193 protein-coding genes (2 of these 193 only partly in view) are annotated in these 228,710 nt (G+C 72.0%); 100 read left to right on the top strand and 93 right to left on the bottom strand.

Annotation, left to right across the window (positions count from 1 at the left end; all coding sequences use genetic code 11):
• Nucleotides 1-878, bottom strand: partial view of a uroporphyrinogen decarboxylase gene (gene hemE / locus NQZ70_RS46780; RefSeq protein WP_129580013.1) — the 5' portion only. It extends 172 nt beyond the left edge of the window; only the first 878 of its 1,050 coding nucleotides appear in the window; its start codon is at nt 876-878; its stop codon lies beyond the left edge, outside the window.
• Nucleotides 879-1,129: 251 nt separating this feature from the next.
• Here hemE and NQZ70_RS46775 point away from each other — a divergent pair, with 251 nt between their 5' ends.
• Nucleotides 1,130-1,708, top strand: coding sequence for a PH domain-containing protein (locus NQZ70_RS46775; RefSeq protein ID WP_129580012.1), 579 nt, complete (start codon nt 1,130-1,132; stop codon nt 1,706-1,708).
• A gap of 25 nt (nt 1,709-1,733) precedes the next feature.
• Here NQZ70_RS46775 and NQZ70_RS46770 read toward each other — a convergent pair whose 3' ends face one another.
• A complete protein-coding gene (locus tag NQZ70_RS46770) occupies nt 1,734-2,921 on the bottom strand; it encodes an amidohydrolase (RefSeq protein ID WP_129580011.1) in 1,188 nt (395 codons plus the stop codon).
• A gap of 164 nt (nt 2,922-3,085) precedes the next feature.
• Between NQZ70_RS46770 and NQZ70_RS46765 the strand changes: the two genes are divergently transcribed.
• Nucleotides 3,086-4,219: an FAD:protein FMN transferase gene (locus tag NQZ70_RS46765; RefSeq protein ID WP_129580010.1), complete on the top strand. Its 1,134-nt coding sequence runs from the start codon at nt 3,086-3,088 to the stop codon at nt 4,217-4,219.
• Between the two features lie 28 nt (nt 4,220-4,247).
• Here the strand turns inward: NQZ70_RS46765 and NQZ70_RS46760 are convergent, their stop codons facing one another.
• From NQZ70_RS46760 to NQZ70_RS46745, 4 genes are all read right to left on the bottom strand, one after another.
• Nucleotides 4,248-5,147 (bottom strand): hypothetical protein, encoded by a 900-nt coding sequence (locus NQZ70_RS46760; RefSeq protein WP_129580009.1) that lies wholly within the window; start codon nt 5,145-5,147, stop codon nt 4,248-4,250.
• 83 nt (nt 5,148-5,230) lie between these two features.
• A complete protein-coding gene (locus tag NQZ70_RS46755) occupies nt 5,231-6,019 on the bottom strand; it encodes an enoyl-CoA hydratase-related protein (RefSeq protein ID WP_129580008.1) in 789 nt (262 codons plus the stop codon).
• A gap of 44 nt (nt 6,020-6,063) precedes the next feature.
• Nucleotides 6,064-8,685 carry a M1 family aminopeptidase gene (locus NQZ70_RS46750; RefSeq protein WP_237244681.1) on the bottom strand — a complete coding sequence of 874 codons (2,622 nt, stop codon included), beginning with the start codon at nt 8,683-8,685 and terminating at the stop codon, nt 6,064-6,066.
• Nucleotides 8,686-8,805: 120 nt separating this feature from the next.
• Entirely contained in the window at nt 8,806-10,671 is a 1,866-nt protein-coding gene (locus NQZ70_RS46745; protein WP_237244680.1) for a bifunctional homocysteine S-methyltransferase/methylenetetrahydrofolate reductase, read from the bottom strand.
• A gap of 92 nt (nt 10,672-10,763) precedes the next feature.
• Between NQZ70_RS46745 and NQZ70_RS46740 the strand changes: the two genes are divergently transcribed.
• The 5 genes from NQZ70_RS46740 to NQZ70_RS46720 all read left to right on the top strand — a co-directional run bounded on the left by NQZ70_RS46740 (nt 10,764) and on the right by NQZ70_RS46720 (nt 21,268).
• Nucleotides 10,764-11,642: a hypothetical protein gene (locus NQZ70_RS46740; protein WP_129580005.1), complete on the top strand. Its 879-nt coding sequence runs from the start codon at nt 10,764-10,766 to the stop codon at nt 11,640-11,642.
• A 117-nt stretch (nt 11,643-11,759) separates the two neighbouring features.
• Entirely contained in the window at nt 11,760-12,341 is a 582-nt protein-coding gene (locus tag NQZ70_RS46735; RefSeq protein WP_129580004.1) for a hypothetical protein, read from the top strand.
• A gap of 64 nt (nt 12,342-12,405) precedes the next feature.
• Nucleotides 12,406-13,380, top strand: coding sequence for a phosphotransferase family protein (locus NQZ70_RS46730; protein WP_165374511.1), 975 nt, complete (start codon nt 12,406-12,408; stop codon nt 13,378-13,380).
• A 495-nt stretch (nt 13,381-13,875) separates the two neighbouring features.
• The gene (locus NQZ70_RS46725; RefSeq protein ID WP_129580002.1) at nt 13,876-19,695 is read left to right on the top strand and encodes a calcium-binding protein; all 5,820 of its coding nucleotides are present in this window, start codon (nt 13,876-13,878) and stop codon (nt 19,693-19,695) included.
• A 253-nt stretch (nt 19,696-19,948) separates the two neighbouring features.
• Nucleotides 19,949-21,268, top strand: coding sequence for a calcium-binding protein (locus NQZ70_RS46720; protein WP_165374509.1), 1,320 nt, complete (start codon nt 19,949-19,951; stop codon nt 21,266-21,268).
• A 13-nt stretch (nt 21,269-21,281) separates the two neighbouring features.
• On the opposite strand, the gene NQZ70_RS46715 is transcribed toward NQZ70_RS46720, so the two are convergent.
• On the bottom strand, nt 21,282-22,508 hold the full coding sequence (locus NQZ70_RS46715; protein ID WP_129580000.1) for an aminotransferase class V-fold PLP-dependent enzyme: 1,227 nt from the start codon (nt 22,506-22,508) through the stop codon (nt 21,282-21,284).
• Nucleotides 22,483-24,429 carry a YgiQ family radical SAM protein gene (locus tag NQZ70_RS46710; protein ID WP_129579999.1) on the bottom strand — a complete coding sequence of 649 codons (1,947 nt, stop codon included), beginning with the start codon at nt 24,427-24,429 and terminating at the stop codon, nt 22,483-22,485. The genes NQZ70_RS46715 and NQZ70_RS46710 overlap by 26 nt, the downstream gene beginning before the upstream one ends.
• A gap of 559 nt (nt 24,430-24,988) precedes the next feature.
• Here NQZ70_RS46710 and NQZ70_RS46705 point away from each other — a divergent pair.
• A complete protein-coding gene (locus NQZ70_RS46705) occupies nt 24,989-25,738 on the top strand; it encodes an RNA polymerase sigma factor (RefSeq protein WP_237244679.1) in 750 nt (249 codons plus the stop codon).
• A gap of 122 nt (nt 25,739-25,860) precedes the next feature.
• Here the strand turns inward: NQZ70_RS46705 and NQZ70_RS46700 are convergent, their stop codons facing one another.
• Nucleotides 25,861-26,724: an alpha/beta fold hydrolase gene (locus NQZ70_RS46700; protein ID WP_129579998.1), complete on the bottom strand. Its 864-nt coding sequence runs from the start codon at nt 26,722-26,724 to the stop codon at nt 25,861-25,863.
• A 126-nt stretch (nt 26,725-26,850) separates the two neighbouring features.
• Entirely contained in the window at nt 26,851-27,309 is a 459-nt protein-coding gene (locus NQZ70_RS46695) for a GNAT family N-acetyltransferase (protein WP_129579997.1), read from the bottom strand.
• A gap of 455 nt (nt 27,310-27,764) precedes the next feature.
• Between NQZ70_RS46695 and NQZ70_RS46690 the strand changes: the two genes are divergently transcribed.
• The 3 genes from NQZ70_RS46690 (at nt 27,765) to NQZ70_RS46680 (ending at nt 32,089) form a co-directional block, all read left to right on the top strand.
• Nucleotides 27,765-28,853, top strand: coding sequence for an AAA family ATPase (locus tag NQZ70_RS46690; protein WP_129579996.1), 1,089 nt, complete (start codon nt 27,765-27,767; stop codon nt 28,851-28,853).
• Between the two features lie 217 nt (nt 28,854-29,070).
• Nucleotides 29,071-30,375: a sodium:proton antiporter gene (locus NQZ70_RS46685; protein ID WP_129579995.1), complete on the top strand. Its 1,305-nt coding sequence runs from the start codon at nt 29,071-29,073 to the stop codon at nt 30,373-30,375.
• Between the two features lie 121 nt (nt 30,376-30,496).
• A complete protein-coding gene (locus NQZ70_RS46680) occupies nt 30,497-32,089 on the top strand; it encodes an alkaline phosphatase (RefSeq protein WP_129579994.1) in 1,593 nt (530 codons plus the stop codon).
• Between the two features lie 265 nt (nt 32,090-32,354).
• On the opposite strand, the gene NQZ70_RS46675 is transcribed toward NQZ70_RS46680, so the two are convergent.
• Nucleotides 32,355-33,278: a hypothetical protein gene (locus tag NQZ70_RS46675; RefSeq protein ID WP_129579993.1), complete on the bottom strand. Its 924-nt coding sequence runs from the start codon at nt 33,276-33,278 to the stop codon at nt 32,355-32,357.
• A gap of 485 nt (nt 33,279-33,763) precedes the next feature.
• Here NQZ70_RS46675 and NQZ70_RS46670 point away from each other — a divergent pair, with 485 nt between their 5' ends.
• Nucleotides 33,764-33,991 carry a hypothetical protein gene (locus tag NQZ70_RS46670; protein WP_237244678.1) on the top strand — a complete coding sequence of 76 codons (228 nt, stop codon included), beginning with the start codon at nt 33,764-33,766 and terminating at the stop codon, nt 33,989-33,991.
• Nucleotides 33,992-34,115: 124 nt separating this feature from the next.
• Complete coding sequence (locus tag NQZ70_RS46665; RefSeq protein ID WP_237244677.1) at nt 34,116-34,601, top strand: hypothetical protein; 486 nt, start codon at nt 34,116-34,118, stop codon at nt 34,599-34,601.
• A 227-nt stretch (nt 34,602-34,828) separates the two neighbouring features.
• Here the strand turns inward: NQZ70_RS46665 and NQZ70_RS46660 are convergent, their stop codons facing one another.
• The 4 genes from NQZ70_RS46660 to NQZ70_RS46645 all read right to left on the bottom strand — a co-directional run bounded on the left by NQZ70_RS46660 (nt 34,829) and on the right by NQZ70_RS46645 (nt 39,162).
• A complete protein-coding gene (locus tag NQZ70_RS46660) occupies nt 34,829-35,314 on the bottom strand; it encodes a hypothetical protein (protein ID WP_129579991.1) in 486 nt (161 codons plus the stop codon).
• Between the two features lie 394 nt (nt 35,315-35,708).
• On the bottom strand, nt 35,709-36,620 hold the full coding sequence (locus NQZ70_RS46655) for a hypothetical protein (RefSeq protein WP_129579990.1): 912 nt from the start codon (nt 36,618-36,620) through the stop codon (nt 35,709-35,711).
• An 18-nt stretch (nt 36,621-36,638) separates the two neighbouring features.
• Entirely contained in the window at nt 36,639-37,550 is a 912-nt protein-coding gene (locus NQZ70_RS46650) for a hypothetical protein (RefSeq protein ID WP_237244676.1), read from the bottom strand.
• A 655-nt stretch (nt 37,551-38,205) separates the two neighbouring features.
• On the bottom strand, nt 38,206-39,162 hold the full coding sequence (locus NQZ70_RS46645) for a hypothetical protein (RefSeq protein WP_129579989.1): 957 nt from the start codon (nt 39,160-39,162) through the stop codon (nt 38,206-38,208).
• 805 nt (nt 39,163-39,967) lie between these two features.
• Between NQZ70_RS46645 and NQZ70_RS46640 the strand changes: the two genes are divergently transcribed.
• The 3 genes from NQZ70_RS46640 (at nt 39,968) to NQZ70_RS46630 (ending at nt 42,602) form a co-directional block, all read left to right on the top strand.
• The gene (locus tag NQZ70_RS46640) at nt 39,968-40,609 is read left to right on the top strand and encodes a putative sensor domain DACNV-containing protein (RefSeq protein WP_129579988.1); all 642 of its coding nucleotides are present in this window, start codon (nt 39,968-39,970) and stop codon (nt 40,607-40,609) included.
• The gene (locus NQZ70_RS46635) at nt 40,606-41,139 is read left to right on the top strand and encodes a hypothetical protein (RefSeq protein WP_129579987.1); all 534 of its coding nucleotides are present in this window, start codon (nt 40,606-40,608) and stop codon (nt 41,137-41,139) included. Before NQZ70_RS46640 ends, NQZ70_RS46635 begins: the two co-directional genes overlap by 4 nt.
• 458 nt (nt 41,140-41,597) lie before the next feature.
• A complete protein-coding gene (locus tag NQZ70_RS46630) occupies nt 41,598-42,602 on the top strand; it encodes a hypothetical protein (protein ID WP_272827009.1) in 1,005 nt (334 codons plus the stop codon).
• A gap of 169 nt (nt 42,603-42,771) precedes the next feature.
• Here NQZ70_RS46630 and NQZ70_RS46625 read toward each other — a convergent pair whose 3' ends face one another.
• Nucleotides 42,772-44,892 (bottom strand): FtsX-like permease family protein, encoded by a 2,121-nt coding sequence (locus NQZ70_RS46625; RefSeq protein ID WP_129579985.1) that lies wholly within the window; start codon nt 44,890-44,892, stop codon nt 42,772-42,774.
• Nucleotides 44,893-45,639, bottom strand: a complete 747-nt coding sequence (locus NQZ70_RS46620; protein WP_020741099.1) for an ABC transporter ATP-binding protein — start codon at nt 45,637-45,639, stop codon at nt 44,893-44,895. It abuts the gene before it with no gap.
• A 147-nt stretch (nt 45,640-45,786) separates the two neighbouring features.
• Between NQZ70_RS46620 and NQZ70_RS46615 the strand changes: the two genes are divergently transcribed.
• Entirely contained in the window at nt 45,787-47,730 is a 1,944-nt protein-coding gene (locus NQZ70_RS46615) for a multicopper oxidase family protein (protein ID WP_237244675.1), read from the top strand.
• Nucleotides 47,731-47,965: 235 nt separating this feature from the next.
• On the opposite strand, the gene NQZ70_RS46610 is transcribed toward NQZ70_RS46615, so the two are convergent.
• The 14 genes from NQZ70_RS46610 to NQZ70_RS46545 form a co-directional block, all read right to left on the bottom strand.
• The gene (locus NQZ70_RS46610) at nt 47,966-49,459 is read right to left on the bottom strand and encodes an OmpP1/FadL family transporter (protein ID WP_237244674.1); all 1,494 of its coding nucleotides are present in this window, start codon (nt 49,457-49,459) and stop codon (nt 47,966-47,968) included.
• A gap of 29 nt (nt 49,460-49,488) precedes the next feature.
• Nucleotides 49,489-51,315 carry an acetyltransferase gene (locus tag NQZ70_RS46605; RefSeq protein WP_129579984.1) on the bottom strand — a complete coding sequence of 609 codons (1,827 nt, stop codon included), beginning with the start codon at nt 51,313-51,315 and terminating at the stop codon, nt 49,489-49,491.
• 19 nt (nt 51,316-51,334) lie between these two features.
• A complete protein-coding gene (locus NQZ70_RS46600; RefSeq protein ID WP_207217656.1) occupies nt 51,335-53,287 on the bottom strand; it encodes a hypothetical protein in 1,953 nt (650 codons plus the stop codon).
• A gap of 210 nt (nt 53,288-53,497) precedes the next feature.
• Nucleotides 53,498-54,835, bottom strand: a complete 1,338-nt coding sequence (locus NQZ70_RS46595; RefSeq protein WP_237244673.1) for a ketopantoate reductase family protein — start codon at nt 54,833-54,835, stop codon at nt 53,498-53,500.
• Nucleotides 54,836-54,993: 158 nt separating this feature from the next.
• Nucleotides 54,994-55,695 carry a hypothetical protein gene (locus NQZ70_RS46590; protein WP_129579983.1) on the bottom strand — a complete coding sequence of 234 codons (702 nt, stop codon included), beginning with the start codon at nt 55,693-55,695 and terminating at the stop codon, nt 54,994-54,996.
• Entirely contained in the window at nt 55,692-56,873 is a 1,182-nt protein-coding gene (locus NQZ70_RS46585) for an AAA family ATPase (protein ID WP_129579982.1), read from the bottom strand. Before NQZ70_RS46585 ends, NQZ70_RS46590 begins: the two co-directional genes overlap by 4 nt.
• Before the next feature lie 88 nt (nt 56,874-56,961).
• Complete coding sequence (locus NQZ70_RS46580; protein WP_129579981.1) at nt 56,962-57,912, bottom strand: diacylglycerol kinase family protein; 951 nt, start codon at nt 57,910-57,912, stop codon at nt 56,962-56,964.
• A gap of 149 nt (nt 57,913-58,061) precedes the next feature.
• On the bottom strand, nt 58,062-58,403 hold the full coding sequence (locus tag NQZ70_RS46575; RefSeq protein WP_129579980.1) for a hypothetical protein: 342 nt from the start codon (nt 58,401-58,403) through the stop codon (nt 58,062-58,064).
• 40 nt (nt 58,404-58,443) lie between these two features.
• On the bottom strand, nt 58,444-59,457 hold the full coding sequence (locus NQZ70_RS46570) for a YihY/virulence factor BrkB family protein (RefSeq protein WP_129579979.1): 1,014 nt from the start codon (nt 59,455-59,457) through the stop codon (nt 58,444-58,446).
• Nucleotides 59,458-59,849: 392 nt separating this feature from the next.
• Nucleotides 59,850-60,767: an STAS domain-containing protein gene (locus tag NQZ70_RS46565; RefSeq protein WP_129579978.1), complete on the bottom strand. Its 918-nt coding sequence runs from the start codon at nt 60,765-60,767 to the stop codon at nt 59,850-59,852.
• Between the two features lie 208 nt (nt 60,768-60,975).
• Nucleotides 60,976-61,695 carry a MerR family transcriptional regulator gene (locus NQZ70_RS46560; protein ID WP_129579977.1) on the bottom strand — a complete coding sequence of 240 codons (720 nt, stop codon included), beginning with the start codon at nt 61,693-61,695 and terminating at the stop codon, nt 60,976-60,978.
• 168 nt (nt 61,696-61,863) lie between these two features.
• Nucleotides 61,864-63,111, bottom strand: coding sequence for an MFS transporter (locus NQZ70_RS46555; RefSeq protein ID WP_165374507.1), 1,248 nt, complete (start codon nt 63,109-63,111; stop codon nt 61,864-61,866).
• Nucleotides 63,112-63,183: 72 nt separating this feature from the next.
• Nucleotides 63,184-64,044, bottom strand: coding sequence for a helix-turn-helix domain-containing protein (locus NQZ70_RS46550; protein WP_129579975.1), 861 nt, complete (start codon nt 64,042-64,044; stop codon nt 63,184-63,186).
• An 82-nt stretch (nt 64,045-64,126) separates the two neighbouring features.
• Complete coding sequence (locus tag NQZ70_RS46545) at nt 64,127-66,388, bottom strand: bifunctional salicylyl-CoA 5-hydroxylase/oxidoreductase (RefSeq protein WP_237244672.1); 2,262 nt, start codon at nt 66,386-66,388, stop codon at nt 64,127-64,129.
• Nucleotides 66,389-66,481: 93 nt separating this feature from the next.
• Here NQZ70_RS46545 and NQZ70_RS46540 point away from each other — a divergent pair, with 93 nt between their 5' ends.
• The 4 genes from NQZ70_RS46540 (at nt 66,482) to NQZ70_RS46525 (ending at nt 70,839) form a co-directional block, all read left to right on the top strand.
• Nucleotides 66,482-67,087 (top strand): bifunctional 2-polyprenyl-6-hydroxyphenol methylase/3-demethylubiquinol 3-O-methyltransferase UbiG, encoded by a 606-nt coding sequence (locus tag NQZ70_RS46540; RefSeq protein WP_129579974.1) that lies wholly within the window; start codon nt 66,482-66,484, stop codon nt 67,085-67,087.
• Between the two features lie 36 nt (nt 67,088-67,123).
• Nucleotides 67,124-68,407, top strand: a complete 1,284-nt coding sequence (locus tag NQZ70_RS46535) for an ATP-binding protein (RefSeq protein WP_129579973.1) — start codon at nt 67,124-67,126, stop codon at nt 68,405-68,407.
• Entirely contained in the window at nt 68,404-68,946 is a 543-nt protein-coding gene (locus tag NQZ70_RS46530; RefSeq protein WP_129579972.1) for a response regulator transcription factor, read from the top strand. The genes NQZ70_RS46535 and NQZ70_RS46530 overlap by 4 nt, the downstream gene beginning before the upstream one ends.
• Nucleotides 68,947-69,012: 66 nt before the next feature.
• A complete protein-coding gene (locus NQZ70_RS46525) occupies nt 69,013-70,839 on the top strand; it encodes a glycoside hydrolase family 15 protein (protein ID WP_129579971.1) in 1,827 nt (608 codons plus the stop codon).
• A gap of 222 nt (nt 70,840-71,061) precedes the next feature.
• Here NQZ70_RS46525 and NQZ70_RS46520 read toward each other — a convergent pair whose 3' ends face one another.
• Nucleotides 71,062-71,853 carry a hypothetical protein gene (locus tag NQZ70_RS46520; RefSeq protein WP_129579970.1) on the bottom strand — a complete coding sequence of 264 codons (792 nt, stop codon included), beginning with the start codon at nt 71,851-71,853 and terminating at the stop codon, nt 71,062-71,064.
• Between the two features lie 1,043 nt (nt 71,854-72,896).
• Here NQZ70_RS46520 and NQZ70_RS46515 point away from each other — a divergent pair.
• Entirely contained in the window at nt 72,897-73,496 is a 600-nt protein-coding gene (locus tag NQZ70_RS46515) for a hypothetical protein (RefSeq protein WP_129579969.1), read from the top strand.
• 5 nt (nt 73,497-73,501) lie between these two features.
• On the opposite strand, the gene NQZ70_RS46510 is transcribed toward NQZ70_RS46515, so the two are convergent.
• Nucleotides 73,502-75,565, bottom strand: coding sequence for a carotenoid oxygenase family protein (locus tag NQZ70_RS46510; RefSeq protein WP_129579968.1), 2,064 nt, complete (start codon nt 75,563-75,565; stop codon nt 73,502-73,504).
• A 295-nt stretch (nt 75,566-75,860) separates the two neighbouring features.
• Here NQZ70_RS46510 and NQZ70_RS46505 point away from each other — a divergent pair, with 295 nt between their 5' ends.
• The 3 genes from NQZ70_RS46505 to NQZ70_RS46495 all read left to right on the top strand — a co-directional run bounded on the left by NQZ70_RS46505 (nt 75,861) and on the right by NQZ70_RS46495 (nt 77,959).
• Complete coding sequence (locus NQZ70_RS46505) at nt 75,861-76,991, top strand: site-2 protease family protein (RefSeq protein ID WP_129579967.1); 1,131 nt, start codon at nt 75,861-75,863, stop codon at nt 76,989-76,991.
• Nucleotides 76,992-77,134: 143 nt separating this feature from the next.
• On the top strand, nt 77,135-77,488 hold the full coding sequence (locus tag NQZ70_RS46500; protein ID WP_129579966.1) for a hypothetical protein: 354 nt from the start codon (nt 77,135-77,137) through the stop codon (nt 77,486-77,488).
• A gap of 33 nt (nt 77,489-77,521) precedes the next feature.
• Complete coding sequence (locus NQZ70_RS46495) at nt 77,522-77,959, top strand: hypothetical protein (protein WP_129579965.1); 438 nt, start codon at nt 77,522-77,524, stop codon at nt 77,957-77,959.
• Between the two features lie 193 nt (nt 77,960-78,152).
• On the opposite strand, the gene NQZ70_RS46490 is transcribed toward NQZ70_RS46495, so the two are convergent.
• Nucleotides 78,153-79,565, bottom strand: coding sequence for a HAMP domain-containing sensor histidine kinase (locus NQZ70_RS46490; RefSeq protein ID WP_237244670.1), 1,413 nt, complete (start codon nt 79,563-79,565; stop codon nt 78,153-78,155).
• A gap of 137 nt (nt 79,566-79,702) precedes the next feature.
• On the opposite strand from NQZ70_RS46490, the gene NQZ70_RS46485 reads away from it, so the two are divergent.
• The 5 genes from NQZ70_RS46485 to NQZ70_RS46465 all read left to right on the top strand — a co-directional run bounded on the left by NQZ70_RS46485 (nt 79,703) and on the right by NQZ70_RS46465 (nt 85,293).
• Complete coding sequence (locus NQZ70_RS46485; RefSeq protein ID WP_237244669.1) at nt 79,703-81,883, top strand: putative metal-binding motif-containing protein; 2,181 nt, start codon at nt 79,703-79,705, stop codon at nt 81,881-81,883.
• A gap of 48 nt (nt 81,884-81,931) precedes the next feature.
• On the top strand, nt 81,932-82,864 hold the full coding sequence (locus NQZ70_RS46480; protein WP_129579962.1) for an ABC transporter permease: 933 nt from the start codon (nt 81,932-81,934) through the stop codon (nt 82,862-82,864).
• Nucleotides 82,861-83,514 carry a hypothetical protein gene (locus NQZ70_RS46475; protein WP_129579961.1) on the top strand — a complete coding sequence of 218 codons (654 nt, stop codon included), beginning with the start codon at nt 82,861-82,863 and terminating at the stop codon, nt 83,512-83,514. Before NQZ70_RS46480 ends, NQZ70_RS46475 begins: the two co-directional genes overlap by 4 nt.
• A 253-nt stretch (nt 83,515-83,767) precedes the next feature.
• Complete coding sequence (locus NQZ70_RS46470) at nt 83,768-84,658, top strand: zinc metalloprotease HtpX (RefSeq protein ID WP_129579960.1); 891 nt, start codon at nt 83,768-83,770, stop codon at nt 84,656-84,658.
• Nucleotides 84,659-84,807: 149 nt separating this feature from the next.
• Entirely contained in the window at nt 84,808-85,293 is a 486-nt protein-coding gene (locus NQZ70_RS46465) for a hypothetical protein (RefSeq protein WP_129579959.1), read from the top strand.
• 57 nt (nt 85,294-85,350) lie between these two features.
• Here NQZ70_RS46465 and NQZ70_RS46460 read toward each other — a convergent pair whose 3' ends face one another.
• Nucleotides 85,351-85,968, bottom strand: coding sequence for a TetR/AcrR family transcriptional regulator (locus tag NQZ70_RS46460; RefSeq protein ID WP_165374506.1), 618 nt, complete (start codon nt 85,966-85,968; stop codon nt 85,351-85,353).
• A gap of 101 nt (nt 85,969-86,069) precedes the next feature.
• Between NQZ70_RS46460 and NQZ70_RS46455 the strand changes: the two genes are divergently transcribed.
• Complete coding sequence (locus tag NQZ70_RS46455; RefSeq protein ID WP_129579958.1) at nt 86,070-86,810, top strand: SDR family NAD(P)-dependent oxidoreductase; 741 nt, start codon at nt 86,070-86,072, stop codon at nt 86,808-86,810.
• A 259-nt stretch (nt 86,811-87,069) separates the two neighbouring features.
• Here NQZ70_RS46455 and glyS read toward each other — a convergent pair whose 3' ends face one another.
• The 4 genes from glyS to dapA all read right to left on the bottom strand — a co-directional run bounded on the left by glyS (nt 87,070) and on the right by dapA (nt 93,474).
• Complete coding sequence (gene glyS, locus NQZ70_RS46450; RefSeq protein ID WP_129579957.1) at nt 87,070-89,169, bottom strand: glycine--tRNA ligase subunit beta; 2,100 nt, start codon at nt 89,167-89,169, stop codon at nt 87,070-87,072.
• A 181-nt stretch (nt 89,170-89,350) separates the two neighbouring features.
• On the bottom strand, nt 89,351-91,585 hold the full coding sequence (locus NQZ70_RS46445) for a hypothetical protein (RefSeq protein ID WP_129579956.1): 2,235 nt from the start codon (nt 91,583-91,585) through the stop codon (nt 89,351-89,353).
• A 102-nt stretch (nt 91,586-91,687) separates the two neighbouring features.
• Entirely contained in the window at nt 91,688-92,497 is an 810-nt protein-coding gene (dapB, locus tag NQZ70_RS46440; protein ID WP_165374505.1) for a 4-hydroxy-tetrahydrodipicolinate reductase, read from the bottom strand.
• Between the two features lie 71 nt (nt 92,498-92,568).
• Nucleotides 92,569-93,474: a 4-hydroxy-tetrahydrodipicolinate synthase gene (gene dapA, locus NQZ70_RS46435; RefSeq protein WP_129579954.1), complete on the bottom strand. Its 906-nt coding sequence runs from the start codon at nt 93,472-93,474 to the stop codon at nt 92,569-92,571.
• Between the two features lie 282 nt (nt 93,475-93,756).
• Here dapA and NQZ70_RS46430 point away from each other — a divergent pair, with 282 nt between their 5' ends.
• The 4 genes from NQZ70_RS46430 to NQZ70_RS46415 all read left to right on the top strand — a co-directional run bounded on the left by NQZ70_RS46430 (nt 93,757) and on the right by NQZ70_RS46415 (nt 95,913).
• A complete protein-coding gene (locus NQZ70_RS46430; RefSeq protein WP_129579953.1) occupies nt 93,757-94,428 on the top strand; it encodes an NADH-quinone oxidoreductase subunit I in 672 nt (223 codons plus the stop codon).
• A gap of 76 nt (nt 94,429-94,504) precedes the next feature.
• On the top strand, nt 94,505-95,020 hold the full coding sequence (locus NQZ70_RS46425; protein ID WP_129579952.1) for an NADH-quinone oxidoreductase subunit J: 516 nt from the start codon (nt 94,505-94,507) through the stop codon (nt 95,018-95,020).
• A 3-nt stretch (nt 95,021-95,023) separates the two neighbouring features.
• Entirely contained in the window at nt 95,024-95,335 is a 312-nt protein-coding gene (nuoK, locus tag NQZ70_RS46420) for an NADH-quinone oxidoreductase subunit NuoK (RefSeq protein WP_129579951.1), read from the top strand.
• A gap of 257 nt (nt 95,336-95,592) precedes the next feature.
• Nucleotides 95,593-95,913 carry a hypothetical protein gene (locus NQZ70_RS46415; protein ID WP_129579950.1) on the top strand — a complete coding sequence of 107 codons (321 nt, stop codon included), beginning with the start codon at nt 95,593-95,595 and terminating at the stop codon, nt 95,911-95,913.
• Between the two features lie 254 nt (nt 95,914-96,167).
• Here the strand turns inward: NQZ70_RS46415 and NQZ70_RS46410 are convergent, their stop codons facing one another.
• The 5 genes from NQZ70_RS46410 to NQZ70_RS46390 all read right to left on the bottom strand — a co-directional run bounded on the left by NQZ70_RS46410 (nt 96,168) and on the right by NQZ70_RS46390 (nt 102,851).
• Nucleotides 96,168-97,958 carry a phospholipid carrier-dependent glycosyltransferase gene (locus NQZ70_RS46410; protein WP_129579949.1) on the bottom strand — a complete coding sequence of 597 codons (1,791 nt, stop codon included), beginning with the start codon at nt 97,956-97,958 and terminating at the stop codon, nt 96,168-96,170.
• Nucleotides 97,959-98,224: 266 nt separating this feature from the next.
• On the bottom strand, nt 98,225-98,968 hold the full coding sequence (locus NQZ70_RS46405; RefSeq protein ID WP_063823641.1) for a bifunctional 2-polyprenyl-6-hydroxyphenol methylase/3-demethylubiquinol 3-O-methyltransferase UbiG: 744 nt from the start codon (nt 98,966-98,968) through the stop codon (nt 98,225-98,227).
• 7 nt (nt 98,969-98,975) lie between these two features.
• Nucleotides 98,976-101,846 (bottom strand): serine/threonine-protein kinase, encoded by a 2,871-nt coding sequence (locus NQZ70_RS46400; protein WP_129579948.1) that lies wholly within the window; start codon nt 101,844-101,846, stop codon nt 98,976-98,978.
• A 55-nt stretch (nt 101,847-101,901) separates the two neighbouring features.
• Complete coding sequence (locus NQZ70_RS46395; RefSeq protein ID WP_129579947.1) at nt 101,902-102,408, bottom strand: hemerythrin domain-containing protein; 507 nt, start codon at nt 102,406-102,408, stop codon at nt 101,902-101,904.
• The gene (locus tag NQZ70_RS46390; RefSeq protein WP_129579946.1) at nt 102,405-102,851 is read right to left on the bottom strand and encodes a hypothetical protein; all 447 of its coding nucleotides are present in this window, start codon (nt 102,849-102,851) and stop codon (nt 102,405-102,407) included. Before NQZ70_RS46390 ends, NQZ70_RS46395 begins: the two co-directional genes overlap by 4 nt.
• Nucleotides 102,852-102,999: 148 nt before the next feature.
• Here NQZ70_RS46390 and NQZ70_RS46385 point away from each other — a divergent pair, with 148 nt between their 5' ends.
• Nucleotides 103,000-107,091, top strand: coding sequence for a transglutaminase-like domain-containing protein (locus NQZ70_RS46385; protein WP_129579945.1), 4,092 nt, complete (start codon nt 103,000-103,002; stop codon nt 107,089-107,091).
• 440 nt (nt 107,092-107,531) lie between these two features.
• On the opposite strand, the gene NQZ70_RS46380 is transcribed toward NQZ70_RS46385, so the two are convergent.
• Entirely contained in the window at nt 107,532-108,428 is an 897-nt protein-coding gene (locus tag NQZ70_RS46380) for a hypothetical protein (protein WP_129579944.1), read from the bottom strand.
• Between the two features lie 213 nt (nt 108,429-108,641).
• Between NQZ70_RS46380 and NQZ70_RS46375 the strand changes: the two genes are divergently transcribed.
• The 9 genes from NQZ70_RS46375 (at nt 108,642) to NQZ70_RS46335 (ending at nt 115,441) form a co-directional block, all read left to right on the top strand.
• Nucleotides 108,642-109,721 carry an AAA family ATPase gene (locus tag NQZ70_RS46375; protein ID WP_129579943.1) on the top strand — a complete coding sequence of 360 codons (1,080 nt, stop codon included), beginning with the start codon at nt 108,642-108,644 and terminating at the stop codon, nt 109,719-109,721.
• A gap of 335 nt (nt 109,722-110,056) precedes the next feature.
• The gene (locus NQZ70_RS46370; protein WP_165374504.1) at nt 110,057-110,203 is read left to right on the top strand and encodes a hypothetical protein; all 147 of its coding nucleotides are present in this window, start codon (nt 110,057-110,059) and stop codon (nt 110,201-110,203) included.
• A gap of 418 nt (nt 110,204-110,621) precedes the next feature.
• Complete coding sequence (locus NQZ70_RS46365) at nt 110,622-111,182, top strand: hypothetical protein (protein WP_237244668.1); 561 nt, start codon at nt 110,622-110,624, stop codon at nt 111,180-111,182.
• A 109-nt stretch (nt 111,183-111,291) separates the two neighbouring features.
• Nucleotides 111,292-111,831 (top strand): hypothetical protein, encoded by a 540-nt coding sequence (locus NQZ70_RS46360; RefSeq protein WP_129579941.1) that lies wholly within the window; start codon nt 111,292-111,294, stop codon nt 111,829-111,831.
• A 109-nt stretch (nt 111,832-111,940) separates the two neighbouring features.
• On the top strand, nt 111,941-112,480 hold the full coding sequence (locus tag NQZ70_RS46355; RefSeq protein ID WP_129579940.1) for a hypothetical protein: 540 nt from the start codon (nt 111,941-111,943) through the stop codon (nt 112,478-112,480).
• A gap of 948 nt (nt 112,481-113,428) precedes the next feature.
• Nucleotides 113,429-113,968: a hypothetical protein gene (locus NQZ70_RS46350; RefSeq protein WP_237244667.1), complete on the top strand. Its 540-nt coding sequence runs from the start codon at nt 113,429-113,431 to the stop codon at nt 113,966-113,968.
• Complete coding sequence (locus tag NQZ70_RS46345) at nt 113,965-114,750, top strand: hypothetical protein (protein WP_129579939.1); 786 nt, start codon at nt 113,965-113,967, stop codon at nt 114,748-114,750. Before NQZ70_RS46350 ends, NQZ70_RS46345 begins: the two co-directional genes overlap by 4 nt.
• On the top strand, nt 114,747-115,289 hold the full coding sequence (locus tag NQZ70_RS46340) for a hypothetical protein (protein ID WP_129579938.1): 543 nt from the start codon (nt 114,747-114,749) through the stop codon (nt 115,287-115,289). The genes NQZ70_RS46345 and NQZ70_RS46340 overlap by 4 nt, the downstream gene beginning before the upstream one ends.
• 8 nt (nt 115,290-115,297) lie before the next feature.
• Nucleotides 115,298-115,441 carry a hypothetical protein gene (locus tag NQZ70_RS46335; RefSeq protein WP_207217655.1) on the top strand — a complete coding sequence of 48 codons (144 nt, stop codon included), beginning with the start codon at nt 115,298-115,300 and terminating at the stop codon, nt 115,439-115,441.
• A gap of 30 nt (nt 115,442-115,471) precedes the next feature.
• On the opposite strand, the gene NQZ70_RS46330 is transcribed toward NQZ70_RS46335, so the two are convergent.
• The 6 genes from NQZ70_RS46330 to NQZ70_RS46305 all read right to left on the bottom strand — a co-directional run bounded on the left by NQZ70_RS46330 (nt 115,472) and on the right by NQZ70_RS46305 (nt 120,869).
• On the bottom strand, nt 115,472-115,690 hold the full coding sequence (locus tag NQZ70_RS46330; RefSeq protein WP_129579937.1) for a hypothetical protein: 219 nt from the start codon (nt 115,688-115,690) through the stop codon (nt 115,472-115,474).
• A gap of 9 nt (nt 115,691-115,699) precedes the next feature.
• Nucleotides 115,700-116,248 (bottom strand): hypothetical protein, encoded by a 549-nt coding sequence (locus NQZ70_RS46325; RefSeq protein WP_129579936.1) that lies wholly within the window; start codon nt 116,246-116,248, stop codon nt 115,700-115,702.
• Between the two features lie 290 nt (nt 116,249-116,538).
• Nucleotides 116,539-117,303 carry a hypothetical protein gene (locus NQZ70_RS46320; protein ID WP_129579935.1) on the bottom strand — a complete coding sequence of 255 codons (765 nt, stop codon included), beginning with the start codon at nt 117,301-117,303 and terminating at the stop codon, nt 116,539-116,541.
• A gap of 129 nt (nt 117,304-117,432) precedes the next feature.
• Nucleotides 117,433-118,143, bottom strand: a complete 711-nt coding sequence (locus tag NQZ70_RS46315) for a hypothetical protein (protein ID WP_207217654.1) — start codon at nt 118,141-118,143, stop codon at nt 117,433-117,435.
• A gap of 204 nt (nt 118,144-118,347) precedes the next feature.
• Nucleotides 118,348-119,928, bottom strand: a complete 1,581-nt coding sequence (locus tag NQZ70_RS46310) for a protein kinase domain-containing protein (RefSeq protein ID WP_129579933.1) — start codon at nt 119,926-119,928, stop codon at nt 118,348-118,350.
• Nucleotides 119,922-120,869, bottom strand: coding sequence for a hypothetical protein (locus tag NQZ70_RS46305; RefSeq protein WP_237244666.1), 948 nt, complete (start codon nt 120,867-120,869; stop codon nt 119,922-119,924). Before NQZ70_RS46305 ends, NQZ70_RS46310 begins: the two co-directional genes overlap by 7 nt.
• A gap of 458 nt (nt 120,870-121,327) precedes the next feature.
• Here NQZ70_RS46305 and NQZ70_RS46300 point away from each other — a divergent pair, with 458 nt between their 5' ends.
• On the top strand, nt 121,328-122,221 hold the full coding sequence (locus NQZ70_RS46300; RefSeq protein WP_129579931.1) for a DUF2267 domain-containing protein: 894 nt from the start codon (nt 121,328-121,330) through the stop codon (nt 122,219-122,221).
• A 17-nt stretch (nt 122,222-122,238) separates the two neighbouring features.
• On the opposite strand, the gene NQZ70_RS46295 is transcribed toward NQZ70_RS46300, so the two are convergent.
• The 5 genes from NQZ70_RS46295 to NQZ70_RS46275 all read right to left on the bottom strand — a co-directional run bounded on the left by NQZ70_RS46295 (nt 122,239) and on the right by NQZ70_RS46275 (nt 131,089).
• On the bottom strand, nt 122,239-122,625 hold the full coding sequence (locus NQZ70_RS46295; RefSeq protein ID WP_129579930.1) for a response regulator: 387 nt from the start codon (nt 122,623-122,625) through the stop codon (nt 122,239-122,241).
• A complete protein-coding gene (locus NQZ70_RS46290) occupies nt 122,622-124,169 on the bottom strand; it encodes an ATPase domain-containing protein (protein ID WP_129579929.1) in 1,548 nt (515 codons plus the stop codon). Before NQZ70_RS46290 ends, NQZ70_RS46295 begins: the two co-directional genes overlap by 4 nt.
• Nucleotides 124,166-125,197 (bottom strand): sensor histidine kinase KdpD, encoded by a 1,032-nt coding sequence (locus NQZ70_RS46285; protein WP_165374502.1) that lies wholly within the window; start codon nt 125,195-125,197, stop codon nt 124,166-124,168. The genes NQZ70_RS46290 and NQZ70_RS46285 overlap by 4 nt, the downstream gene beginning before the upstream one ends.
• Before the next feature lie 319 nt (nt 125,198-125,516).
• Entirely contained in the window at nt 125,517-126,518 is a 1,002-nt protein-coding gene (locus tag NQZ70_RS46280) for an NAD-dependent epimerase/dehydratase family protein (RefSeq protein ID WP_129579927.1), read from the bottom strand.
• Nucleotides 126,515-131,089 carry an AMP-binding protein gene (locus NQZ70_RS46275; RefSeq protein WP_165374501.1) on the bottom strand — a complete coding sequence of 1,525 codons (4,575 nt, stop codon included), beginning with the start codon at nt 131,087-131,089 and terminating at the stop codon, nt 126,515-126,517. The genes NQZ70_RS46280 and NQZ70_RS46275 overlap by 4 nt, the downstream gene beginning before the upstream one ends.
• A gap of 263 nt (nt 131,090-131,352) precedes the next feature.
• Between NQZ70_RS46275 and NQZ70_RS46270 the strand changes: the two genes are divergently transcribed.
• On the top strand, nt 131,353-132,285 hold the full coding sequence (locus NQZ70_RS46270) for a deoxyribonuclease IV (RefSeq protein ID WP_237244665.1): 933 nt from the start codon (nt 131,353-131,355) through the stop codon (nt 132,283-132,285).
• Between the two features lie 79 nt (nt 132,286-132,364).
• Here the strand turns inward: NQZ70_RS46270 and hutU are convergent, their stop codons facing one another.
• The gene (gene hutU, locus NQZ70_RS46265) at nt 132,365-134,038 is read right to left on the bottom strand and encodes a urocanate hydratase (protein ID WP_129579924.1); all 1,674 of its coding nucleotides are present in this window, start codon (nt 134,036-134,038) and stop codon (nt 132,365-132,367) included.
• A 184-nt stretch (nt 134,039-134,222) separates the two neighbouring features.
• Here hutU and NQZ70_RS46260 point away from each other — a divergent pair, with 184 nt between their 5' ends.
• Nucleotides 134,223-134,510, top strand: a complete 288-nt coding sequence (locus tag NQZ70_RS46260) for a hypothetical protein (protein ID WP_129579923.1) — start codon at nt 134,223-134,225, stop codon at nt 134,508-134,510.
• A 6-nt stretch (nt 134,511-134,516) separates the two neighbouring features.
• Here NQZ70_RS46260 and NQZ70_RS46255 read toward each other — a convergent pair whose 3' ends face one another.
• The 4 genes from NQZ70_RS46255 to NQZ70_RS46240 form a co-directional block, all read right to left on the bottom strand.
• Complete coding sequence (locus NQZ70_RS46255; RefSeq protein WP_129579922.1) at nt 134,517-136,592, bottom strand: serine/threonine-protein kinase; 2,076 nt, start codon at nt 136,590-136,592, stop codon at nt 134,517-134,519.
• Nucleotides 136,593-136,603: 11 nt separating this feature from the next.
• Nucleotides 136,604-137,575, bottom strand: a complete 972-nt coding sequence (locus tag NQZ70_RS46250; RefSeq protein WP_129579921.1) for a hypothetical protein — start codon at nt 137,573-137,575, stop codon at nt 136,604-136,606.
• 97 nt (nt 137,576-137,672) lie between these two features.
• A complete protein-coding gene (locus tag NQZ70_RS46245; protein ID WP_129579920.1) occupies nt 137,673-138,464 on the bottom strand; it encodes a hypothetical protein in 792 nt (263 codons plus the stop codon).
• A gap of 93 nt (nt 138,465-138,557) precedes the next feature.
• The gene (locus tag NQZ70_RS46240; protein ID WP_061621589.1) at nt 138,558-138,863 is read right to left on the bottom strand and encodes a YfhL family 4Fe-4S dicluster ferredoxin; all 306 of its coding nucleotides are present in this window, start codon (nt 138,861-138,863) and stop codon (nt 138,558-138,560) included.
• A gap of 160 nt (nt 138,864-139,023) precedes the next feature.
• Between NQZ70_RS46240 and NQZ70_RS46235 the strand changes: the two genes are divergently transcribed.
• The 6 genes from NQZ70_RS46235 (at nt 139,024) to lpdA (ending at nt 144,681) form a co-directional block, all read left to right on the top strand.
• Nucleotides 139,024-139,734 (top strand): hypothetical protein, encoded by a 711-nt coding sequence (locus tag NQZ70_RS46235; RefSeq protein WP_207217653.1) that lies wholly within the window; start codon nt 139,024-139,026, stop codon nt 139,732-139,734.
• A gap of 53 nt (nt 139,735-139,787) precedes the next feature.
• Nucleotides 139,788-140,816 (top strand): HEAT repeat domain-containing protein, encoded by a 1,029-nt coding sequence (locus NQZ70_RS46230; RefSeq protein ID WP_129579919.1) that lies wholly within the window; start codon nt 139,788-139,790, stop codon nt 140,814-140,816.
• Complete coding sequence (locus NQZ70_RS46225; protein ID WP_129579918.1) at nt 140,813-141,427, top strand: DUF4149 domain-containing protein; 615 nt, start codon at nt 140,813-140,815, stop codon at nt 141,425-141,427. The genes NQZ70_RS46230 and NQZ70_RS46225 overlap by 4 nt, the downstream gene beginning before the upstream one ends.
• A 102-nt stretch (nt 141,428-141,529) precedes the next feature.
• Nucleotides 141,530-141,805: a hypothetical protein gene (locus NQZ70_RS46220; protein WP_129579917.1), complete on the top strand. Its 276-nt coding sequence runs from the start codon at nt 141,530-141,532 to the stop codon at nt 141,803-141,805.
• Nucleotides 141,806-141,920: 115 nt separating this feature from the next.
• Nucleotides 141,921-143,111 carry a thiamine pyrophosphate-dependent dehydrogenase E1 component subunit alpha gene (locus NQZ70_RS46215; RefSeq protein ID WP_129579916.1) on the top strand — a complete coding sequence of 397 codons (1,191 nt, stop codon included), beginning with the start codon at nt 141,921-141,923 and terminating at the stop codon, nt 143,109-143,111.
• Nucleotides 143,112-143,274: 163 nt separating this feature from the next.
• Nucleotides 143,275-144,681 carry a dihydrolipoyl dehydrogenase gene (gene lpdA, locus NQZ70_RS46210; protein WP_129579915.1) on the top strand — a complete coding sequence of 469 codons (1,407 nt, stop codon included), beginning with the start codon at nt 143,275-143,277 and terminating at the stop codon, nt 144,679-144,681.
• 288 nt (nt 144,682-144,969) lie between these two features.
• Here lpdA and NQZ70_RS46205 read toward each other — a convergent pair whose 3' ends face one another.
• Both NQZ70_RS46205 and NQZ70_RS46200 read right to left on the bottom strand, forming a co-directional pair.
• Nucleotides 144,970-146,154 carry a bifunctional methionine sulfoxide reductase B/A protein gene (locus NQZ70_RS46205; RefSeq protein WP_324293038.1) on the bottom strand — a complete coding sequence of 395 codons (1,185 nt, stop codon included), beginning with the start codon at nt 146,152-146,154 and terminating at the stop codon, nt 144,970-144,972.
• A 74-nt stretch (nt 146,155-146,228) separates the two neighbouring features.
• On the bottom strand, nt 146,229-147,233 hold the full coding sequence (locus tag NQZ70_RS46200; RefSeq protein ID WP_129579914.1) for a hypothetical protein: 1,005 nt from the start codon (nt 147,231-147,233) through the stop codon (nt 146,229-146,231).
• A 167-nt stretch (nt 147,234-147,400) separates the two neighbouring features.
• Here NQZ70_RS46200 and gloB point away from each other — a divergent pair, with 167 nt between their 5' ends.
• From gloB to NQZ70_RS46185, 3 genes are all read left to right on the top strand, one after another.
• Entirely contained in the window at nt 147,401-148,156 is a 756-nt protein-coding gene (gene gloB / locus NQZ70_RS46195) for a hydroxyacylglutathione hydrolase (protein WP_129579913.1), read from the top strand.
• A gap of 66 nt (nt 148,157-148,222) precedes the next feature.
• Complete coding sequence (locus tag NQZ70_RS46190) at nt 148,223-149,977, top strand: 1-acyl-sn-glycerol-3-phosphate acyltransferase (protein WP_129579912.1); 1,755 nt, start codon at nt 148,223-148,225, stop codon at nt 149,975-149,977.
• Entirely contained in the window at nt 149,974-150,900 is a 927-nt protein-coding gene (locus NQZ70_RS46185) for an NAD(P)-binding domain-containing protein (RefSeq protein ID WP_129579911.1), read from the top strand. Before NQZ70_RS46190 ends, NQZ70_RS46185 begins: the two co-directional genes overlap by 4 nt.
• Nucleotides 150,901-151,100: 200 nt before the next feature.
• Here NQZ70_RS46185 and NQZ70_RS46180 read toward each other — a convergent pair whose 3' ends face one another.
• Nucleotides 151,101-151,268, bottom strand: a complete 168-nt coding sequence (locus tag NQZ70_RS46180) for a hypothetical protein (RefSeq protein WP_207217652.1) — start codon at nt 151,266-151,268, stop codon at nt 151,101-151,103.
• An 869-nt stretch (nt 151,269-152,137) separates the two neighbouring features.
• A complete protein-coding gene (locus tag NQZ70_RS46175; protein ID WP_129579910.1) occupies nt 152,138-153,007 on the bottom strand; it encodes a hypothetical protein in 870 nt (289 codons plus the stop codon).
• Between the two features lie 356 nt (nt 153,008-153,363).
• Here NQZ70_RS46175 and NQZ70_RS46170 point away from each other — a divergent pair, with 356 nt between their 5' ends.
• A complete protein-coding gene (locus NQZ70_RS46170) occupies nt 153,364-154,545 on the top strand; it encodes an RNA polymerase sigma factor (RefSeq protein WP_129579909.1) in 1,182 nt (393 codons plus the stop codon).
• Between the two features lie 251 nt (nt 154,546-154,796).
• Here NQZ70_RS46170 and NQZ70_RS46165 read toward each other — a convergent pair whose 3' ends face one another.
• From NQZ70_RS46165 to NQZ70_RS46145, 5 genes are all read right to left on the bottom strand, one after another.
• Nucleotides 154,797-156,416: a hypothetical protein gene (locus NQZ70_RS46165; protein ID WP_165374500.1), complete on the bottom strand. Its 1,620-nt coding sequence runs from the start codon at nt 156,414-156,416 to the stop codon at nt 154,797-154,799.
• Nucleotides 156,417-156,425: 9 nt separating this feature from the next.
• Nucleotides 156,426-157,556: a PEGA domain-containing protein gene (locus NQZ70_RS46160; RefSeq protein ID WP_129579908.1), complete on the bottom strand. Its 1,131-nt coding sequence runs from the start codon at nt 157,554-157,556 to the stop codon at nt 156,426-156,428.
• Between the two features lie 138 nt (nt 157,557-157,694).
• Nucleotides 157,695-158,828 carry an SUMF1/EgtB/PvdO family nonheme iron enzyme gene (locus NQZ70_RS46155; protein ID WP_129579907.1) on the bottom strand — a complete coding sequence of 378 codons (1,134 nt, stop codon included), beginning with the start codon at nt 158,826-158,828 and terminating at the stop codon, nt 157,695-157,697.
• A gap of 319 nt (nt 158,829-159,147) precedes the next feature.
• Nucleotides 159,148-159,849, bottom strand: coding sequence for a hypothetical protein (locus NQZ70_RS46150; protein WP_129579906.1), 702 nt, complete (start codon nt 159,847-159,849; stop codon nt 159,148-159,150).
• A gap of 230 nt (nt 159,850-160,079) precedes the next feature.
• Complete coding sequence (locus NQZ70_RS46145; RefSeq protein WP_129579905.1) at nt 160,080-161,900, bottom strand: right-handed parallel beta-helix repeat-containing protein; 1,821 nt, start codon at nt 161,898-161,900, stop codon at nt 160,080-160,082.
• A 357-nt stretch (nt 161,901-162,257) separates the two neighbouring features.
• Between NQZ70_RS46145 and NQZ70_RS46140 the strand changes: the two genes are divergently transcribed.
• The 4 genes from NQZ70_RS46140 (at nt 162,258) to NQZ70_RS46125 (ending at nt 166,022) form a co-directional block, all read left to right on the top strand.
• Nucleotides 162,258-162,824: a hypothetical protein gene (locus tag NQZ70_RS46140; protein WP_129579904.1), complete on the top strand. Its 567-nt coding sequence runs from the start codon at nt 162,258-162,260 to the stop codon at nt 162,822-162,824.
• A gap of 178 nt (nt 162,825-163,002) precedes the next feature.
• Nucleotides 163,003-164,109, top strand: coding sequence for an RIP metalloprotease (locus NQZ70_RS46135; protein WP_129579903.1), 1,107 nt, complete (start codon nt 163,003-163,005; stop codon nt 164,107-164,109).
• Between the two features lie 25 nt (nt 164,110-164,134).
• The gene (locus tag NQZ70_RS46130; RefSeq protein WP_129579902.1) at nt 164,135-165,118 is read left to right on the top strand and encodes a hypothetical protein; all 984 of its coding nucleotides are present in this window, start codon (nt 164,135-164,137) and stop codon (nt 165,116-165,118) included.
• Nucleotides 165,119-165,302: 184 nt separating this feature from the next.
• A complete protein-coding gene (locus NQZ70_RS46125) occupies nt 165,303-166,022 on the top strand; it encodes a hypothetical protein (protein WP_129579901.1) in 720 nt (239 codons plus the stop codon).
• A gap of 99 nt (nt 166,023-166,121) precedes the next feature.
• Here the strand turns inward: NQZ70_RS46125 and NQZ70_RS46120 are convergent, their stop codons facing one another.
• Nucleotides 166,122-167,996 (bottom strand): cyclic nucleotide-binding domain-containing protein, encoded by a 1,875-nt coding sequence (locus NQZ70_RS46120; protein ID WP_129579900.1) that lies wholly within the window; start codon nt 167,994-167,996, stop codon nt 166,122-166,124.
• Here NQZ70_RS46120 and NQZ70_RS46115 point away from each other — a divergent pair.
• Complete coding sequence (locus NQZ70_RS46115; protein WP_129579899.1) at nt 167,974-169,806, top strand: hypothetical protein; 1,833 nt, start codon at nt 167,974-167,976, stop codon at nt 169,804-169,806. The genes NQZ70_RS46120 and NQZ70_RS46115 overlap by 23 nt on opposite strands.
• A gap of 1,840 nt (nt 169,807-171,646) precedes the next feature.
• On the opposite strand, the gene NQZ70_RS46110 is transcribed toward NQZ70_RS46115, so the two are convergent.
• Nucleotides 171,647-175,126 (bottom strand): DNA translocase FtsK 4TM domain-containing protein, encoded by a 3,480-nt coding sequence (locus tag NQZ70_RS46110; RefSeq protein WP_129579898.1) that lies wholly within the window; start codon nt 175,124-175,126, stop codon nt 171,647-171,649.
• A 468-nt stretch (nt 175,127-175,594) separates the two neighbouring features.
• On the opposite strand from NQZ70_RS46110, the gene NQZ70_RS46105 reads away from it, so the two are divergent.
• The 3 genes from NQZ70_RS46105 to NQZ70_RS46095 all read left to right on the top strand — a co-directional run bounded on the left by NQZ70_RS46105 (nt 175,595) and on the right by NQZ70_RS46095 (nt 179,979).
• On the top strand, nt 175,595-177,199 hold the full coding sequence (locus NQZ70_RS46105; RefSeq protein ID WP_129579897.1) for a hypothetical protein: 1,605 nt from the start codon (nt 175,595-175,597) through the stop codon (nt 177,197-177,199).
• A gap of 232 nt (nt 177,200-177,431) precedes the next feature.
• Nucleotides 177,432-178,577: an FHA domain-containing protein gene (locus tag NQZ70_RS46100; protein ID WP_129579896.1), complete on the top strand. Its 1,146-nt coding sequence runs from the start codon at nt 177,432-177,434 to the stop codon at nt 178,575-178,577.
• 37 nt (nt 178,578-178,614) lie between these two features.
• Nucleotides 178,615-179,979 carry a L,D-transpeptidase gene (locus NQZ70_RS46095; protein WP_129579895.1) on the top strand — a complete coding sequence of 455 codons (1,365 nt, stop codon included), beginning with the start codon at nt 178,615-178,617 and terminating at the stop codon, nt 179,977-179,979.
• A 207-nt stretch (nt 179,980-180,186) separates the two neighbouring features.
• Here NQZ70_RS46095 and NQZ70_RS46090 read toward each other — a convergent pair whose 3' ends face one another.
• The 9 genes from NQZ70_RS46090 to NQZ70_RS46050 all read right to left on the bottom strand — a co-directional run bounded on the left by NQZ70_RS46090 (nt 180,187) and on the right by NQZ70_RS46050 (nt 186,982).
• Complete coding sequence (locus tag NQZ70_RS46090; RefSeq protein WP_061622327.1) at nt 180,187-180,525, bottom strand: ATP synthase F0 subunit C; 339 nt, start codon at nt 180,523-180,525, stop codon at nt 180,187-180,189.
• Between the two features lie 290 nt (nt 180,526-180,815).
• Nucleotides 180,816-181,586: a F0F1 ATP synthase subunit A gene (atpB, locus tag NQZ70_RS46085; protein WP_129579894.1), complete on the bottom strand. Its 771-nt coding sequence runs from the start codon at nt 181,584-181,586 to the stop codon at nt 180,816-180,818.
• A gap of 203 nt (nt 181,587-181,789) precedes the next feature.
• The gene (locus tag NQZ70_RS46080; protein ID WP_129579893.1) at nt 181,790-182,254 is read right to left on the bottom strand and encodes an ATP synthase subunit I; all 465 of its coding nucleotides are present in this window, start codon (nt 182,252-182,254) and stop codon (nt 181,790-181,792) included.
• The gene (locus NQZ70_RS46075) at nt 182,244-182,612 is read right to left on the bottom strand and encodes an AtpZ/AtpI family protein (protein ID WP_129579892.1); all 369 of its coding nucleotides are present in this window, start codon (nt 182,610-182,612) and stop codon (nt 182,244-182,246) included. The genes NQZ70_RS46080 and NQZ70_RS46075 overlap by 11 nt, the downstream gene beginning before the upstream one ends.
• 106 nt (nt 182,613-182,718) lie before the next feature.
• Nucleotides 182,719-183,342 carry an RdgB/HAM1 family non-canonical purine NTP pyrophosphatase gene (rdgB, locus tag NQZ70_RS46070; RefSeq protein WP_129579891.1) on the bottom strand — a complete coding sequence of 208 codons (624 nt, stop codon included), beginning with the start codon at nt 183,340-183,342 and terminating at the stop codon, nt 182,719-182,721.
• Entirely contained in the window at nt 183,339-184,112 is a 774-nt protein-coding gene (gene rph, locus NQZ70_RS46065; RefSeq protein WP_061622322.1) for a ribonuclease PH, read from the bottom strand. Before rph ends, rdgB begins: the two co-directional genes overlap by 4 nt.
• An 82-nt stretch (nt 184,113-184,194) precedes the next feature.
• Entirely contained in the window at nt 184,195-185,202 is a 1,008-nt protein-coding gene (locus NQZ70_RS46060) for a murein hydrolase activator EnvC (RefSeq protein ID WP_129579890.1), read from the bottom strand.
• The gene (locus tag NQZ70_RS46055) at nt 185,199-186,110 is read right to left on the bottom strand and encodes an ABC transporter permease (protein WP_272826972.1); all 912 of its coding nucleotides are present in this window, start codon (nt 186,108-186,110) and stop codon (nt 185,199-185,201) included. The genes NQZ70_RS46060 and NQZ70_RS46055 overlap by 4 nt, the downstream gene beginning before the upstream one ends.
• Before the next feature lie 29 nt (nt 186,111-186,139).
• A complete protein-coding gene (locus NQZ70_RS46050) occupies nt 186,140-186,982 on the bottom strand; it encodes a cell division ATP-binding protein FtsE (RefSeq protein WP_237244664.1) in 843 nt (280 codons plus the stop codon).
• Between the two features lie 92 nt (nt 186,983-187,074).
• On the opposite strand from NQZ70_RS46050, the gene NQZ70_RS46045 reads away from it, so the two are divergent.
• The 4 genes from NQZ70_RS46045 (at nt 187,075) to NQZ70_RS46030 (ending at nt 192,733) form a co-directional block, all read left to right on the top strand.
• Nucleotides 187,075-187,923, top strand: a complete 849-nt coding sequence (locus tag NQZ70_RS46045) for a methionyl-tRNA formyltransferase (RefSeq protein WP_237244663.1) — start codon at nt 187,075-187,077, stop codon at nt 187,921-187,923.
• Between the two features lie 125 nt (nt 187,924-188,048).
• The gene (locus NQZ70_RS46040; RefSeq protein WP_207217650.1) at nt 188,049-189,095 is read left to right on the top strand and encodes a hypothetical protein; all 1,047 of its coding nucleotides are present in this window, start codon (nt 188,049-188,051) and stop codon (nt 189,093-189,095) included.
• Between the two features lie 24 nt (nt 189,096-189,119).
• Complete coding sequence (locus tag NQZ70_RS46035; protein ID WP_129579887.1) at nt 189,120-192,170, top strand: BamA/TamA family outer membrane protein; 3,051 nt, start codon at nt 189,120-189,122, stop codon at nt 192,168-192,170.
• Nucleotides 192,171-192,229: 59 nt separating this feature from the next.
• Entirely contained in the window at nt 192,230-192,733 is a 504-nt protein-coding gene (locus NQZ70_RS46030; RefSeq protein ID WP_129579886.1) for a hypothetical protein, read from the top strand.
• 197 nt (nt 192,734-192,930) lie between these two features.
• On the opposite strand, the gene NQZ70_RS46025 is transcribed toward NQZ70_RS46030, so the two are convergent.
• The 4 genes from NQZ70_RS46025 to NQZ70_RS46010 form a co-directional block, all read right to left on the bottom strand.
• On the bottom strand, nt 192,931-193,113 hold the full coding sequence (locus NQZ70_RS46025; RefSeq protein WP_020740990.1) for a hypothetical protein: 183 nt from the start codon (nt 193,111-193,113) through the stop codon (nt 192,931-192,933).
• A 326-nt stretch (nt 193,114-193,439) separates the two neighbouring features.
• Nucleotides 193,440-193,736, bottom strand: a complete 297-nt coding sequence (locus NQZ70_RS46020; protein ID WP_148314458.1) for a hypothetical protein — start codon at nt 193,734-193,736, stop codon at nt 193,440-193,442.
• A 461-nt stretch (nt 193,737-194,197) separates the two neighbouring features.
• Entirely contained in the window at nt 194,198-195,478 is a 1,281-nt protein-coding gene (locus NQZ70_RS46015; RefSeq protein ID WP_129579884.1) for a penicillin-binding transpeptidase domain-containing protein, read from the bottom strand.
• Nucleotides 195,479-195,665: 187 nt separating this feature from the next.
• Complete coding sequence (locus NQZ70_RS46010; RefSeq protein ID WP_129579883.1) at nt 195,666-197,513, bottom strand: porin; 1,848 nt, start codon at nt 197,511-197,513, stop codon at nt 195,666-195,668.
• Nucleotides 197,514-197,726: 213 nt separating this feature from the next.
• Between NQZ70_RS46010 and NQZ70_RS46005 the strand changes: the two genes are divergently transcribed.
• Entirely contained in the window at nt 197,727-198,827 is a 1,101-nt protein-coding gene (locus NQZ70_RS46005) for a PhoH family protein (RefSeq protein ID WP_129579882.1), read from the top strand.
• Nucleotides 198,828-198,876: 49 nt separating this feature from the next.
• On the opposite strand, the gene NQZ70_RS46000 is transcribed toward NQZ70_RS46005, so the two are convergent.
• Complete coding sequence (locus NQZ70_RS46000) at nt 198,877-199,503, bottom strand: hypothetical protein (protein WP_129579881.1); 627 nt, start codon at nt 199,501-199,503, stop codon at nt 198,877-198,879.
• Between the two features lie 79 nt (nt 199,504-199,582).
• Nucleotides 199,583-200,248 (bottom strand): class I SAM-dependent methyltransferase, encoded by a 666-nt coding sequence (locus NQZ70_RS45995; protein WP_129579880.1) that lies wholly within the window; start codon nt 200,246-200,248, stop codon nt 199,583-199,585.
• A 1,448-nt stretch (nt 200,249-201,696) separates the two neighbouring features.
• Here NQZ70_RS45995 and NQZ70_RS45990 point away from each other — a divergent pair.
• Nucleotides 201,697-202,269: a hypothetical protein gene (locus NQZ70_RS45990; protein ID WP_129579879.1), complete on the top strand. Its 573-nt coding sequence runs from the start codon at nt 201,697-201,699 to the stop codon at nt 202,267-202,269.
• A gap of 92 nt (nt 202,270-202,361) precedes the next feature.
• Here NQZ70_RS45990 and NQZ70_RS45985 read toward each other — a convergent pair whose 3' ends face one another.
• From NQZ70_RS45985 to NQZ70_RS45975, 3 genes are all read right to left on the bottom strand, one after another.
• Complete coding sequence (locus tag NQZ70_RS45985; protein WP_129579878.1) at nt 202,362-203,786, bottom strand: hypothetical protein; 1,425 nt, start codon at nt 203,784-203,786, stop codon at nt 202,362-202,364.
• Nucleotides 203,787-204,003: 217 nt separating this feature from the next.
• Nucleotides 204,004-204,837 (bottom strand): SUMF1/EgtB/PvdO family nonheme iron enzyme, encoded by an 834-nt coding sequence (locus NQZ70_RS45980; protein ID WP_237244662.1) that lies wholly within the window; start codon nt 204,835-204,837, stop codon nt 204,004-204,006.
• A gap of 385 nt (nt 204,838-205,222) precedes the next feature.
• Nucleotides 205,223-205,948 (bottom strand): hypothetical protein, encoded by a 726-nt coding sequence (locus tag NQZ70_RS45975; protein ID WP_129581983.1) that lies wholly within the window; start codon nt 205,946-205,948, stop codon nt 205,223-205,225.
• Nucleotides 205,949-206,597: 649 nt separating this feature from the next.
• Between NQZ70_RS45975 and rplV the strand changes: the two genes are divergently transcribed.
• The 24 genes from rplV (at nt 206,598) to rplQ (ending at nt 218,819) form a co-directional block, all read left to right on the top strand.
• Nucleotides 206,598-206,936 (top strand): 50S ribosomal protein L22, encoded by a 339-nt coding sequence (rplV, locus tag NQZ70_RS45970; RefSeq protein WP_012240567.1) that lies wholly within the window; start codon nt 206,598-206,600, stop codon nt 206,934-206,936.
• Between the two features lie 17 nt (nt 206,937-206,953).
• A complete protein-coding gene (gene rpsC, locus NQZ70_RS45965; protein WP_020740980.1) occupies nt 206,954-207,646 on the top strand; it encodes a 30S ribosomal protein S3 in 693 nt (230 codons plus the stop codon).
• Nucleotides 207,647-207,658: 12 nt separating this feature from the next.
• A complete protein-coding gene (gene rplP, locus NQZ70_RS45960) occupies nt 207,659-208,072 on the top strand; it encodes a 50S ribosomal protein L16 (RefSeq protein WP_020740979.1) in 414 nt (137 codons plus the stop codon).
• A gap of 8 nt (nt 208,073-208,080) precedes the next feature.
• On the top strand, nt 208,081-208,284 hold the full coding sequence (gene rpmC, locus NQZ70_RS45955) for a 50S ribosomal protein L29 (RefSeq protein WP_012240564.1): 204 nt from the start codon (nt 208,081-208,083) through the stop codon (nt 208,282-208,284).
• 56 nt (nt 208,285-208,340) lie between these two features.
• The gene (gene rpsQ / locus NQZ70_RS45950) at nt 208,341-208,640 is read left to right on the top strand and encodes a 30S ribosomal protein S17 (RefSeq protein ID WP_061628603.1); all 300 of its coding nucleotides are present in this window, start codon (nt 208,341-208,343) and stop codon (nt 208,638-208,640) included.
• Between the two features lie 4 nt (nt 208,641-208,644).
• Nucleotides 208,645-209,013 (top strand): 50S ribosomal protein L14, encoded by a 369-nt coding sequence (gene rplN / locus NQZ70_RS45945; protein WP_020740977.1) that lies wholly within the window; start codon nt 208,645-208,647, stop codon nt 209,011-209,013.
• Nucleotides 209,013-209,330 (top strand): 50S ribosomal protein L24, encoded by a 318-nt coding sequence (gene rplX / locus NQZ70_RS45940; protein WP_129579877.1) that lies wholly within the window; start codon nt 209,013-209,015, stop codon nt 209,328-209,330. The genes rplN and rplX overlap by 1 nt, the downstream gene beginning before the upstream one ends.
• Nucleotides 209,331-209,332: 2 nt before the next feature.
• Nucleotides 209,333-210,058 (top strand): 50S ribosomal protein L5, encoded by a 726-nt coding sequence (gene rplE, locus NQZ70_RS45935; RefSeq protein WP_408022405.1) that lies wholly within the window; start codon nt 209,333-209,335, stop codon nt 210,056-210,058.
• A 10-nt stretch (nt 210,059-210,068) separates the two neighbouring features.
• Entirely contained in the window at nt 210,069-210,254 is a 186-nt protein-coding gene (locus NQZ70_RS45930; protein WP_080682593.1) for a type Z 30S ribosomal protein S14, read from the top strand.
• Nucleotides 210,255-210,258: 4 nt separating this feature from the next.
• Nucleotides 210,259-210,654 carry a 30S ribosomal protein S8 gene (rpsH, locus tag NQZ70_RS45925; RefSeq protein WP_061609602.1) on the top strand — a complete coding sequence of 132 codons (396 nt, stop codon included), beginning with the start codon at nt 210,259-210,261 and terminating at the stop codon, nt 210,652-210,654.
• The gene (gene rplF / locus NQZ70_RS45920; RefSeq protein ID WP_129579876.1) at nt 210,654-211,283 is read left to right on the top strand and encodes a 50S ribosomal protein L6; all 630 of its coding nucleotides are present in this window, start codon (nt 210,654-210,656) and stop codon (nt 211,281-211,283) included. Before rpsH ends, rplF begins: the two co-directional genes overlap by 1 nt.
• A gap of 47 nt (nt 211,284-211,330) precedes the next feature.
• On the top strand, nt 211,331-211,690 hold the full coding sequence (rplR, locus tag NQZ70_RS45915; protein ID WP_129579875.1) for a 50S ribosomal protein L18: 360 nt from the start codon (nt 211,331-211,333) through the stop codon (nt 211,688-211,690).
• Nucleotides 211,691-211,769: 79 nt separating this feature from the next.
• Nucleotides 211,770-212,372, top strand: a complete 603-nt coding sequence (gene rpsE / locus NQZ70_RS45910) for a 30S ribosomal protein S5 (RefSeq protein ID WP_129579874.1) — start codon at nt 211,770-211,772, stop codon at nt 212,370-212,372.
• Nucleotides 212,369-212,572 carry a 50S ribosomal protein L30 gene (rpmD, locus tag NQZ70_RS45905; RefSeq protein ID WP_129579873.1) on the top strand — a complete coding sequence of 68 codons (204 nt, stop codon included), beginning with the start codon at nt 212,369-212,371 and terminating at the stop codon, nt 212,570-212,572. The genes rpsE and rpmD overlap by 4 nt, the downstream gene beginning before the upstream one ends.
• Nucleotides 212,573-212,622: 50 nt before the next feature.
• Entirely contained in the window at nt 212,623-213,114 is a 492-nt protein-coding gene (gene rplO / locus NQZ70_RS45900; RefSeq protein ID WP_129579872.1) for a 50S ribosomal protein L15, read from the top strand.
• 44 nt (nt 213,115-213,158) lie between these two features.
• Nucleotides 213,159-214,487 carry a preprotein translocase subunit SecY gene (gene secY, locus NQZ70_RS45895; protein ID WP_129579871.1) on the top strand — a complete coding sequence of 443 codons (1,329 nt, stop codon included), beginning with the start codon at nt 213,159-213,161 and terminating at the stop codon, nt 214,485-214,487.
• A gap of 10 nt (nt 214,488-214,497) precedes the next feature.
• Nucleotides 214,498-215,139 carry an adenylate kinase gene (locus NQZ70_RS45890; RefSeq protein WP_129579870.1) on the top strand — a complete coding sequence of 214 codons (642 nt, stop codon included), beginning with the start codon at nt 214,498-214,500 and terminating at the stop codon, nt 215,137-215,139.
• A complete protein-coding gene (gene infA / locus NQZ70_RS45885) occupies nt 215,136-215,387 on the top strand; it encodes a translation initiation factor IF-1 (protein WP_129579869.1) in 252 nt (83 codons plus the stop codon). Before NQZ70_RS45890 ends, infA begins: the two co-directional genes overlap by 4 nt.
• Before the next feature lie 31 nt (nt 215,388-215,418).
• Entirely contained in the window at nt 215,419-215,535 is a 117-nt protein-coding gene (gene rpmJ / locus NQZ70_RS45880; protein WP_012240549.1) for a 50S ribosomal protein L36, read from the top strand.
• A gap of 43 nt (nt 215,536-215,578) precedes the next feature.
• Nucleotides 215,579-215,959 (top strand): 30S ribosomal protein S13, encoded by a 381-nt coding sequence (rpsM, locus tag NQZ70_RS45875; protein ID WP_129579868.1) that lies wholly within the window; start codon nt 215,579-215,581, stop codon nt 215,957-215,959.
• 20 nt (nt 215,960-215,979) lie between these two features.
• Nucleotides 215,980-216,390 (top strand): 30S ribosomal protein S11, encoded by a 411-nt coding sequence (gene rpsK / locus NQZ70_RS45870; RefSeq protein ID WP_020740964.1) that lies wholly within the window; start codon nt 215,980-215,982, stop codon nt 216,388-216,390.
• An 11-nt stretch (nt 216,391-216,401) separates the two neighbouring features.
• Nucleotides 216,402-217,031, top strand: coding sequence for a 30S ribosomal protein S4 (rpsD, locus tag NQZ70_RS45865; protein WP_129579867.1), 630 nt, complete (start codon nt 216,402-216,404; stop codon nt 217,029-217,031).
• A 208-nt stretch (nt 217,032-217,239) separates the two neighbouring features.
• A complete protein-coding gene (locus NQZ70_RS45860) occupies nt 217,240-218,280 on the top strand; it encodes a DNA-directed RNA polymerase subunit alpha (protein WP_020740962.1) in 1,041 nt (346 codons plus the stop codon).
• 20 nt (nt 218,281-218,300) lie between these two features.
• Entirely contained in the window at nt 218,301-218,819 is a 519-nt protein-coding gene (rplQ, locus tag NQZ70_RS45855; protein ID WP_129579866.1) for a 50S ribosomal protein L17, read from the top strand.
• Between the two features lie 212 nt (nt 218,820-219,031).
• On the opposite strand, the gene NQZ70_RS45850 is transcribed toward rplQ, so the two are convergent.
• Both NQZ70_RS45850 and yccX read right to left on the bottom strand, forming a co-directional pair.
• Complete coding sequence (locus NQZ70_RS45850; RefSeq protein WP_129579865.1) at nt 219,032-221,086, bottom strand: tetratricopeptide repeat protein; 2,055 nt, start codon at nt 221,084-221,086, stop codon at nt 219,032-219,034.
• A 5-nt stretch (nt 221,087-221,091) separates the two neighbouring features.
• Nucleotides 221,092-221,370 (bottom strand): acylphosphatase, encoded by a 279-nt coding sequence (yccX, locus tag NQZ70_RS45845; protein ID WP_012240542.1) that lies wholly within the window; start codon nt 221,368-221,370, stop codon nt 221,092-221,094.
• Nucleotides 221,371-221,757: 387 nt separating this feature from the next.
• Between yccX and rho the strand changes: the two genes are divergently transcribed.
• From rho to NQZ70_RS45825, 4 genes are all read left to right on the top strand, one after another.
• Entirely contained in the window at nt 221,758-223,005 is a 1,248-nt protein-coding gene (gene rho / locus NQZ70_RS45840) for a transcription termination factor Rho (protein ID WP_044986941.1), read from the top strand.
• Between the two features lie 203 nt (nt 223,006-223,208).
• On the top strand, nt 223,209-225,203 hold the full coding sequence (locus tag NQZ70_RS45835) for a GAF domain-containing protein (RefSeq protein WP_129579864.1): 1,995 nt from the start codon (nt 223,209-223,211) through the stop codon (nt 225,201-225,203).
• A gap of 49 nt (nt 225,204-225,252) precedes the next feature.
• Nucleotides 225,253-226,338, top strand: coding sequence for a (Fe-S)-binding protein (locus NQZ70_RS45830; RefSeq protein ID WP_129579863.1), 1,086 nt, complete (start codon nt 225,253-225,255; stop codon nt 226,336-226,338).
• Nucleotides 226,335-228,014: a sensor histidine kinase gene (locus NQZ70_RS45825; protein WP_129579862.1), complete on the top strand. Its 1,680-nt coding sequence runs from the start codon at nt 226,335-226,337 to the stop codon at nt 228,012-228,014. Before NQZ70_RS45830 ends, NQZ70_RS45825 begins: the two co-directional genes overlap by 4 nt.
• A gap of 68 nt (nt 228,015-228,082) precedes the next feature.
• Here NQZ70_RS45825 and NQZ70_RS45820 read toward each other — a convergent pair whose 3' ends face one another.
• Nucleotides 228,083-228,710, bottom strand: partial view of a serine/threonine-protein kinase gene (locus NQZ70_RS45820; RefSeq protein ID WP_129579861.1) — the 3' portion only. Its footprint extends 914 nt past the window's final position; only the last 628 of its 1,542 coding nucleotides appear in the window; its start codon lies beyond the right edge, outside the window — the gene reads right to left on this strand; it ends in the stop codon at nt 228,083-228,085.

Below are 228,710 nucleotides of genomic sequence, written 5' to 3'. Positions count from 1 at the left end.
ACGGCGCGCGGCGCGCAGAGCAGCAGCGGATCGAGGTTGCCCTGCACGGCGCGGTCGTAGCCGATGCGCTGCCACGCCTTGTCGAGCGGCGTGCGCCAGTCGACGCCGATCACCGTGCCGCCGGCGTCGCGCTGCGCCTCGAGGAGCGCCCCGGTGTTCGTGCCGAAGTGGATGACCGGGACGCCGGTCGCCTCGAGGTCGCGGAGGATGTGGCGCACGTGCGGCTGCACGTGCTCGCGGTAGTCGTCGATCGAGAGCGAGCCGACCCACGAGTCGAACAGCTGCACGGCCTGCGCGCCGGCGGCGACCTGCGCGCGCAGCAGGCGGCGGACGACCTCGGAGATCTTGCCCATGAGCGCCGACCACGCCTCGGGATCGCTCCACATCAGCTGCTTCGTGAGCCGGTAGTCGCTCGATTTGCCCCCCTCGACGAGGTAGCTCGCCATGGTGAACGGCGCGCCGGCGAAGCCGATGAGCGGCGTCTTGCCGTCCAGCTCCTTGCGGATGAGGCGCACGGCCTCGAGCACGTAACCGAGGCCCTCTTCGGGCTCGAACACGCGGAGCCGCTCGATGCCGGCCCGGTCGCGCACCGGCTCGTGGATGACCGGGCCCTCGCCCTTCGCGAACTCGAACGGCGCGCCCATCGGCTCGAGCGGCAAGAGGATGTCGGCGAAGAGGATCGCCGCGTCCATCCCGAGCCGCAGCGGCTGGAGGGTCACCTCGAGCGCGAGCTCGGGCGTCTTGCAGATCTCGAGCAGCGTGTGTTTCTTCCTGAGCTCCCGGTACTCGGCCATGTACCGGCCCGCCTGGCGCATGAACCATACGGGCGTCACATCGGTCGGCTCACGCCGGCAGGCGCGCAGGAAGCGGTCGTGCATGGATGGAAAACTCCAGGATGGGCCCGAGGAGGCGCCCTCGGGGCGATCCTTCATGTCCGTTCAGCCATCTCCCGGCAATGGGTTTCTGGGAGCGCCGCGCCGTGGTTTTCCGGGAACGCCCGACCATGGATTTCTGGAAGCGCGGCGGCCGACCCCCGGGCGAGCGGGCTGAGGGGGTACCCAAGCGCCGCGTCGTCCGCCGTGTAGACTACGAATCTATGGCGCGTCCTTCCAGACCTCCCGGCTTTGACATGACGTACAGGCCCGAGAAGCGCATCGCGTTCGGGCCGCCGTTGAAGGAGCGCATCCCGGCGCTGCTTTACCTCGCCTTTGCCCTCACCGTCTCGGCGGTGATCTTCTATGGCCAGAACGCTCCTTCGAGCTCCCGGATCTTCCAGTACGTCGTGGAGGGGGATCGCCACCGGCTCGTCCCGTCGAGCGTGTGCGCCATCATCCTGTGCGTGAGCGCGCTCGCGATGGTGCTGCGGGAGCAGATGCGCGGCGTGATCGTGCACCCGGACGGGATCGAGCTGCGCGAGCTGCTCGGGTTTGGGCTGCCGCGCGTGCGGCGCTTCGCCTGGTCGCAGATCGATCGCATGTCGGTGCCCTCGGCGCAGGCGGGCGCCGGCGGCGCGGTCAAGGAAGGCAAGCCGTCGAGCAACATCCGGCTGGATCTCTGGGACGGGTCCCGCACCTGGCTGCCGGACGTGGGCGACAAGATCGCGCTGTCCGTGATGCTGGAGCGGGTCGCCCTGGCGCGGGCGATCCCGATCGAGGGGGGGACCGGGCTGATGGACGACCTCGGCAACCCCCTCCAGGACGACGGCTGACGAACGGCCGACGGCTGACCCGGGCCTAGGCCGCGCTCGCGCCGGCCTTCCGCTGGGCGAACTCGTCGCGTACGCCCTTGCGCAGCTCGGGATCGAGCAGGAGATCCGCGCACGTCATCGCCATCGCCTTGGCGGCGATCAGCATCGAGTCCTGGCCGGCGGGGCTCGCGGCCTTGGCGGCGAACGCGTGCTGGTGGCAGGTCGTCTCGCCCTTGCCGCAGATCGCGATCCAAGGGTGGATGGCGGGGAGCGCGTGGGACACGTCGCCCATGTCGGTCGAGCCGGTGCCGACGGCGGGGTCCATCTCGACCGGCGAGCGGCCGAGGGCGCGCAGGTGCTCGCCGAAGCGGCGCGCCATCTTCCGGTTGTTGACCATGTTCTTGTAGCCGCCCTGGTCGACAAGCGCGAGCTCCACGCCGCTCGCCATGGCCGCGCCGCGGGCGCAGCGCTCGACGATCGCCCGCACGCGGGCGAGCTCCTCGGTGTCGAGGGCGCGGACCGAGAACTCGGCCACCGCGAGCTCCGGGATGATGTTGACCGCCTGGCCGCCGTTCTTGATGAACCCGTGCACCCGGACGCCGTCGCGGAAGTGGACGCGCTGGCCGTCGATCAGCCGGAAGGTGTCGAGGCAGGCCGTGAGCGCGCTGTTGCCGTCCCACGGCGCGAGCGCGGCGTGCGACGGCTTGCCGTGGAACTGGAGCTCGAGCCAGGTGCTGGCCAGCGTGTCGTGGGCGAGCAGGTCGCGGTCGAACGGGTGGAACATCATCGCGGCGTCGACGCCCTCGAAGGCGCCGGCCTCGAGCAGCCGGATCTTGCCGCCGCCCCCCTCCTCGGCGGGCGTCCCGACCAGATCGATGGTGCCGGCCACGGCGTCCTTCTGCCGGGCCAGGGCGAGGAAGGCGCCGAGCGCGCCCGCCGCGATCAGGTTGTGCCCGCAGGCGTGGCCGATCTCCGGGAGGGCGTCGTACTCGGCGAGGATGGCGAGGTGGGGGCCCTGGCCCTGCCCGATGCGCGCGCGCAGCGAGGTGGGCATGCCGGCGAGCCCGCGCTCGACCTGGATGCCCTTCTTCTCGACGGCCTCGGCGATCCACGCCGCGGCCTTGTGCTCCTGGAACCGGAGCTCGGGGTTCGCGTGGATGCGCGCGGCGATCTCGCGGAGCTCCGGGGAGAGGTCGTCGATGTCGCGCTGGAGGCGGCTCGGGTCGAGGCTCATGGCCGGGCGATACTACCCTGGATCCGCGCGGCTCGCCTGGGCCATGGTGGCGCCGGCGGAGCTCTACCGCCGGCGTCCGGCCGCGACGGCGCGGCGGGGCCGCGCGGCCCGCGCGCCCGCGCGCCCGCGCGCCCGCACGTCTTCCACGGAGTCAGGATCCTCGAATGCAAAGGCTGCGCTGCTCTTCGCTCCTCCTCGGTCTCGCGGCGCTGCTCGCGCCGCCGGCGCTCGCCGGGTGCGACGCCCCGCGCGCGGGCAAGGAGGCCCCGCCCGCCGCCTCGAGCGCGGCGCCCGCGCCGGACCCGAGCGCGGCGGCGCAGGCAGGGCCCGCCCGCGTCGCGGTCGAGGCGAGGGCGATGGGGACGAACCTGCTCCTCGCCGCCTACGCGAGCGCGGCGATGGATGAGGCGGCGATCCGGGCCAGGCTGGAGAAGGCGATCGCCGAGATCCGCAGGCTCGAGGGGCTGATGACGACGTGGCGGCCGGACAGCGAGCTGTCGCGGGTCAACGCGGCGGCCGGGAAGAGCGCCGCCCCGGTGAGCCCGGAGTCGCTCGACGTGATCGAGAAGAGCCTCTGGATCAGCGAGCGCTCCGGCGGGGTCTTCGACGTCACCTTCGAGGCGATGCACGGGCTCTGGAAGTTCGACGAGGACATCGACGACAACGTGCCGCGGAGGGACGACGTCGAGCGGGCGCGGGCGCTCATCGATTACAAGCAGATCCGGATCGATCGCGTGCAGCGCACGGTGATGCTCGCGAAGCCGGGGATGCGGATGAGCCTCGGGGGGATCGCGAAGGGATACGCCGTCGACGCCGCGGCGCGGGTGCTGCGCGGGGAGGGGCTGACGTCGTTCTTCGTGCAGGCCGGCGGCGACCTGTACATCGCCGGGAAGAAGCCGGACGGCTCGCGGTGGAGGGCGGGCGTGCGGGACCCGCGCGGCAAGGGACCGAACGACTACTTCGCGATGATCGAGGTCGAGGACCGCGCGTTCTCGACGGCGGGCGACTACGAGCGGAGCTTCATCAAGGAGGGCAGGCGCTATCACCACATCATCGATCCGCGGACCGGCTTCCCGGCGACCGAGAGCCGGAGCGTGACCATCTGGGCGAGGGACGCGCTGACCGCCGACGCCGTCGATGATGCGGTGTTCATCCTGGGAGCCGAGAAGGGGCTCGAGCTCGTCGAGGCGATCGAGGACTGCGGGGCGGTGATCGTCGACCGCAACAACAAGGTATGGGTGTCGAAGCGGATGGAAGGGAAGGTCGAGGTGCTCCGCCCGCCGACGGATGGGCTGTAGGGCGGGGCGCTGCCGGCGCTGGAAAGCGTCAGCCCTCGAAGAGCTCGTCCAGCGTCGTGGCCGTCAGGATCCGCTCGGCCCAACCCGCGAGCCGCTCCCCGGACGCAGCGAGGACCTGCTCCCGCCTCCCCTCGGGCACGTCTCCGAACCGCGCCCGGAGCTGACGCAGCAGCACGGCGCGCTGGCCATCGTCGAGCCCCGCGCGCCGCCCCTCGTCGAGCCCCGCGCGCCGCCCCTCGTCGAGCGCCGCCTGGCGCTCGCGCGCCTTGATGGCCTCGATCTCCGGGTTGCCCTTGCGCTCCAGCGCGCGGACGACCTCGCGCTCGGCCGCCGCGCCGTCGAGCAACGCGCGGACGGGGACCGGACGGACCAGGGACGGATCCTCGATCATCGCGTCGGGCGCGAGCGGCACGAACCGCCCCTCGGCCGCCGACCACTCGGCGACCCCGTCGCGCTTCACGAAGATGGCGAAGACGCGGCGCACGCCCCGGGCGACGAGATCTTCGGCCTTCTCGCGCACGTCGTGCATCGATTGCTCGTTGACGATCTCGAACGAGAGCTCCTCGAGGTACCGGCGCCCCGTCGCCGGATCGATCCCCGCCTTGCGGATGGAGAGATCGGTGGCGAAATCCGAGCCCTCGGCGACGCGGGTGATGAGATCGGCCGCACCGATGTAGCCGGGCTGGAGGTGCGGCGCGATCAGGAAATCGAGCCGCACCTGCTGCTCGGCGTGCGGCTCCAGCGCCGGCGCCGCGACGACCTTGCGTCCGCGGATCAGCTCGTCGCGCGTCACCTCCGGCGCCACGAGGTGCTCGTCCACAGCCGGGAAACGCGCCTGCCGCAGCTCTGCGGGCGGGAGCCTGGCCGCCGCGCCGCCTCGGGCGGCCGGGGCGAGCAGGAGCGCGGCGCCGGTCGGCTTCGGATCCATGGAGGCAAGGCTAGCACGACGGCGGCCGCGCGCGCCCCGCCGCCGAGCCAGCGCGCCGCGGAGGCGGCCCGAGGCGCGCGCCGTCACCGCCCCCGGTACACCGGCTTCCGCTTCTCGGCGAACGCGCGCAGCGCCTCGAGCCGATCCTCGCTGCGCAGCGTCTCGTCGTAGTGCACCCGCTCGATCTCGAGCCCGAGATCCAGCGGCACGTCGTAGCCGTCCTCGATCGCCCGGAGCGCCGCCGCCTGCGCGATGGGCGCGCCGCTCGCGATCGGCTCGATCCACGCGATCGCGTCGTCGACCACCGGCGTCCCCTCGGGCGACACCCGGTTCACGAGCCCCCAGGCGAGCGCCTCGGCCGCGGCGAGCCTCCGGCCGAGCAGGATCATCTCCTTCGCCCGCGCCTCGCCGACGACCCGCGGCAGCCGCTGCGTGCCGCCCGCGCCCGGGATGATGCCGAGCGACGTCTCCGGCAGCGCGAGCTCGGCGTGCGGCGCCGCCACCCGGAGATCGCAGATCAGCGCGAGCTCCAGCCCGCCGCCGAACGCGACCCCGTTGATCGCGGCGATCACCGGCTTCGGGCTCCGCGCGAGCACCCCGAGCTCCGTCCGGTACAGCCCCACCTGCCGGCGGACGTCGTCCGGGCTCATGCCCTGCCGCTCCTTGAGATCGGCGCCGGCGCAGAACGCCTTGTCCCCGGCGCCCGTGATCACGATCGCCCGCACCTCCGGGTCGTCCACGAGCTCGCGCCCGAGCCGCCCGAAGGCGAGCAGCGCGTCGCGGGAGAGCGCGTTGCGGCGATCCGCCCGATCGATGGTGAGCACCGCGACCGCGCCGCGCCGGTCGAGCTTCACGGGAGAGGCGTCCGACATGGAGCCTCCCTAGCCGACCAAAGCGGCGCGGCAAAGGGGCTCGCTCACTTCGCGTCGGCCGCCTTCTTGGCCTTGTTCCCCGCCGCCTCGAGCTTGCCGAGCCGCGCCCGGATCTCCGCGTTGTCGCGCCGCAGCGCCTCGAGCTCGTCCCGCAGCCGGTCCAGCTCGCGCTTGCCCGCCCCGCCGAGATCGCGGAGCACCTCGCGGATCCGACGCCGCACCCGGCCGTCGAGATCGCGGTCGAGCTGCCGCTGGAGCGCGCCGCGCGACCGGCCGTCGCCGAGATCGCCCAGCGCGCGCGCGACGTCGACCCGGAGGTACGGATCCGGCTGATCGAGGAGCTCCTCGAGGAGCTCGCGCGTCCGCCGATCGCTCGAGAGCTTCGGCAGCGCCAGGATCGCCGCCCGGCGCCCCCGCGTCGGGACGCCGTAGCGCGTCCGGGCCGTCAGGTGCGGCACGGCGCGCTCGTCGCGCAGGTTGGCCAGCCCGTCGATCACGCCGCAGCGGAGGACCTCGCCCCACGAGGGGCGGTCGAGCAGGTCGATCAGCGTCTCGAACCCCGAGCTCTGCCGCGTGGCCCCGAGCGCCCGCGCCGCCTCGGCCTGGACCAGGTAGCTCGCGTCGCGCAGGGCGAGCCTGCCGAGGAGCTCCGCCGCCTTGGCCGACCGGAAGTTGCCGAGCGCGCTCGCGACCGCCCGCCGCACCTTCGGGTGCTCCACGCCCGCGCTCGCCTCGAGCAGCGCGAACGCCGCGCTCGACTGGAGCGCGCCGAGCGCGCCCGCGGCGGCGGCGCGCACCCCCCAGAACTCGTTCGTGTCGGCGAGCGACTGCCCGAGCGCCCGCGCCGTCGGCGGGTCGTCGCGCCGCGAGAGCGGCTTCGCGGCGAGCATGCGGCCGCGCGCCGTCGGCGCGTGGGCGAGCTGCGCCCGCAGCAGATCGGCCGGCGCGTCGACCTTGACCTCGCCCAGGATCCGGAGGTCCGGATCCACCACCACGAAGCGAGGGCGCCGCGGGAGCGGGATGACGAAGGTGTGCGCCTGCTGGTCCACGCGCCGCACCTCGCGGCGCACGCTCGAGCCCTTGCCGTCCGCGAAGCCGAAATCGAGCACCAGGTCGAACGCGAACGCCGGCGGCGTCGCGGCGTCCGGCTGGAGCGCGTGCTCCCGGCTGGGGTGCTGCCCGGCCGCCTGCGTCTGCTTCACGGTCACGGTGCACTCGTCGCCCTCGAGCTCGATCTTCACGTCGAGCTCGGGGTGCCCGGCGCGGAACACCCACTGCTCGAAGAAGCGCTCCAGCGACTTGCCGCTGACCTCCTCGAGCGCGCGGGCGAGGTCCCGCGTCTCCACGACCCCGCGCGCGTGGCGCGTCAGGTAGGCGCTCACCCCGCGCCAGAACAGCGCGTCCCCGAGCTCGCGGCGGAGCAGGTGCAGCACGAGCCCGCCCTTCTCGTAGAGGTGCCGATCGAAGACGTCGAGCGGCGCGTCGTAGTCCTGACAGACGATCGGCCGCCGGTAGCGCCCCCGCGCCTCGCCCAGATACGCGTCGAGATCGGCCTTCAGGCCGTGATCGTACTCGTCGGCGCCGAGGTGGTGCTCCCGGTAGACGTGCTCCATGAAGGTCGCGAACCCCTCGTTGAGCCAGCCGTGCGACCAGTCGCGGCACGTCACGAGATCGCCGAACCACTGGTGCGCGAGCTCGTGGGCGATGAGATCGTCCGACGAGATGTCGAGCGCCGCCCGCTCGTCGAGCAGGATGTGCTCGTACATCGTGGTGGCGGTCGTGTTCTCCATCCCTCCGAAGATGAAATCGCTCACCACCACCTGGGCGTAGCGGCGGAAAGGATACTTGACGCCGAGCTTCTCGCTGAAGTGACGGATCATGTCCGGCGTGCGCGCGAACGTGCGGCGGCCGTCCTCCTCCCGCCCCTTCGGCACGAAGTACGCGAGCGGGATGTCGAGCGCCGCGTCGTCGATGCGGGCGAACTCGCCCGCGACCAGCGTGAACAGGTAGCTCGGGTGGGGCTCGTCCAGCCGGTAGTGGAAGACGCCCGCCTTCTGCGACTTCGCGTCGCTCTCGAGCTCGCCGTTCGACAGGCAGTACCAGCCCGGCGGCACCTCCGCCCGGAGCTCGGTCGTCTGCTTGACGTGGGGCTTGTCGATGCAGGGGAAGACGTGGCGCGCGTCCTCGTCCTGGCACTGCGTCCAGACCTGGCGCGGGCGGTCGGGGACGTGCTCGTCCGGCTGGAGGAAGTAGATCCCCCGCCGCGGCGTGGCCCGGTACCGGACCAGGATCGACGCCTCGGCCTCGTCGAGCGGCACGGCCACGCGGAGCGTCTCGCCGTCGTACGTGTGCTCGGCCGGCTGGAACGCGCCGCTCGCCGCCTTGCCCGCGCCGCGCCGGGGCTTCACGGCGCGCCCCGCGCCGGCGCTGATCTCGACCGACTCCAGATCGAAGCCGACGGCGTCGAGCGCGATCTCGCGCGCCGCCGGATCGACGCGGACCACGTCGAGCCGCGCGGCGCCGCGGATCGAGCGCTCCGCGACGTCGAGCGCGAGATCGAGGGCGATGTGCCGGACCGTGAACGGGCGCGAGCGCTCGTAGACGCGCTTCGTCCCGGCGAGCGCGAAGGGACGGGAGGCGAGCGCGAACTCGGACGACGAGAGCACGGAACCGCAGGCGCAGCGCGAATGAAGCCGGTACTCTAGGGGCATCTCGGCCGAGTTTCCCCGCGCCGCGCCCGGCGCTGCAAGCAAGAACGCATGCGCTCGGGCGGGCGGCCGGGCAGCTCAGCTCGCCTTGAGGCCGTCGAGCACCTCGAGCGCGAGCTCGTACCTGCCGAGCGGCGGCATCAGGTAGGCGCCCTGCACCCGGTCGCGCACCGAGAAGAGCATCTCGCGGGCGATCTTCACCCCCTCCTTGCGGGCCTCCGGGCCGGCCGGCACCTTGCGCATGCGCTCGCGGATCTCCTCCGGGATCTGCATGCCAGGGACCTCGTTGTGGAGGAACTCGGCGTTCTTGTAGCTGACGAGCGGGAGCACGCCGACGAGCACCGGCATCCCCAGGTGCTCGATGCGCCGCAGCACCTTCTCGAGGAGATCCTGGTGGAAGACCGGCTGCGTCATGATGATGTCGGCCCCCGCGGCGCGCTTGCGCTCCAGGCGCGCGAGCTCCTTGTCGAGGTCCGGGGCGCCGGGCTCGAGCCCGGTGGCGAGCAGGAACGACGTCTTGCCGCCCGGGATCGGCTTGCCGGCCGGGTCGAGGCCGCGGTTCATCGTGCTCGCCATGTGGAGCAGCCCGATCGAGTCGAGGTCGTAGACCGCCGTCGCCTCCGGGTAGTCGCCGACCTTCGGCGGATCGCCCGTGATGATGACGAGGTTCTTGATGCCGATCGCGTGGGCGCCGAGCAGGTGCGCCATCTGGCCGATGAGGTTCCGGTCGCGGCCGCAGACGTGCAGGATCGGCTCGATGCCGTAGCGCTGGACCAGGAGCGAGCAGAAGGCGAGGTTCGTCATCCGCGCGGTGGCGCGCGGGCCGTCGGCGACGTTCACGACGTCGACGCCGTTGTCGATGAGCATCTTCGCCGCGCTGAGCGCGCTCTCGGGGCTGAGGCCCGGCGCCGGGTTCACCTCGACCGAGACCACGAACTTGCCCGCCGCGATCTTCGCCGCGAGGGGGCTCCGCTCGCCGAGCGGCGTGGGCTCGCTCCCCGTGGGCGCGTCCATCGTGACGTGCGGGCGCGAGGTGACCTCGGGCACGGCGCTGCCGCGGAGCATGCGGGCCGACTTGGCCATCCACTTGACGTGCTCCGGCGTGGTGCCGCAGCAGCCGCCGATCATCGTCGCGCCCGCCTGGATCATGCGGCGGGCGAAGACGTCGAAGTACTCGGGCGTCGCCATGTAGAGCAGGCGGCCGTCGACCGTGCGGGGCAGGCCCGCGTTCGGCTGCACGCAGAGCGGGAGCCCCGCGGTCGCCATCCGCTCCGCCATGGCGAGCGACAGCTGCGGGCCGTCGCCGCAGTTGACGCCGAGCAGGTCGACGCCCAAGTCCCGCAGCGTCCGGGCGACGCGCTCCGGCTCGCTGCCGTCGGCCACGACGCCGCTCGTGTCGAACGTCATCGACGCGAGCACCGGGAGCCCCGGCGCGGCCTGCCGCGCCGCCTCGATGGCGAGCTTGATCTCGTCGAGGTGGCGAAATGTCTCGAGGACCAGGAGGTCCGCGCCCCCCTCGGCGAGCGCGCCCGCCTGCTCGGCGAAGGTGGCGGCCGCCGCGGCGAGGTCGTCGCGCTTGGCCACGCCGGGCACGAGCCCGGTCGGGCCGATCGAGCCGGCCACGTACGCGTCGCCGCCCGCGATCTCGCGCGCGATGCGCGCGCCCGCGAGGTTGAAGTTGCGCACCTCGTTGACGAGCCCGTACCGCTCGAGGCGGAACCTGTTCGCGCCGAAGGTGTTCGTCTCGATGACGTTCGCGCCCGCGGCGACGTAGTCGGCGTGGACCCGCTTCACGAGGTCGGGGCGCGTGACGTTGAGCTGCTCGAAGTTCTGCGTGACGAACACCCCGCGCTCGTAGAGCAGCGAGCCCATCGCGCCGTCGAACACGAGGATCGAGCGCCGGATCGCGTCGAGGAACGGGGCCTCTGGTCTCGTGCGGGACATGGGGCGCATCGTAGGGGCGCTCCGGCTTCTCAGGAAGGGGGGGCGCGACGCGGTTGACGTCGCGGTCAGGATCTCGGTAGGCAGATCGCGAGATGAGCACGCCCCGATGGCTTCGCGCATTCGCCCTGGCGGTCTCCGCCGCTGCTCCGCTCCTCGCCGCCTCCGCGCCGGCGCACGCCTGGGATCCGGTGGTGCACCGCTCGGACGCGGGCGTGGACCTCTACCTCTGGAGCGCCCGCGACTACGGCGCGTCGACCGCCGTCGTCCCCTTCCTCCAGTTCGAGCCGACGCCCGATCTGTTCATCAACCTGAAGTTCCCGCTGGCGCTCTCCCTGAACGGCCCGGGGGACCTCGAGGACCCGCGCGATCAGTCGCGCGCGGGGCTCGGCAACCCGACGTTCACGCTTTACTACGCGGACATGGACCGCAAGCTCACGTGGTACGCGGGCGGCCGCGCCGGTCTACCGCTCGGCGTGGTCGACGACTACGACTGGCGCTGGGCCACGGGCTACGCGTCGGCGGCGATGGCCTATTACGATCTGCACCTCTGGGCGGCCGACGTGCTCCCGATCGGCGGGCTCGGCGGGATCGAGTACCGCTTCGGGCGCTCCTTCGTGCTCAGGGCGGGCGGCGACCTCACGTTCTTCGTCCCGCTGCAGGATCGCGGTCGGCGCGGGTTCATCGACGATTCGGAGGATGTCGACGTGGTGTTCCAGGCGAAGGTCGAGCCGGAGTTCCAGAGCCGCGCTGGCTTCGGCGGCGGCGTGGCGCTCCAGACCGTGTGGGTGCCGTCGTCGATCTACAACGACCGGGGTCAGGTCTCGCTGCTGCCGTATTTCGTGTACGACAGCCAGAAGACCTTCTTCATGCGGGCCGGCGCGCTCCTCGCGCTGGACGAGCCGCTCGGGCCGGCGTTCGACCGGCGGCGGGTGGCGTCGCTGTACCTGCAGTTCGGGGGGCATCTCGACTAGCGCGCCGGGCGGCTCGACAGAGCGAGAGATGAACTCGAGGGGCACAGGTGCCGCGTCGCGTGGGACGGCGCCGCCGGCGCGCTCGCCCGGGCCCCTGGCGCTCATGGAGGCTCGAACATGACCCGTCGCCGCGCCATCGCCTGGGGCGCCGCCGCCGTCGCTCTCCTGGCGGTCGTCCTCCTCTGGAGCAAGCTCAACCGGTTTCCGCCGGACACGACGCCCGAGGGCGCCTATCTCCGCATCGCGTACAACATCGGCGCGAGCGATACGCGCGCGTGCTTCCCGTACCTCGAGGACCGGGCGCAGCACGCGGCCTACACGATCCGGGACTACCGGCGGAAGGCGTTCGAGCGGATCGAGGCGAGCTACCCGGAGCCGGAGCGCGCGCGCCTGCTCGAGCAGTACCGCGCGCACGCGATGGCCGACGACGGGGCGGACGTGTGGGTCGACATCGCCGCGAAGCAGGGGTTCGTCGCGCGCCTCCGGCGCGACCTGTCCGGCATCGCGAAGGTGGAGGTGACGGGCGAGCGGGCCACGGTCGAGACGGCGCGCGGCACGCGGTACCCGTTCCGGCGGCGGGACAACGGCATCTGGGGGCTCACGCTCTTCACGGCCGACCTCGTGGCCGAGGCCGAGCGGGCGGCGCGGGACTGGGACGTCGTGGAGAAGGCGGCGCTCGACTACGAGCGGGCGCGGTGAGCTGGGCGCCGCCGCGCCGCGATGCTCGAGGGCGAGCCGTCGGCGGCGGCAGGAGGGGGACCTCGTGGAGCTGAGCCGCGCGGACGCTTCCGCGATCGATCCAGAGGCGAGAGACGCAGCGCTGCGCGCGCTCGGCGTCGCGCGAGGCGCCTGGATCGCGAGCGGGACCGAGGCAGAGGTCTACGGTTTGACGGACGAGCGCGTCCTCAAGCTGTATCCGGATCCCGGCCGGGCCTGCGCGCTCGAGGTGCTGAGGAGGTTCTACGATTCGCTGCGCGGCGAGGGGCTGCCGTTCGCGCTTCCCCGGATCTACGACATCACGCCCGTCCGAGGGCTCCTGGCCGTGACGGAGCGCCGGATCGAGGGGAAGCCGCTCTCCGAGCTGCTCCCTGCGCTCGATGCCGGGGACGCGCTCAGGGCGCGCGAGCGGTATATCGATGCGGTCGTGGCGCTGGCGGAGCTCGAGGCACCTCACGGCGTGTCGCGATACCTCCTGCTCGACGAGTCCGGGACGAGCAGCGTGCGGGCGCAGGGTTGGTATGAGTTCGTCTACCGCCTCGCCGAGGTCAAGATCGAGCGGCACCGCGCGTCGCTGGAGGCGGACGTGGTCGATCTCCCCGCGAAGCAGGCCCGGCTCCGCGAGCTCTACCTCGGTCAGAGGTACGACGGCCCCTTGCGCGTCGTGCACGGGGACTTCTTCCCAGGGAATGTGCTGATGAGCGACGCCGAGAGGGTGGCCGGCATCATCGATTTCGGGAGCTTCACCATGTTCGGCGACCCCTTGGTCGATGTCTCCCTCGCGTGCATGTTCTTCGATATGTACGGGCCTGAGAGATCCTCGGTCCGTGACGAGCTGATCGCCGTCGCGTTGCGCAGGGTGGGCGCAGACGCAGAGGGAACGCTCTATCGATACGCGATGGCCTATGCGCTCATGTCGTGTGACCTGTACGCCGGCGCGGGCGGCTTGCGGCGGGATGGTCACTACAGGTGGGCCGTGGATCTTCTGAATACGGAGCCCTACTGGCAACGCATGGCGTAGCCTCGCGGGGCCGCAGCGCGCGCTGACCGCCGCTCACCCGTGCGGACAAGTCACCGTGCGGGATCGCGCAGGCGATCCCGAGGCGGCTGACCTGGCGGTAGAGCTCCACCACCGAGGCGCCGCCCGGCGGCCTCACCGTTCCGGCGGCGGGACAACGGCATCTGGGGGCTCACGCTGTTCACGGCGGACCTCGTGGCCGAGGCCGAGCGGGCCGCGCGGGACTGGGACGTCGTGGAGAAGGCCGCGCTCGACTACGAGCGGGGGCGGTGACGATGTCACGGTCACGATGCCACGTGACATCGTGACTGCTGTCCCGTGACATCGCCCCGCTGATGTCACGGTGCGGCCGGGGCGCCGCGGCTTTTCGTCGTGACATCACGGGAGGTCGCGCGGGCGCGAACCTGGTGCGGTTCTTGCGAACTGCCCGGCGTTCGGCTCGGAGCGACCTCGATGAAATCTATTACCAGCAAGAAACGTCTGCTTACGATCTTGGCATTGAGCTGGACGCTCGGCGTCGTGCCCGCGTCCACGGCTCATGCCCTAACTTGGGACGATATCGCGCCGAAGAGCGGCATCGTAGAGGGCAAGTGGGAAGGTCCCGCCAATTTCGAGCTCAAGTGGAGGGCGTCGGATGGGAACATCAACTTCGAGCTGACGTCGCCCAACACCGGCATCTACTCGGCCAACTACGGCACCAACCCGACCGCCATCGAGAACGGCGGGGTCTGGAACGTGCCGGGCGAGGGCAACGGCGTCGTCACCTACGGCACGAACCGCGGCATCAAGCTGGAGATCCCTGTCGGACCCAACATCGCCCTCGTCACCGAAGGGAAGATGAACGACAAGTGGGAGTATGTCCCTGAAAAGGCCGAGATCGAGTTCGCGCTCGCCCGCCCTCTCTCGACCAGCTACAAGCCGGACAAGAGCGGCGTACATCAGGTGGGCAGCCACTACGAGACCGAGGCGAAGCTCAAGTTCGTCCTGGAAGGGATACAGTCGGGCGAGCCCAACTGGGGATACGCGATCGAGACATCGATCCTCGGTCTCGAGATCATCAACGAGGAGTACGTCGGGTTCGGCAAGCGCGGCCTGCTCTTCAACGGCATGGTGGGGCAGCTCGCCGACTTCATGCGCTGGCGGCAGGACTACCTCCTGGACTTGTCTCAGGGCCGGGCGCCGAACATGAGCGACGTCGACGCCGAGCTGACGGACCTGGCGATGTTCCTCACGTTCATGAACGTCGGCGGCGACCCGCTCGCGATCGATCTCGACGACGATGGCATCGAGACCCTCGGCCTCGACGGATCGTCCTCGGTCCTCTTCGATCACGACGGCGACGGCGTCGCCACGGCCACGGGCTGGGTCGCGCCCGACGACGGCTGGATCGTGCGGGATCGCAACGGCGACGGCCGGATCAACAACGGCAACGAGCTCTTCGGCGTCAACACCGTGAAGCTCGACGGGACGATGGCGGTCGACGGCCTCGACGCCCTGTCCGATCTGGACACCGTGCGCGACGGGGTCATCGACGCCGCAGACGCCGGCTTCGGCGGGCTGCGCATCTGGCAGGACCTGAACTCGAACGGCCGGGCCGACCTCGGTGAGCTCTCGTCGCTCGCGGAGATGGGGATCTCCTCGATCGCCCTCTCGGTCACCGGGAACGTGTCGAGCTCCAATGGGAACACGTTCTCCGGGACGGCCACGTACACCCGCAGCGACGGGACGACCGGGATCGTCGCCAACCTGATCCCGGTGGAAAGCAACTTCTATGCGGAGTTCACGACCCCGGTCGAGATCTCCGCCGAGGCCAACGCCCTTCCGTACATGGGCGGCAGCGGCTTCGCGCGCCCGCTGCGCGAGGCGATGACGATCGATCCCGGGCTGCTGTCGCTGGTCAGCGAGTTCGCCGCCGAGCCGACGCGAGACGGCCAGCGGCGCAAGGTCGACGAGATCCTGGCGCGCTGGGCGCAGGCGGCGCCCGGCGGATCGCTCTATCACGAGTCGATCGCGACCAACACGCCCCTGTGGGTGCGCTTCGACCGCGTCAAGAAGCGAGATTTCGACTCGCAAGGCGGCGGCGCGGTCACGACCAGCGGCAGCACCTCGGTCAGCAGCGGCAACGTGTACGGGTCGCGGCCCGACTGGGGGGTGACCCCGCTCGTGCCGGGCGCTACGGAGGCCCAGACGCGCACGGATCTGGCCACGCTGTTCTCGTCGGAGGCGGAGCGCCTCGGCGTGAGCGGACACCCGCGATGGCTGAAGGAGGTGCTGGAGCTCAGCGACCACTTGATGGTGAACGAGTACAAGAAGCACCTGGCGCGCCTCGCCGTGGTCGAGGTGTTCAGCGGCGTCGCGAGCCGCAACTGGGATACGCTGCCGAGCGATGAGCGCGGCAAGACCGCCAACTTCAGCGTCACCAACACGTGGGGGTTCGACGCGGCGTATCGCCTGATTCACGAGCGCGTTTACGGCGCCCTCGCCGTCCAGACGCGCCTGCAGTCGTACCTCGATCTGGTCCCCGAGCCCACCGCGCCCGGGAGCCTCGACTTCTCGGCGCTGAACGCGCGCTTGCAGCTCGAGCTGGACAGCGAGTACGAGCTGGTCAAGTCCAACGACTCGTTGGCCGATCTCGTGGACCTCGTGCGCCATGCGGGGCCGTCGCTGATGCGCTTCGGCTGGGATCCTCGCCCGCTGATCGCCGGCGCCCTCGACTCGACCCTGGACGCCACGATGCATAGGGCGAGCGAGTCGCTCGGTGACGGCGGGTGCTTCTGGCAGCCCTCGGCGGAGATGGATCTATTTGCGTATTACAACGAAGCATACGTGGGGGAGCTTCAGAATCGGTACTCCTTCTTTCAGCACAGCGGGAACGCCAACCCGTACAACCGGCCCGATTCCTTCCTGGTGATGCTCGTCCCCGGAGATCTGTGCGGCCAGTTCCACTGGTTCGACTACTTCTGGGAGGGGACGATCGCAAACCCCACCAAGATGGTCCCCGCCCGCTTCGAACACCACCGCAACGGGCACGACATCGTATGGAACGCCTACCAGGCGTTGACCGGCATCGGTGATGATCTCATCTTCGTGGCGCCGACCGGCGCCCAGCACATCGACGGTGGTCCAGGCGACGACACCTACGTCGTCGGGGCGAACCATGGCGAGTTCTACCTCTCGGGCCCCGAGGTCAGCACCGACACGCTGCAATTCGTCGACGGCATCCGGAGGGAAGACGTCAAGCTCACGCGCTCGGGGAGCAACGGCCTCAACCTCACCATCGAGGTGGTGAGCGCGCCGCTGGCGACCCGTACGAAGATCATCGTCACGGGGTTCTTCGCCGGTGACGGCTCGGGCGGCTCGACGCTGGGGGAGATCGCGTTCAGCGACGGCACGTTCTGGACCGCCCGCGATGTCCGCGTGAAGGTCCTGGACAACGGCGACGCGGGCGGCTCGATTCTCGGCTATCAGACCGCGGACCTCATCGACGCGAAGGGCGGCGACGACGGGGTCTCCGGCCAGGATGGGCAGGACATCCTGATCGGCGGCGACGGCAACGACACGCTCAGCGGCGGCAATCACGGCGATTACCTGCTTGGCGGCAGCGGGAACGACAGCCTCTCCGGCGATAGCGGAGACGACGTGCTCGACGACGACGCGGGCGACGATCACTTCACCGGCGGCGACGGCGACGATCTGTTCCTCGTGGGCGGGCTTGAGGCAGGCAACGACATCGTCGATGACGTGGCGGGCGACAACCGGCTCGTGTTCGCCACGGACGTGACGCCCGAGATGATCACCGTCCGCAAGGAATACAACGACATGGTCATCCACGTCGCGGGCGAAGGCAAATCGCGACGGGTCAAGGTTCGGGCGCACTTCGACGCGTCCGACGCGCTGGGCGTGGATGTCGTGCAGATCGGCGAGCCGGCGGTCGCGGCGTGGAACAGGGAAGAGCTGAAGGGAATGGCCCTCGCCGGCACGACCGGCAACGACGTCATCACGGCATTCGAGACGTCTGACACCGTTTCGGGGGGCGCAGGAAACGACAACATCAGCGGCCGCGGCGGCGATGACAACCTGTCGGGCGGCGACGGGAACGATACGCTCGATGGCGGCGATCAGAGCGACTACCTGGACGGCGGCAACGGGGACGACACCCTCACGGGCGGCAATCATGACGACCACCTGCTCGGTGGCGCCGGGAACGACAACCTCCTGGGTCATGCAGGCGATGACGTGCTCGACGGCGGCGCGGGCAACGATCACTTCACCGGGGGCGACGGCAACGATACGCACTTCGTGGGCGGCCTGGATGGCGGCAACGATCTGGTGGACGACGCCACGGGCAGCAACCGGCTCGTGCTCGGCGCCGACGTGACCCCCGGGATGGTGCGTGTCCGCAACGCCAACCGGGATATGATCATCACGATCGCGAGCAACGGTCTGTCCCGGCAGATCACCGTCCGGGGGCACTTCCATGAGAGCGGCACGCAGGGCGTCGACACCGTGCAGATCGGCGATCCCGCCACGGTCACGTGGAACAGGGCAGATCTGCGGCTCCTGGCGCTCATCGCCTCGCCGGAAAACGACTCCATCCAGGGGTTCGCGTCGGCCGACATCGTCTCGGGAGGTGCTGGCAACGACTCGATCGCCGGTCTCGGCGGCAATGACGTCCTGGCAGGCGACGACGGCGACGACTCGATCGATGGCGGCGACGGCGACGACCAGCTCGCCGGCGGCAACGGAAACGACACGCTCGCCGGCGGCAACGGGAACGACGTTTTCGATGGCGGCGCCGGCAACGACAACATGACCGGCGGCGCCGGAGACGACGTGTTCAATGGCGGCGCCGGCAGCGACTACTTCGGTGGCGGCGACGGCAATGACACGTTCTTCGCGGGCGGGCTCGAGGGAGGCACCGATCTGATCGGCGATCTCTCTGGCAACAACCGGCTCGTGCTCGGCACCGACGTGACGCCCGAGATGGTGTCCGTCCGCAACGTCAACCGGGATTTGATCGTCACGATCGCGGCCGGCGGCACCTACCGGCAGATCAACGTCCAAATGCAATTCTCCACGGGCAACGCGTACGGCATCGATGTCATGCAGATCGGCGAGCCTGCCACGGCGACTTGGACCAGGGAGGATCTGCGGTACCTGGCCCTCGCCGGAACACCGGGGAACGACTACATCACGGGGTACGAGACGGCGGATGTCGTCTCGGGGTTTGCAGGAGACGATACGATCAGCGGCCTTGGCGGCAACGACGCGCTCCAGGGGGACGACGGCAACGACAACCTGTCGGGCGGCGACGGCGACGACATCCTCGAAGGCGGCAACGGGGACGACCAGCTCAACGGCTACCTGGGCAACGACGTCCTCGTCGGCGGGCCCGGCGACGACTCGATGAGCGGCGGGGATGGCAGCGATACGTACTATTATTCCTCGGGCCAGGACCTCATCCAGAACGCGGATATGGCCGCCGCCAGCATCGATACCGTGATCTTCGACGACAGCCTCGCGCCCAGCGACCTGGTGTTCCGGAAAGGCGGGTACAACGACCTCGTGATCAGCGTCCGCGGCCGCTCCGACACCTTGCGCGTCCCGGTGTTCCTGACGGGCAACTCGCCCTCCACGTTCACGATCGATCGGTTCCAGTTCGGCACCGCCGTCGATGCGCCGCAGCTGACGGCCGACGAGGTGGCTTACCTGATGCTCTACGGGGACGGGAACCCCATCAACGGCGATGAGCTCGCGAATACCCTCGAGGGGTTCCTCGGCGCGGACACGATCTCCGGCTTCGGCGGCAACGACACCCTGTTCGGAAGGGCGGGAGACGACACCCTGAACGGGATGGCGGGCGCCGATGACCTGTACGGCGAGGCGGGGGCTGACACGCTGAGCGGCGGCAGCGGCAACGACATGCTCCGCGGCGGCGCCGGGAGCGACAGGTACCTGTTCAGCCCCGGCGACGGCTCCGACACCATCGTTCAGTCGTCGGACGGCGTGCTCTCGGATCTCGACGTCATCGAGATCGGCGGGGAGGCGACGGTGATCGACGGGGCGTCGTTCCGCCGGGTGAACACGAGGGACATCGAGCTGCGCGTCGGGCCCGGGAGCGCTCTCGTCGTCACGATCCAGGGCTTCCTCGCCGGCGACGCCGCCGCCACGGTCAGCCTGGTCAACGAGGTCGACGAGGTCCGCTGGCCGGACCACACGCTGTGCACCAAGCAGCGGATCCGGGACGCGCTGGTCGCCAGCCCCAGCGGGACCACGCTCGACGCGCGGGCCGTGTGCGGCAGCGACATGCAGTGGTAGCGGCGCGGCGCCGGGCCGCGCCTCACATCGCGCGGCCCGGCGCCGGCGTCGCGCCGGCGAGGCCTGGGGATGTCACGGGACATGTCACGTGACATCGGGCCGCAGCGCCGTGACATCGCCTGTCCGAATGTCACGGCGCTGCGGCTCGCCGGTGGCTTTCTCCGCGAGATCGGGGCGGCCGCGCGCGCGGCGCCTGGCGCGGTCCTTGCTCGGTCCTTGCGTCGGTAGACGCCGAATCACCTTGAGGTTATCCATGATGAACGAGAGACGATTCTTTGTGATCCTGGCTTCGGTAGGGGTTCTGGGCGCCGCGTCGGCCTGTACGGCGGAGGAGGTCCCCCTGGAAGACATCCTGCCGAACGGCGGCATCGATCCAGTCACGATCGAGGCGACCGGGGTAGACCCGGAGTACAACGAGATCCAGGGCACGGCTGGCAACGACGTCCTCAACGGGACGACGGCCGATGATATCGTGTCAGGGTTGGACGGGAACGACGTCATCCATGGCCTCGGCGGGCATGACTACCTGTTCGGCGACGGCGGGGATGACGATTTGCTGGGCGACGCTGGACACGACGTCCTCGAAGGCGGGTCCGGTGACGACGACCTCCAGGGCGGCGAGGGCGATGATCACCTGAACGGAGGCAGCGGCAATGACTTCATGGACGGTGGAAACGGCAGCGATACGTACTACTTCCACCAAGGGCAGGACGTCATCTACAATGTGGACACGGACGATGACGACGTCGATACCTTGATCATCAATTACATCGCGACCTCCCCCAGCGACGTCGTGTTCCAGGAGGACATTCGGGACCTCGTGATCAGCTTCCCCGGACACCCCGATACGCTGCGCATCCTCTCGTTCTTCGGAGGCAACGGCGCCACCGGGTACACGATCGACCGGATCCGGTTCGGCAACCTGTCGAGCGCACCGCAGCTGACCGCGGACGAGGTGGCGTACATGGCGCTTTACGGGGGCGGCGCCCCGGTCGTCGGTACCAGCTTCACCGATTTCCTGGACGGGTCCACCGGGCAGGATCTGATCTCCGGGCTCGACGCCAACGACTATCTCTTCGGATACGAAGGGAACGACGGCTTGTACGGGCAGAGCGGCAACGACACGCTGTACGGTGGGCCGGGCAACGATGAGCTGGTCGGCGGCGTCGGCAACGACAAACTCTACGGCGGGACCGGGGGTGACAGTTACCTCTTCATGCCCGGGGATGGGGCGGACATCATCTATCAGCCTTCGGAGCCAGACTACGGCTCCAATTATGACTACATCCGGATCGGGGGGCCGCCGACCCTGATCGAGACGGCATCGTTCCGCATGCTGAACGACACCGACCTCGAGGTGGGCCTCGCGCCCGAGCACGGGCTGACCATCACGGTCAGAGACTTCCTGGATCCGTTCACCGGCCAGGTCGCCGAGCCCAACGAGCTGGACGACATCCGCTGGCCTGACCACACGCTGTGCAGGCCTACGAGTATCCGGAACGCGCTGATCTGGGTGCCGCAGGGAACGACGGTGAACGCGCGCACCGCGTGCGGCTCCGACATGCGGTGGTGACGGCCCGCGCGGCTCACCCCTTCCGCACCCGCGCGAGCGCCTCGTCCGTCGAGAGCAGCACCTGCTCCCACTCGTCCAGCGCGTTCGGCCAGTGCGGCGAGAAGCGCAGCACGCCGTCCGGGATCGCGCACGCGATCCCGAGGCCGGTGAGCTCGCGGTAGAGCTCCACCACCGAGGCGCCGCCCGGCGGCCTCACCCCGAGCGAGCACGCTCGCAGCGCCGGATCCGCCGGCCGGAGGCTCTCCCAGCCGCGCTCCCGGAGCGCCTCCTCGAGCGGATCGAGGAAGCGGTTCGCGTGCTCGTGGATCCGCTCGACCCCGATCTGCAGGATCAGGTCCACCGCCGCCTCGAGCCCCGCGTAGCCCGCGGCGTTGAGGTTGCCCCCCTCCACGAAGTCGGCGCGCTGCCGGATCGGCCGGTCGTACCGGAGCTTGCCCGGGCCCTGGAACAGGAAGCTCACGCCGTCCTCGTGGCTCAGCCAGCCCGCCACCGACGGCCGGAGCGCCTGCAGGCGCTCGCGGCGGATGTACAAGAAGCCCGTGCCCTCCAGCCCCATCATCCACTTGTGGCCGCCGCACGCGAGGTAATCGACCCCGGCCGCCCCGACGTCCACCGGCGTCGCGCCGACCGCCTGCACGGCGTCCACGCACAGCTCGGCGCCGTGCGCGCGGCAGAGCGCGCCGATCGCGGCGAGCGGCATCCGGAGCCCCGTCTGGAACTGCACCGCGCTCACCGCCACGAGCCGCGCGCCGCGCCGGAGCTCGTCCTCGAGCCGGGCCAGCCCCGAGCCGCTGCCGTCCGCGAAGCCGCCGAGCGGCAAGAACACGGTCTCCAGGCCGAAGAGCTCGGCCGCGCGCTGCCACGGGGTCACGTTCGCCGGGAACTCCCCCTCGAAGAGGATCACCCGGTCGCGCGGCCGCCAGGGGAAGCACAGGGCGATGTCGGTGAGCCCGCGCGTCGTGCTCTGGACCAGCGCGATGTCCTCGCCCTCTGCCCCGATCAGCCGGCCGAGCTTCTCCCGCAGGCGGAGCCGCTGCGCGCTCCACGCCGGGAACGCGGCCGCCCCCCGCGCGGCGTAGTCGTCGAGCAGCGCCATCACCGCGAGGCGCACCGGCCGCGACGGCGGCGAGATCCCCGCGTGGTTCACGTAGACGAGCGGCGCGAGGTGCGGGAACAGGCTGCGGTCGCCGAGCTTTGCGGCGAAGGCCCGATCTTTATCGATTTCGGCGGTGTGTCGCATCGGCTGGCTTCCCCCGGCGCTCGCCGCGGACCTTGGCGAGGTAGCGCGGCGGCGCGCCCTTGCCGGCCGCCGGCGGCACGAGGCAGTGCGGCTTCGTCCCGATGAGATCACCGCGGCCCGCCTTGATCAAGGCCTCCCGCGCCTCGTCGTGGTGCGCCGGGTCCCAGTAGAGCAGGAGCGCCTTCTGGAGCTTCTTCTCGCGCAGGTCCTTCGCCGTGTACACCGGCTCGCGCGTGAGCGGGTCGATCCCGGTGTGATACATGCACGCGGCCATCGACATCGGCGTCGGGATGAAGTCCTGCACCTGGCGCGGCCGCATCCCGTTCCTCTTCAGGTACACGGCGAGGTCGACCATGTCGCGGAGCGTCGAGCCGGGGTGCCCCGAGATGAAGTAGGGCACGAGGAACTGGTTCTTCCCCGCCTCCTCGCTCGCGCACCGGAACTGCTCGGCGAAGCGCTCGTAGCTCTCGATGCCCGGCTTCTTCATCTTGTCGAGCACGTCCTTCTTGCTGTGCTCGGGGGCGACCGAGAGCTGGCCGCCCGTGTGGTGCGCGGCGAGCTCCTCGATGAACTCGGGCGACCGCTCGGCGAGGTCGTAGCGCACGCCGGAGGCGATGAAGACCTTCTTGACCCCGTCCTCCTCGCGCACCGCCTTCATCAGCTGGAGCAGCGGGCCGTGGTCGGTGTTCAGGTTCTCGCAGATCTCGGGGTGGACGCACGAGAGCCGCCGGCACGCGTTCTCGATCGCCTCGTCCTTGCACCGCATCTGGTACATGTTCGCGGTCGGCCCGCCGAGGTCGCTGAGCACGCCGCGGAAGCCGTCCATGCGCCGGAGCGCCCGCACCTCGCGCAGGATGCTCTCCGCCGAGCGCGACTGGATCACCCGGCCCTCGTGCTCCGTGATCGAGCAGAACGTGCAGCCGCCGAAGCAGCCCCGCATCGTGACGACCGAGTGCTTCACCGTCTCGTACGCCGGGATCGGCGCGTCGTACGACCAGTGCGGCACCCGCGTGAACGGCAGGTCGTAGAGCGCGTCCATCTGCGCCGTCTCCAGCGGGAAGGCGGGCGGGTTGAAGTACACCGCCTCGGCGCCGTGCGGCTGGAGCAGCGGGCGCGCATTGCCTGGGTTCGTCTCGAATTGGAACGCCCGCGACATCTCCGCGAACGCGCGCCGGTCCGCCGCCACCTCCTCGTAGCTGGGGAGGATCACGGTTTTTCCGTCCGAGACGTAACGTGAGCCTTCGATGTGCTCCCATTCGCCTTTGCGCAGGGGGAGGGCGGTGCCGCGGACGTCGCGGATCGACCGGACGGGCTCGCCGCGGCGGAGGCGGTCGGCGACTTCCCAGACGGCCTTCTCGCCCATGCCGTAGATGAGCAGGTCGGCCTTGGCGTCGAGCAGGACCGAGCGGCGGACCTGGTCGGACCAGTAGTCGTAGTGGGCGATGCGGCGGAGGGACGCCTCGATGCCGCCGAGGACGATGGGGACGCCCGGGAAGGCTTGCCGGCAGAGGTTGGCGTAGACGATGGAGGCCCGGTTGGGGCGGAGGCCGACCTGTCCGCCCGGCGAGTACTGGTCCTCGCTGCGGACCTTCTTCTGGGCGGTGAGCTTGTTCAGCATCGAGTCGAGGTTGCCGGCGGTGACCCCGACCATGAGCCGGGGGACGCCCATCCGCAGCAGGTCGCTCGGGTCCTGGTAGCGGGGCTGGGAGATGATTCCGACACGGAAGCCGCGGCCTTCGAGGAAGCGGCCGATGATTGCCGCGCCGAACGCGGGGTGGTCGACGTAGGCGTCGCCGTTGACGAGCAGGATGTCGAGCGCGTCCCAGCCCCGCGCGCGCATCTCCTCCCGGGTCGTCGGCAGGAAGGCGGTGAGGTCGCGGGGGGCGGCGCCGGCGTTGCGGCGGAGCTGGAGGAGGGGCACGGCGCCGTCACCCTACGGGCCGGGGGCGCGGTCGGCAAGGGGGCGGCCCCGGCGCCGCCGGCGGGCCGGGGCGGGGCCTGGGCGGGCCGATACGGGGCTTCCGCGGCTGCGGGCGGGCCGGGTGGGGGAGGGGGCGCGGGCGCGTCTGCGGGGCGCCTGCGGGGCGGGGCGGCGCTGCGGAGCGGCGCCTGCGGGGCGCCGGGGGGGGCCGCTAGGGGGGCCTGCCGTCGAGCCCGGCAGGCGGGCGCTCGCCGCCGGGGCGCTGGAAGGCGGCGAGGGCGCGGCCGAGGCGGCGCGCCGGGGGGGCGCCGGCGGGGGCCGGTCGCATTTTCCCGGGCAAAACGCGCAAGTTGCGCGACGTCCCGCCAGCAGATCACGAATTCGGATGGCCAAGCATCGAATTTCCGGAGGCGACATGGGGGCTGGCGGGCCGGGGCGGGCGGGAGTCGCTCGGTGCAAGTCGCGCGCGATCCACAAAATAAGCGGCAAAACCCGGGGGTTTCGCGTCGAGGGGGCGGGTTCCCAAATGACTCGGAAAGAGGGTTCGTAAAACTTATATGTGGAATCTCAACCCGATGATGCCCTCCGCGCCAAACACCACAGCTTCGCTGTGGTGTACGAGGTGGGGGCTCCCTTCCTTCGCAGGACGCTCCGCAGCTATGGCGTGGACGCCGACGATCTCGAGGACGTCCTGCACGACATCCTCATGGCTGCCTACCGCCGTCTGGGGAGCTTCGACGCGAGCCGCCTGCTGCGCGCCGCCCTGGGGTTGCGCGACGACGAGGAGGTCCCCGGCGGCGAGCCGGTGCCGTTCAGCGCGGTCCTCCCCTACGTGAGCAAGCTGCGGGCGCGGCGGGCGTGGGACCCGGTGTACCGGTGGCTCTACGGGTTCGCGTGGCGGCAGCTGACGCACTACCGGCAGCGGGCGTTCCGGCGCCGCGAGAGCCCGGCGGGCCTGCAGAGCAGCGCGATCTTCGCCGGGGTCGACCAGCGCCCCCGCCTGGAGCAGCGGGTGGAAGCGACGGAGCGGGCCGAGGTGATCGACCTGCTGCTCGCGAGCCTCGTCCCGCAGCGGCGCGTCATGCTGGTGATGCACGACATGCTCGACATCCCGGTCGTGGAGATCGCCCGGGAGCTCCAGATCAACGAGAACACGGCCCAGAACCGCCTCCGGCTGGCCCGGGAGGACTTCCGGGCGGCGGTGAAGCGGCTCGCGCCCGAGCAGCGGAGCGCGCTGCGCCTCGGCGACCGGCCGTTCGCCACCGAGGCGGCGGCGCGGCGCCGGCCGGCCCCGCCGCGGCGCGAGTAGCGACGTGCTCGGGCGCGGCGGCTGCGGGGGTCCCGAGCGAGGAGGAGCCTCGCGAGGTACAACTCCGTCTACCTGCGTGTCGTTCGTCGGTCGTGCTCGTCTCTCGTCACCCGTGCTCGTCTCTAGCGCAGTCCCTCGGTGCGCCTGACGAAGGCGCTCATCAACGCGGCGCATTCGGCCGGATGGGTCTCGAGCAGGAAATGCGGACCGTCGAGGATGTGCGCCTCCATGCGCGGGAGCGCCTTCATCCAGGAGAGGGTCTCCTCGAGGCCGAAGAAGACATCGTGCCGGCCCCATATCATCAGCGCCGGGGGCTGCCAGCGCGCGAGATAATCGGCGATCTCCCCGAACCGCGCGAAATGGCTGCGATAGTCGAGTACCAGCGCGCGCTGCGTCTCGAGCCGGCCGGGGAGCGACATGATCCGCCAGTCCTCCTCCCACAGCCGGGCATCGATGCGCTCCGCGACGTCCCGGGGCACGCCGCCCACATATTGGTCGCGCGTCCCTTCGAGGGTCAGGTGCGCGGTCGCCTCAGCTTCCCGCTCCGGCGTGGGATCGTCCCAATAAGCTCTGGTCGGCGACCACTGCGGCCCCATCCCGCTCTCATGGGCATTGGCATTCTGGACGATGAGGCTGCGTATCCTGCGCGGCGCGCGCGTGGCGAGATGAAGCCCTACCGCCGCTCCAAAATCGTGGAGGTAGAGGTGGAAGGACTCGGCTCCGAGCCGCGCGAGCAATCCGTCGATGATGTCCGCGAAACGCGAGAATGAGGGCCGCTCGACCGGCTCGGAGCCTCCGAACCCCGGGAGGTCCGGAGCGATCACGAAGCAGTCCCGCGCGAGGGTGCCGATCACGCTCCGAAATGATTTCGAGGAGCTTGGAAAACCGTGGATCAGAAGAAGCGCCGGTTTCTCCCGATCGCCCGCGAGGCGGACCGCCACTTCGGTACCTTCAACCTCAAACCTCACCAGTTCCGGTTCTCTCATTGCCCCTGGCTCCTCCGGTCCCTTCAGATGCCCGACGCGCTTCACCGGCAGATTGTGACACGGCCTGCCGTGCACCCGCGCGTCGTGCAGCCGTCGCTGGATGCGACCACCAGCTCGATCGTCGACTCACATGCGCTTCACCATGGCTCGCTCGCCCACTTCGCGAGACGGACCAACGTCGATGAATCCGTGGCGGATGTACAGCGAGATGGCGCTGAGATTGTGCTCCTTCACGTCGAGGCGGAGCTCGCGTGCGCCCTGCTCGCGTGCCCACCGCAGGATCTCCTCGACCAGCGCGTCTCCGACTCCGCGGCCGCGCACCTCCGGCGCTACCCACATGCTGATCAGCTCGTAGGTGCCTTTGAAAGGCGCGCCTGTCGCCATGCCGACCGGCTCGCCGTCAATGTAGGCCACGAGGTTGTGGGAACCAGGCAGCTCCAGGCGCGCGCGCCAGCGCTCCTCGGAAGCGTTTCCCCATTCCTCGGGCGTCGAGCCGAAAGCATGGGGAGCGTCCGCGAGCGCGTGCAGCCTGACGTCGCGCCAGGTGGCCCAATCGTCAGACGTCAAGGCCCGCAAGTGGATCACGTGAATCCCTCATGTGCTGGTGGCGAGCTGCCCAAGCCGAACAACTCGGCGACTTGCATCGGTCTGTACAACGATTCGTCGATGGGTCAACCGAAGCCGCCGGACCAGGTCGATCAGACCGTCGCATTGTGAGCTGACCCACGTAGAGTCCCACGGATTGGCTCTGCGCCGCAAGGCCCAGATGCTGTCCAGCGCCATAGGGGTCGAGCTCGGCCACCTCGTCGGCGAGCTGGGGTCGCGATGGCACCAGGACGAGGACCGTCGCGAAGGGCCGGCGTCGGGGGAGACGAAGGGGAGGCGAGCTCGGCGCGGCCGCCGTTCGCTCGAGGCGATGCCGGTGACGAGGGGGCTCGACCAGGGCATCGGCTCCTCGCGACGGTTCTCGTCCCGTTGCCATCGCGACCCCTGATCGCGGCGCGGGCGGCGGGTGACCACGATAGGCTATCCTGGGCGGGATGACGGTCCAGGAGCTCCACGTCGCCGGGTATCGCTCGATCCGCGAGCTGACCCTCCCCCTCGCGCAGGTGAATATCATCGTCGGACCGAACGGCGTCGGCAAGACCAACCTCTATCGCACCATGGTGCTGCTCGGCGCCGCGGCGAGCGGGAGCTTTGCGCGCACCCTGGCCGAGGAGGGGGGCATGCCGTCTGTGCTCTGGGCCGGCCAGCGCAGCAAAGGCCCGGTGCGGATGGCGCTGCGGGTGCGGCTGGATCAGCTCGTCTACGAGCTCCAGTGCGGGCTGACGCCGCCGCCTGCGGGGCCGTTCCAGCTCGACCCGGACATCAAGGAAGAGAACCTCTGGCTGCTCGACAAGCGCCGCCGCCTGCCGATGCTGGAGCGGGCCGCGGGCTCGGCCTTCGCGCGCGACGTGGACGGCCACCGCGTGACCTTTCCCTTCTCGCTCTGGGGCTCGGAGTCGGTGCTGTCGCAGGTGGTGGAGCCGCACCGCTTTCCGTTGCTCTCGGTGGTGCGGCAAAAGCTGATGAACTTCCGGTTCTATCACCACTTCCGCACCGACTCCGGCGCCCCGTTGCGGGTCGAGCAGGTCGGGGTGCGGACGCCGGTGCTCAGCACCGATGGCCACGATCTCGCCGCGGCGCTGGCGACGATCCTCGATATCGGCGACAGGGGCGCCTTGCGGGATGCCGTCTCCAGCGCGTTCCCGGGCGCGACGCTCGAGGTCTCGTCGACGCAGGGGCGGTTCCGCGTCGAGCTCGCGTTGCCAGGGATGTCGCGGCCGCTCGACGCCCGCGAGTTCTCGGACGGCACGGCGCGCTATCTCTGTCTCCTGGCGGCGCTCTTGAGCCCGAGGCCTCCGCTGCTCTTGGCGCTGAACGAGCCGGAGACGAGCCTGCATCCGGATCTGCTCGGGCCGCTCGGGGATCTCCTTGTGCACGCGGCATCCCGGAGTCAGCTGTGGATCACGACGCACTCGCGCCCGCTGGCAGAGCGGATCCGGAAGGCGACGCCCTGCCGGGTCATCGAGCTTGGCAAGAGAGGTGGAGAGACGGTGCTGGCAGGCGGCGCGGCGGAGGAGGAATGACGCCCTGCGCCGGGGAGCAGAGCCTGCGGCACATCGGCGGAGGCAGCTGCTCGGCAGCCGTTCGGACAGCCCGACGCAGGTCCCGCGGTCGAGGCTTGACATTTTGAATCAGCTTGGATTTTCTTCCCCCTCGGATATATTTTGACGTCCAACATTTTGTCCGGACTGCGCCGCGTCTCGCTCGAGCCGACGCGCGTAGGTCTGTAAGCCTGGGAGCATGGATCTATTCCAAGTCTCGGCAGCGTTGCTCTCGCTCACCGCGATCTTCAGCTTCTTCAACCATCGGTTCCTCAGGCTACCGACCACGATCGGGTTGATGCTGATCGCGATGACGACGTCCCTCGTCATGGTGGCCATCGGAGAGCTGTTTCCGGCGGTAGAGGCCGAGGCGAAGGAGCACCTCTCGGGCATCGATTTCAACAAGACGTTGATGCAGGGGATGCTCGGCTTCCTGCTGTTTGCCGCCGCGTTGCACGTCAACCTGGCGGATCTGAAGAAGCAGCGGGTCGTCATCGGCGTCCTGGCCACCGGGGGTGTGCTCATGTCCACCGTGCTGGTGGGCGGCATGACCTACGCCCTCATGACGCTGATGGGCGTGCACATCCGGCCGGTTTACTGCTTGCTCTTCGGCGCGCTCATCTCCCCCACCGATCCCATCGCGGTGCTCGGGGTCCTCAAGCACGTGGGGGCGCCGAAGGAGCTCGAGATGAAGATCGCCGGGGAGTCGCTCTTCAACGACGGCGTGGCGGTGGTGGCGTTCATCGGGCTCCTGGAGATCGCGTCGGGGACGTCGGGCCTCGATCTGCAGCGGCTCTCGCTGCTGTTCGTCCAGGAGGCGATCGGCGGCGTGCTGTACGGCCTCGCGCTCGGCTTCGTGACGCTCGCCATGCTGCGAAAGGTCGACGACTACAAGGTCGAGGTCTTGCTCTCGCTGGCGACCGCGGCGGGCGGCTACGCCCTGGCGTACGCGCTCCATGTCTCCGGCCCCATCGCCATGGTGGTGGCCGGGCTCTTCATCGGGAACGAGGCGCGCGCCGGCGCCATGAGCGAGAAGACCCGCGAGCACCTGGACGACTTCTGGGAGCTGATGGACGAGATCCTGAACGCGGTGCTGTTCGTCTTGATCGGCCTCGAGCTCTTGATCGTCGCCTTCGACGCCCAGTCGTTGCTCGCGGGGCTCCTCGCGTTTCCGGTCGTGCTGCTCGCGCGGTTCATCGCGGTCGCGCTGCCGGTCAGCCTCATGAAGAGGCGCAGGGTCTTCACCCCGGGGGCGATCCGCATCCTCACCTGGGGCGGCCTGCGCGGCGGCGTCTCGGTGGCCCTCGCGCTCTCGATCCCCGGGAAGCTCGCGGATGGCACGCTCGTTCCGGAGCGCGAGATGGTGCTGACCATCACCTATGTCGTGGTCGTCGTCTCCATCGTGGTGCAGGGCCTGACCATCGGCCCCTTGCTGCGCCGGACGATCGCCGCCGCCGCTGCCGCCGAGCCGGAGGAGGCGCCGATCGCCGTCGGCGGTGGCTAGCTAGCCGGCGGATCACGAAGCGCGGAGCGACCCACCGCCGGTGCGTTTACATGGGCCCACGCGCATGGTGTCATGACGGCGACGGGCCGCTCCCCAGGGCGACCCCTGGAAGGAGGCTCTCGTGGCCGAGCTGTTCCCGGGCCGCGGGGCGGAGCGCCGGTTGCCCCGCTTCGCAGGGATCTGGACGACGACGTTCGGGACGCTGACCATCACGCAGAGCGGCAGCGCTGTCCGCGGCACGTACACGCACAAGGGGGGCCGCGTCGAGGGCGAGCTCGAGGACGGCGTGGTCCGGGGCCGGTGGTTCGAGCCCGAGCACGGCAAGGAGGGCTCGTTCGAGCTCACCATCGATGACAGCGACAATACGTTCGGTGGCTCGTGGAAATACGCGGGCTCGGCGGGCTGGGACGGGCCATGGAACGGCGTGCGGCTCGAGCTCCCCTCCGAGGCGGAGGGCGGCAATCCGGGCGGATGGAACAGCTATCCGGAAGGCCCGCTCCTCGCCGGCCCGATGGTCGGCGAGGTCTCCGAGACGGAGGCGCGCATCTGGATCCAGGCGAGGGACACCTCCCCGCTCTCGATCTCGTTGTTCTCCGACGATGGCGAGGAGATCGGCGCCGCGCTCTCGCCCGAGCGAGCCGAGTGGCTCTGCGCCGCCTTCCACGTCACGGGCCTGCGCCCTGGCCAGCGCTACCGCTACGAGATCTCGAGCGAGAACGGCCGCACCGATCGCCATGAGCTCCGCACCGCGCCCGAGGCGGGCGCGCGCTGGCTCAAGATCGCCTACGGCTCGTGCTTCTGGGACTATTCGAACGCGCGGCTCACCATCTTCGACGCCATCGCGCGCGAGGGCGCCGACGTCTTCTTGATGATCGGCGACACGTCCTACTGCGCCGAGCTCGACGCCCGCTCCGAGCACACGCTGATGCTCACGCACCTCCGGAATCGCAATAACGATGCGATCCGGAGGCTCTTGGCCGAGGTCCCTGTGCTCGGCATCTGGGACGACCACGACTTCGGCCCGAACGACGCGGACGGCCGCTACGAGGGCAAGGACACCTCGCTGCGCGCGTTTCAGCGCTGCTGGGCGCAGGCCCGCTTCGGGCTGCCCGACGTCCCCGGGGTCTTCTCCTCCGTCCGGATGGGCCCCGCCGAGATCTTCCTCCCGGACTCGCGCTACCACAAGCGCGTCTCCGGGGCGGAGATCCTCGGTCGCGCCCAGCTCGATTGGCTGCTCACAGGCCTCGGCGAGAGCGCCGCGCCCGTGAAGATCATCGCCTCGCCCACGCAGGTGCTCCCCGAGCACCCCGTCAAAAACGGCTGGGACAGCTTCCGCACCGACGCGCCCGGCGAGCTCGAAGAGATCCTCTCTTTCATCGAATCAAACGACATCCAGGGTGTGGTCTTCGTGAGCGGCGACCTCCACATGGCGAACCTCATCCACGTGCCCGGGCGCGACGTCGGCGGGCGCGCGGGGCCCGAGTTTTGGGAGCTCACGTCGAGCCCCCTCGCGAACGCGCCCTGGAACGAGCCTCAGGTGGGGAGGGGCATCGATCGATATCTCATCAGCGAGGTGTTCGACCGCACGAACTACGGCGTCGTAGACATCGATCTCGACCGGACCGGCGAGGAGATCGCGCTTGTCCTGAAGGGTGAGCACGGCGAGACGTTGCTTCGGCAGCCGATTGCGCTCGCGGATCTGCGCGCACGCTGAGCCCGGCCTTGACCCCCGGAGCCGTTCTCCCTCCCAGGGATGGAGCGCAGGGGCGATGAGGGTGAACGACTGGAGAACATCACGCGCCCGCCGCGATCGCATCCTGGAGGCGCGGGAGCTCGGGCTTGAAGGGGCGCGGCGCGGCGGCCGTCTCCTTTCGCTCGGATCCCCTGGATTGGGTGTGGGCCTTCCGTCAGGCCCCTCTCACCGCGTGAGCGGCGGCCAGTGTGCGGGAAGTGGGCAGCTCCGCAGAGCGAGCCTCGAGCTAGAACGCCCGGAGGTCCGGAGAGGCGAGCATGGCGACGATCGTGGCGGTGGCGAGCGCGAGCGACGCGATGACCGAGAAACAGCTCGCCGCCCAGACGCGCCCGGGGAGAGCTGGGTCCCATTCGCCCCGCGCATCCGGCCGCGGGGCGGAGGCGAAGTCGCAGTTCGCCAGGCCGTCGCCCGTCTCGGGATCGGCGAGCACGACGCCGCGGAACGATGGCCCCGTACGCACCGTGACGTGCGTGATGTGTCCGCGCGGGGTCTGCACCGCGAGCGTCGCTGCCGAGCCGAGGCCCGAGTACGGGCGCAGCGTGATGTCCCAGCCGTTCGTCCAGAGCACGGGCCAGTTCCTGAGCCGCACGCCCGAGTACGCTTCGCTCTTCTGGAGCACGGTGCCGACCTCGCCGCGCGCGAGGAGCCGCAAGCGCTTCCTCGCGACCACCAGCGACACGACCCAGAGCGCGACGAGGAACGCGGCCATCGCTGCGGCGCCCGCGAGCGGCCCGGCGTACCACGGGAGGAGCAGGAACGGCGCGATCAGCATCGTGAAGGGAGGAAACAGGGCGATCTTGAAGAAGGACCATGCCCCGCGGGACAGCTCCGCGAAGACGTACGCGGCAGGCACGGCGCGCGGCCCCGGCCGGAGCGGCGCGACAGCGCGAGAGCGCTCGGCAAGCACCGACTCCATCGCGCGGAGGGCCTCGCCGAGACGAGCGGCTTCTCCGGCGTAGTACGCGCGCTGGCCCTGGAGGAGCTCCACGGAGGCCGGCATCCCCACCGCGGCGGGCGGCGGCGTGTACGTGGCGAGCGGAATCGGAGCCACCCCGCCTTCCACGAGGCGCGCATTGAGGGCCGCGACACGCGCCACAACCTGCACGAGCGCGGCGTAGCTCTCGAGCACCTGCGCCTCGGCCGTTCGCACGAGGGCCGCATCGTCGGATCCACGATACATCGTCCAGCTTGAATATCGGGCGAGAGCGCCTGCCGCAAGAGCTCGGTTGGTACCATCGTCACCGCCGCCGGTGCGCTTCGCGCCGTGTCCGGTGCGGAGCGTGTCGCCAAGCGGCGTCGAGGAGCGCAAGCGCCGCTACCGCGCGACGTGCGAGGCCCTTCGACGCGAGGTGCCGCGGACCTTGGCCGGCCTGGCGCGCGCGATGGCTACGGGCGACCGGTCCGGCCGGACGCTCCGAAGCACAGGCGGCGGTCGCCGCGCAGGCAGCTGCGCGGATCCCATCGGCGGCGCTGGCCGCTCTCGTGCTTGTTCCGACGCAGGTAGAAGCCTCCGAGCTGAGCGCCGGTGTGAGCCTCGGATGGGTCCAGGCCGGTACCGTTCCGCGCCTCGCGGTGGGGCCGCACGCGAGCATAGCGTGGCCCATCCAGCGAGACATCCTGTTCGCGGTGCACGACATGTGCACGCTCCTACTCCTGACCCAGGAGGACGGGCCCGGGGTCTACAACCAGACCTCGGTTGACATCGGGTACGCGTGGGAGGACGGCAACGTCAACGCGGGGCCATCGGTCGCGTTCTACGCCTTGCCGGCCTGCGGCATCACCTTCGGCCTCGTCGGTGGCTTGGCCGTAGGCGGCCACGCGCAGACCAACGCGTACGTTGTCGGACCGCTGGGGTGTCCGTGAGCGTCAAGTGGATTGGGTCGGTCGGGGCAGTCTGGTGCTCCCGAGCTACGTGTCCGTCGTCGTTGTTGCTGGACCTGTGCTTCGATGACTGCTCGACGTCGTTTACCGATTTTACCGGCGAGGCGTGCGTAACACCGATCGCATCTACGCGCCTCCGGGCGAGCCCGTTTACAAGGACACGGAGGAGCACCGCCGCCTGGTGGAAGCTGCAAACCGCGGGCGAGCGGAGTACCCAAGGTGGAACGCCATGATCGACAGGCTGGGGGATCGATACGGCCTCCAAAACGAGTTGCTCCACCTGTTGTCCGGGGGGGCCGACCCGGCGTACTCGGCTCGCGTCTGGCTCACCGACGAAACGGCGCTCAGCTTCCACGTGTCCCTGCTCGGGCCATACTACGGGACCCACCTGCCCGGTATCCCCGAGGAAGAGCCGGCGGCGCGCGAGGTCACCCGGGAGATCGAGGCAACGTACCCCGGCTACCAGCCGATCCCGCCGGAGCTAGGGAACGAGGTGGTGCCGGATGTGGCGATGAACGTGGTGTTGATGGGCGAGGCGACGATCTACATGTGCCTCTTCTCGGAGGTGTGGACTTGGGTCGAGCCGGGATAGCCCTTCCCCGGTGTCCGCCGTCCCGCGGTCGAGTTGGGCGCGTGACAGGGTGGAGGCTGCGTTCAAGCTCAAGTACCCGCGATTCGGCGCCACGGTCACGCGGGCGCGGCCGTCGGTCGGTCACACCTCGCCGAGCTCGGGCGCGGCGCCGACGACGAGGACCGCGAGCGCGACTGCGGCCGCCTCCCGTCGCAGTGAGGGTCCAGGTCCAGAAGTATGAGGCGGTCCTACCGGTTGCAGCAGAGCACGTGCGTGTCACCGGGCTCCAGCTCGCCGCCCACAACTTTGGAGTCCGCCGAGGGCGTGCAGGTAGGCTCGTCCTTCACGAAGGCAGCGCGAATCGCACCGATCTGTCCGTGGATCGTGTCCGCGCAGAGCGGCTCATCCAGCCCGGAGATGGGGACAGATCCGAGTTCTTCGGAGCAACCTGCCTGATAATACAGCTTGGTCTCTATGCGACACTTGTCGCGGCTCGGCTCGCTACAGGAGCATGGGCTGCACGTGCGCGTATCGTTGTAGAGGGGGAACTCCCGCCGAATCCGGTAGGAGTCCCAGCACTCGCCGCTCGGCTGCGGCGGGTAACAATGGAGGAAGTCCGTGGAGAAGAAGTCGATGTCTGGACTGCAAGCCCGGACGAAGGTCATGTTCGTTCGCTGCAGCGGAGGCACCGGGGAGATAGGCGCGCAGCCACTCACGACCGGCGGCTCGATCATGACGGCAGCGTAGGAATCGTTCGGAATGGGGTGGGTAAGAGCCATGCATGTCCCATCCCAGGAGCCTCCCGCGTCGATCGTAGCGACATCGTCACCAAAGGAGCAAGTGGACGAGGAGTACAGGCGCACCCTGCTCGATAGAAAACAGGCAGACGGGCCACACTCGCAAGGCTCGCACTCGACCCGCCCGGGCGTCCCCGCCCACCCTTCCCACAATGTCTTGTCACCACATCGTGGAGCACTCTCATATCGGCCGTCCCAGACCAGGATGAGCTGGCTCGGATCTGGATCTGGCCGCTCGTCAGGGGTCGGCGAAGAGCAGCCGATGAGCACACACGTGGCCAGCGTGGAGAGCGCAACCCAGCGCATCGCGGCGACCACCCATCTGCCTTGATCAGTTGTCAACGTTGCCATAGATGATCTCCTCGCTGGAGCAGCAGAACGTTCGGGTCGCGCCGCTCTCGATCGTGCCGTCCACCAGGGAGACGGTGGCTTTGGGCGAGCAGGTGCCCGGCTCGTCTCGTGCGAACACCACGCGCGCGCCTGCCAGAGGCGAATCGGCAGGTGCGCCGTAGCAGATTTCCTCTTCTGTGCCGATTCCGTTGATCGAGATCAGCATGTCCGAGCAGCTCGTATCGCTGAAAAGCAGCACATCCGCCACGCAGACTCCACCGACGGGTTCACCGCACTCGCATGCCGTGCAGGTACGGGCGTCTCGGATCTTCTCCTTGAACTCGAAGCGGGCGGAGAAGCCCGGCCGACACGAGCCGTCGTGCTCGGGTGCGATACACACCAGCCCATCGAACCCCGTCCTGTACTCACCGGTCCACGGGCAAGCTCGTGCAAACGTCCCGCCGAGCGGCGGTGGAGTGAACTGCGCTGACGCCTGGCACGCGGGAGCCATCGTAGGCGGCCCGATTGTCACCGAGGCGAACGCGTCGCCCGGGACAGGGGGCGAGGTCTTGATGCAGTGCCCTGGCGGGTCGGCTGCGTCGGCGAGCTTGACCTCGATCCCCTCGTCAGCGCAGAGCGCGGCTTCGTGCGCCTTCACCATGTCTGGCAGCACGCATGCGGCAGGGCTGCACGCGCAGGTCCCGCATTCGTTCTGGTACTGAGGAGCCGTGCGCACATCGGCCCAACCATCCCAGTAGTCGAGTCGACCGTCTGGACACATGGGAAGGTCTGCGGTGTCGCCGACCCACAACAACACCGGGTTGTCATCGGTCCGGGGCCTGGGGATCTCGATGTCCTCCCCGCAACCGAGCAGCGCAGCCATGCTGAAGGCAAAACAAGATGTCGACCGCATGGGAACCCCTCGCGCTGCTCAGTAAAAGACGTTCTGACAGGGGAGCAGACCGTCACAGAGATCGGGCTCCTGCGCCGGCGTCTTCCTGGGCTGCCGTGTGGGAGTGGCCGGCCGGCTCGTGCGCTGCCGCGCCGCGACGGGCGGGGGGGCGGCCTCTGGCGGGGGTTCGGGACATCGCTCGATCGGTCGAGCCGAGGGCGGCCGGATGGCTCGACCCGCCGCGGTCTGGAGCACTGGCCCCAAGCGCGGCGCGGCGTGACGCGGGCGATCCCGCCACAGGACCGCGGCCGCGCCGCCCAGCACGAACGCCAGCGCGAGCACCGCGCCGAGCCAGCGCGGGGGCGAGCGTCGCCCTTGGGTGCGGCTTGAGCGCGGAGGGGTCGAGGGCACCGGCGGTACCGGCAGCACCGGCGAAGGTGGAGGGGTCGAGGGCACCGGCGGTACCGGCAGCATCGGCTCGAGGTCCGGTAGCTCGGGCGCTGGAGGCGACCGCAGCGCGACCGGAGGCGCGTGGGTGACGTTGTCCCGCGCGTCCCGGGGCGGGATCGCGCTCTTGAGGGTGGCGGGCGTCTCGGAAGGGCGCGGCGTGGCGACCGGAGACGCGTCGGTGACGCTGTCCGCCGCGTCCCGCGGCGGCGCGCTCTTGATCGTGGCGGGCACGTCGGACGGGCGGGGCGTGGGGAGCTCGCCAGCTCGCCCTCCCTCTTCACCCGAGGCGAACGCGCTCGCCTCGTCCTCCACGAGCATGGGCGCCGCCTCGTGCGGCTCGCACCGAGCGCTGGCCGGCTCGGCGAAGATGTCCGCGCGGGGAGGGTCCGGCGGTGCGCCAAGCTCTTCCCACGCGCGGGCAAAGGGAGTCAGGACAGAGAGCATCTCGTCGATGCTCGGCTGCCGTCGATTGGGGCTCTCCTCGAGGGCCCTTTGCATCATCACCTGAAGCATCGGAGGGATCTCGCTGGGAAAGCTCGGGGGACGGGTCCACGGCGAGAGGGCGCGTTTGCACAAGAGCTCGTACATGATCGTACCGAAGCCGTACACGTCCGCGCGAGGTCCCAGCGGACCACCCGAGAAGAGCTCGGGCGGTGCGTACCCATACGGATCTTGACGAGCGTCCTCCGGGCCGAGCTGAAAGAGACGGGTAAATCCGAATTGGGTGATCGCGTATCGGCCATCGGCCCGACGAAGCCCCGGTCCGGACTGAGGGCGCCGTGGATGACGGAGCGCTCATGAGCACGCACGAGACAACGGCCGACGTCGATCAGCACCTTGAGATCCACCGGCCCGAGGTCATTCCCGCGCATGGCGTCGATGAGCGGGATCGCGTCGCCGAGCACAGGCGACGCTGCCCACGCGACGTCGCCGTTCACCCCTCCGTAGAGCACGGGGACGACCTCCGGGACCTCGCCTGCGAGGCGCTGCAGGCGCGCGATCTCCTCAGCGAACAGGCCCGCATCGAGGCGCGCGCCATCGCGGAGGTGCAACCAGACCAGCGCTCCCGTGTCGCCGACCTGCCGCGCGAGGAAGTGACGGAGCAAGCCGCGCTCCTCGTTGAGCAGCTCGTGGCCTTCCCAGACGTCGCCGGCGGCTACCATACGAGCTTGACCTCCGCGCCGGCGCCGCTCGTGCGGATCTCGGCCTTCCGCGGCCAGACGACGTACGCGACCGTCGCGGCGCCGACCGCTGCCCCGACGACGAGCGCAGCCGAGCCGAAGCCATGGAACAGGCCCGCTCTTGTGTTCGCCGCGTGCGCTTCGTCGTAGGTCTTGCGGAACTGCGCGCTGCTCGGGAGCATCGAGCCGTCCGAGAGGCGCGACACCTTGGCGGCCGTTTCGCTCTCCGCGGCGTCGCCGGCCAGGTGAAGGCCGGCGCCGGCGCCGAGCAGGGCCGCCGAGGCGGCGGCGCCGGCGCCGATGGTCCACGGGTTGCGCGCTTGTGCTGGAGCGCTGGCGGCCTTCGGGGCCTCGAAGGCGAGGGCGACGCGCCGCGACTGCCCCGCCGTCACCTTGACGAGCGCACGGGCGACCTGCCCCTGCTTGCCCGTCGCCGTGACCTCGTGCTGTCCAGGGACGACGAAGACGGGGCGGCCCGCGCTCACGTCGCGACCGTCCACCAGGAGCCGCGCCGTGCCCGGCGGGGCGCTCACATGGAGCTCGGCCACGCGTTGCCGAACGGCCGCGAGATCGGCGCGTCGGACCTCGTAGCGGCGGCGCTCGATGTCGCTGGTCGGCGCGGGCATCCGCGCGACGCACGTGGTGAGCTCGGCCGCGGCCTCCTCGAGCCGGTCGAGGCGCAGGTCGAAGACGCCGAGCTGACACACGGCCATCGTCGAGGGCTCGAGCACGTTGACCCGCGCCCAGAGCTCGCGGGCGCGAGCGAGCTCGAGCCGCTTGGCGGCCTTCTCCGCCTCGTCGATGAGCTCCTGGACCTCGCGGGACCGGGGAGGAGGGTCCGCGGCCGCGGCCTGTACGGGGAACGCGGAGGCGAGGACGAGGGCCAGGGTCGCCGCTTGCCGCGGGAGGACGAGTGGAATGGAGGCACGCACGGTTCACCTCGCGGCAAACGAGGGGGACCACAGCGCCGCGCTGGCCCATCCAGCGCGGCGCTGCTTTTCATACCACCGCGAGGAGGCGGTCGAGCGTGCAGAAGTGCCGCGTGTTCCGTGGAGAGCATTGTGATCGAGCGACGGAATTTCTCGTTTGCGACTTAGAAAAGCGCCGGGACCGGTGAGGACTCTCGCGGCGGTCCACGGTCGCGCGAGGGGCACTGCGCCGGACACGCGCCTCCACGCCGTCCGCCCGCGTCGTCTGGTACGCTCGACGCATGTGTCCCGCCCGCCGCCCCCGCTCCGCCGCGGAGATCCTCCGCTCCGTCCCGACGCAAGACCGCCGCTCAGCGAAGAGCGCCTCCAGCGACGGGCGCTTCCGGGGATTTCACGCGGCAGGCGAGCGACGAGCCCCTTTCCGTGGGGGCTTCACCCGCACCTCCTGCAATGCCTGCGGGGTGACCGCACGCCGGCGGACCGGTCTGCGGGCTGGACAGCGGACGTGCGGGGTGCCCGTCCCGAAGGCGGATCGGTTCCTTCACCCGCCGGGGGCGTCAGCATACAACGGACATGTCGGACCTCGCCCTATCGGGATTCGGCCACGCCGCCCGGGGTGTCACCGTGTTACCAGTACCTGAGGGATGCGCTTTATTTGTCCCGCGAGCTTACATGGCTAGCGTGAGAAGAGCAATCTGGACCCATGCTCGGCCATGCCCCAATCGCACCGTACGGACTTTTGACAACGAGACGGTCGTCTCGTTGTCAAGCCCCGTGCGACACTTGACCCGATCGAGATTCTACTCCGATGAATGTCACATATCCCGTAGACGTTGCCAGGGCGCTCGCCCGCGAGTTGGGGGACGCTGCGCCACCCCAATTGGAGCGGCTAGTTGAGGTCCTCTTCTTCGCCTCGCTATTGCGCGAAGAGGGCCACGATCTCACATTTAACGTCGTTTATCCGGGCGTCTTTGACCCGACGCATCCCACACCTGAGCGTGTTCATGGATGGGAACCGTGGGATGTTGTGGACTTCGAGACACCAGACGAATTCACGTCCGAAAAGGTGGCAAAGTATGCGCCTCTCGCTCAAGGCGACGACGAGTATCTGATCGTACATTGTGCGACTGACCAATTATTGATCGCGGGGGTCGGCCACAAGAAAATGGGCTGGCCCGGCGACAAGCTCCTGACCGTTCGCGTGGTCGGGGCGGGTGCTCTTCGTTTCTTCTACCGGAGCGGAGAGATTGCGTCTTACGCGGGCGGAAAGAACGAGCCGCTTGTCAGCTGGCATTCTATGTATTCGGAGCCAGCGCTAAATGACATTGTGGAGGCCATGGACAACATGGGCGAAGTTGTCGATGACAAGCGTGCACTCGCAAGCGCTGCGCTAAAAATGCTCATATCGGATGTTGTTCGTCGTAGACATGGAGGGATTATTGCAATTTGAACAAAGATGACGCGGCGTCGAGGCGCGTCTTTGATGCTTCGAAGCTCAAGGCGCCGCTCAACTTTGGCAAAATGGTCGCCTCGCGTTGGGAGACATCGATTGTAGAGGGGCGTCGGATGGATCCCAGCGGCGACGAGATCGCAGACGCGCAGAACGCGGCCGCCGAATGCGATCGCGCTCTCAGCGTCATCGGGCGGATGAGCGCCGTCGATGGTGCCGTGGTTGCCACGCCGGAACTTGCTATTGTAGGATTCCGAGCAAAGCTCCCAGCGCCGGATTCAACTCCGTTGGTCATGCGGGTCAACGCAGATGGACGGCGCGAAATATTCGATCTGAAGCTAAAAGGAACCCGCCATCGAAGCGCCGCCTGTTTCGTGGCCCAGTCGCCCCGCCGAATCGCCTTGATCGCATCGGCTGACGGTCCAGCAGCCGCGATATTTCAAGACGCCGATGGCTACGTGGTCTATCACCCTGTGCGCGATAGTTACGACGCCTTCGGAGTGTCAGGTCACGAAGACGACCGGACGTGAACCACGACGGGTTCCGTCCGACGAAACAGCGTTTGGCCGGCGGCGAAGCGGCACGCAACCAGCGCAAAAGCGCCGGATAAAAAAGTCCTCGGCATGCCCACGGCGCGGGCTGCGCTCCGGCGCGAGCTCGATCACCTCGCCCGCGTCCGCCTTAGGCATGCTAGACGTGCCGAGCAGGCGCCCGATGTGCGCGTGGGCGCAGCGCCGCCTCGACGTTGCCTGCGGGTAGCGCCGCTCCAGCCGGCGCTACCCGCCGCGACGGCTACGCTCGACTGCGAGGTCGATGACGGCGCCCGTGTCCGCGCCAGGACCGCCGAGCAGGCGACCGATGGTCCCATGGGCGATGCGTGCCGCCTCCACGTCGCCCGCCGCGAGCGCGGGCCCAGCCGGGCTACCCGCCGCGCCGGGTGCGCTCGGCGGCGAGGTTGATGACGCCGGTCGCGTCGTAAGCGGCCGAGGTGTGGCGCCCCGTTCACGCGTCGCGTCTCGCGCCGCGATTTGGGCGGACAATCCGCATGGATCGGGGAGGTACGAGCTTTGCTCCCACCGCCGTCATGAGTAACTACTTTCGTTCGCTGGTTCTCATGGGGGCTCCTTTCATCTTCGTCGCGGGCTGCGGCGGATCGGACGGCGACACGATCGCCGAGCCCACCGCGGCGCCGGCCACCCCGTCGACTCCGGCGGAGGTAGACACCACCTATGAACAGATCGGGCGCGGCTGCGGCGACAACGGTTTCCTCGTTCGCTCGCTGACGCACGTCCCCGCGCTCACCACCAACAATCTCTGGATCGCCCCAAACAACGACGCCGCCGGCCTGGCCGCGTCCAAGAACGACAATGGCTGGGGAGCGAGCGTGGGCGTCTACGAACTCGGGTTCGAGTCGAGCGGGGACAACATGGAGAGCCGCTCCGCCGAGCAGGCCGCACGATGCGACGCGGTCAGCGAGATCTTCGACCCCGCCGGGGACGGCGCGCGGCAACGCTTCCTCAACGTCCTCGTCTACGCCGGCGATCACCCGCACGCCGAGGCGATGCCCGCCGAGGGGCTCCCCGCTGCGGTCGAGGCGCCGGTCCGCCTGAAGGGCTATCTGGACGTGGCCGCGGGCACGCGCGAGGAGATCAAAGACGGCGTCGTATACCGGGACGCGCAGCACCAGTACCTGCCCATCTACGTTCGCTGCGAGAAGCCCATGAAGATCACCTACGAGGAGCGCCTGTTTTCGCGCGAGGAGGTCGAGGCGCTGAAGATCGACACCCGCATCTGTCGCCCCGTCGCCGAGGATGGCTACGGCTGCCTCTTCGAGCGCCCGCAGCCGATCGAGGGTGCGTGCACGTTCGTGGCGGCCGACGCGAAGTACGTGGCAACGAGCGGCGAGGAGCACAACATATCGCTCGGTGGTCGCATCGAGCGCGGCGAACAACTCAGCTACAAGATCACGGTCGACCGCTTCGCCTTCCGCTGAACGAGGGTCCTCGGTCAGGGAGCATGACGTCGGAGCGCGTGCACGTGCACCGGGATGCGCTCGACGGCGCACCGAGCAGGCGCCCGATGGTCTCGTGGGCGATGCGCGCCGTCTCGACGTATCCGCCCAGCCAACGCCATCGTGATCGTCGGCCCGGCCCGCGCCCCCCCTACTCGTACTGCACCGACTCCGCCGCGTTGCTCCGCCCCGCGCTCCGCGCCGGGTACAGCGACGCGACCAGCGCCACCGCCGTCGCCCCCAGCGCCGTCAGCACGCCGTATTCCGGCGGTATATGGAACTCGACCTCAAAACTCGACACCGTCCGCAGCGCCCCCAGCGCCGCCGACCCGAGCGGCGCCCCGAGCAGCACCGCGAGCGCCCCGCCCAGCGCGCCCACCAGCGCCCCCTCCATCAGCACCATCCGCCGGACCTGCCCCGCCGTCATCCCGAGCACGCGGTGCAGCGCGAGCTCCCGCCGTCGCGCGTGCAGCGCCAGCACCATCTGGTTTGCCACGCCGATCGCCGCGAGCACCGTCGTGAACCCGAGGATCATATCGAAGATCACGAAATCCCGCCCCGTCGCCTTCCGGCGCACCGCCTCGATCTCGACCCCCGTCTGCATCCGCACGTCTCTCGCGCGCGGCACGTCGGCCAGGAGCTCGCCCCAGGGCGGCGTCGCGGCGCCCCCCCGTGCCGCCTCGGCCCCGGTCACCGGATCCGCCAGCGCCACCGTGTGTCCGATCGCGAGCGCGTACGGCGAGATCACCGTAAAGTCCGCCGCCTCGATGACCGCGTACGTCCGCAAATTCCGATACGCGCCGGGCGCAGGCACATACCCCAGATCGTCCGTGACCCCGACCACCTCGAACCGCCGCCCGCCCGCGCTGCCGCTCACCTCGAGCAGATCTCCGGCGCCCACGCCGAAGCGTCGCGCCATCATCGTGGACACGATCGCCTTGCCCGGCCCGAAGCTTCGGGCGAGCGCGATCGACTCGGGCCGGCCGGTGGCCTCGGCGAGCGCCCGCAGCTCGTCGCCCGGGACCGCGTACACGACGTTGGGCCACGGCGTGCGGCTCGAGAACCGCGCCGCGACCAGGCGCGGCGGCAGGCTCGGCAACAGCCGCTCCGCGTGCCCGAGCGGCTCGTCCGGGTAGAGGAACGCATAAGGCGCGAGCGCCCGCCCGGCCCAGGCCGAGACCTCCTGCTTGAGCGCCGCCGTGGCGATGTGCAGCGCGAGCAGCAGGGCGAAGACCATCATCACGCCGCCGACGCTCCAGGCGAGCTCGTGGCCGCTGTGCTCGACCCGCCGCCGGAGCAGCAGCCGCTCGGCCGCCCAGCGGCGCGGCGCGAGGCGCACGGCGAGCGCGCCGAGGCGCGCGACGAGGTCCGGCACGAACACGATGGCCGCGAGGAACGCCGCGCACACGAGGCCCGCCTCGACGACGAAGAAGGCGAGCATCGGCACCGACTCCCGGAAGAACGGGCGGAGCAGGCCGTAGACGAGCACCATGAACGGCAGCGCGAGCAGCGTGATCCCGCGCAGGCGGCGCCGCTGCTCGGCCCCGCCCTCGAGGAAGCGCGGGCGCAGCGCGCGCGCGATGTCGACGCGGAGCGCGTCGCGCACCGGGCGGAGCACGCCGAGCAGCGCCGTGAGGGCGCCGGTGCCGCTGACGAGCAGCATCGCGCTCCAGGGCAGCCGGATCGCGTAGAGCGGGATCCGCGCGCGGCCCGTCGTCGTGATGCCCGCCTTCGCCGCGAGGTACGCGAGCGGGATCGACCCGAGCAGGCCGAGCGCCGCGCCGCCCACGCCGAGCAGCAACGCCTCGAGGACGAACACCGCCGCGACCTGCGGGGGCAGCGCCCCGGCGCTGCGCAACAAGGCGATCTCGCGGCGGCGGCGCTCGACGGCGACGTTGAAGGTGAAGAACACGATGAGGGCGCCGACGAGGAACGCGGAGAGCGAGCCGAGGCGGATCGCCGACCGCATGATCTCGTAATCCTCGTGCGTCTCCTCCTGCGCGTCGGCCGCGGCGATGACCTCGCCGTCCGGGCGGAGGCCGCGCAGGGCGACGGTCTGCTCGGTGAAGACGGGGAGATCCGGGTTGGTGACGAAGCTCCGCGCCTCGACGGCGCGCGTGCCGACGTCGAGGATGAGCACGACGTTGACCGTGGCCGTGCCGAGGGCGACGCCGAGCAGGGCGGCCATCGCGCCGAAGCGATCGGCGCGCAGGTTGCGCAGGGCGAGGATGCGGACGAGCGGCTGGAAGAGGGCGCGGAGGAGGAGGAGCATTCAGATGCCGAGCTCCTTCAGCCGATCGTGGACCGCGGCCGACGTGACCGCGGGGCCCGCGAGGGCGGCGTCGTGCAAGAGGAGGCCGTCGCGCATGAACACGACGCGGTGCGCGCGGGCGGCGTCCTCGGCGTTGTGCGTGACGAGGAGCATGGCGCTGCCGGCCTCGCGCAGGGCGTCGGCGAGCAGCGCCATGATGCGCCGGCCGGTCGCGACGTTGACGTTGCCGGTCGGCTCGTCGGCCAGCACGAGCGCGGGGCGGCGGACCAGCGCGCGCGCGATCGAGATGAGCTGCATCTCGCCGCCCGACATCTGCGAGGGCAGGTGCTCGGCGCGGGCGCGCATGCCGACCCGGTCGAGCATGCGCGAGGCGGCGTCGTGGTCCGGCGCGGCGCCGTCGATGAGGTAGGGCAGGACGATGTTCTCGTAACCGGTGAGGGTCGGGACCAGGTTGAAGAACTGGTAGACGATGCCGATGCGGCGGCGGCGCAGGAGGGTCCGCCCGTGCTCGTCGAGCGCCGCCATGTCCTCGCCGAGGACGTGGACCTCGCCGCGATCCGGCGACTCGAGGCCCGCGACGCACGAGAGCAGCGTGCTCTTGCCGACGCCCGAGGGGCCCATGATCGCGCACATCTCGCCGGCGTGGATGTCGAGGTCGACGCCCCGGAGCACCTCGATCGGCGTCGCCCCGAGCGCGTGGGACTTGTGGAGGTTGCGGACGCGGAGGACGGGCTGATCGGAGCTCACGGGGGGATCGCTCCCTTGTCTACAGCATCTGCGCGCGGCGTTCACCTTGCATCCCGCCACTGGCCGCATTCGCGCCAGCGGGTGACCGTCTTCGGCCATCGGCGTACGGCGCGGATCGATAGTGTCGTTCCCGGAGGAGCAAAGCCGATGGGACGAGACGCTTCACACGCGCTCATGCGCGCGGGATCGATCGCGGCGGTGGCCCTTGGGGCCGCGGCGTGCGCGGGCGCCGGCGGAGACGAGGAGACGGGCGCGACGCCGGTGTCGTCGATGTACGAGGATCCGCCCGAGCTCCAGCCGGGCGAGGACGGGGCCTACGAGCTCCGCTTCGGGCCGAGCGCGGTGGAGATCGACGGACGGCGGTTCTGTCTCCGCGCCTACAACGGGATGACGAGCGGGCCCACGATCCGCGTCCCGAAGGGCGAGGACCGCAGGATCCACGTGAACCTCTACAACGACTTCACGAGGAGCGATTTCCGCGAGATCGCGAGCATGATGGGTCACGGGTCGAGGTCGTGTCACGACTTCAACCTGACGAACCTGCACGGGCACGGCCTGCACGTGCAGCCCAATTTTGCGACGGACGATCCCGCCGACCCGTGCGAGGGCGCCGGCTGCGCCCCGGACGCACGGTATTTCGGGGACCACGTGCTGCACCACGTGGCGCCGGGGGAGAGCGCCCGGTACCGCTGGGACATCGACGAGGACGGGATTCATCACGAGGGGACCGACTGGTACCACCCGCACATCCACGGCTCGACGGCCATCCAGGTCATGGACGGCGCCGCCGGGGCGCTCCTCATCGAGGGGGAGCTCGACGAGCTGCCCGGCATCGCGAAGGCGCGAGAGCGGGTGATGGTCATGACGCAGGTGCCCATCGATCACGAGAACACGGTGCCCTTGAAAGAGGGGGAGGATTGCACCGAGGACAACCTGTCGGTGCTCGACTTCCTCGCGGTCGAGACGCTCCGGGCCACGCTGATCAACGGCAAGCTGAGGCCGCGGATCGTGACGCCGCCCGGGCAGGTGGAGCGCTGGCGCATGGTGTACGCGGGCAGCCCGGACGAGATGGGGATGAAGCTCCATGTCGCGAAGGACGCGGCGTGCTCCGATTTCGACAAGGAGCCCATCGAGACGACGCAGATCGCGCGCGACGGGCTGACGCTCCCGCAGTTTTACCGGAGCGACACGGTGTGGGTGTCGCCGGGCTACCGCGCCGACGTGATGGTGAAGATGCCGGAGCAGGAGCAGACGCTCTGCCTGGTCGGCCGGCGGCCGAACGACCTTCTGGGCAGCGTGATCGCGGTCATCGACGTGAGCCGGAGCGCGGGTGAGCCGACCGAGGTGAACCTGCCCAGCGAGGCCGACGTGGCCGCGCTCGCCCCGCCCACCTCGTGGACCGGCACGGTCGACGGGCAGACGACCGAGGTGAGCTGCGACTCGGTCGAGACCGTGCACCAGAAGGTGGTGCTGCTGGTGCCCACGCCGGGGTCACAGCCGCCCGATCTCGGCTCGGACGTGGCGCTCATGTCGTGCGATCCGGAGGACCACCCGCACGAGATCGATCCCGACGCGCCGGTGTGCCTCTGCCCGGATCCGAACATCAGCTGCCGCAAGTTCGACGATCGGCGGCTGCGGGGCTACCGGAGCGACCGCGTCATGACGGTCGGCAGCGCGGAGCGGTGGGAGATCCGCGCGTTCGACGGCCACCCGTTCCACATCCACATCAATCCTTTCCTTGTCTGCCCCAACAAGTCGAACAAGGAGCCCAACTTCCCCCACTGGCGGGACACGATGTGGGTCCAGGTCGAGGACGGGCCGCGCGACGTGATCATGAACCCTCGGAAGTTCACGGGTCAGTTCGTGCTGCACTGCCACAAGCTGAACCACGAGGACGAGGGGATGATGGAGCTCGTCGAGATCTGCGCTCCCGACGATCAGGAGTGCCTGTGCCTCGGGACGGACGCGGACGGCGCGTGCATCCCGCAGGGCGGGTGCCTGCCGGACGACCTGCAGTGCCAGTTCGCGAAGCGCGCCACCGACGCGTACCCGGCGCCGCCGAAGCCGGATCTCGAGCTGTGCGGGCCGTGAGCCGCTGAACGCCGCGTCATCGAGGCGACGCGCCCGGCGTCGCCGTGCTCTCGGCGCTGCCTCCCGATCGGCGGTGGATGCGTGATCCGGCTTACAAAATTGTCTCCGAGGTGACGGGTGACCCGTGGTTCGGCGTGGAGGGCCGTGTCCGATCCGGCGGGTACGCCGTCGTCCCTTGGAGGATGGCGGTCCCGCAGCAGCTCATCTCGCTGCTCTTTCGGCGCCGCCTTCCCGCTCAGAACACGACCTTGAGGTGTCCGCCCACGGTCGTGAGCACCAGCGTGTACTCCCCGTTGCCGAGGTCGTAGTCCGACTCGGTCACCGTGCGCGGCAAGATGCCTTGCACGCGGACGTCGCCCGAGAGCGATACGCTGTCGCTCACCTTCAAGATGCCGCCCACGTCCCCGATCAGCCGGTGGTTGTCCGGCGACGCCACGTCGATCGTGCTGTCCGGCGAGGCCGGCGACTGATAGCCGACCGACGCGGTGCCGAGGAACGCCTCGCTGAAACGGTACTTGGCGCCGGCCTCCACCCACACCGTGTCGTTCCACCGGCGCGGCAGGGTCACGGCCACGCGATCGGTGATCCCGAGCTTCGGCTGGGCCAGGTCCGGCGAGGAGGCCGTGACAACGAACGCCTCGATGTCCGAGTAGAGCACGTACGAGAGGAGACCATCGATGCTGAGCTTGTCGTTGACCCGGTAGCCGACCCCGGCCGTGAGCCGCTTGGGGAGCGTGAACGAGAGCTCCGCGTCGCCCTCCACGAGCGGCTTGTAGCGCAGGCCCTGCTCGGCCAGGTCCTGCGTGAAGAACGGGTGGTTCATGTCGATCGCGAACTTGCCCTTGTACCGCATCGCGGTGCTGTGCTGGTACGTCAGGCCGAAGCGCAGGTCCTTGTTCGGGTTGAACGCGAGCCCGAGGTGGAACGAGGCGCCGTGCGAGAGCGCCTGCTTGAGCGCGATGGGGCGCGCGAGGACGTCGAGCTCGCGCAGCTCGGACGGCGTGCTCGGGCCGAAGTCGTTGTCCTGCTTGAGGTAGTCGAGGCCGTCGTGGAACTCCTTGAGGCTGGCGAAGTCCTGCACCTTCGAGAGCTCGGCCAGGCCGCCGACGTACGACAGGCCGGCGCCGAGCGAGAGCTGGTCGGTCAGCCGGAGCCCGGCGGCCGCCGTCAGCGAGCTCGCGACGATGAACGCCTGCTGGAGCTGCCAGCGCTGCGCGCCGTCCGGGAAGCTGAGCGCCGCGGCATACGGCACATAGAGGCCGACGCCCACGGTGAGGCGCTTCGGAATGGCCGGGATCGCGAGGAAGGCGTTGCCCGTCGGCGCCACCGGCGTGGTCGAGACCTCCTCGGCCGGGCCGGTCTTGCCGGGGGCGACGTTCGCCGGATCGAGCGGGAGCTTGAACTGCAAGGTGTCCGGCGTTTGATAGATGCCGCGCCGCTCGCGCTTGTAGGTGGCGCGGCCGACGATGAGGCCGGCGCCGAGGAGGAGCTCCGGCCGCTCGACGTCCGCGAGCGCGGCCGGGTTCCAGTAGACGGCGGCGGCGTCCGCGGTCGTGGGGCCCGAGGCGCCGCTCGTCACCCACGGCGCGTCGATGCCCGAGGCGCGCGCGTCGCCCGCCGTCCGGCAGACGAGGCCTGTCGCGAGCGCCAGCGCGGCGAGTTCACGTCCTGTCCGTCCACGGGCACGCGCGCGGCCGCGGGGCGGCGGGGTCGGCAGAGCTCCTGTCATGACACGGGTCCTCACGGTGGGGGGGCCGATCACTGGATCCGGGTGAGGGTGAGCGAGAGGCGATGGGCGCTCGGCTTGTCGCCGATCCTGATCTCGTAGCGGCGCCCCTCGTCGTCGGCGAAGTACAGCGTATCTCCTTGCTGGACCTCCACCTTCTCGTGGAGCGCGTCGCCGTCGATCGCCTCGGTCGTCGACACCTTCTTCGTGAGCGCGGCGTCGGCGAAGAAGCCCGGCTTCTCGTAAGCATAGTCGCGCACGCGCTCGCCCTCGTCGTCCTTGCGGATGTCGTCGGGCGCGACGAAGTAGAGGTAATCCCGCTGGCCGGCGACGCCGCTCTCGGTGCTCGGCTGGTAGAGGTAGAAGTCCGCGTCGCCGGCGGCGTTGTTGTTGAGCTCGATCGCCATGTCCTTGAGGACCGCCGGATCGTTCGCGAGGTTCTCCTTGATGCTCGCGACGAGATCCTCGGTCTTCACGCCGACCGGGACGTCGCGGAGGGTCACCTCGAGGTTGGCCTCCCCCTCGGCGAGGCCGCCGTCGTGGAGCCGCGCCTGGGCCACCTCGAGGAGGATGTCCCAGAAGTATGACGGCGGGGGCGGCGGGTCTTCGAGGACGATGCTGCTATCGACGCTGATCTCGGTCCATCCGGTGCCGTCGACGCAGACCTTCACCGGCTGGAACTCGCTCGTCGAGGTGCCCTGGGGCCCATAGCTCGAGCAATGCTCCTCGATCTGCGCTGCCTTGAGCTCGCCGGCGCGGGCGAGGATGTGCTCGAACTCCCAGAGCGGCTGCTCCCACACGGGCGAGTCGCCGCGCGGCGCGGGCTCCCGGCTCGTGCCGCCGGGCAGGTACATCGCGCTCTCGGGGATGGCCAGGGTCAGCTCGCCGATGCTCAGGTTCTTGGCGAGGTTGGCGAGCTCGAGCCAGTCCGGCTCGCTGAAGTCGAACAGGGTGTCGATCTGGCCGGGCGTGCTGTTGATGCTCGCGACGTCGGCCATCGTCGCGTCGACCCCTTTGTAGGGGAGGGCGTTGACGTTGACCCGGACCGTCATCGTGAAGTCGTCGAGGGCCGCCTTCACCCCGGCGGCGGCCTTGATGAAGCCGGGGTGCTTCGCGCCTTCCGGGTCGTCCGGATCGAGCGGCGTCGGGCCGAACTGCTCGGCGAGGCCGGCGAAGTCGGTGACAACGTCGTAGAGCGTGACGGGGATGGAGTGGGGCGCGACGGGGTAGATGCCGTCCGGGTGCTCGTCGTCGGTCGGCCCTTTGCGGCGCTGGGTGTTCGGGTGGGTGCTGACGAGGTTCTCCAGGACGGCCTGCGACGTGATCTGGACGGGGATGAGCCGCTCGTTGCCGGCCACGCCCACGAGGTCCGAGAGGATCTTCGACGTCGGGAGCCCGACGGCGTTGCCGACGCCGAGCAGGCCCTCGAGGCTCGTGCCGCGGAGATCGGCGTTCTCCGGCGTCATGTTCAGGAGCCCGACGAGGTTCTTCGACGCGGGCGAGAGCGCGTCGATGTCGGCGGGGGGCATGTACATGACCTTGAGCAGCGCGTTCTCGATGAGGGTCGCGATGTCGAGATCGAGCAGCCAGATCCCCTCGAGCGTGGGCCGCGGGATGGCCTTGAGCTCGTCGAGCGTCAGCGTCTTGGCGAAGCGCTTCGCGTCGAACCGCAGGAACTCGAGGGTGAGGGTGCGGCTCTCGTTCACGCCGAGCGCCGGCGGGGGCGGCGGCTGGTCGACGGTGACGGCGTCGACGCAGCCGGGCAGCGCGGCGGAGAGCGCGGCGGCGGCCAGGGGGCCGAGCCGGGAGAGCCGGCGGCGGGCGGGGGCGGCGGGGGGGGTGCTGTCTCGCGCTACCATGATCAGAGCCTCACCATGATCAGAGCCTCTCCACGTCGGCGGTGATCTGCACGGGATCGTCGCCGTCGGGCACGTGGAAGCGCACCTCGTAGACGGCGCCCTCGTCGTCCTGCATGTACAGCGTCGTATCGCCCGGCGGCAGCCGGTATTTCTCGTGCGCGGTGTCGGCGACGCCCTCGAGCTCCTTCTTCGAAACCTTGCTCGCCTCGTCGAGATCCCGGCTCGTGAAGAAGCCGGGCTTTTCGTAGGTGTAGGCGCGGGGGGCGTCCGAGCTTTGATCCGAGGGCCGGAGGTCGTCCTCGGCCACGAAGAACAAGGTCGGGGCGCCGTCGGGCGCTGCGCGGCCATAGTAGAAGTCGAGCGCGTCGTTGTTGACCCAGTACCGGCCGAGGATGATGTCGGCGATCTTCTTGGCCTGGCTCTGGAGCGTGGGGCGGAGATCGGCGAGGATCTGCTCGCCGGTGAGGCCGATGCCGACGTCGTGGAGCGCGAAGACCGGCTGGGCGGCGCCTTCGGGGATCTCGGGCATGCCGTCGCCGGTCGGGTCGTGGATGGCGACCTGGCCGACCTCGGTGAGCAGCTCCCAGAAGAACTGCGACGGCGGTATTGGGGGCGGTTGGTCGGAAACCAAGTCGGTGAAGGCCGTCCAGCCGCGCGGGTCGCCGGCCTGGCCGATGGTCACGCCCACCCGGCATGTCCCGCTCAGGCGGAAGTAGCACCCCGTGAAGGGCACGCGCTCGCCATACGTGAGGTAAGCCGCCTTGCCCACGATGTGCTCCATCATGAACGGAGGGGTGGACCATACCGTGCTGGTGCCGACCGGCATGTCTGGACGGTTCTCCTTGCAGGCCGGCGCCACGGCCTCGGTGCACGCCTCCACCTTGGTGGGGAGCTCGCGAAGCGCGATGCGCATATCGATCGTCGGCGTCGGGGCGATGCCGCTGATCTGGAGCTTCTCCGGGTCGGTGAAGTCGAACCGGAGCGGCGCGTCGCCGTCCCGGAGGAACATGTCGCCGCCCCCCTTCGAGAGGTCGATCCCCGTGACCCTGCGCAGGCCCGACTCGGCGACCACGCGCATCTTGAAGTCGGGCAGGAGGACATCGCTCTTCGTGGTGAACGTGCCATCGTCCGGCATGAGCACGCCTGGATGAGCCCCGCTGGGCCCGAGCTTCTCGGACAGCGGCTGGAGATCGAACAGGGCCTCGTAGAGGCTGACAGGCATCCTCACGCCATCCGGATCGGCGATGGCCGGGTGCGTGCCAAGCAACTGCTGCTGGAGGGCGAGGATGAGCTTGGGTATCGGCACGAAGGGGGCCGTCCGGTTGGTGCGCACGGCCGCCGGATCCGGCTGGACCGCCAGATCGAGGGTGATGCTGTCGGCGAGGACGTCAGCGAAGTCGAACGCGAAGGTGCCGGGGTTCTCCTCGAAGATCTGCTGGAGCCCCTCGAGCGACGTCCCTGTCACGTCGGCGTTGGCGGGCGTCATGCTGAGCAGCCGGACGAGCGCGAACTCCGGCGACGTCCGCCACTCCGCCCCGAAGCTCTGGCCGAGCGGGGTGAGCGCGCAATCGTGGCCGGGGCTCGGGCTGTCATTCTTCCACTGGTCCCCGCACGCGTTCTGGATCTGATCGAGCGCGCTCTGAAGCAGGCCTGTGGTGTCGACGTCGAGGATCGTGATCTGCTTGGCGCCGTCCTCCCCGAAGACCTGGAGCGCCTTCTCCTTGTCGAGCTCCAGCACGACCGACGGGACCTCCGCGTCGTCGATGCGCAGCCGGAACCGGTTCGGCTCCTCGATGACGGGGCCGCCGCCCCCGCCGCCGCCCTCGCCGCCGCCCCCGCCGCCGGCGGCCCCGCTGCCGCCGCCGCCTCCGCCGTCGCCGCACGCGGCGAGCGCGGCGAGCAGCAAGAGGGGAACGCGGCCGAAGGGCGCGGCGCCGCGCCGGGAGGGGAGAGCGAACGGGGAGTGCGTCATGAGGGCTCCTCGTCGAGGGACCTGCTCGAGATCCACAGGAAGAGACGCCCGATGCTACCGAACTTCGACGCGCCGGCGCGACAAAGAGATCGCGCCGCGACGACGCGGAGCGCGCGATCCGCGACGACGCCAAGAACGCTGGGACACGTCGCGGTGTCCCTCGGCGCGCTTTCGTCTTTTTCGCCGCCGGCCGCCGCTCCGCGCCTCGCGCTACGCGCCCTCGCGATCGCCCGGCGGGCTCGCCTCCGCCATGGACGGCTCGCCCGTCACGGCCGTCTGGACGCTCACCGCCGCCGTGGACGGCTCGCCCGTCACGGCCGTCTGGACGCTCACCGCCGCCGTGGACGGCTCGTCCGGCGCGACCGCCTGGGCAGTCGCCGCCCCCACGGGCGGCTCGCCCGTCGCGGTCGCGGGCGGCGGCCGGTTCGACGGCGGCGCGCCCACGAGCCCGCGCGTCCGGTCGAACAGCGCGCGCAGCAGGGTGAGGCTCGGCTTGCGCTTGCGCGCGGCGATCGCGAGCACCTCCTCGCGGACCGCGGCGTTGATCGGCGTCGGGATGTCGAACGCCGCGCCGCGCTCGACGACCTCGCCGTTCAGGAAGTCGACCGCCGGCGGGCGGCCGCGCTCGATGGCCGCGAGCATCGAGGAGCGCATGCGGCGGTAGCGCGCGCCGACCGCGAGGAGCAGCGCGTGCTTCGCGAACAGGCCCGGCGAGCCCACCGCGGCGCGCTCGGCGTCCGTGAGCGCGATCCAGTCGAGGTCGAGCGTCCCGGCCACCTTCTCGAGGCGCACGCCGGACGCGCGCGAGACCTGCACGGTCTCGGTCATGACCTCCAGCGCGAGGCGGCGGACGAAGCGGTGCCGGAGGAGCGCGCCGAGGCGGTCGCCGCCGATGGTGCCGAGCGACGAGATGGCGCAGTTGATGGCGAGCTTCGACCAGCGCGCGCCGGCGAGGTTGTCGGTGACGGTGGTCGGGCCGATCGCCTCGAGGATGCGCGCGAGCTCGTCGAGGCGCCCGTCGCGCGCGCCGTCGAGCCGGCCGAGGACGAAGCCGCCGCTCGAGGTGCGGTCGTAGACGCCGGGCTCGACCATCGAGGCGCCCCACGCGACGATCGCGCCGAAGGTGCGCTCCGGGCCGGCGATGCGGGCGACGCGCTCCTCGCAGAGGCCGTTCTGGAGGCAGACCATCGCGCCCGTCGGGGCGAGGTGCGCGACCACGCTGCGCGCGGCCTCCTCGACCTGCGGCGGCTGCGTCGCGAGGAGGACGTAATCGAAGGGGCGGGTGTCGTGGCCGAGCTCGCGCACGGCGCGGCCGCGGACGGTGCCCGGGCTCGCCTCGCCGCGCACGCGGAAGCCGGCGGCGTTGATGGCGTCGGCGATGAGGGGGTTGGTGGTGAAGGCGGTGACGTCGTGGCTCTGCTCGAACAGGTGCGCGGCGGTGATGCCGCCGATGCCGCCGCAGCCGACGACCAGCAGGCGGGGAGCAGAGGAAGCGCGGGCAGCGGACGAGCTCGGGGCAAGCTCGCCGGGTGAATCGGTGAAGCTCATGCGAGATCCCTTACCACCACTGGGGCGCGGGCTCGACGGGCTCGAGGGGAGCGGGACGGGGGGACGGGAGGGTCGGGAGTCGCGGCGGTTTCCGCGGCGCGTCAGGTGTGAGGAGCGGGCGATGCGGCGGGGCTAGCGGGCAGCCCGCGTGGGCGTCATCACGGCCCTGCGTCCCCGGTTGCCTCGAAGGCGGCGAGCAGGTGCCGGAAGCTCGGGAGGTGGCCTGTGCGCGCGCATCGCGCCCGCAGCGCCTCGAAGTACGACGGCTCGATCACGACGCCCGGGCGCTGCTTCGTGTAGCGATGGCTGCGCTCGATGAGCATGGCCTTGAGATACGCGAGGTGGAAGCTGGCGCGCGTGACGTAGCCGGGATACTTCGCCATCCGCTCGGGATCGTCCGTGCTCACGTCGTAGAAGCGCTTGAAATCGACGAGCTGGGGGGACTGCGGGCCGGCGCGGAGAAAGCCGTCGTGCCCCAGAAACCAGGTCTCGATGCAGCAGTGCTGGATGATGATGCGGATCTCGAGAGAGGGATTTGTCTTCGCCATGCGCGTGCCCTGGAGCTCGGCCTGCACGGCGCGGTGGACCTCGGCGTAGCGGGCTTCGTACGTGTCCTCCTCCGAGTCGATGCAGATCCAGAGCTCCTGCACGCGGCCGGGGTTCGCGTCGATGTCCTTGAGCAGGCCGGCGATCCTGCGATAGCACGAAGGATATCCCTTGCCGCTCACGAGGACGTACCCGTCGGCCGTCAGATCGGCCACGTTGGCCACGCGATGGAGCGCGGGGAGCCGGTGCCGGAGCCAGGCCTCGTAGACCCTCGGCTCCGTCTCGGCGCCCTCGACGAGGAGGACGAGGTTCATCCCTGGACCCCGTGCTCGTACTCCGGCAGGTTGATGAGCCGCGTGAAGCGATCGAGGTGCGAGCGCTCCTCCGCCATCGCCGGGATCTTCTCGGCGTCGAGGACCCGCACGCGGCTGCCCTTCCGGGTGACGATCTTCCAGTGGCTCGGTGGGATCTGCTCGATGATGTAGGGGTGATGGCTGGTGAGGATGAGCTGGAGGTCCGGCGCCCGGCTCAGGAGGAAGCGCGTCACTGCGGGCAAGCAGTTGACCCCAAGGCTCGATTCCAGCTCGTCGATAAGCACCACCGTGCCAGGCGGAGCGAACGAGAGATGGACAAGAAAGGAGAGGTAGCGCTGCATACCGGAGGACATGTGGTGGAAGAAGACCCAATGATCCACGCCCGACTCCGCTGCCGTGAGCGCCATGTTGTAGATGCCCCTCCACTCCTTGCTCCCATCGGGACCCAGGGGGTAATAGCGCTGAACCTTGAGCTTCTCGACAGTGGGGAATGCGTCCTGGAATGCCTCCTCGATCTCGGCGAACGCGTCTGGAAACATCTCCTGGAGAAGCTCGGATTTGTGATGCAGCGGCAACGTGAAGTCAGCTCCGAGATCTGCTGCGGATCGGTAATCACCCCGCAGCTTCTCGAAGCGAGTCTCGGTCTGGACTCCGTGGCTCGGTAATTCTTCGAGCGCTGCCGGAGGAATGCAGCGAGAAAAAGCCATGTAGAGGGGAGCCATGGCCGAGTCTTCCTTGAGGATGGCAATTGCGCTCTTCGCCCGGTCCAGTCTTGGGATCGAGTGGCCATTCAGAAGAAAGCGCTCCGGCGTGCGGTCCACCAGCGATCGCTCCCCTTGGTGAATACGCTCGGTCCGGATGAGCGGAGGCTCCATCGCATGCAGCGCGCCCTGATCATCTGAGCCCTGTCCTGCGCTCGCCTCCAGCTCGGCTTCCCAGCGGTACGTGAGCCCGTCGTGCTCGAAGCCGATCGCGAAGCTGGCCCCGCGGATGGCATCGATCAGCTCATCCTCTTCCTTCTCGCCGAGCGCGACGGCGCGGACCTGCTCGATCGCCTGTACGATCCGCGTCTTCCCCGCCCCGGACACGCCGACCAGCAGGTTGAACGCATCGAGCGCCATGGGCTCGAGCGTCCAGCCACGCCGAGCGCTCTGAAACTCGAAGGTCAGGATCCTCATACGGCGGCCAGTCTACGCGCCCGCCCCATGTCGGCCAACCGGCCGGCCCCGCCGGGCTCGCCCGCTGCGCTTTCCCCCCGCCGCCCCCTCAATCCGCCGGCGCCAGCACCTCGATCGCCTTCGGCTCCAGCGTGACCGTGATCGGCAGCCGCCCGAGCGGCTCGCCGTCCACGTCGAGCAGGAACGCGTGCTCCACGTCGCGGTTCAGGAGCGTGAGCTCGATGCGGTCGCACTGGAAGTGGCGGACGTCCGGGTGGCGGATGTGCGCGCCCGTGTACATGCCGGTCGACACGGCCGCGAAGCGGACGTGGGGCGCGCCGCCCAGGTCGATCACGTCGAACACGCCGTCGTCGGCCCGCGCCATCGGCGCGACCTGCATCCCCGCGCCGAAGAAGCGGCCGTTGCAGATGGCCACGGTGCGCGTCGCGAGCTCCAGCTCGCGCCGCTCCCCGCGCAGCGTCGCCGCGCAGCGCACCCGGCCGACGCGGCTGCGGACGAGGCCCCGGAACGACGCCATCGTGTACGCGAGCGTGTTGCCGAGCACCCGCGTCGTTTCGCTGACGATCTGATCCACGAGCCCGCTCATCCCCGCGGACAGGACGTTGACGAAGAACGCCTCGGCCTGCTTTCCGTCGTGCGTCTCGTACGAGAAGCGGCCCACATCCATGGGGCGCGCGTTGCCGCTCGCGATCGCCGTGCAGTAGTGATCGAGCCGGTGGTTCAGCTTCAGCGTCCTGCAGAGATCGCCGCCCGTGCCCGCGCCGATGATCCCGAGCCGGGTGCCCGAAGCGCCCCGGTCCTTCGCCTGCATGAGGCCGTTCACCACCTCGTTGACGCTGCCGTCCCCGCCGACCGCCACGACCGTCTCGCGGCCGCCGAGCGCGGCCTCGCGCGCGAGGTCGACGGCGTGGCGCGGGCGCTCCGTGCGCACGATGTCGACCTCGCCGAGGATGCGCTGGATGGGCTCCTGCATCGCGTCGAAGAGCTTGGCCGTCTTTCCGCCGCTGGACCGGGGATTCACGATGAGAAGGGGGCGCATGCGGGCCCCGATGCTAGATGCCGGAGGCCGCCCAGCGCGAGGTGTTTTTGTGGAGGGACCCGCCCGGGGCTCCCGGGGGCGCCGCGCGAGGCGCGCTCCTCGTCGCGGTCCCCGGAGGCTCGCCCCGGCTCACGGCTGCGTCCCGCGGCTCACGGCTGCTTCGTGCAGCCGCAGCCGCAATCGTCGCTGAAATAAGTCCAGCCGGGGTCGCAGACGAAGCGCATCCGGGCGCACTGGTCCGGGCTCTGGCCGACGTACTTGAGGAGCGGACCGTCGGTGCAGCCCTGCTGGCCGCCCGTGCCCGGCGCGCCGCCGGCGCCGACCGGCTCGTCGACCTCCTGTCCCGCCGTGCCCCCGGGTTCCGCGCTCCTCGTGCCGTCGGCGGGCTGGGGGGTCATGGCCGCGCCGCCCTGGGCGCCCTGGCAGCCCGCGGCGAGCGAGCCGATCAACACGAGCAGCGATGATGTGGAAGCGAGATTTCTGTGTGACATGAGAGGGCTCCGGTGAACAGGTCAAGCCGATATCGGTGCTCTAGGCCCTGCCTCCGTGGAGCTCCGAGCGGTTCGAGCGAATGGGGTGGGGGAGCGCGATGTCCCCGTCCGCGCTCCTCTCGCGCGGGGGGCGGCCGGCGCTGGCCGGGAGCGCGGACTCCTGACCCTCCTCCTTCGCGGTCTTGGGCACGTCCACCCCGGTATCGTCCGAGTCCTTGGCGCCGGTGCGCTTCCCGTCCGGCGAGCGGTGCTCGATGATGGCGTTGATCTCGGCCCCGAGGAGCACCGCCATCGAGGAGATCCACATCCAGAGGAGAAGGATGATGACGCCGCCGAGCGCGCCGTAGCTCACCTCGTAGCTGCCGAAGCGGCTGACGTAGAAGGAGAACCCCAGCGAGGCGATCGCCCAGATCACGACCGCCACGACCGATCCGGGGGTGATGAACTTGAACTTCTGCTCGACGTCGGGGAGCACGTAATAGAGGGCCGCCAGGACGGTCATCACGAGGAACATCGAGACCGGCACGCGCAGCCAGAGGATCGGCGTCGCGAGGGGGCCGAGGTGCTCGGTCACCGCCGGCGTGGCCACCGCGAGCGCCGAGGCGACGGTCAGCAGGACGGCGCCGCCGAGCGTGACCAGGAGGGCGATCCCGCGGCGCTTGAGGAACGACCGGCTGTCCTCGACGCCATAGGCGGAGTTGAGCGCGTCCATGAGCGCGACCACGCCGCCCGAGGCGGCCCAGACCGCGCCGAGCGCGCCGACCGTCAGGAGCGCCGGGCTCTGTCCCTCGGTGAGCGCCTGGAGGCGCTCGCCCAGGATGTTCGCCACGGCGGGCGGGGCCATCTGGTACAACTCGCCCATCAGCCGCGCGGCCTCGGCCGGATCGATGACCAGGCCGGCGAGGGCGACCGCGAAGAGCAGGAACGGGAAGATCGAGAGGACGCCGAAGAAGGTCAGCGCAGCAGCGACGGTGTCGACCTTGTCTTTGACCCATTCCTGCTTGATGTCGTTCAGAAAATCCTTCCAGGGGATTTCTTTTCCGGGCAGGTACATGACAGACCTTCACTGCAGGGGCGCGCGACGCGCCGTTGCGTTCTTCCTGGGCGGCCTCCGCCGCGGCGGCTGACTGGGAGAGAGCAACGCGAGTGCCAGGCCGGGCGCGGCGGCAGCGGGGCGGACAGGGGGGCTGCCGGCCTGCCCGCATCCGCGCCGGGGGTCCCGCTCGCGCCGGGCGCTTGCTGGCGCCGTCGTCGCGCGTGGCGCGAATTGCCCCACGCGGCACAAAGGCCACATCACGGCGTGTGCGATCGTGGGCCGGCTGCCGCTCGCCGCTGCCTCGCTGGAATGCGCCGCGACCGGTGGCGCCGGGCGCTCCCGCGCGGTCAGGGGCGCGGCGCCTCTCCCGGTCGCGGGGCGCGGGGAGCGCGGGCATGGGCGCCGAGGGATCAGCTCCCCTGGGGGTCACGCCGGGCGCGCGCAGCCGAGGTGGGGACAGCGGGCGCGGGCGTTGCGGGGCGCGTGCCTGGCCGGGCGAGGGCGTGGGCGATGCCGCTCTGCAGGGTGCTGCGGGTGGTGATGCCTGCGAGGTCGACCCCCAGCTCCACCAAGGTCTGCGCGGTGTCCGGGTTGATCCCGGTGAGCATGAGCTGGGCGCCCAGGAGGCGCGCGGCGCGCGCGATGCGCAGCAGGGCGTCGGCGGACTCGGCGTCGACGTTCCTGACGCCCGTGACGTCGACGATGGCGGTGTGAAACTGGTGCTGGACGATGCCGTCCAGGAGCTTCTCCATGGCTTGCTGGGCGCGGGCGCTGTCGAGGGTGCCGATGAGGGGCATGGCGACGACGCCCTCGGCCAGCGGGACGAGCGGCGTGGACAGCTCGCGCAGGGCGGCCTGCTGGGCCCGGATCACCTGTTCCTGGGAGTCGCGCAGCTCCGCCTGGGTGTGCGCCAGCTGCCGCTGCGCGGTGATGTCGTGTGCGACCCAGAGGACGGTGTCGTTCGTGAAGGGCTTGCAGGTGGCCTCGCACCACACCTCGTCCTCGCCCACCGTGATGGGGTACTCGACGCGCAGGATCGTTCGGTTCGCGAGCGACTCCTGGATGACCGCGATGCAGCGCTCGAGGTGGTCTTCTCGGACCACCGAGCCCATCCGGGTGTTGCTCCCCTGCCTGGCCATCTCGGCGGTGACGACGACCGTCGGGAGCGCCTCCTGGAGGATCCCGTCGCGACCGATGAAGGCGACGAACATCGGGATCACCGAGCAGAGCGCTTCCAGCTTCGCCCGGGCATCTTCCTGCTCGGCCACGCGCTGGCGCAGGGCCGCGTTCTCGCGTTCGAGCTCCGTCGAGGTCGGTCGTTCGTTCATCGCGTCGACATCGTGTCAAGATTCCAATGCTGTTGTACTCCAGGAGTTCGGTCCGAGCGAGCGAAATCCAGCATGGGATCGCGGGATGGGCCGATGTTGGAGGGGCGTCATCGTAGGCGAAGCGGTCGGCGGGAGGAGAGGGAGCCCGCCGCGCGGCGCGGGGGCCCCGCCGGATACCTACGGACTACCTAAACTACCGCGCAGCACCTTAGCTCATCGCCTTGCCGATGAACTCGTGCAGCGCCGGATCCACACCGTGCTGGTTCCTCATCGACGGCTCCTCCTGGTACATCCGGTTCAGCGATCTCTCGATCCCCGGATTCTTCCCCGTGAACGCGTCGATGAGCTCCCGCATGCGCTTCACGATCTGCTGCACCGGTTCGCTCTTCGGATCGGCGCCCTTCTGCATCTCCGCCCGCATGTCCTCGTAGATCTGCTTCCACGCCGACTCGGCCTCGCGCATCTTCTCCGGGCCGATCGCCTCCGCGCGCTGCTTGAGCTCCGCGAGCTGCTCTGGGGTGTAATACTTCTCGATCATGGTCATCACCTCGATGGTTTGAAGGAGCTGCTCCACAGAGACGTCCTCCCCCGCGCGAAGCACGTTCGCCAGACCCTCGAGCCGCGCGCAGAGCTTCTGCTCCAGCGCGATCTGCTCGCGCAGCCGCGCGAGATGCAGCTCGATGGTCTCCAGCGGAGAGAACCCCGGCCGGTCCAGACACCCCGTGATCTGCTCCAGGCTGAAGCCGAGCTCGCGCAACGACTTGATCTGCTGGAGCCGGGCGACGTCGCCTGCCGAGTACATCCGGTGCCCCGACGCCGTGCGGTGCGACGGAGACAGCAGCCCGATCTCCTCGTAATAGTGGAGCGTACGGACGGAGAGGCCGGTCTGCTTGGCGAGATCGCCGACTTTCAACGGTGCTGAACGCATGGTGCTTCCCCTGTTTCCAGGGCGGGGGAGGACGTCCATGCCCCGGAGGCTAGGTCCTCACGTAGCGTGAGGATCAAGGCCCGGCCCCCACTTTTTTTTCGCTGCCGCGCCGCACGGGCCGAGGGGCCTCTCCGGCGCGCTCAGGGCCTCAGGCGCTCGCCGTTCTCATCACGAAGGTCCCCCGCCAGGCGCGGGCGCCTCGATGACGCTCGCCCGGAGGAACACGCCAGCGAGCGCCGCCACCGCAGCCGCCGCCCAGAATGGCGCGCCCATGCCGGCCCGCGCGTAAAGCTGGGTGGCGACGAGCGGGACGATCACATAGCCCAGCTCCTGCAGCGCCTGATGGCCGCCTTGTACCTGCCCCTGCGCGGCCGGTCCGGCGGCCCGCGACAGGAGCGCGGAGAAGGAGGCCGTGAGCAGGCCCTCGCCGGCCGCGATCGCCACGATGGCCGCGACGAACGCCGGCGCCGAAGGGTGGCTCGCGACGAGGCCCATGGTCGCGAGGGCGACGACGACGAGGGCGAGGCCGAGCGCCAGCACGCGCGCGTCCCCGATCCGCCTGACGAGCCGCTCCAGCAGCACCCCCTGGACGCACACATCCGTGGCGCCGACCGCGATCACGGCGAAGCTCACCGCGTCGGCGCCCCACCCGAGCCGGTCCTTGGCCAGGAGCGCGAACGTCGCCTGGAGCGAGACGAAGGCCGTCGTGAAGAGCGCGCCCACGGTCAGGAGCGGACGGAGGTGCCTCATGCGCAAGAGCCCCGAGAGCTGCGAGAACGGGTTGAGCCTCCGCCACGAAAGCGCGCGGGCCCGGTGCTCGGGGGCGAGGCTCTCCTCGAGGAACAGGTAGCTCCCCGCGGCGTTCAACGCGGTGAGGGCGGCCGCCAGGAAGAAGGGCGCCTTCAGGCCGAGCCTCAGGGCCAGCGCGCCGAGCGCCGGGCCGGCGATGAGCCCCGCCCCGAACATCGCGCCCACCCGCCCGAAGCTCCGGGCGCGCTGCTCGTCTGGCGCCGTGTCGCCCAGATATGCGAACACCGTGGCCACGTTTCCCGCCGTGAGGCCGTCGATCATGCGACCGAGGAGCAGGAGCGGGAGGGCGTCGGCGAGGCCGAACAGCGCGTAGCCGGCCGCGGAGCCCACGAGGCTGAGCAGGAGCACCGGGCGGCGGCCCGTCGCGTCGCTCAGCGCCCCGAGGGCCGGCGCGGAGAAGAAGGCACAGAGCGAATACGAAGCGCTCAGCAGGCCCACCGCCGACGCCGCATGGGCAGCGTCGCCGGCGAAGCGCGCGGCGAGGAAGGGGACCACCGGGGCGGCCAGCCCGTTGCCGGCCGCGCTCAGGAAGGCCGTCGCCTGGAGGAGCAGGAGCGCCCGAGGGCGCAGGCCCGCGCCGGAGCGGCGCTCGACGGAGCTCGTCATGCGGCGACCGTAACGATCCCCGCGCCGCCTCCGATTGAACAAACGCGACATCGGCGCGCGTTCGCGTGCAGCTCAACCGCGCGTGTCTTCCCCTCGATTGACGTCCCGCGCGCCCCGCGCGCCCTCGCCGCGCGGCGAGAGGCTCCGCACCTCGCCGGCGTAGCTGCCGGGGCTCATGCCCGTGAAGGCGCGGAACTCCCGGATGAAGTGCGCCTGATCCGCATAGCCGAGCTCGAAGGCCAGCGCGGTGAGGCTCGCCTCCGGATCGCGCTCGAGCCGCTCGGTGGCCCGGGAGAAGCGAATGAGCCGCGCGAGCGCCTTGGGGGACAGGCCAGCAGCTCGCTTGAACTGCCGCTCGAGCTGCCGGACCGACAGCCCGAGTTGCCCGGCGAGGGCGCCGACGCGGGCGCCGCCGTGGCTCGCGCGCAGCTCGAGGCCCGCCGCCGCGACCGGGCCGGCGGGAGGGCGGGCCACGCGCTGCCGCGCGAGCAGCCACCCCTCGACGAGCCGCAGCGCCGCGTCGCAGGCGCCCTGCTCGAGGAGCGGTCCGACGCGCTCGGAGAGCGCCCGCAGCCCAGCGCCCACCGTCGTGCAGGTCCCGCGGAGATCGGCCTCGCGCTCGAGCAAGGAGAGCGCGCTCCACGGGTGGAAGCGGACGCCCAGCACGCGGGCAAGGCCGCGGGACACCATCCGGGCAGGCTCGTCCCGGACGCCGATCACGAAGACGGGCGGCAAGGGGCGCAGGCGGCCATCGCGCCCCTCGATGCGCGCATCGCCGCAGTGGAACACGAGATCGATGTTGGCCTCCGGCAGGAGGCGGTGCTCCTCCGTGCTCACCGTGTGTCGCTCCTCGTACGAGGAGTAGCTCTGCACCGCACCGCCCAAGAGGGGGTGTGGTGCGCGCTCGCGGAAGCGGACGTCCTCGGACGCCATCGGGTCAGGCGACTCTGCAAGACGCAGGCGCAGCTCGCAAGCGCCGCGCTGGTCCTCGACGCCGCCGACGACGGGCGCCGGGTCACCGCATGCGGAGCGTGTACCCCGCGACCGACCGGTACTGAGGCGGCCACTCCAGGTCGAACCCCTGCTCCGCGGCGGCGTGCCGCGTCCAGTACGGATCGTAGAGGTGCGCCCGCGCGAGCGCGCACAGGTCCGCCCTGCCGGCCGCGATGATGCTGTTCACGTCCGCGTAGCTCTGGATGTTGCCCACCGCGATCGTCGGCACCTTCGCTTCGAGCCGCACGAGCTCCGCGAGCGGCGTCTGGAACAGCCGGCCGTGCTCCGGCTTGCCGGAAGGGTCCGTCTGCCCCGCCGAGACATGGATGATGTCGGCGCCGTGCTCCCGCAGCATCGCCGCCAGCGCGACGAGATCGTCCGTCGTGAGCCCGCCAGGCGCCCAGTCGGTCGCCGAGATGCGGACGCTCATCGGCTTCTCCGCCGGCCACGCCGCCCGCACCGCGTCGAACACCTCGAGCGGATAGCGCATCCGGTTCTCGATGGAACCACCGTACGCGTCGTCGCGCCGGTTCGTGAGCGGCGAGATGAAGCTCGCCAGGAGGTAGCCGTGCGCGCAGTGCAGCTCGATGAGGTCGAAGCCGGCCTCGTCCGCCCACCGCGCCGCCTGCACGAAATCCGAGGTCACCTGATCCATGTCCCCGCGATCCATCGCCTTCGGGACCTGGCTCCCAGGGAGGTACGGGATGGCGGAGGCGCTGAGGAGCGGCCACGCGCCGCGCTCGAGCGGCACATCCATGCCCTCCCACATCCGCTTCGTCGCGCCCTTGCGCCCCGCGTGCGCGAGCTGGACGCCGATCCTGGTGCGGGAGCGCGCGTGGACGAAGTCGACCACGCGCCGCCACCCCTCGGCGTGGTCGGCGCGGTAGAGCCCGGCGCAGCCCGGCGTGATGCGCGCCTCCGCGCTCACGTCCGTCATCTCGGTGATCACGAGCCCCGCCCCGCCGAGCGCCCGGCTGCCCAGGTGCACGAGGTGCCAGTCGTCGATCCGCCCGTCCTCCGCCGAGTACTGGCACATCGGCGAGACCACGACCCGGTTCTCCAGCACGAGCGACCGCAGCCGGAACGGCGTGAACATCGGCGGCGGCGGGCCGCCGCCCCCGGCAGAGGCCCGCGCGTCCGACTGCGCCTCCGCCTTCCGCGCGACGTGCGCGTCCACCTCGCGCACGAACGCCGGATCGCGCTCCTTCAGCCCCTCGTGCGTCACCCGCAGGCTCCGCGTCAGCAGGCTGAACATGAACTCCACCGGGTCGAGCGCCATGTAGCGCTCGGTGTTCTCGAACCACTGGAGGCTCACCTGCGCGGCCCGCTGGAACGCGAGCACCTTGGGCTTGCGCTCGGCCTCGTAGGCGGCGAGCGCCTCCGGCACGCGCGGGCTCCGCCCCAGGCTGTCGACGAGCGCGATCGCGTCCTCGAGCGCGAGTTTCGTCCCCGAGCCGATCGAGAAATGCGCCGTGTGCGCCGCGTCCCCGAGCAGCACCACGTTCTCGAAGCTCCAGCGCTCGTTGTGCACCGTGGGGAAGCTCCGCCAGACGCTCCTGTTCTTGAGCAGCCGGTGCCCCTTCAGCTTGCCCTCGAAGAGCTCCTCGAAGTACGCGATCGTCTCGTCCTCGCTCGCCCGGTCGAGGCCCGCCCGCCGGAAGGTCTCCTCGCGGCACTCGACGATGAACGTGGAGCGGTCCGGCTCGTAGCGGTACGCGTGCACCCGGAAGAGGCCGTGGCGGTTCTCCTCGAAGTAGAACGTGAAGGCGTCGAAGGGGAACGTCGTGCCGAGCCACACGAACCGGTTGGGGCGCACGTCGATGCGCGGCCCGAACCGGTCGGCGAAGCGCTCGCGGATCCGGCTGTTCACCCCGTCGGCCGCGACGACGAGATCGCTCCCGGCGAGCGCCTCGGCCGGGTCCGTCACCTCCTCGTCGAAGCGCAGGGCGACGCCGAGCTCCCGCGCCCGGTCCTGGAGGATCGCGAGCAGCCTCCGGCGCGACAGGCCGCTGAAGCCGTGCCCCGTCGAGACGAGGACGCGCCCGCCGAAGTGCGCGTGGAGCTCGTCCCAGTGGGCGAGGCTGCCCCGGATCGCGTCGTAGGTCGGGCGGTCGGCCTCGGCCAGGTTGTCGAGCGTCGCGTCCGAGAACACGACCCCGAAGCCGAAGGTGTCGTCGGGGCGGTTCCGCTCGATCACGACCACCTCTCGCCGCGGGTCCCGCTGCTTCGCGAGCAGCGCGGCGTAGAGGCCCGCCGGCCCGCCGCCCACGCACGTGATCCTCACCGCCCTGCCCCTCCGCTCCGGCGCCGCTGCATGCGCCGGAGCCTACACGAGAACGCCGGGTGCGGCGCCGCTCCGGAGGACTATAGGTTGGACATGAGCGAGCAGCGAAACTTCCCGGACTGGCAAGAGCTGTATCGAAACACCCCGGCAGAGAGCCTGCCGTGGTACCACGCGGGCCTGGATCCCGATCTCGCGCAGGCGCTCGAGCGCATGCAGGTCGCGCGAGGGCGGGCGCTCGACCTCGGCACGGGCCCGGCCACGCAGGCGTTCGCGCTGGCCGAGCGCGGGTTCGACGTCACCGGCACCGACCTCTCGCACGCCGCCATCGAGCAGGCGGCGGCGCAGGCGGCGCAGCGGGGCGCCGCCGTGCGCTTCGTGCAGGACGACATCCTGGACAGCCGGCTCGACGGCCGGTTCGACGTCGTCTTCGACCGCGGCTGTTTCCACGTCCTCCCGCCGGACCGGAGAGGCGATTACGTGCGCGCGCTGAAGCGGCTCGTCGCGCCGGGCGGGTTCTTCTTCCTCAAGTGCTTCAGCGTGCTGGAGCCGTGGACCGAGGGCCCGTACCGGTTCACGCCCGAGGAGATCCGCGAGATCTTCGGGGCCGAGTTCGAGCTCCTCTCCAGCGAGGAGACGGTCTATCAGGGGACCCTGAATCCGCTGCCGCGCGCGCTGTTCTCCGTGCTCCGGCCTCGGTGAGGGCGATTCTCCTGGCTCTCGCGCTATACTCCCGCCGTGACGCACGACGCCTCCCTCGATCGGGCGCCGGCCGGCGGGATCGTCCTCCGGTGGCTCGTCGGCCTGCGCTGGGCCGTGTTCGCGCTGCTCGCCGCGACCCTGATCGTCGACGAGGCGCTCTTCGGCTACCACGTCCGGTACGGCGTCGCCGTGCCCATCCTCGCGCTGGCCGGCGGCCTCAATCTCGCCCTCGCCCGGCGGGTGCGGTCCCAGCAGGGCGCGCAGAGCGCCCTCGTCGCCGGCGTCGTCGCGCTCGACCTCGTCGCCATCGCCGGCGTCCTCGCCGCGTCGGGCGGCGCGGGCAACCCGTTCAGCGCCCTCTTCTTCGTGCACGTCGCGCTCGCCGCCGCGCTCCTGCCGGCGCGGACCACCTTCGCGCTCGCGGCGCTCGCGGCGTGCCTGTTCGCGGCGCTCTTCGCCCTCCCCGCCGGCGCGTGCTGCCCGAGCCACCCGGAGCACGGCGCGTTCTCGACCCACCTTTACGGGATGCTCCTCGCCTTCGTGCTGAGCTCGTCGCTCGTCGCCCACGTGCTCCTGAAGGTCCGCCGCGCCCTCGACGAGAGCGCGGCCGAGAACGCGGCGCTCCGCCGGCGCGCCGAGGAGGCCTCGCGCTTCCAGGCCCTCGGCGCGCTCGCCGCCGGCACCGCGCACGAGCTCGGCACCCCGCTCGGGACGATCGCGGTGCTCGCCGGCGAGAGCCAGTGCGACCCGGCGGCGACCGACGCCGCGCGCCGCCGCGCCCGGACGATCGCGGAGCAGGTCGAGCGCTGCCGCGTCGTGATCGCGCGCATGCGGGCGGACGTCCGCGCGGACGAGCTGCGCGCCGGGGTCGAGGTCGGCGAGGCGGCCGTGCGCGGCGTGGCGGCGTGGCAGGCGGCGCACCCCGGCGTCGCCGTCGAGGTGCGCGGCGACCTCGCGCCGCGGCGCACGGTGCCGCTCGACGCGGCCGACATCGAGGCGGCGCTGTTCGCGCTGCTCGACAACGCGCTCGCGGCGCTCGGGCCGAGCCCCGCGGCCGCGGGGCCGATCGTGGTCACCGTGGGGGACGAGGGCGGCGCGCCGGTGATCAGCGTGGAGGACGGCGGGGCGGGCGTCCCGGCGGGCCTCACGGGGCGGCTCGGCGAGCCGTTCGTGACGACAAAGGCGCCTGGCGAGGGGATGGGCCTCGGGCTCTACCTCGTGCGGACGCTCATCGAGCAGGTCGGGGGCCGGCTCACGGTGTCGTCGAGGCAGCCGGCCGGCACCCGCGTCGCCCTGCGCCTCGCGCCGGTGGATCCATGAGCGCGGAGCCCACCGGCGAGCCGACGCTGCTCATCGTCGACGACGACGCGACGTTCCGGTCGGCGCTCGGGCAGGCGCTCGGCCAGCGCGGCTTCGCGGTGTTCCTCGCCGGCAGCGCGGAGGAGGCCGCGGCGATGGCGCGCGAGCACGTGTTCGAGTACGCGCTCGTCGACGTCCGGATGCCTGGGCAGAACGGGATCGAGCTCGTCGGGGCGCTGCGGAGCATGGACGACGGCATCCGCATCGTGGTCTTCACGGGGTACGGCACGATCGCGAACGCGGTGGCGGCGATCCGGGCCGGGGCCGTCGATTACCTGACCAAGCCGGTGGACGCGGCCCGGTGCGCGCGCTCGCTGCTCGGCTTCGCCCCGGCCGCGAGCGGCGACGAGGACCTGCCGTCGCTCGAGCGCGTGGAGTGGGAGTACCTCCAGCGCGTGCTCGCGGACTGCGAGGGGAACATCTCCGAGGCCGCGCGCAAGCTCCGGATGCACCGGCGCTCGCTCCAGCGGAAGCTCTCGCGGCTGCCGCCGAGGTCATGAGGGCAGGCGCCGCGAAAGATCGGCGGGGGAGGTACCTCTCGGCCGGACGGGCGCTATGAACAGGTGATGCCCTACAAGCCCATCGAGTCGTACGGCGTCATCGGCGACATGCACTCCGTGGCGCTGGTCGGGATGGATGGATCCATCGACTGGTGCTGCTTGCCCCATTTCGACTCGCCGAGCGTGTTCGCGGCGATCCTGGACGACAAGCAGGGGGGCAGCTTCGCGCTCGCGGCGGCGCACGCCGCGTCGCGCAAGCAGATGTACATGCCCGACACAAACGTGCTCCTCACGCGCTTCCTCCACGCGGACGGGGTCGGCGAGGTCTGCGACTTCATGCCGATCCACCGGGACCCGTACGGCTCCTACCGCCGCGGGATGCACCAGATCGTCCGCGTCGCGCGGGCCGTCCGCGGCGCGGTGCGCTTCCAGCTCGCCTGCCGCCCCGCGATCGACTTCGCCCGCCGCCCCCACCGCCTCATCCTCGACGACCCGCGCGGCGCCGTCTTCGACTCGGATGGCCTCGATCTCGCGCTGATCAGCCCGGTCCCCCTGTCGAGCGACGGCGCCGGCGGGGTGACCGCCGACTTCGTGCTGCAGCCCGGCGAGTCGGCCACGTTCGCGCTGCGCCAGGTCGAGGACTGGACCGCGAGCGACGGCCTGCTCTCCACGCCGATCAACGGCGAGGACGCCCTCCTGCGCACGGTCGAGTTCTGGCGGAGGTGGCTCGGCAGGTCGCGCTACAAGGGGCGCTGGCGCGAGATGGTCGACCGGTCGGCCCTCGTCCTCAAGCTGCTCACGTTCGAGCCGACCGGCGCGATCGTCGCCGCGGCGACCACCAGCCTGCCCGAGGAGATCGGCGGGGTCCGCAACTGGGACTACCGCTATGTCTGGGTGCGCGACGCCGCGTTCACCCTCTACGCCTTCCTCCGGCTCGGCTACACCGAGGAGGCCGCGCGCTTCATGGAATGGCTGAGCGCCCGCGTCTCCGAGAGGGACGGCCCCACCGGGCCGCTCCAGCTCATGTACGGCATCGAGGGCCGCCACGAACTGCCCGAGGTCGCGCTGACCCACCTCGACGGCTACCGCGGGTCGCGGCCGGTCCGGGTCGGCAACGGGGCGACGGCGCAGCTCCAGCTCGACATCTACGGCGAGCTCATCGACTCGGTGTACCTGTTCGACAAGTACGGATCGCCCATCCATTACGATTTCTGGCGCGAGCTCCGGCGCATGGCCTACTGGGTGTGCCAGAGCTGGGAGCAGCCGGACGAGAGCATCTGGGAGGTGCGCGGCGGCAAGCGGCAGTTCGTGTATTCGAAGCTCCAGTGCTGGGTCGCCCTCGACCGGACGCTGCGGCTCGCCGACAAGCGCTCGCTGCCGCTCGATCGCCCGCGCATCGCGCGCGCGCGCGACGACATCTACGAGGCGATCATGACGCACGGCTGGGACGCGGAGCGGAGGACGTTCGTGCAGTCCTTCGGCTCGTCGGCGCTCGACGCGAGCAACATGCTCATGTCGCTCATGCGCTTCATCTCCCCCACCGACCCTCGGATCGTCGGCACGATCGACCGCACGCTCGCGGAGCTCGCCAGCGACACGCTCGTCCACCGCTACGAGCTCGGCAAGGGCGCCGGCGACGGCCTGACCGGCAGGGAGGGCACCTTCAGCATCTGCACCTTCTGGCTCGTCGAGGCGCTGGCGCGCGCCGGCCGCCTCGAGGACGCGCGCTTCATCTTCGAGAAGATGCTCACCTACGCCAACCACCTCGGGCTGTACTCCGAGCAGATCGGGGCGAGCGGCGAGCTGCTCGGCAACTTCCCCCAGGCGTTCACGCACCTCGGGCTGGTCAGCGCGGCGTTCTACCTGGATCGCGCCCTCGGTCAGGGCGGCTGAGGGGATCGGGGGCTCGCGTGCTCCCCACCGGCGCGGGCGGTGGGGTGGGGCTCCTGCGCGAGCGGTGGAGGGAGAGAGAGGAGCTACCGGCGGCCTGGGAACTCCAACCCCAGGCCGCCGGCGCTCGAGAGCCCCAGCGATTGAGGAGGGCCGGCGCGGCGCCGCGGGATCCGGAGAGGCGGAGCCTCGGGCGCACGCCGGCGAGGTGCCATCAGATCGAGATCACCAGCCCCAGCCGCCGAAGCCGCCGCCGAAGCCGCCGAAGCCGCCGAAGCCGCAGCACGGGTTGATGAAGCCCGGGAAGAGGGTGGTGACCGACGTCGTGATCGCCGTCGCGCCGCACCCGAAGCCGCCGAAGCCACCGAAGCCGCCGAAGCCGCCGAAGCCGCCGAAGCCGCCGCCGAAGCAGCGCTCGCCGTCACGTTGCCCGGTCTCCTGCCCCACCAGCGTGCCCGTCTGCCCGACGCCCACCTGGCCGATCTGCGCGGGCGCGCCGAGCTGCGCCTGGCCGATCTGCGACGGCACGCCGAGCTGCGCCTGGCCGATCTGCGACGGCACGCCGAGCTGCGCCTGGCCGATCTGCGACGGCGCGCCGAGGCCCGCCTCCTGCCCGACCTGGCCGAGCTGCGCCGGGCCCTGCCCCGTGTACCCGCCCTTGGTCGGGTAGCCCTTGCTCGGGAGGCCGCCCTTGCTCGGGAACTCGCCCTTGCTGGGCAGCATGCCCTTGCCGGGCATGAGCTCGCCCTTGCCGGGCAGCACGCCCTTCGAGGGCAGACCCTTGCTCGGGGGCAGACCCTTGCTCGGGGGCAGACCGAGCTTGCTGGGCCCCATCTGGCCGATCTGAGCCTGGGACTGGGCCGCGTACCCGCCGCGCTCCGCCTCTTCCAGCGCCCCGGTCGTCGAGTCGACGCTCTCGTCATCCGCGTCGAAGTCCTCATCCGAGCCGACCGCGCACCCGGCCCCGAGCGCCAGCAACATCGCGAGACCCATCATCTTGCCGTGAATCGAGATCATTGGTCCTCCCCGGTGTCCCTGATAGGCCTTGCGGCCCCCGAACACCTTGGCTCACCCAAGAGCAGGCTGTGTGCCTCGCGCTCCTGTGCAGAGGATGCCGCTTCGAGACCTCGTGAATTCGCGGAGAGCGTCCGCGAATTAGGCGCTCCTCGGATCTGCGCTCCCTTGGTATTTCTCCGCGATTCGATCGCGGTGGATCCGGGCGAGGCGCGGCGCGCGCGCGGCGGCGCCGCTTTCGCGCCGGGGGCGAGGGCCTCTGCCCCTCGCCGGGAGCTTTCGCGCGGCAAGAGCGCCGCGCGCCGAGGCCTCGCGCGCCGCGCGCCGCGCAGGACGCGCCGTGACGCGGTCGCGCGCCGCGGCCGCGGCGAGCAGCGGTGTTCTCACAATAGGTGGAACCTCCCTCAGGACCCAGAGAAACCCCGGCCTCCGCGCAGCGCCGACGCAATCGCTCGCGCCGTCCGAGGGAGACGCGCGCGCTGCGCCCTGCCTGCTCAGCGCCGGACGCTCCGATACGTTTGTGCATTCGCGCGCCCGCGAGAGCATAAATCTCGACTCCGGTCGGAACCGTCCGCCGCCGTCATCCTCGTTCCCTCCGCGACATGATCGCTCGGGCGCTGCGTCGCCCCCTCGGTTCGCGCCGTGCCGCGCGCGGCGCGCGCGACTTCCTCACAACCCCGCAGATAGTTTATGACGCGATGCGTCGCGAGCGCGCCGCCCGCGACGCTTGCGGCGCTGCTCTATCCATGGCGCCGCTCGCCTCGGCGCGGGCGGAGCCGAAGCGGCCGTCATTCCCACTTGCGCAGGACGTTCTGTAAATGGTCCAGTGCTGGATGTCGGAGACGGGGAGGGAGCATCCGAACTTGTAGTCTGCCGCACGGCCCTTTTCGTTTCGACATCGGATTGTCTCATGTCGTCCGGGACGCTGGCTTGCCAGCGAGCTCGGCGCTGGCCGATCGGCGGGGGCGGAGCGCCGGATCGAGCCGTCTCGACCAGGTTTGCAGGATCGGCGGCCGCCGGTTGCGGGCGCTGAACAGAGCGGAAACATGCCTGAGTGCCGCATTACGGCCGTGGCGACCTATCTCCCCGAGCGCATCGTCACGAACCAGGAGCTCATCGCGAGCTATGGCCTCCCCTACTCCGCAGAGTGGTTGCAGCGGACCACCGGCGTCGTGGAGCGGCGCTTTGCCGACGCGGCGGAGACCACGCTGTCGATGGCCGCGGCGGTGCTGCGACAGCTCATCGAGGCGGGGCGGCTCCGCGATCCGTTCGTCGATGTCCTCATCATGACGAGCGACGACCGCGGGCGAGGCGACGCCGGCGGGGCGGCGTTCGCCGCGTGCATGGCCGGCCTCTCGCCCGCGCTGACGCTCGATCTCTGGTCGGCTCAGGGCGGCTTCTCTGCGGCCCTCGACGTGGCGACTCGGCACCTCTACCGCGGCGCGCGGCGCGTGCTCGTCGTCGCGAGCGAGGTGCGGTCGTGGCGCCTGCGCGCGGGGCAGCCGTGGGTCGACGACCACATCACCGCGATCCTCGGCGACGGCGCCGCGGGGGTGCTGCTCGAGCGGGGCGACGGCCTCGGGGCCGAGGCGCCCGCGCGCGGCGCCGAGCCGTCCCTGCCTCGCGCCGCGGCCCCCTGCCTGTAGGCGGCTCAGGCGAGCCGCGGATAGACCGCCTCCTCGAACAGCGCCTTCACCTCGTCGAGGGGGGCGTCGGCCACGAAATCCTCGTAGTCCTCGCGCACCGGGACCTTGTATCCGACTCGCCACGGCAGCGCGGCGTTGAGCCACGCCGTGTGGAGGGTGAGCCCCGGCCGGAACGCCGGGTGCCCCAGCTTGCAGAGCGGCCCTCGGGCGAGGTTCGTCGCGTCGAAGATCCAGACCTCCGCGCGGTGCGCGGTCGTGACGAGCGCGACCACGTACCCGTCGGTGTCCGCCCCGCTGCCGCCGCGCCGGGGCACGAACTGCAGCGAGCTGAGCCAGCACCCCACGGCGCGCTGCGGGAACTCGTAGCGATCCTCGATCCGCATGGCGCGGTGGTTGAACCGGAACAGGCTGTCGGGGTGCCCGCCTTCCGCGCGCATCCGCCGGAGCGCCGAGAGGGGCAGCGACCTGTGCGGGTGCGCCGCGTAGAGCCGATCGATGAACTCGGTCGAGAGCTCGTCCCAGATCCCGGCGCCGCGCCAGTAGACGTTCTCGATGCGATCGGGCGGCATCCACGACGGGCCCGCCTCCCGGTGCGCGTAGAGGCCGACGCCGAGCGCCCGCGCCGGGTCGGCGAACACCGCCTGATCCACGACGCGCTCGGCCGCCGCGTCGATCGTATACCGGCCGATGCGGTTCACGTCCGCCTGCCCGAGCGGGGATAACCCGCGGAGCCGGGCCGGCGCCGACGCCCTGTCGGCCGCGTGCCGATCGTAGGGCCGGAGCCACTCGGCGTGATCCGTGGCGCAGTTGTGCGCCGCATGCACGGTGATGCGGTCGCCCGCGTCCTCGTAATCGACGAGGAAATGGAGCGTCTCCAGGGGCACGACGACCTTCTTCACGACGACGGACCCGCCGCCCGGCCGGAGCGCGTCCCGCCGGACCAGGTAAAACGTCGTGCTCGGCTCGTGCGGCATCGTGAGCAGCGACCGGAGGAGGCGCTCGACCCCCGGGCTCTCCCCGGAGCCCCGGCAGGCCACGCTCTCCAGGCCGATCCGGAAGGCCGTGTCCGCGAGCACGACCCAGCGCCGCGTCAGGCCGAGCTGGTGCACGCTCTGCTCGACGCGCACCGGCGCGCCGCTCGGCAGGAGGAGCGCGTGCCGCTCCGGCTCGTTGTGGCCGTCCCACCGCAGGAGGTGCACGAAGTCGCCCGCCGCCTCGTCGAGCGGGACGCCGCCGAAGCGCGCCGCCTGCCGCGCGAGCAGGTCGCCCGGCCCGGGCGGCGCGCTCGGGCGGAAGCGCGCGGGCAGGCGCTCGAGCGCGCGCTTCGCCAGCAGCTCGAGCCGATCCGCGGTCGGCCGGAGCAGCTGCTGCTCGATCATCGACGCGGCCGCCGACGCGAGCCGGTCCCAGGAGCGCGGGAGGGCGGCGATCTCGTCGAGCCGCGGCAGCGACGCGGCGAACAGGTGGAGGAGCGAGCGGCCGTAGTTGACCGTGAGGAGCTCGCCCCGCTCCGCGTCGAAGCACGGGTGCGCCGTCGCCAGCGTCATGGGGAAGGGGTGGTCGACGGGCGCCGCCGGGTACCACGTGCTGTTGCGCCCGATCGGCGTGACGAGCTGGAGCGTCGCCGGATCGATCTCGTAGGGCCTCCCCGTGTCGCCCGTGATGAGGAGCCGCGCGGGCGCGCGCGGCGCGTGCATCGGCACGAAGGCGTGATTGAGGTGGTCCCGCAGGCCGAGGTGGGGCGAGAAGCGGAGGAGCCCGGCGTCGCGGAAGCCGAGCGCCTCGAAGCGCGTGCCGGGGCGCGAGGCGGCGTCCGCGTGATAACAGGGGGTGCGCGCGAGCCTCGAGGTCAACCGGACCGCGCCGCTGCCGCCGAAATCGAGCCGATAGATCATCCCATTGCCATTGAGGATCGGCGCGCCGTCCGCCCTGGGCAGCCCGCCGTCCACCGAGCCGACCGGGCCGATCGCGAACACATGGCCCGTGAGGTCCTTGGGCACGCCGCCGGAGAGCGAGGATTCCAGGACGGTGAGCTCGACCCTCGTGAGCTCTTCCGTGCTCGCTGCCATCAATGCATCGGGGACGCGCTGGCGCATGACGACCTCGGTCACACCAAGCTACGCCAATCTGCGGCCGGCGGGGGCACCGCGCTGCGCTGCGCGCCTCCGGAACGCGCGTCCTCGCGCCGATTCCCGCCTAGGACGGACGCGCGCGCTGGACGCGGGCGCGGGCGCGGGGCTGTGGGCGCCTCCTGCATTGCGCTCTGCATCTGCGCCGCTGCCCTGATTTTCCATGCATTGGCGCCGTCTCGGCGGCTTGCGAAGGTGCTTGTCGGCCCCATCTGTACCAGCGATCAGGAGGCACATGTTCGACCAGGGGCTGACAGTCCTGCGCATCCGAGGAATCCCGATCCGGCTGCACATCACGCTGCTGATTTTCCTGCCGTACCTCGCGTACGCGGCGGCGTCGCAGTTCACGTTCATCGCGGCCTCGCTCGAGATTCCGCGCGAGGCGCTGCGCTTGCCGCCGCTCGCCTGGGGGGCGATCCTGGCGGTCGGGCTGTTCGTCGCCGTGCTGGCGCACGAGCTGGCCCACGCGCTCGTCGCGCTCAAGAACGGGATCCGGGTGCGCTCGATCACGCTGATGATGCTCGGCGGCGTCTCGCAGATAGAGCGCGACGATCCCGAGCACGAGGCGTGGATGGCGTTCGCCGGGCCGCTGATGAGCTTCGGTATCGCGCTCGGCAGCTACGCCGCCTATCGCCTGTTCCCCGCGCCGGCGGAGGTCGGCGTGGCGCTCCTGGCCTTCGCGATCACGAACGCGATCCTCGGCGCGTTCAACCTGCTCCCGGCGTTCCCCATGGATGGCGGCCGGGTGCTCCGGGGGCTGCTGCTCCGCCGCCTCGGGCGGGCGCGCGCGACGCGCGTCGCGACCGCGACCGGCAAGGCGATGGCGGTGGCCTTCGGGCTCTTCGGCCTGCTCTCGTGGAACCCCATCCTGGTGCTGATCGCCGTGTTCGTCCACATGGGCGCCTCGGCCGAGCAGGCGCGCTCGAGCACGCAAGATCTCCTCCGCGGCCTCCCGGTCGCGCGCTTGATGACCGATCGGCTCGGCGACGCGTATGCGGACGAGAGCCCTCGCGCGGTGGCCGAGCGGCTCCTCCGCCACAACCTGGTCGGCGCGCGGATCATCGACGATCCTCGGGGCGGGGAGGGGCGCCGCGAGATCGGCGTCGTGACGGTCTGGGATCTCGCTCGCCAGCTCGCGCGCGGCGCCGAGCCGGCGACGGTCGGCGCGGTGATGCCGGCGGACGTGCCGAGGGCGCGCGCCGGCGACGACGCGTCCCGCTCGCTCGACGCGCTGACGAGCGGCGAGGCGAGCGCGATCGCTGTGCTCGACGAGGGGGAGCACGTGATCGGCCTGGTGACATCGGCGGAGATCCAGCGCGCGCTCGCGCTCGCCGGCGCGCTGGGCGCGGCCGGCGCGGGCCGCTGAGCGCCCGGTCACAGGAGATGTCGAGTCGCGCCGCCCCCGCGCTGGCATTCGCGTTGCTGAGCTCCGCTCCGAGGAGCAATGACGTGAAGCAGAGCAACAACGTGACTTCGCGCGAGCGAAGATGGCCCAGGTGTCTCTCGGTGATGAGGTCTGCGCTCGCGGCGGCTGCGCTCGCGGCCGGCGCCTCGCTGCTGGCCGGGTGTCTGGGCACGGTCGGGGCCGAAGGGTATGTCGTGTCCGGCTTCCCGGTGGTGCGCGCCGAGGTCGTCCCGATGGAGCTCGCGGCGTCTCCGCGCGTCTATTTCCACGGCACCTATGCGTACCTGGTCGACGGGCAGTGGTATTACCCGACGAACCGGGGCTGGGTCATCTTCGAGCGGGAGCCCGCGGAGCTCAGGCGTTACCGGCAGACGTACCGTGCGTCGCCGCGGTACGTGCCGGAGCGCGAGCTGAGCTTTCCCCGCGAGCGGGGGCGCGGTTACTACACGCCGCGTTGACAGTGGTGCGGCTGCGAAAGGACGGGTTCAAGGATGAATCAGGAGAAGAGCGTCATTCCCATCTGCGGCCTCGCTCTATCGAGCTTTCTGGCCCTGGGCTGCTTCTTCGAGGTGAAGGACGGCGATCGGCATCGGCCTCGGCCGTCGTCGATGGGGAGCCTGGTGATGGAGTGGACAGTCGACGACCGGCGCGAGCCGCGGGACTGCGCTCGCTTCGGCGGCGGCAGGGCCGATCTCGAGCTGATCGTCTACCGTGGCAACGTCGAGGTGGCGAGGGAGTATGCGCCTTGCGAGGACTTCAGCCTGACGGTGGATCTTCCGCCCGACGAGTACAGGGGTATTGCGACGCTCGTGGGGCGCAGCGACGACCGACCTGTCACCACGTCGGCGAACCTCGAGGGGATCGACATCGTGCGTGGCTTCAACCTCCACCGGGAGGTGGATTTCCCGGCGACCTCGTTCCTTTTCTAGACCGTAGATCGCGTTGATCGAGCGAGAGCTCGACCGCCAAGGGCGCCGAGATGGGATTCTCTTCCTGGCGTCCTTAGCGGCTTGGCGGTTCGAGGTTCTGCGCTTTTCAGGCGGCTTCAACCCGTCTGTCGCTCCAGACGAGGTCCCCGCGCCGCGCTCGGAACAGCGCCTCTCCGGGCCAGGCGGCCCGGAGCTACCCCGCCCTCGGGATCGTGAGCCGCACCCGCGTCTCGCCCCGCGGCCCGTCCTCGATCGCGATCCCGTAGTTCGTGTGCGCGGCGATCGCGTGCGCCGCGATGAGCGGCAGCGCCGGCGGCCTCCCCTGCGCGACCGCCTCGAAATCGCGGCTCAGCACGACGCTCCGCGCCGCCGCCGGCAGCGGCGGCCCCGCGTCGTCGAACGTGATCTCGACCCCGCCCGACCCCTCGACGAGCGTCACGACCACCTCGCTGCCCGGCGGAGACGCGCTGATCGCGTGATCGAGCAGCGCGTGCAGCAGCACCGTGAGCGCGCCCTGCGGCACCACCTCCTGCGCGGTCTCCGGCGCCTCGACCACCACGCGCACGTCGTGGCGCGCCGCGCGCGCGAGGTCGTCCTTCACGACGTCGCGCAGCACGTCGGCCACGTCGCAGTGGCGCGGGAACTCGTGGAGCGGGCACGCACCCAGCCTCGCGAGATCGCTCACGATTTCCGACGCCGCGGTCACGTGGCGCCCCACCGAGGCCGCCGTCTCCCCGGCGTCGCCGCCGTGCGACCGGAGCGGCGCGATGTCCCGCCCGATCGCCGACAGGATGCCGCGCAGCTGGGTCCCGAGCACCCGCACCGCCGCCACGAGCACCGCGAGGCTGTCGCCGCTCGGCGGCAGGTGCGACACAGGATCGCTGCCGCTCAGCCGCGACACGATGCCGGCCAGCGACCCGCGCTCGCGCTCGCCCTCGACCCGCGAGAAGACCGCGGCGAGCTCGCGCGCGTAGGCCTCGCCCTGCGCCTGCGCCGCGGCCAGCTCCTTCTTCAGGCTCTCGACCTCGAGGCGCTGGAGATCGACCTCGGCGGGCAAGGTCAGCGTCTGCATCAGCCCGTCGAGCTCCAGCCGGCCGCCGTAGCGCAGCGCCATCCGCGACAGCCACACCCGCTCGGTCTCGAAGTTCACCGGCGTCTCCGGCCCGAGGTTGACGCGCACGCTCACCTCGTCGCCGACGCGGTGGATGCTCACGTCGGGCGCCCCGCCCTGGCTCGTGGGATCGCCGCCCTGGGCGATGAGCACCTGGAGCATCCGCCGGAGCTCGGTCTCGTCGCCGAACACCGTCGTCCCTTCGCCCATCTCGATCTGCACGCGCGCCTCGGGGGCGACCTCCCAGAGCAGCGCCGTCAGGTCGACGCGGCCGCGCCGCCCGCGCGGCATGGGCCGGCCGTGGAGCGAGGCGAGCATGCTCACCGCCTCGTCGAGCCGGTTGAGCGTGCTCTCCACGCCGCCCGAGCCGTCGTCCGGCGACGACACCGGCGGCGGCGTGGTCTCGGTCGCGATCATCCCCACGCCCTGGCGGAGCTTCTGGGCGGCGCTGCGCGCCTCCTGCGCCAGCAGCCACGTCAGCTCGGGTCGGGTCAATCTGTCGCTGGTCACCCTGTTTTTCCCTCTATCCGCCACGCTCCGCGGAATCGCGCGCCATGATGCCAGACGTGGCGGTGCCCTGCTACGCTCATTGCCGCTCACCTCGTTCGATGCGAACTCGCTCTTCTTCCTCCTTGACGCCTCTTGCTCTCCTCTGTGCCGCAGCCGCGACGGCGGCGCTCGCGGGTGCCGCCTGCGGCTCGAGCGCGCCGAGCCCCTTCCCGTCGACGGGCGGAGCAGGCGGGGCCGGCGGCGAAGGCGGCGCGGGCGGCGCAGGGGGCGAGCAGGCTCCGGCGGACCCGACGCTCGGCGGTCCGTGCGTCGACGACGAACAATGTGAGGACGGATTTCCCTGCACCTTCGATGCCTGCGACACAAACGCAGGCCGGTGCCGTTTCACGCCGGACGACAGCGCGTGTCAGAACGACGTCTACTGCGACGGCGTCGAGCGGTGCAACCCGCGCCTCGGCTGCGTGCCCGGCGAGCCGATCGCGTGCGGCGACGGGAACACCTGCACGATCGACGCCTGCGACGAGCCGACCAGGACGTGCTCGAGCGTCCCGCGCGACGCCGACCTCGACGGCGATCCCGACGCGCGTTGCGGCGGGGGCGACTGCGACGACGCCGATCCCACGGTGTCGTCGCTGCAGCCCGAGATCTGCGGGAACGACCGGGACGACGACTGCGACGGGCGCACCGATGAGCCCGGCTGCATCTCGCCGGAGCACGACACGTGCGCCGACGCGCTGGAGATCTCGGCGCCGGGCTCGTACGCGATGAACACCGCGGGCGCGGGCTTCCACTACGCGAGCTCGTGCGGCCTGCCCCGCCCGATGAGCACGCGCGACGTGGTGGCCGCGGTGCTCCTGCCGCCGGGGCCGCCGGTCGACGTGCAGGTGACCGCGCGGACGGAGGGCACCGACGTCGCGGTGACGCTCGCCGGCCAGTGCGGCGACGCCGCGACCGAGCTCGCGTGCGGGCGCCCGCACCCCAGCGCGGACGGCGGCAAGCTCGCGAAGCTCCGGGGCCGCGGCCTCGGCGATCCGGAGCGGGCGACGGCGCTGCCGGTCTACGTGACCACCGCGGAGGGCGCGCCGGTCGTCGTCGACGTCGCGTTCCTGCCGCCCTCGCCGGCGCCCGAGAACGAGACGTGCGGCACCGCGGCGCCCCTCGAGCCGGGCGCGCCGGTCCTGGCGACGATCCTCGACGCCGCGCGGGATCTCGGGAGCGCGTGCGAGACCGACCTCGGGGAGCTCGTCTACACGTTCGAGCTCACCGAGCCGCGCGACGTCGACCTCTACGCGATCTCGACCGACGGCGACGGCGAGCCCTCGCTCTCGCTGCGGTCCGAGGGGTGCGCGCTGCCCGAGGACGAGCTCGCCTGCCAGACGGCGGCGGCGCCGCACCTCTTCCGGCGCGCGCTGCCCGCGGGGGTCTACGCCGTCGCCGTCTCTGCGACGGCGCCCACGTCGGTGCTCGTCACGCTGGAGCTCGCGCCGCCGACCGATCCGCCGCCGGACGAGGGCTGCGCCGAGGCGGCGCCGCTCGCGCCGAACCGGACGACCGCTGTCTCGCTGCTCGGCCACCAGGACGACGTCGACCTCGGCTGCGGCCCGCCTTCGGTCGACGCCGTGTACGCGCTCGAGCTGGAGGTCGCGTCGGACGTGCTCCTGGTCGAGCGGCTGTCGGCCGGCGACACCGGCTCGATCGCGCTGTCCGCGCCGGCGTGCGCCGGCCCCGACGACCGGCTCGCGTGCGGCGAGGGCGACGTCAGCCCGCTCCGGAGCGCGCGGCGCGGGGTCCCCCCGGGCTCGTACCGCGTGGTGGCCGAGGCGCAGCTCGGCCAGCCCGTGAGCGTGACGGCCTTCGTGCGGCCGGCGGCGCCGCCCACGCTGGTGCCCTTCTCCGACGCGTGCGCGGGCGCGCTCGAGATCCCGGAGACCGGCGGGTTCTTCCAGGGCAACACGACCAACGCCGCCGCGGATTTCGACGCGGGGTGCGATCGCGCCGGCACGCAGGACCGCGGCGCCCGGGACCAGCTCCTGAAGCTCACGCTCACCGCGCGCCGCCGGGTGGTGCTCGACATGGCCGGCTCGGCCTACGAGACGCTCCTCTCGGTCCGCCGCGGCCCGGGCTGCCCCGGCACCGAAATGCCGCTTTCCTGCACGATCGGTACGGGCCCCCAGCGCAGCTTCCTCGATCTCGTGCTCGACCCGGGCGTCTACTACGTCCAGATCGACGGCCACGCGATGGCGCACGGCCTGTGGTTCCTCGACGTGCGGGTCGTCGACGCCGTCGACGAGGTCGCTCCCTGATCTGCGGCCCTTTGCAAGCGCCCCCCGTCCCTTGCTAACGTCGCCCCGATGTTCGGCCGCATCTCTGCGATCGCCCTCAACACGTACCGGGAATCGCTTCGGGCGCGCATCCTCATCGGCCTTGCGGGCGTGGCCTTCGCGGTCGCTTTCTACTCGATCATCGTCGGCGCCTACACGCTCCGCAACGGGGCGCGCGTGGTCAGCGATCTCGGCGTCGCGTCGATCTCGCTGTTCAGCATCGCGGTCGCGGTCATCATCGGCGCCACGTCGCTGTACCGCGAGCTCGAGCAGAAGACGATCTTCCCGATCCTGGCCCGCCCGGTCCGCCGCGGCGAGTACCTCGTCGGCAAGTACCTCGGCACGCTGCTCACGCTCGCGGTGTTCATCCTGGCCGACACCGGGCTCGTGCTGCTGATCAGCGCCGTCCTGTCCGGCCGCTCGCTCGCGCTCGTCGCTGGCGCCGGCGCCGCCTCGCTCGCGGCGCTCGGCCTCGCCGCGTGGCGCTCTCCGCTGCTGCGCACGTACGGGTTCATCCCGTGGTCGGCGGTCTTCCTGGTGCTCGGCGTCGTCCTGTCGGCCGGCGCCCCCACGGAGCAGCGCGTCGTCCTCGCCGGCAGCGCGCTCGCGTTCCTCGAGGTCGGCATCGTCGCGGCCGTGGCCACGCTGTTCTCCTCGTTCTCGACGCCGTTCCTGTCCGCGTTGCTCACGCTCGGCATCTTCCTCGTCGGGCGCAACGCCGACGCGCTCGCCCAGCTGCCGGTGAAGTACTTCGGCCCCCAGATCAGCGCCGCGGGGCGCGCCCTCTCCCGGGTCGTGCCCAACCTGCAGATCTACGTGCCGCCCCGCCCGCTGCTCGCGGGCGAGGTGGCCGACGCGAACCTCCTGGTCTACCTGGGGTGGGCGTCGATCACGTGCGCCGGCTGGGCGCTCGGGCTCCTCGCGGTGGCGGCGTTCGTCTTCAAGAAGCGCGATTTTCTGTGAAGCTCTCGGTCGTGCTCGGCGTCGTGCGCGGCATCGCGGTCGCCGGCTTCCTCCTCGGCGCGGCGTCGCTGCGCGTGGTGGTCGCCGGCGAGCGGGAGATCGCCGAGAGCACGGCCGCCCTGCTCGCCGGCGATCCGCACGCGGCGGCGCTCCACGCCCGGCGGGCGGCGGGCTGGTACGCTCCCGGCGCCCCGCACGTCCGCGTGGCCTACGAGCGGCTGATCGCGCTCGCGACGGCGGCGGAGGGCCTCGGCCAGGCCGACACGGCGCTCTTCGCCTGGCGCGCGGTGCGCACGGCCGCCCTCGAGACGCGGTGGCTCACGACGCCGCACGCCGAGGATCTGGAGCAGGCCAACGCGGCGATCGCCCGGCTCTCGGCGGCCGCGCCGCGCCCGCCGGGCACCCGGACCGAGCCTGCGGCCGTGGTCGCGCGGGAGCACCTCGCCGCGCTCGCGCGCGACGACGCGCCGCGGGTCGGCTGGGTCGTCGCGCTCGTGGCGGCCTTCGTGGCGTGGGTCGCGGGCGCCATCTGGGTGGTGCGGCGCGCGGTCACGGTGACGGGCCAGTGGGTGTGGCCGCGCGCCGTGCCGGGGCTCGCGGTGTGCGCGGCCGGTATCGCGGTGTGGCTGCTGGCGATCTGGCAGGCCTGACAACGGAATACGTCTGCATGTGACCCGAGCGAACCCCGCTCCAGGGGATCGCGCGAACGGGGCAAAATGGGCCGATCGCGGCGAAATGGGGCGGCGAAATGGGGCGGCCACAACGGGAGCCACAACGGGAATCGACGGGGCATGACGCCTGCTGATCGGCTGGCACGCGGCATTGCAAAGCCGCGGTGCGCGACGCATCGATGATGAGGGAGCAGCGTTTGCAGCGCTCCGTTCCGTGGAGGTGACGAGTTTCATGAAGAATCAGATCAAGACGATCCTGTTGCTCGGCGTCATGTCGGCAATCCTGGTGTCCATCGGTGGGGCGCTCGGACCGGGGTACCTCGTCTTGTTCGGCGTCCTCGCGCTCGCGATGAACCTGGGCGCGTATTTCATGTCGGATCGCATCGTGCTCGCGGTGCACCGGGCCGCCGAGGTCTCGCCCGAGGAGGCGCCCGGCCTGCACCGGATGGTGGAGGAGCTCTCGCGGCGGGCGGAGATCCCGAAGCCGCGGGTCTATGTCATCCCGGACGCGCAGCCGAACGCCTTCGCCACCGGGCGCAACCCGGAGCACGGCGTGGTCGCGGTGACCGAAGGGATCCTGCAGCTCCTGACCGAGCGCGAGCTGCGCGGCGTGCTGGCGCACGAGATCGCGCACATCAAGAACCGCGACATCCTGGTGTCGACCATCGCGGCGGCGTTCGCCTCGGGCATCACGTGGATCGCGCACGCCGTGAGCTTCGCCGGCCTGTTCGGCGGCTCATCGGACGACGAGGAGGGGGAGAGCCCGCTCGGCGGGCTGGCGCTCGCGATCGTCGCCCCCATCGCGGCCACGCTCGTTCAGCTCGGCATCTCGCGCTCGCGCGAGTACATGGCGGACGAGACCGGCGCGAAGCTGTGCGGCGACCCGGAGGCGCTCGCCAGCGCGCTCTCCAAGCTGGAGCACGGCGTGGCACTCATCCCCGCCGAGTCCGCCCGTCCGGCCACGGCCAGCCTCTTCATCGTGAGCCCGCTCGCCGGGGCGAGCTCGGTGCTGAAGTGGTTCTCGACGCACCCCACGACCGAGGAGCGCGTCGACCGGCTGCTGTCGATGGCCGCCAGCGGCGGCCGCATGGCCTCCCCGAGGAGGGCAAGCGCGCTGGCGTGACGGCGGCGCGCCGCCGCGAGGGCGGCGTCGAGGGGAATAGCGTCGCTCGCTCCACGTCCCACGGGGCGAGCGCGCGGCGCCCTCGGCGCCCCGGCTCGTGACGCGACCTCAGTCTCGCACCGCACGGTGTCATCTCGAGAGGCAGGATGATGAACAAGCTCCCTCGCATCGCATCAACGCTCGCCGCGCTCGCCGTCCTCACGGCGGTCGCGGCCCCGGCCGCCGCCGCTGCCGAGGAGACCACCGCCGCGGCCGCAGAGGCGCCGCGCCATGGCCGGGGCAAGGGCGCGGCCCCGTTCCCGCAGGACGCCGCCCGCTTCAGCAAGCGGGTCGACGAGAAGATCGCGAAGCAGCGCGCGAAGGTCGAGGCGAGGATGCAGAAGGGCGGCGTCCCGGAGGCGCGCCGCGCCGAGGTCCGGAAGGTGCTGGACGAGGTCCAGGCCAAGGTCCGGGCGGCGGTCGACACGGCCGCCAGGGACGGGGTGATCACCCAGGAAGAGGCGAAGCAGGTCCGGAAGATCGCGCGCGAGGCGCGCAAGGCGATCGGGCAGCAGCTCGGGCTGGAGCAGAAGCCCGCGAAGAAGCAGAAGCCCGGGAAGGGCGCGAAGCGGATCGTCGTGCCCGAGACCGTGTAGCGCGACGCAGGGCGGCAGACCCCGACGCCGCCGGCGGCGTCGGGCCGCCGGCCCCGCTCAGACCGCAGCGCGGGGCCGGGCCAGCGCATCCCAGGCGGCCATGGCGCAGTCGACGATCGCCTCCAGCGCCTCGCGCGAGGCGCCGTCGCGGGCCTGGATGGAGAGGCCCTGGAGCACGGTGGTGTAGAAGCCGGCGAGCGCCGCCGTGTCGGTGCCCGCCGGCAGGTCGCCCTCGGCGACGCCGCGATCCAGCCTCCGCTGGAGCTCGTCGAGCGCGCCCCGCCGGCACGCGGCGAGGTGGCTGCGCACGCCCTCGCTCTCCGGCGTGCCGAGCGTCGCGGCGAGCACGATCATGCAGCCGCTCGGCTTCCCCGGGCTCGCGTAACCCTCCACGTTGCTGCGCAGCACCGCCTCGACCGCCCTGCGCGCCGTCGGCTCCTCGCGGAGCGCCCGGCTCGCCGCCGCGCCCTCGACCTCGCTGTAGAGCGCCACCGCCTCGCGAAACAGGGCCTCCTTGCAGCCGAACGCGGCGTAGAGGCTCGGCGAGTTGATGCCCATCGCGGCCGTGAGATCGCTGAGCGACGTGCCCTCGTAGCCCCGCTCCCAGAACACCTCCATCGCCCGCCGCAAGGCAGCGGCCCGGTCGAAGCCGCGTGGACGTCCCCGTCCGGCCATCACGACGACCTTTCTGTGCCGATCGGTAAATAAATCGGTTGACCCCTCGCCACCCGGCAGAGTATACGTTCTGTGCTGGTCGACACAGAAATGAGGTAGACATGTCGGAGCTTGCTGGCAAGGTGGCGTTGGTGACCGGAGGCAGCCGCGGGATTGGCGCGGCGATCGTCAAGCGGCTGGCGCGGGACGGGGCGGATGTGGCGCTGACGTACGTGAGCGCCCCGGAGAAGGGGCGCGCGGTGGCCGCCGAGGTCGAGGCGGCGGGCCGGCGGGGGCTGGCGATCGCGTCGGACAGCGCGGATCCGGCGCAGGTCGTCGGCGCGGTCGAGCGGACCGTGGCCGAGCTCGGTCGGATCGACATCCTCGTCAACAACGCCGGTATCGCCATCATGGGGCCGCTCGAGGCCCTGACGCTCGAGCAGGTGGACCGGACGCTGGCGATCCACGTGCGGGCCTCGTTCCTCGCCGCCCAGGCCGCGGCGCGGCACATGGGCGCGGGCGGGCGCATCATCAACATCGGCAGCTGCCTCGCCGACCGGGTGCCGGGGCCGGGCATCACCCTGTATTCGATGAGCAAGGCGGCGCTGGCGGGCCTCACCAAGGGCCTCGCCCGCGACCTCGGGCCGCGCGGCATCACCGCCAACCTCGTCCACCCTGGCCCGATCGACACCGACATGAACCCGGCCGGCGGCCCGGGCGCGGCCGAGCAGCTGAGCCAGCTCGCCCTCGGCCACTACGGTACCGGCGACGATATCGCCGCCACGGTCGCTCACCTCGCCGGAGAGAGCGGACGCTTCATCACCGGCGCCTCGATCGTGGTCGACGGCGGCTTCTCGGCCTGAGCGCGCCGTGGCCTGGGCTCCGCGCATCGGCCGGCCTCCATCGTATGGGCCACCGCGCTGAAGTCCGCGGACGGCTTCACGCGGCTGTAGCCCAGCCTAGAACGGTTTTCGTCCGTCTCTGGTAGATGCGTTACAGAGCGGCGGTCACCCGCACAGGAGACGGGTCCAGCTCGGCGTTTTCGGCGCGGAGGCGCACTCCGGTGCGCTGAGCACCGAAAACGTCGAGATGGGCCCGTATCCGAAGCGGGTGCCCGCCGCTCTAGGACGCCGCGCGCGGCGCCTCGCCGAGCAGCTCGAGCCTCGCCAGGCTCGCGCAGGTCTCCGACAGGGCGCGCATCAGCCGCAGGCGGTTGTCGCGCACGGCTGCGTCGTCGGTCATCACGAACACGTCGATGAAGTACTGGTGCAGGAGCGGCGCGAAGTCCGCCACCGCCTTGAAGGCGGAGTCGTACGCGCCGCTCCGGACGTCCGACGCGATCTGCTCGCGCAGCTTGAGGTAGCCCGCGAAGAGCGCCGTCTCGCTCGCGTGCACGTCCTGGCCGAACGGCGCGACCGGCTCGCCGGGCGGCGCCTTGTCGGCGATGTTTGTCGCCCGCTTGAAGACCTCCCCGACCCGGGCGCGGACCTCGGGGCTGAGCGCGTCGATCGCGCGCACGCGCGCCCGGAGATCGAGCGGGCGATCGGCGGCGACGCGGAGGCACGCGAGGACCGCGTCCTGCGGGAGCCGATCCGAGAGCAGGCCGCGCAGCCGCTCGGCGAAGAACTCGCCGAGGCGCGCCGCGAGCTCCTCGCGCGAAGCGTCGAGCTTCACGCCGGCGTAGCCGTCGTACGCGGCGCTGAACGCGGCGCCGAGGCGCAGATCGAGGTCGCGATCCAGGAGCGTGCGCAGCACGCCGAGGCAGGCGCGGCGGAGCCCGTACGGGTCGGCCGTGCTCGTGGGGATGAGCCCGATCGCGAAGCAGCCGACGAGCGTGTCGAGCCGATCGGCGATCGCGACCAGCGCGCCGGCGTGCGTCGGCGCGGTCGCGTCCGCGGCGCCCTTCGGCAGGTAGTGATCGCGGATCACGTCGGCGACCTCGGGGCTGACCCCCTGGGCCAGGGCGTAGGCGCGGCCCATCTCGCCCTGGAGCTCGGGGAACTCGCCGACCATCAGCGCGACGAGATCGCACTTCGCGAGGTGCGCCCCCGAGGCGGCCGCCACGAGCGTCGGCTCGGGCAGCATCAGCAGCAGGCCGAGCTCGCGGGCGAGCCGCTCGACGCGCTCGGCCTTCGCGAGCACGCTGCCGAGCCGCTTCTGGAACACGATGCCGCCGAGCTTCTCGCGCCGGCTGGCGAGCGGGAGCTTGACGTCCTCGCGGTAGAAGAACTGCGCGTCCGAGAGGCGCGCGCGCATCGTCTTGTCGTTGCCGCTCTTGATCTTCTCGGGCGCCTCCGCGGTGTTGACGACCGCGAGGTACTTCGGGAGCAGCGCGCCCGTCTTCGCGTCGCGGACGCCGAAGTAGCGCTGGTGCCCGCGCGCGACCTCGAGGATCACCCGCTCGGGCAGCTCGAGGAACCGCTCCTCGAAGCTGCCGACGATGACGTGCGGCTCCTCCACGAGGGACAGGTTCTCGCCGATGAGGAAGTCGTCCTCGATGAGCGCCCCGCCGGCGTCCCGCGCGGCGGCGAGCAGGCGCTCGCGCATCAGGCGCGCGCGCTCGCCGGGGTCGACGATCACGTGCGCCGCGCGCATCGCCTCGACGTAGTCCCTGGCCGCGCCGAGGGCGATCTCGCCCGGCGCGAGGAAGCGGTGGCCGCGGCTCGTGCGGCCGCTGCGGACGCCGGCGATCTCGACGGGGATGACGTCGGCGCCGGAGAGCGCGACGAGCCACTGGATGGGGCGGCCGAACGCGAACTCGCCCTTCCCCCAGCGCATCGACTTGCGGAAGGGGATGGCCGCGACGAGCGAGGCCAGGACCTCCGGGAGGAGCTCGGCCGCGGGCTTGCCGGCCTCGCGCCGCGTGCCCGCGAGGTACTCGCCCTTCGGGCCCTCGACGCGGCGCAGATCGGCGACCGCGCACCCGAGCTTCTGCGCGAACGCCTCGGCCGCCTTGGTGGGCGCGCCGTCCTTGAAGGCCGCCTTGACCGGCGGGCCGGTGACCTCCTCCTCGAGGTCGGGCTGGCGCGCCGCGACCCCGGAGACGAGCAGCGCGAGGCGCCGCGGGGTGCCGAGCGCGCGCATCGCGCCGTGGCGGAGCCTGAGCTCCGCGAGGCGCTTCGTTGCGAGATCCGGGAGCGCGCGGAGCGCGGCCTCGACAAACGACGAGGGGAGCTCCTCGACGCCGATTTCGAGCAGGAGATCGCTCGCTTCGTTGGACATGGGACCGCGGACGCTACCCCAGAACCGCCCGTCCGGCGAGGCGGTCGAGCGACCGGGCAGCGCTGCGCGCCGGGCCAGCCGCCGGCCGCCACCGCCGGCCAGCCGCCTGGCCACGCGCGGCCCGCCCCCGCTGCGCGCGACCCGCCCCTGCTGCGCGCGGCCCGCCCCCGCTGCGCGCGGCTCAGCGGGCCTGTGCCGCTTGCCGGAGCGCGCGCGAGAGCACCTTCTTGAAGGCGCTCGCCTCTCCTCCGTTCGGCTTGCTCTTGCGTCCGTACCAGGTCGCCGCGCCGACGCGCACGACGCATTCGGCTGTCCGCGTGTACCGGCGGGACGCCTTCGCGACGGCCCGATCGTCCGGCGCAGACGCGGACGCGACGGTCGCGCCGAGGTCGTTCAGCGCCTCGTCGAGCGGGAGGCAGCCCTCCGGCGCGCGGGGCAGCGCGAGGGGCGGCGGGGCGTGGCAGCAGCGGGCGCGCAGGGCGGCGAGCGCCGCCATGTCGTACCAGCCGAGCACGCCCCATTCCTTCGTCGCGTCCGAGATCCCCTCGGGCCCGGCGGCCCTGGCGAGGTGGCCCTTGAGCGCCGCGACGCCCTTCATCGGGTCGACCTCGGTGCAGAGGAACGCCAGCTGGCCCGCGGTCGCGGCGTCGACGCCCTTGCCCGGAAAGATCGGCATCGCGCAGGCGGCGAAGTCCGCCGTGGCCGCGGCGTCCGGCGCTGCGCTCGCGGCGCCGGCGTCCACCGGCGCAGCCGCGGCCGCCTCGCCCGTGACGCCGGCGTCGTCGGCGGGCGGGGCGCTCGGCGCCGCGGGGGCGGCGCAGGCGGCGGGAGCGGCGTCCGCGCCGGCAGGCAGGGCGGGGAGGGATGGCGGCGGTGGCGCGGAATCGCGGTGGCGGATCCAGAACCAGGCCGCCGCAGCGGCGCCCGCGAAGACCACGGCATACAGGGCCAGCAGGGCCACCCGGCGCGCCGCGGAGGGCGCGCCGCGGCGTGCGTCCCGATCGGGCGCCGGGGTGCGCGGCGCATCGGGCACGCCGACGTGCGCGGCGGCGCCCTCGGTCGCCAGCGCGGACGGAGCCGGGGGCAGCTCGCCGTCGATGCGCGCGGGCCGAGCGCGGGGAGGCCGCCGGCTCGCCGGTTCGCTTGCGGGAGCGGGCGGCGCCGGCGCGGGCGGGAGGGGCGGCTGCTCCGCGGGCGCGGGCCAAAGGGGCGGCTGCTCCGCCGGCGTGTGGGCAAGGGGCGGCTGCTCCGCCGCGCTGGGCGGGACCGCCGCGCTGGGCGGGAGGGGCGGCTGCTCCGCCGGTGCGCGGGCAAGGGGCGGCTGCTCCGGCGGCGCGGCCGCAACGGCCGCCCCGGGCGGGCTGCTGGAGGCGTCCGCCCTCGGGGCGTCGGCGTGCCCCGGCGGTGCGGCAGGCGAGACCGCCGGCGCCGTCGAGCGGCGCTCTGGCGCCTCGGGGACCGGGGTGGGCGGCGCGCCCGTCGACCGGAGACCAAGGGCCGCGAGCCCGTGGAGCGGCAACGGCGTCCGGCGCGCCGTGGCGCTCGCATTGCCGGGCGGCAGCGAGCTCGTGCGGCCGCGGGGCGGCGAGCTCCCGCCAGGCGGCTGCGAGCTGGAGCTCCCGCGCGGCGGCGAGCTCTCACGGGGCGGCGAGCTCCCGCGCGGCGGCGAGCTCTCACGGGGCGGCGAGCTCCCGCGCGGCGGCGAGCTCTCACGGGGCGGCGAGCTCCTGCGCGGCGGTGAGCTCTCGCGCGGCGGTGAGCTCTCGCGCGGCGGCGAGCTCCTGCGCGGCGGCGGCTGCGAGCTCGACGCGCCCCGCAGGCCGCCGCTCGACGGGCGCGGCGCCGGCACGGTCCTCGCTGGCTCCACGACCGCGTGCTCGTCGAGCGGCGGCAGCTCCCCCAGGCCGTCGCTCGGCCGCGCCGCCTCCAGCGCGCGACGCAGCGCCGCCACCTCGACGATCCGTCGCTTCGCGTCGCGCGCGAGCGCCTGCTCGAGGACGCGCCACAGCGCGTCGCCCGCCGCCCCCGGCGGCGTCACCCGCGGCGCATCGCCGGCGCTCTGCTTGCGGCGGAGCTCCCCGTCGCTCTCGGCCGGGAAGGGGAGCGCCCCCGAGAGCGCCACGTACAGGGTGACCGCGAGCGCCCACGTGTCGTCCCGGCGCGACGGTCCCTCGCCCGCCGCGCGCTCCGGCGAGCGGTAGCCCACGAAGGCCGGCGTCGCGAGCGGATCGGAGAGCCACCCCTGCGACGTGCACCACTCGTCCTCGATGATCACGCACGCGGCCGACAGGCGGCCGTGCACGGTCCCGCGCCCGTGCAGGCTCTCGATCCGCTTCGCCAGACGGACGACCCAGCCCACCGCGTCCCTGTCCGGCAAAGGACCGGCACGTGCGACCCGCGCAGCGAGCGTCTCCATACGAGCGCGGCAGCCTAGTGCGGCGGCCCGCCGCTGACCACATCGTGCTGTGCGCGCGGCGCGCCGGATCCCGATCGCCGGTCCTTCGCCCGGCGGCGCCGCTCAGCCCCCGATCACGTCGGCCATCGTGTATCGGCCGGGCGGCTTGCCGTGCAGGTGCCACGCCGCGCGCAGCGCGCCGCGCGCGAAGAGATCGCGGCTCGTGGCGCGGTGCGTGAGCTCGAGGCGCTCGCCGGGGCCGAGCAGGTGGACCGTGTGGTCGCCGATGACGTCGCCGCCGCGCACGGCGAAGATCCCGAGCTCGCTCGCCTTGCGAGGGCCGACGTTGCCCTCGCGGCCGTGCACGTCGGCGAGCGCCGCGGCCCCTTCGCCGGCGCCGCCGCGGGCCTCGCGCAGCGCCTCGGCGAGCCGCACGGCCGTGCCGCTCGGGGCGTCCACCTTGGCGCGATGGTGCACCTCGACGATCTCGACGTCGTAGCCGGGCCCGAGCCGGCGCGCCGCGCTCGCCGCGATCTCCGCGAGCACGTGGATGCCGATGCTCGTGTTCGGCGACCAGAGCACCGGGACGTGCTGCGCCGCCTCGTCGAGCAGCCGCTCGCACGTGCCGTCGAGGCGGGTCGTGCCGCTGACCACCGCGACCTTGGCCCGCATCGCGAGGTGCAGGAGCCGGGGGAGCGCCTCGGGCCGCGAGAAATCGATGACCACGTCCGCGCCGAGCAGCCCGGCGCTGGTGTCGTCGCTCATCGCGACGCCGATGGTGCCGGTCCCCGCGAGCTCGCCGACGTCGCGGCCGATGCGGGAGGAGCCGCGCGACACGATCGCGCCCACGATCTGCGCGCGCTCGTTCGCGGCGAGCCGGACGATCGCCTGCCCCATCTTGCCGCTCGCGCCGTGGATCGCGACCTTCAGCAAGCGGGCCTCTTCTCCCTGACCGGTTCCCAAGAGCGCGCCCATCGGTACGCCTCGATGATCGCCGTTCGACTTCACGCCGCCTCGCGCTTCGCCTCGAGCCGCTTCATCGCCTCGACGATCTGCTGCCGGGTCGCCTCGCCGGCCGGCGAGAGGGGCAGCCGGACGGCGGGGCTCATGCGGCCCAGGGCGGCCAGCGCCGCCTTCGCCGGGGAGGGGTTCGGCTCGACGAACATGAGCCCGTGGATCTCCAGCAGCGCGAGGTGGGCCGCCCGCGCGCCGGCGAGGTCGCCGGCCAAGAACCGCCGGGGCACCGCGCTCGTCTCGCGCGGCAGCACGTTCGACGTGACGCTGATGACGCCCTGCGCGCCGAGCGCCATCATCGCGAGCGTCAGCGCGTCGTCGCCGCACAGGACCGTGAGCCGATCGCCGAGGCGCCGCACCAGCTCCTGGCAGCGGAGCACGTTGCCCGTCGCGTCCTTGATGGCGACGACGTTGGGCGCGGCGGCGCAGATGCGCTCGGTCGCCTCGGCGGAGAGGTCGACCACCGTTCGTCCCGGGACGTTGTAGAGCACGACCGGCCCCGCGACGGCCTTGGCCACGGCGAGCGTGTGCTCGCGGAGCCCGTCCTGCGAGGGCTTGCTGTAGTAGGGCATCACGATCATCACGCCCTCCGCGCCCGCCGCGAGCGCCGCGCGCGAGGCGTCGATCGTCTTCTTCGTCGAGAACGAGCCCGTCCCCGCGATCACCGGCACGCGGCCGCGCGCCGCCTCGACGACGCGCCGGATTACCGCGGTCGTCTCCGCTTCGCTCAGGGTCGGCGACTCGCCCGTGGTCCCGCACGGCACGAGCCCGCTGACGCCGCCCGCGACCTGGGCCTCGACGAGCGCGGTGAGCGCTTCGAAATCGACGGCTTCGCCATCAGGGGTGAACGGCGTGACCAGGGCGGTGAACGTTCCCGACAAGGGGAGCTGCGTCATTCGACGACCATGATCGCCACCCGGGGGGCGCGTCAACAGGAGAGGACAGGTCTGCCGCGGACTCCACGCTCTCGGCGGGTTCCCGACCCGCGCGGCGCCGATCGGCCGCAGCCGTGGGCGCCGCGCCGCGCCGGTCCGGCGTGAGCCCGGCGCGGGCGGCGGCGGCCCGGCCGTACGCGCGGACGCAATCGAGGAGGGGGCATCTGCTAGCCTGGTCGATGTGGCGCCTCGCTCCTTCGGGGGGTATGCCCGAGCGCGTCAGGTCCCGGAGAGGCACCGGCCATGGATCTCGCCCAGTACATCAAGAGCATCTCCAGCGCGGCCAGCACCATCCTCGAAGGGATGGCCGTCACGTTCTCCCATCTGTTCCGGGAGCCCATCACCGTTCAGTATCCCGACAAGACGGACCGACCCGTGAGCGAGATGCTCCCGCCGCGGTACCGCGGCTTCCTCGAGGTGCAGATGGACATCTGCACCGGCTGCAAGCGCTGCGAGCGCGCGTGCCCCATCGAGTGCATCGCCATCGACCTGGAGAAGGATCCGGCGACGAAGAAGCAGGCGATGAGCCGCTTCGACATCGACATGGGCAAGTGCATGTACTGCGGCCTCTGCGTCGAGGCGTGCAAGACCGAGTCGACCGGCGCGATCCGCCACACGCGCGAGTTCGAGGGGGCGGCGCCGACGCTCGACCACCTCACCTTCCGCTTCATCCCGGAGGGGCTGGTCCCGCTGTACAAGGCGCCGAAGGACCTCGGCGAGGTGCCTGTCGGCGAGTACGGGCCTCACGCCCGCGAGGCCCGCGAGCGCGCCATGCGCGACAACCCCGCCGCGCTCGAGGAGCTGCGCGCCATCTGGCGCCGGGAGCACGCCCGGAAGCAGGGCGCCGAGGCCGCTGGAGCGGTGACTGGAGCGGTCGCCGGGGCCGCGGGCGGAGAGGCCGGAGCGGACGCCTGAGCGAGGGCGTCGCCCGTCGCGGGGCGTCGCCCTTGATGAGCGATGGGCAGCGGTCTAACGTCGCGGCCCTCACCACATGCCCTCCCTGAGTGCACTCGCCTTCCTGGGGCTCGCCGCGCTGACGCTCGGCTCCGCCGGGCTCGTGGCGTTCTCCAGGAACATCATCCACTCCGCGCTGGCCCTGCTCGGCACGTTCCTCGGCATCGCGGGCCTCTACGTCACGCTGTCGGCCGATTTTCTCGCGGCCACCCAGGTGCTCGTCTACGTGGGCGGCACGCTCGTCCTGATCCTCTTCGCCGTGATGCTCACGAGCCGCATCGCGGAGATGAAGATCTCGAACCCGCGCGGCGGGCCCGCCGTGGCGTTCGTCCTGGTCACGGCGGTGCTCCTCGTGCTCGGCCGGGTGGCGACCCGGACGCCCTGGCCCGCCGAGGCCAAGCCGGCCATGCCGTCCACCGCCAAGCTCGGCCACGCGTTCCTCGGCGAGTACCTGCTCCCGTTCGAGCTCGGCTCGGTCGTCCTGCTCGGCGCCATGATCGGCGCGGTCGTGCTCGCGCGCCGCGCCGTCAGGCGCGCCTGGGAGAGGGAGTAGGCGATGGAGGAGATCGGGCTCATCCATTATCTCAGCGTCGGCGCGGCGCTGTTCGGCCTCGGGCTGTTCACCGTCATGACGCGGAAGAACGCGGTGGGCATCCTCCTCGGCGTCGAGCTCATCCTCAACGCCGCCGCGCTGAACTTCGTCGCGTTCGAGCACTTCGTCGCGGGCGGCGTGTCTGGCCAGGTGTTCACGGTCTTCATCATCGTCCTCGCCGCGAGCGAGGCGGCGATCGCGCTGGCCATCGTGCTCCAGGTCTACCGCCACCACCGCAGCATCATGGCCGACGAGCTGACCTCCCTGAAGAACTGACGCGAGAGCGGTCATCCGTGCGGAGGAGCGCGAGGGACGCGAGGGGCGCGACGGGCGAGACGAGCGCGACGAGCGCGACGAGGCGCGAGGAACGCGACGGGCGCGACGATCGCAGTGAGCATGGCGTCCGGACCGGCGCGCACCGCGTCGCACGCCGCGCGTCGCACGCCGTGCGTCGTGCGTCGCGCGTCGCGCGTCGCGCGCCCGCGGCCCGCGCCGCCGGCGGCGCTTGACACGCACGCGTTCTGCCGCTTCAGGTGGAGCTCAATCCCACCGACAAGCAGGAAAAACCTGACCTTGCTAAGCCCCTGTGGACGACCCACGTTCGAACCATGCAGAACCTATCCAAGTCGGAGCTGGTGGGGTTCGTGGAGCTCGAGGTCGGCTCGCTTGCTGTGCAGGTGCCGATCCGCGCAGCGGAGGCGGCGAAGGAGCTCCCCCTCGCGTCGTTCGAGGCCGAAGGGGACAATTGCGCCATCCTCGTGCGCGGCGATACGTCCTCCAAGGCGGTTGAGGTCGCGCTGCGACATGCGGCGCAGGAGGCGGTCAAGCACCTGTCGAAGAAATTGCTGAACTAGCGCCATCCAGGAGAGCCGACATCATGCCGACCTCCTGGAACGGGCGGTGACACGCCGCCAATGTCGCTCGAAGCGACGGTGCATCTTGGCGGTCGGCCTGCGATGGGCTTCGCTGCTGGCTCGCCGCTGCGCAGACGTACGGCCTGCGCCTCCAGAGTTGTCGGCAATCGGTTTTATGCCCTTGATTCTGCGGGCGCCCGCTCCGGGGCGCTGGCAACCACCAGGAGCCGTCGCGATTCGCTCGGTGCGTCGCCTCAGCGCTTCGTGGGGGCGGGTGGGATCCGGTAGAGATAGATGTGGTTGTTGATCTTCACGTCCGGCTCGCGATCGCGGAGCTTCTTGTAGCATTTCGCGGGCGACGTCTTGAGGGTCAGCGCGTGCAGCGCGACCCATGAGCCAGGTTTGGGCACCGTCTCGCAGCCGAAGCGCTCGTACGGAACGCGGAAGTACTCCCACTCGATCCGGCGCGTCTCGCTCTGATAGTTGTAATAGAGCGGCTGGATGTCGTGCTCCTTTGCGTACTTCGCCAGCGCGGCGCGATCCTGCCCCCAGTCCTCGCCGTAGATGCTGATCTTGTAGCCGCCGAGCGCGCCGCCGACGAACAGGTTGAAGTAGCCGAGGAAGTGCGGGGCGGCGAGGAGCGCGCTCAGCGCCGTGCTCCCCACGAGGCCCGTGAGCGCGAGCTGGGCGAGGCGGCGCGAGGAGGCGAGCGCCCAGAGCCTGTCGAAGGCGCGCGCAGCGAGCACGGCGAGGAGCGGCATGATCGGCATGGCGTGCCGGATGCCCATGTTGAGGTTGGCCCGCATGAACGAGGCGAGGAGCAGCAGGGCCGTCCCCCCGGTGGCGATCACCTCGACGGGGACGGAGCGCATCGAGAACGCGCGGGCGCGCCGCAGCGCGAGCGCCGCCCCGGCGAGCAGCAGGAGCAACGTGGCGGGCGGGTTCTTGATCAGGAGCATCACCGGGAAATAGGCCCAGTGCCCGATCCGGACGACCTCGCCGAGGAAGTAGGACGTGAACCCGCCGGCGTTGAGCGCGGTCACCGCCGCCGTGCCGAAGAGATACGTGTACGGGAGGGGGATCCGCAGGCCCGCCGGCAGGAACCGGACGAGCGAGTGCTTCTCCATCAGCTGCTGCTTGTACCGCGCCGACACCGGATATTGCGGCTCGGGGGCGGCGAGGATGTCTCGCACCGACATGCCCGTATCGTCAAACTTGTAAACGGCGTTGATGACAAGGAGCAGCCCCACGCCCGCCACGAGGACGTGGAGGCCGAGCTCTCCGAAGCGGCGGGCAGCGGGCTTCCCCTCGAACCGGCCGCGGCCGGTCGCGGCCAGGAAGACCCCGATCGCGCCGAGGATCGGCACGAGGAGCAGGCCGCTGTACTTGGTGACGGCAGCCGCCCCAATGGCGAGCGTCATGGTGACGAGCGACCACCTGCCGGCTCGCCCGCTCGCATACCGGGCGAACTCGCCCACGGCGAGCATCGTCGCCAGCCCCGCCGGGAGATCGGTGGTGACGTACCGTCCCTGGGCGATGATCGTCGGGTTCAACGCGACGAGGACCAGCGCGACGAGCGCGGCCCGCTCGCCCCAGAACCAGCGGCTCCAGAACCATACGTAGGCGGCGAGGGCCGCGGCCATCAGCATGATCATGCGCCGAGCCCGGAAGAGCTGCTCGCGCGCCCGCGCGTAGTCCTGCTCGATGTAATCGAGGGCCACGCGCCCGATGTTCGCGTCCTTCCAGTGCCGGGACGACGTGACGTGCGCGTTGCCCGGCATGAGCGCGATGGGAATGGCGGCAATGGCGTTCCCGAGCGGCGGGTGGGCGTAGTTGAGCCGCATATCCGAGGTCTGCCACCAGGCGATCCCGCGCGTCGTGTGCGCCCACTCGTCCTCGGTGGGCGAGTCGTCGCGGTAGCCCCACTGGAGCAGGCCGAGCATCGCGATCAGGATGGCGAACGGCGCGAGGCGGGCAGTCCAGCTCGCCACTTTGCGGCGGGAGGCGGCGGGATCAGCGGGCGTTGCGGCGTCTTGCCCAATCATGGCGCGCACCCGTATCACGAAGCCATGGAGGCGTGGCCGCCGAATCCGTGCCGTGGGTGCCGCGCAGCAATGCGACGCCCAGGCTCGTCCCTGGCCGCGCGGGAGGTCTTGCCGCGAACACCCTCCCTGGGGGCCTATCGTGGGCGCGCGACCACGGGACGAGCGCGTGGGCGGCGGTGCTCGTTCCGTGTGTCAGAAATCCCGCCAGGGATCGCGGACGCGCGGCGATCCCGGGCCGCGGGAGGCCCGGGCGACCGCGGCCCGCCTCAGGCCGCCGTGCGCCTCGCCACGCAGAAGACCGACAGCCCGAAGCTCGGCCGGCGGCCGCGCGCGATGAGATCGACCTCCGCGCGGAGGACGGCTTCGAGCGCGGACGAAGCGAGGCCGGACTTCGGCGAAGGCTGCTTCATGCTGGTCTTGCCCGGGCGCAGCTTGCGCGCGGCGCTCCAGACGGCGCGCGAGCCGACCGCAGCGGGGAAGAGGAGCTGGTTGAAGTAAGCGCACGCCTCCACGTGGAAGTCGGCCGGCAGCGCGGCGCGGAAGCTGCCGGCGGTGTACCGGCGGAAATGCTGCAGCGCGCGGTCGTGATCGCTGAACAACCACGGATACGCCGGCACCGTGGCGACGAAGATCCCGCCGGGGCTCAGATGGTCGTGGATCCAGCGGAGCGCGGCGCGGTCGTCCTCGATGTGCTCGATGACGTCGAGCGCGCAGATCACGTCGTAGCGCCGGTCGAGCTCGAACGGGAGCGACGCGCTGTAGAGCGTCCTCGCCGTGCCGGCCTTCGCGATGGCCTCCTGGCCGAGGGGGCTCACCTCGTTCGCGTCGACGGCCCCGAACTCCGCGAGGACACCCAGGTTCTGCCCGACCCCGGCGCCGACCTCCAGCAGCTCGAGGGGCCGCCGTCCCGGGCCGAACTCGCGCACCAGGTGGGCCAGCAGTCGAGCCCTTCCCTTTCTCAACCAGTCGCCGGATTCCTCGGAGTACTGCTGGTATGCCGTCGTTTCCATCCGCTCTTCACTCTGCGTGCGGGGCCGGTTCTTCCTGGGGAGGCGACGCCGTTGGGGGCGACTCTCCGTGGGGCGAGGCCGGCTCTTCCCCGGCCGGCTCCGAGGGCGGGGTCGGGATCTCGATCGTCAGGTCGTCCACCTTGGCCGGCTCTTTGCGCTGCCTCTTCGGTGGAGGCGCCGGGCGCCGCTTCCGCGGCGGCGCCGTCGCGGAGGCGCTGGCCGACGGCTGCGCCGCGGGCGCGGCCGTCGGGGGGGCCGACGCCGTGGCGCTGGGCTCGGGCGCGGGCTCCTGCGGCGGCGCAGGCGCAGGCGCGGCGGCGGGCGGCGGGGTCTCGCTCTCGGCCGCCGGCGCGCTCTGCGGCAGGCGCTGCGAGCGGAGGACCTGCCAGGCGACGACGCCGGCGAGGGCCACCAGCGCGAGCGCTGCCCAGCGGACACGCCGGCGCCGGCGCGAGCCGGGGTCGAACTCCAGAAGCTCGCTTTCCTGCGCCAGCCCGCTCACGCTGGACGCCTTCATCCAGTGCTCCGGCGTCTCGCCGGAGGGCACGGCGCGAGCCGGTGGGGCGACGGCTGGCGCGACCGGCGGCTCGAGCGGCCGCGACGCGCGCAGCGAGGCGGGGGGCGGCGCGGCCACGGCCGCCGCGACGGCCGCTCGTCTGACGCTGTCGCGGGGCTCTTCCGGCAGCTCGTGGCTCGGCGGCTCGTCGTGCTCGCGCGCGGTCGCGCGCGGATCGGCCTCGTGCGGCGAGGGCTCGCGCGGCGTCTGCGCCGCGGGCGGCGGCTCGCCCGGCGCGCTCGGCGCGACGGGCGCGCCGCTCTGGAGCGCCGGCATCGCGGGCTCGGCCGGCGCAGGACCTGCGGGCTCGGCCGGCGCGTGGGCGGCGGGCTCGCCGGAGGCGGGCGTCGCGTCGGCCCGCGGGGCGAGCGCCGCGGGCGCGGCCGGCGCCGCCCAGGGCTCGTCGACGTCGGTGTCGATCGCGTCGTCGTCGAACTCTTCGATGTCGACGTCGACGAGCGAGGGCGCGCTGTCGGCTTCCTTCCGCGGCGCCTTGCTGCGCGCCAGCGCCAGCGGCTCCGAGCCTGGCGGGGCCTCGACGCCGTCCGCCGTGGGCGACGTGCTGCTCGGCGGCCCGGAGAGCGGCGCCCCGGTGGCGAGCGGCGCCCCGGTGGCGAGCGGCGCACCCGCGGAGGGCGGCGCGCCCGCGGAGGGCGGCGCGCCCGCGGCGGGCGGCGCGCCCGGAGGGAGCGGCGTGCCCGCGGCGGGCGGCGCGCCCGGAGGGAGCGGCGCGCTCGGGGAGCGCGGCGTCCCGGTGGCGAGCGGCGCGCTCGTGGAGCGCGGCGCGCCCGCGGAGGGCGGCGAGCCCGTGGAGGGCGGCGAGCCCGTGGAGGGCGGCGCGCTGGGAGGGAGCGGCGTGCCCGCGGAGAGCGGCGGCCGCTCGATCCGCTGGGACGAGGCCGGCGGCTGCTCGCCGACCGGAGCCAGCGACGCCGCCGGAGGCCGCTCGGCGGCGCGCGGCGGCGCCGGGGGAGGCCGCTCGGTGGCGCGCGGCGGCGTCAGAGGCCGCTCGGTGGCGCGCGGCGGCGCCGGAGGTCGCTCGGTGGCGCGCGGCGGCGTCAGAGGCCGCTCGGTGGCGCGCGGCGGCGCCGGAGGCCGCTCGGTGGCGCGCGGCGGCATCGGAGGCCGCTCGCCGGACCTGGCAGACAGCGGCGAGCGCTCGGTGAGCGGCGGCCGCTCGGTGAGCCGCGGCGGCGCCGGCGGCCGCTCGCTCGGCCGCGCCGGGGCCCTCACGCTCGGCCTGGCCGACAGCGGAGCTGCCGCCGCGTCTGCGGCCTGCTCGCTCGGCCGCCGCTCGGGCGAGCGCGTCGAGATGGCGCCGGCGGGGTCGCCCACCTGGGGCAGCGGCGGCGCCTTGGGGATCGTCGAGCCCATCGCCGGCCGCGGCGGGGCCGCCGGCGGGCGCGTCGGCGCGGGGCGGGGCGGCATCGGCGGCGGCCGCGGCGAGCTCACGCTGCTCGCCGCCGTCTCGGTCGACAGCTCGGCGATGCGGGCGAGCGACTCCGCGAGGTCGCGCGCGCTGCTGAAGCGCTGGTCCGGATCGCGATCGCACGCGCGCGCGAACCACGCGTCGAAGCTCGGCGGCAGCTCCGGGTTCACCCGCGAGGGCACCGGGATCTCGCCGAGCGAGATCTTGATCAGCAGGTCGCCGACCCCCTCGCTGTCGAACGGGAGCTCGCCCGTCACGCACTGGTAGACGATCACGCCGAGCGCCCACAGGTCGGCGCGGAAATCGACCTCCCGGAGCCCCTTCACCTGCTCCGGGCTCATGTAGTGCGGCGTGCCCATGAGCGTCCCGACCGTCGTGCGCTGGGCGGCCCGCTTCCCGTGGCCCACCTTGGCGATGCCGAAGTCGAGGATCTTGACGACCTCGTCGTCCTCGTTCGCGCAGAGGAAAAAATTCTCGGGCTTGAGGTCGCGATGCACGATGCCGGCCCCGTGCGCGCGGGTGAGCGCGCGCGCGACCTGCGTCACGATCTTCGACGTCTCCTGGAGCGTGAGGCGGCGCCTCCGCGCGAGCCGCTCGAAGAGGTCCTCGCCCTCGAGCAGCTCCATCACGATGAACGGCTGCTCGCCCTCGATGCCGTGATCGAGGATCTGCACGACGTGCGTGCTGCGCAGCTGCGCTGCAGCGGTCGCCTCACGGCGGAACCGCTCGCGGGCGTCCTCCTGCTTCGCGAGCTCGGGATCGATGAGCTTGACGGCGACCTGGGTGCCGAGCGCCAGGTGCTCGGCGACCCACACCGAGGCTTGCGCGCCCTGCCCCACGGGTCGGATGAGGCGGTAGCGCTCGCTCAGCACCTGACCAGCTGCGGTAGACACGGCGGCAAAAGCCTACGTCGAGGGGAACATCTGTGTCGAGTTCCTGCGCACCACCTCAGATCCCCTGACGAACGGTTTCCTTCATCAGCTCGCGCCACTCGTCGCGGGTGAGCTCCGGATAAATGTAGTCGCCCTCGAAATTTGTATGGTGCAGGAGCAGGCGGGCGACATTCACGATGCTCCCCGCGACGTCGCCGGCCTGCGCGACGTTCGCCAGCGCCTCGGTCGCCTCGCGCACGGCGGCGTGCTGCTTCAGCGCGACCTGGACCTCCTCGGCGAGCCCGCGGGCCTGGAAATGAGGAAAGATCGCGGCCTCCTCGTAGCGCATGTGCCGCTCCATCGGGCCGCGGAGGAACGCGAGCAGGCTCCCGCGCTCGGCGATGGCCTCGTCCGCGGAGCGCTGCGCCATCGCTATCAGCTTCCGCGCCATCTCGCGGGCGAGCTCCTCCTCCTCGAAGAGCTCGCTCACCATCCGGTCCAGTTCCATGACGCGCCGGCCGTCGTAGTCCAGATCCCGGACGAGGTCGAGGCCGGCGCGGCGCGATCCCGAGCGCGGGGTCAATCGGCGGAGGCGCGCGCGCGGACGATCGCGGCGAGCCGGCCGACGACGCCGCTCGCGACCATCGAGAGCACCTGCTTCTCCAGCGCCTGCCGCTCGGACGGCCTGCCGCCGAACGAGATGCGCGAGCGGGCGGTGGGGCCGCCGACGACGCGGCCGACGATGGTGCAGGTCACGCGGTGCACGTCGCCCCGCGTGACCGAGGTGAACTCGGCGACGCGCGCGCTCAAGACCACCGATTTCGCCTTGCCGAAATCCGCCTTCTTCGCGGCGCTCTTGAGCAGGCCGCGCAGGGCGCGCGCCCGCTGGGCCTGGCCTTCGCCCGCGGGCACGTCGACGCTCTTCCACTCGACCTTGGTCTCGCGGGCGAAGGTCGACGCTGGCAAGGCCGTGAGGGTGGTCAGGGCCATCACCGCCGAGAGCAACCATCGTGACGCGCGGCGCATGGGAGCAGGCTAGTGGGCCGCGAGCCCGGCGGCCAAATTCGCGCACGGCTTCACCCCGCGGGGCGGCCGCGCCGCGCGACCCGGCGCGATCGCCGCGCTCGCGCCGCGATCGGGCACGCGCTATGCCGTGGCCCGGAAGCGAGGATCGATGGAGCGGAGCTCGCCGGGGGAAGATCGAGGCGATCGACGAGGACGAGATCGGCGCGCGGGGCGCGCGGCGCGCCGGGGCGGATGCCTGGCGGCGCTGCTCGCGATCGCCGTCGCGCCCGCGGTGGGCAACGCGCAGGCGCCGCGCCCGGGCGGCGCCAAGGCGGCCGCGCCGGCGGCGGGCGGCGCCGCGGCGGGCGGCGCGCCGGCGCGGCGTCCGAGCGGCGCGAAGGTGGATCCGCGCGCGCCCGCGGCCGCGGGCGCGCCGGCGGCCGCGGGCGCGCCGGCGGCCGCGGGCGCGCCCGCGGCCGCGGGCGCGCCGGCGGCCGCGGCCGCGGGCGCGCCGGCGGCCGCGGGCGCGCCGGCGGCCGAGAAGCGCGCGCGTATCGCGATCGCGCCGCGGTGGACCGCCGCGACGCCCGACGAGATGCTCGACGCCGCGCTGGCCCGGGCGCGGCGGGGCGGCGACGACGCGCTCGCGGGGCTCGTGATCGCGGCGGCGCTCTCCGATCGCGCCGCGCAGGGCCGCGCGCGCGAGGGCCTCGCGCAGATCGCGGCGTCCGCCTCGCCGCTCGCCGACGAGGCGCGCTGGCTCGCGGCCTCGCTCGCCCCCGAGCCGCCGGCGGCGACGTGGCCCGGCGCGCGCGCCGTCTCGTACGACGCGCCCCCGGACCCGTCGGGGCTCGTGAAGGCGTTCGCCATCCTCGGGCCGTTCCAGGACAACTCGGGCGGCGGGCTCGCGCGCCGCGAGGGGCCCGAGGCCGAAGGCCAGCGCGTCTCGGACATGAGCGCCCGCTACGCCTGGGGGGTCTACGACGTCGCGTGGCGCCGGGTGCTGCCCGCCGCGGCGACCGCGCGCGGCGTGCCGCTCGACCTCTACATCCATCCCCGCGCCGAGAGCTGCACCTACCTCGCCTCGCGCGTGACCGTCCCCGCCGCGCTCGATCGCAAGCCGATCCTCGCTCACGTCGCCGCGACCGGCGCCGTGCGGCTCGCGTGGGACGGCGCGGACGTCGCCTCCAGCGACGCGGCCCACCAGCGCCTCGTGCTCGATCGCATCGCCGCGCGGATCGAGGCGCCCGCGGGCGATCACCTGCTCGCCCTCAAGGTGTGCACCGGCGCCGTCGCCGACGAGGGGCGCGTCCGCGTGCGCTTCACCGACGAGCAGCGCCGTCCGGTGGCGCTCGCGACCTCGTCGGACCTCACGAGGCTCGCGCCGCCCCCGGCCGCGCCGTCGCGGTCGACCGCCGTCGCGACGGCGCTCGACAGGGCGCTCGGCGCGGGCGCGGCGCAGGCGCCGCAGCAGATCGAGCAGACCCTCACGGCCGTCGTGGCGCGCACGCTCGGCGGCGCGGACGACCAGCGATCGCCCCGCGCCCCCGGCCTGCTCGACCGCGTGACGCGGTCGCCGGGGATCTCCGCGGACGCGCTCGCCCTCGCCGGGTGGGTGTCGCCGTTCGGCGCGAACCGCAGCGGCTGGCTCGAGGCCGCGCGCGCCCGCGGCCTCGCCGAGAAGGACCGGGCCACCGCCTCGTTCGCGCAGCGCAGGCTCGTCGCGGCCCACCTCGCCTCGGACCGCGCCGACTGGGCGGCCGCCGTGCTGCGCGAGGAGCCGCTGCGCTCGGCGCGCGACCCCGAGGCGCGCGTCCTCCGCGGCCTCGTCGAGAAGAAGCTCGGGACCTCGGGGCTCGCGCGCGCCGGGCTCGAGGAGCTGCTCGCGGTCGAGCGCGAGCAGAAGGACCGGACCCCGGTCGTCGTCTGGCAGGAGATCGCGGCCGCGGCCCGGCTCGATCCGGCGCTCGCGCTGCGGGCCGCGCGGAGGCTCGCCGAGATCGCGCCCGAGTCGCGGGGCGCGGACTACGTGCTCGCGTTCGAGCCCGAGGGCGGCGCCGCGCTGGAGGTGGCCGCCGCCGGCGCGCTCGCGCAGCAGACGTCGGCCGAGGACGTCATCCGCATCGGCCGCGCGCTCCACGACGCGGGCCGCGTCGCGTGGGCGCGCGAGGTCCTGTCGTATGCGACGCAGGTCGCGCCGAACCAGCCCGCCGCGTTCCAGGCGCTCGCGGCGGTCCGGCAGGGCCAGGCGAGCGCCGCGGCGGCCGCGCTCGCGAACGGCGCGCTCGCGCGGGCGCGCGACCTCGCGCCGGGCGACCCGTTCCTCAAGGCCGAGCTCGCGCTCCGCCTCGGCGAGGGCGCGGCCGGCGCGCCGGGCCGGCGGCGCATGCGCGACGAGCAGTACCTCGTCGCGCCCGGCGTCTTCCTCGAGCGCGGGCGAAAGGAGCCGGCGAAGAAGGGCGAGGTGGCCGACCGCCAGCTCCACTGGGTGCGCGTCGTGACGTACCACCCGGACAAGCGCGTCTCGCAGCTCATGCACTACGCGCGCGAGATCGTCATCGAGCCGCGCACCGATCAGGACCTCTACGAGCGCGACATCCCCGCCGAGGCCGAGGACACCGAGCTCCTGTTCGCGCGCGTGCACCGCAAGGACGGCACGGTGGCGCCGCCGGACGAGCAGGGCGCGGGCGGGCAGCGGCCGTTCGTGCGCTGGCCCAAGCTCGCGGCCGGCGACGTGGTGGAGGTCGCGGTGCGCGCGTGGACCCCGGGCCCCGTCGGCCGCCGCGGCGACGCGCCGTTCTACTTCATCGACTACGTCGGCTCGACCGACACGCGGCCGATCCTCTACAACGAGGTCGTCGTCGACTCGCCGACGAGCGACGGCCTGGCGATCGACGTGCTGAACGGCAAGGCGGAGCGGGTGCTCCGGTCCGAGAAGGACGGCCGCCAGGTGACGCGGTTCATCTGGGACGACCCGCCCGAGGTGCCGGAGGAGCCGCTCGCCCCGCACCTCGCCGAGGTGCTGCCGGTCGTCGTCGGCTCCACGTTCCACGGCTGGCACGACTTCCGGGAGTGGTACCGGGGCGCGGTCGCCGGCTTCACGGAGCCGGACGATCAGGTCCGCCGGCTCGCCGCCGAGCTCACGAAGGGCAAGACCACGCGCGAGGACAAGCTGCGGGCGCTCTTCGACTTCGTCGCCGACGACATCCGGTACGTGAACTTCGTCTCGGGCGAGTGGTGGCTGCCGAACCGCCCGCAGGAGCTCCTCGCGCGGCGCCAGGGCGACTGCGACGACAAGGCGATGCTGCTGATCACGCTGCTCAAGTCGATCGGCATCGACGCGACGGAGGTGCTGGTGCAGACGCGCTACACGGGCCAGCCCTCGCTGCTCCGGAGCGAGGTGGCGGCGATCCCGGTGTTCGATCACGGCATCGCGTACCTGCCGGGCGCGGGCGGCGCGCCGGGGCTGTGGCTCGACGCGACGAGCCCGCAGAGCCGGCTCGGGCCGCTGCCGGCGATGGACGCGCGCACGCTGGCGCTGTTCGTCGACGACGGGCCGCCGAAGATCGTGGAGACGCCGGCGAGCTCGCCGGCCGATCACGGCGTCGACGCCGAGTGGACCATCGCGCTGCAGCCGTCGGGCGCGGGCGAGCTCGCGGCGAGGGAGCGGCACATCGGCGACGCGGCGTTCGAGCTCCGGTCGAACCTGGCGGAGGCCGACGCGCGGGCGCAGTGGGTCGAGCAGTACCTCGCGTACGGCTGGTTCCCGACCGTCGACGTGAAGCCCAAGGTGGCGTTCCAGGCCGATCTGCCGCACGGGGCGGCGACGCTCGAGTTCGAGGCGCGCACCGAGGGGCTCGCGCGCCGCGAGGGCGCGGAGCTCGCCGTGCCGCTCTCGGGCACGTCCACGCTGACGTCGCAGCTCGCGCCGCTCGTGAAGCGCACGCTGCCCGTGGTCCTGCCGCCGAGCCTCGCGCCGCGGCACCACAACCGGACGATCACGATCGTCGCCCCCGCGGGGTACGCGTTCGCGGAGCTCCCGCCGGGCGGCGACGAGAACGGCGGCGACTTCGGCCGCGCGTCGATCTCGTTCGCCAAGGCGCCGGGCAGGAACGCGGTCGTGGTGAAGGAGCGCGTGGTCCTCGACCGGTCGACGATCCCGGTGGCCCAGTACGCCGCCTGGCGCGGCTGGCTGCAGCGGGTCGACGGGCTCCTGCACCGGATGGTGCGGCTCGTGCCCGTCGGGACGGCGAAGAAGTAGGCGCCGGCGAGCGACCCCGTCACGCCGGCGAGGCAGCAGGCGCGGTGACGGCGAAGGAATGATCGCTACCGGCGCCCCGGCGCGCGGGGAGCGGCGCGGCGACGTCGAAGGACCGCTCCCCGCCCGTCGGAGGAGGGCGCCCCGCCGCGGGAGGACCTGCCCCGGCGCTCCGGGGCGCCGTCGTTGGCGCTCGACCGCTCCTCTGCGCCGCTCGGACCCGCGCGTCGATGGTTCCTGCGATCGGCTCGGCGCGCCGCGGCCGCGGGGGCGAGCCTCGGCGATCGCTCCCCGAAGCGCGGGGGAGCCTCTTGTCAAGTCGGATCTGACGGCGCGCGGTGCGGGGGAACGGCCGTCGAGCGTCGACGCGGCGTCCCCGGCATGCGGGGGAACGATTGTCAAGCGTTGCGGCGGGTTCCCGGCGGTAGCGGCGGCGGGCGCGCTCAGCGGCCGAGCTTGGCGCGCAGGGCGGTGACGCGGGCGGCGAGGGCCTCGGCCGCCTTCTCGGCCTCGGCGAGGGCGGCGGCGTCGGCCTCGCGCTGCGCCTTCTCGCGCGCCGAGACCTCCTCGGCGGCGAGGACCTCGGTGTAGCGCGTCTTCAGCGCGGCGAGCTGCTGCTCGACCTCGGCGATCTTGGCGGTGAGCTCGGCGGCCGTCGCCGGCTCCGGCTCCTCGGCCGCGGTCTTGCGGCGCGGCAGGCGCTTGAAGAAGAGATCGGCGAACGTGTTGGGAAGGCGCTTGTCCGGGTGCTTGTGCGGCATCTCGGACAGCGCGCCGTAGGTGGACTTGCGCAGGGCGTTCTGAGCGTCGATGAACGCCTTGCGCTCGCCGACGGTGCGGAACTCGCGGTTCTTCTGCTTGGCGGCGGCGAGCGCCGCGGTCGCGGCGTCGGCCTTTTGAATCGCCGCGGCGAGCTGCTCGCCGAGCGCGCGGAGCGCCTGGCTTCCGCCGGTGAGGGAGGGCAGCCACGCGCGCATGGTCTCGAGCTGACCGCCGAGGACAGGCCGCTTGAGGTCGCTGGGGCGCTGGTTGCCGAAATAGAGAGTGTAGAGCGGCGCGCTGCGGTCGTTGCCGGCCTCGGCGAGGATGGTGTTGGCGATGGCGTCGACGAGGGCGTCGAGCGCCTCGTCCGCGACGCTGACCTGCGTCGTCGCTTTGAGGATGTCCATCCAGAGGAGGATCTCCTGACGATCGACCGCCATCCACCGTTCTTGCTGCGCCTGGAACGGGGCGGCGAGACCCTGGGTGAAGGGATAGGCGAGCAGCCATGTCAGGGTATGGGTGTTCTGTTCGAGGACGCTCTCCAGCGAGGCGTCTTGTTCGATGATAGGTGCGGGCATGGCCGGACAGGCTATCGGGGCCGTCGCGAGCGCGTCAATGGAGGCTCGACGACGGAATGGTGCTGTCGCGGCGCGCGCCTAAGTCCGCCGCGCATGGAATGCAGCTGCGACGGTCGTGCCACGGCTGCATGAGCCAGCGCGCACGAAGGGCTCAGGGGGTTAGGCGGTCGCGGCCGGTGTCGAAGCGGCCGGCGTGGGGCTATCCTGGGCGGGATGACGGTCCAGGAGCTCCACGTCGCCGGGTATCGCTCGATCCGCGAGCTGACCCTCCCGCTCGCGCAGGTCAATGTCATCGTCGGACCAAACGGCGTCGGCAAGACCAATCTCTATCGCACCATGGTGCTGCTCGGCGCCGCGGCGAGCGGGAGCTTCGCGCGCACGCTCGCCGAGGAGGGGGGGATGCCGTCGGTGCTCTGGGCCGGCCAGCGCAGCAAAGGCCCGGTGCGGATGACGCTGCGGGTGCGGCTGGATCAGCTCGTCTACGAGCTTCAGTGCGGGCTGACGCCGCCGCCTGGGGGGCCGTTCGCGCTGGACCCGGACATCAAGGAAGAGAACCTGTGGTTGCTCGACAAGCGCCGGCGCCTGCCGATGCTGGAGCGGGCCGCGGGCTCGGCGTTCGTGCGCGACGCGGACGGCCACCGCGTGGCCTTCCCCTTCTCGCTCTGGGGCTCGGAGTCGGTGCTGTCGCAGGTGGTGGAGCCGCACCGCTTTCCGCTCCTCTCGGTGGTGCGGCAACAGCTGATGAACTTCCGGTTCTATCATCACTTCCGCACCGACTCCGGCGCGCCGCTCCGGGTCGAGCAGGTCGGGGTGCGGACGCCGGTGCTCAGCACCGATGGCCACGATCTGGCCGCGGCGCTGGCGACGATCCTCGATATCGGCGACAGGGGCGCGCTGCAGGATGCCATCAAGAACGCGTTCCCGGGCGCGTCGCTCGAGGTCTCCTCGACGCAGGGGCGGTTCCGCGTCGAGCTCGGGTTGCCGGGGATGTCGCGGCCGCTCGACGCCCGCGAGTTCTCGGACGGCACGGCGCGCTATCTCTGCCTGCTGGCGGCGCTCTTGAGCCCGAGGCCTCCGCTGCTCCTGGCGCTGAACGAGCCGGAGACGAGCCTGCATCCGGATCTGCTCGGGCCGCTCGGGGATCTGCTCGTGCACGCGGCATCCCGGAGCCAGCTGTGGATCACGACGCACTCGCGCCCGCTGGCAGAGCGGATCCGGAAGGCGACGCCCTGCCGGGTCATCGAGCTCGACAAGCGAGGTGGAGAGACGGTGCTGGCGGGCGGCGGAGGATGAACGACGTTCGCTCCCGCGTGAGCCCTGCGAGCGGGGCCGGTGCGGGGGAGGCGCGGGGCCGGTGCGGGGGAGGCGCGGGGCCGGTGCGGGGGAGGCTGGGGCCGTCGCCGGAGAGGTCTCGAGCGCGGGCTCGGCGCCGCGGCCTCGTCGACCGCGGCGCGGCCGCGGGTGTCGAGCGGCGGTGTAGAGGAGGATGCCGGCGAGCGCGCGATTGTGCTGGCGTCGACGATGGCGCCGGGGCAGAGAGCGGGGCCGCGGCGTCGAGGAGCACCCCGGCGGGATACGCACCCTCCGGCGGACCGGAAGGGGCAGTCGATGGAAGGATGGGTTGCCTGATGAAAAGAACGTTGTCTCCCGGGTGCGGTGCGACGGCGGTCTCCTTTAGCTCGGATCCCCGGGATTGGGTGTGGGTCATCGTGACCCTGCTCGTGCTCGTCGGCATGGGCGCCGCGCTCGTCCTCGGCATCCGGCGCCGTCGCTGACGTCGGAGGCCGGCTGGGCCTCTCTTGGAGGCCTCGCCGCACAGGGCGAGCCCGCCCCGACGACCGCCGCCGCCCTGGCCTGGCGTGCCCCAGGTCGCCTCGCCCCCACGTCGCCCTCCCCGTCCGCTCTGGGCGGTAGGACCACGGCGATCGGGGTGTTCCCGGCACAATTCGGGTTGACGTTCTATTCCACGATCGGAAGGATGGCCGCGCCGGCACGTCGCTCGTCCGTCGCGAGAGAGGAAAGGGAACGATGGGCAGGAGAGGCCGGCGGATCGCAGGGGCGGCCCTGGTGGAGCGCGTACGTCGCCGGACCGCTGGGGGTGTCGGTGAGCGCCAACGTGAGCTGGGTCGGCGGGGCAGCCAGGTGCTCCCGGGCCACGTGTCCGTCGTTCGACGCCAGGGCAACGAGTCCATGATGACAAATCGCTCCGAGCTGCTCGACGTCGTCTACCGCTTCTATCCACGTGGCGTGCAGAAAATCCAGCGCATCCATGTGCCTCCCAACGCGCCCGTCTACGAGGACACGGAGGAGCACCGCCGCCTGGTGGAAGCTGTAGACCGCGGGCGAGCGGAGTACCCGACGTGGAAGGCGATGATCCGTCGCCTGAAAGATCGATACCGCCTTCAGAACGAGTCCGTCCACCTGTTGGCGGGGGGAAGCGATCCGGCGTACTCGGCCCGCATCTATCGCCCGAAGGATCTAGAGCCCGTTCCCTCGCTCAGCAGCAGGGCTTCGCTCAGCTTCCACGTGAGCCTTCTCGGGCCCTATTATGGAGTCCACAGCAGGGGCGAGCCCGACGAGATGCCGGCGGCGGTCGCAGGAGAGATCGAGGCCACGTACCCCGGCTACCAGCCGATCCCGCCGGAGCTCGGGAACGAGGTGGTGCCAGATGTGGACGTGGATGGGGTGTCGATGGGCGAGGCGACGATCTACGTGTGCCTCTTGTCGGTCGTGTGGACTTGGGCGGATCCGTAGCCGTTTCCCTGGGCGGCCGCCGCCCACTTGGCCGAGCTCGGGCGCGCGAGAAGGTGGAGGCTGTGCCCAGGTCCAAGTCACCGCGACTCGGCGCCAAGGTAAAGAACCCATGAAGACAACTCGCTCAGAGCTGCTCGACGTCGTCTACCGCTTCTACCCGCGGGGCGTGCATAAAATTTCGCGCATCCATGTGCCTCCGGGCGAGCCCGTCTACGTCGATACGGAGGAGCACCGCCGCCTGGTGGAAGCTGCGAACCGCGGGCGAGCGGAGTACCCAACGTGGGAAGCGATGATCCACCGCCTGGGGGATCGATACGGCCTTCAAAGCGAGTCGCTCAGCCTGGTGGCGGGGGAGAGCGACCCGGCATACTCGGCCCGCATCTGGCTCACCGACGAAATGGCGCTCAGCTTCCACGTGTCCCTGCTCGGGCCATACTACGGGATCCACCTCCCCGGCATCCCCGAGGAGGAGCTGGTGGCGCGCGAGATCGCTCGGGAGATCGAGACCACGTACCCAGGCCACAAGCCGATCCCACCGGAGCTCGGGAACGAGGTGGCGCCGGATGTGGACATGGATGGGTTGATGATGGGCGAGGCGACGATCTACGCCTGCCTTTTCTCGAACGTCTGGACTTGGGTGGATCCGTAGCCATTCCCCTGGGCGGTCGCCGCCCACTTGGCCGAGCTCGGGCTTACGAGAAGGTGGAGGCTGTGCTCAAGTCCAAGTTGCCGCGACTCGGCGCCAAGGTAAAGAATCCATGAAGATAACTCGCTCCGAGCTGCTCGATGTCGTCTACCGCTTCTACCCGCGGGGCGTACGTTGCACCGAGCGCATCTACGTGCCTCCTAACGAGCCCTTCTACGACGACACGGAGGAGCACCGCCGCCTGGTGGAAGCTGCAAACCGAGGGGGAGCGGAGTACCCAACGTGGAAAGCGATGATCCGCCGCCTGGGGGATCGATACAGTCTTCAGAACGAGTCGCTCAGCCTGTTGGCGGGGTGGGCCGACCCGGCGTACTCGGCACGCATCTGGCTTACCGACGAAACAGCGCTCAGCTTCCACGTGTCCCTGCTCGGGCCATACTATGGGATCCACCTCCCCGGCATCCCCGAGGAGGAGTCCGTGGCGCGCGAGATCGCTCGAGAGATCGAGGTCGCGTACCCCGGTCACCGACCGATCCCGCCGGAGCTCGGGAACGAGGTCGTGCCGGATGTGTCGATGGCCACGGTGTTGATGGGCGAGGCGACGATCTACGTGTGCCTCTTCTCGGTCGTGTGGACTTGGGTCGATCCGTAGGCATTCCCCTGGGCGGCCGCCGTCCACTTGGCCGAGCTCGGGCGCTTCGCCGCGAGACGCTCGAGGCGAGTTCGGCGGCGCCACGTGCGCGGCGGCGCGGTCGTGGCCGATACGCCTTGGGGGAGAGAAAGAGGTCGGGCGGCTCGCACCTCGGCAGGGATCATCTCCTCCAACCAGCGCACCGCGGCCGGCGTCGAGGCCTCCGTCGTTGAGCTCCTGGAGCACCAGCGCGGCGTTGTCGGCGTCGAGGCCGGGCGTCGAGCTCCTGGAGCACCACCACGGCGCGACCGGCGTCGAGAGGTCCCCGGCGTTGGGCTCCTGGAACACGAGCGGATCATCTCCTCCAGGCGGAAGCGCCGCGCGAGGCTCGGGGCCGTCGCCGGCCACTTGGCCGAGCCTGGACCGTCCGCCAGTGACGAGGAGTTCGAGCGCGAGCTCGGCGTGGTCCCCGCGGCGAGCCGCCGGCACCATGCACCGCAGCCCGGACGGTCCCGCAGTTCTCGCTGCTGCTCGAGGGCGTCCGCCGCTATTGCCCCGGCCGGCGAGCCTCTCGGCGTCGTCGAGCTGCCGAGCCGCGCCTACGCTGATCACCTCGCGCGCGGCCTTGCTGTCTGCTCCGGCGCCATGTACGCCGCGCAGAACGGGCGCCAGCTGGCCGACCCGCGCCGTGCCGACTTCGCGCCCGGAGTCATCCAGGTGAACCTCGACGCCGGCGACGCCTCCGCGCGCCGGTGTCCACCTCGACCCCGCGGCCGCTATCTGTTCGCCCTGGCCCGGCGTGCCCCAGGTCGCCTCGCCCCTGCGTCGCCCTCCCGTCCGCTCTCGGCGGTAGGACCCACGACCGTCGGGGTGTCCCCGCCCCAATTGGGGTTGACGTTCTATTCCACGATCGGAAAGATGGCCCGCGCCGACACGTTGCTCGTCCGTCGCGAGAGAGGAAAGGGAACGATGGGCAAGAGAGGCCGGCGGATCGCAGGGGCGGCCCTGGTGGTCTTCCCGGTCCTCGCCGGACCGGCGCAAGCACGAGCATCCGAGCTGAGCGCCGGCGTGAGCTTCGGGTGGCTTCAGGCCGGTACCGTTCCGCGCCTCGCGGTGGGGCCGCATGCCGGCATCTCGTGGCCCATCCAGCGAAACATCCTGTTCACGGTGCACGACCTGTGCACGATCCTACCTCCGCCGCAGGAGGACGGGTTCGGGGTCTACAACCAGACCTCGGTCGACCTCGGGTACGCTTGGAAGGATGGCAACATCAGCGCGGGGCCTTCGGTCGCGCTTTACGCCGTGCCGGCGTGCGGCATCACCTTGTGCGGCCGCGTCGGTGGCGTGGCCGTGGGCGGCCACGCGCAGTCGAGCGCGTACGTCGCCGGACCGCTGGGGGTGTCGGTCAGCGCCAATGTGAATTGGATCGGCGGCGGTAGTCTTGTGCTCCCGGGCTACGTGTCCGTCGTCGTCGTTGCTGGTCCTGTGCTTCGATGGAGTGCGAAATGAACGCGAGAAGATTCCTGTTGTCGATCTTGGCCATCTCGGTTTGGACGCTGGCTGCGTGCAACTGGACGATAGGAGACTGCTATCCTGTCGAGGAACGAAGCTCGGGCGTAGGTGCGGGTCCAGGTTATGATCCCGTCCCCGTCTTCACCTCCGCCTCATCGGGGGACTTCGGGGCGGAGCCGCCGGACGGGCCCAACGACGGCAGCGAGCGCAAGATCGCGTGCAACAAATGGGAGCTCGAACACGAACACGAAGAAGAGAGCCCACGCGACAGCTCGGAGAGGCCGACAGAGAGCACGACGAGCCCGCAAGACCCCTGCCCTGAATTCGGCGACATAGCAGGAGACGGAGCGACCGTCTTGAGCTGCAGCGATGCGTGCAGCTCGAAGTGTCCGCCGCCTGGAATGGCCCCATGGATATACGTAAATTTCGAACCGTCGGACTTCATGTTTGTCGTCATCACCGATGACGATGCTACGGGTGGAGGCGCAGGGTGGCAAGAAGCCAAGGCCAAACTGAATTTTAAGAGACTTACTGTGCCGCATAAGGCTAAGAGTTGGTCCTGCGCTTTTACCATCGGCATGCCGCTCCGGACTGAGATTTATGGACGAATCGATGCAGACCGTGCAGCCAGCCTCAGCGAGGAGGCTACGGAGGAGGTAGCAAACCGCATGGACTACGATCTCCCGCAGGGAATATTCTGTAGCAGATTCATCGAACAGACGCGGGCGACGTTCAAATCCAAGTACAAGGGGCTCGGGGCTAGGGTGAAAAATCCATGATGATGACTCGCTCCGAGCTGCTCGACGTCGTCTACCGATTCTACCCGCGGGGCGTGCACAACACCGATCGCATCTACGTGCCTCCGGGCGAGCCCGTCTACAAGGACACGGAGGAGCACCGCCGCCTGGTGGAAGCCGCAAACCGTGGGCGAGCGGAGTACCCAAGGTGGAAGGCCATGATCGACAGGTTGGGGGATCGATACCGTCTTCAAAACGAGTCGCTTCACATCTTGGCAGGGTGGGTCGACTCGGCCTACTCGGCCCGTATCTGGCTCATCGACGAAACGGCGCTCAGCTTTCACGTGTCCCTGCTCGGGCCATACTACGGGATCCACCTACCCGGTATTCCGGAGGAGGAGCCGGTGGCGCGCGAGATCGCTCGGGAGATCGAGGCCACGTACCCCGGCTACCGACCGATCCCGCCGGAGCTCGGGAACGAGGTCGTGCCGGATGTGGCGATGACTGTGGTGATGATGGGCGACGCGACGATCTACATGTGTCTCTTCTCGGAGGTGTGGACTTGGGTTGATCCTGTCTAGCCATTCCCTTGCGTCGGCTGTCCACGTGGCCGAGCTCGGGCACGGCACCGAAACAGCCGGCCGAGCTCGGGCACGACGCCGACGACGAGGGCCTCGAGCGCGAGTTCGGCGCTGGCTTCTCTGGTCCTGGTCAGGTCGGCTTCGGCTGGTAGGTTCTGCGCGAGGCTCGCGTTGTCCCGTGCTCACTCTCCACGCCCCTCGCGCGCGGCCCGTTCGCGTGCGCGGCCTTCGTCGATGCACAACTGGATGAGCAAGGCGATCCAGAGCGGGAACAGGGCGCGGATGACGTTCAGGCCCATCGGTTGCAGTGGCTCGTGGTAGCTCGCCACCGTCGGAGCAGCCAGCAGCCCTCCGCACAGCAGAATCCCGAGGACTCTCAGCGGCCTGGGGTCGGTCGTCATCGATGCGCCTCAGAAGAGCCCGCACAGCACGCCGAGGCCGACGAATTCACCGCCTGTCCAGGAATCGCAGCGCTTCCTGGCTCGCTCCGTCCTCGCACGCGGGCACACACCAAACTGCGCAACGAGAGCTGCTGCGCCCACGAAGACACCGCAGCCTATCGAAAACGGCGAGAGCTCCTGCTGCGCCTCACCGATCGGCCCGCCGCCCTCAGCGTTGGCGAGCGCCGCGTTGGCCTTCCCGGTTCCCTCGCCGTCGAGCACCGCGGAGCACGTCACGTCCTCGTAGGTGCCCAAGGTAAGCGGGTTGAATACGCGGATCAACGCTCCGGGGTACTCGGCACACGCGGCGGCGAGCTGAGGGTGCCCAGCGTTCAGGATCTGCGGGATCGCGTCCTCTGCCGTGATCGCCCGGTCCACGCTGAACACGAAGCTCGGCGGCGCGCCTTCGGCTTGCTCTGCTTCGCGGCCGTCCGCTCCCGCTTTGCCAGGTTCCTCCGCCGCTTCGCAGGCCGTCATGCTCACGAGCGCGGCCGTTCCCAGGATGATCCTGCTGCCCATGTGTCCGTCCCCGCGGCGCCGACTCCGGCCCGCGATGACAGGTTTGCGAGCGGCATGCCACACCTGGTGGGCGTCGTGGGATCGGCCCCCCCTGGAGAGGGGGTCGCGGCGGGGGTGGCAGGGCCCTGAGCTCGCCGCCGGCCACCTGGCCGAGCTCGGGCATGATGCCGGCGACGACGGCCTGGAGCGCGAGCGCGGCGCGGGCGCCATCCTCGGGGGCACGGGTGCGGAAGCCGAGGCGGACGCCGGCGAGCTCGGCGCGCGCCGCCGCCGTGTCCACCTGTCAGCGCCTAGCGATCACAGCACAGAACGTGTGTGACCCCGCGTTCCAGGGAACCGCTCACGATCTCGGAGTCGGTCGACGGGGCGCACGTGCCAGGCTCGTTCACCGTGAACCGCGATCGCATCGACGCAAGCGGCGCATTCGTCGTCCTGGTGCAAATAGGTTTATCTTGATCGGCGATGACCTCGGCCGCGATATCGCTGACGCAGTACGGATCCTGGTACAGCGTGGTCTTCACCGTGCAGCTTCCGCCGCTCGGCGCGCCGCAAGAGCACGGGGAGCATTGGCGGGTGTCGTTGAGCATGGGATATTCGAACTTGCGGTCGTAGCCCTTCCAGCATTCGCCGTTTTCCTGAGGAGGGTAGCACGTCACACTGAGCGACGGTGCATACCCGGGAGGATCGGACTTGCAGACCCTGACGAACCGTAGACTGCCCATCGACGGTTTCGGCACCGGAGACACCGGAGTGCACGGGGCGAGGACCGGCGGCTCGAAGGTTACTGTAGCGAAGGCGTCGCTCGGGATCGGCTCCGCCGCCGCTGTGCAGGAACCGTCCCACGACGCGCCGGCTTCAAGCATGCCGACGACGTCCTCGCCAGGACAAACCGACGCGTTGGCGGTCACCTTCGACGGCAGCGCGCACTCGGAGGGCGTGCATTCGCAGGGCTCACACTTGTCCTCGGCGCTGAACCCCTGCGCCTCGAAGTACCCTTCCCACGCAAGCTCCGCGCTGAACGCCTCGCATTGCTTGAATGCTCCAGCGCCCTCCATGAGGACGTAGACTTGCTTTGTTAGATCGGGCTCCGGTAGCTCTGGTGGAAGGTCTATCGAGTAGCAACCTGGTAGTGCGAACACTGCAAGGATGGATGATGCATTCGACCGCATCGTGGGTACCGCCCTTCAGTTGAAGTTGTTGGAGCAGCAGAAAACGCGCCGCTCTCCGCTGACGAGATCGCCGATTACCCGGGAGACGGGCGACGTCGGCGCGCACGTGCCCGGCCTTTGCCGGGTGAGTACCGCACGCATCGCCGCGATCGGAAGGGGATCGAGGTCGGTGCACCGATTGTCGTTCTGGTCGACGCCGAACCCACCCCCGATGATCTTGGTGGTGCAGCTGGTTTCGGCATACACGAGCAATTCAGCCTCGCAGCTCCCACCCACCGGAGCCTCGCAGGAACATGGGGTGCATGTCCGCGCGTCTGCGATTCGTTCCTTGAATTCCCATCGAAATTTGAACCCGGGCGGACACGTGCCGTCATCTTCGGGGGAGATGCACGCTTGCCACTCATGCTCTTGTCGAATGCCTAATCCCATCGGACATGCCTTTGCAAAGCGCGCGGAGATCGGAGGGGGGTCGAACGACGGCGAGGCAACGCACTCGGCAGCGAGGGTCGGCGGCTCGAAGGTGACCGAGGCGAACACCTCGCCTGGCACAGGAGGGGCAGCCTTGCGGCACACGCCCGATTGTTCCTCGTCCGCAGCTTGATCATCGAAGGCGATCTGGGTTCCGTAGTCGCCGCAGCGCAGCGACCTGTGCGCTGTCACGCTCGACGGCAACGTGCACAGGGCTGGTCCGCACGTGCACACGCCGCACTCCTCGACGGCACCCATGTCGGCCCAACCCTCCCAGAAATCCAGCCGGTGACCCGGACACGCCGGCGCATCGGGACTCTCGCCAGTCCAGAGCCATACGGCGTTGTCGTCGGTCCGCGGGGCAGCGACACCGTAGGCCTCGAGCCCGTCCCCACACGCCGTCAGCACGACGGCGACACTTACAAAGCAAGCGCTCGACCGCATGAGAACCCCTCCCGCTGCTCAGTAAATGACCTTCTGACAAGGGACGAAGCCGTCACAGAGATCGGGCCCCTGCGCCGGCGTGTTCATGGCCTGCCCCGGGGGAGCGGCAGGGCGGTTCGCGGGCGGCCGCGCCGCGACGGGCGGCGGGGCGGCGGCCCCTGGGAGCGGCTCAGGGCATCGATCGAGCGGCCGAGCCAATGGCGGCGGGGTGGCTCGGACTGCGGCAGCCTGGACGATCGGCCCCAGGCTCAGCACGGCCCGATGAGGGAGCTCCCACCACAGGACCGCGGCCGCGCTGCCCAGCGCGAACGCCAGCGCGAACACCGCACCGAACCAGCGCGCGGAGGAGCGTCGCCCTGGGGGGCCGCTCGGGCGCGGAGGGGGCGGGGGCGCCGGCGCGCCGGGCAGCGCCGGGGAACGTGGAGAGGGCGAGGGCGCCGGCGCGACCGGCAGCATCGGATCGAGGTCGGGAAGATCGGGTACTGGAGGCGACCGCGGAGCCACCGGAGGCGCGTGGGGGGCGTGGTCCCGCGCGTCCCGCGGCGGCACCGCGCTCTTGAGCGTGTCGGGCGTATCAGGAGGGCGCGGGGGAGCGACCGAAGGCGCGTGGGTGCCGTCGTCCCGCGCGTCCTGCGGCGGTATCACGCGCTCGACCGTGTCGGGCGCTTCGGAAGGGCGCGGCGTGGGGAGCGCGCTGGCGCGTCCCCCCGCTTCAGCCGGCGCGACCGGTTGGGCCTCGTCCTCCACCGGGAGCGGCGCTCCCTCGGCCGGCGTGCACCGAGCGCCGGACGGCTCCGCGAAGATGTTCGCGCAGGGAAGGTCCGGCGGTCTGCCGAGCTCTTCCCACGCGCGCGCAAAGGGAGTCAGGACAGAGAGCACCTCGCCGATGCTCGGCTGCCGCCGCTTGGGGTTCTCCTCAAGGGCCATCTGGATCACGGCCTGAAGCAGCGGAGGGAGCCCGCTGGGAAAGCTCGGCGGCGTGGTCCACGGCGAGAGGGCGCGCTTGCACAAGAGCTCGTACATGAGCGTGCCGAAACCGTAGACGTCCGCGCGAGGTCCCAGCCGACCCCCGGAGAGGAGCTCCGGCGGTGCGTACCCGTACGGGTCGTGACGCGCCTCCTCCGCGCCGAGCTGAAAGAGACGGACAAAGCCGAAGTGCGTGATCGCGGTTCGGCCATCGCTCACGACGAAGACCCGGTCCGGACTGAGGGCGCCGTGGAGGAAAGAGAGCTCATGAGCGCGCACGAGGCAGCGCCCGACGTCGATCAGCACCTGGAGAGCATCCGGCCCGAGCTCGCTCCCGCGCGCAGCGTCGAGGAGCGGGACCGCGTCGCCGAGCACGGGCGACGCTGCCCACGCCACGGAGCCGCTCACCCCGCCGTAGAGCACGGGGACGACCTCCGGGACCTCGCCTGCGAGGCGCTGCAGGCGCGCGAGCTCCTCGGCGAACACGTCCTCGTCGAGGCGCGCGCCCTCGCGGACGTGCAACCAGACGAGCACCCTCGTGTCGCCGACCTGCCGCGCGAGGAAGTGACGGACCATGCCGCGCTCCTCGTTGAGCAGCTCGTGCCCTTCCCAGACGTCGCCGACGGCTACCATACGAGCCTCACCTCCGCGCCGGCGCCTCGCGGGCGGATCTCGGCCTTCCGTGGCCAGACGACGTAGACGATCGTCGCGGCGCCGAGCGCTGCGCCGGCGACGAGCGCAGCCGAGCCGAAGCCACGGAACATGCTCGCTCGAGTGTCGGCCGCGTCCGCTTCGTCGTAGATTCGGCGATACTCCGTGCTGCTATGGAGCATCGAGCCGTCGTTCAGGCGGGTCACCTTGGCGACTGTTTCGCGCTCGGCGAAGTCGCCGGCGACGTGAAGCCCGATGCCAGCGCCGAGCAGGGCCGCGGAGCCGGCCGCGCCGCTGCCGATGATCGAGGGGTTCGGCCTGGGGCGCGCCGGCGCTGGAGCGACCGGAGCCGGCACACGGACCTTTGCGGCGGCAGCCTTCGGGATCTCGAAGGCGAGCGAGACGCGCCGCGACTCGCGCGCCGCCACCTTCACGAGCGCATGGGCTACCTGCCCGTGCTTCCCCATCGCCGTGACCTCGTGCTGCCCAGGCGTGACGAAGACCGGACCGCCCGCGCTGACCTCGCGACCGTCCACGAGGAGCCGCGCCGTGCCCGGCGGGGGGCTGATGTGGAGCTCGGCCACGCGCTGCCGAACGGCCGCCAGAGCGGCATGCCTCACCTCGTAGCGGCGGCGCTCGATCTCGTTGGTCGGCGCGGGCATCTGCGCAACGCACTTCTCGAGCTCGGCCGCGGCCTCCTCGAGGCGGTCGAGGCCGAGATCGAACACGCCGAGCTGGCAGATGGCCATGGTCATGGGCTTGAGCGCGTTGACCCGCGCCCAGAGCTCGCGCGCGCGAGCGAGCTCGAGCCGCTTGGCGGCCTTCTCCGCCTCGTCGATGAGCTCCTGGACCTCGCGGTCCAGCGAAGAGGGGTCCGCAGCCGCGGCCTGGCGGGGGAACATGGAGGCGAGGGCGACGGCCACGGCGGCCGCTTGCGGCAGAAGGCTCCGCGGAAGAGAAGCACGCACGGTTCACCCGCCGGATCGAGGGGGGCCACGACGCCGCGCTGGCCCGCCCAGCGCGGCGTCGACTTTCGTACCACCGCGACGACGCCGTCAAGCGCGCCGAAGCGCCGCGTGTTCCGTGCTGTGCATTGTGAGCGCGCGTCGAAATTTCTCGTCTGCGGCCGAGGAGCTCGCCGTAACGGGTGACGAGCCGGACGCTTGGCGCCGCTCCCGCACCGCTCGAAGGGCACGATGCAGAGCGCGCCGCCGTGCCCGGCCGCGCGCAGGAAAGCCGCGCCTGTCCGGACCGAGGCGATCGTCGCGCCGTCCTCGACGTTGGTACCGTTCTGGCTAGCCGCTGTGCAACGCGCCCACGCGCCAGCGCTACCCAGGGGAGGGATCTCGCCATGCCGCTAGAACAGTACCGACGCCCGCGAATGATCGTTCTGAGCCCGCGCTCGACCGCTTACGACGCGGTGAGGGCGATGGTCGACAACCACGTCGGCGCCGTCCTGGTCCACGACGGCCAGGGCCTCGCCGGCATCGTGACCGACCGCGACGTCGCGCTCGAGGTCGTGGCAGGCGATCTCGACGCGCGCAGCACCGCGCTGCGCGACATCATGTCGGACGAGGTCGCGACGCTCGAGATCGACGCGTCGATCGACGACGCCGTGCGCATCATGCGCGATCATGCGTGTCGGCGCGTGCCGCTGACCGAGCAAGGGCGGCCCGTCGGCGTCGTGACCCTGGACGACCTGCTCGCCGACGGCGCCATCGACGCCGAGGCCGCCGGCTCGGTCGTGCGCGCGCAGCTCGAGGTGGCCGCCCGGTTCAAGCCGGGGGGCGCGCTGCACCCCGAGGGGATCGCGCGCCCCGAGCAGCGCTCGCGCGGCCCCGTGCGCGCCCTCACCCGGCGCAAGGCGCGCGCGGACAGCGCCTACGGCCGGCTGCTGCACGCGGTCGAGCGCCACAGCGGCCTCCAGCAGCGCGACCGCGCCGAGCTCGCGCTCCAGATCGTCCTCGGCAACCTCTGCCGCAGGGTGACGCCCCAGGAGGCGCGGCACCTCATCGCGCAGCTCCCCTCCAAGCTCCACCCGTCGCTCGATCCGTTCCTCGACGGGCCCGACAAGCGCATCACGACGGCGACCATCGAGGACGACGTCGCCCGCGAGCTGCGCATGGACCGCGAGGCCGCCGGCTTCGTGCTGCAGGCGATCTGCGAGGCGGTCGCGGACAGCGTGTCCGCCGGCGAGATCGAGGGGTTCCGCGGCCAGCTCCCGCTCGACATGAAGGACCTGTTCCCGCCGACCCCCCTGCGCCGGGCGGTCTGAGCCGCCGGGGCGGCGCCTCAGGGCGCCGGCGCGGTCGCGGGCGCCGCGAGCAGCTTGCGGACCGTGCCGAGGAGCTTGTCGGCCGTGAACGGCTTCTTGAGGACGGCCTGCGCCCGGTCGCCGAGCTTCTGCAGCAGCTCGTGGCGCTGCTCCACCGCGCTCATGATGACGATCGGCATGCCGTCGAGCCGCCGCTCCGCGGAGACGGCCTGGACCAGGTCGAAGCCGCTCATGATCGGCATCATCAGGTCGACGAGGGCGAGATCCGGACGCGACCCCCGCAGGGTTTCGAGCGCCTGCTTGCCGTCGGCGCACGTCACGACCGAGTACCCCTCGTCCTCGAGCAGCCCCTCGATGCACGCGAGGAGATCGAGCTCGTCGTCCACCACCAGCACCGTCGTCACGGCTCCCCCGCTTTCCGCGAAAGCCCGGCGAGGAGCCGGGCCTGCCCCGAGAGGATCTGCTCCGCCGACTCGAACGAGCGCGCCACCTCGATGCCGCGCTCGGAGATGACGAACTCGCGGATCGACCTGTCGTAGACGCTCTCTCGCATCTTCATGACCGAGATGAGCCGGTGGATCTGCGACCGGAGCTCGACGTAGCGGAGCAGGACGACGGTCTCGACCACGTTCCCGAGCTCTGGATTCGGCATCTTGATGAGGGGCGTGAACAGGTCGAGCTCCTCGGTCACCACCGTCGTCACGTCGAGCATCCTGAGCTGGTTGGTGAGCGCCGAGAGGAACCGCGGCATCCGGTCCGGGTAGACCGACGCCGCCCGGAAGCCCTCGATGCCGTCGATGAACAGCCGCCTCCGCGGCGTCGGGTCCTGGCGCAGGAGCTCGAGCAGCTGCTCCGCCAGCGCGTCCATCATGTGCTCCAGCGGCGGCTGCCAGATGAGCCGGATCGTCCCTCTCTCGATGTGGGTGTCGAGATCGATCCCCACCTTCCGGGCCTTCTCGCAGAGCCGCGGCGGAGGCTCGTAGAAGCCGAAGTAGATCCCCGCCTCGCCCCGCCTCGCCCCCTCGGCCAGGAACGAGAGCCCGAGGAGCGTCTTGCCGGTGCCGGGCGCCCCGAGGAGGGCGGTCGTCGAGCCCGAGGGCAAGCCGCCATCGAGCATCGCGTCGAAGCTCTCGATCCCGAAGCCCATCCGGCAGCGCTCCTCGGCCGCGCTCGCCGGCGGGCTGTCGAACTGGATCTCGGTGCGCGGGTGGATGACCATCCCGGACGCGTCGATCTCGACCTCGTGCTTGCCGCGCAGGCAATCGCTCCCGCGGAACTTGTGCACCGTGAGCTCCCGGACGGCCCGCGGCCCGATCAGCTGATCGGTGAGCTCGATGACGCCGTCCACGAGCGCGTTCTCGGCGTGCGACGGCCCGCGCGTGCTCGACAGGAGGAACGTCGTGCAGTCGCTCAGGGCCGAGAGCCCCTGGATCTCGTGCACGAACTCGCGGAAGGCCAGCGCGGTCGGCGCGCGCTGCTCGACGCTCTCGATCCCGTCGATCACGAGCACGTCGGTGCCGCGGCGCTCGCGCAGGGTGCGGCGCAAGAGCTCCAGCAGCGCCGGCAGGCCCTGATCGCGGAGCGCCGGATAGCCGCTGATGTAATAGATGCGATCGGGGAGCATCCCTACATCGAAGAACTGCATCCCGCGCAGGTGGCGGATGATCTTGCTGTGCGACTCGACGAGGAGCGTCACATAGACGCACCGCGCGCTCGGGCTCCTCCGGATGTGCTCGAAGCAGAGCTGGTTGCCGAAGATCGTCTTTCCGCTCCCGGGCGGCCCCATCAGGGCGTAGGTGCCGTTCCGGAGGAAGCCGCCCTTCAGGATGTAATCGAGCCTCGGAATGCCGGTCTCCAGCCGCGGGATGTCTGCCCTGGGGCGGTCGCTCTCCCTGTCCTCGGTCGAGGGTGCCTGTGCGTCTCTCGGGTCTTCACGTTCTCGCGTCATAACGGTTTCGCTGCAGTCTCCGACGTCTGCTGCTCGATCGGCAGGCGCACGACGAACGCCGCGCCCCCGCCGTCGGGGGGTTCGATGACGATGCTGCCGCCGTGCGCCTGGACGATCTCGCGCACGATGTAGAGGCCGAGCCCGAGGCTCTGCGCCTTGTAGGTGGAGGCGATCCGCTGAAAGGGCTCGAAGACCCGGTCGCGGTTCTCCGCGGCGACGCCCGGCCCGTGGTCGCGGACCGTGAGCCTGGCCGTCGTCCCCTCGCGCGCGAGCGAGACCTCGACCGGGCCGCCGCCGCCGTACTTCAGCGCGTTCGTGAGCAAGTTCTGCACGACCTGCTCGATGCGCGCGCCGTCCCAGAGCCCGAAAATGGGCTCGCTGGCCACGATCTGGACCGGCGTCCCGGCCGTCCGAGCGTGCTCGGCGATCGCCTCCGCGGCGTCACGCACGATCTGGAGCAGATCCTTCGGCTCGAAATCGAGCTCGAGCCGGTGGGCGCGGATCCGGGTCACGTCGAGGAGGTTCTGGACCAGGCTGGTCAGGCGATCGATCTGGCGCTCCGACATGTCGACGAGCCTGTCGAGCTCGGGGAGCGATCCGTCCGGCGGGATGCGCAGCTTGATGCGATGAATGGTGAGGAGCAGGGCGTTGAGGGGCGACCGGAGCTCGTGCGCCGCGATGGACAGGAACTCGTCGCGGGCGGCGAGCGCGGCGCGCGTGTCCGCCGTCCAGCGCTGGAAGGCGGTCACGTCGATGAAGGTGAGCGCGGCGAGCTTGTCCTCGTGGTCGACGGCGTCGCACCGGACGAGGAGCGCGAAGTCGCCCTCGCGGGTCTTCCAGTGCGTCAGCAGGGGGCCGAACGACTCGCCCCGGAGGGCGCGGGACCGCGGCCGCTCGTCTGGCCCGAGCGGCTTCCCGTCGGCGTCGGTGACTTGCGGGGTGTGCCCGTCCAGGTCCTCGTAGGCAAACGAGATCTTGCGCGCCGACGGGTTGGCGAAGATGACCCGGCCACCCCGTCCGACCGTCATCAATACGAGGCCCGCCTGAATCGCGTCTGCGGCTTTGGGTTCGGTGGATAGATGCGGGTTCACCAAGCTGGCTCTCCTCGCTCTCGCGGAAGTTCCCAGCAGGCTCATCGTGCAAACGGCGGACCGCCCCGGGCTTTCGGCGAGGAGCGGCGCTCGCGCCGGCGCCGGAGGGCGGCTGTGGCGTAACGCCATTGCGCGGGGCAACTTGGCGCGTGCGGGGGTGATGCGGGGCCGCCAGTGACGCTGGCGTGGCGGGCTATTCTTGCCGGTCCGGCGCGCCGCGCGACCGCCGCCTACGCCGGCGGCCCGGCCGCGCCGCCTACGCCTGCGGCCAGACCACGCCGCGCGCGCGCAGGTCGGCGACGGTGTCCGCCAGCGTCTCGACCGGGTCGCGGGGCGTCCAGCCGAGCTCTCGCCGCGCCTTCGTCGCGTCGAGGTACCAGAAGTGCTGGCCCATCTCGGCCGACACCGGGTCGACCGGCACGTCGAACGGCAGCCGCTTCCGCGCCCGCTCGATGAGGTGCGCGCCCGCCTTGGCGAGCGCGATGCTCCGCGGCAGCCGCAGGGCCGGGGCCGGGACGCCCGAGATCCGCGAGAGGCGGTGGAAGAAGACGTCGAGGCTCATGTTGGCGGCGCCGAGCAGGTAGCGCTCGCCCGGGCGGCCCTTCTCCATCGCCAGCACCATCCCTTGCGCCGCGTCGCGGGCGTCGACGAAGGAGAGGCCACCCGCGGGGATGAAGGGCAGCCGGCGCTCGAGGAAGCTCACGACGTCGCCCGTCGACGCGCCGTGGACGTCGCCCGGGCCGAGCAGGATGCTCGGGTTGACGGCGACGACCTCGAAGCCGGGCCCATTGCGATCGAAGGCCGCGCGCTCGGCGTACAGCTTCGAGCGGTAGTAGGGCCAGCCGGCGATGAGGTCGATCGGCGGCGCCGCCGTCTCGTCGCGGATGTCGCTCGGATCCCGGCTCACCGCCACGACGCCGCTCGTGCTCGCGATCACCGCGCGCTTCACCCCCGCGTCGCGGCAGGCGTCGAGGGTGATCTTGGTCCCCTCGACGTGCGTCCGGTAGAGCGCCTCGGCGTCCTCGCGGCGTCGCGAGACGCGCCCGGCGCAGTGGAAGAGGCCCTCGCAGCCCTCGGCGGCGGCGCGGACCGACGCCGCGTCGAGGACGTCGCCGCGGCGGAGCGCGACGCCTTGCTCGGCGAGCGCGGGCGCCTCCGCCCGGCAGAGCGCCACGACGTCGTGGCCCGCCCCGCGCAGCGCCGAGACGAGGTGCGAGCCCAGAAAACCGGTCGCGCCGGTGACGAGGTAGCGGCTCATGCGAGATCGAAAACCTTCTGGAAGGTCTGGAGGAGGGAGATGTCGTTCGATTTCACGAGGCCCGTCATGAACTCCATCGGGCTCGGCGTGTAGGCCTCGCGCACGATCTTGGTGAAGATCTCCGGCGTCGTCTTGAGGACGCAGTCCGCCTGCTGGCTCGGCTTGCCGATCCGCGCCTCGCAGCTGGCCGGATCGATCCGCAGGGTCCACTTCGCCTCCTCCTCCGCCCCGAGCGTGACGTAGTAGGTGATCGGCTGGGTGACGCGCCCGGCCACGTACTTCGACTCGAGCTCGCGGAACAGGACCGTGAGCGGGTGCTCCTTCGTCGTGGCGGCCTGATCGATGCTCTCGACCCGGCGCAGGTCGAGGGCGCCGCCCTCCTTGAGCTTGATCACGGCGAGCTGCGTGAGCTCCGCGACCTTGCGGCAGGCCATCGCGTACTTCATCCCGGCGGTGAGCCGGCGGAGCTCGGCGATCTCGAGCGGCGGCCCGATGCGCGCCACCAGATCGCGGCGGATCGGGACGCTGCGCCCCTTGGGGAGCGCCTCGAAGGTCCCGCCCAGGTAGAGGGGCAGGATGTCGACGTTGTGCGTGAGCGCGAGGTGCCCGATCGCCGGCTTGAACTCCAGGATGCTGCCGTCGGGGCTGCGCGTGCCCTCGGGGAAGAGCAGCACGGTCCGCCCGCGGTCGAGGATCTCGCCGGTCTGGCGCAGCGCCGTGCGCAGGCCGCCCTTGCGGTCGAAGGGCGCCAGGTTCGTCAGGTTCTCGAAGTAGGCGCGCCGCCAGCGGTTGCCCTCGAAGAAGTAGTCCTGGGCGGCGAGCGAGACGATGCCGTCGCCGTAGCTGCCCAGCGCGAACTTCACGAGCCCCATGTCGAGGTGGCTCGCGTGGTTCGAGACGACGATCGTGTTGCGGTTGTGCGGGATGAACGCGCGCCCGTAGACCTTCGGGCGCATGACGTTCCCGTAGAAGCCGGACTGGACCTTGTTCATCCAGTGCTTCGCGAAGTCGGCCATCGGGCGGGGGACGTGGATCGGCTCCTCGCCCGGCTTGTGCGACGTCGGCTCCGCGGCCGCGGCGCCGGCGTCCGGCGCGAGCGCCGCCGCGCCCGCCTCGGCGGCCGAGGCGGCGAGGCGCTCGACGATCGCCTTCACCTCGGCGCGCTTCACCTGGCCGGACGCGGTGCGCGGCAGGTCGGCGTCGTGGAGGTGCAGGGCCATGGGGTGGCACGGCTTGGGCAGCGCCTGGATCGCCGTGCGGAGCGCGTCGAGCGCGCGCTCGTGCTGCGCCGCCCGCGCGAGCGCCGCGTCGCCGCCCTCGTCCTTCGCGCTCGGCGCCGCGGGGACGGCGAGGCAGGCGACCTGCTCGCCGCCGCGGCCGTTGTCGATCCCGACGATCGCGAGCTCCTTCACGTGCTCGACCTTGCCGAGCTGGCGCTCGACGTCGGCCGGGTACACGTTCTCGCCCTTCGCCGCGGTGATCACCTCGCTCTGCCGGCCGACGAGGACGAGCCGCCCCTGCTTGTCGAGCCTGCCGAGATCGCCCGTGTGGAGCCACCCGTCCGCGTCGAGCGCGGCCTCGGTCGCGCCGGCGCCCTCGGCGTAGCCCTTCATGACGTTGGGGCCGCGCGCGAGCACCTCGCCGACGCCGCTCGCGTCCGGGTTCGCGATCTTGATCTGCACGCCGGGGATCGGCTTGCCCACGTTCCCGGGGCTCACCGTCGGCGACGGCTTGGCGACGGTCAGGAGCGGCGCCGCCTCGGTCAGGCCGTAGCCCTCGGCGAGCGGCAGGCCGAGCCCCTTGAACACGGCGGCGGTGTCCTTGGGGAGCGCCGCGCCGCCGGAGATGAGGAAGCGGACGTTGCCGCCGAGCGCCTCGTGGACGCTCCCGAAGAAGAGCCGCCCCACGTTCAGCCCGAAGCGCTTGCCGAGCATGCGGTTCAGCTCCATCGCCCAGCTGAACGCGGCGGCCGCGGCGGGCCCCTGCTCCTTCACGCGGGCGACGATCTGGCGCTCCAGCATCTGCCAGAGCGCCGGCACGCCGACCATCGCCGTGACGCGGGCCCTCTTCAGCCCGTCGGTCACCCGGTCGGCCGAGACCTCGTCGAGGTAGATGATCCGCGCGCCCTGCGACAGCGGCAGGAGCAGGCCGCAGGTGACCTCGAAGGTCTGGTGGAGCGGCAGCACGCTGAGCACGCGATCGCTCGCCTTGAGCGGGAACAGCGGGGCGAGGGCGGCGAGCAGCGCGGTGAAGTTGCCGTGCGTGAGCAGCACGCCCTTCGGCTCCCCGGTCGTGCCGCTCGTGTAGACGACGCTCGCGACGTCCTCGCCGCCCACGCGCACGTCCGGCGGCGCGAGCCCCTCGCCGGACGCCGGCCCCAGGTCGGCCGCGCGGCCCTCGGCGAAGCCGCAGAGGTCGAAGGCGTACAGGTTCGGCAGCGCCGCGCGCACCTCGGCGCCGATCTTCTCCTCGACGCCGCTGTCCCAGAGCACGACCTTCGCCGTCGACGAGCGGACGATGCCCGCGAACGCCTCCGCGTCGAGCGCGGGATCGATCGGCACGGCGACGGCGCCCGCGCGGAGGATGCCGAAGTAGGCGATGGGCCACGACGGCTGGTTCGCGCCGGAGAGCGCCACGCGATCGCCGCGGCGGACGCCGAGGGCGGCGAGGCGCGCGGCCGTCTGGCAGGCCGCGTCGCGGAGCTCGCGGTAGCTCGTGCGCGAGAGCCCGTCCTGCTCGATCCGCTGGAGGGAGAGCGCGTGATCGAAGCGCTCGGCGACCTCGTCGAGCAGGTCGACCAGGCTGTCGTAGGGCCGGAGCGGCTTGATCTCCCGGCGGAGCATGTCCTCCATGAGCGGGAAGGCCCACTTCTCCAGGCCGGGGAGGTGGACGTTCCAGATGTAGTCGCGCCAGTCGATCGCCTCGGGCGCCCAGACGAAGCGCGCCCGCTCCTCGGGCGGCATGCGGGCCATGGCGGCGCGCGTGTTGGCGCAGGAGTAGACCCAGTCGGCCTCCGCGACGAACGGCATGAAGACCTCGAGGAGGGTGGCCGTCTTCTGCTCGGCCTTGGCGGCGCTCTCCAGCGCGGCGGCCGCCGGCTTGAGCAGGGCCGCGGCGGGGCCGACGCTCGCCGACTTGAGCAGGCCGCCGAGGCCGCGGAGCGCGCCCTCGATGGCGCGCGCGCCGTGCGCGCCGTACTGCTGCCGCGTGAGGCCGCGCGGCTCGAAGCGGGACGACACGACGTCGAAGAGCGCGGTCTTCTTCCCCTCGAAGACCTGCCGTCGCTTGTAGAGCCCGGCGAGCTCCAGGTAGCGCGTGACGCGGCAGCCGTTCGTGTCGGTCGTCCCGTACTGGTACACGGCGGGCGCGCGGCCCTCGATGAGCTCGCAGAGCGAGGCGATCATGCCGCTCGCGGTCATGTCGACCGGGATGAGGTCGAGCCGCACGTCGTGGTCGCCGGGGAACTGCACCTGCCCCTTCGACGCGAGGTAGAGGTAGGGCGCCGAGGTGTTGATCCCCTCGTTCCAGCCGCAGAACGGGAACTCGACGGCGGTCTCGACGACGGCGGGGCGGACGATGGTGAAGGGCAGCCCGGAGCTCGCGAGGACCTGCTCGCCGATGCTCTTCGTGTAGGTGTAGATGTTGGTCCACCCCCAGAAGAGCGCGCGCTCCTTGCCGGCCTCGACGAGCCGGTCCTTGATGAACTTGCGCTTCACCCTGGCGAGCTCGTTGTCGAGCGCGCTGCCGCGGCTCGGCTCGCCGCGGGCGGCCAGGTTGGCCTTGGCCTCGTCGAGGAAGGCGCTCTGCCGGAAGGCGTCCTCGCACCGCTGGCGCGCCTGCTTCACGAGGTCGAGGCACTCGCTGATCTCGCGCTGCGGGTCCCAGTGCGATCGATCGAGGGTGCGCTTCGGGCAGGCGGCGCCGAACCACGTCTCGCCCGCGGCGCGGGGGAAGGGGATCTCGGCCGGGTGGTTCTCCTCGATGAGCCCGGAGCGGTACCCCGCGACGAAGCAGGTGCTCGTGTGCATCACCTTGGCCCCGAGGGCCCGCGCGAGCTCGACCAGGTTGCTGATGCCGAACGCGTTGACCTCGAGCGCCTCGTCGAGCGGGGGGTTGAAGTCGACGACCCCGGCCACGTTCACGACGGCGGCGATCTTGCCCGTGAGCTCCCCCACGCGGCTGCCGAGCCCGAGCATCGGCTGGCCGACGTTGCCGTTCATGGGGGTGATCTTCCGCCGCAGGTACTCCTCGAAGGCGGGCCCCGGGTGCTGCTCGCGGATCGGGTCGAACACGGGCGAGGTCGCGATCTGCGACCAGAAGCGCTCCTCGGGCGACTGGCTCTCCTTGGCGCGGACGAGCAGGTAGATGTGGTCGATCTCCGGGAACCTGGCGAGCAGCATGGCCAGCCAGACCTTGCCGAGGAACCCGGTGCCTCCGACCACCACGAGCCGCTTGCCCGAGAGCACCTGAGACGGCACCAGCGGCGGGGCCGCCGCGGTTTCCTCGCCCTTGGCCGCCCCCGGCGACCCCGGCTCCACCCCTCGGGCGCCGGCCCCGTTCGTAACACCCATATGGCTCATCGAGACTCCAGGAAGGCCGCTCAATTCGCGCCTGGGCCGGAACGCGTCAAGGGCGAGGTGCCGCGAACGGAGGTTCGCGCCGCCCCGGCATAGGGTTTGCTCGCGCGTTTGCTCGGGAATCGAGGTCGTCGCGGAGGATCCGGACGGCGCGTTCCGGGGGTCGCGGTCGCGCGCGTCGCGGCGGCGTGGCAGATCCGTCGTGCTCGGAGGAATGGCTTGCCGGCGCGGGGGACGCGACCCAAGCAGTGCGGCCGATGATCTTCGGGGCACACGAGTCCGTGGCCGGCGGCCTCCACCGCGCGATCGCGCTGGCGGGTGAGGATCGCTGCGAGGCGCTGCAGGTCTTCACCAAGGTCTCGGGCCAGTGGCGGGAGCCTGCGCTGGGCGCGGATCAGATCGCCGCGTTCCGGGCCGCGCGCGCGGCGTGGGCGGGCGCGGGCCCGACGCTCGCGCACGCGAGCTACCTCATCAACCTGTGCGCCGACGACGCCTCGATCCTCGATCGCTCGCGGGAGGCGCTGTTCCAGGAGCTTGCGCGCTGCGACGCGCTCGGGATCGACTTCGTCGTGTTCCACCCGGGCGCGCACCGGGGCCTCGGCGAGGAGGCCGGCCTCGACCGCATCGGCGAGAGCCTCGCGATGGTGCTCTCGCGGGGGCAGGGGCTCCGCGCGCAGCTGTGCATCGAGAACATGGCCGGGCAGGGGTCGACGCTCGGCGATCGCCTCGATCAGATCGCCGCGATGATCGAGCGCGCCGGGCCGGAGGGGGCGCGGCTCGGGGTCTGCATCGACACGCAGCACGCGTTCGCGGCGGGGCACGATCTCCGGAGCGAGGCCGGCTACGCGCGGTTCTTCGGCGATTTCGACCGGCTGCTCGGCATGGATCGGCTGCGGTGCATGCACGTGAACGACTCGAAGGCGGCGCTCGGCCAGCGGGTCGATCGGCACGAGCGCATCGGCGACGGGCAGATGGGGCTCGCGCCGTTCTGGCGCCTCGCGAACGACGCGCGGCTCGCGCGCGTGCCGGCGGTGGTCGAGCTGCCGCCGCTCTCCAAGGAGCGGCGCGGCTACGCGGAGGAGATCGCGCGGCTGCGCGCGCTCCGGGGCGCGCCCGAGCCGGCGGCGCCGCCGCCCCCCGCCGATGCCCGACCGCCGAGGAAGGGCAAGCCGCGCGCCCCTCGAGGCTGACGCTCGCGCGACGGCGGAGCGCCTCGGGGCGCGTTTGGCCCTGGGACGCGGCGCACGCGCGCCGGGCCGCGCGGCGCCCTCACCTCGCCCGGTGCGGCACCCGGACGCCCTTCTCGTCCGCCACGCGGATCGCCGTCTCGTAGCCCGCGTCCGCGTGCCGGATGATCCCCATCCCCGGGTCGATGGTGAGCACCCGCTCGAGCCGCCGCCGAGCGGCCTCGGTGCCGTCGGCGACGATCACCATCCCGGCGTGCAGCGAGTTGCCGATCCCGACGCCGCCGCCGTGGTGGAAGCTGACCCACGACGCGCCGCCGGCCGTGTTCGCGAGCGCGTTGAGGATCGCCCAGTCGGCGATCGCGTCCGAGCCGTCCTTCATCGCCTCCGTCTCGCGGAACGGGGACGCGACCGACCCGCAGTCGAGGTGGTCGCGCCCGATCACGAGCGGCGCCTTCACCCGGCCGGTGCGCACGAGCTCGTTGAAGGCGAGCCCGACCTTCGCGCGGTCGCCGTACCCGAGCCAGCAGATGCGCGACGGGAGCCCCTGGAACGCGATCCTCTGCTCCGCGAGCTCGATCCACCGCCGGAGATCCGGGTCGCCCGGGACCGCCTCGAGCACCGCGCGATCGGTGGCGAGGATGTCCTCGGGATCGCCCGAGAGCGCCACCCACCGGAACGGGCCCTTGCCCTGGCAGAACAGCTCGCGCACGTACGCGGGCACGAAGCCGGGGATCGCGAACGCGCCCTCGCAGCCCGCCTCCATCGCGCAGGTGCGGATGTTGTTGCCGTAGTCGAAGACCTCGGCCCCGCGCCGCTGCATCTCGAGCATCGCCTCGACCTCGAGCCGCATCCCCGCCTTCGCGCGCGCGACGTACTCCCCGGGGTCGCGGGCGCGCAGCGCCGCCGCCTGCTCCAGCGTTAGCCCCGGCGGGACGTAGCCGACGAGCGGATCGTGGGCGGCGGTCTGCTCGGTGACGAGGTCCGGCGTGACGCCGCGGCGGACGAGCTCCGGGTAGACGTCGGCGGCGTTGCCGCAGAGGGCGATCGAGCGCGGCGCCCCGCGCCGGACGCCGTCGAGGACGGCCTCGAGGGCGCGGTCGAGGTCGTCGATGCGCTCGTCGACGTAGCGGGTGCGGAGCCGCTTCTCGATGCGCGCCGGGTCGATCTCGACGCCGAGGCAGGCCATGCCCGCCATGGTCGCGGCGAGCGGCTGCGCGCCGCCCATGCCGCCGAGCCCCGCGGTGAGCACCCAGCGGCCGCCGCCCGGCGCGCGCGCCGCGTGCGCCTTGCGCGCGGCGACGAACGTCTCGTACGTGCCCTGCACGATGCCCTGCGAGCCGATGTAGATCCACGAGCCCGCGGTCATCTGCCCGTACATGGTCAGGCCCAGCGCCTCGAGGCGCCGGAACTCGTCCCACGTCGCCCAGCGGCCCACGAGGTTCGAGTTCGCGAGGAGCACGCGGGGCGCGTCCGGGTGCGTGCGGAAGCGGCCCACCGCCTTGCCCGACTGCACGAGGAGCGTCTCGTCGTCCTCGAGCTCCCGGAGCTCGCGGACGATCACGTCGAACGCCTCCCACGATCGCGCGGCCTTCCCGGTGCCGCCGTAGACCACGAGGTCGTCGGGCCGCTCCGCGACCTCCGGATCCAGGTTGTTGTGGATCATCCGGAGCGCCGCCTCCTGGATCCACCCCTTGCAGCTCCGCTCGCTCCCGCGCGGCGCGCGCACCACCCGGGCCCCCTGCTCTCCGGTCGCCATGCTGACGTGTACCCCAGCCGATGCGGGCCGACCAGGCGACGCGGCGCGCTCCGTCGCGCGGCGCGCGTCGACGCGTGACGTAAGGCTGCTCGGCGCGCCCGGCGCCTCTCCGGGACAGCCGGCTTCGTCCGAACCGGAGTATGCTCGCCCGCGGCGCGAGCAGCGCCCGACCTTGGGAGAATCCATGATCTCGACGATCCGTTCGGCCCTCGCGCGTTGCCCGGTCCGGGCCCTTCCGCTCGCAGCCCTGGCGGTCTCCCTCACGGCCACGGGGTGCGACAAGGTCGGGTGCTTCGAGTGGACCGAGTACGAGGGGGCGTGCCCCTCCCAGGCGGAGGCGCTCGAGTACTTCGGCGGCTCTACCTGCGGCAGCGAGGTCAAGTCGGTCGACAGCGAGCCCGAGTACGACGGCGATTACTGCTGCTACGACATCACCAAGCGCACCGACGACGCTCCCTGCGCCCCCTTCTAGTCTCCCCTAGAGCTCGTCCAGCGCGTTCCTGTCGAGCTCCTGGAGCGCCGCGAGATCCCGCGCCGCGAGCTCCTCCACGCTGCCGTCGGCCTCGCGCGGGTAGGCCAGCGCGACCTCGCCGTCGTGCACGTAGAGGTGCTGGCCGTCGATGCGCCCGTGCGCGCCCCCCGCCGCGTGGAGCGCCGCGATCGCCTCGCCGAGGCGCGCCCGCTGGCCCCTCGTCAGGGCGCGCCCCTCGTCGGCGAGCGCGCGGCCCTGGGGCGGCGCCACCCACACCTCGCCGGCGGCGAGGTCGACCCGCAGGACGCACGGCAGCGCCGCGTGCCCGGCGCGCGCGAACGCCCGGGCCCGGGCGAGGGTCGCGTCGTCGAGCTGCAGCACGAGCACGTCGCGATCGAGCCAGACGTCGTGCCATCGCCCCTCCGTGTCGCGGCCGTCGCCGACCTCCAGCGTCGCCGCGAGCCGCGCCGCCGTGGAGGGCGGCGCCTCGCTCGACCTGGGCCGGGCGCTCGCGCGCGCGCGCCGCGGCCGCGGGCTCTCCGGCCAGGGGAGCGCCGTGATCGCGCGCCGCGCCTCGAACGCGTCGGCCGGCCGCGCGGCGGGGTCCTCGGCGAGCAGCGCCGCCACGACCGCGTCGTGGGCCGCCGTGAGCTCCGGGTGGCTCGCGCTCGGCGCAGGATCGAGCTGCCCGCCCATGGCGGGGGCGGGCGCCTCTCCGGTGAGCAGCTCGGCGAGCACCGCGCCGACCCCGTACAGGTCGCTCGCCAGCGTCGCCGGCCGGCCCATGCGCTGCTCCGGCGACATGTACGCGAACGTCCCGATCGCGCCGGCCGTGGCGGTGGTCGAGAGATCGCCGAGGTGCGCCGCGCCGAAGTCCGCGAGGTGCGCCGTCCCGATCTCGTCGAAGAGCACGTTGCTCGGCTTCACGTCGCGGTGGAGGATGCCGAGCCGGTGCGCCTCGCCGAGCGCGGACAGGAGCGCGCACGCGATCTCGACCGCGCGCGCGGGCGCCACCGGCTCCCCCCGGAGCCGCTCGATCAGGGAGCCGCCGGCCATCCAGGCGAGCACCATCGCCGGCCCCTCCGGGTGATAGGCGCGGAGCGCGACGACGTTCGGGTGCCGGAGCTGGGCGAGCGCGCGCGCCTCGCGCTCGAACCGGAGGAGCGCGTCGCGGCCCGCGCCGAACGCCGCGCCCGCGAAGATCTTCACGGCGACGCGCTCCGCCGTGATCCGGTCGCGCGCCTCCACCACGCGCGCGTGGGGGGTGGCCGTGAGCTCGCGCAGGGTCTCGTAACGACCGAAGAGGAGCGGCCCGCCCGGCGCCGAGCCCGGCGCAGCGGGCCCCGCTGCGGGGCCGGCGGCGGGCGACGAGAGCGCCTCCTCGCCGCGCGGGTCGAGCTGCGCGAGCTCCTCGCGCACGGTCCGCGCGGCGTCCTCGAGCCCGAGCGCGCTCAGGCAGCGGCAGAGCAGCGGCAGCGCGCGGGCGCGCTCCGCGGAGGAGGGCGGCAGGTGCTGCAGCGCCCGCACCGCGGCCTCGGTGCGGCCGTGGCGCGCGAGGAGCTCGCCGAGGGCGAGCCACGCCGCCGCGTCGCCCGGGCGGCGGCGGAGCGAGGCCTCGAGCACGCGCGCGCCGTCCGCGGGGCGGCCGGCGAGCTCGAAGCTCTCGGCGGCGCGGCGCGCGTCCTGGGCCGCGGTGAACGCCTCCGCGGCCGCGGCGTGGGCGCCGAGCGCCGCGAACAGCGCGCCGGCGTGGCGGGGGAACCCGCGCGCCGCGAGGTCGGCGGCGACGCGCAGCGCGGCGTCCCGGGGCGCCGCGGTGACGAGCGCGTCGAGCGCCTGGCGCGCCAGCGCGTCGTCGCCGCCGAGCGCGGCCATCAGCGCCGCGCGGGCCGGGTCCTCGGCGGCGAGCGCTTCCCGGGCCGCGCCGGCGAAGTCGCAGACCCGCTCGAGCAGCTCCGACGCGCCCGCGTGATCGCCGGCCGCCACGAGGAGCGCCGCGGCGCGGTCGCGCTGCCCGATCGCGGCGAGCTCGGCCGCGCGCCGTCGCAGGTCCTCGTACGTCACCCCGGCGCTGGTCGCCAACCCGTCGAGCGTCAGTGCGCGGCGATGCGCGCGCGGCCGTTCACGGAGAGGTCGAAGCGCACCTCGCCGGCGTCGATCCCCGCGGCGCTGAACGGCACCTGCCGCGTGCGGTGCACGGCGAGCGTCGCGCTCGCGGGCAGCGGGCCGAGCGTCGAGGGATCGAGCAAGGAGCCCGGGATCACGCCCCGGCCCGTGTCCTTGAAGGCGCACCGCACGGTCGCGCCGTGCGCCGAGGTCACGTCGACGTAGATGGCGTCGCGCGCCCTGCCGGCGTCGCCGCCCTCGTCCGCGCGCCACTGCACCACCGCGCCGACCCCGGCGCCGAGCTCGACGCCGTCGGCCAGGTCGGCGTCGCCCACCCGCACGTCCTCGGGGCCGGCGGGGGCGTCGGCCTCGAAGGCGAACCGATCGAGCTGGCCGGAGCCGGAGCTCTCGAAGACGTACCGCGCCGGCGCCGGCAGGTCGCTCGTGGCGTCGCGCGACGTGTAGAACACGCCGAAGACCAGGGCGCCCACGTCCGGGAATGCGCGGGCGGCGAGCGGCATTTCGGTGCTGTCGGTCCGCATCGTGACGTCGCCCGCGTCGAGGAGCTCGATCGGGCTGAGCGAGCTGAAGCTGCTCGCCGCCTCGTCCTCGGCGGCGGGCGAGAGGACCATGCAGCTGCCGGCGGACGGGAGCACGAACGGCTGGCCGACCGCGCCCTCGGCGAGCTCGGGATCGATCGCGGAGGAGAGGCGCATGAACTTCGCGAGGACGTTGGTGACCGAGCCGGCGCCCTCGTCGGCGGCGCCCTCGGGCGCCGCGTCGTCGAGCTCGATGGGGGCGGCGTCCCGGCTCAGGTTGAGCGCGCGCTCGACGCGAACGACCCCCTGGGTGACCACCCCGTTGACGTCGGCCGCGTCGCCCGCGACAGGCGCCGAACAGCCGATGAGAGCCGCACCGGCGAGGAGGCAAGAGGTGGAGAGGGCGCCGTAGGGACGCATAGATCCGAGTCTAAGGCGGCTCCTCCGGCCGGGCAAGCGCCTGCGCTGGCCACGGAAACAGCGCGAAAATCCGGATCTTTACAGCTTTACGGTCAGGTCAGAAGGTGACGGTGAGGCCGCCGCCCGGGGCGATCGTGCCCTGGTCGATGGCGACCGGGGTGCCGCCGATCTCGCCCGTGGCGTGGTGGTACGTCGCTGTCGCCTCCAGGGCGACATGCACGTGGCGGAACCCGGCGCGCACGCCCAGCACGAACCCGAGCCGGAGGTGCTGGCCCGACGCGTCGACGAGGGGCCCCCGGGAGGCCGACCCGGCGGGCGGCAGCCGCACCTCGCCGCCGAGGAGCTCGAGCCCGAGCCGCGGGCCGAACCAGAGCGCGTAGAGATCCGCGTCCGACCGGAAGCCGAGCAGGATCGGGACGTCGACCCCGGCGCCGTAAACGTCGCCGACGTCGCCCCCCTCCGCGCTCGGCTCCGCGAGCGGGCCCGGAGCGCCGGCGAAGAGCGCGGAGGCGCCGAGGCCGATGGACAGGGCCGCGTCGCCGAGCGGGAACGCGTGGCGTCCGTCGAGCCGGAGGGCGCGCCCCGTGTACGTCAGCCCTGCCTCGTTCCCGCCCTCGATCCCGACGCGGGCGCCGGCCCACGGCGCGATGCCCGGCGACACGGCGATCTCGGAGAGCTTCCGCTGCGCGGCGCCCTCGGTCGCGGCCGCGTCGCCGGCGGCGCCCGGCGGGGCGACCGTCGCGCCGGCGACGACCATGTCGCCCGACAGGCCGGCGCCGACGCTCACCTTGCCCGGGTGAAGGACGTGGGCCGGATGGAGCAGCGGCCCGCTGCCGTGGCAGCCCGCGCAGGCCCCCGCGAGGAGCGCTGCGGCCCAGCGCCGGATCACGGTGTGACCCGGGCGCCGCGTTGAACCGACGGTGCCGGCGGAGGCATGGGGAGCGCGGCCGAGGGGCGACGCGATGGTGCTCGAGACGATGCTCTACTTGCGGAAGCGCGAGGGGTAGTCGTTCGCGGCGGCGCGCTTCTGCAGATCGGCATCGTCGGGGTGCAGCTTGATGGCGCGCGCGATGAGCGTCTCCTCGGTCTCCACGATCTGCGGGTTCGGCAGGCAGCACTCGACCGGGCACACGGCCTGGCACGCCTCGTGGTCGTAGAAGCCGACGCACTCCGTGCAGAGCTCCGGATCGATCACGTAGATCTCATCGCCCTCGCTGATGGCTTCGTTCGGGCATTCGGGCTCGCAGGCGCCGCAGTTGATGCAGTCTTCGGTGATGTAAGTCGCCATGGCCTTCGCTTCATTCTCCGGGGTCAACCCCGGTCCGGTCGTTTCTAGAGGCCTGAGGGCAAGGTGTCAATTCGGGCGGAAGGGAGCGCAGGTTCCGCGCGGCGGCGCTGGCGCATGCTTGCGCGCCGGCGCCCCTGCCGGTACTAAGCGGCCCTCCTCGATGCTCCGCCTCACCGGGCCCGCCCTCCTGCTCGTCGTCCTCGGCGCCTCCTCGCTGCTCGCCGGATGCGGCCCGCAGATCGGCGACGCTTGCATCACGTCGCTCGATTGCGCGCAGCAAGAGCAGGAGCTCTTCTGCGACGGCACGCAGCCCGGCGGCTACTGCACGGTCTTCAACTGCAAGCCGGACAGCTGCCAGGGCAGCAGCGTCTGCGTCGCGTTCAACCCGGTGCTCGATCAGGCGTGCGGCGCGCTCGAGAACGTCCGCTGGCCGCGCTTCGCGCGGACGTTCTGCATGGCCACCTGCGACGACGACGACGACTGCCGCAGCGGCTACTCGTGCGTCGCGCTGCGCGACATCCGGAGCGCCGCGGCGATCCCGCCGGGCGAGCGCAACGCCGCGATCGTCGACGCCGAGCCGGAGGGCTCGAAGGCGTGCCTGCCGGATCCGTCCTCTCCCCCGAGCGCGCCCGGCGAGACCTCGGGCGACGCCGACAGCGGGCCCGGGGTCTGCGGGGCCGCGCCCGAGCAGCCCGCGTGGACGCCGTACACGCCGGGCGCGGGCGGCGCCGGCGGCGAGGGCGGCGCCGGCGGCTCGGGAGGCGAGGGCGGCGCCGGCGGCTCGAACGGTGAAGGTGGTGCCGGCGGCGCGGGCGGCTCGGACGGCGAGGGCGGCGGCGCTGGCGGCTCGGGCGGCGCGGGCGGCGGCTGAGCGCCGCGCGGTGCGATCCGGCGCCGCGCGGCGACCGTGCTAGCGTTGGCCGCGTGTTTGGACCGGCCCCCGCGAAGAGGACGCTCGAGGCTGCGCTGCGCGACGTCGCCTCGCAGAAGCCCGCCGTGCGCGTGGAGGCGGTGACCGATCTCGTCCCGTACGCCGCGACGGCGCGGGAGCGGGTCCTGCGCGCGATCGAGGGCGCGCTGCGCTCCGACGCGCACGCGGCCGTGCGCGCGGCGGCGGCCATCGCCCTCGCCGACACGAAGGCCGTCGAGGCGCTGCCCGCGCTGCTCCTCGCCGTCGAGGACGTCGACCCCAACGTCCGGCAGATGGCGATCACCGCGCTCGGCGAGATCGGCGACGTGCGCGCCACGGGCCGGCTCCGGCGCGCCCTCTCGGACGAGCGGCCCGAGGTCCGCTTCCAGGCGGTCATCGCGTTCCCCCGCGTCTGCGCCCAGCCGGCCGACGCGCTCGAGGCCGTCATGCAGGCCACGCACGACGGCGACCCGCTCGTCTGCCACATCGCCCTGCGGATGTTCGAGGAGCTGGGCGAGGCGAACGGCGAGCTCCCCTCGCCGTGCATGGCGCGGGCGCGCGCGCTGCTCGGCCACGCGTCGCCGCTCGTCCGGGCCGCGGCGGCGGTCGTCACCGCGCGCTTCGGCGATCCGGCGGGCCACGCGGTGCTCGTCGAGGTCGTGGAGGGGAAGCTCCGCGGCGTCGATCACGAGGACGAGGCCGCGGCGATCGAGCTCTGTGGCGAGCTCGGCCTCGCCGCCTCGCGGGGCGCGCTCGAGCGGCGCGCCTTCGGCCGCCGGCTCGGCCTCGGCCGGGACCCGCTGCGCTGGCACGCGCGCGTCGCGCTCGCGCGGATGCGCCACGAGCGCGCGATCCGCGAGATCCTGAGCGAGCTCGACGCGTGGGACCGCCACCGGCGCACGCTCGCCGTCGCCGCCGCCGGCCGCGCGCGCCTCGCGGCCGCCCTGCCGGCGATCGCGGCGATGCGCGGCGACGACCGGAAGGCCGATCAGGGGGCCGTCGAGGAGGCGATCGCCGCCATCGGCTCCGAGGTGGATGCATGAACGATGACGCCCAGTTCAGCGAGGCCGACCTCGCCCCGAGCCCCGAAGAGCGCGCCGCGTCGCGCCGTTCCCTGATCGATCGCGTGGCCGCGAGCGTGGCCGCGCTCGCGGCGGGCGCCTGGGCCGGCGGCGTCGTGACGCTGGGCGCCTGCGCCGCGCCGTTCGTCTTCCGGCTCACGCCGGCGCCCTTCTCCGGCGACGCGATGAGCGCGGCCTTCGCCCGCTTCGATCAGCTCGCGCTCGGCGCCGCCGTCATCCTCCTCGGCGCGGAGGTGGCGCGCACCTGGGCGGCGGGCCGCCGGGGCGCGGGCCGCGCGGCCCGCGTGCGCCGGCTCGTCGCCATGGCGATGGCCGGGTGCGCCGCGTACGTCGGCCTCGCGCTCACCCCCCGCATCGCGGCGCTCCACCGCGAGGGCGCGCGGCGCGGCGAGGGGGAGCGCGGCATGGAGCTCGAGCGCGCCCATCGCCGCGCCGAGCTCGTGAGCCGGTCGGAGGTGTTCCTCGGCGCGAGCCTCGTCGCGCTGCACGTCTTCACGCTCGGCGCGCGCCGCCCCGAGGAGGACGACGACGACGAGGACGCGGCCGCGCCGCTGCCGCCCGGCCCGCGGTGAGGGCGCGGGGCGCACGTCACCCGCGCGGGCGCCGGCGCGGGGATCCGACCACCGGCGCGCGCGGCGCCGCCGCGCGGCGCGGCCAGCACAGGGAGAGACCAGATGCCGCGGGACAACAAGCTGTATAGCGGCTTCGTCAACCACGACTACATCCTCACGTTCTCGATCGCCGACGAGGAGAACCGGGCGCGCCTCGTCGCGCTCTGCGCCGGACCGTGGCAGGGCGACGAGGTCACCCCCAACACCTGGGAGGTGTCCAACACGCTGAGCCCGGACGAGATGGAGCGCGCCATCCTCGATCTCATGGGCGACGCGGACCGCGCCGCCTATTACTACCTCTCCGACAGCAAGCGGATGTTCCGCGTCCTCCTCGGCTGAGCGCCTCGCGCCGGCGTGCGGGCCGGTTCGCTCCGGCGGGCGAGCGGGGCGGGCGGCCCCGCGCCGGCGCGCCGAAGGGGCCGCGATCGCCGCCATTTCGCGGTATGGTCCGGTCATGAGCGAGCTGGAAGCCACGCCGCCCGGCGCCTCGACCAGGGCCGAAGGCGCCCCTCCACCTCACGCGCCGCCGCCCCGCGCGGGGGAGGCGGACGACGAGGGCTTGCTCAGCGTCCTCCGCGACGACGGAACGCTCGATCCCGCGACCGATCCCGGCCTGGCCGACGCGCTGCTCCTGCGCGCGTACCGCGAGATCAAGCGCCTCCGGCTGCTCGACGCGCGCATGCTCCTGCTCCAGCGGCAGGGGCGGATCGGCTTCTACGGCGCGTGCACCGGCCAGGAGGCGACGCCGATCGCCGCCGCGCTCGCGCTCGAGCCCACGGACTGGATCTTCCCCGCGCTGCGCGAGAGCGTGATGATGCTGGTGCGCGGCTTCCCGCTGCGCAGTTACGTGGCTCAGGTGTTCGGCAACTCGGGCGACCTCCTCAAGGGGCGCCAGATGCCGTCGCACATGAGCGGCCGGCAGGTGAACCAGGTGTCCTGGTCGAGCTGCATCGGCCCGCAGATCCCCCAGGCGGTCGGCGCCGCGTGGGCCGCGAAGCTGCGGCGCGACCGCACGGTGGTGGTGGGCTTCCTGGGCGACGGCGCGACGAGCGAGCCCGACTTCCACAGCGCGATGAACTTCGCGGGCGTCTTCAAGGCGCCCTGCGTGATGATCTGCCAGAACAACCACTGGGCGATCAGCGTGCCGACCGACCGGCAGACGGCCTCCAGGACGATCGCCATCAAGGGCCGGGCCTACGGCGTCCCGTCGGTGCGGGTCGACGGCAACGACGTCATCGCGGTCTACCGCGCCGTCTCCGAGGCGGTCGCGCGGGCCCGGGCCGGCGGCGGCCCCGGCTTCATCGAGGCGCTCACCTACCGGGTCGGCGCGCACTCCTCGAGCGACGACCCGAGCCGGTACCGGTCGCAGGAGGAGGTCGATCGCTGGACGGCGCGCGACCCGCTGCTGCGCCTCGGGCGCCACCTCGCCGCCCGCGGCCTCCTCGACGACGCGGCGGAGGCCGCCCTCGAGGCGGAGCTCAACGCCGAGATCGCCGCCGCCGTCGCGGAGGTCGAGGGGATGGACCCGCCCGCCCGCGAGACCCTGTTCGACGACGTCTACGCCGAGCTGCCCTGGCACCTGCGCGACCAGCGCGCGGAGCTCCTGCGCTCCCCGAAAGCGCCCGCGCACGGCGGCGGACGCTGACCACGGGAGGGATTTCCCCTCGGTGCGAGGTCGTGTAAGCCCCGGGCACCCCGGGCACGGCTCGCGGTTGCGGGCGCGGCCTCAGGGCTGGTCGGCGAGGGGCTTGCCTGACGGACCCCGGCGCCCCTAATCCCAGTCTCCGAAGCGCACAACAAGGACAAGGATGAAGACCTACGACGCAATCGTGATCGGTGCCGGCCCGGGCGGTTACCCCTGCGCCATCCGGCTGGCTCAGCTCAAGCAGAAGACGCTCTGCATCGAGAAGGAGCAGCCCGGCGGCGTCTGCCTCAACTGGGGGTGTATCCCCTCCAAGGCGCTGATCTCCGCCGCCCACCTCTACGAGAAGTCGCAGGCCGGCGCCTCGATGGGGATCAAGGTCAGCGGCGTCGAGCTCGACGCCAACGCGATGCAGGACTGGAAGGAAGGCATCGTCAAGAAGCTCACCGGCGGCGTCAGGTCGCTGCTCAAGGGCAACGGCGCCGACCTGCTGACCGGCACCGCCACGATCGTCGGGCCGAAGCGCGTGGACGTGACCCTGCCGGACGGCTCGGTGGAGCAGATCGAGGCGACCAAGGGGATCGTCATCGCCACCGGCTCGACCACGATCGAGATCCCGTCGTTCAAGTTCGACGGCCAGTCGATCATCGGCGCGAAGGAGGCGGTGAGCCTGCGCCAGATCCCGAAGCGGCTGCTCGTGATCGGCGGCGGCGTCATCGGCCTCGAGCTCGGCATGGTCTACCAGGCCTTCGGCTCCCAGCTCACCGTGGTCGAGGCGCTGCCCGAGCTGCTCACGGGCGTCGACCCCGACTGCACCAAGATCGTCGAGCGCAAGATCCTGAAGCGCGGCGGCACGATCCACAAGAACGCCAAGGCGATCGGGTACGAGAAGCAGAAGGACGGCTCGGTCGGGGTGAAGATCCAGATCGAGGGCAAGGAGCAGACGATCGTCGTCGACACGGTGCTGGTCGCCGTCGGCATGCGGCCGACCTCCAAGGGGCTCGGCCTCGAGAAGGTCGGCGTGACGGTCGATCAGCGCGGGTTCATCCCCACGGACAAGACGGGCCGCACCAACGTGCCGTCGATCTACGCGGTCGGCGACGTCAGCGGCCCGCCCCTGCTCGCGCACAAGGCGACGAAGGAGGGCGAGATCGTCGCGGAGGTCATCGCGGGTCACAAGGCCGCGAAGGACTGGGTCGCGATCCCGGGCGCGATCTTCACCGATCCGGAGATCGCGACGGTGGGGCTCACCGAGGCGGAGGCGAAGGCGAAGGGCCTCGAGGTCAGCGTCGGCAAGTTCCCGTTCTCGGTGCTCGGCAAGGCCATGGCCATGAACGAGACCGAGGGCTTCGTGAAGATCGTCGCCGACAAGAAGACGAAGCAGGTGCTCGGCGTCCACATCGTCGGCCCGGAGGCGAGCACGATGATCAGCGAGGCGTCCCTCTCGCTCGAGATGGCGGCCTTCCTCGAGGACCTCTCGCTCACGATCCACCCGCACCCGACCCTCGGCGAGTCGCTGATGGAAGCCGCCGCCCACGCCATGGGCGCGGCGATCCACATCGCGAACCGCTGAGCGCCTCGCCGCGCTAGAACGCCCCTCGCGCCGCACCCTTGCGCGCTGGCCTGCGCCCCCCACGGGGGCGCGGCCGCCGGCTGCGCGCGCTGGCCTTCCAGGGGAGCGGCTAGAACGCCGATCACGTCGAGATTCGGCGAAAATCGATTCAGAAGAGGACCGCAAGGGCGCAGGGGTCGCCAGGGAAAGAGAAGAATACAATTCCATCTCTGTCCCGTTGCGCCTCTTGCGCCCTTGCGGTCTCTCCTCTTGCTGCAGCCGCCAGAGAAGCGCGCTCGAATCGACGCGTCAGTCGCGCATGTAATGGCAGGTGTACCCGTCCGGGTACTTCACCAGGTACTTCTGGTGGTACTCCTCGGCGCGCGTGAACTGCCCGGCCTCCACGATCTCGGTCACGACCGGCGCGCGCCACTTGCCGCTCCGGTCCACGCGCGCCTTCACCTCCTCGGCGACGCGGCGCTGCTCGGGCGTCGTCACGAAGATGGCCGAGCGGTACTGCGTGCCGACATCGTTGCCCTGGCGGTTGCGCGTCGTCGGATCGTGCATGCGGAAGAACCACTTCTCGAGCAGCTCGGCATACGACACCTTCGCCGGATCGAAGACGATGCGCACCGACTCGGCGTGGCCCGTGTCCCCGGTCTTCACGTCGCGATACGTCGGATCCTTCGTCCGGCCGCCGGTGTAACCGACCTCCGTCTCGAGGACGCCCGGGATCTTGCGGAGCAGCTCCTCCATCCCCCAGAAGCAGCCGCCCGCCAGGATGGCCGTCTCCAGCGTGGTCTTGCAGCCGGGGGCCTCCCCCGACGCCGGCACGGCGCAGGCGTTCGCGCCGGCCTGCTCCGCCGGCGCGCGGCTCCGGCCCTCGACCTGGGACCGGTAGGCGCCGTAGCCCTCCGCCTCGAGGCGATCGAGCGGGATGAACCGGAGAGACGCGGAGTTGATGCAGTACCGCAGCCCGCGCGGCGCCGGGCCGTCCTCGAAGACGTGCCCGAGGTGCGAGTCGCCGGCCTTCGAGCGGACCTCCGTCCGGACCATCCCGTGGGTCCGGTCCGAGCGCTCCACGACCCGATTCAGCTCGACCGGGCGCGTGAAGCTCGGCCAACCGGTGCCCGAGTCGAACTTGTCGCGCGAGGAAAAGAGCGGCTCGCCGGTCACGGCATCCACGTAGAGGCCCGCCTCATGGTTGTTCCAGAAGGCGTTGCGGAACGGCGGCTCGGTCGCGTCGCGCTGGGTCACCTCGTACGCGAGCGGCGTGAGCTGCTTCCGCAGCTCCTCCTCCGACGGTTTACGATAGGTTCTATCCGACATCGTCACAGCCTCCTTGGACTCCGGGGCAGCCTTGCTCGCCTCCCCCGCAGCGCCCGCGCGCCAGCACGCGACCAGGGCGGCGGACGCGACGAGCAAGAGCGCGAAGAACAGGCGTGCAGCGCGGAGCCAATTCATCATCCACCTGGCCGGTCGAGGGTAGCGCATCCACCCCTCCTACGCCGCGCGCCGCCGGCGGTTTCACCCCGCGGCCGCCGCCCCGCGCGGCGCCGGGCTCGACGTCATGCGCCGCCGCCCTCGAGCGGGGCCTCGCCCTCGGCGGCGCGCCGCTCGAAGCAGTCGTCGGGGATCTCGCGCGCGCGGCGGACGAGCCGGGTCGCCCCGATGAACGCCGTGGTCACCGGATCGTGGTAGCCGCTCGCCCCGTGCAGCCCCGGGACCGCGCGCTGGTAATGGCGCGCGACCCGCTCCATCAGCGCCTCGCGCATGTACTTGCCCACCATCGACGCCATCGCCACGCAGAGATCCGAGGCGTCGCTGTCGCGGACGAACGCGATCTCGCCGAGCCCGGGGAAGCGGTAGACGCTGCGGGCGCGGCCCTCCTCGAGCGCGAGGTGCAGCCGCCCGGCGAGCGGGCCGAACGCCGACCCGTACTTGCCGAAGCCGCCGACCTTGCCGCACACCGCGAAGACCTCCGCGCCGGCGAGGCCGCCGAGCTCGAGGATGAGCCGCTCCATCGCGTGGAGATCGAGCACGAACCGGTTCTTCCCGGCGCGCACCCCGTCGTTCATCCGCTTCGCGCAGAGCAGCACCGAGCGCACGGCCACGATCTCGACCCCCTTGTCGGCGAGCTTGTCGAGGTCGCGGCCGATGGCGCGCATCAGCTTGTCGGGCGCGGTGAACCCCTCGCCCTCCGTCGACCAGCACTGCGCCTCGACGTGGCCCGGGCAGAGCGCGCGCAGCGCGGCGCCGTCCTCGAGCGCGACCGCGTGGATCAGCTCGTCGACCGACGACGGCTCGGCGGCCGCCGCCGCGCGGCCGCAGCCGCGGGCGACCAGCGCGCGGGCCCACGCCTCGCCGAGCGAGACGTCCCCGTGCGCGACGAGCTGCTTCGAGTCGCCGAGCCGCTGCGCCAGGGCGCCGCGCGGCGCGCGGCCGGCCGTCTCCCAGCCGGCCTCGGTGACGCGCGAGAGGACGGCCGTCACCACCATCGGACCGAGCCGCGGGCCGAGGCCGTTCTCATCGACGCCGATGCGGTAGCGGACAGAGGGCTCGGCGGACGCCATGCACGGCCCCTCTGCCACACGACCGCGCCCGCGTCACGGCGCGCGGCGGCCCGCCAGCGTCATCCCGCGCGCCGTGTCGATCGAAATCGACGAGCGCACCGCATTACGTCATCTGCCCCGAGTTTTTCACAGGCTCCCCGAGCGGGCCGCACTATATTTCTCGCCCCATGCGCATCCTCCCCGTGCCCTGCCTCAGCGACAACTACGCGTACCTCGCGGCCGCGGACGGGCGGCGCGAGGCGATCGTCATCGACCCGTCGGAGGCCGATCCGGTCGTCGCGGCGCTCGAGCGCGAGCAGCTCCGGCTGGTCGCCATCATCAACACGCACCACCACCACGATCACGTCGGCGGCAACGAGGCGCTCCGCCAGCGCTACGGCGACCTCCCCGTCTACGCCCACGCGAGCGACGTCGGGCGCGTGCCCGCCCAGACCGAGCGGGTCGAGGAGGGCAAGCCGGTCGAGGTCGCCGGCCTCACCTTCCGGCCGCTGCACGTCCCCGGCCACACGATGGGCGCCGTGGCCTATTGCGTCGAGGACGCCGTCTTTACCGGGGACACGCTCTTCATCGGCGGCTGCGGCCGCATGTTCGAGGGCACGCCGGAGGTGATGCACGCCTCGCTCTCCAAGCTCGCCGCCCTCCCGGTGCACACGCGCGTCTTCTGCGGCCACGAGTACACCGTGAACAACCTCCGCTTCGCCGAGACGGTCGAGCCCGAGAGCGAGGCCGTGCGCAGGAAGCTCGCGGCCGCCCGCGCGGCGCGCGAGCGCGGCGAGCCCACGGTCGGGAGCACCATCGCCGAGGAGCTCGCGACGAACCCGTTCCTGCGCTGCGGCGAGGCGTCCGTGCGGGCCCGCTTCCCGGGGCCCACGCTGCCCGACGTGTTCGCCGCCGTGCGGCGCGCGAAGGACGATTACCGCTGAGTCACGGGGTCGCGCGCGGCCGTATTCCGCTCGCGCCCGCCGCCTGTTTTCTATACGACTAGGGCCATGGACTCCCGCGCTCCCATCTTCGGGTTCAACGACGCGCGCGACGAGATCGTGCGCACCGTGGTCGACCGGGTCCTCGGCGCCACGAGGGATCCGCTGCTCGCCATGAACGAGGCGGCGTACCAGGAGGCGAAGCGGCTCGAGGGGTCCCGGAAGCCGCAGGACGTCCGCGAGCTCGGCGAGTGGCAGCGGCTCGCCCGCTCGCTCGGTCGCATGCACGACGCGGAGCGCCGCCGCCGCCTACGCGAGCTCGCCGAGGAGTACGCCTGGGACATCGCGGGGAACTTCGACCGGCGCGTCTACCAGCTGTCGTCGCGGCTGCTGCCGCCGGTCGTGAGCGCCCTGCTCGCGCCGCGCAAGCTCGTGACCGTGGTCCGCGACCCGCGCAAGCTCGTCAGCCTCGAGCTGCTCGCCGACCGGGTGCTCGTGCAGGGCCCGCTCGCGAAGCTCCGGTCGCTCGTGCAGCGCGGCACCGCGGTCTACGTCCCGACGCACCTCTCGAACATGGACTCGATCGTGTTCGGCTACGCCCTCGAGCGCGCCGGCCTGCCGCCCGCCACCTACGGCGCCGGCAAGAACCTGTTCACGAACCCGGTCCTCTCGTTCTTCATGCACAACCTCGGCGCCTACCGGGTGGATCGGCGCATCCGGCACAACCTCTACAAGGACGTGCTGAAGACGTACTCGAGCGTGCTCCTCGAGCGCGGCTATCACTCGCTGTTCTTCCCCGGGGGCACGCGGTCGCGCTCGGGCGGCATCGAGCGGAGGCTCAAGCTGGGCCTGGTCGGCAGCGCCTTCGAGGCCTACACGCGGACGCTGCTGAGCGGCCGCGAGCGCCGCATCTTCTTCGTCCCGGCCACGATCAACTACCTCATCACGCTCGAGGCCGAGACGCTCATCGCCGATTTCCTCTCCGAGGCCGGCAAGGGCCGCTTCATCATCGAGGACGACGAGTCGAGCCGGATCGGCCGCATCGCCTCGTTCCTCCGCAAGCTGCTCGCGATGAACGCAGCGGTGGTCATCCGCTTCTCGGAGCCGCTCGATCCGTTCGGCAACCGGGTCGACGAGCTCGGCCGCTCGTTCGACGCGCGCGGCCGCGAGGTCGACCCGGCGAGCTACGTGAAGAACCAGGACGGCGTCCCGAACATCGACGCCGCGCGCGACGCCCAGTACGCCCGCGAGCTCGGCGAGGAGATCTGCCGGGCGTACGCGCGCGACACGGTCGTGATGGCGACGCACGTGGTCGCGGCGGCGAGCTTCGCCCGGCTCCGCAGCCACGCGCCGGCCGCGGATCTCTTCACGGTGCTCCGCCAGCGCGACGTGCTCACGGTGCCGCGCGACGACCTCGCGGCCGACGTGGTGGCGCTGTGCGATCGGCTGCGCGCGCTGGAGCAGCAGGGGTGCATCGTGCTGGGCGAGGACGTCCGGCTCGGCTCGGGCGGGGACATCGTCGAGCGCGCGCTGCGCGCCTTCGCCGGCTACCACGCGACGCCGGTGCTCGACTCGCGGCCGGAGGGCATCGCCATCTGCGACACGAACCTGCTCTTTTACTACCAGAACCGCCTCGCCGCGCACGGCGCCGCGTGGGACGTGATCGCGCCGCCCGGCGTTCCTTCTGGCCTGCAGGTCCAGCCGCCGCTCCCGCCGCTCGCGCCGTCCTCGCCGCCGCCGTCATTCGACGAGCCGCCGCGGGGCGCGGCCTCGGCGCGCGGCGGCGCCGCGGGCGCGATGAACGGCGCCGGAGGTGGCCGGTGAGCGCGCGTCCTGCGGTCGGGGTCATCGGCGGCGGCTTCTGGGGCGTGGCGCTCGCGCTCGCGGCGAGCCGCACCGGGGCCGAGGTGCTCCTGTACTCGCGCCGCGAGCACCCGCAGATCAACGACGGCCCGCGGATCGTGCGGGACCACGCGGAGGTCGCGCGGGCGCGGCTGCTCGTGATCGCGGTGCCGTCGAACGCGGCCCGGACGGCGTTGCGCGCGCTCGGCGATCACATGGACGGCGCGCACCTCGTGATCCACGGCGTGCGCGGCCTCGAGGGCGAGGCGCTGAAGACCGTCTCGGATCTCGTGCGCGAGGAGACGCCGGCGCGCCGGGTGGGTGCGCTGGGCGGCCCGGTGCAGGAGGACGAGCTGCGGGAGGGCCGCCCCTCGGCGATGGTGTGCGGCTCGCGGTTCCCCGAGGTGCACGCGGCGGTGACCGCGGCGTTCCAGTCGCCCGCGCTCCACGTCTACACGACGCCGGATCTCCAGGGCCTGGAGTGGGCCTCGGCGCTGGTGGGGTGCCTGGCGGTCGGCGTCGGCTTCGCCGAGCAGGCGGGCGCCGGGCCGGGGCTGCTCGCCGCGCTCATCTCGAGGGCGGTCGACAGCGCGGCGCGCATCGCCGCCGCGGCGGGCGCGGAGGAGCGGACGATGCTGGGGCTCGGCGGTTATGGCGATCTGCTCGCGTCGATCCGGCTCGCGGGCCGCCCCGAGGTGATCCTCGGCAAGGCGCTCGCGCGCGGGCGGACGCTCGACGAAGCGGTCGCGGAGGCCCGGCTGCGCGTGGAGGCGATCCCGCTGATCCCGCGCATCGTGGCGTTCGCGAAGGCGCGGCGGGTGGACGGCGGGGTGTTCGAGGCGCTCGAGGCGATCCTGCAGGGCGGCGAGCCGAGGGCGGTGCTCGACCGGATGTTCGCGGCGTGAGCGGCGGTCACCCGCTTCGGATACGGGCCCATCTCGACGTTTTCGGTGCTCAGCGCACAGGAGTGCGCTTGCGCGCCGAAAACGCCGATCTGGGCCCGTCTCCTGTGCGGGTGACCGCCGCTCTGCGACGCTCGTACCAGAGACGGATCAGAACCGCTCTGGAGCGGCCGCCGGGCTGAGCCGCTCCGGGCAAGGAGCGCTCAGGTCGGACGCGGGGCCAGCGGGCTGCCGGCGGCGGCGGCGATGCGGTGTGCGAGCGCCTCGAAGTCGCGCCGGCAGTCCTGCACGGCGACGGCGTTGCTGCCGATGGCGCCGTCGGCGGGCGTGAGCAGGAACATCGGCTTCCGCGCCTCCTGTGCCATGGGCATGAGGCCGCGGTAGTACCGCAGGGTCGCGAGGTGGTGCGGGTCCGGGCTGGGCGCGTCCCCGTCCTCGCCGAGGAGCGCCTGGCGATAGGCCTTTGGGATCTTGGGGATCCATCGCTGGTAGGCCCTCGCGGGATACGCCTCACGCGCGGCGTGCTGCAGGATGACGTACCCGAGGGGGCCTGCCTGTGCTGGTCATCGCCCATGGATCGAGCATGCCACGCCTGCCCCAGGTCGAGCGGCGACGATGGATCGCCGCGTGAAGGAGGTACGGGGAAGCGCGCCGCGCGAGCCGAGCACAGGGTCGCTCGTGGCGTTCTTGCGTCCTGTAAACTGGGTATTGGAGATAGGGCAGAGCGGCAAATTGGCTGGTGTGCGAGTCATCCGCTCCTCGCCGTAGCGCGGACGCGTCGAGCTCATCGAGTAAGCTCGGGGGGCCGATCTCGACAGCGACGGGGCGGTCGGACCGCTCTCTGAACGGTCCTCTCGACAGCGGGAGGGCGGTCGGACCGCCCTTCCGGCATCGATCTCGACAGCGAGAGGGCGGTCGGACCGCCCTTCCGGCATCGATCTCGACAGCGGGGAGGCGGTCGGACCGCCTGCTGGACAACGATCCTGGCAGCAGAGCGGCGGTCGGACCGCCCCCGCCGGGGTCGCGCTGTCCCCAACGGGGCGGTCCGACCGCTCGAAGAGCGTGCTTCCAGCGGGATTGGGCCGGTCGGACCGGTCATCGCGGACGCCGTGTGCGCGGCACACCGAGCCGGAGGCCGGCGAGGCCGACGGGGCCGGTCGTTCAGCGCCGCCCCGCCGCGTCCGTTGCTCCGGCCTCGAGGTGGGGCCTCGCCGCCCCCGCCTCCGGCCCTTCCGCCGCGCTACTCCTTCAGCGTCTCGCCGTCCCCCAGCCCCAGCCCGCTTTCTCCCGCGGGCTCTCCCTCCGCGCCCTCGTCCGTCGCCTCATCCTTCGCCGGCGCCCCGCGCCGCGCTCCGCCGCGCCCCGCGAACAGCGACGGCGCGATCGCGTCGTAGTCCCCCTCGACCCACCGCAGGTACGTCACGCCGCGGCGGCACTGGTCGTACGCCCGCACGAGCAGCGTAAACGCCCGCGCGCGTCGATCCGCCGGATCGGCCGCCTTGGGCGCCGGCACCCCCGGCTGGTTGCGCGCGCCGAGGGCCACGAGCAGCTCCGGACCGAGCTTCGACGCGCGCTCCACGTCCGGCCACTCCACCGTCGTCTTGTGCTTCACCGCGCCCCACGACTCCCCGAAGAGCGCGGCCAGCGCGACCAGATCGTTGGCCGTGTCGAGGTGGCCGTTGCCGCTCCGGATCTCCGCGACGCGGCCCGCGTCCACGAAGCCCTTGTGCGCGAGGGCCTCCGCCGCCACGAGCAGGTCGGCGCGCAGCGCGGACGCCTCCTCGAGGAGCGGCTTCAGCCCGTCCTGGCCCGGGCCGGCGGGCAACGCCAAGAGGTGCGCGTACCAGGCGCCGAGCGCGTAGCTCATCAGCTTGTCCAGCGCCTCGATCGGGAACCTGGGCAGCTCTTCCAGGAAGCGCGCGCGCAGCGCCTTGAGGTGCGGAACGGCGCCCACGGCGACGGCGACCGCGCGCGGGATATCGACGTTGATGGGAACGACCTTCTCGATGCGATCGAGCTCGGGCTCGATCTGCGCAAACGCCTCGGCAGCTTCATCGGGCGCGCTCGGCCTGGCCGGCGCTGACTTCTTCTTCGTTCTCGCTGTTGCCACGATTCCTCCCTTGCGGCCGCGAAGGCTGTTCGCTCAGCAGGGACATGGGTTGTCCAAGCAAACCGCCCTGCGGCAGGTTGTTCACCGGGCATCCTTCCGGAGCCACCTTCAACCGGTCAACAACCAGGCACGGGTGCTGCGCGACGGATTCTTGCCTCAGCCCCTCCGCATCCGCGTCGAGAAACGTGCTGCGACCAGCCGACGCGTCTCGCCGGGAAGCGGCCGGCACAGCCGAAGGCGACGGCGTCGATTCCGTGACGACGCCGGGCGCCTGCCCGCAATTCCTGAAGTGAGGATGGCGAGATCGGCGGCGCGAAGACCTGCGGAGGCCTCGCGCGCGCCGAGGTGAGGTGGCCTTGGGATCAGACAACGCGCTCTTCGAGACGATCTGGCGGACGCATCGCGAGATGCTCGCCACGTACCTGCTGCGCCTCGGCGTGGCGCGGCAGGACCTGGACGACCTGATGCAGGAGGTGCTCCAGGGCGCCTACCTCGGGCTGCGCCGGTTCAACCCCGAGCTGGGCACGCTGCGCGCCTGGCTCATCAGCATCGCCACGCACCACTTCTCGCACTACCGCGACCGGGCCCATCGCCGCCGCGAGGAGCTCTGGTCTCCCGAAGGCTTCGAGCCCCTCGTGGAGGAATCGCCGAGCTCGGAGTCCCGGGCCATCGACGACGACCGGCACAAGGCGCTCGATGCGCTGCTCGCCGAGCTGCGCCCGCAACGGCGCTGCATCCTCGTCGCGCACGACATCCTCGAGATGGAGATGGGCGAGATCGCCCAGGCCCTCGCCATCCCCGTCAACACGGCGTGGAGCCGCCTCCGCCTCGCGCGCCGGGATCTGGAGGCCGCCGACGCGCGGCGGCGAGCGCGCTGGCGCCGGCGCGGGTGGGACGAAACGCCGGTGGTCCTCCCAGCCTTCGTCGAGGGCGGGCAGCCGGCGTCGCTCCTGCGCGACGTGCTGCGCGACCGCATCGGCGGCTGGCTGCTGCGCCGGTTCGGGGACCTGGGCGCCGGCGCGCCCGCCAGCGCAGGCACCTGGGGCACGGCCGCCCTCGGCGTCGCGAAGCCCCTTTGCGCCGCCGCTGCCGCAGGGGCGGTGCTGGCCGCCGGCGCCGCGCTGCCGTCCGCGGGGCCGGCGCCTGCGCGCGCTCAGGCCGGCATCGGCCTGCACGCGGCGCTCGCCCGGCGCGCTCTCGACGGCGCGCCGCCGGCGACAGGCCGGCACGACGGCGCCGCGCACCGCGTGGAGCTCGCGGAGGCCGAGGAGAGCTCCGCGCCGCCGGCCGCAGCGACGGCCACGGGAGCGGCGGCCAGCGCTGCCGCGCGCCGCGATCGGGCGCGCCCCGGCGACGGCGGGGCGCGCCTCGAGGAGCACCGGCTCGTCGAGGAGGCCGCGGTCGCGCTGCGCGCCGGCCATCTCGCCGAGGCCGCCGAGCTGCTCACGCGCCACGCGCGGCGGTTCCCGCGGGGGAAGCTCGCCGAGCGGAGGGAAGCGCTCCTGCGCGAGCTCGACGCCGGGAGCTCCACCCGATGACGCCTGCCCGGCACCAGAGCCCGCGCTGATCCAGAGAGCGAAGAGGATTTAGGAGCAAGCTGGAAGAGCACATGCAGCAAGAGGAGAGACCGCAATGGCACAAGAGGCGCAACGGGACAGAGATGGAACTGTATTCTCCTCTTCCCCTTGCGTCCCTTGCGACCTTGCGGTCCTCTTCCCGTGAATCAGATCTCGCCGAATCTCAACGTGAACGACGTTGTAGCGCTATTGCGGGCTCGTGCTGCCGGCGCCTACTGAACGAAGCCGAGCACCTCGGCGACCGCGCCGTCCTGTCCGGCCAGCTCGATCATGTCCGGGCGCCCGCCCGCGCCGCCCTTGCCCGGCTCGCCGATGCGTAGCGCCAGCGTCCCCAGCACCTCCGGCGGATCGAGCAGGTAGGCGATCCCGATGGACGGGCCACCCAGGCCGCCGCCGCCGTGACCTCCGTTGCCGCCTTGGCCGCCGCGCCCGCCGTCGCAGCCCCGCAGCGAGCCGTTCCTCGCCGCGCCGCCGCTGCCGCGGCTGCCCCCCTCGCCGCCGATCTGCCCGGCGCCCCCGTCGCCGCCATGGCCACCGTTCGCGGAGGACAGCTTCGTGTCGTGCAGCGTCACGCCGGCGCTCAGGCTGATCAACGCGATGCTCGCGCCGCCGTAGCCGCCGCCCTGTCCCCCCTTGCCCCCGCAGCCGCCGCCCCCGCCCGAGCCGCCGCTGGCCCCGCCCTTCGGCGTCGCCGTCGACATGCCGCAGTACATCACCCCGCCGAGCGTCCCGCCGCCGCCCCCGCCGCCCTGGCCGGAGATCCCCCGCGCGCCGTCCGTGCCGTGGACGCCCTCCCAGCCCGCGCGCGTGATCATGCCCCCGCGCCCCGCCGCCCCGCGGCCGTGCGCGCCGTGGGTGCCTGGCATTCCCTGCATCCCGTCGGTGCAGGCCGCGCCGCTCGTCTGGCCCTGCCCTGCGTGCCCCCACTCCATCGAGTTCGAGATCGGCTCCGGCTGCCCGTCGCGCCCGTCGTCGCCGCTGCTGACGGCGCCGTCGCCTCCGGAGCCCCCGATCGAGTCGACATCGTCGCACGCCGTCGTGACCAACGGCGCGCCGGGGACCACGTCGGCAGAGCACGCGCCGCCTCCGCTGCGGCCGTCCGCGCCCGGCGCGGCGGCGCCCTCGCCCCCGTCCGCGCCCGGCGCGCCGGCGGCGCCGTTCCCCGCGACGAGCGCGCTGCGAAGGAACGTCACGGTCGCGCCGGGCAGGACCAGCGCCGCGATCGAGGAGCCGCTCGGCTGCGCGGCATCGGCGGACCGCGCGAGCACGTCCGCCACGACCGACGTGCCGGCGCCTCCCTCGATCCGCAGCGGGATCAGATCCGGCGCGGGCGCGAGCGTGGCCTGCGCGCGGTCGCCGATGAACGCCCAGCCGTGCGCGCAGTCGAGACCTCCCCAGATCTGCGTGCCGGCCGGGACCTCGACCGCTTCGGGGAAGATCTCCGCGCAGGCGTAGACGCGCCGTGCGCCCTGGCGCGAGAGCTCGATCGCCCGGCGCACGGTGCGCACCGGCCGCGCGCGCGTGCCCGGGTTCGCGTCGTCGCCCAGGCTGCTGCTCGCGAACACCCCGCAGCCGTCCCGGGGCGCGCCGTCCCTGGGATCGCCGCCGCAGGGGATCTCGCCGGGATCCGCAGGCGCACCCGGCTCGCCCGGCGCGTCGGGCTCGATCTCGGTCTCCGGCGCGTCGGAAGCGCCGCACGCGACGTGGTCGGCGCAGTCGTAGGGAAAGCACCCGCAGACGCTGACCGCGCTGCCGCACCCGATCGCGGCGCTCGCGGCAGCGCCGAGCGCGCAGCGCACTGCAGCGTGCCACCCTCGTGTGCCCCAGGTCACGGGAGCAACCTACCACACGGTCTGGAACGTCACGCCGGGAGACAACCCCGGCGCGTCCGCGTCGACGGGCCCGAGGCCGATCGCCACGCGGGGCGCGGTGTCCGGCGCGTCCGCGGTTGCGGGCCCTAGGCCGATCGCTGGACGCGGCGAGGTGTCCGGGGCCCACCAGTACGACGACACGGCGAGCGCCCCGAGCGCGCCGCTCGCGACGAGGACCGCGATGGCCGCCGCGCCAACGCCGTCGCGCCGCGCGATGAGGAACTCCTGGTGCTTGCACTCCGTCGGGAACGCAGCGCCGTTGCACGCGCCGGGCCCGCCGCGCGCGCGGAGGCTCGCGGCGCGCTCGTCGACGACGCCGTCGAGCACGCCGGCGGCGACCCAGAAGCCAACGCCGAGGACGACGCCCGCCGCGGCGGTCCCGAGGGCGATCCGCCGCAGCGTGTGCGCTTGCGCGCCGGGAGCCTCGGCCGGCGCGGGAGCGCCGCGAGCCTCGGGGGAGGGCGCCGGGGGAGACGTCCTCGCGGGGAGGGTCAGCGTCACGCTCGACGAGGAGCCGCGCGCGGCCTGGAGCGCCGCCGTCGCGTCGGCGTATCCGGCGAGCCTCGCGCGGATCGTGTGCGGTCCGGGCTCGACGAAGACGACGTGGGTCGGGCGCGATGCGCCGAGCGATTTCCCGTCGAGGAGCACCTCGGCGTCGCGGGGGCTCACGGCGAGGAAGAGCGTGCCGACCTCGCGATCGGCCTGCTTCTGCGCGGCCTCGAAGCGCCGCTGCTGCTCGACGGAGAGCAGGCTCCGGTGCTGGAGGCTCAGGTGCAGGTGCTCCGCGGCGTCCCGGTGCGCGCCGAGCGCGAGCTCGCACAGACCGAGCTCCCCGAGCACCTCGGCGCGCTTCGCGAGGGGGAGCGCCGGGCCGCGATGGTCCTCCAGAGCGTCCCGGTAAGCGTCGACGGCATCGGCGAACCGGCCGGCGAGCCGCGCCTCATCGGCGCGATGGAGGGCGTCGCGCGGGGCGGCTTCCGCGGTCGGCGCGGCGGAAGCGGGAGATCGCCCGGAGGCGTCTGGCTCCGCCGATGCCGGCATGACCCCCAGCGCGAGTGCGGCGCTCAGGGCAAGCGACACAGGGCGGCGACCGAGGAACATGACCGTATCCTAAGGGGAGTTGGGTGGCTCGACGCACCCTATTTCGGCGAGGATCCACCAGGGACCCGTCCCGGACCCATGGGCGCAATCGGATTTGGTGGCTCCGCCCCGAGCTGCGCGTCGCAGCCTGCCGCGCCGTCAGCCGCCGTCCCGCTGGATCGCGCCTGCCGGCCCCGGCGCCGCCGGCGGCTCGGCCTCGTCGCAGCACCGGAATCCCGTCGAGTAGTCGTGATAGGCCGGCTCGTGGGCGATCGTGGTGAAGGTGCAGCCCGGGCCGAGCTCGCTGGTCGTGCTGAAGAAGCCGCCCATGAACACGCCGTTGCCCTCGTGCCAGGGCTGGTCGCGGCGCTCCACGCCCTCGGTCTGCATGCGCATCACGAGCTCGCGATCGACCATGTCGCTGACCCACTCATGGAGATTGCCGATCATGTCAACAACGCCGAGCTCGCTGGCGCAGCCGGCGTAATCGCCGCTCCTCGCCAGGAAGCCCGGCTTCTGGTTGAGCTCTGGGCTGTTGAAGTGGCGCTCGTAGCTCCACCCGCCCGGCGGGTGCTCGCCGAAGACCTCTCTCAGGAGGTGGGCTTTGCTCGTGTTGCACCGCCCGCGCTCGCCGCGGGGGCCGTAAGGGTAGCGGTGGACGCCGTTGCCGCGGCAGGCGCGCTGCCACTCGCGCCGCGTGCAGAGGCGCTTGCCGGCGGCGGCGCACGCGGCCTTGGCCTCGACGCGGCTGATGTACGCCTGCGGGAAGACGCCGGCCTCGCTGCGCGCGACGTAGCGGACGCCCGGCTCGGGCCGCTTGAAATGCGGGTGCACGGCGAGCTCCCCGCCGGCGTCGGTGACCAGGTGCGCCTCGTAGCGGTCGATGCAATAGCCGCCGACGAGGACCATGTCGGCGGGGCAGGACCCGAGCGAGAGCGGGATCCCGAGCGGCTGCGGGGGGAAGACGGAGAGCGCGGCGCCGGCCGAGCCGGGCGGAGGCGGCTCGACCGGGGCGGCGCTCGCGCCGGCGGCGCTCGGCGCGGGCTCGGCGGATGCGCCGCCCGGGATGGCGGCGCCGGCGTGCGCGCTGCCGGCGGGCGAGGCGGGCGTCGGTGCCGCCGCGAGCGCGGAGGAGGTGGCGGCTGCCGCGAGCGCGGAAGCCGCGGCGGGCGCCGTCCCTTCGGCCGCGTGCGCCACGTGGGCCTGGCCGGGGGCGTCCGCCTTCGCGGCCGGGCTGCCGCCGGCGTCGCTCGGACCGGTGCACGCCGTGAGCCACGCCAGGACGGCGAGCAAGCCCGGCGTCGCGCATCGTGAAAGGCGGCGCCGGGGGAGCGAGGAACTCGAAGGATGGCGGGCACAGAGGCGAGACAGGCGAGCCCGGAGGCAATCGCGGCGCGGCGCGGACGACACGAGGCGGAGTGTACACGCGCCCGGCGCGCGGCTGTGTGGGATCGCGGCGCGCTCAGCCGCTCGCCGCGACGGCGCCGCCGCGCCGCTCTTTTGAGCTCACGTTGATGTAAGTGGGATCACGTCGAGCTGAAGGGGGCGCCTCGGTGACCTGATGAAAGGCGCGCAACGTCGGCCACGCCGGCGAGCTCCGAGAGCGCTGCATTCACGGCTGGTTGCACGGATCTACGACAGCGCCGCAGGTGTCGCTGCAATCCGTGCAGGTGCAGGCATACACGGCGTTGAACAGATCTTCCGCGTCAGGGTGCGCCGCGTTGCAATCGCTGAAGCACTGCGGCTGAGGGTCGCTCTCCATGCATGCTTGTGCGCACTCGAGCCAAGGCCGGCAGTCCGCGTTGAGCGCGCAGGCGGTCAGACAGCCGCTCTGCCCCGCGCAGCTCAGGCACTCCACGCCGCTGCCTCCTTCCGTCCCCTGGCACTCGCTCAGGCAGCCGGCGAGCTCCGGATCCACGGCATCCCCTGTGAGCGACTGGAGCTGCTCGCACGTCGCGTCGCGCACGCACTGAGCGCCGCACTCCGCCGCCGGCTCTGCGCAGTCGAACGTGAAGAGGTCGCACACGGGAACCATGCATTCCTCGGCCTTGTCGCACGCCTGATCGCACACCGTGCCGCCCCCGGCGCCGCCCGCTCCGGTCGACGTCGCCGTCGTTGACGCGGCCGTCGTCGAGCTGCTGCTGCTCGCCCCCGTCGTGCTCGACGTCGTGCTGCTCGTCGTTCCCCCGCTGCCGCTCCCGCCGCTCCCGCCGCCTCCGCCGGGGTTCTCCGTCGTCTCACCCGAGCAGGCTGCGACCGTTCCGCCCGCAACGAAACAGAAGACGAACACAAGAGAAGAAGTCCTGCCGCGCATCGCCGTCCTCCTTGGGCGCGCCGCGGGCCTTCCACGTGATTACCCCCAGCGCCGCGCGATCGTTCGCCTGCTGCATTCCCACGGCAAGACCTTTTTTGCCGGCTCGATACCCCCGCGCGAGCGTTTCCGCGCCAGCGTCCGCCGACCGCCCGCCCCGGCCGCGCCGGTGCTCTTGGTCGCCTGCGGCGCCCTCGGACGGCAGGAAGCCCGGCCCCGGCCCCCGCGCCCCCTCAGCCCGGCCCCGGCGACAGCGCCCCGAGATCCGCGCCGCCGCGCTTCTCGCCGAGCAGATCCAGCGCCGGCACCTCGCGCGCGTCGCCCTGCCCGAGCAGCATCTTGGACGACCGCTTCGGCCTGAAATCCGGCCGGTTCGGGTTGAGCTTCCACCAGCCCCCCTCCACGACCACCCACGGCTCCTCGCCCGCGCGCACCACCTCCGCCGCGAGCCGCGCGCGCGTGATGCCCGTGATCGCACGCGTCTCCGGCAGCGCCGCCGCCAGGCGCTTCAGCCCGTCGGGCATCCCGCCGTAGCTCACCTGGGTCACCACGTTGTGGCCCGCGTCGAACCGGTAGATGCTCGTGCTCAGCACCTCGATCGACGGCGAGTCGTCGCTGACGAGGATGTTGTTCCGCAGCCGGCAACCCCAGCTCCCGTTGCCGCACTGGAGCGCGGGCCGGCCCCGGGTGCTCATGACCACGGTGTTGTTGCGGATCAGGTTGTTGCGGCAGCCCCAGAGCGGCAGCGCGTCAGGGCCGCTCACCTGCTCCGGAGAGCGCGGGCCGGGCTCCACATAGGCCTGGTCGAACGGGTTCCCGTTGTCCCACTGCGCGATCCCGCTGCCGAGGTTGCCGTAAATGAGGTTGTTCTGGATGACGGAGTCCGACACCCCCGCGAGGTTGATCGCCCCGCCGCCGAGGCGCCCGTTGCCGTTGATGACGTTCCGCTCGATGATGAAGCTCACGCCCCGGCCGTCCGGAAACCCGTGCTCGCCGAACCGGTCGGTCGCGAGCTTCATCAGCCCCGTGGCCCAGGCGCGGGTCGGCTCCCTGCGCGGATAGCCCCGGAACGACGGGTGCTCCAGCACCGCGTCGAGCGAGGCCTCCGGATCGAGGTTCGCCTGGAACCCGCTCGCGCTGTTGCCGAAGAACACGTTGCGACGAACCACGTAGTTGTCCGAGCCGTCGGACACGTAGGCGCCGTGCTCGGCCGCAGAGAAGGCGAACAGGTTGTCCTGCAAGAGGACGGTGTGGCTGTCGGTGGAGTGAAACCCCCAGGTCCGATGGTGATGAGAGAAGTTGCCGACGATCGCGATGTGGTGCGCCAGCCTGCCGGTCTCGCCGAACGCGCCGTCGATCATGATCCCCGCCTTCGGCGTGCCCGCGCTCTGCCTGCCGGGCCCGCTGCTGCCGGCGAGGCGGAACCCCTCGATCACCACGTGGTGCGCCCCCTTCAGGTAGATCATCCAGTTCGGGTCGGCGGCGGCCCCCCGGTGGATCACGACCTCGCCCGGGCGCCCCATGGCCTTGAAATGGATGTACCGCTCCTGAGCGGCGCTCGGCTTCTCGCCCAGCGAGAACCCCGCGTACGCGCCGGGCAGCACCGCGATGAGATCGCCGCCGCGCGCCGCGTCGGCGGCGTCCTGGAGCGTCGCGAACGCGCGCGCGACCGGCAGATCCTGCGGATCGGCCGCGGCGCCCGGCGCGTTCAGATCGAGCGCGGCGACGCGGATCGTGGCGGGCGCCGGCGCGCCCACGACGAGCGCGCGCTCGTACCGCCGCTGCAGCTTCAAGGTCTGGCTCACCCACGCGTCGGAGTCGCGCGTCTTCACGAACGGCTCGACGGCCGCGGGCGAGGGCGGCTCCGCGGGCGCGGCGGGCTCGGCCGGCGCGGGGGCCTTCTTCTGCGGCGCCGTCGGCTGCGCCTGCCCCTCGGGCGGCGGCCCAGCGACGTGGATCGTGGCGCTGCAGGCGAGCGCGGCGGCCGCGACGAGCGCGCCGCCGATGCGCGCGCAGCCACGGGCCAGCTGGATGACGCTTGTCGGTCCTCTCATCTCGACGCTCCCGGGAAGGCCGCCCCCGCCGCGGCGCGCGGGCTCATGCGGCGCCGGCTCTGTTTACCCCGAAGCGCGCGCCTCAGCCAGACGAGCTCGCATCGCGGGAGCGGGCTCGCATCGCGGCGCGGGCTCGCGTCGCGGGAGCGGGCTCGCATCGCAGGAGCGGGGGCTCACGTCGCGGCGCCGGCTCGTCGCGGGCTCGCGGCGATGGCTCGCGTCCGGCGCCGCTGCGCGCTCCGCTCCGCGCGCGGCGCGCCGCGCGAGGTGCGACATCGCCATCCAGGGGCGGCCGCCGTGACCCGGCCCCGTGGCCGTTCGCTTCCTTCGCTGCCGTTCCTTTGATACGAAGAGCCCATGAAAGCGCTCCCCTCGCTCGTGAGTGTCGCTCTCGCTTCGGTCACCCTCCTCACGCTCGCGCCCGAAGCGCAGGCGAACATCAAGAATCCGAACGATCACCCCGACTACGTGGCCGAGCTCGAGCCGCACGCGAACTTCGTCTTCCTGCACCGCGACTACGGCCTGCGGCGGCGCGGGTACAGGTACTACGAGGGCTTCGGCGACCCGGAGTTCGGCCTCGGCTTCCGGGCCACGATCGAGCTCGCCGACCCGGCGTTCATCCCCAGGCTCAACAACACTGTCGGCATCTCGTTCGGCCTGGATTTCACCAACTGCACGTACTGCCGCCGCGACTTCACCATCTGGAGTCCGGTCACCATGCAGTGGAACTTCTTCTTCAACGACAAGTGGAGCGCCTTCGCCGATCTCGGCGCCGTCCTCCGCACCGACGGGTTCTACGACAGGGTGTGGTTCGATTTCGTCACCATGGTCGGCGGCCGGTACCACTTCAACGACGACATCTCGCTGACCATGCGGATCGGCTATCCCTTCTTCAGCATCGGCGCGTCGTTCTTCACCGGCTGAGCTGCGCCGCGCCGCCTCTCCGGCGGGCTGGACCGCCCGGAGCGCTGCCCTGCTGCGGCGGGGTTGGGGGGAGAGCGCCCGGCCTCCGCCGTGGGCGGCGGGCTCTTGCCGGGGCAGGCGTACGGGGCGGACATCGGGCGCGTGCGGATGCGCCCCACCCTGGTTAGACTAGCCGGAGATGGTCGGCTGGTATTTCGTAGGCATCCTCGGGCTCGCCCTGCTGATGGTGGTCCACGAGGGAGGGCACTACCTCGCCGCGCGCGCCTACGGCATGCGCGTCCTGAAGTTCTCGATCGGCTTCGGTCCCACCTTCTTCAAGGTGGTCCCGAAGGACGGGTACTTCTGGTTCACGACCGCGGCGGACAAGGTCCGCGTGCGGCTCTGGCGTCACGACCCGGTGAAGCACGGCCCCACCGTGTTCCAGGTCGCGATGATCCCGTTCCTCGCGTACGTGCAGATCGCGGGGATGAACCCGCTCGAGGAGGTCGACCCCGAGGACAAGGGCAGCTACGCGAACGCGAGCCTGATGGGCCGGATCGCCGCGATCTTCGCCGGTCCGCTCGCCAACTACCTGTTCGCGTCGGTGCTCTTCTTCGCCAGCCTGATGACGGGCGGCAAGCCCTACCGCCTGACGGACATCGGCGTGGTCGCCGGGATGCCGGCCGCGGCGGCCAACCTCAAGGACGGCGACCGCATCGTCGAGATCGACGGGGCCCCGGTCCAGGACTGGGAGAAGATGGCGGAGATCATCTCCCGCAACCCCGGCCGTCCGCTCGACATCGTGGTGGAGCGCGCCGGCGAGCGCGTCCAGGCCCAGGTCACCCCGGTGAACGAGAACGGCGCGGGCAAGATCGGCGTGATGGCCATCGGGCCGATCCAGTCGGCGCCGGTGACCGCGAAGGAGGCCGCGGTGCTCGCCGTGACGAAGCCGCCGAAGGTCGTGCAGAGCCTGGTCGTCGGGCTCGGCCAGTACCTGACGGGCAAGGTCGAGGGCGAGCTCGGGGGCCCGAAGCGGATGATCGAGGAGACGGCGCACGCGGCCAAGCGCGGGTGGGCCGAGGGGCTCGAGTTCCTCGGCCTGCTCTCGGCCTACCTCGGCGCGTTCAACCTGATCCCGTTCCCGGCCCTGGACGGCGGCCGCCTGATGTTCCTGTTCTACGAGGCCGCCACGCGGCGCAGGCCGAACGCCCGCATCGAGGCGCATATCCATCTGGTCGGCGTGTTCATGCTGATCGGGCTGATGCTCTACGTCACCGCGAACGATTTCGGCCTCGGGTCGAAGTAGCGCCGAGCCCGCGCCCCCCCGTGGCATGAGGTTCCCCGCGCGGGCTCCGGCGCCGGCCGGGCGGCTCGCCCGCGCGGCGGCGTGCCTCTCGGTCCTCGCGCTCGCCGGCGAGACGGGGGCCGCGCTGGCCGCGCCGCCGGGGCCGGGCGCGTGGTCCGACGAGGAAGAGCAGGCCGTCTTCGACGTCCCCGCGCCCCCGACGCTCCCAGGGCTCACGCTGCGCGATCCGACCTTCACGTTCGAGTACACGGCGGCCGCGATCGAGCCCGAGGCGACCAGCCAGGCGGGCGGCAGGACGGCCTACGCCTGGTACTCGCATGGCGAGATGGAGGTGCCGCTCGTGCCCCGCAAGTGGTTCGTCGGCGCGGTGCACGACAGCGCCGCGGCGAGCGTGCCGGGGGTCGGTCGGTCGATGCTGCTCGGGAGCCCCGAGCTCTACGGGCGGGGCGTCTGGTCGAGCGTGCGCGGGCTCGCGTCCGGCGGAGGCTTCGGCATCGTCCTCCCGGTCCCGCGCGACGTCTCGCCGGCCGAGGCCGAGGTGCTGCGGACCGCGCGCGTGGTGCGGCCGTGGGACGAGACGCGCTTCCGGGAGCTCACGCTCACGTTCCGCCCCTGGTTCGACATGCGGCACATCACCGGGCCGTTCATCTTCCAGCTCCGGCAGGGCATCGACTGGTCGCTGGTCGTGCGCCGCCTCCGGCCCAACGAGCGCCGCACCGACATCTCGGCGTACACCGCGTTCTACTTCGGCTACCGGCTCGCCCCGCCGGTCGGCGTGGGCCTGGAGCTGTGGGAAGTGTACCAGCTGACGCAGGACCTGCCGGACGACAAGCGCGCGACGTTCGCGATCTCGCCGAGCGTCCGCTTCATCCTGGCGAACGTGCAGCCGGCGCTGAGCGTGCTCTTGCCGGTCGCGACCCCGCTGCGCGGCGACGTCGCCTGGTACTACGCCGCGCGGCTCAGCGTCGGGTTCACCTTCCCGACGGGGCGTCCGCGGGCGCCCCGGTGAGCGGGCGGCGCGCTCGCCGGGCCCGCGCTCGCCACGCGCGCGGGTAGGTAGGAGGATCGGAGGATCGGGCGCCCCGCCGCCGCGCCGGCCCGGCGCACCCCGGTGAGCGCGCTCCCGCGGGCGAAGGTGAGGGGATCTCGTTCGAGCGCGTGCATCCGGCGTGGCCGCTGGGTACCCTGGCGGCGTGGTCACTGCGGCATGGCTCCGGCGCGGTCTGGCTCTCGCGGCGCTCCTCGCGTCGACCGGCTGTGCGACCCAGCTCGTCAGCCTGAACGAGGGGCCCCGCGAGTACGTCGCGACGGACTACGAGAACGTGCTGCGCGCGTGGACGCGCACGGAGCACCTGTTCGCGCTCTCGGAGCTCGACAACTTCCTCACCGCCACCGCGACGTTCGAGTCGTGGGACTTCCGCTGGGCCTACGTGGCCCGCTACGCGCAGGACTACCGGCTCACGATCGAGCAGCGGCAGAAGCTGCTCGAGAAGACGCTCGAGGAGACGCGCCAGCGCCACCAGTTCTTCGTCGCGATCTTCGGCGGCGAGCGCAAGTACAACGACCTCTCGACGCCGAACAGCGCGTGGATCGTCCGGCTGATCGACGACACGGGGAACGAGACGGCGCCCGAGGAGATCGTCGCGATCCCGAAGCCGAACGCGCTCGAGCGGACCTACTTCCCGTACAACACGGTGTGGCGGCAGGCGTTCCGCATCCGCTTCCCGCGCGCGACCGCGGAGGGCAGGCCGACGATCTCGCCGAACGCGAAGTGGTTCGGGCTCCGCTTCGCCGGGGCGCAGGGCAACAGCGAGCTCGTCTGGCAGCTCAACGACGACGAGGAGCCCACCGAGGCCGTCGAGCTGGAGCAGGAGGCCACGCGACCGCGCCGCCCGGCGAAGCCGCGGTTCTAAGCGACCCGCGCCGGCGATCCCGCGCGGGTCCTCGGATGCGCGGCGCTCGTAACGAGAGGGCGATGTGGCTGGTCGCCCTGCGCGCGGCCAGCCTTTCGTTCAGCTGCGCTGGGCGTCCAGCGAGACGGACTGCGCGAGGATGGAGAGCAGCTCCGGCGTGCTCTCGAACAGCTCGCGCAGCACGGGGTGATCGGCGATGAGCACGAGCGCGCCGCTCCCGGCCGCGCGCGCGATCGCCGGCGCCGGCTCGCCGCCGAGCAGCTCGGAGGCGAACAGCAGCTCGCCGGGCCTGGCGGCGCCGGCGAGCGCCTGCGTCCGCTCCGCGACCAGCTCCAGCGTGCCGGCGCCGACGATCACGAGGCCGGGCATCGGATTGCCGGCGTGGATCAGCGGCTCGCCTGGCTCCAGGCTGCGCAGGCGGAGCCGGCCGAGGACCCGGCGCAGCAGCGTCTCCTCGAGCTCGCCGAGCGGCCCCATGGTGACGCCGGCGAGCGACTGGAGCCGGTCTGCGACGGCGCGCAGCTCGTCGATCACCCAGGGGCAGGTGCGGAGCGCGTTGTCGATGGTCGCCTGGTCCCAGATCGCCACCCGCGCGCCGCCCGCGCCGGCGACGACGCGCAGCGGGATGCCTTCCTCGAGCGTCCCGCGGGACGGCACGAGCGTCCTGATGGCGGCGTGCTCGGCGGGCGCGTCGACGATGGTCGCGCACACGGCGGCGCTGCCGCTGAGCACCAGCGCTGCCCCGTAGACGGCGAGCTCCTCGTCGGGCGCGAGGTCTTGCACGTGCGCCGCGAGCGCGAGCTCGTCGTGCATCTCCTCGGGCAGGTCGGCGAACGCCTCGATGCGCTCGAGGTCGCGGCCGGTGAGGGCCGCGGCGCCGGCGGCGGACGGCGAGGCGCTGGCCGCTTCCGGCTGCGGCAGATCCGGCGACACCTCCGGTTCGAGGTCGAGGGTCGCGATCGGTCCCCCTCCCAGGGGCGAGCCGGGAGGCGGGTCGATCACGCTGGCGGTGAGGTCGATGGTCTCGCCCGCGTCCGGTCCGGGCTGCTCGACCGCGAGCGCTCCGGGCTGCGCCGCGTCGGTCGCGAGGGGCTGCGCCGCGTCGGTCGCAGGGGACGCGTCGCCCGCCGTCGGCGCGCGGGCGTCGGCGGGCGTCGGCAGCGGCTCGACCGCGGTCGCCTGGGTCGCGGGCTCCTCCACGACCGCGATGTCCGCGTCGTCGAGCAGCTCTTCTTCCGGCGCGGGCTCGGCGGTCGCTGCACCGAGCTCGAGCGGCGGCTGCGCCGGGGCCGCGGCGCCGCCGGAGGCGGGCTCGCCGAGCGGCGGCCCGGCCTTCGCCTGCAGGTCGTCGCCGTGCGCCGCCGCGTGCGGCGCGGGGAAGGGGCTGTCGAGCCGCGACGACGTCGGGGCGTCGAGATCGCTGTCGGAGAGCTCGATGACGACGGTCCCATCGGGCGTCGAGATCGGGGAGGGCTCTTCCGTGCTCGCGGGAGGCTCGATCGTCGTCGCAGCGATGGCTGCTGCGCCGGCGCCCTTCGAGACGACGTCGTCGACGGAGGCCCCGAGGTGCCCGGGCGGCTCGCTTGCGGCGGGCGTTGCTGCGCGGGCGCGCGGCGCCGCGGGCGCCGGCGGCGCGGGGGGGCGCGCGGAGATCGGCTTCCGCTTGAGCGCGAGGTCGAGCGGCGCTGCCGAGGTGACGACCTCGTCCTCGTCGCCCGCCTGCGGCGTCGAGGGGGGCCGGCGAGCGACGAGGTACGTGTCGCCGCTCGGCGTTATCGTCTCCTGAGGGGGCCGAGGCGGCGCGGCGATCTCCGCGTCGTCGGACCAGGGATCGAGGATCGGCTCGCGAGGTCTCCTTCTCGCGCCAGCCGTTGCGACCGTCGGAGCGGCCGCCTCTGCGCGGGCCGGGGCGGGCGTCGGGATCGGAGCCTCGACGAGGATCTCGCCGACCATGTCGTCGTCCGGCGTGCGCACCTCGGCGAGCGCTGCGGGGCTCGGGGCATACGGCGGCGTCGAGGGCGGCAGCGGCGCGGCGGAAGCGAGGGGCGCGCCGGGCGGCGCGGCCGGCGGCGGCGCGGAAGGAGAGGGCGCTGCGGGCGGCGGCGGTGGTGGTGGCGGCGCAGCGAGCGGCGCAGGCGGCGGCGCGGCGAGCGGCGGCGGCGCAGCGGACAGCGGAGGAGCGGCAGCCGGCGGCGGAAGCGGCGCTACGGGCGGCGGCGCGGCGAGTGGCGGCGGCGCGGAAGAGGACGGCGCAGCGGATAGCGGAGGCGCAGCAGGCGGCAGCGGCGCGACGAGCGGCGGCGTCGACAGCGGCGGCGCAGCGGACAGCGGCGGCGCAGCAGGCGGCGGCGGCAGCGGCGTGACGAGCGGCGGCGCGGTCAGTGGCGGCGCGGAAGGCGACGGCGCAGCGGATGGCGGAGGCGCGGCAGGCGGGGGCGCAACAGGCGGCGGTGCGGCCAACGGCGGCGCCGCAGCAGGCGGCGGAGGTGCAGCGAGCGGCGGAAGCGGCGGCCGCGGTGCAGCGTGTGACGGAGGCACGGCGTGCAACGGAGGCGCGGCGTGCAACGGAGGCGCGGCGTGCGACGAAGGCGCGGCGGAGGCTAGCGTCGGCACTGGCGGCGGCGCCAGCGGAGGCAGCGTCGGCGGATGCGGCGGCGTGACGGGCGGCGGCAGCGGCGCAGCGGAAGGGGCCGCGGACAGCGGCGGCGGCGCCGGCGGAGGCAGCGTCGGCGGGCGCGGCGGCGCGACGGGCGGCGGCAGCGGCGCAGCGGATGGAGCCGCCGAAAGCGGGGGAGGCGCCGGCGGAGGCAACGTCGGTGGGCGCGGCGGCGCGGCCGGCGGCGGCGGCAGCGGCGCAGCGGATGGAGCCGCCGAAAGCGGCGCAGCGGAAGGGGCCGCGGACAGCGGCGGCGGCGCCGGCGGATGCAGCGGCGCGACGTGCGGCGGCGGCAGCGGCGCAGCGGATGGAGCCGCCGAAAGCGGGGGCGGCGCCGGCGGAGGCAACGTCGGTGGGCGCGGCGGCGCGGCCGGCGGCGGCGGCAGCGGCGCAGCGGAAGGGGCCGCGGACAGCGGCGGCGGCGCCGGCGGAGGCAACGTCGGTGGGCGCGGTGGCGCGACGGGCGCCGGCAGCGGCGGCGCGACCGACTGCGCCGACGCCGGCGCGGCCAGCCCCTGCGGGGGTGGCGGCGCCGCAGGTGACGGCGCGGGTGCTTGCGCGGCGGATGGAGGCGCCGGCTGCGGGCGTGGGGGCGCGAACGACGGCGGGTGCGGCGCCGGCGGCGGCTGCGGGCGCGGGGGCGCGAACGGCGGCGGCTGCGGCGCCGACGGAGGCCCGATCGGCGGTGCCGGTGGTGGCCCGAAGGACGGCGGCTGGGGCGGTGCCGGCGGCGGCCCGAAGGACGGCGGCTGGGGCGGTGCCGGCGGCGGCCCGAAGGACGGCGGCTGCGGCGGCGTCGACGCGGGCGCGGCGATCCCTGGTGCGGGCGGTGAATGCGCATCCGCGACGAGGCGCGGTGGCGCACCGAGGGGCGCTGCCGGAAGCGGGGAGGACGTTGGCGAAGGCAGCGGCACCGCAGGCGGCGGTTCGCTCGTGGGGGGCGCCGCGGCGGGGCGCGGGGGCAGCGGGGGGCCCATCGTGGCGTCGGCCCGGCCACGATCCGGCAACGAAGCCAGGGTGGACGGCGGCTCCGGGAGTCCCGGCGCCGGGGAAATGCGGGGCGGGGCCGATGACGGCCTGGGCGAAGCTGCCCGGGGCACGGGCGGCGGCAACGGGGCGGGCGGCTGAGCGCTCTGCGTCCTGGTTTGTGCCGGGAGCGAGTGCGGGTCCGGGCTGCTCTGCGGCCTGAATGACGGAGGCCCTGGTGGCGGAGGCGGCGGCGGGACAGCGCTCGCCGCCGGAGGGGCGGCCAGCGGAGGCGCCGGTGGTGGTTGGCTCCGATAAAGCGCGCCGGCCTGGGCGTTGGGTGCCGGTGGGGGTGTCGAGGGGGCCACCCGCGCAGGCGGCTGTGCGTGCGGCGGGTCGAGCCGTTGTTGCGGGTACGTGGCGGCCGGCGGCTGCGGATACGGCGCAGCGGTCGGCTGCGGATGCGGCGCAGCCGGCTGCGGATACGGCTCAGCCGGCGGCGGCGGATACGGCGCAGCCGGCGGCTGCGAGCGCGACGTCGCCGGCGCGAAGGCGGGCGGCTGCTGCGCGGGCGGCGCAGGCGGCGGGAGCGCGCCGCCAGGAGCCTGCTGCGCCGGCCGCTGCGTCATCGGCGGCGGGGGAGGCGGCGGTTGCGGTGGCTGCGGCGGCTGCGGCGCGCTGCCCTGCGAAAACCCGGCAGGCGCGGGAGAAAACGGCGCGATCGGCCGGCCCGCAGCGGCCGGCCCCTCCGCTGCGCCCGGGGGGAGCCTCGGCGACGGCACCTCCAGGCGCTCCGCCTCGGCGGCCAGCTCCGGCTCCGAGAGCGGCTCGAACAGGTCGATCTCGATCGAGGGCATCGAGGCGCGCAGCTCTGCAGCGAGCGAGATGCGGCGGCGCCAGGTCTGCTCGTCGGACGGCGGCGCTTCGTCCTCATCGTCGGCGGGCGGGGGCGGCGCGTCGTCTTCGCCGGCGATCGTCTCCAGGAGATCGGGATCGCTCGGCTGCCCGACCTCCGAGGCCATCACCTCCTCGAGCGCCGTCGCGCACAGCCCGAGCTCCGAGGCGCGGAACGGCTGCCCGGCCGCCCCCGCCGCCTCGGCCGCGCGTCGCAGCCACACGATGGCGTCGCGCCGCTCGCCGCGCGCCCACAGCGCGCTGGCCGTGGAGATCCCCCACACGACATCTTCATCGTCATTCGGGTGCGGTTCGGGGAGGGCGACCACGCGGTTCGCCATGAGCAACACCACCTATCACAGGCCCCACTGCGGCCGTTTACCCATGATACCGAGCGAGCCGACGTCCCGGTTCGAGCGTCGCGCGAGCCCCGCGGCGCGGAAAGCCGCGCCACCAAGAAGCTTAGCCGCGCTCGATACGGCACGTACAAATTACGATACTGATGTCGCTTTCGGCCGCCTCGTCGCCGCGCGGGGCCGGCGCGACGCCCCCATGGAAGGAGGCGAGCGCCGCGCGCTCGCCTCCTTCCATGGGGGCGCGCGGCCAGCTCGCCGGCCGCCGCCTCGGGCCGGCGCTGGGGGTGCCTCGCCGCGCATGGCAGCGTCGCGCGTCGCGCGTCGCCCGCGCAGCGCCGCTCGCTAGGTGGACCGCCGCCCGCCCACGCGCCGCGGCGGGCAGCTCAGGACCGCCGCGCGACGGCGCATTTCGTCGACGCCGTCCCGCGAAGCCGCCTCTCCGGGCATGCGTCTCGCAAGCCAACCGATGAGCGTCAGCCCCGCTGCGCGGGCGTCTGCGGGCATCGTCCCTTCTTTCAGGAGGCTCGCGATCTGAGCGATCAGACGCGTGCGCGTTTCCTCAGGCGCCATCCTGCGTGCTCCATGAAGCATTCGAACGGGAAAGTCAAAAGAACCACGATGCTAGCGCGCGACCTCGGCGGCGGAAAGGTCGGCGCTGTGCTCTCCTCCACATCCGATCGGGGGCGCGCGTCCCGGTCGACGGCGTGCCAACACGCGTTGCGAAGCGGCGTCAACGCAAATGTGCGCGCGGGTCAGATCGGCGCGATGAGCACCTCGCGATCCTTGGCGCCGTTCGCGGGCCCGACGAGCCCGCGCTTCTCCATGGCCTCGACCAGCTTGGCCGCGCGGTTGTAGCCGACGCCGAGCTTGCGCTGCAGCCACGAGGTCGAGCAGCGCCGGGTGTCGGCCACGATCCTCACGGCGGCGTCGTACATGGGATCGGCCTCGGCGTCGGAGGTGTCGGGCTCCTCGCCCTCGTCGTCCCGGGGCCGGAGGATCGCCTCGTCGTAGACCGGCTCGCCCTGGAGCCGGAGGAAGTCGGTGATCTTCTGGACCTCCTCCTCCGAGCAGAACGGGCACTGGACGCGCCGCGTCTCGTTCGAGCCGTTCATCTTGATCAGCATGTCGCCGCGGCCGAGCAGGTGCTCGGCGCCCTGCTCGTCGAGGATCGTGCGGCTGTCCACCTTCTGCGCGACGCGGAAGGCGATGCGCGTGGGGAAGTTCGCCTTGATCATGCCGGTGATCACGTCGACGCTCGGCCGCTGCGTCGCGAGGATGACGTGCATGCCGGCGGCGCGCGCCTTCTGCGCCAGCCGCGCCACGCTCGCCTCCACGTCCTTGCCCTGCTGCATCATCAGGTCGGCGAACTCGTCGACCACGATCACGATGAACGGGATCTTCTCCGGCAGCGCCGCGTCGGAGCCGTCCTTCGCCGCGTCGACCTCCACCTCGAGCCCGTCCGCGCCGATCGCGCTCACCTTGGGCGGCGGCTTCGGCGGGCGCGCCTCGCCGCGGTGCACGCGCTCGACCCACGCGTTGTACGTCGTGATGTTCTTCGTCCCCGCGTTCGCGAAGAGCTGGTAGCGCCGCTCCATCTCGTCGACGGCCCACTTGAGCGCGTTCGCCGCCTGCTTCATGTCCGTCACGACCGGCAGGAGCAGGTGCGGGATGCGGTCGAAGGGCGCGAGCTCGACGACCTTGGGATCGATCATCAGGAGCCGGAGCTCGTCCGGCGTCTTGCGGAAGAGCAGGCTCACGAGCATCACGTTGAGCCCGACGCTCTTGCCGGCGCCGGTCGCGCCCGCGACGATGACGTGCGGCATCGACGCGAGGTCGGCGAAGTACGGCGTCCCGATGATGTCGCGGCCGAGCACGCACGGCAGCGGCGCCTTCATCTCGACGAAGCGGCGATCCTCGACGAGCTCGCGCAGGTTGACGGGCAGGCGGTGCTCGTTCGGGATCTCGAAGCCGATCCGGTTCTTCCCGGGGATGGGGGCGACGATGCGGACCTTGCGCGACAGGCCGAGCGCGAGGTCGTCCGCGAGGCCCGCCACCTTCGAGACCTTGGTGCCGGCGGCGGGCGAGACCTCGAACGTCGTGACCGTGGGCCCGGGGTGGATCTCCTCGACCTTGCCGCTGACGCCGTAGTCGGCGAGCGTCTTCTCGAGGAGCTGCGCCGTGGCCTTGAGCTGATCCGCGTCGAGCTGGAGGCGTCCGCCCGCGGGCACGTCGAGCATGTCGGTCGATGGCAGGCGGAAGCCCTCGCCGGTGGCGGGGACGACCTTGACCACCGCGGGCTTCTCGCTGACGAGCGCGCGGCTCGTGTCGACGATCGTCGGCGCGCGCGGCGCGGCGCCCTGAGGCCGCTCCGGGCCGCCGGCGGGAGGAGGCTCGCGGTGGGCCGCCCGGGCATCCGGCTCGCGCGGCTCGCGGGCGGGCAGGTCGCGCGGCTCGCGAGCGGGCAGGTCGCGCGGCTCGCGAGCGGGCAGGTCGCGCGGCTCGCGAGCGGGCAGGTCGCGCGGCTCGCGAGCGGGCAGGCCGCGGTGGGCGTCCGGCTCCCGCGCTGGCAGCTCGCGCACCGGCAGGATGGGCGACGGCGTGGGCACGTCGAGCGCTTCCGGCTCCGCGAACGCGGCCGCGCTGTCGTCATCGTCCGCCTCGAACGCCGCGGGCTCGACCGCGTCGTCCTCGTCGAGCTCCACCTCCCGCTCGACGATCCTCTCGACCAGGTGCGCCTCGCCCGCGAACGGCGACTCGTCGCCGTCCTCCAGGGCAGCGGCGTCGCGCGACCCCGCGAGGGCCGCGGCGCGGCGCCGCGCAGGCCGGCGCGGCTCGGCGGCGCGCTGCGCCCTCTCGCGCGGCTCGGCGGCGCGCTGCGCTCGTTCGCGCGGCTCGGCGCGCTGCGCTCCTTCGCGCTCCGCTTCCTCGGTCAGCTCGACGAACCGCTGCGCGCCCTCGCGCGGCCCGGCGCCGTGCAGCGCCGCCTCGCGCGGCGCATCGCTCTCGGGCGCCTCCTCGTCCGGCTCGGCGCCGTGGACCACCACCTCGTGCGCCTCGCCGCCGTGGATCACCACCTCGTGCGCCTCGCCGCCGCGGGTCATCACCTCGTGCGCCTCGCCGCCGTGGATCACCACCTCGCGCGGCTCGCCGCCGTGGATCACCACCTCGCGCGGCTCGCCGCCGTGGATCACCACCTCGTGCGCCTCGCCGCCGCGGACCACCGGCTCGCGCGCCTCGCTCCCCTGCGGCGCCGCCTCGCGCGGCTCCTTGGCCTGCGCCTTCCTCCCGCGCCGCGGCTTCGGCGGGGCCGCAGGCTCCTCGGCGGCGGCGCTCAGCGGCGCGCTCTTCCAGAGATCGAGCGCCGGCGCCTCGGCGTGGGCCGGCTCGACGGGCGTGCTCCTCGCGGCGGGGTCGGAGAGCGGCTCGTCCGCGTCGTCGGCCAGCGCGGCGATGATCGCGTCGGGGCTCGAGTTGCGCGCGATGATCGGCGGCGCCTCCTGCGCCGAGGCGCCCTCCCGCCGCTCCAGATCGCGCGCCGCGGCCCACGCCCCGAAGAGCGCGCGCGCCCAGCCGGCGACGCGCGCGGCGATCGCCACGGCGAGCTGCTCGGCCCGGTGCGCCAGCTCGATGAACGAGAACGTCGCCCGGCCCATCAGGATGAGCGCGACGATGGTGAGCCCGATGATGTACGACCCGATGTTCGAGAAGAGCGCGCGCAGCACCTCCCCGAACAGCTCGCCCACGGCCCCGCCGAGCGGCATCGCGCCGAACGCGACCGCCCGCGGGAACGCCACGTGCGCGAGCGCCGCGAGCACGATGACCACCACGAGGTCGCCGCTCAGCCGGAACAGGCTCGCGATCGAGCGCTTCGCCCCGAGCAGCGGCATCGCGAGCAGCGCGAGCTCCAGCGGGACGAACCACGCGATGACCCCGACCGCCTGGACCGACGCCCCCGCGAGCGCCGCGCCCACGGGCCCCACCCAGTCGTCGCCCGAGATCTCCGGGCGCAGCGGATCCGCGCGAAACGACGCGAGCGCGAGGGCGCTGTACAGGGCGGACACCAGGAGGACCAGCGCCGCCGCATCGCGGGCGTAGCTGTGTGCCGGCGGCGCGGCAGGACCCGAGACCCCCGCCGGGCTGGTCCGTGCGGCGCCGCGCGCCCCGGACCGCAAGGGCTCGCCAAGGCCGGCGGCGGGCTGGGCACGGCGAGGAGCGAACAAGGGGACGTTCATGCCTACCTAAACCTACCTTGCTCACATATGCGCACTCCACCCCGGGGGCAAGAAGTCTGGGAGGCCTGAGAAGGAGGGGAAAGCAACGGAGGGAAACAGAAAATCGCGGGGCAGCGGAAGTGAACGGGAAACAACGGGAGGAGACGGGCGCTTTCGCGCGCTCCCGTGCACCGTCACGCACGCCTGAGCCCGCCAGGAGCACGGGGACGCGAGCGACCTCCGGGCCTCAGCGGGCGGGAGAGGCATGGGAGGGGGGCATGGGCTGGGGCAGGAAGGGGGGCGCGGGGAGGGGGCGGGGGCATGGCAGGGGGCGGGGGCACGGCAAGGGGATGCATCGGAGGGCATCGCCGCGCTGGAGTTCCGGCCGGATTTCGCGCAATCTTTGTCCTGGTTCCCCTCTTCCCGCCCTTGAAATTCTTTCAAACAGAGCGCCGCGGGCGGTACCATCCCGGCCCTCCTGGGACGCGCATGGAAACTGTCGAACGAGCAGGGCGGCGCGCCGGCGCTGCGGGCCTTCTTGTGCTGTGCCTCGCGACCGCTGGCGTGGGGCTCGCGACGAGCGGGTGCCGCGTCAACGAGAACGACATCCACCGGTGGGAGACCACGGCGCACGGGCCCGACAAGCTCAGGGCCGTGTTGTTTCACGACAAGTACGACAACTCGCTCCGCATCGAGGCGGCCACGTCGCTCATCCGCATGAAGCCGCGGCAGGGCCGGCGCGTGGGCATCGGCATCATGGTCGAGACCCTCGCGACCATGGCGCCGGAGGCCCGGCAGTCGATCGTGGCCGCGCTCGTGCCGTCCATCATCGCCGAGCTGAGGAAGCCGCCGCCCGTCGCGCCGCCCGGGCAGCCACGCCCGGTCGACACCTCGTTCCCCTACAAGGACGCCGCGTACGCGATGCTCACGTCCGATCGGACCGTGATCATCGCGGACGAGGGGCTGAAGGAGGGGCTCAAGGCCGCCCTCATCGACTGGGCGATGGCGGACTTCGAGCACCGGCTCGAGGACCGCTCGCAGGCCTACGGGATGGAGCAGCTCCTGCGCTTCATCGGCCCGCCCGCGGTGGCCGGCCTGCCGAAGCTCATGACGCGCGAGGCGAAGCGGCTCGACCAGATGGCGTCGCTCGTGGCCGAGTACGGCGACCCACAGGCGAAGGAAGCCGCCTCGGCGAACCTCGTCGCCATCGCGAAGTTCGTCACCTCCAGCGAGTGGGTCGACGCCAAGAAGCCCGAGCTCCAGGCGGCGAACGCCGCGTCGAAGATCACGCCCACCGAGAAGCAGTTCGAGGCGCAGCTCGCGCAGTACCAGGAGGAGGAGCTCTTCCGGGTCTTCGGCTCGATGAAGAAGCTCGGCGGCAGGCCGTCGGTCGACTTCCTCCTCGGGTTCGCGGCGGACAAGGACCAGCCCGAGAAGCGCCGCCAGGCCGCCCTCGCCGCGCTCGAGGGCCGGCTCGACCGCAACAACCCGAGCGACATCCAGCGCATCCTCGAGATCGCGACCGCGGACGCGCCCGACGCGGTGCTCGACCAGGCCTTCCGCCGCGTCGGCGAGATGCCGCGCGAGCTCGTCGTCGAGAAGCTCTACGGCCTGTTCAAGACCGACAAGTGGAAGATCCGCCGCGCCGCCGCCGCGACCATCCTGAAGATGTCGACGGCGAAGCACATCGACGAGTTCATGAGCAGGCTCCCCGACAGCAAGGGGTTCGCCATGCCCGAGGCGCTCACGTACGGCGCGTCGTTCGGCGACCTGAAGGAGGGCTCGCCCCTCGAGGCCCTGAAGAAGCACTTCACCGAGGGCCCGGCGCCGGTGCGCACGAGCGCGATCGCCTACTACTTCACCTTCGGCACGGCCGCCGATCTCCCGGCGGTGAAGCCGCTCGAGGGCGATACCACCCGCGCGCCGGTCTGCGACGCCGATCCGGACTGCAAGTGGGCGTGCGAGGTGCAGAAAGAGGGGTCGAACGAGCGCGAGCTCAGGGACGTGAAGACCGTCGGCGAGTTCGTCCAGTACTGCATCGAGCCGGCCATGCAGGAGAGGAAGCCGGAGATCGAGAAGGGCGAGAAGAAGTGACTCGAGCGCCGGCGCAGCACGCGGGATCCTCGAGCGATCCCGCCGCCAGGCAGGAGCGCGGCGGGGGCGCGCGCTTCGCGGCGGACCGCGCGCGCGCTCCGCGGATCTCGCGCGGCCATGTTTGCGATCGCAGCGCGCCTTCGGCGCGGCCCAGGGCCATCAGGTGCTTGCAGGGAAGAGGCCGGGAGGAGGCTTCCCAGCGCAATTCATCCTCCGTTATCGTTGGGTAGAGATGAGCGCGGATCCGAACAAGAAAAGCGCACGGACGTTCCAGTGTCGCGATGTCCTTTGGGAGACGTTCGAGCAGATGGCGCGCGAGCTCGAGTGCTCCATCGACTACCTCATCAATGAGTCGATGAAGCAGTACGCGCGGCAGCGAAGCTACAGCCCGCGCACGCCCTTTCCTCCGCCCGCGAGGGTCGACGCGGCGCCCGGCTCCGGACACCAGCCGGTCCCGCACGCTCATCAGCCCAGCGCGGTGCCCCCGGCCGCGACGCCCCCGCCGCCCGGGCTGATGACGCCCGGCTCGCCGCCGCCCTTCGGACCGCCGGGCGGGCCGCCGATGGTCGCCCTGCAGCAGCAGCCGACGCCCGCGGGGGCCTACGGCGCGCCGGCCGGCGCGCCCGCCTATGGCGCGCCCTCGCCGCCGTACGGCGTGTCCCCCGTGGGGCCCGTACCGACGCCGGTGCCGGCGCTCACGCCGCCGCCGCCGGGGCAGGTCCGGCCGGGCGCGCCGCCGCCGCCCCCGCCGCCTCCGGGCAGCAGCAGCGCGGGCGGGAAGCGGCCCAGCCTGCCCGTTCCGCCGCCCATCCCGGGCCGCGTCGGCGGCCCGCCGCCGCCGCCGACCAGCGTGACCCGCCTCGGCGCGCCGCCGCCGCTCCCGTCGCAGGCCACGAACCCCGGCGGGCGCCAGAGCATGCCCGGCGCCGCGGCGAGCCGCTCGGGGCCGCCGCCGCCGCTGAGCAGCGGCACCGGGTACGCCTCGCCCATCGCGCCGCCGATGGCGCCGCCGGGGTACGGCGTGCCGCCGCAGGCGGCGTCCAGCGTGCCGGGTCCGCCGCCGATGAACATGGCGATGCCGAACCAGGTCCCCGCGGGCCCGGCGCTCGCCGCGTTCTACGCGGGGCAGCGGTTCGTGGTGAACAAGGACCGGTTCATCATCGGGCGCGGCAAGCAGTCGAGCGATCTGACGATCAAGGACCCGAACGTGTCGCGCCAGCACGCCATGGTCGAGTTCCTGAACGGCCAGTACTACATGGTCGACATGGGCTCGACGAACGGCGTCGAGTACAACGGCCAGCGCATCGCCCGGAAGGCCATCGTCGAGGGCGATCTCTTCCGGATCTGCGATCACGAAGTGCGCTTCTCCTACCGCTGATCGCGGCGGTCCCGCCCCTTCCGCCGGAGCTCGCACGATGACGAAGCGTGGTGGCGCCGCCGCGGGCCCCTCGGAGCTGCCCCGCGGGGCGGCGCTGCGGCGCGCGCGGCGCGGCACGCTGAGGGCCGGCGCCGCGGCGGTCGCCCTCGGCGCGGCGATCTGGGGCGGCGCGGTCCTCGCGTCGCAGCTGCCGCCGTGGGTCGCGGAGGGCGACGCTCCGCTGCCGGCGTGGGTCATGAGCGCGCGCGTGCTCAAGCGCGACCAGCCGCTGTTCGAGGCGCCGGGCGACAACCCGCGCCGGCGCGGCTCCGTCGATCGCAACGTGCAGCTGCCCATCTTCGCGGCCCGGCGCGAAGGCGGCTGCCTCGGGCGCTGGCTCGAGGTAGGCGCCGCGGCCTGGGTCTGCGACGACGCCGTCGAGCTCTCCGCCGCGGGTCCGATCAGCCCGCTCGTGCGCACATGGCGCGAGATGCCCGACGGGCTCCCGTACCGCTACTACTTCGTCGGCCCCGACGGGTCGTTCGGCTATCGCCGGGTCGAGGCGGCCGACATCGACGCGCCGGACGCGCAGCTCGAGCCCGGCTTCGCGGTGGCGATCGTCGAGGAGCGGGCGCTCGGCGGGTCGCGCTACGGCCGCACGAACAGCGGCTTCTGGGTGCCGATGCGCGATCTCGGCCCGGTGCGCGCGTTCGCCTTCCACGGAGAGACCGTCCCTCCGGGCGCCGCGGAGATCGGGATCGCGTGGGTCGTGTCCGAGAGGGCGCCGCTCTTCACGCGCACGGCGGCGGGCTTCGCGCGGACCGACGAGAGCAAGGCGCGGTTCGAGGTCGTCTCCACGCTCGAGGAGGCGCAGGGCGCCTCGGGCAAGCTCGCGCGCATCGCGGACGGCGACGCGGCGGCGTGGATCTCGCTCCGCGATCTCCGGCGTCCGTCGGTGGCGCCGCCGCCGCCCGAGGTCGACGTCGAGGCGGGCGAGCGGTGGATCGACGTCGAGCGTTCGACGCAGACGCTCGTGGCCTACGAGGGGCGTCGACCGGTGTTCGCGACGCTTGTCTCGACCGGCAAGGGCGCGCCCGGGTCGTCGCGCGCGACGCCCGCCGGCACGTTCCGCATCTGGGCCAAGCTGCTCACCTCGGACATGGACAACCTCGAGGACGAGGGCGCCGACCGCTATTACCGGATGGAGGACGTCCCCTACGTGCAGTACTTCTCCAAGGGGGTCGGGCTGCACGGCGCGTTCTGGCATCGCTCGTTCGGCCAGGTGCGGAGCCACGGCTGCGTGAACCTGGCCCCGCTCGACGCGCAGCGGCTGTTCTGGTGGACGTCGCCGCGGCTCCCCGCCGGCTGGACGGCGGTCCTCCCCACGGCGCACGAGCCGGGCACCGTGGTGCGCGTGCGCTAGCGCAGGGCGCGAACCGCGGCGCGCGACGGGTCACGCCAGCCGCGGCGCGCGCGAGCCGTCGCGCAGGGCCGCGGCTGCGATGGGTCTATGCGCAGGCGGAGAGAGGGCGCGCGGGCGAGGTCCCATCGAAGGGGCGCTCGGCCGGCGCAGCCGGAGGGGAGAAAGGAGCAGCGGAGCCGGGCCCCGTGGGGCGCGGCCGGCGCTGGCTCAGAGGGCGATCTTGCCCTGGAGGAAGAAGGCGATGACCCAGGAGAGGAGCACGAGCGACTCGATGAGCGCCAGGCCGAGGATCATCGGGGTCTGGATCCGGGCCGCGGCGCCCGGGTTCCGGGAGATACCCTCGAGGGCGGCCGCAGCGGCGCGACCCTGGCCCATGGTGCCGCCGAGGGCAGCGATGCCGATCGCGAATCCGGCAGCGACGGCGAGCCACGAGTTCGCGTCGTACTTGTTCGACGCCGCGCCATCCTGCGCCAGCGCCATAGCGGGAACCAGTACCAGCGCAGTGCCGACAACGGCGGACAGCGACAGCTTGCTCTTCAGCGACATCCGAATCTGCTCCTTTCAAGCCACACAGCCCGCGGGGCTGCATGCGTACATCTGCGTGGGTCGGGGGCCGCGCGGGCGGCACCCCCTCGAGAACCGGGGATCGCTCCCGGGACCTCTTCGACTGCTCGGTAGGGGACGCGCTCGTGCAGTCCACCCACCGCTCTGGGGCAACCCATCGACAGCGGGGCCCCTCTAATCCGATTTTCGAGGGCTGGCTAGCCTTCTCTTCACCTCCAGCGCCGTTCTCCTCGGCGCCGGGTGATGCCTGACCGAGCGGTCAGGCGAAGCGATCAGTGATGGTGATCCGCCTTCTCCGTCGCGAGCCCGATGTAGATGCAGCTCAGCAGGCAGAACACCAGCGTCTGCACGACGATGACGATGATCGCCAGGAACATGAGCGGCACCGGGACGAACAGCGCGACCAGCCCGAGGAAGATGCTCGCCACGAGGTGGTCGACCCCGATGTTGAGCATGAGCCGGATCGAGAGCGTGACCGGACGGACGCAGGTGGAGATGACCTCGATGGGGAAGATGAGCGGCGCCAGGTACCACTTCGGTCCGGCGAGGTGGGCGATGTAGCCCCAGCCGTTCTCCTTCAGCCCGTAGTAGTTGAAAAGGACGAACACCACGACCGCGCACCCGATCGTGACGTTCAGGTTCGAGGTCGGCGGGTTCACGCCCGGGATGAGCGCCGACGCGTTCGAGAAGAAGATGAACGCCGCCGAGCCCCCGACGAGCGGGAAGTACCGCTTCGCGTTCTCGGGCCCCATCACGTCCCGAGCCATGCCGTAGAAGTAGCCGAAGAACGCCTCGAAGAACGTGCGCAGCGTGAGCTTGTCCTCCGGGACCACGGACTCGTTCAGGCGCCGGTACTGCCCGCGCACCTCGCTCGCGAGCAGCACGAACAGCACCATGATGAGGAGGCTCATGAAGATCGGCTCGGTCCCGCGGTAGTCGACCGTGTGGTGACCGATGAACGTCTTGCCGATGTTGCGAGCGTTCTCCCGGAGTCCGGGGAGCTGCGCCAGGAGGTACGTGAGGAACCCTGTATGCTCAGGCATGGCTTTCGTCGTCGATGCGCGGCGCCGACGGCCGCGCGGCTGTGCCGGTACGGCCGCGCGCGCCGGCGCGCCTTGGGGGAGTTCGCCCTCGGTCGAGGGGCCTCGCCTCTACCACAACTCCTTTACGGTGGGCACCCTGGAGCGCGCCGACGCGGTGCCGCGTCGCGCGGGGCGCTCGCGGCGGCGCCGGCCGGCGCGGGAGCTCAGCCGCGAGCGCCGGGGGGGGCTCCGTCGTCCGGCGGCTTCGGCCCGAACAGCGTCCCCAGGCTGATGCCGACCACGAGCGAGGCGTAGCCGACCATCAGGGCGACCCCCGAGACGAGCTCGGTCTTCAGGACGAGCCAGACGCCGCCCATCAGGCCGAGGAGCTTGATGATCGCGATCAGCGTCCACGACACGGTGTGGCCCCTGCGCGAGAGGAACGCGTCGACGATGCGCGCGAAGACGTACAGGTTCGCGGTGGCGATGGCGCCCCCGATGCCGACGCCGAGCGCCGCGCGCACGCCGTACGCGAGCAGCGCGGCCACGGACAGGACCGCGGCGGTGCCGGCGACCCAGCGGAGCACGGCCCGCATGGTCGCGTCGCCGACGCCGGGCTCTCCGTCCGCGTCGGGCTCCTCGTGCGGCGGGCCGCCGCCGCGCGTCCCCGTGCTTCGCTCAGCGCTCATCGTGCTCCTTCGCGGGCTGCCGCTCGTCGGGGTAGGGGACGACGTCGCTCGAGTCCGCCCGGCGATCGCCGTTCGCGGCGCGCTCGTCCGCGCGCGCCTTGCGGTCGTCGAACATCGGCGCGGGGTTCCCCTGCTCGCGCTCCTCGCGCGCGGCCGCCGCCTGCATCTCCCTCCACGCCCGGTGGACCGCCTTGCCGGCGGCGCCGAGGCCGAAGAAGAACCAGAGCGCCGCGAGGTACGGCTCGGTCCCGAGCTTCGCGTCGAGCCAGCGGCCGATGAACAGGCCGACCAGGATGCAGAGCACCACCTCGAGACCGACGGTCCCGTAGCTTCCGACGGCCTTCCAGTCCTGCTTCATCAGGGGATCCGATCACCAGGCAGTACTTGGGTGCCTCGGGTCGCGATTACAAGCGGTCCCGGACGGGGTCAACGCCGTCGGGGCGTCCCGACGGCGTCGCGCCGGCCTACCGCCGCGCGATCAGCGCCTCCAGCGCGGAGCGCATCGCCTGCGCCGCCTCGCCGCGGTGGCTCACGCGGTTCTTCTCGGCCTCGCCGAGCTCGGCCATCGTCCGTCCGTACGCTTCCACGACGAACAGCGGGTCGTAGCCGAAGCCGCCCGAGCCCGTGGGCTGCCTGGCGATCCACCCCTCGCAGCGCCCTTCGGTGACGACGGGCTGCTCCGCGGACCGCGGATCGAGCAGGACCATCACGCAGCGGAAGCGCGCTCGACGCTGGCCGTCCGGCACGTCCGCGAGCGCCGCGAGCAGCGCCGCGTTGTTCTCCGCGTCGGTCGCGTGCTCGCCGGCGAAGCGGGCGGACCGCACGCCCGGCCGGCCGCCGAGCGCGTCCACCTCGAGCCCCGAGTCCTCGGCGAGCGTCACCAGGCTCGACCGGAGCGCCCCGGCGCGCACCTTGAGGAGCGCGTTCTCCAGGAACGTCGCGCCGTCCTCGACCACCGGCGGCGCGTCCGGCAGCACCTCGGCCAGCGAGCGCACCTCGATCGGGAGATCGGCGAGCAGCGATCGCAGCTCCGCGAGCTTGCCCCGGTTCGAGGTCGCGGCGAGCAGGCAGAGCGGCTCCCGGCTCACGCGACCCTCCAGTGATCGGTCTGGAACAGCGCCGCGAGGTCGACGCCGGCGTCGCTCAGCGCGCGGTGCTGCGCGCTCGCGAGCGACGCGACGCCCGCGAGCGCCAGGTCGATCATGCGGTCGAGCTCCGTCCGGGGGATGGCCTCGTCCTCGGCGGTCGCCTGGACCTCGACGATCGCGCCGACCGCGGTCGCCACGACGTTCATGTCGACGCGCGCCGCGCTGTCCTCCGTGTAGACGAGGTCCAGGGCGAGCCCGCCCGGGAGGTGGCCCACGCTGATCGCCGCCACCTGATCGCGGAGCGCCGGCCCCTTGAGCGACCCGGCCGCGCGCATCCGGTCGAGCGCCAGCGCGAGCGCCACGAACCCGGCGGTGATCGACGCGGTCCGCGTGCCCCCGTCCGCCTCGAGGATGTCGCAGTCGATCGCGATCGTCTGCTCGCCGAGCTGCTTCATGTCGATCGCCGCGCGGAGCGCGCGCCCGATGAGCCGCTGGATCTCCTGCGTGCGCCCGCTCGGGGCCTTGCCCCGCCCGTCGCGCGGCTCCCTCCGGGTCGGGCTCGAGCGCGGGTGCATCTGGTACTCGGCCGTGAGCCAGCCCGCCCCCTTGCCGATCATCCACGCGGGCACGGTGGGCTCGACCGACGCCGTGCAGAGCACGACCGTCCTCCCGGCGCGGTAGAGGACGGACCCCTCCGCGTTGCGGTGGAACCCGAGGATCATCTCCACCGGGCGGTGGACGTCGAGGGCGCGGCCGTCAGGGCGATTCACGAGGGCCGCCTTAGCACAACTCGGGCGACGCACGGGCGCCTCGCGGCGGGCGAGGCGCCCTGCGGTCCTACGGTCCTGCGCGCTACATCCCGAACCAGGGACCCGGGTCGATCACCTCGGCGCCGCGCCGGAGCTCGAAGTAGAGCTTCGCGCCGTCCGGCCCGCTCCCGACCGTGCCCACCCGCGCCCCGCCTGCGACCTGATCGCCGGCGCGCACGTCGGCGGCGCCGAGGTTCGCGTACACCGAGTAGTGCCGCTCGCCGTGATCGACGATCACGGTGAGCCCGTAATCCGCGTAGGTGTCGGCGAAGGCGACCCGCCCCGCGGCCACGCTGCGGACCGGCGCGCCGGAGAGCGCGGTGAGCTCGACGCCGGGCCCGCCGGCGCCGCGGCGCGACACCTTGCGGACCTCGGCGCGGCCGGCGATGGGGAAGGGGAGCCGCCCGAGGAGCGAGCGGAAGCCGGCGCGCCGATCGAGCTCGGCGGGGCCGGTGTCGGCGCCGTAGATCGCGAGGTAGTCGGGGCGCACGCTCGTCTCGAACGCGCGCGAGAACGCGGCGCGGCGCTCCTCCTCCTGGGCCAGCGCGACCCGCGCGCGGTTCATCGCCTCGCGGTGCACCTCGAGCGGCGCGCGCTCCGCGCCGAGGTGCGTGAGCCGATCCGCGAGCTCGGCGCTGCGCCGGGTCAGCTCGGCCTCGCGGGCGAGATCGCGCTCGAGCGCGAGCCGGGTGCGCTCCACGCGGGCGGCGTGGTCGACCAGCGCGTCGAACCCGCCGCCCACCGGGAGGAAGCCGGCGCGGACGTGGCGGTAGTACGCACGGCCGCGCGCGACCATCCGGCGGCGGGTGAGCTCGAGCGCGGGGCCGATGGAGTCGAGCTCCGCGCGCAGCGCCTTCTCCTCGGCGTCGAGCTTCGCGAGCAGCCGATCGAGATCGTTCTCCGCCAGCGCGGAGCTCGGGCGCGCCGCCGGCGCCGCCAGGGACGCCCGGGGCGACGACGGGGCGTCGGCCGCCGGGACCGCGGCGCCGCTGGTCGCCGCGCCGGTCAAGAGCGCCAGCGCGATCGGCGCGAGCCGGGCGCGGCGCCTCACACCGCCACCATCTTGCGCAGCGTGAGCAGCGCGGTGGCGGCGCCGAGGGCGGCGCCGAGGGCGACCATGCCGAGCACGACCTCCCAGGGCAGGAACGACGGCGAGACGCCGAGCAGGTTGGCGAGCTCGTGATCGAAGCGGCCCCGCACCATCAGGAACAGCGCGCCGAGCATGAGGAGCGCGCCGGCCGCGCCGGCCGCGCCCTGCGTCGCGCCCTCGACGATGAACGGCCGGCGCACGAAGCCGTCGGTCGCGCCGACCAGCTTCAGCACCTCCACCTCGATCTTCCGGCGGTGCAAGAGGAGGCGCATCGTCGAGCCGATGACGCTGACGACGGCGCAGAGGACGATCGCCGCGAGGCAGGTGCTCGCGGCCACGCCGCCGCCGAGGAGCGACGAGAGCCGCTCCGTCCAGCGCTGGTAGGTCTCCACCGTGTCCACGGCCGGCAGGGCGCGCAGCTTCACGGTCATCGACGCGAGCGCCTCGTCGGAGATCTCCTCGGTGAAGCCGACCTCGAGGGACGCGGGGAACGCGCTCGGCGGCAGCGCGGCGAGCGCCTTGTCGCCGTCGTCGTGCACCACCTCGCGGCGCGCCTCGGCGCTCGTCACCAGGCGGACCTTCTTGACCCCCTCCGTGCCCTCGAGCGCGCGGGTGAGCTCCGCGGTCTCCGCGTCGGTCGCGCTGTCGCGCAGGTAGATCGTGGCGCGGCCCGCGCGCGACCAGCGATCGCGCACGGCCATGAGGTTCGTGACCACGAGGAGGGCCGACGCGAGGCAGACGAACGCGACCGCGAGCGAGAAGATCGACAGCGCCTGCAGGCGCCAGTCGCTCCTCCCGGCCCGCCAGGTGCGAAGCCATCTCCGCCGATCGTCACGCTCGCTCGTCTGCATCCCGTTCCCTCTTCCCATCCCCGGAGCCTGAGCCGGAGGCCTCGGCGCTACGCCGCGCCGCGCACGCCGCTGTCCATCTCGTCCTCGCCGCCGTCGCCGTCGTCGCCGACGAGCTCGCCGCCGGAGCCGAGGCCTTGCGGCACGTCCGTCGCCTTGCCGTCGTCGAGCACCACCACGCGCCGCGGGCGCACGTCGAGCAGCGTCCGATCGTGCGTCGCGAACAGGACCGTCGTGCCGGTCTCGTGGATGTCCTCGAACAGCCCGAGCAGATCGATGGCGAGCTGCGGGTCGAGGTTGCCCGTCGGCTCGTCTGCCAGGATCAGCGTCGGCTCCCCGACGATCGCGCGCGCGATCGAGACGCGCTGCTGCTCGCCGCCGCTCAGCACCTGCGCCCGGTCGCCGCCGCGCCCCGACAGGCCGACGCGCTCGAGCGCCTCGCCGACCCGGGTCCGGAGCAGGCGCGACGGCAGGCCGAGGACCTCGAGCGTGATCGCGACGTTGTCGAACACCGTCCAGCTCGGGACCAGCTTGAAATCCTGGAACACGAAGCCGATGTTGCGCCGGAGCGCGGGGATCGACGCGTCGGTCAGGCGCGCGATGTCCCGGCCGAGGAACAGGATCCGGCCGTCGTCGACGCGCTCGGTGCGGTGCACGAGCCGGAGGAGCGTGCTCTTGCCCGAGCCGCTCGGGCCGGTGATGAACACGAACTCGCCCCGCTCGATCGAGAGCGACATCCCCCGGAGCACCGGCTGATCCGCGCGGTACGACTTATATACGTCCTCGAAGACGAGGATCGGTCGGCGCGCGGCGGACGCGTCGTAGCGGTGGCCGGGCCGGAGCGCCGGACGAAATGAGCCTTGCGGAGGGGGCGCCGCCATCGGACCCTTCACCTATCAGCCTGCTCGGACACGGAAAACTTTTCGGCCGACGCCCGGGCGAGCGCCCCCTCCGGGTCGCCTTTTTCGGCCTCCCGCTGGCCGCCTTGCTGCTCCACGGCGACGGCCACGAGATCGCGCTCGCCGCGATCAGCCGCGCGGACGCGGTGGGGCTCCGCCGCGCCCGCCGCCTCTTCGGCGAGCGGCTCCTCCTGCGCCCCGACGTCGAGCGGCCCGAGCTCAGGTCGCGCGTCGAGGCGCTCGCGCCCGACCTCCTGGTCAGCTGGTTCTGGACCACGCGCCTGCCGATGTCGCTCGTGCGGGCGGCGCGGCTCGGCGGCATCGGCGTGCACCCCTCGCTGCTCCCGCGCCATCGCGGGCCCGATCCCACCTACTGGGCGATCGCCTCGGGCGACGCCGAGAGCGGCGTCACGGCGCACCGGATCGAGGCGGAGTACGACACCGGCGACATCCTCGACCAGGAGCGGCTCCCGATCGATCCGGCGTGGACCGCGTGGCAGCTCGCCCGCGCGCTGGACCGGCCGAGCCTGTGCGTCCTGCGACGCACGGTCGCCCGGTTCGCGGCCGGCGAGGCGGTGGCGGGCGTCGCCCAGGATCCGGCGCTCGCGACGGAGGCGCCCGCGCCGGACGACGAGGCGTGCGCGATCTGCTGGTCGTGGCCGACGGAGCGCGTGCTCCGGCACATCCGCGCCCTCGCGCCGGCGCCGGGGGCGTGGACCGAGATCGAGGGCGCCTGCGTCATCGTCCTGCGGGCCGCGCCGGCGCCGATCTTCCCGGGGGCGCTCGCGCCGGGCGAGGCGGTGGCGCAGGGCGGGGTGGTCCTCGTGAGGACCGGCGACACGGCCGTCGCGCTGCTGGAGGGGGAGATCGACGGCGAGCCGGCATCGGCGGGCGAGCTCGCGGCGCTCGTGGCGTCGGGCGCGCCGAGCGGGTGACGGCCGGCCCGGGCGCGCTCTTCGGCCGGCCGCGGCGCCGGCGGGGTCGCCTGGCCGGCGCGCGGGCCATCGAATCCTGAGCCTACGCGCGCGCGACCGCGTAGGATGCGCCCTTCGGAGGATTCATGTCGGAACCCGCGCAGCTTGCGAAAAGCGCCCGCGAACTGCTCGCAGCGGCGCTCAATGCGCTCCAGTCGAACGGCGTGTCGCCGGAGGTCGAGGCGCTCGCCGAGCCGATCGCGCAGGCGATGGGCATCATGCACCGCATCGAGCGCTCCGGGGGACAGACCCTCGATGGCAGCGAGATCGCGCTCGGCCACGTGCGCGACGTCTTGAACCGCCTGCAGAGGATCACGGTGGCCGATCCGGTGATCGACGTCTTGATGGAGCACGTCGCCTCCTCGCTGAGCAAGGTGCACGCGCTGAGCAGGGCGCAGGCCGCGGCAACCGCGCAGCCGGCGGCGCCCGCGGCGGCGGCGGCTGCGCCCGTCGCGGCGGCGGCTGCGCCCGTCGCGGTTGCGCCTGCGCCCGTCGCGGCGGCGCCTGCGCCCGTCGCGGTTGCGCCTGCGCCCGTCCCGGTCCCGGCAGCTGCGCCTGCACCCGTCGCAGCGGCCCGTGCGCCCGTCCCGGTCGCTGCGCCGCCGCCGGTCGCGGTGGCCGCCCCTGCGCCCGTCGCGGCGGCCGCTCCTCCGCACCTCCAGCAGACGCTGCCCTCGCCGCAGCCGTCGCGGCATGCGCCGGCCCCGCACGCGTACCCCGCCGCGCCTCAGCCGGCTGCGGACGCGCGCCGAGCGCCGCCGCCCCAGGCCGCACAGCCGCCGCTCGACAACCGCGCGCCCGCCGCCGTCGTCGACGTCGAGCTAGGCGCTCTCACCCCGTCGAACTTTTACAAGGGGCTCGCTGGCAACGACGTCATCGAGCACGGGGGCATCTTCGTCGCGACCTACAAGATCCCGCCGATCGGCGCCGTCGTGACCTTGCGTGTCCGCCTGCCGGGCGACTACGAGTTCACCGCGCTGGCCGCGGTCCGGTGGACGCGCGAGGCCGGCGGCTCGAAGGACTCGGCCGAGCCGGGCTTCGGCGCCCGGATCACGCAGATCTCGGCGGAGGGCCGTCAGCTCGTTTCCCGGTTCACGCGCAACAGGGAGCCGCTCTTCTACGACGACCTCTGACGCCGCCACGCCGCCTCGATCCTGGTGAACCGTTTCTTCTCGCGCTCCGGCTCGCGGGCGAGCCGGCCGCTCCACCGCGCCGCCTCCGTCCTCTCCGCCGTCGCCCTCGCGGCGCTGCTGCTCCTCGCGCCGCGGCCCGCCCGGGCGACCGGCGACCCCGATATCGCGTTCTGGACCTACGAGACCGACCACTTCCGGGTGCACCACCCGCAGGGCCTCGAGCCCATCGCGGCGCGCATCGCCTCGCTCGCCGAGACGATCTACGGGCGCGTCGAGGGCGCGCTCGGCTACGCCCCGCGGGGCCGCACCGAGATCGTGATCACCGACGACTCGGAGAGCGCGAACGGATCGGCCGGCACGCTCCCGTACAACGCGATCCACCTCCTCGCGTCGGGGCCCGAGGACATGTCGACGCTCGGCGACTACGACGACTGGTACCTCGACCTGCTCACGCACGAGTTCACGCACATCGCGCACATCGACAACACCTCGGGCATCCCCGCGATCCTGAACGCGATCGTGGGCAAGTCGTTCTCGCCGAACCAGGTGCAGCCGCGGTGGATCATCGAGGGGCTCGCCGTCGTGAGCGAGAGCAACCACACGAGCGGCGGCCGGATGCGCTCGACCATGTTCGACATGTACCTGCGCGCCGACGTGCTCGAGGACAACATCGCGGGGCTCGATCAGATCTCGAGCTCCCCGTTCCGCTGGCCGCAGGGCACCCTCTGGTACCTCTACGGCTCGAGGTTCTTGGGCTGGATCCTCGACGTCTACGGGCCGAACACGATGCGCGCCGTCTCCGCCGACTACGGCGCGTCGCTCGTCCCGTGGGGGATCAACCGCGCCATCCGCCGCGTCACCGGCAAGACCTACGTCGAGCTGTACGAGGGCTGGAAGGACCACCTCCGTCGGCTCTACCGGGAGCAGGTGGCGGCCGTCGAGGCGCGCGGCCTCCGCGAAGGCGCGCGGCTCACGCACCACGGCCGCACCGTTCATTACCCGCGGTTCGTTCCGCCCGTCGCGCGTCGGACGTCCGCGGACGAGATCGTCTACTTCCGCGACGACGGCCGCGAGCGCCCCGGCATCTACCGCCTCTCGCTCGCCGCGCCCGCGCCCGGGACCGAGCGCAACGAAGCGCTGGTCGCGCGCACCAACACGGCCTCGCGACCGGCGTTCACGCCGGCCGGCGACATGATCTTCGCGGCGCGCATGCCGTGGCGCAATCAGTACTACCGGGACGACCTTGTCTTCCTCCCGCGCGGCGAGGAGGCGCCCGACGGCGACGAGCCCTCGCGCCGCCCGCTGACGCGCGGCCTCCGATCCTCGGCCCCGGACGTGAGCCCGACCGGCGATCTCGTCGCCTTCTCGCTCAACAGCAAGGGCACCCGCTACCTCGAGATCGCGCGGTTCTCGCGGGACGGCGCCCTCTCGGAGCGGCGCGATCTCGTGCCGAGCGCCCGCTTCGAGCAGGCCTACTCCCCGTCGTTCTCTCCCGACGGCAAGCGCCTCGCCTACAGCGCCTGGACCGCCGGCGGCTACCGCGACATCCGCGTGGTCGACGTCGCCACCGGCAGCTTCCGTGAGGTGACGCGCGATCGCGCGACCGACATGAGCCCCGTCTGGTCGCCCGACGGCGAGACGCTCTATTTCACCTCGGACCGCACCGGCATCCACAACGTCTACGCGTACGCGCTCTCGACCGGCACACTGCGGCAGGTCACCAACGTGAGACTCGGGGCCTTCCATCCGGCGATCAGCCCCGACGGCAAGACGCTTGTCTATGTCGGATATACGTCCCGCGGCCACGACCTCTTCGTCATGCCGCTCGATCCGGCGCGCTTCCTCCCGGCGCCGCCGCCCCCGACCGATCGCCCCGATCCCCCGACCGCGCCCGCGGCGGTGCGGATCGAGCGCTCCCCGTACAACCCGCTTCCGACGCTCGCGCCGCGCGCGATCACGCTCGACTACGCGCCCGGGAGCTACGGGTCGAACGCGCTGACGGTGAGCGTGACCGGCTCGGACATCGTCGGTCGTCACTCGGTCTTCGGCGAGCTCACCGTGCAGCCGGACGCGCCGGCCCCGACCGTCCTCGTCGGGTACACCTACGGGCGGCTGCCCATCGACCTCGGCGTCCGCGCGTACTACGCCATGACGCCGCGCAGCGGCTACCGCATCAACGGCCGCTACGTCGCCTACGACGAGCGATCGATCGGCGTCGTCTCGGGCGTCAGCTACCCGATCCGCGGCGAGTTCTCGCGGCAGAACCTGAGCGCGTCGTTCAGCAGCGTCGCCTTCAAGGGGCAGCTCCCCATCGGCAGCAAGCTCGACCCGTACGCGCCGCGGACCATCCTCCCGCCGCAGGGCACGCTGAACCTCGCGCACGTCGGCTATGCGTTCTCGAACGCCGAGGGCTCGATCGAGGCCTCCGGCGCGCCGCGCGGGATCTCGCTCAACGCGGGCCTCGATTACGCCGGCCCGGAGACGGGCAGCAGCTATACGACCTACGCGTTCTCGACCTCGCTCAGCGCCTACGTCGCGATGCCCTGGCCTGGCGACCACACCCTCGCCTTCCGCGTCGCCGGGGCGGTCTCCGGCGGCAACTTCCCTCGGGGCGCCGCCTACGCGGTCGGCGGGTACGATCTCGAGAACCTCACGCTCATCGACACCCTGCTCACCGGGGTCACGAATAGCTCGTTCACCCTCCGCGGCTACGCGCCGGGCGTGATGGCCGGCCGCGCGTATTTCTCGCAGACGCTCGAGTACCGCGTGCCCGTCCTCGAGCCCGATCGCGGCCTCTCGACGCTGCCGCTCTACCTGCGCCGCGTCGACGCGAGCCTCTTCCTCGACCACGGCGGCGCATTCAACCGCTTCGAGACGGACGACCTCGCGCTCTTCACGCAGGGGAGCCTGCTCTACTCGCCCCAGCTGCACACCTCGATCGGCGGCGAGGTGTGGCTGAGCCTGACGACCGGGTACGTCCTCTCTTCGCAGCTGCGCTTCGGGTACGCGGTCGGCCTGAGCCCGCTCGCGATCCCGGGCGGCCAGCTCTACTTCGTCGCGACGAACTCGTTCTGAGCGCCCCGCGCCGCCGGAAACTTTGCCCGCGCCGGCCCCTTCGCCCACGGTGGTCGGCCATGCGCGCCCTCCTCGCCCTGAGCGTCGCCGTCCTCGCCGGCTGCGGCATCGCCCCGAGCAACTCCCAGCGCCTCACCGAAGCGGCGCTCGAGATGAACACGGCGGCCCGGTTCGGCCGCATGGATGTCGCGCTCGAGCGCGTCGGATCGAGGGCGCGGGAGGACTTCATGCGCCGGCACGCCGATTGGGGCCCCCGCCTCCGGGTCGTCGACGTGGAGTTCGGCGGCTTCGAGATGACCCAGCGCGACGAGGCCGAGGTCTACCTCGAGGTCCTCTGGCTGCGGCACGACGAGGCCACGGTCCGCACCACCCGGATCGCGCAGCGCTGGCGCGACGAGCGAGGCCACTGGGAGCTGGTCGGCGAGGAGCGAAGAGACGGCGACACTGGCCTGCTCGGCGAGCCCGCGCCCAAGGAGAAGCCGGCCGGCGAGGCGGCGAGCGCGAGCGATCCGGGCCGGCGACCCGGCCTGAGCCTTCACACGCGCGTCATTCGTGACGAGTGAACGCCGCCGCTGAACCGGGCGGCGCGAGGCTACGCAGCGGACCGCGCCAGCGCCCTCACGGCGCCGGCGGGCGCGATCGCGTCGGTCGCCGCGATCGCGCCGGCGCCATCACGCGCCGGCAGGTGCGATCTCGGGGAATGTCGTGACCGTTTCGCGGGATGGAGCCAGCGCGCGGCCGGCGGACCGGCCGTGCACCGTCAGGAAGCCGGGGCAGGGGTCGCGGGAGCGGCGGCGCTCTTGGGGGCGCGGGGCTTCTTCGCCTTGCCGGCGACCTCCGTCGTGGCCCGCGACAGCTTGCTGCGCTTGGCGCGCTCCTTCTTGGCAGCCTGCGCCTTGCGGCGCCTCATCTTCATCGACTGGCGACGATCGCGCTTGCCCATGGCTTCAATCTCCTCACGGTCGGGGGCACGGGCGCGGCATCGTGACGACAGCTCGCCAGGCGAGCCCCATCCTGCACCGGTGGATGGCCTACCGCGGGGCCCCTCAAAGGGAGCGGGACTCTGCCCAAGAGCGCATGGAAGCGCAAGGGGCAATGCGCTCCGAAACGCAGTTCTCGCGCTAGACGCGCGTACAGTGCGACGCCCAGCCAGGCCGACCGCTTGCGGGCCACCGCCTGCGGGATCTGCGCGATTTATCGGGGAGTTGCGCGTTGTTACGTCGGCACGTCGTGCACGTCAGGCGCGGGAGCCGCGCGGCCCGGCAGCGCTCAGCCGCCGACCGCGCCGTCCAGCGCGACCTCGCGGCCGCGGACCTCGAGGCGGTACCGGGAGTTCACGGTCTCTATGTAGAAGACCTCCCGCCCGGCGAGACGCAACACGCGCTTGACTGGCGTCGTCACGTATTCATGCATTCCGTCGGAGAACTCGATGACGATGACCGAGCCTTTCCGTGGTGCACGGACGAGCCGGCCAACGACTGCGCGCGATCCCCGGCCGAGCTTGCGGAGCACAACCTGCACAACAGAGATGCTAGCACGCAGATCTCGGCCGAGCACAAGCTGCACAAGCAGCACCTCTCGCAACTAGGTCCCACCCTGGCCCAGGGTGTCCGGTTGCATCGGAGCGGCCCGGACCTGCGCGCCGCGGACGGCGAGCAGGTGGTAGCGGGGCCGGCCCCGGCGGAAAAGTTCTATAAATCGATCGCTGCCGCGGGCGTACAATGGTCCTGCAAACCTGGCAACCGCCGAGCAGGCCCATCGCTCGCGCGCGTCATCATCGCCGGACCGTTGGATCGCGGCCAGGGCGGAATCCTGACGAACGCGCTCGGTGACGCGGCGGGGTTACGCAGCCTACGCGTGGTCTGCCTGACGCGCGGCCCGCCTCGGCCAGCGCTTCCGGCCGAGTCGGCTCGGTCCGGGCGCTTCCGCCATGCCCGTACGCTGCTGCGCCGAGCCGCGCGACGCCGCGCAGCGCGTCGCACCCGGGCCTTTCGCGCCGCGGCTCGGCGGCCGGCCCAGGGGGTGCGTCATCGCCGAGCGGTCGAGCCGGTCCGATTGTTCGGATCGGTCACGCCGGGCGCGCCCTTGTCCGCGAAGTAGGTGCGGAGCATGTCGCACGCGACGTTGGTCGCTTTCACGCGCCATTTCGCGCCGTTGGCGACCATCACCGAGATCGCGACCTCCGGCTTGCGGCTCGGGGCGAAGCCGACGAACCAGGTGTAGAAGGGCCCTTCGGGCGTCGGCTTCGTGAGCGTCCCCGTCTTGCCAGCGACGCGGATATCCGGGAGGTAGGGGCGGCCGTTGCGGTCGTGGAACGAGCGGTAGCTCGTCCCGTTATCCACCGTCGCCTCCATCATCGTGGTCACCGCGCTCGCCGTGCTCTCGTCCATCACGCGCTTGAGCACCTGCCGCTCGCTCACGCCCTGGTAGATCTCGCCGACCTCGTCCTTGACGCTCGACACGACGTGGAGCCGGATCATCTCGCCCCCGTTGGCGAGGGTGGTCGCCAGGTTCGCCCCCTGGAACGGCGACAGCGTCGTGTTCCAGAAGCCCGCCGCTGTGCGCGCGAAGCCGAGCTCGTCCTCCGGCAGCGAGATCGTGCTCGTCGCGACGTTCACGTCGAACGGCATATCCTGCCCCCAGCCGAGCTTCGCGGCCACGGCGCCGAGCTTCTCGTGATCGAGGTTCTTGGCGGCGAGCCGCGCGAACACCGTGTTGATGCTGCGGCCCATCGCCTGCGCGAGCGTCGCGCAGTACTTGTCGCGCCGCTTGTTGTCGATCATGTCGGCCGGCCGGATCGAGTGCTCGCCGCCCGAGTAACACTGCTTCGTGTTCGGGCTCAGGCCGGCCTCGACGAGGGCGGTGCCCGTCACGATCTTGAAGACGCTCGCCGACGGCGCGGTGGCCTCCGCGGCGACGTCGTGCAGCGCGCCTTCGTGCACGTAGCTCGCCCAGACGAGCACCTTCCCGGTGCGGATATCGGTCATCACGACCGCGCCCTCCGGGACCTGGCCGGTCCGCAGGAAGCCGATCGCCGCGCGCTGGTACATCGGATCGAGGGTCAGCTCCGCGACGCGGCCGCCGTGCGCCGGCGCCGTCGGCGGGCTCCGCCGGTCGTCGATGCGCGTGAGGTCGAGGTCCGTGAGCGGCGGCGGCGTCACGGTCCGCGTGATCTTCGGCCCGCCGGCGGTCGTCTTCTTGGCGAGCAGCCCTCCGAGCTGGACGTCGTGCTCGCGCAGCATGGGGAGGGTCACCGCCACGAGCCCCACGGCTGCACCGACGGCGATCCACTGACGCATCTCGCGCATGGCCCGACGGGTACCCCGCCGGGGTGTCCTGGGCCAAAATTGAGGCGCGCCATTTGAGCGGCCTGCGCGGACCGCGCTGCGCCGCGCCGCGCAGGGAGCCCCGCCGGCGCGCTTCGTTGGAGGGCAAACGAACGATCGAGGAGCGCGGCCGGCACGCCGGCCGCGGCGGGAGACGCGCGACGCGCGTCTAGAAGGACAGGCTGAGCCGGGCGCTGAGCTCGTGCAGCGCGTGCGCATCCGGATCGGGCTCGCTCAGGGTATTGCCCGGCACCCGGAGGAGGTTCTCGCTCGAGCCGCTGCCCGGCGTCAGGTAGGCGCTGTAATTCACGCCGAGCCGCACGTTCTTCGTATGCCAGTAGTTCGCGGCGAGGCCGATCTGCATGACGTTGAGGTCGGTGCCCGGCCCGTTCTCGGCGCCCGGCGTCCTCTCGTCGTACGCGCCCTCGCGGGACGCGCCGTCGTACGTCGCGTTGATCCCAGCGAGGAGCGCGGCGACCTCGAGGCCCGACTTCGGCTTCTCGAGCTCCTTCGAGAGGTCGATCTTGGTCGGGCGCGGGCTGAACCCAGGATCGCCGCTGACGAAGGCGTCGCCCACCGGCCACGCCGAGAGCTGCACGTACCACCCGAGCCCCCGCACCTGTCCGAGCCGCTCGGTGTTGGTGAGCTGATAACCCTCCACGGCCTCGCGCGTGTTGTTCGCGACGTAGTAGGCCTCGGCTCGGAGCTCGACCATCTTGATGGGCAGCCGGAGCTCGCCGCCGATCGCGTTCTGCGCGCCCGACGGGATGACGTGGATCGGGCGCTTCAGCGAGTCCGTGTAGCCGCCGCCCCAGAGCGTGTAGCCCTGCCCCGTCCTGATGGGCGCGTAGTCGTAGCCCACGAACTCCTGGTCTCGCTCGCCGTGGCGCGCGCTGATGCCGATCTGCGCCTTCGCGAGCAACGCCTTCTTGTCGCCGCCGAACGGGCGCGCGAAGACGCGGGCGACGAAATCGGGCGGGGCGTCGACGCCGGGCCGGTTTTGCCCGTCGCCGCCGAGCACGCTGACGCCGTAGACGAGCATCCTGTCGGCGACGTCGCCCCAGATGGTCAGGCCGATGTCCTTGCCCTCCGGGTAGGCGAAGCTCCGGGTCCCGATGTTGCGCTCCAGGAACGTCGAGCTGTTGTCGCTCGTCTGGTTATCCATCGAGAAGAACGTCGTGTACTGCCCGAACATGAAGTTCAGCGCCGGCATGACCGAGTAGTTGATCCAGACGTCGGCGAGCACCGCGTTCGAGGTCGTGCCCTCGACGGGGGCGAAGCGCGCGGTATCGGCGGTCGGCGTCTGGCCGGGAGCCGCGGCGGCGTTCTCGGTCCTGCCGTTCGTGTTCGCGAGCCCCTGGCCGCCGAAATCGACGTCGACGTCGAAGGACCACTTCTTCAGGAACTCGCCGGCCAGCTCCAGCCGCGCGCGGCGGACGAAGAAGCGCGGCTTGAGCGCGGCCCCGCCGCTCGTCGCGGTCACGTCCGACACGCCGCTGCCGAAGCTGCTGTAGAAGTCGAGGTTCATCCTCCCCTTCGGGTACAGCCGGAAGGTGTCGTTGGCGTCCCGAAGGAAGAAGCCGCCGTGCCAGCCGGCGAGCGGCTGCTGCTCCTTCACGATCGCGGCCTCGGCGGTCGGCGCGAACACCTCCGGCGGCGGCGGCGGCGCGGCGGTCGCCGGCGCGCCCGGAGGAGGCGGCGGCGGAAGCTGCTCTGCCGGCGGCGGCACCGGCTCCGGCGGCGGCGCCGGTGCGGCGGCGGCAGGCGGTGGCGCCGGCGCGGCGGCGCCGGTGGGCGGCACCGCGCCGGCGGGCGGCACCGCGCCGGCGGGCGGCACCGCGCCGGCGGGCGGCACCGCGCCGGCGGGCGGCACCGCGCCGGCGGGCGGCGCGGGTGCTGCAGCCGGAGGTGGCGCCGGCGCCGGTTGCGCCGGGCCCTGGGGCCCAGGCTGTGCTAGCGCCGAAAGGCCCGACAGCGTAACAGTCATGCCCAGCAGCGCCGATGTAGCTAACCTCATGCAGTTCTCCCTGTGTGCGGCTCGCCCGCGTGCCCGAAACTCCACGCATTATCAACGCTGGATTATGACCAGGACGTTACGATTCTGTGTAGGGCACGGGACGAGCGGGCGGGACAGTCGCGTGACAGGTGGGTGCAGTCAAGGGTCCGTTCAAGGGAGGACGGCGCGTGCCGGCGGCGGAGCGCCGGAGCAAAGGCGGGGAAGGATCACTCGATGACGACCAGCGTGCGGATCACGGCGGATGTCGAGGTGCTCGACAACAGCACCTTGGTGGCCCTCGCCGGGCCAGGGAACGAGAATCTCAAGCTCATCGCGCGCACTCTCGGCATCGAGTCGGGCGTCCGAGGCAACACGATCCGGCTCGCCGGGGACGCCGACAAGGTCGCGCTCGCCGAGCGGTGCCTGGCGGAGGCCGCGCAGATGTTGAGGAGCGGCGTGGTGCTCGACCCGCAGGACTACGTCCGCGGGGTCCAGGCGCTCCGGGACGACCCTGGGATGACCCTGCGCGAGCTGTTCGAGGACGTCGTGCTCATCTCGGCGCGCCGCCGGCCGATCTCGGCGAAGGGGCTGGCGCAGAAGCGCTATATCCAGGCGATCCGATCGCACGACATGACGTTCGGCATCGGGCCGGCGGGGACGGGCAAGACGTACCTCGCGATGGCCATGGCGGTCCACGCGCTGCTCGAGCGCCGCGTGAAGCGGATCATCCTCACCCGGCCGGCGGTCGAGGCGGGGGAGCGGCTCGGCTTCCTGCCCGGCGATCTCGCCGAGAAGGTGAATCCCTACCTGCGCCCGCTCTACGACGCGCTCCACGACATGATGGACGCGGACAAGGCGCAAGGCCTCGTGACGCGCGGCCAGATCGAGGTCGCCCCGCTGGCCTTCATGCGCGGCCGCACGCTCAACGATTGCTTCGTCATCCTCGACGAGGCGCAGAACGCGACGAGCGATCAGATGCGCATGTTCCTCACGCGCCTCGGCTACGCCTCTCGCGCCGTGGTGACGGGCGACGTCACGCAGGTCGATCTCCCGCACGGCGCGCGCAGCGGCCTCGCCGAGGCGCGCGAGCTGCTCGCGGGGATCGAGGGGATCGCGATCTGCTCGTTCACCGAGGTCGACGTCGTGCGCCACCCGCTCGTGCAGCGGATCATCGTGGCGTACGAGCAGCGGGACGCCGAGATCGCTCGCCAGCGCGAGGAGCGGCGGAGCGAGGCCGGCCGCGGCGGCGGTCGCGGCGGCGCGGCCGGCGATGTCGGCGCTGCGCCGCCGGGCAGAGCGGCGGGCGAGCCGGGCGGGGCCGGGGCGGCGAGCTGACGCGCGACGCCGGTGGACGAGACGACGTCGTCTCGTCCACCGGCGCTGCTCATTTCTTCTTCAGCTCCACGGGCGACTCGCGCACGAGCATGGCGTCGGGCCCGGTCACCCGGATCCTGCCCGCGATGACGTTCTCCTTCAGCTCGCCGACGAGGATGCCGGTCATCGCGCTCGGCGCGCGCGGATCTTCGGGGAAGACCGAGGCGCGGACCACGCCGTCCTCGACCTTTCCGACGAGGGTCGCGTCGCCGAGCGCGCCTTTCGCCGTGCCCTTCAGCTCACCGCTCGGCTCGATGGTCAGCGTCACCGTTCCTGGGCCGGTGGCCTGCTTGCCGTCGTCCTTCTGGCGCACGGCGTCCTTCACCTTGGGGGGCAGCACGACGCTGCCTTTCTTGGCGTCGTAGCGCCCTTCCCACGTCCCCTGCCACGCGGGCGTGCCCGTGGGAGCGCCCACGTCTCCCGGCGCGCCTGCGTCCGGCGGCTCGGCGGCTGCCGAGCTGGCCGCGGGCGGCGCGCTCGCCGCGGGCGACGTAGGCGGCGGGGGCGCGGGCCGCTCCGGTTCGCCCGGGCGCGGCGGGCTCTCCTCGCAGGCGGCGAGGAGGGCGATGGCGAGGGACAGAAGGAGCGCGGGGGCACCGCCGCGCGCCCGGCGGGCTCGTGTTCCGGTGGCGTTCACGCGGACGCTTTTATTACGTGCCGGGCTGGTCGTCGCGTCGATTTGACGGGCCGGCGTCGCGAGGCGGGGCGCCTCCGGATCAGGCGGCCTTGCGGAACGCCAGGGTCCAGCGCCGGTCGCTCGTCGCCTGCGCGCATTCGGGGGGGATCCCGAGCGAGCGCAGGGTGTCCCGCTCCTCCTCGACCGCGAGCGCGGCGCGCAGCGACGCATCGAAGAGGGCGCGCTGGTACGGCGTATCGTTCGCTGCATACGTGGCGACGAGGGCCGCCACCGACGCCTCGTCCTTCGGACGGAGCAGATCTCGGATGAACAGCAGCCCGCCGGGCCGGAGGACGCGAAACATCTCGCGCATGACCTGCATCGGCTCCGGGATGTGGTGGATGATGCTGTTCGAGAGGACGGCTGAGAACGTCTCGTCCGGCTCGGGCAGCGCCTTGGCGTCCACGAGGGCGAGCGTGATGGCGCCGGTGAGCCCCGCCTGCTCGACGCGGCGGCGCCCGAGGTCGAGCATCGACGCGGAGAGATCGATCGCCTTGATCCGCGCTGTCGGTACGCGCCGGCAAAGCTCGATGGGCAACAGGCACGTCCCCGTACCGACGTCGAGGGCGTATGCGAGATCCGGATCGAGGCAGAGGAGCGCGTCGCAGAACGCCGCGTTCACGGCGGCGAGATCCATGGTGTCGTAGGCCCGCGCCTCCTCGTCGGTATCCATGACCTCGGGCTCGAGCACGCGGGCCAGCGACATGCGCGCATCGTTCTCCCCGACGGACGCATGTCAACTCCCCGACGGACGCGCATGTCAACGGATTGTGGGCGGCTGATCGATCTCGTCCGATCGCCGGGCCAGCGTCGACCTCGGCCCGCGCGGATTCCGGGTCGCCGTGGATATGGACAGGAGAGCGTTCGAAGAAGTCGAGGTGGAGCGGGCCTGGCCGCCGCCGTTGCTCCTCCTCTCATTGGAGCAGGCGCCAATGTCGTAGAGCCCGTGCATCCGGAGCGCGAACCGCGCGCCGCACTCGAGCCGGGCCGAAGGCTGAGCTGACTTGGGAGCGCTCGATCGGACAGGCCGAGCACGGCGATGAGCTGTCCTCGGCGCTCCTCTCTTCTATATAATGAGAGGTCCTGCTGGATCGGCCGCGCGCCCGCGCGCCGGTCCGGCGGGCACGACAGGCTCCAGCCGGCCGCGCCGCGTTGCCCGCGGGTGAGAGGTGCGCGCGTGATGTCGAGATCGGCGCTGAGCGAAGAGAGGGCGTGCCTCGGAGGGCGGCGCCGCCGCTGGCGTCCACTCATCGGTCCGAAGAGCTCGGCGGGTTGGCTTTTGACCGAGCCGCGGCCGAGCGCGCGACCCCGCACAATCCCGCGGAGATGAGCGCATGTCGTGCGGAGCGCTCGCTCAGCGCAGCGGCTCGCGGCGAGCCAGCCGGCGACTCGCGCCGGCGCAGCGGGGCTCAAGCAGGCGCGCGGACATAGACGCCGGCGTCGCGCCGCGGGCGGACGGGAGGCTTCGCTCGGCGAGAGGCCGTGGCGCGGCGGACCCGGGGGCGAGGCGCTCGCGCGGTCGGCCCTGATTCCTTGCCCCTCCGGCGCCGATTGCGAAGCTCCCCCGCGGCGCCCCTCCCGGGGCGGCATCGTATCATCATGCGCCCGCATAGGTCAGTCGTGCGCCCAGGGCGTGCAATGTAGCCATGCGCTGGCCGCCTGTGTGTGGTCGCCAGGCGCTCGCACCCGGCGCGGGGCGCTTCAATGATTGGGGGCGGGAGGCCCAGGCCGGGGTCGATGCGCCTCGCAGTTGTGCGCGAGCCCGCATTGCCGCCCGTGACGGGCCTGATCGAGGGAGCGGGGTTGCTCGGTTCTCATACAGTGCTTACCTGACCTGCCGCGAGCACCCGAGACACGCAATGCCGCGGTGCAGCGTGAGGGGCCTGAGAGGGTTGTCGCGGCTCGGGCCGTCCTGCGCGGGGGAGGGGTCTCGGCTATCAATCGACGCGCGTGGGGGCGCTTCATCGCTCGGCTCGTGTCGAGCAAAGCAGCCCAGCCGTTCGTGGCCGTCCAATGAGCTCTCCGATTGAGCCCGCCCGCAGCGCCTATTGAAAGAAAAGACGGCCGGCTATCCTCAATTCGCTTGACCAGGCAAGTGGCAACGGCATAGTCGTATCCAACCGCCGAGCTGGATTCGGCGACGAGGGAGAGCACATGGCGACCGATGCCTTTTCGCAGCAGATTGTAAACCTCGTGCGGAAAATGCCGGACGAGGCGATCCTCGCGCTCGTCAAGAATCAGCTGGGCGCCGTGACAGGGGCGGCGCCGTTGGTTCCTCCGCCGGCGCCGCGCCGCAGCCGTACGCGCGCCCGCGCTGGAGCGGTCCAGTCCAAACCTTCTTCCGTCGCGGCCAAGCGTGGCGCCGCGCCGAAGCGCCGGCCCGGCCGCCCGCGCAAGTCGCCGGCCGCCTCGGCGGAGCGTCAGGAGACGCTCGACGCGGTCGAGCGTGTCGTCAAGGCGAGCTCTGGCGTCAGCGCGAGCGAGGTGGCGAAGCAGGCGGGTATCCCGCAGACGCGCGCCGCTGCAGCGCTGAAGGAGCTCAAGCTGGAGAAGCGGATTTTCCAGGGGGGTGACCGCCGCTTCGCCCGCTATGCAGGCGACGCGAAGACGGCCGAGCAGGCGAGCGCGAACGCGCGCAAGACCGCGGCGGGACCTGCGCCTGCTGCGAAGAAGCCGAGCGCCAAGGGGCGCAAGCGCGTCGCTCAGGCTGCCGCGCCAGCGAAGTAGGCCGCGCGACCACCGCGCACGCCAGGGTCAGATGGGATGGAGGCTTTGCTGACGCGTCGCGTTCAGAATGGCTGTCCCGTTCGAGACGGAGCTCAGGGCGGGCTCCAGGTGAGCCCGCTGTCCTCAGAGGCCATGACGTACCAGCCGCGACGCGATGTCCCGGTGACGTCGGCCTGGAGGAGCATCAAAAGTCGATTTCCGAAGGAGAGGAGCGCTCCGAGCTCGATACGGCCGCGTTCGCCCGAGTCTTCGCCGATTACCCTGGGGACGTCGTAGATCTTACCTGCTTCCGGGGATTGCGCGATATAGAGCCCCCATCGCGTCGCGGTGCGGGACGTCAGCACGGCGGCGACCCCCTGGCGTGTGGGCGCCAGGGCGATAAACCGCTCGTGCGGCTCCAGCCAGGGGCGAAAGGGCGGTTTCTCGGCGAGCACGCAGGCGCCGTCGAGGGTGCACGTCGCGAGCGTGCGCTCTCCAGTTGTGGGAGCGATAACCTCGACCATGATCCGGTCGGCTGCGCAGCCGATCGCGGCATCGGGGGCGGCTTTCGCGGGGAGCTTCAGCACGGCTGTCTGCGCCGCGGAGACGGCGAGCACCGCCGCCTTGTCGGGCGGTTGAGGCACGAGCTGGATCGACCATCCGGCGAAGTCGCACGCGGGGGGCGCAGAGAGCGCGGCCGTCGCCGCTGGGCTCATCGCGAGCCCCTCGATGATCCGGGGTGCGTCGAGCGGCTTGCCCGGCTCGGGGACGGGCCGCGCGAGGAGGTTGCGCCCGCGCACCGACAGGATCGCCGGCGGGCGGCCATACGGCACGGGCAGCGCCTGTTCTTGCGCGGGGAGCTGGAGCGGCGGCACCGGCGTGGCGCCGGGCGGCCCCGCATGGACGAGGGTCGCGCGCCGGGGTCTCGGCTCGACGAGCAGCGCGGCGCTCTCGGCCGACAGCACCGCAGGTATGGAGTTCGCGAGCGGCCGCGCCCCGCGGCCCAGCTCTGGCAGCGCGAGGGGCGAGGGCGCCGAGAGCTCGCTCGCCTCGAACGGAGCGAAGGAGAGGCTGGGCGGGTCCACCGCGGGCGGTGCCCCTCGAGCTCCGCGCGCGTCCTTCGCGGGCGCCGGGCCGCGCGGGCCGGCGGTGAGCACGATGGCGCCGTCGGCGCCGACCGACCAGGTGGACCATCCCTCGCGGAGGCGCCGCAGCGAGCGCCACGTCCTGCCGGCGGTCTCGGTCACGAGCGCGATCGCCTCGTTCTCGACCTCGCCTGTCACCACCGCGCGCTTGTCGTCGAGCACGAACACCCGTCGCCATCGGGTCGACGACGGGGCGAGCGCCGAGGCGATGCCTCGCGCCTGGCCAATGGCGGTGGTGAGCTCATCCTGCGACGCCGCGCCCGGCGGCGGGACGGTGATGGGCTCTGCCTTCTCCTTCTTCTGGCACCCGAGCGCCAGGAGAGCGGTCAGGGCGGCGAGGGCGGTCGCGACGGCGCGGCGCCGCGCCGCCGCGCTCACTCCGGAGTCGAGCATCGGCATTCTCTTCGCTGGTGTCGCCTTGGATCCCTGCGCCGCATCGCCGGGCTGTCGCCGACTGGCACGCTCGGTCGCGCCGCGCGGGAGCGGTCGATCCGGAGCGCCGGCCACCGCGCCGCCGCGGCGCGCTCGCCTGATTCCTCGCCGCATCGCCTCGAGCTCCGCGCCCGCCTCGCGGCCGCTCTACCGCCGGCCGCGCGCCGTGCGGCCAGCACTAGTCGGCCTGCTCCGGATCCATGCAGCACCGGAAGCCCGTCGAGTAGTCGTGATAGCCGAAGGAGTGCGCGGTCGTCGCGTACTTGCACCCCTCGCCGTTGCGCGTCGTGTCCATGAAATAGCCGCCCCGGAAGGTGCCGCTCGGATCGTCGACCCACTCGTGGAGGTTGCCGACCATGTCGAACACGCCGTAGCCGTTGGTGCACCCCGCGCGCTCGCCCGTCGGGAGCAGCGCGTTGGACAGCTGGTTGATGAGCGGGTTGTTCATCGCGGTCGTCCAGTGCTCCTCGGACTTGATGCCGAGCAGCGCCGCGATCTCGGCGACCGGGTGAACCGGTCGCTCGTCGTCGTTGCACACCCCGTGCTGGCGGCTCGCGCCGTAGGGGAAGAGCGTGTCCTCGGGCCCTCGGCAGGCGCTCACCCACTCGTCCGAGGTGCACAGGCGTTTGCCTGACGCCGCGCACGCCCGCTTGGCCTGCAGCCCGCTGATGTAGCCCTGCGGGATGACGCCCGGCCAGGACACGGCGCGGACGCGGCGCTCGATGCCGTCGATCGGATCGAAGGGCGACCACGGGCGCTCGCTGCCGGGCGTCAGCTCGACCAGGGAGCCCTCCCAGCGGTCGACGCACACGCGATCTTCGACGAGGGCCATCTCGGCCGGACAGCGCGCGCTGCTCGTCGACGAGGACACCGGGGCGGCGCTGGTCTCGGGCTCCATCACGGACGCGATCGCGGTGCTGTCCTTGACGGTCGAGAGCGCGCTCTCCTTCGCCTTGAGGGGCCGGTCCACGACGATGGCGGCGGCGCCCTCGAACGACGCTCGCGCCACCACGCGCGGCGTGATCTGCTCGGCGGTCGTCGACCCCGGCGCGCAGCCGGCCGATGCGACGACCAGCCCAAGCAGGACACCGCCGCGGTATGGACGCGCCCCCGACGAACGCGGAAGGGAAGTTGCCAGACGCGGGCGGGAGAGATCCTTGGCCACGGCGGAGCCGAGGATCCCTTCCCGCCATCTTTTTTGCAACCGAATACCGCCCTCGGGGGACCCCCGAAGGCGCGTACGGGAGAGGGTGCGCGCGCCGGGGCGCTAGGGTGGGCGCAGGCTGGGAACGGGCCCGGAGGTCATCGCATGTACGTTGAACGGTGGGGGAAAAGAACCGCGAGAGCAGAGAGGGCGCTGCGCGCGCCCTCGGCCCCGCCTTTGCGCGGGGACCTGTTCAGAAGCTCATGACGGTCTCGTAGCAGTCGCGGTAGGCCGCGCCGCAGGTGAGGTTCTCATCCGCCTCGTTGATGCACTCGACGAGCTCGTCCACGCCGGCAGCGCTGAAGGGGTTCAGATCGGCAGCGCACTGCCCCTCGTTGAACGACTCATCGCATTGGTCGGCGATCCCGTCGCAGATCGTGAGCGCCTGGTTGGGGCAGGCGTTCTCGTACATCTCGGTGAGGCAATCCTGGGCGGGCTCGAGATCGCACGCGTACTGCACGCCGATGTTCCCCAGGCAGTCGGCCAGATCCGCCGCGTGGCTCCGGGCGAACAGGAGGAAGGCGCGCTTGCAGAGCCTGTAGCCGATGGGCTCCTCGTCGCGGTCGTCGCCGCACTGGCTCGTCGCCCCCTGCGCCGGCGCGATGTTCAGCCGCTCACACGCGTCCGCCGTGACGGCGCTGTTCCCGGCCTCGATGCACGCCGCTCCGCCGCCCTCGCCGCCCTCGCCGCCCTGACCGCCCTCTCCTCCGTCGCCTCCCTGGCCGCCTTCGCCCCCGTCGCCGCCCTGGCCGCCCTCGCCGCCGTCGCCTCCGCCGGTCGAGGAGCCGGTGGTGACGCCGGCGCCGGTCGTCTGGTCCGGGTCGTTGTCCGTGTCCGCCGAGGTCACGACGCAGCCGCCGTAGACGGCGGACGAGATCAAGGTAAGCGCGAAGAAAGAATGGCGATGACGAGCAAGCATGGTCACGTTGCCTCCTACAATGTCGGGGAAGAGTTCCACTACCTGGTACGTTCGACTCAGCCTGGGGCTCTCCTATTCCCCTCGCAATCCCGTTCTTCGCCCCGGTCGAGCCGGACGAGGCCGATGCGCCGCGGACGCACCCGGTGCCGTCCCGATCAGGCCGCCGGACAGCCTGTTTCAGAAGTGTTTCGCGTGTGTCAAGAGCAATTTTCGAGATCGTGAGCGACCGAGCGCCTCCCGGAGGCCGGCCGGCCGGCGAGGGCGGCGGCCGGACGCGGGCGGTGAGGCGCTCCTGACGCCCGTTCAGGAAAGTCTGAAAAGTTGCTCAGGTCGCCCGGGCGCGAGAAACAAACTGAAAGGACGCGGAAGGATCGCGCTTGCGTACGGCGCTTCCCGCTGGTAATCACCGCGCTCCGTTTTCCCGGGCGATCGGGTGTCCTCCCGGTCTCCCAGTAGAAGAGCCGTAACGGCGCTTCGATCTCAGCTCCGCTCCTTCGGCCGCCGCGGGAACCCCCCCGGTGACGCGAAGGGGGTCCGCGTCCATGGACGCCGGACTGAGACCGGAAGCGTACGACGGTGCAACCGGTTCGCAGCGAACCGAAACCCGGTACGGAGTCACTCCGCCCGCCGGTGTCGCGAGGTGTCTCGAATGGTAAGCAAAGCCAGTGCGATGTTTTCGCGGATCGCCCCGCGCAAGGCACGCATGATCGCCGATCTCGTCCGAGGTCGCGACGCGGACGAGGCGATCCAGCTGCTCTCGTTCACGCAGAAGAGCGGCGCCCCCGTCCTGCGGAAGATCATCGAGAGCGCGGTCGCGAACGCCCAGCAGGCGGGCGCCGACATCGACGCGCTCTTCATCAGCAAGGCCACCGTCGACAAGGGGCCGAACAAGTTCAACCGCCGCTGGCGGCCGCGCGCGATGGGTCGTGCGACCCGGATCACCAAGGGCGTGTCGCACATCGTCATCGAAGTCGACGAGAGAAAGTAAGTAGAGGACCTGCCGATATGGGACAGAAGACCCATCCGTATGGCTTCCGCGTCGGTGTCATCAAGACGTGGAGCAGCAAGTGGTACGAGGACGGCGCCGCGTATCAGAAGTGGCTCCACCAGGACATCCGCATCAAGCGCGCGATCAAGCAGTACCTCTACAACGCGAACATCGCCGGCGTGGAGATCGAGCGCGCCGCGAACCGCGCGAAGGTGATCGTCTTCACCGCCCGCCCCGGCATGGTGATCGGCAAGGGCGGCAAGGGGATCGAGACGCTGAAGAGCGGCAACGTCGGCACCGCGTCGAAGGGCGAGACCCTCTTCCCCGGCGTGTCCTCGTTCACCGACAACGAGGTGTTCATCGACGTGCAGGAGGTCCGGAAGGCCGAGACCAACGCGCAGCTCGTCGCCGAGAACATCGCGACGCAGCTCGAGCGCCGGATCGCGTTCCGCCGGGCGATGAAGAAGGCGGTCTCCACCGCGATGAAGTTCGGCGCGAAGGGCATCCGCGTGCGCTGCGCCGGCAGGCTCGGTGGCAGCGAGATGAGCCGCGTCGAGACCTACCGCGAGGGCCGGGTGCCGCTGCACACGCTCCGCGCCGACATCGAGTTCGGCCTGGCCGAGGCGAAGACGAAGGTCGGCATCATCGGCGTGAAGGTCTGGATGTTCAAGGGCGAGGTCCTGCAGCGTAAGGCGCGCCGGATCCAGTAGAGGGATTGCAGAATGCTGTCTCCGAAGCGAACCAAGTTCCGCAAGATGCAGAAGGGGAACAACCGCGGCCTCGCCATGACGGGCAGCGACGTCTCCTTCGGCGACTTTGCGCTCCAGTGCGTCGAGCCTGCCCGCGTCACCTCGCGGCAGATCGAGGCGGCCCGTATGGCGATCCAGCGGCACGTGAAGCGCGCGGGCAAGCTGTGGATCCGCATCTTCCCGGACCGCCCGGTGACGAAGAAGCCGCTCGAGGTCCGCATGGGTGGGGGCAAGGGCGCGCCCGAGGAGTGGTGCGCCGTCGTGAAGCCGGGCCGCGTGATGTACGAGATCAGCGGCGTGAGCGAGGAGATCGCGAAGGAGGCCTTCCGCCTCGCGTCGCACAAGCTCCCGATGCAGTGCAAGTTCCTCGTCCGCGGGCTGACGTGAGGGAAGCGATGAAGGCGAAGGATTTGCGTGAACGCACCACCGAGCACTTGCGCGAGCTCGAGAAGTCGCTGGCGGCGGGCCTGTTCGAGGCGCGGTTCAAGAATTTCACGAATCGGCTGAACGACACGGCGACGATCCGCAAGGCGAAGCGGGATCTCGCGCGGGTGAAGACGATCCTCACGCAGCGCGCGCGTGCCGAGGAGAAGGCGTAGCCATGGCGACGAAGAAGAAGGCAGAGAACCAGCAGCCGGTCGCTGCGGCGCCCGAGCTGGCAGCCGCCGCGCCTGCGCAGGCCGAGACCGAGGCGAAGGCGCACGGCTTCCGGCGCAAGCTGGTCGGCAAGGTGACCAGCGACAAGATGGACAAGACGGTCACCGTCGAGGTCATCCGGAACGCGCTCGACCCTGTGTACAAGAAGTACGTCCGTCAGCGGGAGCGCTACAAGGCGCACGACGAGACGAACCAGTACAAGGTGGGCGACCGCGTCGAGATCACGGAGCACAGGCCGATCTCCCGCGACAAGCGGTGGCTCGTGACCAAGCTCGTTGCCAGGCCGGTGGAGGAGTAGCGCCATGATCCAGGTGTCGACGCATCTCGAGGTCGCGGACAACTCCGGCGCCCGAATCGTGAAGTGCATCAAGGTGCTCGGCGGCTCGCGCCGCAAGTACGCCGCGCTCGGCGACGTCATCGTCGTGTCGATCAAGGAGGCGCTGCCGGGGACCAAGGTGAAGAAGGGGGACACGGCGCGCGCCGTCGTCGTCCGCACCGCCCGGGAGTACCTCCGCTCGGACGGCAGCTACATCAAGTTCGATGGGAACAGCGCGGTCCTCATCAACAAAGAGAAGGAGCCGATCGGCACCCGCATCTTCGGGCCGGTCGCTCGCGAGCTGCGCGCGAAGAAGTTCATGAAGATCATCTCGCTCGCGCCGGAGGTCCTCTGATGAAGCGCCTCAGGGTCGGTGACCTCGTGCAGGTCATCAGCGGCAAGGAGCAGGGGAAGCAAGGCCGCATCACCAAGATCCTCGCCGACGAGGATCGCGTGGTGGTGGAGGGCCTGAACACGGTGACCCGCCACCAGCGGCCCACGCCGCGGAACCAGGAGGGCGGGAAGATCACCAAGGAGGCGCCGATTCACGCCTCCAAGGTCATGCCGGTCGATCCGGCGACGGGCAAGCCGACGCGCGTGAAGATCCGCGTCGGTGAGGACGGCAAGAAGACGCGCGTCGGCAAGAGCGGCAGCGCGATCGGTGTGGGCTAGCCATGGCGGACAAGAAGGACAAGGACAAGGCGGCCAAGGACGGCGGCAAGGGCAAGGACAAGCCCAAGCCGCAGCAGGCCAAGCCGCAGGCGCCCGCCAAGAGCAAGGAAGCCAAGGGCGCGAAGGGCAAGGGCGCGGAGGTCGAGGCCGCCGAGCCGGCCGAGGCGCGCCCGCGCGACCCAAACTACACCCCGCGGCTGCGCACGCACTACCAGAAGTCCGTGACCGCCGCGCTCTCGAAGCGGTTCGGCTACAAGAACCCGATGATGGTGCCCCGCCTGCAGAAGGTGGTGATCAACATGGGGCTCGGCGCGGCGGTGCAGAACCCGAAGATCATCGACTCGGCGGTCGAGGACATGCGGGCGATCTCCGGCCAGAAGCCGGTGGTGACCCGGGCTCGGAAGTCGATCGCGACCTTCAAGCTGCGCGAGAACCTGCCCATCGGGGTGATGGTGACCCTGCGCGCCGAGCGGATGTGGGAGTTCGTGGATCGCCTGATCTCGTTCTCGCTGCCGCGCGTCCGCGACTTCAAGGGCGTCAGCCCGAAGGGGTTCGACGGCAAGGGCAACTTCACGATGGGCCTGCGCGAGCAGATCATCTTCCCCGAGATCGACTACGACAAGATCGACGTCGTGAAGGGGCTCAACATCTCGTTCGTGACCACGGCGAAGACGGACGAGGAAGGACGCGCGCTCCTCACCGAGCTTGGCATCCCGTTCCGGCATTGAGGGATTTTCGATGGCCCGTGCAAAAGAGTTTGCGAAGCTGAACCGTCCGCCGAAGTTTTCTACGCGGCACAAGAACCGTTGCAAGGTGTGCGGGCGCTCGCGCGCTTACTACCGCGACTTCGAGCTCTGCCGTGTCTGCCTTCGGTTGTTCGCGCTCCGTGGTGAGCTCCCTGGTGTGATCAAGGCCAGCTGGTGATTCTATGATGACCGATCCCATCGCCGACATGCTGACCCGCATTCGCAACGCGGCGCTCGCGCGGCACGACCGGACCGAGGTCCCCGCGAGCCGCATCAAAGCCGCGGTCGCGGAGATCCTCAAGTCCGAGGGCTTCATCGCCGACGTGCGCGAGACCGAGGGCGAAGGTCCCAAGAAGCTGACGATCGTGCTCAAGTACGGGCGCGACCGCCAGAGCGCGATCGACGGCGTGCGCCGCGTCTCCCGCCCCGGGCGCCGCGTGTACGTGCGCCACGACAGGATCCCGCGCGTGTTCAGCGGGCTCGGGATCTCGATCCTGAGCACGTCCCGCGGGCTCATGAGCGACAGGGATGCGCGCCGCCTGAAGGTGGGCGGCGAGCTGCTCTGCGAGGTGTGGTGATGGAAGCTCAGGCGAACACAGCCCAGCCTGCGAAGGGCAACGCGAACGGTGACAGCCGGCTCGCGACCAAGACGTCGCGCGTCGGCAAGCGTCCGATCGATCTGCCGAAGGGGGTCACCGCGACCGTCAACGGCCGGAAGATCGACGTCAAGGGCCCGAAGGGGCAGCTCTCCCGCGCGATCACCGACAAGGTGGACATCAAGCTCGAGGGGAGCAGGCTGCACGTGAGCTCGGTGGCGCCTGGGCGCGACGGTTCGCGCCTCCAGGGGCTCACGCGGGCGCTCGTGGCCGCGATGGTGAAGGGCGTCGCCGAGGGGTACGAGCGGACGCTCGAGCTCAAGGGGACCGGCTACCGCGTCGAGCTCAAGGGCACGACGCTGAACTTCGCCCTCGGCTTCTCCCACCCCGTGACGTTCGCGGTGCCGACGGGCCTGACCGCGACGATCCCGGCGGACTCGAAGGGCACGATCCTCGTCCTGACGGGCGCGGACAAGGAGCTCATCGGGCAGACGGCCGCGACGATCCGCGGCTTCAGGCCGCCGGAGCCGTACGGCGGCAAGGGCGTGCGGTACCGCGGCGAGCGCGTGCGGGAGAAGGCTGGCAAGGCCGGCAAGGGCGGCAAGAAGTAAAGGCGAGCAGCGGCGGCGACGCCGCTGCACCGAGGGACGAGACGGTCATGGGCATGAAAATCGTCGGTCGGGAGCGCCGGAAGCTCCGCATCCGCAAGAAGGTCGAGGGGACGCCGGAGCGCCCGCGCCTCAGCGTCTTCCGCAGCTCGAAGCACATCTACGCGCAGGTCATCGACGACGTGAGCGGCAAGACCCTCGCCCACGCTTCGACGCTGTCGAAGGATCTGAAGGGCTCGCTCGACGAGGACAACAAGGTCGAGGCGGCGAAGAAGGTCGGGGCGCTGATCGCGAAGATCTGCAAGGAGAAGCAGATCGACAAGGTGGTCTTCGACCGCAACGGCTATCTGTACCACGGGCGCGTCAGCGCCCTCGCCCAGGCGGCGCGCGAGGCAGGTCTCGATTTCTGACTCCCACAGCCGCTGCCCTGATGGTGAGGGCGGCGGGCGCGGTCAACTGCCGCGGCGGAGAACGTGATAGAGGACGGTTATGGCGTTCGATCATGTCGACGAAGAGAAGCTGAAAGAGCGAGTCATCCACATCAACCGCGTCGCCAAGGTCGTCAAGGGCGGCCGGCGTTTCAGCTTCTCGGCGCTGGTCGTGGTGGGCGACGAAGCGGGGCACGTGGGCGTCGGCCTGGGCAAGGCCAACGAGGTGCCGGAGGCCATCCGCAAGGGGAACGACCAGGCTCGCAAGAACCTGTTCCGCATCCCGCTCGACGGTGTGACCATCCCGCACGACTCGTTCGGCCACGTCGGGGCGGGTAAGGTCCTGCTGAAGCCGGCCAGCCCTGGGACGGGCGTCATCGCCGGCGGCGCGGTGCGCGCCGTCGTCGAGTCGGCGGGGATCCACGACGTGCTGTCGAAGTCGCTCGGCACGAGCAACCCGCACAACGTCGTGCACGCGACCGTCGCGGCGCTCCGCGGGCTGAAGAGCCCGGAGAGCGTCGCCGGGAAGCGGTCGATGCAGCTCGACTCGCTCGACTACCAGCGCCGCGGCGGCACTGGCACCGCGGGTCGCCGGCGCGCGAGCGTGGCGCCCCCCGGGCCGGGCGGCGCGCAGGGCGGCGGCGCTGAAGGAGGCTCGCAGTGAAGCTCCGCGTACGTCAGAAGATCAGCAACATCGGCCAGGTCGAGCACACCCGGAGGGTCATCAAGGGGCTCGGCCTGCGCGGGCCGGGGTCCGAGGTGGTCGTCGCGAACACGCCCTCGTTCCGTGGCATGGTGAAGAAGATCCTCCACCTGGTCGAGGTGGAGGAGGTCGCCGACGAGGCAACCTCCCTGAAGTCCTGAGAAGCGAGATCGTCATCCCCGCGGAGTTGCCGCGTACGGAAGTGTGAAACATGGACATCCTCTCTAAGCTCCAAGCCCCTGAAGGCGCCGTAACCAAGAGGCTCCGCGTTGGCCGCGGCGTGGGGTCGGGCGTCGGCAAGACGGCTGGCCGCGGACAAAAAGGGCAGAAGGCGCGGGCGGGCGGCAACATCAACAAGAAGCACTTCCAGGGCGGGCAGACGCCGATCCAGCGCCGCCTCCCGAAGCGTGGCTTCCGGAACCCGCTCGCGGACATCGTCGCCAACGTCAACGTCGGCGCCCTCGAGGCGTTCGACGACGGCGCCCAGGTCGACGTGGCCGCGCTCCAGGCGAGCCGCCTCGTGCAGGGCCGGTTCGACGTCCTGAAGATCCTCGGCAGCGGCGAGCTCACGAAGAAGCTCACGGTGAGCGCGCATCGCTTCTCCAAGGGAGCGATCGAGAAGATCGAGAAGGCGGGAGGCAAGGCGGTCGTGCTCGCGTCGCCCGCCTCTCAGGACAACTCGACGGGCGCCTCGTCCTCGTAGCCAGCGCGCACGCGCCCCCACCAAGCCGGAGTCCAGGATCGCCTATGGCCAGCCTCGCGGGAATCACCAACTTCCATAAGATCCCCGAGCTCCGGCGACGCGTGATCTTCACCCTGGTGATGCTCGCGGTCTACCGGGTCGGCGTGTTCGTGACGACCCCGGGCGTCGACCGGAACGCGATGCGGCAGTACGTCGCGAAGCAGTCCGGGGGGCTCATCGGCTTCTTCAACATGTTCTCCGGCGGAGCGCTGGAGAACCTGTCGATCTTCGCGCTCGGGATCATGCCGTACATCTCGGCATCGATCATCATGCAGCTCATGGGCATGGTGTACAAGCCCATCGACGAGCTGCGAAAAGAGGGCGAACAGGGGCGTCGCCGGCTCGATCAGTACACGCGGTACGGCACGGTCGCGCTCTCGCTGTTCCAGGCCTTCTCGATCGCGAAGATGCTGGAGGGTCTGTCGAGCAGCGAGACGGGGGCCGGCATCGTGAACCACCCCGGCATCGGCTTCCAGCTGATGACGGTCATCACGCTGACGACCGGGACCGCGTTCCTGATGTGGATCGGCGAGCAGATCACCGAGCGCGGGGTCTCGAACGGCGTCTCGCTCCTGATCTTCGCGAGCATCATCACGAGCATCCCCCAGCAGATCGGCAACTACTTCGCCCAGAACGCCGGCGATCTCCAGCCGCTGACGATGGCCGCGGTCGCCGCGTTCATCGTGTTCGTCATCGGGATCATCGCGTTCTTCGAGAACGGCAGGCGCCAGATCCCGATCGTGTACTCGCGGCGCCAGGTCGGCCGCCGCGTGTACGGCGGGCAGACGGCGCACCTGCCGCTCAAGGTGAACACCGCGGGCACCATCCCCCCCATCTTCGCGTCGTCGCTGCTGATGTTCCCGCAGACGCTCGCGAACATGAACGTGCCCGGGGCCAACGCGCTCCAGGCGATCATCAACCGGGGGGACTGGGTCTTCAACACCGGCTACGCGCTGCTCATCATCTTCTTCTGCTTCTTCTACACGAACGTCACGTTCCAGCCGGTGGACGTCGCCGAGAACCTGAAGAAGCAGCAGGCAAACATCCCCGGGATCCGGCCAGGCAAGCAGACGGCGGACTACATCCACCGGGTGATCCAGCGGATCACCGTGGGCGGCGCGCTCTACGTCGCCGCGGTGTGCGTGGTCCCCTCGATCGTCGGCAACCTGCTGCGTGTCCCCTTCGGCTTCGGCGGGACGTCGCTCATGATTGTCGTGGGCGTCGCGCTCGACACGGTGAACCAGCTGGAGGCGCACCTGATCACGCGGAGCTACGAGGGGCTGACGGGCCCCGGTGCCACCCGCATCCGCGGCCGCAGGCTGCCGGAAGCGTGACGGAGGGCAAATGATCTTGGTTCTGGTGGGGCCTCCTGGAGCTGGGAAGGGTACGCAAGCGAAGCTGCTGTGCTCGCGCTTCGGCGTCCCGCAGATCTCGACCGGCGACATGCTGCGCGAGGCGAAGCGGGCAGGCACGCTGGAGAAGCGTTACCTGGACATCATGGACTCGGGCGGGCTCCTGCCCGATGAGGCTGTCATCGGTCTCATCGCTAAACGAACGGCCGAGCCCGACTGTGGCAACGGTTTCCTCCTGGACGGATTTCCCAGGACGGTGCCCCAGGCGACCGCGCTCGACGAGCTCCTCGCCAGCCAGGGCGGCAAGCGGATTGATGCGGTGCTCCAGCTGGACGTTCCGCGCCCCCTGCTCGAGGAACGCTTGATCCATCGTCGGACCGACAAACGCAGTGGACAGATATATCATCTCGTCTATAATCCGCCGCCCCCCGGTGCGGAGCTAGAGCATCGGGCCGATGATCGGCCCGAGGCTGTTGCCAAGCGGCTCGATGCCTACGAGGCGATGACGGCTGCCCTTCTCCCGTTTTACGAGCAGAAGCAGCTGCTGCATCGCGTCGACGGGGTCGGGAAGCCAGAAGAAGTTACGCACAGGGTGTTGTCGGCTCTCGGCCGATCGGGCTCGGGTGGAGAATGAGGCGTACGAAACAAGCCAGACCGCCGAAGGAACCGAAGGGCGACAAGCTCGAGTTCGACGGCGTGGTTCAAGAGGCCCTGCCGAACGCCATGTTTCGCGTGAAGGCGGACAACGGCCTGGGCGTCCTCGCGACCATCAGCGGCCGGATGCGGCAGTACTACATCAAGATCCTGCCGGGCGACCGCGTGACCGTCGAGGTCTCGCCGTACGACCCGAGCCGTGGCCGGATCACGTACCGGCACAAGTAACGTAGTTTTTTGAGGAATCTGGAGGCTCCCCGTGAAGGTGCGCCCGAGCGTCAAGAAGATTTGCGACAAGTGCAAGGTGGTGCGGCGGCGTGGTGTCGTGCGGATCATCTGCGAGAACCCCCGCCACAAGCAGCGCCAGGGGAACTAGCTCTTTCGGCGGAAGCCCGCCCTCGTTTCGGTTTGGAGTAACCATGGCTCGTATCGCTGGTGTCGATCTCCCGCGTCGGAAGCATGTCGCCTACGCCCTGCCGTACCTCTACGGCATCGGGCGGACTCTCGCGTTGCAGATCTGCGAGAAGACCAACATCGCGCCGAACAGGCGCGTCGAGGAGCTCAGCGACGCCGAGGTGAAGGCGATCCGCGACCTGCTCGACGCCGAGTACAAGGTCGAGGGCGACCTGCGGCGCGAGGTGCAGCTCAACATCAAGCGGCTCATGGACCTCGGCTGCTACCGCGGGCTCCGCCACCGGCGTGGCCTCCCGGCGAACGGGCAGAGGACGCACACGAACGCGCGCACCCGGAAGGGTCCGCGCAAGGGCATGTTGCAGCGGCGTCCGGCCGCTACGAAGTGACGAGCGGGGATTAGGACGCCATGGCGCAAGCGAAGACGGCTGCCACCACCACCAAGGCCAAGCAGAAGAAGAAGGTCAAGAAGAATGTCGCCGCGGGCATCGCGCACATTCAGTCGACCTTCAACAACACGGTCGTGACGATCACGGACATCAACGGCAACGCGATTGCGTGGTCGTCCGCTGGCGCTCGCGGCTTCAAGGGATCGCGAAAGTCGACGCCGTTCGCCGCGCAGCTCGCGGCGGAAGAGGCCGCGCGGCGGGCGCAGGAGCACGGGATGCGTTCGGTCGCCGTGTTCGTGAAGGGCCCGGGGGCCGGCCGCGAGAGCGCGCTTCGCGCGCTCCAGACCGCAGGCTTCAAGGTGACGCTCATCCGCGACGTCACGCCGATCCCCCACAACGGTTGCCGGCCGCCGAAGCGGCGCAGGGTTTGAGGTAATTCACGATGGCTCGCTACATTGGTCCGGTCTGCAAGCTCTGCCGCCGCGAGGGGATGAAGCTCTACCTCAAGGGAGAGCGGTGCTACTCCGAGAAGTGCGCGTACACGCGGCGCCCGTATCCGCCCGGCCAGCACGGCCAGGGGCGCATCAAGCTGAGCGAGTACGCGGTGCGCCTGCGCGAGAAGCAAAAGGTGCGGCGCATCTACGGCGTGCTCGAGCGGCAGTTCAGCGGGTACTTCCAGGAGGCCAACCGGCGCAAGGGCCGGACGGGCGAGGAGATGCTCGCGCTCCTGGAGCGGCGCCTCGACAACGTGGTGCACCGGATGGGCTTCGGCTCGTCGCGCGCCGAGGCGCGCCAGCTCGTGCGGCACGGGCACGTTCACGTGAACGGCAAGCGGCTGGACATCCCGAGCTACGTGGTGCGGGCCGGCGATCGGATCGAGCTCACCGAGGGGGCGCGCAAGTTCAAGAGCGTCCTCGCGTCGGTCGGGGGCGCGGACAAGCGCCCGGTCGCGAGCTGGATCGACGTGGATCGCGGGGCGTTCACCGGCGCGATCAAGGGCGCTCCGATCCGCGAGGATCTGAACGAGCCCGAGATCCGCGAGCAGCTCGTCGTCGAGTACTACTCGCGCTGAGCGCGAGGGCGGCGCGGAGGAGGGCAGCGCCACGAGCGCACCTTGCGGGGTGCGCTCGTTCGCTGCCGGCTCCCCTCCGCGTCGTCGTCCTGCGCGCGGGCGCGCAGGCGCATGGAGCCAAGGATGCGGGCAGGAGGCGGCGCCGACCGGTCGAGTGCGGCCGCGGCGTGAGACCTCCGCGCAAACCTCATGAAGGAAGGAGATCGCCATGACGATGAACAACCCGAACCTCACGATGATCGCCCGGAACTGGCGCGATCTGATCCGGCCCAAGGGCATCTCGATCGACGCGGAGAGCGGGACCCAGTTCTACGCCAAGTTCACGTGTGAGCCCCTGGAGCGCGGCTTCGGGATCACGATCGGCAACTCGCTGCGGCGGGTGCTGCTCTCCTCCCTCCAGGGGGCGGCGGCGACGGCCATCCGCATCGAGGGCGCGCTGCACGAGTTCACCACCGTGCCGGACGTGGTCGAGGACGTCAGCGACATCATCCTCAACGTCAAGGAGGTCGTCTTCAAGGCGGCGACCCCGAAGACGTACTCGGTGCGGATCGACCGCGAGGGGCCCGGGCCCGTGTACGCGCGCGACATCCAGCTGGTGGACGGGCTGTCGGTGCTCAACCCCGACCACCTCATCGCCGTGCTCGACAAGAAGGGGCCGCTCTCGATGGAGCTCACGGTGAACGTGGGCCGCGGCTACGTGCCCGCCGAGCGGAACAAGACGCCGACCATGCCCATCGGGACGATCCCGATCGACGCGCTGTTCTCGCCCATCCGCAAGGTGAACTACACCGTGCAGAACGCCCGCGTCGGGCAGGTGACCGACTACGACAAGCTCACGCTCGAGGTCTGGACGAACGGCTCGGTCTCGCCGGCGGATGCGGTCGCCTTCGCCGCGAAGATCCTGAAGGAGCAGCTCTCCATCTGGGTCAACTTCGAGGAGAGCGAGGAGACGAGCTACCAAGCGGTGATGAGCGACGACGAGCCGCTCAACGAGAACCTGTTCCGCTCCGTCGAGGAGCTCGAGCTGAGCGTCCGCTCCGCGAACTGCTTGCAGAACGCGAACATCACGCTCATCGGCGAGCTGGTGCAGCGGACCGAGCAGGACATGCTCAAGACCAAGAACTTCGGTCGCAAGTCGCTGAAGGAAATCAAAGAGATCCTCGCGAACATGGGGCTCTCGCTCGGGATGAAGATCGACAACTGGCCGCAGCTCCTCGAGCGCTGGAAGGCGCAGCAGGCGCAGGCGTGAGTCGGTACTGAGGGAACGTCATGCGTCACAAGAAAGCGGGCAGGCAGTTTGGTCGGGACACCTCCAGCCGCAGGGCGATGCTTCGCAACCTGACGGCGAACCTGATCACCCACGAGCGGATCGAGACGACCGACGCCAAGGCGAAGGAGCTGCGGCGCGTGGCCGAGCGGCTCATCACCAAGGCGACTCGGCTCGGCAAGGTCGCGTACACCGCGCACGCGGAGCTCAGCCCTGGCGACAGGGCGCGCCGGCTGCACGCCGAGCGGCTCGTGGGCAGCTACATCCCTCGCTGGGGGGTCGCGACCGATGGCAAGAAGGTCGACATCATCGCGAAGGTGATGATCGATCTCTCGAAGCGGTTCGAGGGGCGGCCGGGTGGCTACACCCGGATCATCAAGCTCGGGCCGCGCCGCGGTGACAGCGCGCCGATGAGCCTCATCGAGTTCATCGACGCGCCGCCGGTGGCGGACGCGCCCGCGCAGGCGGCCGAGCCGGTCGCCGCGGCGGAGCCGGCCGCCCCGGCGACGACCGCCGGCTGAGCCGGACGCAGGCCGACGCCCGGCGGCGCCGGCGCAGCTGCAGCGAGAACGCCGGGAGAGCCATGAGCTCGCCCGGCGTTTTTGCGTTGTGCGCCTGGCGCGCGGCGGCCGTCGTGTCGCGAGCTCACCGCGGATGATTCAGGCGGGGCGTGGACGCGCTCACCTGTGTTGTAAAATTCTGCTGATGATGCGCGTTCGGGCGTGGCCGTGGGTCAGCGATCGAGCGTTCCGGCGTCAGGTGCGCCGTCGTCTCGCGGTTCCGCCGGCTCAATCTGCTGGACCGGAAGGGCAGGGCTTGCCCCCGACGCGGAGGCTGACAGCGCCGGATCGGACGACGCCGTGGCCTGCCGAGGAGGAGCGCTGTCCTGCCTCGAGGACGGCGCCGGGTCGGACGACGCCGCGGCCTGCCGAGGAGGAGCGCTGTCCTGCCTCGAGGACGGCGCGGGCGCGGGCGGCTGCGGCGCGGCGCTCGCCTGCGATCGAGGCGGCTCCGGACCGAGGGACGCCGGCGGCGGAGCTGCGCTGGGCTGCTTCGCGGACGGCGCCGGATCGCTCCGGCGGCGGGCGATGAAGAACATCGCGAGCAGGGCGGCGAAGCCCACGGCGCCGGCGGCGATGTAGCGGTTCTTCTGGCTCTTCCGCTCGGCGACCTTGTCCCCGAGGGACGCGAGCGCCGCCCTCGCCCCGGCGTGGTCCGGATCCAGCTCGATTGCCCGCTCGAGCACGAACTTGTCCGGCGTGCCGCGATCGATGAGGAGCACGCCCTCGAGGTAGGCGATCTCCGCCTCGACCTTCCGCGCGTGCTCGCCGGTCGGGTCGAGCCGCAGCGCCTTGCGCAGCATCGCGAGCGCGTCCTCGCGCCGATCGGCCGGCATCGACCTCGCGCGCTCGACGTAGGGCCCCACCATCTCCTTGCGGCGCTCGAAGAGCGGCGCGCGGGCGAGCACCCTGTCGAACGCGTCGGTCGCCTCGGCGAGCTTGTTCGCGCTCGCCGCGGCGACGCCCTCGTCCATCAGCTTGTACACCTCGGCGAGCCGCGCGCGATCGTACGTCGCGAAGAGCTCGCGCGCGATCCGGTCCCACGACCACTCGCGCGGCGGCTTCTCGCCGGTGAGGTTCAGGTACGCGTCGCGGAGCTGCCAGACGCCGGGCTCGCCGATCGCGGCGATCGCCTCGCGGGCGGCGTCGCGCAGCCGCGCGCGATCGCTGTTGCAGAAGCTCAGAATCACGCGCATGGCGTCCACGTCCCGGACGCGGCCGTAGGCGCGGAGCACGTCGGCGAGGATCTGCGTGTCGTTCGACGCGATCGCCTCGCCGGGGATCGCCCGGCCGAGCAGATCGAGCTGCTTGTTGGCCCACCGCTGGACGAGCTTGGCGTCGTGCTGGCGCGCCTCGATCAGCGCGGGGACCGCCTTGTCGCGCAGCTTGGCGACCTGCCGCTGAAGATCGATGCGGAGCAGCTCGCCGAAGTAGGCGTGCAGCGCGATGAGCTCGCGGACCGCCGGCGTCGTGCCGTCGGCGGCGAGCATCCGCACCATCGCGAGCAGCTTCACGACGTCGCGCCACGCGCTGTCGCGCGGCCGCGGCGTGGCGAGCATGAAGTCCAGCCAGTCGCCCTCGACGTCGTCCTTCTCGTCGCCGGCGCCCTTCTTCGCGCCCTTGTCGTCCTTCTTGGCGTCCTTCTCGTCGCCGGCGCCCTTCTTCGCGCCCTTGTCGTCCTTGGCGCCCTTCTTGTCGTCCTTGGCGCCCTTCTTCGCGCCCTTGTCGTCCTTCGCCTCCGCGCCCTTCTTCTTGCCGTCGGGCGCGTCGTCGCCGCCCTTGTCGCCCTTCAGCGCCTTGCGCCCCTCCCTGCGAGCCTCGGCGAGCACGCGGGGCGCCGCGTCGCGATCGATCGAGCCGCGGATGTCCTGCACGCGGAGCCGCACCGCGTCGACGATGCCGGGGATGGGCTCGTCGACGGCCGCGCGGGCGTTCTCCCGCGCGCGGGCGTCCTGCGACGTGATCTGGTCGAGCACGCGATCGAGCTCGCGGATCGCGGTGATGTCGGGCTCAGGGCGGGCGATCGGGGCGAGGCGCGGGAGCTCCGGGAGCGCCGACGAGGCCGGCGCGGCGGCGCCGGCGTCGCGATCCACGGCGGCGTGCGCCAGGGGCGGCGCGAGCGGCGCAGCCGCGACCAGGCTGAGCAGGACGAGCCACGCGCACGGCGGGCTGCGCCGCGGCGACCGCCGCGCGCCCGCGCTCCTCGGATCCGACGCGCCGCGTGTCAAGCGCCTCAATCCGTGATGCGAAAGTCGAAGAAGTCGCCCGAGAAGCCGCGCCACCGGACATCGACGCGCTCGACGCGCGCGGCGCTCGGGCCGCGGTTCGCCCAGGCGATGAGCTCCTTGAGCTCGTCCTCCTCCCCCTCGGCGAGCACCTCGACGCTGCCATCGGAGCGGTTTTTCACCCAGCCGGTGAGGCCGAGCCGCTTGGCCTCGCGCTGCGTGGAGGCACGAAAGAAGACGCCCTGGACGCGACCGCGGACGAACAGCTGAACCTGTTTGAGCCCCATGGAACCAGCTTGACTTAGCCGCGCGTTCCGGGGGAGGCAACTTCGGGGAGCGCCGGGGCGGCACGGGCAGTTCGCCCCCGCCGTTCCGCGCGAGCGCGGCGCGGTCGACCCCGCGGCCGTGCCTCCCGGCGCGCATTGACAGAGCAGACGCGCTTGATAGAGTCGCCGCCCGATCGGCAAGCGCAGCCCGCCGATCGAGCGACATGAACGTGAGGGCGCCGGTTGCGTGGCGAGCCCTCTTCCCCCTGGCGACCCGCCGACATCGACGACATGCTCGGCCCCGCCTCGGGCTCGACCCGCTAGACCCCCCCAACCAAAAACCATCGACCGACGGCCTCCACGCCCTTGACAGGGCGCGCGCTGTCGCATCCTGGAGCTTTCCGACTCATGCACCTCAGGGAACTGAAGCAGAAACCGATGGCCGAGCTCGTCCAGATGGCGAAGGGGCTCAACATCGAGGGCGCTGCCGGGCTGCGCAAGCAGGAGGTCATCTTCGCGCTCCTGCAGGCCCACGCGGCGCAGGACCAGCCGGTCTACGGCGAGGGCGTGCTCGAATGCCTGCCCGACGGCTTCGGCTTCCTCCGGGCGCCGGACTACAACTACCTGCCGGGCCCGGACGACATCTACGTCTCGCCGTCCCAGATCCGGCGCTTCAACCTCCGCACCGGCGACAGCGTGAGCGGCTCGATCCGGCCGCCCAAGGAGCGCGAGGCGTACTTCGCGCTGCTCAAGGTCGACAAGATCAACGGCGAGCCCCCCGAGGTCGCCCGCGACAAGATCCTCTTCGACAACCTGACGCCGCTCTACCCGCAGCAGAAGTTCAACATCGAGAACGGGACGAAGAGCTTCTCGACCCGCATCATCGACATGCTCTGCCCGATCGGCAAAGGGCAGCGCTGCCTCATCGTCTCGCCGCCCCGCGCCGGCAAGACGGTCCTGCTCCAGCAGATCGCCAACGCGATCTCCTCGAACCACCCGGACACCACGCTGATCGTGCTGCTCATCGACGAGCGCCCGGAAGAGGTGACCGACATGCAGCGCACCGTGAAGGGCGAGGTGATCAGCTCGACCTTCGACGAGCCGCCGACGCGGCACGTGCAGGTGGCCGAGATGGTGATCGAGAAGGCGAAGCGCCTCGTCGAGCACAAGCACGACGTCGTGATCCTCCTCGACTCGATCACCCGCCTGGCGCGCGCCTACAACACGGTCGTCCCGCCGAGCGGCAAGATCCTCTCCGGCGGCGTCGACTCGAACGCGCTGCACAAGCCGAAGCGGTTCTTCGGCGCCGCGCGCAACGTCGAGGAGGGCGGGTCGCTGACCATCGTCGCCACCGCGCTCGTCGACACGGGCTCGCGCATGGACGAGGTCATCTTCGAGGAGTTCAAGGGGACCGGCAACAGCGAGATCCACCTCGATCGCAAGCTGATGGAGAAGCGGATCTTCCCCTGCCTCGACATCAACAAGAGCGCCACCCGCAAGGAAGAGCTGCTCCTGCCGGAGTGGATCCTCCAGCGCGTGTGGCTGCTCCGCCAGCTCCTGCATCCCCTGAACGTCATCGACTCGATGGAATTCCTCCTGGACAAGGTGAGCCGCACCGAAACCAATCAGGAATTCCTCGAGAGCATGAACCAGTAGCGGCGCGTCCTAGGGGCGCTCCCGGCGGACGTAGGGAGCGCTCTCTTCTGGGCGAACGCGTCGCGCAGGGGACCGCGCGCGCGCTCCTCCGGGCGAAGTCGTGTTAGCGTCTGCTGGTGACCGCGAAGGCGGAACAACGCACGAGAGCGCTTCAGGCTCGGATACAGGAGCTCGAGGCGCGCCTTGCCCAAGCTGACAAGACCGTGCAGGCGCTCCGGGACGTCGGGCTCGCGCTCGGCAGCACCCTGGATCTCGACCAGCTCCTCGCGCTCATCCTGAACAAGATCACCGAGCTGCTCGACGCGGACAGGGCGACCCTGTACCTGCTCGACGAGCAGCGCCAGCGGCTGTACTCGCGCATCGTCATCGGCGAGGAGGCGCGCGCGATCGAGCTGCCCGTCGGCGCCGGGATCGCCGGCCACGTCGCCAAGATCGGGCGCACCGTCCGCGTGAAGGACGCCTACCGCGATCGCCGGTTCCAGCGCGACTGGGACGAGGTGACCGGGTACCGCACCCGCTCGATCCTCGCCGCGCCGATGAAGAACCACGTCGGCCGGACCATCGGGGTCATCCAGGTGCTGAACAAGCACGAGGGCGGGGAGTTCTCGGTCCACGACGAGGAGCTCCTGAGCGCCCTGGCGACGCAGGCGGCGGTCTCGATCGACAACTCGCGGCTGTTCCTCTCGGTGATCCAGAAGAACACGCAGCTCGTCGAGACGAAGGAGCAGCTCGAGCACCGCGTGAGCGACCTCAAGCTGCTCTTCGAGCTCGAGAGCGCGATGGGCCGCGCGACCAACATGGAGGACCTCGCGCGCGCGGTCATCACGTCGGCCGGCAGGGCGTGCGAGGCGCGCGCGGGCGGCATGCTCGTCGACGAGATCGAGGGCGGGCTGGTCCTCTACTTCTTCGAGCTCGACGCGCTCGAGGACGGCGGCCCGCCGCCCCGCGCGCCCGCGCCCGGCGACGAGCCGGAGGGCGTCGTGGTCGCCGCCGCCCCGAGGCCGGCGGCGAAGCGCATCGCGATGCGCCGCGGCGAGGGGTTGGTCGGGCGCGCCATGGTGCACAACGAGGCCGTGTTCTTCTCGAGCGATGGCGGGGGCGACGAGCTCGACGACATGGACATGACGGTCTCGCACCGGCTCGCCCAGATGCTCGGCGGGGAGCTGAAGTCGGCGATCGCCGTGCCGCTCGAGGGCGAGGACGCGGTGCCGATCGGCGCCATGGCGCTCTACAACTCCAGGAAGCCCCACGGCTTCTCGAAGGACGATCGGGCGCTCTTGCGGCTCGTGTCGGCGAACGCGTCGACCGCGCTGCGGCTGTTCCGCTCGCGCCTCGAGCGGGAGCAGAGCGAGCGGCTCAGCACGATCGGGCGCCTGCTCTCGGGGGTGATGCACGACGTGCGCACGCCGCTCACGGTGATCAGCGGCTACGTCCAGCTCATGGCCAGCGCCCCCGACGCGGCGACGAGGGAGGAGCACGCGCGGCTGATCCTGAAGCAGTTCGACGTGATCAGCGCGATGCAGCGCGAGGTGCTGGAGTTCGCGCGCGGCGAGCGGAGCATCCTCGTGCGCAAGGTCTACCTGACCAAGTTCTTCGGCGACATCGAGAAGCAGCTGGAGCACGAGCTCGCCGGGACCGGCGTGACGCTCTCCCTGGAGCTCGAGGACCGCGGGACGGCGCGGTTCGACGAGGCGAAGATGACGCGGCTCCTGCACAACCTCGTCCGCAACGCGGTCGAGGCGATGCGGCCACGCGGGGGGACGGTGACCATCCGCGCCTACCGCGACGGGGGGGATCTCGCGATCAGCGTCGCCGACACCGGCAAGGGGATCCCGAAGGAGGTCCAGGGCCGGCTCTTCCAGTCGTTCGTCACGTCGGGCAAGCGCGGCGGCACCGGGCTCGGGCTCGCGATCGTGAAGAAGATCGTCGACGAGCACGCCGGGACGATCGCGGTCGAGTCGTCCAACAAGGGCGCGAAGTTCACGATCCGCCTGCCCCAGGAGAGCGCGTCGCGGCCTCCGGCGCCGGCGGAGGGGCAGCCCAAGCTGCCGCAGGCCGACGGCGGCCCGGCGCTCAAGGCGGGGGTGGAGGCCGCGCCGGTGGTCCACGAGGGCCTCCCTCGCCGCAGGCCGACAGGCTCATCGACCCCGGTGAACGAGCGCGGCAGGCGCTCGTCGAGCAACGGCTCGGACGCGTGACGCGCCGCCGCCGCTTGCGCGAAGCACGCCCGATGGAGAGACTCAAGCGGTGTCCCAGCTCCGCCTGAAGCTCCTCGAGCCGCACCGGACGTCGCTCGAGAAGTGCGTCTACTGCCCCAAGCTCTCCCGCGCCGCCTGCCCCGTGTCGAACGTCGAGGCGAACGAGACGGTCACGCCCTGGGGCAAGATGTCGATGGCGTACTTCGCCGCGCGCGGCGACGTGCCGCTCGACGCGCCCCACGCGGACCCCGCCTGGGCGTGCTCGGCCTGCTACGCGTGCCGCGAGCGCTGCGATCACAAGAACGAGGTGGCCACGGTGCTGACCGACGCGCGCGCCGAGCTCTTCGCGCGCGGCCTTGAGCCGGAGGGGGCGAGGCGCGTCGCGGCGCGCTTCCGGGCCCGCGAGGACGGCCGCGCCGGCGAGCGCGACGGGCGGATCCAGCCGGATCCGGCCGCGGTCCACGTGCTGGTCGGCTGCGGCTACGAGCGCCACGCGCCGGACGTCGCCCGCGACGCGCTCGAGGCGACCGAGGCGCTGACCGGCGCTCCGGTCCGCCCGGTGCGCGCGTGCTGCGGGCTGCCGCTCCTCTACGCCGGCGATCGGCCGGGCTTCGAGGCCGCCGCGCGGCGGCTCGCCGCCGAGGTCGCGGCGGGGGAGCGCTTCGTCGCGGTCGACCCCGGGTGCGCGCGCGCCGTCCGCGTCGAGTACGCGCGCGTGGGCGTGAGCGTGAAGAGCCCGGAGCTGTTCGTCGATCTCGCGCGGGCGTCGCTCGACCGGCTGCAGCGGTCGACGTCGGAGCGGCGGGTGCGCTACCACGACCCCTGCCAGCTCGGGCGCGGCCTCGACCGCTACGACGCGCCCCGGGAGATCCTCGCCCGCATCACGGGGCGGCCGCCGGAGGAGTTCATCCATCGCCGCGAGCACGCCGACTGCAGCGGCGGCGGCGGCCTCGTGCCCGCCACGCGCCCCGCCTCGTCCGCCGCCATCGCCGACGGCAGGATCGCGGAGCACCGCGCGCTCGGCGGCGGGCTGCTCGTGACCCACTGCGCGCAGAGCCTCCGGCGGTTCAGGACCCGGGGCGAGCCGGCGGAGGACCTCGCGAGCCTGGTCGCGCGGGCCGTCGCGCCGCGATGACCGCGCCGGCGCCTGCCGTGGACGAGGCGCGCGGCGGCGCCGCGGGCCAGGAGGGGCCGGCGCCGCGCAAGCGGCGCACGGTCGCGGGGAGGCTCCTCGCGAGCTACCTCGTGGTGCTCGCCGCGTTCGCGCTGACCGTCGGCTGGAGCGTCCAGGCGCTGCGGGCGGCGTCGCGCGACGCCCAGCTGCTGCGCGCCGGGTACGTCCCGCTGCTGCTCCGCATCGGCGAGGTCCTGGCCGAGCAGAACGTCTTCAACGCCCAGCTCAACCACATCACGGCGGCGAAGAACCCCGGCGACGTGCGCGAGTGGCTCGAGACCGCCCGGCGGACCCGGCCGCTCGCCTTCTCGATCGTCAGGGACGCCGCCAAGGCGCTCGCCGGCGCCGATGAGGTGGCGGGCGGCGGAGGCGCCGGCGTCGGGCAGGCGGCCGCCTCGTCGGGCGTGCGCCGGTTCAGCGACGAGATCGCGGCCGAGGTGACGGCGATCGAGCGGCTCGTGGGCGCCAGCCCGGAGCGGTTCTCGCAGCTGTTCCAGGCGCTCGCCGTCGGCAACCGCGAGCTCGCCGAGCGCACGCGCGACGAGCTGGTCAAGCGCGAGGTCGAGGGCGCGCAGCGGCTCCGGGCCATCAAGAGCCGCGTCGAGGAGCAGATGGAGAGCCTCACCGTCGAGGCGAGGCGGCGGGAGGAGCGCTCGATGCACCTGCTGCTCGGGCTGGGCGTGCTGACGCTGCTCGTCGGCGCGGTGATGTCGCTGTACGCGCGGCGCGTGCTCGCCCCGCTCACCGCGGTCACCGAGCGGGCGAACGCGGTCGCGCGCGGCGACCTCACCCCGAAGCAAGTGCTCGCGACGAACGACGAGATCGGCGAGCTCGCGACGACGTTCGAGGGCATGGTCGCCGCCATCCGCCGCGCGCGCGCCGAGCTCGTGAACGCCGAGCGGCTCGCGGCGATCGGCAAGATGGCGGCGCACGTCACGCACGAGATCAGGAACCCGCTGTCGTCGATCGGGCTGAACCTCGAGCTGCTCGAGGAGGAGGTGGCGCGCGCCTCCGCAGCGGACATGCCCGACGCGGAGCTCAGGCCCGTGATGAAGGAGTCGGCGCAGCTCGTCGCCGCCATCCGGGCCGAGGTGGATCGCCTGTCGCGCATCGCGGAGCAGTACCTCAGCGTCGCCCGCCGCCCTCGCCCGCAGCTCGTGCCGGAGCGGGTGGACGACCTGGTGCAGGAGCTCGTGGCGTTCGTGCGGCCCGAGCTCGACCGCGCCGGCGTCGCGGTCCGCGTCGAGGTGGAGGAGGGGCCCGAGATCCTCCTCGACGAGTCGCAGCTCCGGCAGGCGCTGCTGAACCTGCTCCGCAACGCGCGCGAGGCGATGCCCAAGGGCGGCGAGATCGTGGTGAGCGTCGGCTTCTCGGGCGGGGCCGCGACCATCGCGGTCGACGACACGGGCCCCGGCGTGCCGGAGGAGCTGCGGGCGTCGATCTTCGACCCCTTCTTCACGACCAAGCAGCGCGGGACGGGGCTCGGGCTCGCGGTGACGCGGGACATCGTCGAGGCGCACGGCGGCGCGATCTCGTGCGAGCCGCGCGAGGCAGGGGGCACGCGGTTCCGGATCGTCCTGCCCGCCGGCGGCGCGCCGGCCCAGGGCCGCGCCGCGGAGGCGCACGCGGCGCTCTGAGCCGCGCCTGCCGCGCGCGCGGCGACGGCGGCGCGGAGGCCGGGCGGCGCGCAGGCCCGGCGCTGCGGCTACTTGGGCAGGTGCTCGAGGATGAGCCCCATGGCGAGGAAGCCCACGACGGCGAACACGAGCGCGGCCAGCACGTAGAAGAGGGTCCGGAACGTCCGCGCCGGGCGCGGCTGCTCGAGCGGCTCCGGCTCGCCGGGGACAGGCAGCCCCGAGCTGACCGAGCCCAGGGTCGGCCGCGTGGGTTTGTAGACGAGCGTCGGACCCTGGCCGGTCGACCCGGGCGAGCTGTCCTCGGAGAAATCCGGGAGCGTCCGCGGCGACACGGGGGGCGACACGATCGGGGGCGCGAGCTCCATGGCCGCGTTGTTCAGCACCATGGTGCCGTTCGGGCCGGTCCATGGCATGGGCTGGTGCATGGGCTGGACCGCCGGCAGCCCGCCCGCCGCGTGAGAGGGACGCTGCCCCTCGCCCAGCGCGGGCGCCGGGTTGCCGAGGAAGTGGTGGGCCGCGAGCGCAGGGTCGCTGGGCTGGCGCGCTGCGGCGTCGACCGGCGGATGCGCCCCTGGATCGGTGGCCGTGCGGATCAGGATGGGATCGGGCGGCGGCACCGGGAGCTTGAGCGCGCCCGAGGACGGGGGCTTGTAGCTCGGGTGCGGCGGCAGGGGCGTGCCGGGCGCGTTGCCCAGC

It is taken from the genome of Sorangium sp. So ce836, from assembly GCF_028553905.1.
GTDB classification, from domain to species: domain Bacteria; phylum Myxococcota_A; class Polyangia; order Polyangiales; family Polyangiaceae; genus Sorangium; species Sorangium cellulosum_D.
This window is presented reverse-complemented; position numbering and strand designations above follow the sequence as displayed.

Excerpts from the sequence above, each read along its gene's own strand:
- NQZ70_RS46330 (WP_129579937.1), bottom strand. The coding sequence starts at position 115,690 with ATGACGACCGACCCCAGGCCGCTGAGAGTCCTCGGGATTCTGCTGTGC.
- NQZ70_RS46525 (WP_129579971.1), top strand. The coding sequence starts at position 69,013 with ATGCCCTACAAGCCCATCGAGTCGTACGGCGTCATCGGCGACATGCAC.
- NQZ70_RS46465 (WP_129579959.1), top strand. The coding sequence starts at position 84,808 with ATGAACAAGCTCCCTCGCATCGCATCAACGCTCGCCGCGCTCGCCGTC.
- NQZ70_RS46585 (WP_129579982.1), bottom strand. The coding sequence starts at position 56,873 with ATGAGGATCCTGACCTTCGAGTTTCAGAGCGCTCGGCGTGGCTGGACG.
- rho (WP_044986941.1), top strand. The coding sequence starts at position 221,758 with ATGCACCTCAGGGAACTGAAGCAGAAACCGATGGCCGAGCTCGTCCAG.
- NQZ70_RS46040 (WP_207217650.1), top strand. The coding sequence starts at position 188,049 with ATGTCGGAACCCGCGCAGCTTGCGAAAAGCGCCCGCGAACTGCTCGCA.
- NQZ70_RS46510 (WP_129579968.1), bottom strand. The coding sequence starts at position 75,565 with ATGGCAGCGAGCACGGAAGAGCTCACGAGGGTCGAGCTCACCGTCCTG.
- NQZ70_RS46770 (WP_129580011.1), bottom strand. The coding sequence starts at position 2,921 with ATGAGCCTCGACCCGAGCCGCCTCCAGCGCGACATCGACGACCTCTCC.
- NQZ70_RS46005 (WP_129579882.1), top strand. The coding sequence starts at position 197,727 with ATGACGACCAGCGTGCGGATCACGGCGGATGTCGAGGTGCTCGACAAC.
- NQZ70_RS46225 (WP_129579918.1), top strand. The coding sequence starts at position 140,813 with ATGAACGATGACGCCCAGTTCAGCGAGGCCGACCTCGCCCCGAGCCCC.
- hutU (WP_129579924.1), bottom strand. The coding sequence starts at position 134,038 with ATGGCGACCGGAGAGCAGGGGGCCCGGGTGGTGCGCGCGCCGCGCGGG.
- rpsC (WP_020740980.1), top strand. The coding sequence starts at position 206,954 with ATGGGACAGAAGACCCATCCGTATGGCTTCCGCGTCGGTGTCATCAAG.
- NQZ70_RS46365 (WP_237244668.1), top strand. The coding sequence starts at position 110,622 with ATGACAAATCGCTCCGAGCTGCTCGACGTCGTCTACCGCTTCTATCCA.
- NQZ70_RS46370 (WP_165374504.1), top strand. The coding sequence starts at position 110,057 with ATGAAAAGAACGTTGTCTCCCGGGTGCGGTGCGACGGCGGTCTCCTTT.
- NQZ70_RS46310 (WP_129579933.1), bottom strand. The coding sequence starts at position 119,928 with ATGGTAGCCGTCGGCGACGTCTGGGAAGGGCACGAGCTGCTCAACGAG.
- NQZ70_RS46130 (WP_129579902.1), top strand. The coding sequence starts at position 164,135 with ATGAGGTTCCCCGCGCGGGCTCCGGCGCCGGCCGGGCGGCTCGCCCGC.
- rplX (WP_129579877.1), top strand. The coding sequence starts at position 209,013 with ATGAAGCGCCTCAGGGTCGGTGACCTCGTGCAGGTCATCAGCGGCAAG.
- NQZ70_RS46215 (WP_129579916.1), top strand. The coding sequence starts at position 141,921 with ATGAGCGAGCTGGAAGCCACGCCGCCCGGCGCCTCGACCAGGGCCGAA.
- NQZ70_RS46010 (WP_129579883.1), bottom strand. The coding sequence starts at position 197,513 with ATGAGGTTAGCTACATCGGCGCTGCTGGGCATGACTGTTACGCTGTCG.
- rplN (WP_020740977.1), top strand. The coding sequence starts at position 208,645 with ATGATCCAGGTGTCGACGCATCTCGAGGTCGCGGACAACTCCGGCGCC.
- NQZ70_RS46550 (WP_129579975.1), bottom strand. The coding sequence starts at position 64,044 with ATGGCGTCCGAGGACGTCCGCTTCCGCGAGCGCGCACCACACCCCCTC.
- NQZ70_RS46100 (WP_129579896.1), top strand. The coding sequence starts at position 177,432 with ATGAGCGCGGATCCGAACAAGAAAAGCGCACGGACGTTCCAGTGTCGC.
- NQZ70_RS46505 (WP_129579967.1), top strand. The coding sequence starts at position 75,861 with ATGTTCGACCAGGGGCTGACAGTCCTGCGCATCCGAGGAATCCCGATC.
- rpsH (WP_061609602.1), top strand. The coding sequence starts at position 210,259 with ATGATGACCGATCCCATCGCCGACATGCTGACCCGCATTCGCAACGCG.
- NQZ70_RS46660 (WP_129579991.1), bottom strand. The coding sequence starts at position 35,314 with ATGATCGAGCCGCCGGTCGTGAGTGGCTGCGCGCCTATCTCCCCGGTG.
- NQZ70_RS46600 (WP_207217656.1), bottom strand. The coding sequence starts at position 53,287 with ATGACGCACTCCCCGTTCGCTCTCCCCTCCCGGCGCGGCGCCGCGCCC.
- NQZ70_RS46685 (WP_129579995.1), top strand. The coding sequence starts at position 29,071 with ATGGATCTATTCCAAGTCTCGGCAGCGTTGCTCTCGCTCACCGCGATC.
- NQZ70_RS46135 (WP_129579903.1), top strand. The coding sequence starts at position 163,003 with ATGGTCGGCTGGTATTTCGTAGGCATCCTCGGGCTCGCCCTGCTGATG.
- NQZ70_RS45995 (WP_129579880.1), bottom strand. The coding sequence starts at position 200,248 with ATGTCGCTGGCCCGCGTGCTCGAGCCCGAGGTCATGGATACCGACGAG.
- NQZ70_RS46555 (WP_165374507.1), bottom strand. The coding sequence starts at position 63,111 with ATGACGAGCTCCGTCGAGCGCCGCTCCGGCGCGGGCCTGCGCCCTCGG.
- NQZ70_RS46640 (WP_129579988.1), top strand. The coding sequence starts at position 39,968 with ATGAATGTCACATATCCCGTAGACGTTGCCAGGGCGCTCGCCCGCGAG.
- NQZ70_RS45930 (WP_080682593.1), top strand. The coding sequence starts at position 210,069 with ATGGCCCGTGCAAAAGAGTTTGCGAAGCTGAACCGTCCGCCGAAGTTT.
- NQZ70_RS45975 (WP_129581983.1), bottom strand. The coding sequence starts at position 205,948 with ATGCTTGCTCGTCATCGCCATTCTTTCTTCGCGCTTACCTTGATCTCG.
- rplR (WP_129579875.1), top strand. The coding sequence starts at position 211,331 with ATGGGCATGAAAATCGTCGGTCGGGAGCGCCGGAAGCTCCGCATCCGC.
- NQZ70_RS46105 (WP_129579897.1), top strand. The coding sequence starts at position 175,595 with ATGGAAACTGTCGAACGAGCAGGGCGGCGCGCCGGCGCTGCGGGCCTT.
- NQZ70_RS46455 (WP_129579958.1), top strand. The coding sequence starts at position 86,070 with ATGTCGGAGCTTGCTGGCAAGGTGGCGTTGGTGACCGGAGGCAGCCGC.
- NQZ70_RS46290 (WP_129579929.1), bottom strand. The coding sequence starts at position 124,169 with ATGACGCGAGAACGTGAAGACCCGAGAGACGCACAGGCACCCTCGACC.
- NQZ70_RS46200 (WP_129579914.1), bottom strand. The coding sequence starts at position 147,233 with ATGGCGTCCGCCGAGCCCTCTGTCCGCTACCGCATCGGCGTCGATGAG.
- NQZ70_RS45825 (WP_129579862.1), top strand. The coding sequence starts at position 226,335 with ATGACCGCGCCGGCGCCTGCCGTGGACGAGGCGCGCGGCGGCGCCGCG.
- NQZ70_RS46145 (WP_129579905.1), bottom strand. The coding sequence starts at position 161,900 with ATGAGAGGACCGACAAGCGTCATCCAGCTGGCCCGTGGCTGCGCGCGC.
- NQZ70_RS46650 (WP_237244676.1), bottom strand. The coding sequence starts at position 37,550 with ATGATGCAAAGGGCCCTCGAGGAGAGCCCCAATCGACGGCAGCCGAGC.
- NQZ70_RS46110 (WP_129579898.1), bottom strand. The coding sequence starts at position 175,126 with ATGAACGTCCCCTTGTTCGCTCCTCGCCGTGCCCAGCCCGCCGCCGGC.
- lpdA (WP_129579915.1), top strand. The coding sequence starts at position 143,275 with ATGAAGACCTACGACGCAATCGTGATCGGTGCCGGCCCGGGCGGTTAC.
- rplO (WP_129579872.1), top strand. The coding sequence starts at position 212,623 with ATGGACATCCTCTCTAAGCTCCAAGCCCCTGAAGGCGCCGTAACCAAG.
- NQZ70_RS46345 (WP_129579939.1), top strand. The coding sequence starts at position 113,965 with ATGAACGCGAGAAGATTCCTGTTGTCGATCTTGGCCATCTCGGTTTGG.
- NQZ70_RS46280 (WP_129579927.1), bottom strand. The coding sequence starts at position 126,518 with ATGAGCCGCTACCTCGTCACCGGCGCGACCGGTTTTCTGGGCTCGCAC.
- NQZ70_RS46375 (WP_129579943.1), top strand. The coding sequence starts at position 108,642 with ATGACGGTCCAGGAGCTCCACGTCGCCGGGTATCGCTCGATCCGCGAG.
- NQZ70_RS46260 (WP_129579923.1), top strand. The coding sequence starts at position 134,223 with ATGATCTCGACGATCCGTTCGGCCCTCGCGCGTTGCCCGGTCCGGGCC.
- NQZ70_RS45990 (WP_129579879.1), top strand. The coding sequence starts at position 201,697 with ATGGCGACCGATGCCTTTTCGCAGCAGATTGTAAACCTCGTGCGGAAA.
- NQZ70_RS46080 (WP_129579893.1), bottom strand. The coding sequence starts at position 182,254 with ATGAGCGCTGAGCGAAGCACGGGGACGCGCGGCGGCGGCCCGCCGCAC.
- rpsK (WP_020740964.1), top strand. The coding sequence starts at position 215,980 with ATGGCGCAAGCGAAGACGGCTGCCACCACCACCAAGGCCAAGCAGAAG.
- rplQ (WP_129579866.1), top strand. The coding sequence starts at position 218,301 with ATGCGTCACAAGAAAGCGGGCAGGCAGTTTGGTCGGGACACCTCCAGC.
- NQZ70_RS46190 (WP_129579912.1), top strand. The coding sequence starts at position 148,223 with ATGGACTCCCGCGCTCCCATCTTCGGGTTCAACGACGCGCGCGACGAG.
- NQZ70_RS46460 (WP_165374506.1), bottom strand. The coding sequence starts at position 85,968 with ATGGCCGGACGGGGACGTCCACGCGGCTTCGACCGGGCCGCTGCCTTG.
- NQZ70_RS46445 (WP_129579956.1), bottom strand. The coding sequence starts at position 91,585 with ATGGAGACGCTCGCTGCGCGGGTCGCACGTGCCGGTCCTTTGCCGGAC.
- NQZ70_RS46350 (WP_237244667.1), top strand. The coding sequence starts at position 113,429 with ATGGGCAAGAGAGGCCGGCGGATCGCAGGGGCGGCCCTGGTGGTCTTC.
- NQZ70_RS46140 (WP_129579904.1), top strand. The coding sequence starts at position 162,258 with ATGAAAGCGCTCCCCTCGCTCGTGAGTGTCGCTCTCGCTTCGGTCACC.
- NQZ70_RS46205 (WP_324293038.1), bottom strand. The coding sequence starts at position 146,154 with ATGCGCTACCCTCGACCGGCCAGGTGGATGATGAATTGGCTCCGCGCT.
- NQZ70_RS46360 (WP_129579941.1), top strand. The coding sequence starts at position 111,292 with ATGAAGACAACTCGCTCAGAGCTGCTCGACGTCGTCTACCGCTTCTAC.
- NQZ70_RS46300 (WP_129579931.1), top strand. The coding sequence starts at position 121,328 with ATGATCGTTCTGAGCCCGCGCTCGACCGCTTACGACGCGGTGAGGGCG.
- NQZ70_RS46560 (WP_129579977.1), bottom strand. The coding sequence starts at position 61,695 with ATGCGTTCAGCACCGTTGAAAGTCGGCGATCTCGCCAAGCAGACCGGC.
- NQZ70_RS46595 (WP_237244673.1), bottom strand. The coding sequence starts at position 54,835 with ATGAGCTTCACCGATTCACCCGGCGAGCTTGCCCCGAGCTCGTCCGCT.
- NQZ70_RS46030 (WP_129579886.1), top strand. The coding sequence starts at position 192,230 with ATGCGCGCCCTCCTCGCCCTGAGCGTCGCCGTCCTCGCCGGCTGCGGC.
- NQZ70_RS46315 (WP_207217654.1), bottom strand. The coding sequence starts at position 118,143 with ATGGGTGCCGTCGAGGAGTGCGGCGTGTGCACGTGCGGACCAGCCCTG.
- NQZ70_RS46775 (WP_129580012.1), top strand. The coding sequence starts at position 1,130 with ATGACGTACAGGCCCGAGAAGCGCATCGCGTTCGGGCCGCCGTTGAAG.
- NQZ70_RS46390 (WP_129579946.1), bottom strand. The coding sequence starts at position 102,851 with ATGCGCCGCGCGTCACGATGGTTGCTCTCGGCGGTGATGGCCCTGACC.
- NQZ70_RS46720 (WP_165374509.1), top strand. The coding sequence starts at position 19,949 with ATGATGAACGAGAGACGATTCTTTGTGATCCTGGCTTCGGTAGGGGTT.
- NQZ70_RS46690 (WP_129579996.1), top strand. The coding sequence starts at position 27,765 with ATGACGGTCCAGGAGCTCCACGTCGCCGGGTATCGCTCGATCCGCGAG.
- NQZ70_RS46500 (WP_129579966.1), top strand. The coding sequence starts at position 77,135 with ATGAGGTCTGCGCTCGCGGCGGCTGCGCTCGCGGCCGGCGCCTCGCTG.
- NQZ70_RS45890 (WP_129579870.1), top strand. The coding sequence starts at position 214,498 with ATGATCTTGGTTCTGGTGGGGCCTCCTGGAGCTGGGAAGGGTACGCAA.
- gloB (WP_129579913.1), top strand. The coding sequence starts at position 147,401 with ATGCGCATCCTCCCCGTGCCCTGCCTCAGCGACAACTACGCGTACCTC.
- rpsE (WP_129579874.1), top strand. The coding sequence starts at position 211,770 with ATGGCGTTCGATCATGTCGACGAAGAGAAGCTGAAAGAGCGAGTCATC.
- infA (WP_129579869.1), top strand. The coding sequence starts at position 215,136 with ATGAGGCGTACGAAACAAGCCAGACCGCCGAAGGAACCGAAGGGCGAC.
- NQZ70_RS46715 (WP_129580000.1), bottom strand. The coding sequence starts at position 22,508 with ATGCGACACACCGCCGAAATCGATAAAGATCGGGCCTTCGCCGCAAAG.
- NQZ70_RS46340 (WP_129579938.1), top strand. The coding sequence starts at position 114,747 with ATGATGATGACTCGCTCCGAGCTGCTCGACGTCGTCTACCGATTCTAC.
- NQZ70_RS46220 (WP_129579917.1), top strand. The coding sequence starts at position 141,530 with ATGCCGCGGGACAACAAGCTGTATAGCGGCTTCGTCAACCACGACTAC.
- NQZ70_RS46355 (WP_129579940.1), top strand. The coding sequence starts at position 111,941 with ATGAAGATAACTCGCTCCGAGCTGCTCGATGTCGTCTACCGCTTCTAC.
- nuoK (WP_129579951.1), top strand. The coding sequence starts at position 95,024 with ATGGAGGAGATCGGGCTCATCCATTATCTCAGCGTCGGCGCGGCGCTG.
- NQZ70_RS46410 (WP_129579949.1), bottom strand. The coding sequence starts at position 97,958 with ATGATTGGGCAAGACGCCGCAACGCCCGCTGATCCCGCCGCCTCCCGC.
- NQZ70_RS46385 (WP_129579945.1), top strand. The coding sequence starts at position 103,000 with ATGGAGCGGAGCTCGCCGGGGGAAGATCGAGGCGATCGACGAGGACGA.
- NQZ70_RS46575 (WP_129579980.1), bottom strand. The coding sequence starts at position 58,403 with ATGTCACACAGAAATCTCGCTTCCACATCATCGCTGCTCGTGTTGATC.
- NQZ70_RS46615 (WP_237244675.1), top strand. The coding sequence starts at position 45,787 with ATGGGACGAGACGCTTCACACGCGCTCATGCGCGCGGGATCGATCGCG.
- NQZ70_RS46590 (WP_129579983.1), bottom strand. The coding sequence starts at position 55,695 with ATGAACCTCGTCCTCCTCGTCGAGGGCGCCGAGACGGAGCCGAGGGTC.
- NQZ70_RS46235 (WP_207217653.1), top strand. The coding sequence starts at position 139,024 with ATGCTCCGCCTCACCGGGCCCGCCCTCCTGCTCGTCGTCCTCGGCGCC.
- NQZ70_RS46250 (WP_129579921.1), bottom strand. The coding sequence starts at position 137,575 with ATGCGTCCCTACGGCGCCCTCTCCACCTCTTGCCTCCTCGCCGGTGCG.
- NQZ70_RS46180 (WP_207217652.1), bottom strand. The coding sequence starts at position 151,268 with ATGCCCATGGCACAGGAGGCGCGGAAGCCGATGTTCCTGCTCACGCCC.
- NQZ70_RS46530 (WP_129579972.1), top strand. The coding sequence starts at position 68,404 with ATGAGCGCGGAGCCCACCGGCGAGCCGACGCTGCTCATCGTCGACGAC.
- rplE (WP_408022405.1), top strand. The coding sequence starts at position 209,333 with ATGGCGGACAAGAAGGACAAGGACAAGGCGGCCAAGGACGGCGGCAAG.
- rplV (WP_012240567.1), top strand. The coding sequence starts at position 206,598 with ATGGTAAGCAAAGCCAGTGCGATGTTTTCGCGGATCGCCCCGCGCAAG.
- NQZ70_RS46380 (WP_129579944.1), bottom strand. The coding sequence starts at position 108,428 with ATGCCCGCACCTATCATCGAACAAGACGCCTCGCTGGAGAGCGTCCTC.
- atpB (WP_129579894.1), bottom strand. The coding sequence starts at position 181,586 with ATGCCTGAGCATACAGGGTTCCTCACGTACCTCCTGGCGCAGCTCCCC.
- NQZ70_RS46405 (WP_063823641.1), bottom strand. The coding sequence starts at position 98,968 with ATGGAAACGACGGCATACCAGCAGTACTCCGAGGAATCCGGCGACTGG.
- NQZ70_RS46580 (WP_129579981.1), bottom strand. The coding sequence starts at position 57,912 with ATGCGCCCCCTTCTCATCGTGAATCCCCGGTCCAGCGGCGGAAAGACG.
- NQZ70_RS46655 (WP_129579990.1), bottom strand. The coding sequence starts at position 36,620 with ATGCGGTCGACATCTTGTTTTGCCTTCAGCATGGCTGCGCTGCTCGGT.
- NQZ70_RS46765 (WP_129580010.1), top strand. The coding sequence starts at position 3,086 with ATGCAAAGGCTGCGCTGCTCTTCGCTCCTCCTCGGTCTCGCGGCGCTG.
- NQZ70_RS46480 (WP_129579962.1), top strand. The coding sequence starts at position 81,932 with ATGTTCGGCCGCATCTCTGCGATCGCCCTCAACACGTACCGGGAATCG.
- NQZ70_RS45860 (WP_020740962.1), top strand. The coding sequence starts at position 217,240 with ATGACGATGAACAACCCGAACCTCACGATGATCGCCCGGAACTGGCGC.
- NQZ70_RS46240 (WP_061621589.1), bottom strand. The coding sequence starts at position 138,863 with ATGGCGACTTACATCACCGAAGACTGCATCAACTGCGGCGCCTGCGAG.
- NQZ70_RS46325 (WP_129579936.1), bottom strand. The coding sequence starts at position 116,248 with ATGGGCAGCAGGATCATCCTGGGAACGGCCGCGCTCGTGAGCATGACG.
- rplF (WP_129579876.1), top strand. The coding sequence starts at position 210,654 with ATGGAAGCTCAGGCGAACACAGCCCAGCCTGCGAAGGGCAACGCGAAC.
- glyS (WP_129579957.1), bottom strand. The coding sequence starts at position 89,169 with ATGTCCAACGAAGCGAGCGATCTCCTGCTCGAAATCGGCGTCGAGGAG.
- NQZ70_RS46565 (WP_129579978.1), bottom strand. The coding sequence starts at position 60,767 with ATGAACGAACGACCGACCTCGACGGAGCTCGAACGCGAGAACGCGGCC.
- NQZ70_RS46115 (WP_129579899.1), top strand. The coding sequence starts at position 167,974 with ATGTCGTCGTCCGGCGTGCGCACCTCGGCGAGCGCTGCGGGGCTCGGG.
- NQZ70_RS46150 (WP_129579906.1), bottom strand. The coding sequence starts at position 159,849 with ATGCGCGGCAGGACTTCTTCTCTTGTGTTCGTCTTCTGTTTCGTTGCG.
- NQZ70_RS46735 (WP_129580004.1), top strand. The coding sequence starts at position 11,760 with ATGACCCGTCGCCGCGCCATCGCCTGGGGCGCCGCCGCCGTCGCTCTC.
- NQZ70_RS46625 (WP_129579985.1), bottom strand. The coding sequence starts at position 44,892 with ATGCTCCTCCTCCTCCGCGCCCTCTTCCAGCCGCTCGTCCGCATCCTC.
- NQZ70_RS46570 (WP_129579979.1), bottom strand. The coding sequence starts at position 59,457 with ATGTACCTGCCCGGAAAAGAAATCCCCTGGAAGGATTTTCTGAACGAC.
- NQZ70_RS46275 (WP_165374501.1), bottom strand. The coding sequence starts at position 131,089 with ATGGGTGTTACGAACGGGGCCGGCGCCCGAGGGGTGGAGCCGGGGTCG.
- NQZ70_RS46760 (WP_129580009.1), bottom strand. The coding sequence starts at position 5,147 with ATGGATCCGAAGCCGACCGGCGCCGCGCTCCTGCTCGCCCCGGCCGCC.
- NQZ70_RS46700 (WP_129579998.1), bottom strand. The coding sequence starts at position 26,724 with ATGAGAGAACCGGAACTGGTGAGGTTTGAGGTTGAAGGTACCGAAGTG.
- NQZ70_RS46425 (WP_129579952.1), top strand. The coding sequence starts at position 94,505 with ATGCCCTCCCTGAGTGCACTCGCCTTCCTGGGGCTCGCCGCGCTGACG.
- dapA (WP_129579954.1), bottom strand. The coding sequence starts at position 93,474 with ATGACGCAGCTCCCCTTGTCGGGAACGTTCACCGCCCTGGTCACGCCG.
- rplP (WP_020740979.1), top strand. The coding sequence starts at position 207,659 with ATGCTGTCTCCGAAGCGAACCAAGTTCCGCAAGATGCAGAAGGGGAAC.
- NQZ70_RS46160 (WP_129579908.1), bottom strand. The coding sequence starts at position 157,556 with ATGTTCCTCGGTCGCCGCCCTGTGTCGCTTGCCCTGAGCGCCGCACTC.
- NQZ70_RS46055 (WP_272826972.1), bottom strand. The coding sequence starts at position 186,110 with ATGGGAAGAGGGAACGGGATGCAGACGAGCGAGCGTGACGATCGGCGG.
- NQZ70_RS46745 (WP_237244680.1), bottom strand. The coding sequence starts at position 10,671 with ATGTCCCGCACGAGACCAGAGGCCCCGTTCCTCGACGCGATCCGGCGC.
- NQZ70_RS45985 (WP_129579878.1), bottom strand. The coding sequence starts at position 203,786 with ATGCTCGACTCCGGAGTGAGCGCGGCGGCGCGGCGCCGCGCCGTCGCG.
- NQZ70_RS46740 (WP_129580005.1), top strand. The coding sequence starts at position 10,764 with ATGAGCACGCCCCGATGGCTTCGCGCATTCGCCCTGGCGGTCTCCGCC.
- NQZ70_RS46470 (WP_129579960.1), top strand. The coding sequence starts at position 83,768 with ATGAAGAATCAGATCAAGACGATCCTGTTGCTCGGCGTCATGTCGGCA.
- NQZ70_RS46670 (WP_237244678.1), top strand. The coding sequence starts at position 33,764 with ATGTGCACGCTCCTACTCCTGACCCAGGAGGACGGGCCCGGGGTCTAC.
- NQZ70_RS46540 (WP_129579974.1), top strand. The coding sequence starts at position 66,482 with ATGAGCGAGCAGCGAAACTTCCCGGACTGGCAAGAGCTGTATCGAAAC.
- NQZ70_RS46090 (WP_061622327.1), bottom strand. The coding sequence starts at position 180,525 with ATGTCGCTGAAGAGCAAGCTGTCGCTGTCCGCCGTTGTCGGCACTGCG.
- NQZ70_RS46320 (WP_129579935.1), bottom strand. The coding sequence starts at position 117,303 with ATGGAGGGCGCTGGAGCATTCAAGCAATGCGAGGCGTTCAGCGCGGAG.
- NQZ70_RS46515 (WP_129579969.1), top strand. The coding sequence starts at position 72,897 with ATGCCTGAGTGCCGCATTACGGCCGTGGCGACCTATCTCCCCGAGCGC.
- yccX (WP_012240542.1), bottom strand. The coding sequence starts at position 221,370 with ATGGGGCTCAAACAGGTTCAGCTGTTCGTCCGCGGTCGCGTCCAGGGC.
- NQZ70_RS46025 (WP_020740990.1), bottom strand. The coding sequence starts at position 193,113 with ATGGGCAAGCGCGATCGTCGCCAGTCGATGAAGATGAGGCGCCGCAAG.
- NQZ70_RS46520 (WP_129579970.1), bottom strand. The coding sequence starts at position 71,853 with ATGATCTCGATTCACGGCAAGATGATGGGTCTCGCGATGTTGCTGGCG.
- NQZ70_RS46285 (WP_165374502.1), bottom strand. The coding sequence starts at position 125,197 with ATGACGGTCGGACGGGGTGGCCGGGTCATCTTCGCCAACCCGTCGGCG.
- rpmC (WP_012240564.1), top strand. The coding sequence starts at position 208,081 with ATGAAGGCGAAGGATTTGCGTGAACGCACCACCGAGCACTTGCGCGAG.
- NQZ70_RS46755 (WP_129580008.1), bottom strand. The coding sequence starts at position 6,019 with ATGTCGGACGCCTCTCCCGTGAAGCTCGACCGGCGCGGCGCGGTCGCG.
- NQZ70_RS46270 (WP_237244665.1), top strand. The coding sequence starts at position 131,353 with ATGATCTTCGGGGCACACGAGTCCGTGGCCGGCGGCCTCCACCGCGCG.
- NQZ70_RS46430 (WP_129579953.1), top strand. The coding sequence starts at position 93,757 with ATGGATCTCGCCCAGTACATCAAGAGCATCTCCAGCGCGGCCAGCACC.
- NQZ70_RS46015 (WP_129579884.1), bottom strand. The coding sequence starts at position 195,478 with ATGCGCGAGATGCGTCAGTGGATCGCCGTCGGTGCAGCCGTGGGGCTC.
- NQZ70_RS46095 (WP_129579895.1), top strand. The coding sequence starts at position 178,615 with ATGACGAAGCGTGGTGGCGCCGCCGCGGGCCCCTCGGAGCTGCCCCGC.
- rpsM (WP_129579868.1), top strand. The coding sequence starts at position 215,579 with ATGGCTCGTATCGCTGGTGTCGATCTCCCGCGTCGGAAGCATGTCGCC.
- NQZ70_RS46075 (WP_129579892.1), bottom strand. The coding sequence starts at position 182,612 with ATGAAGCAGGACTGGAAGGCCGTCGGAAGCTACGGGACCGTCGGTCTC.
- rpsD (WP_129579867.1), top strand. The coding sequence starts at position 216,402 with ATGGCTCGCTACATTGGTCCGGTCTGCAAGCTCTGCCGCCGCGAGGGG.
- NQZ70_RS46605 (WP_129579984.1), bottom strand. The coding sequence starts at position 51,315 with ATGGTAGCGCGAGACAGCACCCCCCCCGCCGCCCCCGCCCGCCGCCGG.
- NQZ70_RS46610 (WP_237244674.1), bottom strand. The coding sequence starts at position 49,459 with ATGACAGGAGCTCTGCCGACCCCGCCGCCCCGCGGCCGCGCGCGTGCC.
- secY (WP_129579871.1), top strand. The coding sequence starts at position 213,159 with ATGGCCAGCCTCGCGGGAATCACCAACTTCCATAAGATCCCCGAGCTC.
- NQZ70_RS46495 (WP_129579965.1), top strand. The coding sequence starts at position 77,522 with ATGAATCAGGAGAAGAGCGTCATTCCCATCTGCGGCCTCGCTCTATCG.